The following is a 197,523-nucleotide window of genomic DNA, read 5'->3' on the forward strand; positions in this document are numbered from 1 at the left end:
AACGCGCTGTCACCCTTGGGCCACAGGCGGTCTTCGTCGGCAAAGCCCTTGGCTGCGAAATGGCCGTCCAGCGGCTGCCGGTCGGGGTGGTCCGGCCGGCGGACGTACAACGCGTGGGTGTTCAGGGTGAGTGCCTGGTGCAAGGTACTGGCCAGCGCCGCATCGGCGTTCAAGTACAGCGACAGCCGGCTCAGGTCGATCTGGCTCCAGTCGGTCAGCGCGCCGCAGGTGAACCGCAAGCGCAGCAGCGATCGCCCGTCGGCCTGCTGGCCGAGGCGCACCGACTGCAATGCCAGTGGCTGCACGGTCACGGCCTGGGTGGTCGAGTAGCGACAGCGGGTCTGCTGGGCACCGATGGGCCGCGACAGCACTTGAAAGCCCTCGGCGATCACCTCGTTGCCCTTCATCGCGTCGATGTCCGGCAGCAGTTCGATGATCGCCAGTGATGGAATGGTCCGCAGATAATGCGGCCACAGCAGGCTGACCAGTCCCTCGGTCAACTCGGGCAGGTCATCGTCGAGCTTCTCGCGAAGGCGCCCCATCAAAAAGGCAAAGCCTTCGAACAGCCGCTCCACGTAGGGGTCGGTCGCACCCGGTTTATCCAGGTTCAGCTGCGCCGCCCTGTCCGGAAAGGCCTCGGCAAACTCTTTGCCAGCCTCACGCAGGTAGCGCATCTCTGCCTCGAAGTAGCGAAGCGTGGGGTTGTCCGTAGTCAAAGATTCGGTCCTTATCGATTGGCTCACGCACACAGCACTGCGGCGCGCACCGGGTCCATTGCAACAAGCGCAGCCAGCTGCACTTCCATTTGCCGCGCCAGGGCAGGCCTGTCGGCATCGGTACGCTGGGCCTTCAGGCGCAACAGCTTGAGCAGGCGCGCCTTGACCTCGAAGTGCAGGTCGGGCTCCCAGTCGGCCAGCGCATGGCGCTGCGCACCGAGGTCCAGCTCGGCATACAGGTGCAGGGCCAGGTCGGCCTTGCCGTATTGCTCTGCCACCCGCGCCATCACCAGGCGCAACAGCCAGCGTTGCCGGCCGTTTGCCAGTTGCGGGCGCGACGCCAACCAGGCCAGGGCCTGCTCGACGCCGTCACTGTCAGCCTGGGCCAGCGCCTCGCTTTCCAGCGACAACACATCGGCGTGCGCCGGCGTGGTCGCCGACACGGCTACCGGCAGCGATTGCTGCGCACGGTTGCCACTGACCTGCTGGGTGATCCACTCGCGGGTGGTCTCGTCGGCGAAGGCACTGCCGTCGCTCCAGCGCAACGCTTCGAGCCCAGGCAGGCGCTCGAGGCACATGCCCAGGTCGCGTTTGACGATGTCTGCCCAGCCAGGGTGGGGTGCTGCTGATTTGCTCAGTGCCTGGTACAGGTACCACTGCAGGTCCAGCCAGAAATGGTTGACCCCTTCCGCGTACATCCGCTCGACCTGGTCGAGCAGCTCGCTCCAGCCCTGCTGCAAATACAACCGCTTGAGCTGGGCGCGGTACTCGCCACGCGGCGGCGCCAGGCGGGTGATGCCCTGGGCGTCTTGCGGCGGGACCTGATGCACCGTGTCCCAGCGCAGGCTCTTCATCAACCGATGGGCCGCCAGCCACCCCTCGGGCTGGTCGCGCAGGTAACTCGCCAGCCCTCGGCCGCTGTCGAGCAGGTCGCGGCCGGACTTGATCGGCGCAGCGCTCGGGCCAGGTGAAGGCTTGCTGGTCTGCGGGACGATCGCATCGACGCCACCGGCTTGCGTCAAGCGCGTGGCCAAGGCGCCATGCAAGCCTGCCAGGCACGGTCGCTGGTCGTCCGGCCAGGCGCTCAGGCTGTGGTCCAGCCAGGCCAGCGCGGCGGCAGTGCGTTCGGCTTCGGCCTTGACCACTTGTGGGTAGAGCGAGAGGCTGTCCAGCACTTTGCTGCTGGCCAGCCATTCCAGGGCCATCTTGCGGCTGTTGGCGCGCGCCGGCAGAACGTCATCGCCGTAGCGCGCTATCAGCGCCGCCAACAGTCCCAGTCCCTCGGCCAGGCCCGCCTCGCCCTCCTTGTGCAGGCGCGCCCACAGGTAATAGGTGGCGACGCGCAGGTCCTTGCAGCGCTGCTGGAGCAGCCTCTGTGCCAGCTCGATCACGTGGTCGAGGTCGGCACCGGAGAGCTTGTTGACCTCTTCGCGCATGCGCTGGAAATCGTCCTCGTAGCCTGGGTCTTCACCGACCGGCGCGTGCGCCTGGATCGGTTGCAGCCAGGGCTCCCAGCACTGCCCTTGCTGGCGCGCCAAGGCCAGGGCATCACGGCCAGGCAGGCAGCTTTCGAGCAGGCTGTGCAGGCTCATTTGACGCTCCCGATGTGCGCAAGGGCCGGCGTGTTGCCGCCCTCGACCATGAAGATCTGCAGCGGCAGGTTGAAGTCGCGCAGCGTTAGCAAGGCCAAGGGGCCCATGCCCAATTCGGTGCGCAGGTTCCAGGTCAGGCCGATGCCGTCCGGCGCCTTGATCACCAGGCGAAAGTGGCTGTCGCCGTCGTTCAGCGCGGTTACCTGGGCCTGTTCGAGCAAGCGGATCAGGCCCCAGGTCCCTTCGTAGTCGGCAAACAGCCGCTCACCGGCATCGACGCTGGTCCAGGTCAGACGGGTGCCGGGATATTCGCCGAGCCCGGGCCAGCGAAAACGCTGCCAGCGCTCGCGCTGGTTGAAGTAGTGATGGATTTCGCCGTTGAGCATGAAAGTCGTCTGCACCACGTCACGCACCGGCTTGCCCCGCAGTTCGAAACTCAGGCCCATGCCGCCGTCGGTGTAGAGCACATCGGCCAGGTGGCCGAGCTGGTTGATCGCCGCCAGGAACTCGGGGTTGAAACGCAAGCCTTGGCCATTGCGCGGGTCAGCGACCCAGCGACTGCCCTCCTTGCGCAACAGCCCTGAGAGTTGCTCGCGCAGGAACTGCTCGATGCGCCCGGAATCGGCGCGGATCATCTTCCCAAGCATCGGCAGCGAGGCATCGCTGCTGGTCGCGGCAAACGGGTAGCGGCCGGCGAATGCGCCCTGCCAGGGGTCGACGATTGCCCGTTGCCATTCGCGGTTGAGGCCTACGGCCGAGGGCTGCAGGACGCGCTGCCAGGCGTGTTCCAGCGGTTGCACGAACAAGGTCTGGGCCGCCCGCCCCCACTCCGCGCCCAGGCTGGCGGCGATCAAGCTGCCGTAGGCACGGGTGTCGGTGAGGTCGACCTGCTTGCCCTGGAACACCGTCTGGGCCAAGGCCTGGGTCATGGCTTGCGGGTCGGCGGCGCTGGTCACTTGCTGCAATTTCAGGCGCACGCTGGTGACTCGGATGAGGAAGGCTTGCAGGCTCAGGTCGTCGTTAGCGGACTGGGCATCAGGGTGTTTGCCGAGCAGGGCCAAGAGAGGGCCGAACGTGCTGTCCAGCGGACCGGCCTGGCTTTGTGGGCGTTGATCGATCAGGGCTGTCTTGTCCTGGCCCATGAGGTTTTGCGCGGACTTGATCAGCGAGTCGGCCAGGGCCTGGCCACGGATACCGGCTTGCCCTTGGTAGGCCAGGGTGTTCATCAGCGCGATCAACGGGGAATGGCGGGCATCGCTCATCAGGGTCAGCTGGGCGATCACCTCGTCCAGGCTCTTGCGCTGTTGCCAGCGCAGGCTGTTGAGGAAATCCAACCAGGCGCGGCTGTAGTCCTGGAAGTAGCGAGCGGTAAGTCGGGCTTCCAACTCAGCGGGGCTCAACTCGGCGGCGATGTCGGCCGGGCTGTCGCTGAGTACCCAGTCGATCTCCTCGCGACGCGCCTTGGCGGCTTCAGCGATGGCCGGGCGCACCTGGCCTTCCCAGGCTTGACGGGTGAATACGCCCGGTACGCTGGCGGTGGTGGCGAACAGGGTTTTTGCGTCGGTTTCACCGACCATGTGTTGCAGGTCTAAGGCCGGGTAGTGATTGGCGGCGGTGTCGAGGATCTGCTGGTAGAGGCTGGTTTCGGCGTTGCGCTGGCCGAGTTGGGCGAGCAGGACCTGGCGGACCTGGGCGATCAATTTTGGGTCCGCTTCGATGGCCCAGTCGGGGTTGGCAGGCAGCTGCTGGCTGTAGAACTTCCACAGCGCGGGTTCTTCAGCGCCCAAGGTCTGGACCAGGAACGCCGCGTCGGCTTTTTCTGGGCGGGCCAGCATCAGGTAGGCTTTCAGTTGTGCATAGGCCTCTTGCGCCCGCTTGGCGCGCTCGGGGCTGCCGGGCGGTAGCGTGACCAAGGCCCGGAGTTGTGCTTGCAGGCTTGCCGCAGCCGGGTCGCGCAGCAGTTGGTTGCCGGCTTGCACATAATGCGGCCACAGGACGTCGCGCAGGGCCTCGCTGCGGTCCAGGCCAAAGCGCTGGTACCAAGGGGCGCCATGTTCGGCGCGGTAATCCTGGCGCGACAGTTCACGGGCCAGCTCGCCCAATGCGCCCAGCGGGTCGGTGGCGAATGCAGGTTGCTGAAGCGCAGCGAGGGCCTGCTCTACCCGGCCGATTTCGGCACGGTTGCTGGCAAAGGAAATAAGCATCCCCGCTCCCCATACAGCGGCCAGGGTCAGTATCACCACGTAACCGATGCGCCTTGGCCCACATCCAACGCGCCGAGGAGGGATAGCCCTATCATTCAATACGCCGTCCCAGGCCGGGCCAAACCCGTGATGGTTGTCTGAGGCCTCCTTTACCCGCGGTTGCGCAAGGCTGAACCACACGCCTCGCAACAGGACGCCACCATCAGGTTTGTCCAACACACCATGAAGCGCACGACGCCAGTGCGCAGCGCCATCGACCTCGAGGTCACGTGCAAGGCGAAGCAAAAAATCATGGGCCTTTTCAGACTGCATCTGCGCGATGCCCAGTTGGCGCAACGGCTGCAGTAACGCGCTCAGCTGCGCTTCCAGATTTTCTGCTGTCGCCCGAGGGGGCAGCCTGCAGCCTACCGCTTGTTCGGGGCGTGATGGTTGAGGCCATCCACTGCTGCGCACCTGCCATAGATGGACCGGCAATCGCCACCCAAGGTATCTGGCAAGCACACGCAACCGCTGAGTGCTGGTGGCAAACACTGCGGCATCGCTAGACGGATCCTGGTCGAGTACCCAAAGGGCGCCATGCACACCTCTCGCACGGCTAAGCATGCGCCATTGTTTCATCAGCACCTGATCCAGTGGGTTTTGTAAGCTTCCACCCCATAGCAAGACGGTGTCATGCCCCACCAGCCATTGCTTTTCGACCAGATCAGGAAGAAGGCGCTCCACTTGATCCACTTCACCCAGTACCAGGTACAGGCGCACTTTGCGACGCCAGAAAGCACCAAACTGCCTGCGCAGGTAACGCCTCAGCTGCTGGGGTGGGCCTAACGCTTCAACCTTGCGATCGACCCTGGTGGGTTCCATGCCTGGATAGTGCATCAGTTCAAGAATGCCACGCTGGACGCCCAGCCATACCAGGATCGCCACGACGACGAGCAGCGCCCAACAGACCAACCCTTTGAGCACGATGTCCAGGACAACGTCTCGATCACTGGGTAGGCCTGTCCAAAACCACCAGGCGACTCCTGCAACGATGACAATCACAGCGATCAACGCTGCCATCAACAGCGTCGTGCGCCATGAAGACATCCTCTGCGAATCAGTTATTCCAGTCATTGGGCTTAACCACTCCAAGGATCAACGTGTAATGAGGGTCGGTCGCCAGCCACGCGCAGGGCTCGTCGAACTGTTCGGCATACCAAGCTGCCAAGGTCAGCACTACCATGGCTTCCAGCTGGGCCAATGCGCCAAAGTGCGGGTCCTGGGTATGCCCAAGCACACTCCAGCCGAGTGCAGACACCCCAGCCGCGGGAGGCTGAGCGAACGACATGCACACCTTTGCCGGTGCTTGCATTTCGCTCTGCTGGAGGGCCCTTTCGGCAATGCTTTCGAGCGGTTCTGTACCGGCCATGAACCATTCGCCGCGTGACACGCTGACGCCTCCGTCAGTACCCAACAGCCACAGCACCGCAGCTTCCCCGGCCGGGTGGGGGCTCTCAGCGTCTATTGGCGATGAATGACAACCTGCGCAAAGCACCCGAGCACCCGCGGGTGCCTGGTGCAACTGGTCAATGATGCGGTCCAGGCTCTGGATGCCCTGCCACGGCTCTGGGGACTCTGGCAGGCAGACCTCTGGGCAGGTCTGCGCCATCTGTTGTGCAAAGGCATGCCAGGCTGCTGACGAGCCCTGCCAATAACACACTAAGAACTCCAGCCCGTCTGGGCCGCTTCGCTGTGCCTGCCAATGCAGCGCCAGCAACACCGCCAAATTCCGCTCACGTTCGAGCACGTCGTGCCCGAACACTGCAGCTACCCGAATAGCGGCGCCCCCATCGGGCTCTTGCACAGGTGTGGGCTTTTCATCCAGCGTGAGTAACCTGCGTATTTGATCAGGCTTGCTGCAGGCAGCGCTGATCAGCACGGAATCAACCAGCGCGACGTTTCGTCGGTGGTGCCTCCACCAGGCCTGGCGTTGTTGATCAGCGCCTTGTGCATAGCGTTGCGCGTTGTGCCGATTGCAGCGGTAATACAGGACCCGCAGCAAGAGCGCCCCCAGCCAGGCCAGTAGCGCGCCGGCAAAGCCTGCGATGGCAAGGGGTGGCTCGAGGTACGAGCGCAATGCCACCCCGGCAAGCACCGACAGCGCCACCAGCGCTGCGCCGGTAGCCAACCAGCGCCGGTAGGCTGGTCTTGATGCTACGGGATAGGCTGCAAACTCCACTGTCCTTTTCATGACGCCGCCGAGGTGTCAGGCATGGAGCTGACCAAGGTGCAGCCGCACGCGCATCGATGACCGTCCAGGGCAGCTCGGCATCCGTCAAACTCGACCAGGTCGCTGCCCTCGGCTATTTCGGTCAGGCCATGCAGGTTGCAGCGAACCGGATCACCCACACAGGCGATCGGTTGATCACTGCACAGATAATGGCCTGCAAGCACTTCGCCGCCGGCCTCGCGCAGCATGTCACCCTTTCGAACGAAGGCTTTCATAGTGATACCTCGTGCTGTGGGGCGCGGTTTACCTGGGGCATGACTGAGGCTCCGGCAGCTGCAGCGGGGTCTTGATCGGGTATTCAGGGCTGCCGTAGGCGTAGCAGGAGGTGCTGACCTGGATGTCGTCGCAGGGCAGGAAGTGCACGGTGATGCCGCAGACCTTTTGGCCGGTGTAGTCGGGAACGGAAGCGACTTTTGTATGCTGGCGCGTTTGCGCATTTATGAGCCGTTCCCACGCCAGGTACTTTGGCCAGTCCGCAAAGCCTGGAAATCCATCCGGGTAGGCCGCACCGGTTTCCCAGTGAACTTGCACGGTCATACCAGGCTTCCAGCGTTTCGGAGCGATGTAGCAGCACCCGCCCCCGCCCCCTTGATACGGTCCAATAATGTCGATGCCAGACCGCCCATCGACACTGAACCGGTTGATCGCCCAGTGCGTATGATTGACGGCTTCGATGGTGCTTCCCTGCACCGCCGAACCTGGCCAGGCGACTGAGAGTAAACCGAGCGAAGCCGCCAATCGGCATGAGCGTATGAACCTGCGCTTGATCAACTGGCCTTGCGGGTGACGATCGTCAATTTCAGTGTTCAAGGCGTCCCTTATCGTGCGCATGACTGAGGCTCCGGCAGTTGCAGCGGGGTCTTGATCGGGTATTCGGGGCTGCCGTAGGCGTAGCAGGAGGTGGTTATCTGGATGTCGTCACATGGGAGGAAGTGCACAGTGATCCCGCAGACTTTTTGGCCTGTGTAGTCGGGCACAGGGAAGGTTCCGGTGTGCTTACGCTTCTTTGACTCCATCTTGCTGAGCCAGGCATAGTACTTAGTGCGATCTGCAAAACCGGGGAAACCTTTCGAGCCAGCAGTTCCCGTCTCCCAATCAACCTTTACTGTCATACCCGGCTGCCAGTGCTCCGGGGCGACGTAGCAACAACCGCCTCCTCCTCCTTGATATGGGCCGATAATGTCGATCCCGGAACGTCCGTCCACACTGAATCGGTTGATCGCCCAGTGGGTATGGTTGATGGCTTCGATGGTGCTTCCCTGCACTGCCGAACCAGGCCAGGCGACTGAGAGTAAACCGAGCGAAGCCGCCAACAGGCATGAGCGCATGAACCTGCGACTGATCAACTGGATTCTCGGGTGACGATGGTCAATTTGAGAGATCAAGGCGTCGCTTATCGTGCGCATGACTGAGGCTCCGGCAGTTGCAGCGGGATCTTGATCGGGTACTCGGGGCTGCCGTAGGCGTAGCAGGAAGTGGTTACCTGAATGTCGTCACAGGGCAGAAAGTGCACGGTGATGCCGCAGACCTTTTGGCCGGTGTAATCGGGAACTGAGACTTCTCGACTAAGCACCTTCGTCTGCGCATCGATATCATCAAGCCACGCGTGATACTTGCTTCTATCGTGGAAACCGGGAAACCCTCCAGAGTCGCCAGCCCCCCTTTCCCACTCCAATCGCACACTCATGCCAGGCATCCAACGCTGCGGAGCGATATAGCAACACCCTCCTCCGCCCCCTTGGTACGGGCCGATAATGTCGATGCCAGACCGCCCATCGACACTGAACCGGTTGATTGCCCAGTGGGTATGGTTAATGGCTTCGATGGTGCTTCCCTGCACTGCCGAACCAGGCCAGGCGACTGAGAGTAAACCGAGCGAAGCCGCCAATCGGCATGAGCGCATGAACCTGCGCCTGATCAACTGGCCTTGCGGGTGAAAATCGTCAATTTCAGAGTTCAAGGACTCCCTTATCGTGCGCATGACTGAGGCTCCGGCAGTTGCAGCGGTGTCTTGATCGGGTACTCGGGGCTGCCGTAGGCGTAGCAGGACGTGGTTACCTGAATGTCGTCGCAGGGCAGGAAGTGTACGGTGATGCCGCAGACTTTTTGGCCGGTGTAATCGGGAACAGTGACGACCTTGCTGTGCTGAAGCTTCTGACTATTAACCCTTCGCTTCCAATCCAGATATTTATCCCAATCCGCAAAACCAGGAAAGTCGTCGGAAAATGCGATACCGGTTTCCCAATCCACTCGAACGGTCATCCCGGGCAGCCAGCGCTGCGGAGCGATATAGCAACACCCCCCACCGCCCCCTTGGTACGGTCCGATGATGTCGACGCCCGAACGTCCATCGACACTGAATCGGTTGATCGCCCAGTGCGTATGGTTGATGGCTTCGATGGTGCTTGCCTGGACGACCGGCAATGACCCGAACGCCACGAGAAAGCCGAGCGCAGCCGCCAGGTGGCATGTGTGCACGGCCCTTAGTCTGACCAGCACATCTGGCGAGTGATGAGGGCTAGACAGATCAGCTCTTGGCATTTTTCACCTCGGTGCCCTGGATGTGCTCTGCGCCCCACAGTTCAGCGATGTCTTTCTGGATCTGCGCCCGACGTTCGGTATCCGTCAACGGCAGATCCGGGGCTTCGCCATACGCCAGGGCACTGAGAGCGTCCGTGTTTGTCAGGCCGTCGGGGTCAAGCAGCACCAGATCTCGTCTGTTAGCCTCGCCGAAGAAGACCATGCGCTCACTGAAATAGCTGCCCCAGGGTTCGCGCCCAGCGGCCAAGGTTTTATTGCTGTAGGTCGTGTTGAGGAAGGCATGCAGGAACCAGGCGCGAGAGTCGTGCACCTGATCGTCGAACAGTGCCCGCAGCAGACCCTCGGGCTGCTCGCGGTTGCGGCTCTCGTCCACCGGACCCCGCTGGGTTTCGCTGGAGTGGTTCCTGCGGCCGAGTGGTGGGGGGAACAACTGACTGACCTTGGCTTGCCCGCCTGCCTTCATGCGCTCGCGCTCGGCAATCGTCTCGGCGCTGTTCCAGAAGACAATCAATGCGAGCGTGTTTTTCAAGCTGTTACGACGGAAGAACGCCAGGTAAGGGTCGCTGTTGAGGTCGCGATAGATCCTGCCGAACTCTTCGGCGGCTTCGCGCAGCTGGGTTCTCGACTTGTCCGGATCGAAGTCCTTGATGCCAGGCTCCAGCGGCATTTTCGGAGCACCGCGGCGTTCGAGGTCGCGCTGGTAGTCACGGCGCTTCACCACGGCCGCCTGGTTTTTGTTTCGTTCGGCTTCGGCGCTAAAGCGGGCCTCGTCGGTTGCATGCTCGTCGGTGGCCAGGCGGTAGAACTCGGTATCTTTGAGGCTGCCGAATGCGTAGCGATCGATACGCCAGGCGGTCAGCCAATCCATCTGGGCACGCAGAGCATCTTCCAACGTGGAAGATGCGGACAGTGGTTGATAGTTTGCAACCTGCTCGGATGGCAGTGGTTGAGGGAGAGGCTTCAGTCCGAGGGTCACCTGACGCCAAGCATTGAAACGAATCACAAGCGCAGGGGAGGCTTCGAAAGCTTGAGACACTTCATCTTGCATCGCTCGCCAGAGTTCGTGATTCAGGCCGATCGGCAAGGCGTGCTTTGGAACCTTAAGTGGAGCGCCGTTAGCGAAAGCATCCGCGTATAAATCGTGCAAAGCGATCTGAGATAGCAGCAAACCATCCCCGTAGTCTTTCCCCTCGTTACAAGCCTTCCCTTGATCCCCCGGCGGATAGCCTCCCCCCTGATCGCTATGCACCCCCGGATAGATCACCTCCTCGCTATTGCGCGGATACGTACCATCCTCCCGCCTGATCGACTCTGCCGGAAAACTCAAACGCTGCTCATGACTGGCGACGATATGCAGGCAGCGCTTGAGCAGTGCGCCCTTGGGCAACGTCTGGCTGCCATCTCCCCAGCCCATGTGCCCATTCGCCCCAGGGGCAATGTCGGCAAGCCCCACCGAGACCACCGTGTCCAGCAGCCCCAAGTACTCCACACTGACCGGTAGCTTCAGGTCATTGATTTTGAGCGTCGGTGTCGGCTCGTTCGGCGACAACAACAGGTTCAACCAGCTGACAAAGGCCCGCGCCGCCGCCGCGCCTCGCGAGAACCCATACACATACAACTTCAGGCCCAGCAGCTTCGGCTGACCGGGCGATGGCGCATCCAGCGCAATCCGCAAGGGTCGTTCGAGCGCCTTGAGCTGCTTGCGGAACTCCCTGCTGCGGTTGGCCCGGCCCATGATCCATTCGGTGCCCCGCCAGGTGCCCATGGCCTCCACGGCAGCCTGCAGCGCCGCGTTGTCCAACCGCGGCGTGCCCAAGGCACGGCGCAGGGCGTCGATGATCATCAGCAGGGCCCAGTTGATCCGCTCTTCCCCGCGCCGAGCGAAGGCCAGGCCGTCGCCGCTGTAGTCGAGGTCGCCCACCTCCGGAAACGGTGTACCGACTCCCGGCATGTAGTACTTGAAGTACTGGCCGTTGCCGGTACCGGGCGCATCGGTCAAGCGCCGGGCCTTGCTGCCGCCATAGGCAGTACCGCCGGCATGGCCATCGCCGATGCTCGCGCGAAATAACCGGGCGATATTGGTCGGATGGGGCACGGCTGACGCGTACAGGTCATTGTTCAGGTTGTTGCCGGTGCCATCGAAAAACAGGCTGACATGCAAGGTCTTGCAGCACGGTGGCATGACCCGGAAACCGGCCGCCAGGCACAACGCGTCATGGTAGCCACGCTCCAGGTTGCACTGGCGCGCAAGGCTCTGATGAACCTGCTGTACGCGCTGGGGCAGGCGCCCCTGTATAGGAAACTGCGGTGGATAGCAGACCGAGGCCTTGCTTATTTTGGACATGACTGAGGCTCCGGCAAATGCAGAGGGGTTTTGATTGGGTACTCGGGGCTGCCATAGGCGTAGCAGGAGGTGGTGACCTGGATGTCGTCGCAGGGCAGGAAATGCACGGTAATCCCACAGACTTTTTGTCCGGAATACTCGGGAACGAGTACAACTTTGCTGTGCTGTTTTTTCTGGGCCTTGATCGCTTTTTCCCAAATCAAGAACTTGGGCCAATCTGCGAATCCAGGGAAGTCGTCAGAGCTTCCAATTCCGGTTTCCCAATCGACTATCACACGCATACCGGGTTGCCACTGCTCCGGGGCAATGTAGCAACACCCTCCCCCGCCCCCTTGATACGGGCCGATAATGTCGATTCCAGACCGTCCATCGACACTGAACCGGTTGATCGCCCAATGCGTATGATTCACACCTTCAATCGTGCTGGCCTGGGCAACCTGGCCGACCAATATCCCGACCAGGCTAGCCATCAAGGTCGCGACCCTCCCGTTTCTCAATGACATGTTCATTGAGTTGCCTCCCTGTACTTGCCGAGCAGACGAATTACGCATCGGGCAGTCGACTCTGGAGGTAGGCAGTGCGCTGGGCATCAAGAAACAACCCGGCCTTGCTAGCGTCGAGCATGGCGCTGTAGCACGCCTGAAATCGCCGTTCTGCACCCCAATCAGATGGGAACGCTTCTGCCAATTGCTCTATCGCCAAGGTGGCATCACTGGCACAGCACAGGGTGTCCAACTGATCGTCACTGAGTTCTACTGGGCAAAATGGCCCCAACTGACCAGGCAGTTCAGCCGTGCCTGCCAAATGCTGGGCGATGCCATCGCGATCAAGCCAGCTCCAGAACACCGTCGGACCCAGCCAGTTCTGCTGTTGCTCATGACTCAGCACATGACTGAACAACAGCGGGAACAGGCGCGGATCGTAGTAACGCAGCAACCCGAGACAGCCACCGTTGCCAGCCTCCACACAACCGCTCAAGTGCTCGGCCAACGACACCAGGCGCATCCCCTCCTGCCTCGCCAGCAACGAAATGCTTTGCTCGGCATTGGCTGACAGCCGCTGGCCAGCAGCCAGATTGATTTCTTCGCCACTCTGCAGGTAACAAGCGCTGCCACTTCGCAGCAGCAGGCTGGCGGATGTAACTGCGCCGATCCCTTGCGGCGCGTTCAGCAGCATCGCTGGGCCGTGCAGATCCTTGGCCGCGATGTGGTAACGCTGCAGGCCTTCGAGAGAAGGCTTGCGGCTGTTGTGTGCCAAGGCATACTGCTGCCAGTCCGCCATTTGTGCAGCCGCCGCCTGGAGTTGCGTGCAGGCCGGCTCCATGGCCAGCACGGCGCCTTGAGCCTTGGGCTGTTGATCGGCGCTGATCAAGATGCCCTTACCTGCCCGGACAACGCCCCAACCGTCCGTACGTAGCTCGACGCCTTCGCCCCGCTGCTTCCTCTCCTCATCGACCAAATGGCCAAGATTCAGCTGGCTCTTGCCCCCATGCTCGGTACTGAGCTTGATGTGCTCCTGCCCACGGGTATCGTCCATGCGCAGCTTGTTATTGGCCGGGGTACGCAAGACGTTGCGCTTGTAGTTGCGCAAGGTGACGTGATCGGGGTGCTGGCTGTCGTGCAAGGCGTGCGCGATGTACGGCCGATCCGGATCGCCATGCTCGAACGCCACCGCCACCTCGGTGCCGCAGATCAGCGGCAAATGCAGGCCGTGCGTGTCGCCGGCATACGGCCGGGCCAACCGCAGCCAGACACTCTCTTCACCGGCCTTCCAGGTATCGCGGTCGAACAGGAAGCTGACCCGGTAGCGGCCTTCCAGGTCGATGTGCCCGTATGGATCGTTCGCTCGGTTACTGGTCACCCGCGCCGGCACGGTGCCGGCCATTTGTGGCTTGGCCCCCAGCGGCGGACGAAAACACACCGTCTCCGAGTAGGGAATGGCCTCGAAGCGGGTCACAAGGCTGCGATCACGTGCCGCTTCAAGCGTCAGGACGGTGATTACCGCTCCAGGAGCGAAGGCCTGCGGCGGGCCATCGGAGATCTTCAGCACCTGGCCTGGCGATATGGCTGCGCTACTGCTGACCCCGCCGAGGCGAGTCTGGTCGTTGAGGAACCGTTCGTGGTGCAAGCGCGCATAGAAGTACCCACTCTCGCTGAGCAGGTCCTCGTCCTGGTCCAGGGCGTCCCCAAGCGCGGTGTAGGGCTCGGCGTAGTGATAGCCCTCGCCATAGGTGGTGGTCGCCCCCCTGCTCTGGTCGACTTCACCGTCCAGGTAGGCGCGGGCATCGCGGTGGTGATAGGCCCGCACATTGATGTGCTGGTCCACCACCTGGTGGCTGGTCTGCAGGTCCCAGACGGCATCCTGGCCACTGCTGCTCAGGCCCGATTGCTCGCGGTAGGCCAGGCGGACATTGAATTCGTAGTGGCGCTGGTCGTCGTGAAACTCGACCACGGCGATGTGCAAGCGCTCGTCCGTGGTGAAGCGGTACCAGATGCCAACTTCTGCCAGCAACCGGGTGATGAACGCCAGGTCACTCTCGCCGTACTGCATGACCTGCTCGCGCCGGGGGTATTCACGCACCAGCTGGAAGAGCAAGTGCTGCCCTTCGAACTGATGACGGCTGCGCAACACGCTCTCGACGATCTCCGGCACCGATTGGTGCTGGTAGATGCGGTACTGCCTGCCCCGGCCGAGCAAGGCCAGGTGCGCTTCGATGACAATCTCGTAGCGCGCTTCGTCGCGCGAGCCGGACAGGCGCTTCAAGCCGGTGATCACGCCGTGCAGTGCGCGCAGCGGCTTCACCGGCGGCAGGCTGAAGCCCAGCATGGGCAGCTTCTGCGGGGGCGCGTGGAGGGTGAAACTGGCGTCCCGGCCGAGCATCTGTTCGACCGCGATGTCTTGGGCGATGGAGGTGAACTCGACGGTGTACTTGAAGGGTTGGCTCAGCCCCTCCTGGCCATTGAAGGTCAACACATCGAGCGACGCAGCGAGACCGCGTACCTTGAGCTGGTGCTGGCTGTGATCAAAGAAACAACCGAGGCCTGTCGACATGATCAAGCCTCCCCCTGTAAAGCCTGCGAGGCGCCCTGTCGTTCGCTGAAGTCCAACGTGACGCCGTGTTCTTCGCTGTATCCAAGCGTCACGCACTGCGCCGGCTGCCCGCTGGCCTGGCGCTGCAGCAGTTGCTGGCTGAGCACGGGCAGGATCTGCTGATTGAGCAGGCTGTCGATGTTGCGTGCACCGCAGTCGGGGAGCAGGCAGGCAGCGGCGATGGCCTCCTGGAGGCCTTCAGCGATGTGGCACTCGAGGCTGTAATGGCGCTGCAGGCGGGTGACCACCTGGGCGAGCTTGATCGCGACGATGCGGCTCAAGGCTTCTGCGCCCAGGGGCCGATAGATCAGGGTCTGGAAGCGCGCCAGCAAGGCCGGCTGGAAGTGCTCGCGCAGCACGGGGCGCAGCAGCGCTTGCAACACGCTGTCCGGCTCCTGCGCCGGGCGGTCCTGCAGCAGCTCGCCACCGAGGTTGGAGGTCATCAGGATGACCGTGTTGCGAAAATCGATCTCGCGCCCTTCGCCATCGCGCATGAAGCCGCGGTCGAAGACCTGGTAGAACAGGTTGAGCACATCGCGGTGGGCTTTTTCTACCTCGTCCAGCAGCACCACGCTGTAGGGGCGCTGGCGGACGGCTTCGGTCAGCACGCCACCGCGACCATAGCCGACATAGCCCGGCGGCGAGCCTTTGAGCTGGCTGACGGTGTGCGCTTCCTGGTATTCGGAGAGGTTCAGGGTGATCAGTGATTTTTCGCCACCGAACAGGCTGTCGGCCAACGCCAGGGCCGTTTCGGTCTTGCCGACGCCACTGCTGCCTACCAGCAGAAACACCCCGAGCGGCGCCTTGTCGTCGGTCAAACCGACCCTGGCGGCCCGAAGGCGCTGGGCCAACGCTTCAAGCGCGGGCGCCTGGCCGATCACCCGTTGTGCCAATTGACGCTCGAGGTCGAGCAGGCACAGGTGTTCGTCCTTGAGCAGGCTGCCGAGCGGCACGCCAGTCCAGTCGGCAATCACTTCAGCGACGCTGCGCGCGGTCACGTCAAGTGAGAGCAGCGGCTGATCAGCCTGGACGCTGCGCAGTTGCGCCTGTAGCTGCATGCAGCGTGCTGCCTCGCTGGGCAGCGCCTGACGTGCATCGAGCAGTTGGCGGGTCAGTTGCAGCTCGTGCCGATAGTGCGCCTCGAGTACGCGCCTCTGGCTATCCAACGCCGTCAGCTGCGCAATGATCGCCGCCATGCGCGCGTCGCTGCTGACGCCCGCAAGGCGGGCATCGTCGAGCAAGGCCTGACGCTCGACCGCCAACGCGGCTTGCTGCGACTTGAGCAGGACCAGGGCCTGCGGCTCACAGTCCAGGCCCATGCGCACTCTGGCGCTTGCCGTGTCGAGCAGGTCGACGGCTTTGTCTGGCAGTTGTCGGCCCGTCAGGTAACGCCGAGACAGGCTGACCGCCGCCTGCACCGCGGCGTCTTCAATGTGCACACCATGATGACTGGCGTAGCGGCCCTTGAGCCCGCGCAGCATGACGCAGGCGTTGACATCGTCCGGCTCGTCGACCTTGACGATCTGGAAGCGCCGTTCCAAGGCGGCGTCACGCTCGAAATACTGTTTGTACTCGCTCCAGGTGGTGGCGGCGATGGTTCTCAGCTCACCACGGGCCAGCGCTGGCTTGAGCAGGTTGGCTGCATCGCCGCCGCCGGGATTGTTGCCAGCGCCGATCAGCGTATGCGCTTCATCGATGAACAGCAGCACCGGTGTTGCCGATTGCTGTACGGCATCGATGACGCTCTTGAGCCGTTGTTCGAATTCCCCTTTGACCCCGGCCCCGGCCTGCAACAGCCCAAGGTCGAGGGTACGTACCGTCACCGGCTTGAGGTTGTCCGGGACGGCGCCTTGGGCGATGCGCAGGGCCAGGCCTTCGACCAGGGCGGTCTTGCCGACCCCGGGATCGCCGACCAGAATCGGGTTGTTCTTGCGCCGTCGACCGAGAATGTCGATCACCTGGCGGATTTCGTCGTCACGGCCAAACACCGGGTCGATCTGCCCAGCCGCGGCTTTGCCGGTAATGTCCTGGGTAAACCGCTCCAGGCTTTCGTGTAAGCCATCGTCAGGAGCGCAGGCAGGCTCGCCATTGACGCTTTCAGCCTCTGCCGGCAAGCCCACGGCGAGGTGAGGCTGGACTGCCGCGCGTTCGTCCGAGCGCAGCTCAAGCAGCCCTTTGATCTGCTGCAGTTGGGTCGCGCTGACGCTCAACAATGGCCACGCCGCCGTGCAGGTGAGCAGGCTTGGGTTGTCCAGCAATGCACCCAGCAGGTCAAGGGAGCGCAGGTACTCGCTGTTGTCATCCAGTGACGCGTGCAGCCATGCCTCGGTGATCAGTTGCTGCAAGCCGCCGCTTAGCTGTGGCTTGCTCCTGACACTGCGCGGCAGGCTGTCGAGGTGCTCGAGCAGGCCTTGCCAGAGGGCCTCCATGTCCCACCCATGGCGCTCGCCGATAATGCTCAGGTCGCCCTGCCCCTGCTCGAGCAGTTTCAGCAGCCAGTGCTCGAGGGTGATCTGGGCATGGCCGCGGCGGTGGCACAATGACGCCGCCGCAGTCAGGGCCTGGGCGCAGTGCGGATTGAGGCGACGCAGCAAGCGGGTGGGATCGTGTGCCATGGAGGGCGTCCTTGTTGTCGATGGGGCAAGGTGTCGTCGAGATCGCGAGCGTTGCAGGCAAGCACCCCGGCAGACGGCAAGCCGACTGCCGGGCGCTGCATCAAGCGCTAGGGCGTTCGTTCCAGGCGTCGGAATGGATGATGTTGCCGTCCTTGAAGGTCCAGGTGATCTTCTCGTAGCGCAGCTCCACCTCCTCCAGGTGGTTGTGGCGTTCTTTGGACGGGTCTTTGATGTCGTGCATCTTCGGCGCGACTTTGACCACCTTGACGTTCTCCAGGGTGGTGTTGAAGTACTCGACTTCCTGGCCTGCATCATCGATGCGGTACCACTTGAACTCGGCGGTCTTGAGCGTCTGCCCGGTGGTCACCGCCTTGTACAGGTAGGGGCTGGAGGCATCGATTTCCTTGCTGAACAGGAACGGTGTGTGGATCCGCGTGCCGGTCAGCTTGCCGGTATTGTTGTCGGTGGGGATGTACAGGCTGTGATCCTGGGCTACCACCTCGATGGTGCCCTCACGGCCTAGCACGTCGACCGAACCCTTGAGCTCTGCGCCGCCGTCATCTTGTAGCCACAGGTAAACCGGAATAGCCATGTGAAGCTCCTTGTCAAAAGTTGAACGCCGCAAAATGCGACAGGGGTTGCGCGTCTGCTGCCGAGGTCGAGGACACACAGGCCCCCGGTTCCGGCACCAGACGAATCTCGACGCGACGATTGGCCGTGCGGCCGTGTTCGGTGTCATTGCTGGCAAGGGGTTGGTTGGCACCCAGCCCCTGCACCGCGAAGCAGCTGTCGGGGATATCACCCATGCGCCGCAGCCATTCATGCACCGCAGTCGCGCGCGCCTTGGACAGGCGCAGGTTGTGCTCGGCCGTGCCGGTCGCGTCGGTGTGGCCGGCAATGACGATCAGCCAGCCCGGCTGGGCCTTGATGCCGACCAGTGCCTCGATCAGCACCTTGGTCGCCTCGGGTTTGAGCTGGGCGCTGCCGCTGCTGAACAGCGACAGGCTGTCCAGCCGTACGGGCAGCGCAGCGCCGGGGGGCACGTGCGCCATGGCCGGCTGGCGATGTCCGGCGAGGGTCGCCAACACCGGTGCACGCAGCTTTTCGCCTTGATACAAGCCAAAGCCAAGCGACCAGGGTTCTCCTTGGCGGTAGTAGTGATCGAGCCGCGCGGCAGCTTCGCCAAGCACGGCCAGCGCCGCACTGCGCCGCGCACGATCGTCCTGATCCGTGCTCACCGGGATCGACCAATAGCGCCGCAGGTCATCGCTGACCTGACGGGCGAGCAAGGTGTTCTGCCAGGCGGAACTCAGCAGGGCCACCGTACCCGCGACTGCCAACAGCCACCCGCCAAGCACCTGGACCCGGTATTGCCGGGGGCGCGGCGAGCCTGCGTACAGCAGGTGCAACAGGGGATCAGGCAATGGCAATTGCTCAGTGCGCACCGTCGCCTTGGTCTCAGGTGTGATCAGTGCACAGCGTGAACGCAACCACCGCTGCCACAGGTTATTGGGCACCTGCTCCGCAACAGCGGATGTGAGTGCGACGGCAAAGGCCGTTGGCGGCCTGCCCGGCAAGTCGCGGTTCTGCGTGACCAGGTGGGGGATGACCGAGTCGGCGAACCACTGCGCAACGCCGTTCACCCGCACGCCTAGCTGTAGCCGGGCCGCCTGGATCTGGGTACTGGCGGCCTCCCGTTGCCAGGTGCCGAGGCTGGAGCACATGCCGGCCTCACGCACCAGCGCCCGCGCTTGCCCCGCCTCCCAGCTGAACCAGGTGCCTGCCTGTTGGCTGGCCTCCAGGTAGCTGACCAGCAGCAGCGGCAGGTCGACCCCACCGTTGCGCACACGTGCCAGCTGATCGCTGAGCCGGCCCAGCCGGTCTGCCAAGGCAGCCTCATCGGTATGCAGGCCCGGTGCTACGACGAACAGGATGCCAAGCTGCCCGTGCCATTGCGGCCTTAGCGCAAGGACGTCCGCGACCATTTCGCTCAGCGATTGGTCGGCGGGCACGCGTAAGTAGCACCCCTGCTCGCTCAACCGCAGCGCGGGCGATTCAGCGGCTGAGATCTCGAACAGGTCGTCCATGCCATCACCGCAGACCAGCAGCACAGGCTCGCGATAGCGCGCTGAGGGCAGCGAGCCCGCCTGCGCCAGGCGCGTTTGCGATGGGCTGATGGGGTGTCGCCTGGCCCGCCGCCAGTTCACTGCGACAGCTGCCAGCACCGTTGCAATAGCGATCGCCCGCCAGCCGGTGGCCAGCGGGAGGACCGACAGCAGCGCCACCGCAACCACACCGGCCCATAACCACAGGCCCTGAATCTGCGTGTGTGTCATAGCCCCCTCACCCTGGAGTGCCGACAAGCGTGGCGAGGGTCCGGCCGAGGCCCTCATCCAGCCCCCACCAGGTGCCGACAAGCAGCAGCGCCGCAGCTACCCCATGCAGCAACGGTCGCTGCAGGCGACTCAGCACGCGGTGACGCAGGCCAGTCACGGGTTGCGTGATCACCGACTGAGTGAGGTCAAGCGGGCCGACTTGTGCGGTCAGCGTGGCCAGCAACTGCTGCCGCTCAGGGTCATTGATGTCGCGATAGCGCCCCAGGAAGCCCATCATCAGCACGCGCTGAAACACGGTCAGCACCTGCGGATTCGCAGCGGGCTCGCGCAACAGAGTGCGCATGTCCTCGTAGAGGGATTCACCGGCCTGATGGTGATTGAAAAACCTGGCCTGCAAGGTCTGCTCCGTCCACTTGGTGTGAACCTCATCCTGAGCGCAACCGAGGATGGTTTCGTCGAGCAACGCGCATTGCGCCTGGCTGATGCCGTCAATGCTGCGTTGATCCATGCCCGCCGCGTCCAATGCCTCACGCACCTGCTGGATCTGCGCCGCGCACCGCTGCCACAGCTCCGGGCCGATCTGCACCGCTTCGCAGGCACGCAGCTCAACCACCAGGAGGTAGGTGTCCATGAGCAGTGCATCGATATCCACGCTGCTGGCGGGCGCTTTCTGTGCTGGACGGCTCATGCGCGCAGTACCGCAAACAGCTCGAGCTGGAGCTCTGGGAAGGTGCTGGGCACATAGAATGCGCAGACGCCTTCGGCCAGCATCTCCCGGGCTTTTTCATGGGTCAGGTCAAGGCTGAAGTACTGGTTTTCGAGCCGCAACGGAATCGCCGCGGGCACATGGCTGAGCGCCTTCAGCGGCACGCCGTCGAGTGCAGCGTTGACCAACTGATCGACCTCGTCCGGCGTACCCACCTTGCACAGATCGGGAAACTGGCGCTGCACCTGAACGGCCGGCAGCCGGCACCGCACGGACAGGTAGAAATCAGCACCGTCGGGCTCGCGCAAACGCGCATCGGCCAAGGTGACTTGCCAACGGTTGGCGCCGCGCTGCAACAATTTCAATGCGACGACCCGGGACGGCAGGCTCGCCTCCAGCAGGGTCGAAATGGTGCCCATCAGTGGCGCAAGCACTGCCTCCAGGTTGGCATGCTGATAAGCGGGGATGCCGACCACATCCTGCTCCAGCGAGAACGTCATCAGGCTGCCGGCCAGCTTGATCAAGGTCTGATACACCTGCTCGGGGTGTCGACCGGGATGCGCCTTGAGGTCTGCCAGCACCGGCTGGTAGGTGTTCAAGGCATTCAGCAGCCAGAACAGCGTGACGTCCGCCACGGCAAAGTCTGCCATACGCTGGTTGCTTTCACGGCGCATGCCCATCAACCGCTCGCGCTTGGCGGACAGTTGGGTGAACAGGTTGTCGAGCTGCCCCAGCAAACCCGCATGCGCATCGAACCGCAGCAGCGGCGGGACGTAGGCACCATCCAGGCACCAGTTGCCCCTGCCGTCACGCACCAGGCGTGTCACCGGGCAGGTCAGGTATTCAGCATTGTCGTCATCGGCCAGGCGCAGGCTCAACGCATGCTCGAGCACACTGATCGACTGCACTTCATCGGCGTAGACGTCCTGAACGTCGCGCCAAACCTGGCGGTAGCGCGTGGGCCGATCGGCCCGGCCGCCTTCGAACAGGCAGTTGTTGCCGTTGGCCTGCTGCAACGGCAACGCCAGCACCACCGTCGCGCTCTGGCGGTCCTCGGACAGCAGGCGCGACAACTCCAGCGCGGCGGGCAGCGGATCTATCCGGTCGCTGTCGATCAGCACGCCATCGGGCATGCACACGCGCAACCGAGTGGGCTTGAGCTTGCCCAGGGCCAAGGCATCCCGGTCGAATGCCAGCGCCTGTACGCCCCAGGGGTGCACCAGGGCCAGGCCTGCAACCGTGTGGTTGGCCCAGGACTCCAGGCACACTTGCTGCTGAAATTGCTGCGGGGACAGCAAAACCCCCGAAGCCCACAAGGGACGGTCAATGTTCACGGTAGTGGCTCCTGCTGACGCGATTAGGATTTCGCCTTGGGCATTTGCGACACCAACGACAAGTTGATGTCCATGCCCTCAACCTGGAAGTGCGGCACGGCAAACAGCTTCACGCGGAAGAACCCGGGGTTGTCGTCGATGTCCTCGACCAGCACTTTCGCTTCACGTAATGGATGCGAGGCCTGCAGGTCATCGCCCGGGTCGGTCATTTCAGTCACCAGGCCACCGACCCAGGTGTTCAGCTCCAACTCCAACAAGCGACGGTCCTTGGTCGTGCCGATGTTTTCCCGCTGGATCAACTTCAGGTAGTGGGCAATGCGCGACAGCAGGAAGACATACGGCAGCCGGGCGTTGATACGGCTGTTGGCGGTCGCATCGGCGGTGTCATAGATCGCCGGTTTGTGGACCGAGTTGGCCGAGAAGAAGCACGCGTAGTCACGGTTCTTGTAATAGGAAAGCGGCATGAACCCGAGGTTGGAAAACTCGAACTCGCGGGTCTCCGGAATCATCACTTCGGAAGGGATCTTCACCTGGCTGCCCGTGCCCAGGTCGTACAGGTGAATGGGCAGGTCGGTGACGGCACCGCCGGATTGCGGACCGCGAATCTGCACGCACCAGCCGTTGGCGATAAAGCTCTTGACCATATTGGCGGCGAAGGCAAAGGTCGCGCTGACCCACAGGTACTTGCTGTGATCGGGGCCTTTGACGCGTTCTTCGTAGTTGAAACTGCGCACGGGGTGCGTATCAGGCCCATACGGCAGCCTGCCCAGCGCCCGTGGCATGGCCAGCCCCACATAGCGCGCATCATCACTGGCCGCAAAACTGTGCCACTTGATGTATTCGGCGCGGTCGAGGTAATTGCCGATGTCCTTGATGGCCGCCACTTCCTCCATGCTGTCCTTGCCAAAGAAGGCCGGCCCTACCGCCCCCAGGAATGGCATATGCGCCGCCGCCGCCACCTTCGAGACGTTGCGCAGCAGGGCAATGTCTTGCGGGCTGCGGTTGAACTCGTAGTTGGACACGGCAGCGGCAATGGGCTCGCCCCCGGGGGTGTCGTATTCCTGGGTGTAAGTGTGCAGGTACAGGCCACTCTGGGCGATCTCTGGCGCATCCTCGAAGTCTTGCACCAGGTGTTCCTTGCTGATATCGAGCAGTTCGATGCGCACGTTCTGGCGAAAATCGGTCTGGTCGATGAGCGATTTCACACCCCGCCAGGTGGCTTCCACCCGCTGGAAATCACCGTGGTGCATCACCGCATCGAGCTGGCGGCTGATCTGCGCGTCGAGTGAGGCGATGTGCTCGTCGAGCAACGCCCTGTCGAGGCGCTCGATGGTCGGGGTCGCCCGTTTCAGCAGATTGAGGAAGACACTGACCGACGCGGTGACCCGCTCATCGGCCGTTGCCTCGGAGAGCATGTCGATACTCTGGAAGGCCTCGATATCCCCCATTGCATCCAGCGGTTTGAGATTGATCTTGTTGAACAGTGCGTGATAAACGCCCTGGCCATTTTCAGACAATACGGTAGCGTCGCGCGATTGCACGGGAGATTGCTCTTCGGACATGTTCGAAACTTCCTGTAAAGTGTGGCGACGGGGCTCTAGCGTTCGCCCTACGAAGTCAGCGCGGTCAATTCATCGCGCAGCGTGTCACTCAGTACCTGGTCTTTGAGGATGCGTTCGAGCTCTGCGCGGAATGTTGCGTTATCCAGCAGATTGGCCTTGAGTTCGCGCAGCAGGTTGCGCATGGCCAACAGCGCGCGTAATTGCGGCAACTGCCTGGCTACCTGTTCGGGCTCGAAATCTTTCATGCTCTTGAACTCGAGCGCGACGGCGGCTTCACTGCCGTCGTCGGCCAAGGTATTCTCTACGGCAAGCTTGAGCGCGGGAGCAAACTCCGCCAGCACGCTATCGAAGTTGTTCTTGTTGATATTGACTTTGTGCCTAGCGGACAGCGCGGCTTGTTCCCTGCCATTGCTGTAATCGCCCATCAACATCAGTTTGAGCGGCAGTTCGACCTTGCGCTGCGCGCCGCCGGTGTGCAAATCGAGTTTGATGTTGACCCGGGCTTTGGGGACTTCATTCTGGAAACTATTTGATGCCATGACGCTCTCCTGCATACAGTGCCGAGAAGTGATGTTTGATCGTCCGTAAAACGGGTTACCACGCCACCATGGCTGATGGCAGCGGGTTATACCACCCCCTAAAAACTATCAAGACGGGTCCTACAATTGCCGGTATTAATTCCTACAGGCAGCGTTTAGATCTGGCGCCGAAAGCTGAGTATTTGCGCAAACTTCGAGCATCGCGTGTTACAGCCCATGTAGGGAATTGAGCAGTTACACAGACGATCAAGGCAAAGGGCCATCAGTCATCTGCCTGTCATCTGACTGTCGTATTTTCCCAGCATTACCCAGGGTCGGGAAAAACCGCAGTGATCCGCCGAACGCCATCCTCCGCAGTCCTCCTGCCGCTTCTGATACTGATGCTCTGCGCTGTCACCCTGGCGTTCCTGTGGGGTTTGCACGCGACCCAGAAGAATGCCGCCCGCCAGGACGCGCTCTCGGCCAAAGGCGCCGAACACCTCAACCTGGCGAGTATCGTCGGCGAAAGCCTGCGCCAACTGGTCGACCGGGCGCAGGCCGTCGGCCGCGTCACCCAGGACGACATGAAAGCCCTGCGCAAAGACAATTTCAGCCTGGCGCGGATCCTCGCCGAGGACCCGGTGTTCAAGCGCATGAGCCTTTATGACCGGCATGGCCGGCTGGTTTCGGCCAGCCACGCCGACGAAGCCCAGCACCTGCCTGACGCCTGGCTGGAGCAACTCAAGGGGCATGTCTCGCGCTACGGTTTCAAGCCGTTTCTGCCGCGCCTGGAACCCAGCAGCAACCCCGCCGCCCTGCCCGACTGGCGCTTGCCGTTCCTGCTGCCGCTGACCGACCTGCCGGGGCGCGAGATCGACGGCATTCTCGTGGTGCAGCTGGATATCGGTTACCTGGCGGTGCTGTTCCAGCACATCGACCTGGGCCGCAGTGGGCTGATGCGCCTGCTCCAGGACGACGGCCAGGAGCGCTTGCGTATCGACAGCAGTGGCGTGGTGGTGGCCGGCGACACCTTGATCCCGACCCTGCCAGAGACCAAGGATGAGGCCGGCGTACTGACCCAATATGCCCTCGATGGGCCGTACCAGAGCCTCTATCGACGCGTTGCCGACCGTGGCTTCAGCATTGTCGTCAGCCAACGCCATGACGAAATCCTCGGCCCTTCGGCGCTGACCTATGCCCGGCAGTTCTGGCTGAACCTGTGCATGACCCTGATGATCCTCGCCAGCCTGGCCTGGAGCCTGCGCCTGCTGGGCAAGCGCCAGGAGGCCTTCAGCGCCCTGGAGCAGGCCCAGCAGGTCAACCAGGAGCTGATCGACCGCCTCGAGGACGCACACCGGCGCAGCAGCCATGCCGCGGCCACCGACCACCTGAGTGGCCTGCACAACCGTCGCCAGTTCGTCGAGGTGGCCAGCCACACGCTGACCAGGCAACGCGGCAAGCGTCGGTTGATGGCCATTCTGTTCATCGACATGGACCGCTTCAAGTCGATCAACGACTCGCTGGGCCACCGCATCGGCGACCTGCTCCTGCAGGCCGTGGCCGGGCGGATCCAGCGCCTGCTGGAGGACGGCGACGAAGCGTCGCGCTTTGGCGGTGACGAGTTTGTCGTGCTGCTGGCCGGCGAACGCAGCGAAGACCAGATCGACAGCTGGGTACGCACGCTGGTGGAAAGGCTCTCCGCCACCTACTCGCTCGACGGCCAGGAGGTCAACACCAGCCCCAGCGTGGGTGTCAGCATCTGCCCGCGTGACGGCCAGGAGATCGACGCGCTGATCCGTTGCGCGGACGCCGCGATGTATTCGGCGAAGCAGGCCGGGCGCGCCCAGTACCGCTTCTTCGACCCCTCGCTGAACCTCACGGACATCCAGTCGTTTACCCTCGAGCAAGCCTTCGGCAGTGCGCTGGCCGAGCGCCAGTTCGTGCTCCACTACCAACCGCAGATTCGCCTCGACACCCTCCAGGTGCAGGGCTACGAAGCCTTGGTGCGCTGGGACCATCCCGAGTTCGGCCTGCTCTACCCCGACCGTTTCATCGGCGTGGCCGAGCGCAGCGGGTTTATCGTCGAGCTGGGCTGGGAGGTACTGCGGCTGGCCTGCGAGGAGCTGGTCAGCTGGCGCATGCGCAACAGCCAGGCGCGCCTGGCGGTGAATGTCTCGGCCCTGCAGTTGCGCCAGGCGGATTTCAGCGAGCGGCTGCTGGCCGACCTGCGCCGCCACGGCATTGCCCCGCAACGGCTGGAACTGGAGATCACCGAAACCACCGTGCTCGACCCCGAGGGCACCGCGCTCGACCACTTGCAGCGGTTGCGCAGTGCGGGCATCGGCATCAGCCTGGATGACTTCGGCCGCGGCTATGCCGGCTTTGCCCATCTGCAAGCACTGCCGCTGAGCAAGCTGAAGATCGACCGTGCGCTGATCGCGCCGCTGTGCAACAGCTATGACGACAGCCCGATCGTGTCGTCGACCATCATCCTCGCCAAGCGCCTGGGCCTGGAGGTGGTCGCCGAGGGCGTCGAGACCCGCGAACAGGTGGTGTGCCTGAAACTGGCCGGCTGCGACATCGCCCAGGGCTACCACTTCAGCCGGCCGCTGTCGGTTGCCCAACTGCACGACTACCCGCCGTTCAAGAGCGCCGAGGAGCACCCATGCCTGTCGTGAAGACCCTGGCCGCGCTGGCCCTGGCCTTGAGCCTGGCCGGCAACAGCCTGGCCGACTGCACCCCGCGCGGCTTGCGCCTGGTGGTGATCCCGATCAAGAGCGTGGAGGACATGCAGCGCGATCACCAGCCGTTGCTCGCCCGCCTGCGCCAAGCCACCGGCGTGCCGGTGGAACTGGTGGTCGCCTCGTCCTATGAAAGCGTGGTCGACGCGATCGTCTCCGGCGGCGCCGACATCGCCCGGCTGGGGCCGGCGTCGTATGTCCTGGCGCACCGCCGTGAGCCGCGCCTCGAGGCGTTTGCCAGCCTGACCTTGAGTGCCGGCACCTACACCCCGGCAGGCAACCACTACCAGGCGCTGCTGTTGACGCGTGCCTCAGGTGTGACTGACATCGACGCCCTGCGCGGCAAGCGCGTAGCCCTGAGCGACCCGGCCAGCACCTCCGGCAGCCTGGTGCCAAGTGTCGAGTTTGCCGCGCGGGTCGCCGATCCGCTGCCGCGCTTCTTTGGCGCGCTGGTGTATGCCGGCACGCATGACAAAGCCCTGGACGCCCTGCTCGAAGGGCGCGTGGACGCCGCGTTCGTCGCCAGTGAGCGGGCCGATGCGTACTTGGCCAGCCATGCGATCGACCCGCAGCGGCTGCGCGTGCTGTGGCGATCGGCGCCGATCTACTACGACCCGTATGTGTTCAGTGGCAACCTGTGCCCGGCGCTGAAACGCAAGATCCGCCAGGCGATGCTGGAGCAGCCTGAGGCGCTGGCGGGTTTTTTCGCCTCGCAGGACGCCAGCGGGTTGGTGCCGGTGAGCCATGCGCAGTATGCGCCGCTGCAGCGGATGATGGACCCATAGCGCCCTCACCGCCCTCACTGCCGAGGCAGCCCTATCAGGCGCCTGAAAATCAATATTCCTCATAACGTTATGGCCGAATAATCCTTTAAACAAATAATTAGAATAGAACTAAATAGAATTTTACAGCTCGTTCTAATACGAATAGGTTCTTATCCCGAGGCTAGGCCATCGCGCCTGGCCGCCCGCCTACGTATTCCAGGGATGAGTGCCCAATGAGTCAGACCCTCGCTACTCCACGCCGCCGCTGGCGCGCCCCCGAGTCGTTACTCCGCCTGCTCAGCCCGCTCGCCCTGCTGCTGCTATGGGAAGTCGCCGCCCGCGCCGGGCTGATCCCGCCCCGTATCATCGCCGCGCCAAGTGCGATCGCAGGCACCCTCTGGGAGCTGCTGGCCAGCGGCGAGCTGGCGCGCCACCTGCTGGTGTCGTTGCAACGGGCCGTCACCGGCCTGGCCATTGGCGTCGCGATCGGCGTGGTCGCGGCGCTGATCAGCGGCCTGTCCAAGCGCGGCGAGGTGCTGCTGGATTCGCCCATGCAGATGCTGCGGACCATTCCGTCACTGGCGCTGGTGCCGCTGTTCATCCTCTGGTTCGGCATCGGCGAGTTCACCAAGATCGCCCTGATCGTCACCGGCACCACGTTCCCGGTGTACCTGAACCTGTATGCCGGGATTCGCAACATCGACCCGAAACTGGTCGAGGCCGGCAACTCGCTGGGGCTCAGCCGGGCCGAGCTGATCTGGCACGTGATCCTGCCGGGCGCCCTGCCGTCGTTTTTCGTCGGCCTGCGCTATTCGCTGGCGATCTCCTGGCTGGCCCTGGTGTTCGTCGAGCAGATCAACACCACCGCCGGCATCGGCTACCTGGCCAGTGACGCACGCGACTTCATGCGCACCGACGTGATCGTCATCTGCCTGCTGATCTACAGCGTCCTCGGCCTGCTGATCGACGGCCTGATCCGCACCCTGGAACGCCACGCGCTGGCCTGGCGCCCGTCTTTTGTAAGGAACTGACCGATGACTGCCTATACCCCGACTGATCTGCCCGCGGCGGTAAGCCTGCGCGGAGTTGTGCGCCAGTTCGGCGACAACCGGGTGATCGATGCACTCGACCTGGACATCGCCCCCGGCGAGTTCGTCGCCCTGCTCGGCGCCAGTGGTTCGGGCAAGACCACCCTGCTGCGCACCCTGGCCGGGCTCGACCCGGCCGACGCCGGAGAACTGCGCGTGCCCGAGGCCCGTTCGGCGGTGTTCCAGGAGCCCCGGCTGATGCCCTGGAAGCGCGCCTGGAAGAACGTCACCCTGGGCGTGCGCCTGGCCGATCCCAAGGCCCGTGCCCTGCAGGCCTTAACCGAGGTCGGCCTGGCGCATCGCCTGGAAGCCTACCCGGCGACCTTGTCCGGCGGCGAGTCGCAACGGGTGGCCTTGGCCCGCAGCCTGGTCCGCGAGCCGAAGTTGTTGTTGCTGGACGAACCGTTCGCCGCCCTCGACGCGCTGACCCGCATCCGCATGCACCGGCTGATCATCGAGCTGTGGCGCGCACACACCCCGGCCGTGCTGCTGGTGACCCACGACGTCGACGAGGCGGTGCTGCTGTCGGATCGCATCATCGTCCTGGAGGATGGGCGCATCGCCGAAGAGCTGCGGGTCGACCTGGCGCGCCCGCGGGAAAATGGCGACCTTGGCTTCACTGCCATTCGCAACCGCTTGCTGAGCCTGCTGGGGGTGGAAAAAGACGATCCGGCGAGCCTGGGCCGCGACCACAACCCGTTCATTGCCGCGGGCTATCCGCTGAGCGCCATCGCCATCTGAGCCCGCGGCCACAGCCCAGCCAAAATCCCCGACCGACCCCATGCCTGGCGGAGGCCGTTTTCAACGCCTCCCTCAGGAGCCTGTATGCACGCCACCGCTTCATTGAATCTGTCCGCCGACGTCCTGGTCATCGGCGGCGGCCTCGCCGGGACCTGGGCCGCCGTCGCCGCCGCGCGCCAAGGGGCCCGCGTGGTCCTCAGCGAAAAAGGCTACTGCGGCACCAGCGGCGTCACCGCCACGGCCGGCCCCGGCCATTGGTGGGTACCGCCCGAACAACGCCAGGCGGCCATCGACAAGCGCCTGGCCAGCGCCGCCGGGCTGGCCGACGGCCGCTGGATGGCGCGCACCCTCGACAGCACCTGGCACACCCTGCCCAGCCTCGACCGCTTGTACGGCTTCCCCGTGGATGACCATGGCATCAAGCAATACCGCGCCCTGCGCGGCCCCGAGTACATGCGCAGCATGCGCCGCCTGGCCAGCGAGCACGGCGTCACGCTGCTCGACCACAGCCCGGCGCTGGAGCTGCTGCGCGATGACGCGGGGGCGCTGGCCGGCGCGCGCGGCTTGCAACGCCAGGCCGGGCGCGGTTGGGAGGTGCGCGCACCGGCGGTGGTAATGGCCACCGGTGGCTGTGCCTTTCATTCGCTCCTCCTGGGCAGCCGCAACAACACCGGCGACGGCTACCTGATGGGCGTCGAAGCCGGCGCCGAGCTGTCCGGCATGGAGTTCTCCGCCTACTACTGCATTGCCCCGGCCGGCAGCACCATGACCCGTTCGATGGTTTACACCTTTGGCCGCTACTTCGACGCCAGCGGGCGCGAGCTGGATATCCCGCAAGGGCCGGCGTTCAACTACGCGCTGGCCCGCGCCCTGCTCGAAGGGCCGGTGAGCTGTCGCCTGGACCGCATCCCCGCAGCGATCCGCGAGCGCCTGCGCTACGTTCAGCCAAACCTGATGCTGCCTTTCGACCGGAGCGGTATCGACCCCTTCCGCGATACCTTCCCGGTCACCCTGCACGGCGAGGGCACAATCCGCGGGGTCGGCGGCCTGCGCCTGATCGACGATCACTGCCAGACACTGGTGCCCGGGTTGTTCGCGGCCGGGGACGCGGCCAGCCGTGAGTCGGTGACAGGGGCGATTTCCGGGGGCGGTGCGGTCAATTCGTCCTGGGCGCTGTCCAGCGGCCAATGGGCCGGGCAAGGTGCTGCGCTGCATGCCCGTCGCCAGCCGGCTGTTCGGCCTGGCCAACGCCTGCTTGGCAGCGCCACGGTGGGCCTGCTGCCGCTGGGTGACGAACGACATGCGAGCACAGCGTTGGTCGAGGCGATCCACAACGAAATGCACCCCTACGACAAGAACCTGGTGCGCAGCGGTGGGCAATTGCAGCGGTCGTTGGCGCAATTGGACAACACCTGGGATCGCCTGCAACAACAGACCCACGCTCGCGATCCTGCAGCCGTACTGCGATGGCGGGAGACGGCGGCGATGCTTGCGACCGCGCGCTGGTGCTACAGCAGTGCCGTGCAGCGCAATGAGAGCCGTGGCCTGCATCAGCGCAGTGACGCACCCGGGCAGTCGGCGGCGTTCGATGTGCACCTGCGCAGTGCCGGCATCGATACCCCGTGGGTGCGCCACGATGCCGTTAAAAGCAGCCGGGAGGTACCGGCATGATCGAGTTGATTTTCACTGACCGCTGCAGCGGTTGCGGTGAGTGCGTGGCCGCCTGCCCGAGCGATGTGCTTGCCTTGGGCAGCGAGGGGCATCCGGTGATCGCACGCCAGGCCGAGTGCCAGACGTGCTTCATGTGTGAGTTGTATTGCGCCAGTGATGCGCTGTATGTGCATCCCGACTGCGAAAAGCCGGTCAGCCTGGATCCGGACCAGGTGCTGGGTAGTGGTTTGCTTGGCCAATATCGGCGGGATTCGGGGTGGGATGAGTGGGCGGCAGATCCGCGTTACGACAATCAACATTGGCGAATGGAGGAGATTTTTGCCTTGGCGCGGGCTTCCAAAGGTTGAGGTGAGTCCAAGTGCATATCACAGGCTTCTCGGGCGCTCTCAAGATCGAGCGCCGCCCGCGCGGCGCATCGCGACACAAGGCCGCTCCCACATTTGTTGCAACGTACCATGGCCTGTCAGGCCGCGGTTGTCAGCCTTGGCGCAAGGCGTGGGGTTGCAGGGAGGCCTGCATGCTCGGCCCAGGATCTTCGTCGTACAAACAAGGCTAAGACTTCAGTCCACCAGGCCATGGCGCGTTGCAACAAATGTGGGAGCGGCCTTGTGTCGCGATGCGCCGCGCGGGCGGCGCTCGATCTCATGGGCGCCCGAGAAGCTTGTGACTAGCACCCGCGATGCGCCGCGCGGCAACACCCCACAAAATTACCATTTAGCATTTTGCACGACACATAAAATCACCAAATAAGATAATAACTTTAGATCGAAATAGTATTTATCACAAAGGTTTAATTCCAGTAGATTCTAACCATCCCGACCCCTCACATGGTGGAGGCCATAAGACGCAGACCGCGTCGGTGAGGAGTCGAAGCCTGCCTGGCACCCTTCTCACTGCGCGCGTCAGACCTGATCTGCAACCGAGCCTGAGAGACCCGACCATGCCAGCCAGCCCCGCTTCTTCGCGCCACAGCATCCGCGCCCTGCCCCACGCCAACAACCGCCTGCAGCTCAGCGAGCCGCCACGCCACGCCGACCCGCTGGCCGAGCGCCTGCACCGCAAACAGCGCCTGGCGGCCTCCTACCGGTTGTTCGCCGAGCTCGGCTTCGAGGTCGGCGTGGCCGGCCATTTCACCGCGCGCGACCCGATCGAGCCCGACCATTACTGGATCAACCCCCTGGGCGTGCCGTTCTCGCAGATCCGTGTATCCGACTTGCTGCGGGTCAACGGCGAAGGCCAGGTGGTCGAAGGCCAGGGCCTGCTCAACACCAGCGCCCTGGAGCTGCACTACGACTTGCAGAAGGCCCGCCCTGAAGTGGTCGGTATCGCACATCTGCACGGCTTCCACGGGCGGGTCTGGTCGGCCTTCGGTCGGCCGTTCGAACCGCTCACCGCCGAGGCCTCGGGCTTTCTCGATGACCAGGTGGTGTTCGACCGCCACGCCCTGCGCGATGCCAATGGCGCGCTGGAGCAGGACCGGGCGATCGCCTCGGCGGCCTTTGTCGAGCGCTTTGCCGCAAACAACCTGCTGATCTGGCAGAACCACGGCCTGTGGACCACCGGCGAGACCGTCGAAAGTGCCGCCTGGCGTTTCATCCAGGCCGACGACAGCGCCCGTGCGCACCTGCTTGCCTATGGCGCCGGGCAACCGTTGCTGCCACGCCTGGAAGAAGCCGACCGGGCACCCAAGGCGCGCCGCGAGTTCTTTGCCTGGCTGAACTTCCTGCCGTTGTGGGACCGCATCGTGCAACAGCAACCTGACCTGCTGGACTGAACCGGAGCCTGCCTCGATGACTGCATTCACCCGTCGCCACGTGCTGCGCGCCGGCAGCCTGCTCGGTGCCGGTGCCCTGCTGCCCAGCTGGGCCAGCGCGCAAGCCGCCGACCCACTGCGGGTCTGGCGCTACAAAGGCACCATCGCCTATTTCCTGGAACAGGCCGGGCTGGCCACGCCGCCGTATCCGCTGGAGTGGGTGGACATCGCCGGCGGCAACCTGGTCCTCGAGGCGCTGACCAGCAACAGCCTGGACTACGCCTTCATGAGCGAGATCCCGCCGATCTTCGCCAGTATCGCCAACGCACCGCTGGCCTTGATCGCCAGCTACAGCGGCGACAACAACAAGACCGGCATCGTGGTCAAACGCAACAGCGGCATCGCCCAGATCGGCGACCTGCGTGGCAAGCGCATCAGCTATGTGCGGGCCACCAACACCCATTACCTGCTGCTCAATATCCTGCGCCGCAACGGCATGACGCTGGCCGACGTGCAGGCCATCCCGCTGCCGGCCCAAGACGGCTTGACGGCGTTCCAGAACGGCCACATCGACGCCCTGGTCACCGGCGGCATCAGTGCCATCCATGCCGAAGCCAACCTCGATGGCGTGCTGATGCAGAGCGCCGAAGGCTACTACTCGGGCAACTACCTGATTGCCACCACCCATGCAGTGCTGGCCCAACCGGGCAAGCGCGCGGCGATCGCCGACTTCCTGCTGCGCGAGAAATCCGCCTGGGACTGGATCGAGCAGCACCCCGAGCAATGGGCGGCGCGCAGCGAGCAACTGACCAAGATCCCCAAGGCGCTGTACCTGCAGCAGTTCGAGCAGCGCAGCCAGCCGGCACGGCTCAAGGCGGTGGACGAAGCCGCCATCGTCGCCCAGCAGGAGGTCGCCGACGTGTTCCATGAAAGTGGCCTGATCCGCCGCAAGGTCGACGTCCGGCCCTTGTGGGACGCGCAGTTCACCGAGCTGCTCGGCGGCTAGCACCAGCCCCGAAGGCGGGGCGCTGCACCCAACACCCATACGCAACGGCGGAGCTTCAACTTCACCGCAATGATCGGCTATTGCCGAAAAACAGCGCTTCGCACGACACGCAGCGCACTTCAACAGCAGGCAAGACCCTCAGGCCAACCCGGGATTGTCTTCGTCAGGCACCGCACTCACTGCCGCGGGCCTGGCTCACTTGAGTGGACACGAGGGGAAGTATCTGATGACACGCCTATTCAACCCAGCCCGGCTCGCCCTGGCCCCAGCCCTGATCGCCGGCTACCTGATCACGCCACTGGCGGCCTTCGCCGCTGACGACCAGCTCGGCACGGTGATCGTCACCGGTTCGCGCGGCAGTGAAGCGCGCACGGTGACCAGCAGCCCGGCACCGATCGACGTGATCGACGGCACGCAGCTGGAGAAGACCGGCGCCAACGACCTGCGCACGGCCCTGCAGAAGACCCTGCCGTCGTTCTCCCAGCGCCCGTCCGGCTCGTCCAACGACAGCATCGCCCGCCCCTACAGCCTGCGTGGCCTGAACGGCTCGAACATCCTGGTGCTGGTCAATGGCAAGCGCCGCCACAACAGTGCGGTGATCAACCTCGATTCGACCTCGGCCTACGGCACCAACCCGGTCGACCTCGACATGCTGCCAATCAGCGCCATCGATCACATCGAGGTGCTGCGCGACGGCGCGTCGGCGCAGTACGGCTCGGATGCGATTGCCGGGGTGATCAACATCATCCTCAAGCAGCACGACAACGGCGGCTCGTTGAGCACCCAGTACGGCGAATACTACGAAGGCGACGGCGGCACCCTCCGCCAGACCCTCAATAAAGGCCTGCCGCTGGGCGCCGACGGCGGCTTCCTCAACCTGTCGCTGGACGCCCGCTCGCAGCAGACCGCGGTGCGCTCGCGCGAAGCCACGGGCAACCTGTACTTCCCGGGTGACCCGCGCAACGACAGCGCCGACCGCGAGGTGCAGAAAAACGGCCTGCCCAAGGTCAAGTCGTACAACGCCGCCTACAACGCCGAACTGCCGATCGGCGACGACCTGACCCTGTACTCGTTCTCGACCTTCAGCCAGCGCGACGCGCGCGGCGGGCAGAACTACCGCCGGCCCAACTCGACCAACATCATCCCCGAGATCTACCCGGACGGCACGGCGCCGTTCTACACCCTTGAAGAGACCGACTACCAGGCCGCCGCCGGTGCCAAGGGCAGCCTGGCCAGCTGGAACTGGGACCTCAGCTCGACCTTCGGCCGCGACAAGGCCCAGGCCGGTGCCGACGAGACCCTCAACGCCTCGCTCGGGCCGACCAGCCCGACCCGCTTCGACACCTACACCAACTACTTCGACCAGTGGACCAACAACCTCGACGTGACCCGCGCCTTCGAGGTCGGCCTGGCCAAGCCGCTGCAGGTCTCGTGGGGCGCCGAGCACCGCCACGAGCGCTACAAGACCGAGTCGGACGACCCGCTGTCGTACATCAACGGCGGCTATATCTACCCGAGCGGCCCGCTGGCTGGCCAACCCGCCGCGGTCGGCGCACAGGGCGCGATCACCCTGACCCCGGAAGACGCCGGCCAGGCCAGCCGCAACAGCTACGCCGGCTACGTCGACCTTGGCATCAACCCCACCGAGCAGTTGTTCATCGGCGTGGCCGGGCGCTTCGAAAAGTACGATGACAGTGCCGGCAACACCACCAGCGGCAAGCTCACCGCGCGCTACGACTTCACCCCGACCTTTGCCGTGCGCGGCACCCTGAGCAACGGCTTCCGCGCGCCGTCGCTGTCGCAGTCGGTGTACGCCCAGACCTCCAACCAGTACACCACGGTCAACGGCGTGGCGCAGTTCGTCGAAGCCAAGACCCTGCGCGTCGACTCGCCGCTGGCACAGGCGCTGGGCGCTGAAGACCTGCAACCGGAGAAGTCGCGCAACATCAGCCTGGGCCTGACCTGGCAGCCGCTGCCACAGATGAGCGTGACCCTCGACGCCTACCAGATCGAGATTCGCGACCGCATCGCCCTCACCGGCTTTCTCTCCGGCGCGGGGGTCAACGACGCCCTGATCGCCTACGGCTACAAACCTGGCTATCGCCTGAAGTACTTCACCAACGCCGCCGACACCACCACCCGCGGTGTCGACCTGGTGACCGACTACAAGGTCGACTACGGCCGCTTCGGCCGGGTCAAGTACGGCGTCGGCTTCAACTACAACAAGACCGTGATCGACGACATCAAGGGCACCCCGGCCGCCCTTACCGCCGCGGGTAACAACCTGCAGCTGTTCGACCGCGTCGCCCAGGGTTACCTGACCAACGCCAACCCCAAGACCAAGCTGATCCTCAGCGCCGACTGGCAGATCGAACGCTTCAGTATCAATGCCGCCGTCACCCGCTACGACAAGGTCGTGGCCAACGACGTCAACCCACAGTACGACGCGACCTACGGCGCCAAGTGGCTGACCGACGTCGAGGTCGGCTATGCCGTGACCGACAACCTCGACCTGGCCGTCGGCGCCAACAACCTGTTCAACGTCAAGGCCGACAACAGCGGTTACCCGGCCGGCGACATCAACGGCTTCCCGCTGTTCGGCAGCATCTCGCCCTTCAACCCCTACGGCGGCTTCTGGTACGCCCGGGTTGCCTACAACTTCTGACCTGGACGCCCCCGGCCCTGGATGGCCGGGGGGTTACTTGAGGAGCAAGACATGAGCACTTCCCCGCGCAAGATCATCCTCGGCGCCTTCGTGCCCGGCGTACTCACTGGCTCCGCCTGGCGCCTGCCAGAGGCGCCGGCCGACACCTTCCTGGACTTCGACCACTACCGCTACATCGCCGAGAAGCTCGAAGCCGGGCGTTTTCACGCGCTGTTCTTCAACGACAGCGTCAAGGTCGACCTCGACCCCGGCCTGGAAAAAGGCCCCAACGGCGTGCGCTGGGACCCCTTGGTGCTGGCCCCGGCGCTGGCCCTGGTGACTCGCCATATCGGCCTGATCGCCACCGGCAGCACCACCTACAACGAACCCTACAACCTGGCCCGCAAGTACGCCTCGCTGGACCATATCAGCAAGGGCCGCGCGGGCTGGAACCTGGTCACCTCACTCGGTGGCGGTGAAAACTTCAACCGCGCCGACCACACCGGCCACGACGACCGCCACGCACGCGCTGAAGAGTTCTACGACGTGGTCAGCGGCCTGTGGGACAGCTGGGGCGACGACGCCTTCGTCCAGGACAAGGCCTCCGGCACCTGGCTCGACCTGGACAAACTGCATGTGCTCGACCATCAGGGCAAGCACTTCCAGGTCAAGGGCCCGCTGAACGTCGCCCGGCCAATCCAGGGCCATCCGGTGATCGCCCAGGCGGGCGCCTCCGACGCCGGCATTCGTTTGGGTGCGCGGGTCGGCGAGCTGATCTTCACCGCCCAGCAGACGGTCGAGGAAAGCCTGGCGTTCTACGGCCAGATCAAGTCCGAGGCCGCCAGCTTTGGCCGCAGCGCAGATGAGCTGCTGGTATTGCCGGGGATCTCGCCGGTGGTCGGCAAGACCTTTGCCGAGGCGCAGGCCAAGTACGACCGGCTGCAGGAGCTGCTCGACCCGGTGTCGTTCCTCAGCCGCATCTCGCGGTTCGCCAGCCTGGCCTATGACCTGTCCGAGCTGCCGTTCGATGAAGTGGTGCCGTTGCCGCCGGAGCAGTTCAGCACCGACAGCCACCCGAGCCGACAAAAGCTGGTGTACGACTTGATCCGCCGTGAGCGGCCGACCGTGCGCCAGTTGTTCAACAAGCTCACCGCCGGCGGCCACCGGGTGTTGATCGGTACGCCCGAGAGCATCGCCGATGACCTCCAGCACTGGTTCGAAGCCGGCGCCGCCGACGGTTTCAACGTGATGTTCTCCGGCTTGCATTCGGGCATCGATGACTTCGTCGACGGCGTGGTGCCGGAGCTGCAACGCCGGGGGCTGTTCCAACAGGAGTACCCGGGTAGCACCCTGCGGGAAAACCTCGGCCTGCCGTACCGGCGCAACCGCCACGGCTGAATGCCTGGCCTGATCGCGCAACACCGCTGCCCTGTCATTCTGCCCGGAGACCTGCATGAAACGCCGCCCGATCACCTGGACCGCCCCGCTGGCACTGGCCTTGAGCCTGACCGGCTGCGGCGACCCCGCAACGCCTTCCGCCACCAGCACGGCCGCCGCGCGCAGCCCGGCGCACGGCGGCGTGCTGAAAGTCGCCCTGGACGGCGACCCGCTGTGCATCGACCCGCACCAGGCCGGCAACAACACCGCGCTCAACGTCGGCCGGCAGCTGACCGATTCGCTCACTGACCAGGACCCAGCGAGCGCCGAGATCGTGCCCTGGCTGGCCGAGCGCTGGGAGGTCAGCGCCGACTCGCGCAGCTTCACCTTCCACCTGCGCGACGGCGTGACCTTCAGTGATGGCAGCGCCCTCGACGCCGCGGCGGTAAAGGCCAACTTCGAGGCCATCGTCGCCCTTGGTGCCCGTGCCAGCCTGGCCGGCACCTACCTGTCAGGGCTGGAAGGGATCGAGGTGCAAGACCCACGCACCCTGACCCTCCGCTTCAAGCAGCCCAATGCGCAGTTCCTCCAGGCGACCTCGACCATGAGCCTGGGCTTTTTTGCCCAGAGCACTCTGCAACGCTCCAGCGAAGAACGCTGCCAAGGGGCGCTGGTCGGCTCCGGGCCGTTCGTGCTCGACAAGTTCACCCACAACCAGAGCGTGCGTTTGTCGCACCGCAAGGATTACGCCTGGCCCTCAAGCCTTGCGGAACACAGCGGGCGGGCCTGGCTCGACGGCATCGAGTTCTTGATCATCCCTGAGTCCGGCGTGCGCCTGGGCAGCCTGTTGTCACGCCAGATCGACGTCAACACCGGGGTTGCGGTGCAGGACGAGGCGATTCTCGAGGCCCAGCAGATCCCCTTCATTGCCCGTCCCAACCCGGGCATCGTGTTCAACCTGGCGCCCAATGAATCGCGGCCGCGGCTCAAGGAACTCGCCGTGCGCCAGGCGCTGAACAAGGCGATCAACCGCGACGAGCTGCAAGGGATCATCTCCCGTTACCAGAAGCCGGCCACCTCCGCCCTGGCCAGCAGCACACCGCTGTACCGCGACTTTTCCGCGCAGCTGCGCCACGACCCGGAGGGCGCCGCAGCCTTGCTCGACGGCGCCGGCTGGCAGCTTGGCGCCGATGGCATCCGTGCCCGCGCTGGCGAACGGCTGAGTTTTCGCGTCGACTACTGGCAGGCTTCGACACCCGTGCTGGAGCTGATCCAGCAACAGCTGCGCCAGGTGGGCATCGAGCTGCGCCTGAACAAGACCACCATCAGCCAGGTCAGCGCGCAGCAAACCGAAGGTGACTATGACCTGTGGTTCTTCAACCTGACCCGGGCCGACCCGGATGTGCTGCGCACGGTGTTCCTCAATTCAGGGCGCAACGTCAACCGCCGCGACGCCAGCGAAGTCGACCAGGCCCTGCAGGCCTCGTCGACGCTGCTCGACCCGTCCCAGCGACGCACCCTGGTCGAGCGCGCCAACCAGTTGCTGATCGAGCAAGGCCACCTGCTGCCGCTGTATGAGGCGGCGACCGTCACGGCCTTCGGCAAGCAGGTCAATGGCCTGCATTACGAGGCCTCGACCCGCCTGCAGTTCTTCGACACCTGGCTGGAGGCGCAATGAGTTCGACTGTCGATTACCCAAGACTGCGGCCGCTGCTGACCCGCCTGGGGCAGGCGCTGTTCGTGCTGTGGGCGGCGTTTACCCTGTCGTTCCTGATTCTCTATGCCCTGCCCAGCGACCCGGTGACCATCATGCTCAGCCAGAGCGGCGAGATCAGCGCCGCCGATCAGGCTCAGGTCGAGGCCTTGCGGGCGCGTTATCACCTCGACCAACCCCTGCCGGTGCAGTACGCCATTGCCTTGTGGCAGGCCGTGCAACTGGACCTGGGCCAGTCGATCCAGAGCGGCCAGGCGGTGACTCAATCGCTGCTGCAATCGTTGCCCGGCACCGCGGCGCTGGCGGGTGCGGCGCTGTTGCTGGCGATTCCCGTCGGCGTCGGTGTGGCGTTGCTGGCAAGCCTGGTGCGTAACCCGCGCGGGCAAGAGGCACTGCTCGCCTTGCCGTCACTGGCAGTATCCTTGCCGACTTTCTGGGTCGGCTTGCTGTTGCTGCAGGCGTTGTCGTTTCGCCTGCACGTGTTCCCTGCCATGGGCAATCAGGGCCTGGCATCGCTGGTGCTGCCGGCCTTGACCCTGGCCATCCCCACGGCGGCGGTGATTGCCCAGGTGCTCTCGCGGTCGATCGCCAACGTGCTGCGCCAACCCTTCGTCAGCGCCCTGCGCAGCAAGGGTGTCGGCCCTGTGCGTTTACTCTTCGGGCATGTCCTGCACAACGCGGCGATCCCCTTGCTGACCCTGGCCGGCGGCATCATCGGCAACCTGCTGGCCGGCGCGGTGGTCACTGAAACGGTGTTCTCCCGCGATGGCATCGGCCGGCTCGCCCAAGGCGCCGTGGCCAGCCAGGACATCCCTGTCGTGCAGGGCGTGGTGCTGCTGGCGGCGCTGATCTACATCCTGATCAACCTGCTGGTTGATCTGCTCTATCCCCTGCTGGACCCGCGCATCGACCTGAGGAAGACGCCATGAGCGAACTCACCCTGAGCGCACCTGCGCCCCTGCCCGTGCGCACCCGGCGGTGGCGCCCGGTGCTGTGGCTGAGCCTGCTGGTGCTGGCGACCGTGCTGGGCTGGGCACTGGCACCGGGGCTGTTCAGCAGCATCGACCCGCTGCACGCCATGCCCGCGCATGCCCTGCAACCGCCATCGGCCGCGCACTGGTTCGGCACCGACCACCTTGGCCGCGACCTCTACAGCCGCACGGTGCACGGCGCCAGCCTGTCGCTGCGGGCGACCACCCTCGCCGTGCTGATTGCGCTGCTGGTCGGCGGCGCGATCGGCCTGGTGTGCGGCTACTTCTCCGGCCGGGTCGACAGCCTGCTGATGCGCCTGGTCGAAGTGTTGATGGCAATCCCTTCGCTGCTGCTGGCGATGGCAGTGATCACCGTGCTCGGTTTTGGCACCCTCAACATCGCTTTGGCGGTCGGCCTGTCGTCGGTCGCGACCTTTATCCGCCTGACCCGTGGCGAAGTGCTGCGCTGGCGGGCCAGCACCTTTGTCGAAGCGGCATTGTCCTGTGGCGTCGGCCACTGGGCGATCATTGCCCGGCACATCCTGCCGCATGCTGCCGGCCCGGTGCTGGCTTTGGCGGCACTGGAATTCGGCGGTGCGGTGCTGGCCGTCTCGGCGCTGAGCTTCCTCGGCTTTGGCGCGCCGCCACCGCAACCGGAATGGGGCTTGCTGATCGCCGAAGGGCGCAACTTCATGGTGGCGGCCTGGTGGTACACGACCTTGCCGGGCCTGGTAGTCGCCGCCGTGGTGCTGGCGGCCAACCAGATCGCCCGCGCGTTGCAAAAGAGCTGGGGAGACAACCGATGAACGACGTCCTGCTGACCATCGACAAGCTGTCGATCGACTACCACGGCCCGCACGGCTCGCAGCCCGGCGTGCGCGACCTCGACCTGCAGGTGCGCCGTGGCGAGTTCGTCGCCATCGTTGGCGAGTCGGGTTCGGGCAAATCGACCACGGCGGCGGCGCTGATCGGCTTGCTGGCCGACAACGCCCGGATCAGCCAGGGCCAGATCGACTTTGCCGGGCACCCGCTGCATGCGCTGGACGAACGCACCTGGCGGCGCCTGCGCGGCACCCGCATCGGCTTCGTGCCACAAGACCCGGGGCTGTCGCTGGACCCGGTCAAGCGCATCGGCGCGCAGCTGCGCGAAGCGCTGACCGTGCACGGTGTGCCGCGCCGGGAGGCACAGGCGCGCAGCCTGGAGATGCTCGCCCAGGTCGGCCTGCGCGATGTCGAGCGGTTGGCCCGGCGCTATCCCCATGAGCTGTCGGGCGGCATGCGCCAGCGGGTGTTGATCGCCATCGCCATGGTCAATCGGCCTGAGCTGATCATTGCCGACGAGCCGACCAGCGCGCTCGACGTGTCGGTGCAGCGTCAGGTGCTCGATCACTTGCAGGCGCTGGCCGTGGAGCGGCAGATCGCGGTGTTGCTGATCACCCATGACCTGGGCGTGGCGATGGACCGCGCCGAGCGGGTGATCGTCATGCAGCACGGGCGGATCGTCGAGAGCGGTAACACCCGGCAGATCTTTCTCCAGCCACGGCACCCCTATACCCGCCAATTGCTCGATGCAGCGCCGAGCCTGGCGCAAGCGCCGCCCGGAGTGCGTCGTGATGCCCGCGAGGCCGCGCCGCTGCTGAGCGTCAAGGGCCTGGGCAAGCACTTCACGGGCAGCCCGGATACGCCAGCGGCGGTTGCCGAGGTCAGCTTCGACCTGGCACGCGGCACCACCGTGAGCCTGGTCGGCGAGTCCGGCTCGGGCAAGTCGACAACGGCGCGGATGATCCTGCGTTTGGAAACGCCCAGCGCGGGCACGGTGCTGTTTGCCGGCGACGACGTGCACCGCAAGGATGCGCTGGGCCTGCGTCAGTATCGGCGGCGGGTGCAGGTGGTCTACCAGAACCCTTATGCCTCGCTCGATCCGCGTTTTACCCTTGAACAGATCATCAGCGAGCCGCTGCGGGCGTTTGCCATTGGCGATCGGCAGAGCCAGCGGCGGCGTGCCAGTGACCTGCTGACGCGAGTAGGTTTGTCGGCCGGCTTGCTGGATAGCCGGCCTGAGCAGCTGTCCGGTGGCGAGCGGCAACGGGTGGCGATCGCTCGGGCATTGGCGGTGGAGCCGGAGTTGCTGGTGCTCGATGAACCGCTGTCGGCGCTGGATGCTTCGGTGCAGAAGCAGATTCTTGAACTGCTGGCTGAGTTGCAGCGTGAGTTGGGGTTGAGTTACCTGTTCATATCCCATGACTTGGCTGTGGTGCGGCAGATTTCTGATCAGGTGGTGGTGATGCAAGCTGGCCGGGTGGTGGAGCAAGGGCCTGGCGAGCAGGTGTTCGGCAATCCGGCGAGTGAGTACACGCGGCGGTTGCTGGAGGATGTGCCGGGGCGGCGGTATGTCGATAGTCTGGCGTTTTTGGTGGCTATCTAGGCGGTCGGGCTGTGCCGGCCGGGGTCTCTTCAGAACCGGCCATCGAGCAGATCCCAGCAAAAGCCTGTACAACTACAATTTCGAGTACAGCTTGTTTCCATCGCAGAGTCCCCGCCATGAACCCATTCAACCCGCGAAAACTCCACCTGTCGAAATGGACCGCAACCACCCCGGTCAACCGCGAAAAGCACTTCATCGTCACCAAACTCCTGTGCGACGAGCAAGGCACGCCATTACAAGTCGAGCTGCAAGCCGTGCACAGCGGCCGCAGCGAGCTGCTCGACTGGCAGGTGCTACGCGACTCAAGCCACTGGATCATGGGCTGGAAATAATCAGAAAACCGGGATCCAGCGCCAATAACTTGTACAAGGATAATTAGTTGTACAATTAAGCGCAGCGTAGTGGCTTAATGCACCCCAGCCACTGCCCCCGGAGCCCCTCGAATGTTCATGCGCGCCAGCACCCACCAAGCAGCCCTGCAAACGGCCGAGGCACGCCAGCGCGCGCTCGAAGCCGAAGTGGCGGCCTTGCGCGCGTCGAGCGCCCTGCTCCAGGCCGACCTCAACCAGCACCAGCACTGCGCCCAGCGTGAAGCCAGCTACCGCAATGCCATGGACCGCTCGATGGCCGTGATCGAATTCGGCCTCGACGGCAAGGTCATCGACGCCAACGGCAATTTCCTCAGTGTCATGGGCTATCGCCTGGAACAGGTACGCGGCCAGCACCACCGTCTGTTCTGCCAGGCGGCCGACGGCACCAGCCCCGCCTACCAGGCGTTCTGGTCGGCGCTCAACCGCGGGGAGTTCAAGGCCGGTCAGTTCCAGCGCGTCGACAGCCGCGGCGCCACGGTCTGGCTGCAAGCGAGCTACAACCCGCTGTACGACGCCCAAGGCAAGCTGTACGGCATCGTCAAGTTCGCCACCAACATCACCCGCGAAGTCGAACAGCGCGAAGCCGAATCACAGGCCGCACTGCTCGCCTTCGAGACCTCGCAGGAAACCGACGCCCACACCCAGCACGGCTCGGCGGTGGTCCAGCAGACCGTGACCGTGGTGCAGAGCATCGCCGACGAACTCGAGCAGATGGCCAAGGGCATTACCGCCCTCAGCGAGCAGTCCGCCCAGATCGGCACCATCGTCGATGCCATCCGGGGCATTGCCGAGCAGACCAACCTGCTGGCCCTCAATGCCGCCATCGAAGCCGCCCGCGCCGGCGAGCAGGGGCGCGGCTTCGCGGTGGTCGCCGACGAGGTGCGCAACCTCGCCCAACGCACCAGCCAGGCGACCCTGGCCATCGGCGAGGTGGTGGCGCGCAACCGCGAGCTGGCCCACCAGGCGGTGGCCAGCATGCAGACCAGTACCCTGAAGACCGAACAAGGGGTCGCGCTGGCCAACCAGGCCGGCGCGCTGATCGAGGATATCCACCAGGGCGCCCAGCGCGTGGTCGAGGTGATCGGCCAGTTCGCCCAGCGCCTGGAGCAGCGCAACAATACCTGAGGCAGCAAGGAGCAAGAGCACATTTGTACTCCTGTGCCGTTTCGGCCCCTAACACCAGGCCTTTCAAGGTGTTCGCTGGGGCCGCTGCGCAGCCCTTTCGCGACACAAGGCCGCTCCCACAGGATGCGGCGTTGCCCAATTTCTGTTCATTGCCCGGCGCCGCCCATTGTGGGAGCGGCCTTGTGTCGCGAAAGGGGCGCGCAGCGGCCCCAGCAAGTTCAAGCCAAGCGCAATTTCAAAACACCTTGATAGGCTTGGCCCTCAAGGCAGGCGTCAGGCCTTGGCGATCTCCGGCACCAGCATCCACTCGGCGCTGTCATTCCAGACGTCCATGCGCACGATCTTGCCGTCCTTGACCTCGAACCGGTCCAGGTAACGGTTGCCGGAAAAACTCCGCCCATCCGGCCACTGCCCATACAGCGTGCCGTTGGAATAGACCACGGTATGGTCTTCGCGCTCACACCAGTCGAACTGACCCAGGGCCTTTTTCACCCAGGTATAGCGCCCGCCATTGAACGCGGTGATGTCGGTAGGCGTCGGCATCGGCCGGCCGCCGGTAAAGGTGATGCGCACCTCATCGCTCATGAAGGTGGCCGCCCGCACGGGGTCGGGGGCCATGGAGGCGGCGAGGAAGTCACGGACGATCTGTACGGCGGCGTTATTGTCGGTCATAGCCATTCTCCAAAGTTGTCCAGAACGGGGCGTTTCCCCCGCCCCGTGCCTTGATCCAGTGCACGCGATGGCGCAGAGCCATCCGCTGAGGGCCCCTGATCACGGGGCCGTCCGGAGTATTTTCCAAATGGCACCTGTTTTGCTAGCACATTCTTACAAATTGCTAGCAATCAGGAGTTCGAAGCATGCTTACCCGTTCCCTGCTGCGCCGCTGGCTGCCTTGTGCAGCCTTGTCCCTCGCCTGCTGTGCAGGCATCGTCCAGGCCGCCGAGCCGATCAAGGTCGGCCTTGTAGCCGCGTTGTCCGGGCAGTCGGCCAAGTCTGGCGAAGCCCTCACCCGCGGCCTGACCCTGGCCATCGATGAAATCAACGCCAAGGGCGGGCTGCTGGGCCGGCCTGTCGAACTGGTACGCCGCGATGATGAGAGCAACCCGGCCAAAGGCATGCTGGCAGCGCGCGAGCTGATCCAGCGCGAGAAAGTCAGCGTGCTGTTCGGCGGCCTCGATACGCCGGTGTCGCTGGCCATCGTGCCGCTGGCCAACCAGCTGAAGACGCCCTTCATGGGCATCTGGGCGGCCGGCACCAAGATCACCGAAAACGGCGCCAAGGATAACTATGTGTTCCGCGTCTCGGCAGTCGACGAACAGGTCGACGAGGCGCTGGTCGCCTATGGCCTGCGCCAGGGCATGAAGCAACCGGGGCTGATCCTCGCCAACAATCCTTGGGGCGAGTCCAACCTGGCCGGGCTGCACGCCGCCCTCGCCCGCCGCGACATGGCTCAGGCACCGGCCGAGCGTTTCGAAGACAGTGACCTGGACATGGTCCCGCAGCTCACCCGGCTGAAAAACGCCGGGGTCGACACCCTGCTGCTGGTGGGCAACGTCGGCCCCTCGGCGCAGGTGGTCAAATCCCTCGACCAGATGGGCTGGAGCGTCCCCGTTGTGTCGCACTGGGGGCCGGCCGGCGGACGCTTCGGTGAACTCGCCGGGCCCAACGCCGGGCGCGTGCACTTCGTCCAGACGTTTGTCTTTGGCGCGCACAACAGTGCCCGCGGCGAGGCCTTGCTGACGGCCCTCAAGCAGCGCTTCCCGCAGGTCAAGAGCCTGGCCGACGTGACCCCGGCGGTGGGCATCGCCAACGCCTACGACGCCATGCACCTGGTCGGCCTGGCCATCGACAAGGCCCAGGGCACCGGCGGTGTGCAAGTGCGCGACGGCTTTTACGCGATCAGCGATTACGCCGGGCTGATCAAGCAGTACCACCAGCCTTTCGCCACCGACCGCCACGACGCCCTGGGCCCTGACGACTACGTCTTCAGCCGCTTCGACGGCGACACCATCGTGCCTGTGGCACCCTGAGCGGAGTACCTTCTGATGATCACCACCGCACTGGTCAGCGGCCTGGGCCTGGGCAGCATGTACGCGCTGCTGGCCCTGGGCTTTCACCTCACCTACGCCGTGTCGCGCACGGTCAACTTTGCCCAGGGCAGCGCGATGATGGTCGGCGCAGTGCTCGGCTACAGCCTGGCGGTGACCTGGGGCTGGCCACTGTGGCTGGCGCTGCCGACCACCCTGGCGCTGTGCGCGGTACTGGGGCTGGCCATCGAGCGCTTCCTGGTGCGGCCGTTTCACTCACGCGGTTCGGATGCCTGGCTGATGGCGACCGTCGCCGGCGGGCTGCTGCTGGACAACCTCGCCCTGTTCACCTTTGGCAAGGAGCCGCGGCAATTCGGCAGTGCCCTGGCGAGCGTGCGCCTGGAGCTGGGTGAAAGCAGCCTGAGCCTGGTGCAACTGCTGATCCCGCTGGCGGGCGCGGCAGTGGCGGCCACCCTCTACTGGGTGCGCCGACGCACCCGCCTGGGGTTGCGCCTGGAAGCCTGCGTGCAGAACCCACGGGCTGCCCGGCTGATGGGCATCGAGGTCAATCGCGTGGTGGCGGCGGCCTTTGCCCTGTCGACGGTGTTCGCCGCCCTCGCCGGCCTGTTGATCGCGCCGCTGTACAGCGTGCACGCCGACATGGGCACGCTGTTTGGCCTGAAAGCCTTCGCCGTGGCCATCCTCGGCGGCATCGCCAGCGCCAGCGGGGTATTCGCCGCCGGCTTGCTGTTCGGCCTGGTCGAAGCCCTGGTCACGCTGTACTTCGGCTCGGCGTTTACCCAGTTGCTGTGCTTCGCGATGGTGATCGTGGTGCTGGCGGTTCGTCCCGATGGCCTGTTCGGCCGCAAACTGTGGGTGAAAGTATGACCCTGCGCACGCTGCTCGCACCTTTTGGCCTGGCCCTGCTCGGCGTCGCCGGGGTTGGCCTGGCACTGGGCCTGGACAGCTACTGGCTGTTGATCCTGACCTTGTACGCCCTGGCGGTGACGGTCGGTGTCGGCCTGAATATCCTGATCGGCTTGTCTGGGCAGATGTCCTTCGGGCATATCGCCTTCTACGCCATTGGCGCCTACCTGTCAGCGCTGCTGACCCTGGGCGGCCTGCCGCTGGCGGCTGCCCTGCCGCTGGCCAGCCTGGGCTGCGCGCTGTGCGGCGGGCTGCTGGCGATCCCCGCGTTGCGGGTCAGCGGGCCGTACCTGGCGATGATCACCATTGCCTTTGCGCTGGTGGTGCACAACGGCTTGATCGAATGGCGCAGCGTGACCGGCGGCGCCAATGGCCTGATGGGCATCCCCTTGCCGGAGCTCGGCGCGGTCGACCCTGCGGTGTTGCTGGCACTGGCCGCCGTCGGGCTGATGCTGGCGGCGCTGGCCTTCTACGGGAGCCTGCAACGCAGCGGCTGGGGCCTGGCCATGCGGGCGGTAAAGGCGTCAGAGATCGCCGCCCGCTCGCTGGGGGTCAATCCGGTGCAGACGCGCACCCTGGCCTTTGCCTTGTCGGCCGGCCTGGCCGGCGCGGCGGGTGCGCTGGTGGCGCCGGTGCTGATGTTCATCAACCCGGCGGCGTTCCCGTTTTCGCAGTCGATCCTGTTCGTCCTGGCGGTGATCGTCGGCGGTGCCGGTACCCTGTTCGGGCCGGTGCTCGGCGCACTGGTGATCGTCTTGCTGCCGGAGCTGCTGGCGGACTTTGCCGAGTACCGCCTGCTGGCGTTCTCGGTGTTGCTGCTGGCGGTGCTGTGGGCGGCCCCGCGTGGGGTGCTCGGCAGCCTCGGCCGGCGCTTCTGGCGGCCGCGCCAGGAGCCGGTCACGGCCAGTGTCGACAGCGCCGTGCTGCGCGCGTTCTTCAGCGCGCGTGCACCGCGCGGCCTCAAGGTCGAGGGCATCGGCATCCGCTTTGGCGGCGTGCAGGCGGCGCAGGAGGTCAGCCTGGAGGCCCTGCCCGGCAGCATCACCAGCCTGATCGGCCCCAATGGTGCCGGTAAATCCACGGTATTGAACATGATCAGCGGGTTCTATACGCCCGACAGCGGCGCCATCACGCTGGGCGCCGAGCTGGCCGGCCAGCCCGCCTGGCGGATCGCCCGCGCCGGCATCGCCCGCACCTACCAGACCACCCAGCTGTTTGGCGAACTGAGCGTGCTGGAGAACCTGCTGGTGGCCTTCCAGGAGGGCGCCATCGAACGCCCGTGGCCGTGCCAGCAAGCGACGCGCAAGGCCATGGCCGTGCAGCTGTTGGCCCTGGTCGGCTATCGCGGCAACCTGCACGTGGCCGCCGACGACCTGCCGCATGTCGACCGGCGCCTGGTGGAAATCGCCCGGGCGCTGGCCACCCGGCCGCAGGTGCTGCTGCTCGACGAGCCGGCCGCCGGCCTGGGCCGCCAGGACACCGATCGCCTGGCCACGCTGCTGCAACGATTGGCCGGGTTCAACCTGGCGGTGATCCTGGTCGAACACGACATGCCGCTGGTGATGGCGGTGTCCGAGCGGCTGCTGGTGCTCGACGCCGGCAAACCGATCGCCTGGGGCACGCCGGAGCAGGTGCGCAGCGACCCGCGGGTCATCGCCGCCTACCTGGGCGGCACCCAGTACCAGGCGCGGCCGCGTGCGCAGGCCTGGGCCGGCTCGCGCGATGCGGTGCTGCACGTGCGCAACCTGGCCATCGACTACGGCGCCGCGCCGGTGGTCGAAGGCGTCGACCTGGTGGTCAACCCAGGCGAGCTGATCGCCATCCTCGGCGCCAACGGTGCGGGCAAGTCGAGCATCCTCCAGGCGCTCGCGGGGCTGCACCGCCCGCGCGACGGCAGCATCGTCCTGGACAACCGCAGCATCGACACGCTCGATGCCAGCCAGATCGCCCGCCTGGGGCTGGCCCTGGTGCCCGAAGGTCGGCAGTTGTTCGGCCAGCTCAGCGTGCGGGAAAACCTCCTGCTGGGGGCCAACGTACGCCAGGATGCCGTGGATGCCGAGGCCGAAATCGAGGCAATCCTGGCGCGCTTCCCGCGGTTGCGCGATCGCATCGACAGTGCGGCCGGGCTGCTCTCGGGCGGGGAACAGCAAATGGTCGCGATCGGCCGTGGGCTGATGGCCAAGCCGCGCATCCTGCTGCTCGACGAACCTTCGCTGGGCCTCTCGCCAGCGATGATCGGCGAGCTGTACGACGCACTCGCCGCGCTGCGCGATGAAGGCGTGACGCTGCTGTTGGTCGACCAGATGGCCAACCTGGCACTGCAGGTGGCCGACCGTGCCTATGTGCTGGAGACCGGCCGGATCGTCAAGCAAGGCAGTGCCGAGGCGCTGCGCGGTGACCCCCAACTGGAAGCGGCTTATCTCGGCGCAGGAGCGGCAGCATGAGTGCACTGGAACTGATCAACGTGCGCCTGGGTGAAGGCCCGGCGCTCACCCGTCTGCTGATCGAAGACGGCCACTTCGTCAGCCGTTTGCGTCAACCGGCCGAGGTCCTCGACCTCGATGGCCGCTTGGTCCTGCCTGGCCTGATCGAGACCCACCTGCACCTGGACAAGGCCTGCATCCTGTCGCGCTGCCAGTTGCGCGAGGGCACCCTGGCCGAAGCCATTGCCCAGACCCGGCTGGCCAAGGCCGAGTTCACCGAGGCCGATGTCTATGCCCGCGGCGCGGCCGTGCTCGAACAGGCCATCGTCCAGGGCACCACGCACATTCGCACCCATGTCGAGATCGACCCGGGCATCGGCCTCACCGGCCTGCGTGCGATCCGCCGGCTGCAAGCCGACTACGCCTGGGCGGTGACCCTGGAGATCTGCGTGTTCCCCCAGGAAGGCATGCTCGACAACCCCGGCACCGAGGCCCTGCTCTGCCAGGCGCTGGACGCAGGCGCCGAGGTGCTCGGCGGCTGCCCGTATACCGACGGCGATCCGCCCGCGCAGATTCGTCGGCTGTTCGAGCTGGCGGTGGCCTACGACCGTGATCTCGACCTGCACCTGGACTTCGACCTGGAAGTGGCCGGCATGACCCTGCCCGAAGTGATCCGCTGCACGCACCAGCACGGCTGGCAGGGCCGGGTCACGGTCGGCCATGCGACCAAGCTCTCGGCGTTGCCCCAGGCGCAGCTGCTGAGCATGGGCCGGGCGTTGGCCGAGGCTGGCGTGCAGGTGACCTGCCTGCCTTCTACCGACCTGTTCCTGACCGGGCGCGATCGCTTCGAAAACAAGCCGCGCGGCATTGCGCCGCTGGCCCAGTTGCACCAGTGCGGGGTGACCTGCTCGCTGTCGAGCAACAATATCGGCAACCCGTTCACGCCGTATGGCGACGCGTCGCTGGTGCGCCAGGCCAACCTGTTTGCCAACGTCGCCCAGCTCGGCACCCCGCAGGAACTGCTGCTGTGCCTGGGCTGGATCTCGCGCGAGTCGGCGCGGCTGCTACGCCTTGCCCACTATGGGCTGGAACCTGGCTGCCGGGCCGACTTCGTGGTGTTCGACGCGCCGTCGCCGGCTGAAGTGATCGGCCGCATCGCGCCGCCGCTGATGGGCTTCAAGCATGGCCGGCAGACCTTCAGCCGACCCGCGGCGGAGCTGGTCCGCCCGGCATTCAGAGCCCAGCCAGCGCCTGTTGCAGGTTGACCTCTGGTGCTGCGGACTCCTCGAGGGCCAACTGGCCCTCGAGTTCGTTCAGGTGCTCGATCATCTCGCCCACGGCACGCTCGGTATCGCCGAGGCGCAACGCCTCGATCACCGCCTGGTGCTCGTCGGAGGCACACGGCGGGCTGTCGCCGCGCTGGTAAAGGGCGACGATCAGCGAACTGCGCACCATCAGGTTGCCGAGGATATCGGCCAGCACCTGGTTGCCGCAGACCACCCCGAGCATCAGGTGAAACTCGCTCAGTTCGCGGACGATCGCCTGGCGGTCGGTGCTCGCCGTTGCCTCGCGCTCGTTGCGCATGTGCTGGTCGATACGCGCCTGGTGCTCACGGATATGCGCCGGGCTGATCGCCTCGACGATGGCCCGCTCGACCGCCCGCCTAGCAGCAAAGATCTCTCGTGCTTCACGGGCGCTCGGCTGGGCCACGGTGGCGCCGCGGTTGGGCTCGATGTCGACGATGCGTTGCATGGCCAGGCGTTGCAGGGCCGCCTGGACATGGTTGCGGTTGGCCTGCAGGGTCTCGACGATCTGCGCCTCGACCAGCCGCGCGCCGGGGCGCAACCGATGCTGGGCAATGGCTTTGGCGAGCATCTCGGCGATGCGCTGGACTTCCTGTTGCTTGCTGCTGACCGTCTTGCCGTTCATCGAAACCTCGAAACCCTCACAGGCGTTGGGCCGGCATTATCCGCCCGGCCCGCCGTGGCGGCAAATCCGCCGTTTCAATCGGCCTGGCCGAGGGCGCTGCCCTGGCTGCGTGGGTCGTAGGCGGCGCACTTGCCGCCGGTGGCGTCGATGGCAATGACCCCGGCCAGGCCCATCAGCGGGCTGAGCGGCGGCGTGGTCTGGGTCTCGTGGCCCATGGCAGCCAGGCCGTGCAGCACCGGCGCGCCGATATCGGCCTCGAGCTTGAGGTTGTCGGTGCTGTCGAAGAAGCTGCGGCCGAGCAGGAAGCGCGGTGCACGCAGTGCCGCGGGCGGGGTTTGCTGGAAGTCGATCAGTTGGGTCGCCAGGACCATCTGCGTCTGCGGCTGGCCATCTCCGCCCTGGGTGCCGAAGAACCAACGCCGGCCGTCATCGGCCAGGTACGCCGAAGGGTTGAGGGTGTGTGCGGGGCGCTTGCCAGGGGCCCAGGCGTTGGCATGCCCAGGGTCGGGGTTGAAGCCCGCCGCGCGGTTGTGCCAGAGGATGCCGGTATCGCCCAGCACACAGCCGGAGCCGAAGTCGTGGAACAGGCTCTGGATCAGGCAGGCGCTGCGCCCGGCGCTGTCAGTGGTGGCCATCCACACGGTGTCGGCGGGTTGACCCGTTTCGCCCCACGGGGCTGCGCGCTGTTCATCGAGCATCACCGGCGGCTGGGCGAGGCTGTGCAGGAAGTCCCAATCGCTGGAGCGCGGGTCGTGCAGTTGCTGGTTGCGCTGCAGCAGGCCGTGTTTGATCGCTTCGACCAGCAGGTGGTAGTACCGCGGGGTGCCGTTTTCACCCAGGTTGACGCCCTCCAGTGCCGCCATGGCGCGCAGCGTATACAGGCCCTGTGTCGGGGGCGCCACGTTGTACAGCCGACCCTGGCGGTAGCGGATCGAGATCGGCGCTTGCTGATAGGCGCGGGTGGCGGCGAGGTCATTGGCGGTCAGGCCGCAGCCCAAGTCATCGAAGGCTGCGTGGAAGGCCTGGGCCAGCTCACCGTGGTAGAAGTCTTCGGGCCCGCGGCGCGCCAGCTGTTCCAGGCTGTTGGCCAACTGTGGTTGGCGCAGCCGATCACTGGCCTGCAGCCATTGCCCTTGCGGTTTGCACAGCGCCTGCAGGCTGGGCAAGGTGTCGATCAGGCTGCTGCGTTGCGCCTGCCAGAACAGCTGCGAGGCCGAGACCTCGATGCCCTCGCGGGCCAGCCCGGCCGCACCGGTCAGCAGGTCGCCCCAGCCCATCCGCGAACCCCACTGTTCACTAAGGGCTTTCGCGTGGGCCCAACTGGCCAGGGCGCCGGCCGTGGTGGCCACTGACGCGGGGCCGCGCAGGCTGATCGCGCCCGCCTCCGGCAAGCGTGCGCCGGCCTGGCCGATCCCGATGATGGTGCGTACCTGGTCGTCGTGCACCAACCACAGTGCATCGCCGCCCAGGCCGGTCATGTGCGGGTAGACCGCCGCCAGCACCGCACTGGCGGCCAGCATGGCGTCGATGGCGGTGCCCCCGCCGTCAAGCACTTCAAGGCCTGCGGCGCTTGCCAGGGGATGGGGCGTACAGAGCACGCCGCCGCGAGAATGGGCGACCAGGGATGGATTCATTGCTAGCTCCTTTTTGGATATTGCTAGCAATCAGCAAGGATCGTTCCTGTTTTGCGCGTGCTGTCGCTATCGCGGGACAAGCCCGCTCCCACGTAGTCCGCGCCGAGCCCAAAACTCGGGCCTTGCAGGGACCTTGTGGGAGCGGGCTTGCCCCGCGAAAGCGTCAGTGCAGGCTGCACAATCCTTAACTGTCTGGCATTGGGACAAGCCCGCGATAGTTTCAGCACAGGCAGCCAGCGTTAACGCTAATGAATAAAAACGCTTAGCCCTGGATGTAGACCACCTGGGTACGGGTGAACTCATACAACCCATGCTTGCCATCCGCGCCGCCGACGCCTGACTTGCGCGCCCCCGCGTGGAAGCCCTGCATGGCCTCGAAGTTCTCCCGGTTGATGTAAGTCTCGCCGAAATCGATCTCGCGGCTGGCTTTGAGGGCGGCGTTGAGGTCGCGGGTATAGATCGACGAGGTCAGCCCGTACTCGCTGTCATTGGCCAGGGCGATCGCTTCGTCCAGGTCATCGATCACCTGGATCGGCAACACCGGGCCGAAAATCTCCTTGCGCATGATCTCCATGTCCGCCGAGCAGCCGGCGAGCACCGTCGGTTGGTAATGGAAACCGGCGCCCAGGTCGGCCACCTGCCCGCCCGTCACCAGCTGGGCGCCCTGCCCGACCGCCGTGCGGACCATCTGCGCCACCTTGTCGAGGCCGGCGCGGTTGATCAGCGGCCCCATGTCCAGGTCTGCCTGTTGCGAAGGGTCGCCATAGCGCGTGGCGGCCATGGCGTGGGCCACCTTGTCGATGAACGCGTCGGCCACCTTGCGCTCGACGTAGACCCGCTCGGCGCAGTTGCACACCTGGCCGGTGTTGATTACCCGCGAGGCGACAATGGCGCGCACGGCAAGGTCCAGATCGGCATCGGCGAGGACAATCGCCGGCGCCTTGCCGCCCAGTTCGAGGTTGAGCTTGGTGATGTTGGGCGCCGCCGCCGCCATGATCCGTGCCCCGGTGGCGACGCTGCCGGTAAAGCTGATCAGGTCAATGCCGGCGTGGCTGGACAAGCCATGGCCGACACTCGCACCGCTGCCGCCGACCACATTGAACACCCCGGCCGGCAGGTCGGTCTCGGCCACCAGCTTGGCGAACTCATAGCAGTTGATCGGCGTTTCTTCGCTGGGCTTGATGACGATGGTGTTGCCGGTCACCAGGGCCGGGGCCATCTTGCGGGCGATCAGGAAGAACGGGAAGTTCCACGGCAGGATCCCCGCCACCACCCCCAGCGGCTTGCGCAGCAGGAAGATGTGCTCGTTGGCGCGGTCGCTGGTCAGCACCTCGCCTTCAAGGCGCCGTGCCCACTCGGCCATGTAGTCCAGGTAATCCGCGGTGAAGTTGACTTCGACCAGCGCCAGGCCGGCGACCTTGCCCTGCTCCTGGGTGATGATCCGCGCCAGGCGCTCGGCATTCGCCCGTACCTTGGCGGCGATCTGCCGCAAGTAGCCGGCGCGCTCGATGGCCGGCGTCGCCGCCCAGCCCTTTTGTGCCTTGCGCGCGGCGCCAATCGCCTGTTCGACCTGCTCGGCGGGCGACTCGGGCACCCGCCCGAGCAGCGCGGCGTTGGCCGGATTGAACACCTCGATCAGCTGCTCGCTGGCGACAAAGCGGTTGTCGATGTAGTTCTGATAGATCGTGTCGGGCATGGTCATCTCACTCCTTGGAAGTGTTGTCGGCGAGCGGCGAAACGGCGGCCGGCTTGGCGCTGAAGCGCTGCCAGACACTGCCTTCGCTTTGCAGATCGTGGGCGCGCTTGATCAGGTACTGGTGCACCTGCTCGACCTGTTCGGGCTTCAGCGCATCGGCGAACGACGGCATGCCGTCTGGCACGCGGCCGCCATAGAGGATGCCGAGGAACATCTGGTGCTTGTCCGCGGTGAGCTTGCGCAGGTCGGGCAACACGCCGCCGCTGACCGCGTGAATGCCGTGGCATTGCGCGCAGTTGCCGTCATACAGCGCCGCGCCGGCCGCGACCGTCTGCGCATCGGCGGTCAGCGCCGGTGGTTTTGGTGCATCGGCCGGCGGTGGCGGCTCGCGCAGGGTGGCGTTGCCGCCGATCTTGTAGGTCAGCACCTGCGAGAACGGCTGCACCCCGGCGCGCAACGACAAGGCCCCGGCAAAGGTCGAGAACGCCCCGCCCCAGCCCGCCATGAACGTCACGTACTGCTCGCCATCGACCGAATAGGTGATGGGCGCGGCCATCACGCCGCTGGCGGCCGGCGACTCCCAGAGCTTCTTGCCGCTGTCGGCGGCATAGGCGATCACCCGGCCATCGGCGCTGCCCTCGAACACCAGGTTGCCCGCCGTGCTCAGGGTGCCGCCGTTGAAGATGGTGATGTACGGCACTTCCCAGGCGGGTGCCTGCTTGACCGGGTCCCAGGCGATCAGCTTGCCAGACCACGTCTTGGCCATGTTGAACAGGCCATCCGGGTCTTCCGGCATCATCCCGGTGCGCAGCCCCAGCTGGTACACGCTCTTGAACGGATTGCGCTTGGGCGCGTCGGGGATGTGCTCGTAATAGGCCGACATGATGTGCGCGGGGATATACACCAGGCCCGTGTTGGGGTTGTAGGACATCGGGTGCCAGTCATGCGCGCCCCAGAACGCCGGCGTCACCAGCTTGCGCTTGCCGTCCTTCCAATAGGCCGCCGCCTCGTCATCGAAGATTGGCCGACCGGTCTTCATGTCGATGCCCTTGGCCCAGTTCACCGGCACGATGTTCTTCGCCGACAGCAGCTCGCCGGTGGCCCGGTCGAGCACATAGAAGAAGCCGTTTTTCGGCGCCTGCATCAGCACCTTGCGTTGCTTGCCGTTGATCGGCAGCTCGGCGAGGATCATGTGCTGGGTGGCGGTGAAGTCCCAGGCGTCGCCTGGGGTGGTCTGGTAGTGCCAGGCGTATTCGCCGGTGTCGGCATTGATCGCGACGATGGACGACAGGAACAGGTTGTCGCCCTTGGCCTGGCTGCGCCATTTCGGGTCCCAGGTCGAGCCATTGCCGACGCCGATGTACAGCAGGTTGAGTTCAGGGTCGTAGGCGAACGAGTCCCACGCCGTGCCCCCGCCGCCCTGCTCGACGAAGGCATCGCCGTGCCAGGTCTTGCTGGCGATTTCCATGGCCTTGTCTTCCGGTGGCAACTTGGGGTCGCCGGGCACGGTGAAGAAGCGCCAGGCCTGCTTGCCGGTCTCGGCGTCATAGGCGGTGACATAACCGCGTACGCCAAACTCGGCGCCGCCGTTGCCGATCACCACCTTGCCGTTGACCACCCGCGGCGCGCCGGTGATGGTGTAGCTGCGCTTGTCGTCGCTGCGCGTGTCCACCGACCAGACGCGTTTGCCGGTCTTGGCATCGATGGCTTCCAGGCGCCCATCCAGCACCCCGACGTAGACCTTGCCCTGCCACACCGCCACACCACGGTTGACCGCATCGCAGCAGGCCTCGCCGGCGCGGTGGCGGTCCGATTGCGGGTCGTACTTCCACAGCAGTTTGCCGTTGCGCGCATCCAGCGCGTAGACCACCGAGAACGGCCCGGTGGTGTACATCACCCCGTCCACCACGATGGGCGTGGCCTCGACACCGCGGTCGAGGTCGAGCTTGTAGCTCCAGGCCAGGCCCAGTTGGTTGACGTTGCTGTCGGTGATGGTCTTCAGCGGGCTGTAGCGCTGCTCGTCGTAGGTTCGCCCGTGGCTCATCCAGTTGCCGGGTTCCTTGTCGGCTTCGATGATGCGCTTGCCGTCCACCTCGGCGGCGTGGCTCGGGCTCAGCCAGGCCAGCGCCAGAAAGGCGTAGCCGGCGGTTCTCATCAGGGCGGTTGGCAGGGGCCGGCGGTGCGGGCCTGAGTAGGTCATCGGCGGATCTCCGTTTCTTGTTATGGGTGTGTCGCTGATGAAGAGAGCAACGCCTGTGCCAGAGACGGCCCATGGGGCTGAAACGGCGTGCCAGACGGGGTTTGCGTGACGGCGGGACGCAGGGCGTGGGCGCTGCGGGTGATGCAGTCGCAGGACAGCTGGCGCAGAGATGACACAGGTGTGTCAGTAGCCTGACCTTTGCAATCGCCCGCCACCGGTGTAAAAAAGTCCACTCCCCATGGCACCAAAGGACCCTCAGCATGCTCTACCGCCCCCTCGGCCAAAGCGGCCTCCAGGTATCAGCCCTCACCCTCGGCAGCATGATGTTCGGCGAGCAGACCAGCACCGAGGATTCGCTGCGGATCATCGACAAGGCCTGGGACCAGGGGATCAACTTCGTTGATACCGCCGACGTCTACAACGGCGGGCGCTCGGAAGAGATCGTCGGCGAGGCGGTGGCGCGCCATCGGCAGGACTGGATCGTTGCCTCCAAAGGCGGCTTCGGCCCGGCGGACGGCCTGCCGAACCGTAGCGGGCTGTCGCGCAAGCACCTGTTCAACGCCCTCGAAGCGACGTTGACGCGGATGGGTACTGACTACCTGGACATCTATTACCTGCACCGCGAAGACCACAAGGTGCCGCTTGAGGAGACCGTGCGGGCGATCGGCGACCTGATACAGCAGGGCAAGATTCGCTACTGGGGGGTGTCCAACTTCCGCGGCTGGCGGATCGCTGAAATCTGCAACGTCGCCGAACGCCTGGGCGTGGCCAAGCCAGTGGTCAGCCAGCCGCTGTACAACATCGTCAACCGCCAGGCCGAGCCCGAGCAGCTCACCGCAGCGGCCTACCATGGCCTCGGCGTGGTGCCGTTCAGCCCGCTGGCCCGGGGCGTGCTCAGCGGCAAGTACGCGCCGGGGGCGGAGCCGGATGCCGGCAGCCGCGCCGGGCGTCAGGACAAGCGCATCATGGAAGTGGAATGGCGCCAGGAGTCGCTGAGCATTGCCCGCCAGATCCAGGCGTACACCGAGGCCAAGGGTGTGGGTATCGTCGAGTTCGCGATTGCCTGGGTACTCAACAACCAGCTGGTCAGCTCAGCGATTGTCGGGCCACGGACCGAGGCGCAGTGGGATACCTACGCGGGGGCGCTGGAGGTGAAGGTCAGCGCCGAGGACGAGGCGTTCATTGATTCGCTGGTGACGCCAGGGCATGCGTCGACACCGGGGTTCAATGACGTGGCGCACTTTGTCACGGGGCGGCTTGCGCGCTAGGCCACAGTGTTTGGGGAGTGCGGCGTGATCGTCGCCGACTTCCTCCACGCTGCCAGAACTGCTCTGATGGATGGCTTGGAGCGCCTTCGCACAGTATGCCTGACCGCTCCGACCCGGCGAACCTGCATCACCAGCTTCGGGCTTGGTGGAGCAAGGAGGCTCAAACAGCTACATCAGAAGCAAACCTGCTCGATAGCCTAATCTCTTCTCCGGGTTTCGCAACTGGTATTTTTGCCAGTTCCCACCTTCTACAATTGACCCGCACAATTCCGCACTCCCGTGCTGACAAGGTGCGCTGCAATGGCAACCGAATATTCACAGTTATATTTTTACCGAAATAATTTACTTTCCACCTCCCTTAACCCCACAGGCCACATATGCGTAGTGTCCGCTCACAATACCCCAGCGGCAGAGACTACTTTCAGTGGCACCTCCACGATGACGCGGTTGTACCATGTGGATGGATTACGTACCCTTCAAGGCGTCAACCGGACGACCCCGCTCAACTATACCGCTTTTGGGTTTTCACCAAGATCGGCCGTAGGGTGCCCATTGCTGGGCTTCACCGGACAACTCCATGACCGGGCCACCAACCTCTACATCCTGGGGAATGGCCGTCGTGCTTACAGTCCAATCCTAATGAGGTTCCACAGCCCAGATCGCCTTAGCCCTTTTGGTAAGGGCGGCATCAACACATACGCCTACTGCGGAGGCGACCCCATTAATTTCAGCGATCCATCAGGGCTATTCAGGAAGTGGTTCCGTAAACAGTTTCGACGCTTGACGGGTCAAACCAAAGCATTCAACAAAGGAGAAACAGCCGGTTTCAAGCGCGGAAAACCAGCTGGCGTTGCGGAGGGGCTAGAAGTTGGGCGCGCGGAAGGAGAGATCATTGGTTTAGAGAAAGGAGAGATCATTGGTTTTAAGAAAGGAGAGATCAGTGGTTTTAAGAAAGGAAAAGCCGCCGGCGTTGCCAAGGGATCCGCCTCCGCTCGCAAAGAAATGTCCTCAAAAACACTTACGCAATTACAGAAAGAAGTCCAGCTCCGTGAACGTACTGCCGACCAGACAGTCCAGCAAGCCTTTAACAATGCTGTAAATGGACAAGCACCGTTTCAATCACTCCGTGCCGATGACGGTACAAACCTACAGCTTAGACAAATCTATGGTATGAGTATGGTTGGCCAGGGCCATTCACATTATCGGGGGAACCGACCTAATGTGTTCTATTATATTGATGAAATCAACGGCGTACGAGGCAACGTAATCGAAACACCCGACTGGCTGTATCTGGACTAAGTTATGTGAGCCATCTACGCGCGCGATCATTCCAACGCCACCCGACGCCACAACCTCGCGTGCTGCGCACTGTGTGATCGTCGCTCGGGTCTATTCGTACAAAGGACAGGTACCCACGGCAGCAGCGTTAGCCGCTCTGTAGCCGTGGGCGGCTTGCCTGGAAAAGGTAACTTGGCACGAAGTGCGACGCGAACACGTACGGAAGGCCGAGCTTGGCCACTAGGTCGGCACCGAGCATGCTGGAACCGAGGATCCAGATCGCATGGCACGTTCGCCGCGGACCGAAAGGGGCGCCTGGGATTCACCCGCAGCCCCTGCAGGGGCACGCTGTCTAGACGGGTGCGAAACGACATAATGCAAGCGTCTAGCCCCCTCCTTGCAACCATTTGATCACCAGCAGGTGCAGTGGATAGAAGGCATACCCCCAGCGCCCGACCCACCCGACCCGCCAATGGTCCAGACGCGACAGCCACAGGCCCGCGCGGCAGTGCTCAGGATGATCAACGAGATCGGCTGCAAGGGGTGCTTGAACAACTGGCTGGTCAGCTCAGCGATTGTCGGACCACGGACCGAGGCGCAGTGGGATACCTACGCGGGTGCGCTGGAGGTGAAGGTCAGCGCCGAGGACGAGGCGTTCATTGATTCGCTGGTGACGCCAGGGCATGCGTCGACACCGGGGTTCAATTACGTGGCGCACTTTGTCAGTGGGCGGCGTGCGCGCTGAGGCTTGGGCAGAGGCTGAAGGTGGCTGCGGTTGTAGAGACGGTTTGCAGCAGAAAGGGCCATGGCGGCCCTTTCAGGGACTGGACACATGCGCATCTCGCTCAGTGCAGCGGCGGTTCGCCAACGATTTCGATATTGATGGCGTACAAGCGATTGTCTGAACGCCGTTCCACGTCATAGGTGACGACCTGCCCTTCGCGAATCACGGCACAACGGTCTTTGAACTCGGTGTGCAGAAAGATGACTTCCTCTTGCAATGAAGCGCCCGGTTCGTTGAGTTGCGCGATTCCAGGATTGGGGCTGTGTACATTTGCGGACATGATCAGCACCTCCGTACTTATAGGGCTGTCCCCCACGCACAGCGTGCGTGAGGGACAGGGCTAGCCGGGTGTTCCGTTGATCACTCAGGGCGGACCTGGGCGGCTTGCATGCCTTTCTGGCCCTTCTCTGCAACGTAGGACACCGGTTGTCCCTCCTTCAGGCTCTTGAACCCGTCGGACTCGATCGCCTTGAAGTGGACGAAGAGATCATCACCGCCGTTTTTCGGGGTAATGAACCCGAAGCCCTTTTCGTCATTGAACCACTTCACCGTACCCTGTTCTCTGTTCGACATTTTTTCGCCCTCGTTGGCTGCATGCGCCTGCTGCGGATAGTCATCACAGAAACCGGCCAGACGGCAGGCTCCTGTGGTTTGCATGTTGCGGGGAATGTCCAGCCAGGGAAACTAGCAATTTTACCAGGTCAGCCCTTGCAGGCCTTTGATCACCAGCAGGTGCAACGGATAGAACCCGTAGCCCCAGCGCCCCACGCGCGGCGCAGGCCAATGCGCCTGACGCACCAGCAAGACCCCCAGCGGCACCGCCAGGGCGGCGGTAGTGAGGACAAGCAACGCGAGAGGTTGCAGCGGGTGCTCGCGCAACCAGCTGTTGGTCAGGTTGCCCGCCATCGCCAGCAGGCTCGGCAGCAGCCAGGCGGCGCCGCCCTGGCGGTAAGCGATCAGCACCGCCGCTGGCAGCAGCACGCCCGGCAAGCCGTACATCAGCTGCTCACTGTAAAACGCCGCAAAGACTGCCGCGCCAATTGCCAGTACCCGCGCGCCAGCCTGCGCATGATGCACGCCCCAGGCGACCAGCAGGCCAAGGGCAAGCGTGGGGATCACGTTGAGCGTCTGCGAGCCCGTGTCGAGCCAGCGATAGGGCCCTTCGGAAAGTACCGCGAACGCCAGCAACCAGCCCAGGTAACGGCCACTGTTGGGAGCGGGCCAGACGCTCGCGGCACTGCGCTGCACATTCAGCGCCAAGGCCAAGCAGAACAGTGGGAACGCCAGGCGCCCGACGATGAACAAACCGTCGGCGCCCGGCCAGAGAAAGCGCAGGTGATCGGCGAGCATGCTCAGCATCGCCAACCACTTGACCAGGTCCAGCCCGGCCGAGCGCATGCTCAGTGCTGGGCCTGTGCCGGGGCAGTCACGCCCAGGTACTTGGCCGTCCACTCGGCCAGCGGCAGCGGTGGCTGCTGGTCGAAGATGCGCTGCCAGATCAAGCCCAGGTCGTGGCTGTTGAACATCGAGTTGGGCGCGGTGCCCGACCACGCTGTCGGGCTGCCGACGACCCACTGGCCGTGGCCATCGCGGGTCGCCATCTGGAAGCGGAAGGTGTAGTTGCCGGGGATGCCCATGCGCAGGTCGGTGACCACCAGCGCATCGCCGACCACGTCATAGCGCAACCAGTCGCCGGTAAACCAGCGCAGGCGTTCGTGCAGGGGCACCCCGGCAAGCGGTTTGGCGGCGTCCAGGTTGAGCGACTGGCGGAGCATCTCCGGGGGCTCGCGGTCGAACGCGCTGCTGACGCCTTCGTAGTAGTGGCCGTCTGGGGTCTTGGCCATCACTCGCCAGACCAGGCTGTTGAAGGCGATTGGCACGGCACGGACTTCACTGACGACAACGCCCTGCTGGTCCAGCGCGGCCTGGAAGCGCTCCTCTGCCGCCATTCGGCTGGCCAGGCCGAAGCCCAGGTAAGCGCTGCTGAAGATCAAGGCCCCGGCCATCAGCGGGATCGCCCGCCCCGCCATGCCTTTGACCAGCGCGAACAGCACCGTGACCAATAGCGGGACGGTGTAGATCGGGTCGATGATGAACACCGCCGCCCAGCTCTCGGGCGTCAGGTGCAACGGCCAGAACAGCTGAGTGCCGTACACCGTGAAGGCGTCGAGCACGGGATGGGTGATCAGCACCAGCCAGAACGCCAGGAACAGCCTGGGCCAGCGGTAGTTCTTTTCAGGCCAGCGCTTGTGCCCGAGCCAGGAGACCAGCCAGGCAAGCAGCAGCGCCAGGCCGGTGAGCACGAAGACGGAATGGGAGAAACCGCGGTGGTAGGTCATCTTCGACACCGGGTCGGCGTAGCGGATGATCACGTCGAGATCGGGCAAGGTGCCCAGGGCAGCGCCATAGAGCAGCGCGCGGCGGCCCTGGAGGCGGCCGAGCACAGTGCCCTGGAGGGCGGCGCCGAGGACGGCTTGGGTGAGTGAGTCCAAGGGGTGGATTCCAGAAAAGGTGTCTGGGCAACCTACCCTTATGTGCGGTGGCAGTGCAATTGCAGTTGAACCTGTAATGGCCTATTCGCGGGGCAAGTCGCATCGGCGCACCGCCGCTCCCACAGGATCTCCGCTGACCGAAAGAGCGGCGCAGAACCTGTGGGAGCGGGCTTGCCCCGCGAAGAGGCCACCAAAGTCAGAACAGCTGCCAGGTGTACACCAGAATCAGCCGATTCTCGTCGATATCGCTGCGATAGTTGGACCTTGCCATGGCATTCCTCACGCGAATCCCCAAGCCCTTGAACACCCCGCCTTGTACCGCATAACCAACGTCCAGGTCGCGCTCGCGGTCCTTGCCCTCATAGCCCAGCCCGGTATCGACATTGTTACCGGTGATGTAGCGCACGGTCGCGGTCAACCCTGGGATACCCATGGCCGCGAAGTTGTAGTCGTAACGCACCTGGTAGGAGCGCTCATCGGTGTAGGCAAACTCATAGGTCGGCACCTCGTTGCCCAACGGGGTGATATTGGCGAATACCCGCGGGAATGGGCTGTCGCCATAGATCCCTTGGTAACCTACATGGAAACTGTGCCCGCCCTGCCTGGCCGTGAGCAGCGAAAAGAACGCCTGGTTATCGATCCTGCCAAGCAACGCATCGCCCTGCTCGCGTGCCGTGAAATACCCCAGGTTGGCACTGAGCACCCAGTCGCCCACCGGCTTGCTGTGCTTGAAGCCCACAAAGCCTTGCTCATAGATATCCTCGAGCTGCCCGTACCACAGGCTGGCACTGCTCTGGTTGGCATTGAACGCATAGTCGCCGCCCACGTAGTTGAACGCATCGCTGGCGGCCTGGCGCATCGGCACATGGCCGAGCATGGCATTGAGCTTGTCGTCGCCGCCTTCATTGCGCAGGTGGGTCGAGGACAGGTGCCCGGCCTGCACCGTCAGGCCGTTGACCTCAGCCGAGCTGAGGCTGACGCCCTGGTAGGTCGGCGGCAGCAGGCGAATATCGCTGAAGGTCAGCACCGGCAAGTTCGGCTGCAATTCGCCAACGCGCAGCTCGGTCTTCGACACGCGCGCCTTGAAGGTCGGCGCCAGGCGGCTGTACTCACCGGCGGCACGGCCATCGCCGTGCACCGGCAAGAGCCCGCTGTTGACCCGGTCCGGACTGCTGTCGAGGCGGATGCCGAGCAGGCCCAGGGCATCGACGCCGAAGCCGACCGGACCTGGCGTGTAGCCCGATTTGAAGTCGAGGATGAAGCCCTGGGCCCACTCCTCGGCCTTGGATTGCTGATTGGCGCCGACGATGTCCGAGAAATCGCGGCTGAAGTAATAGTTGCGGGCGCTGAGGCTGGCCTTGGCATCCTCGAAAAATCCGCTTTCGGCGGCCAGCAGGGGTTGGCTGAGCAAACTGATGCCCAGTGCTACACAAGGGGTAGGTTTCATTGCGAAGCTCTCTTGATCTTGTTGTTATGGATAAAGCATTGGCAACATCAGGCGCGTGGCGAGTCGGCCTCCGTCACGGGTTGCGGCCGGCGTAGACGCAACAGCGCATGCGCGCCGAGGCCGAACAGCAAGCCCCAGAACGCGGCCGACAGCCCAAGAAAGGACACCCCCGAGGCTGTCACCAGAAAGGTGAACAGCCCGGCATCGCGCTCGTGCGGCTCGGCCAGGCTGCGCGCCAGTGCCTCGCTGATCGCGCCGTACAGCGCCAGGCCCGCCAGGGCGGCAATCAACGCGGCTGGAAACGCCGCGAACAGTGACATCAGGGTGGCCCCGGCGATGCCCAGCAGCAGGTACAGCACGCTGCCCGACAGCGCTGCGATATAACGTCGACGCGGGTCCTCATGGGCCTCACGGCCGGTGCACAGGCTGGCGGTGACCGCCGCCAGGTTCAGCCCGTGGCAACCGAACGGCGCCAGCAACGCCCCGCCCAGCGCACTGGCGCTGATCAACGGGCTGGCAGGCGTCGGGTAACCGGCGTTGCGCAGCACCGCCATACCGGGCATGAACTGCCCGGTCAGGGCCACCAGCACCAGCGGCAACGCCAGGCTGAATACGGCCGCGGGGCTGAACTGTGGCGTGATGAACTGCGGCGAAGCCAGTTCCAGCACCAGCGCTTCGCTGCGCAGCTGGCCGCTGAACAGGGTGATCGCGGCGCCGACGCAGAGCACCGCTGCCACGGCGTAGCGCGGTTGCAGCCGACGCATCAGGACATAGCTGGCGAACATCGCCACGACCAGCACCGGCTGCACCGGCAAGGCGCGGAACACCTCGATGCCGAAGCTGAACAGGATGCCGGCCTGCATGCCGGCGGCAATCGAGCCTGGCAAGCGGGCGATCAGTCGGTCGAAAGCGCCACTGATGCCGATCACCAGCAGCACCAGGTTGGCCACCAGGTAGGCGCCGACCGCCTGTTCCAGGCCGATGTGCGGCAGCGCCGTGACCAGTAACGCGGAGCCTGGGATCGACCAGGCGATCACTACCGGGACGCGATAGCGCAGGCTCAGGGCTGCGCCGAGCACGGCGCTGCCCATGGAAACGGCCCAGACCCAGGAGGACAACTGGCCGTGGGACAGGTGGGCGGCTTCGGCGGCGTGGAAGATGATCACCAGCGGGCCGGCGTAGGAAATCATCGTCGCCAGCAGGCCGGCGACGATGGCGGACAGGGAGCAATCCTTGAACAGGTCTTTCATGGGACCTCTCGCAAGACATCGGGCCGGGCTTGGGTGCCCGGCTCTTGTTTTTGTGGTGCCTGCTTCGCGGGTAAACCCGCTCCCACAGGTCGTGTAGGGAAGGGTTTGCCCGCGCAATTGGCAACGCGGGGGTCAGGCCTGCTGCAAGGCTCGCGGGCGTGCGCTGCGCTGCTCGGCGTCGGTGTCTGGCGCCTGCTGCAACTGGAAGTCGAACGTCAGCTCGGCATACCGCCCCGCCACACCGCGCGCACCGTCCTCGCGGAACACCACCTCACCCACCAGCCCATCCCGCGTGGCGTAGGCAAAGTCGTCCCACAGGTACTTGTCGCCCGACAGGTTGATCTGCGTGGTCAGGTGCCGATGCCCCGGCGCCGAGATGAAGAAGTGCACGTGGGCCGGACGCTGGCCATGCCGGCCGAGCAAGTCCAGGCACTCCTGGGTCGGGCCCTGCGGGTCACAGCCGTAGCCCGACGGCACGATGCTGCGCGCGCGGTAACGCCCTTCGGCATCGGTGATGATCCGCCGCCGCAGGTTGTACTCGGACTGGCTCTGGTCGAAGAACGAGTAGGTGCCGCGGGTATTCGCATGCCACAGGTCGACCGTGGCCCCGGCCAGCGGCTGGCCGTGCGGATCGAGCACCTGGCCTTCGAGGAACATCAGCGTGGCGACGCCCTCCTCGCTGCCGTCGTCCATCCGCACCTGGCCCTCGGCCAGCGGCGCCCCGGCCACGTACAGCGGCCCTTCGATGGTCCGTGGGGTGCCGCCGGTGAGGCCGACCTCGGCGTCCTTGGCGTCCTGCAACAGGTCGAGGAAGTGCTCGATGCCCAGCCCCGCGACCAGCAACCCGGCCTCACCGCGCCCACCCAGGCGGTTGAGGTAGTCGACGGCATGCCAGAACTCGTCCTCGCTGACCTCCAGGTCTTCGATCAGCCGGGCGGTGTCCTGCAGCACGCGCTGGACGATGCGCTTGAGGCGTGGGCTGCCCTCGTCGTTGCCGAACCCGGCAGCCTGTTCGAAGAATTTTTGTACGTCGGCAGTCTGGGAAATCTTCACGGTCATGATTGCGTACCTCTGTTGTTCTTGTGCGAGTCGTGGGGTATCAGCGGTCGTCGTCATGCACCGACGACGGATGGCGGCACAGGCCGGCCACTTCGATGTCCATGTAGGGGAACAGCGGCAGCTGCAGCAGGGTGTCGTGCAGGGCCTCGACGCTGGGCACGTCGAACACGCTGTAGTTGGCGTAGTGCCCGGCGATGCGCCACAGGTGGCGCCAGGTGCCGTCGCGCTGCAGGCGCTGGGCCAGTTGTTTTTCCTCAGCCTTGAGTTGCGCGGCCTTGGCCGGGTCCATGTCGACCGGCAGTTTCACGGTCATCTTCACGTGGAACAGCATGTTGTCTCTCCTTGTCTTGAGTCGGGTTCAGCGGCGGGCGAAGCGCGCCAGACGCGCTTCGTCGAGGGTCAGGCCGAGCCCCGGGGTGCGCGGCACGTGCAACTGGAAATCGCGGTACACGGGCGGCTCGTTGACGATCTCCTCGGTCAGCAGCAGCGGGCCGAACAGTTCGGTGCCCCAGGTCAGCTGGCGCAGGGTGAGAAAGGCATGGGCCGAGGCCAGGGTGCCGATCGCGCCTTCGAGCATGGTCCCGCCGTACAGGGCGATGCCCGCCGCTTCGGCGATCTGCGCCGTGCGCAACACCGCACGCGGGCCGCCGTTCTTGGCGATCTTCAGGGCAAAGATGCTCGCCGCACCGTCGGCGGCCAGGCTGAAGGCGTCCTCGACGCTCTCGATCGATTCGTCGGCCATGATCGGCGCCGGGCTGCGCTGGTTGAGGCGGACCTGCCCGGCGCGGTTGATCCGCGAAATCGGTTGTTCGATCAGGTCGATGCCGTTGTCGCCCAACACCTGGCAGGCGCGCAGGGCCTGTGATTCGTCCCAGTACTGGTTGACGTCGACGCGCACGCTGGCCCGCTCGCCCAGTTCACGCTTGATCGCCACCACGTGCTTGAGGTCGTGCTCGACGGGGTTGGCGCCGATCTTCAGCTTGAACAGGCGATGGCGGCGAATCTCCAGCATGTGCTCGGCTTCGGCGATGTCCCGCGCGGTGTCACCGCTGGCCAGGGTCCAGGCGACGTCGAGGCTGTCGCGCACCCGGCCACCGAGCAGCTCGCTGACCGGCAACCCGAGGCGTTTGCCCTGGGCGTCGAGCAGCGCGCTTTCGATGCCGGACTTGGCAAAGGTGTTGCCCTTGGCCAGTTTGTCCAGCAGGAGCATGGCAGCGTTGATGTTGTCCGCCGGCAGGCCGATCAGCGCCGGTGCCAGGTGCGCGTCGATGTTGGCCTTGATCCCTTCCGGGCTCTCGTAGCCGTAGGCCAGGCCGCCAATCGTGGTGGCTTCGCCGATGCCCTCGACGCCGTCGCTGCAGCGCAGGCGCAGGACCACCAGGGTCTGCTGTTGCATGGTGTGCATCGCCAGCTTGTGCGGGCGAATGGTCGGCAGGTCGACGATGATCGCCTCCAGCCGGTCGATAGTCGGGCTTGTCATGCAAGGCCTCCAGTTGCGTCAGTCAAAAGGGTCACGCCTGCGCCGCCGTGGCCAGGCCGTGGCGCCGGCTGCTCAGCAGGTGCACGGCCATGGCCAGCGCGGCGACCGCGCCGGGGATGGCAAAGGCGATGAAGTTCAGTTGCAGCGGCAGGTTGATGCCCATCAGCGCCCCGCCCAGCAGCGGGCCGACGATGGCGCCATTGCGGCCGATGCCCGAGGCCCAGCCAAGGCCGGTGGAGCGCACCGACAGGCCGTACAGCTGGGCGGCGCCGGCGTAGAGCAGGATCTGGGTGCCGATGGTGGTGGCGCCGGCAATGAAGATCAGCAGGTACAGCACCGGCATCGGGCTATTCACCCCAAGCAGGCTGATCGACACCGCGGCGCCGATGAAAAAGGCCACCTTGACCTTGACCAGGTTGTAGCGATCACCCAGCCAGCCGCCGAGAATCGCCCCGGCCATGCCGCCAAAATTCAGCGCGAGCAGGAACGACAGGCTCGAGCCGAGGCTGTAGCCGGCGTTGGCCATGAGTTTGGGCAGCCACGAGCTGAGCGCGTAGACCATCAGCAGGCAGCAGAAGAACGCCAGCCACAGTGCCAGGGTGCGCACCGCCAGGCCATCGCGGAACAGGGCCAGCACCGAGGCGCCCTTGCCCTTGTTATCGCTGGCCTGGAGCAGGTCGTCGTCGCGCACGTCGCAGTCAGGGTCGAGGCGTTTGAGCAGCGCGCGCGCCTCGTCGCTGCGGCCCTGGCGCACCAGAAAGCCGATCGACTCGGGCAGGTAATAGAGGATCACCGGCAACAGCAGCAGCGGCAGCGCGGCGGCGAAGAACATCGACTCCCAGCCGAACCGTGGCAGCAGGAAGATGCCGACACCGGCCGACAACATGCCACCCAGCGAATAGCCGCTGAACATGACCGCCACCAGGGTGCTGCGCAGGCGCTTGGGCGCGTACTCGTTCATCAGGGCCACGGCGTTGGGCATCAAGCCGCCGCAGCCGAGCCCGGCGATGAAGCGGTAGATGCCGAACTCGCTGGGCGAGCTGGCGAAACCATTGAGAATGGTCGCGCCGGAAAACAACGCGAAACAGATGGCGATGCCTTTCTTGCGCCCGATGCGGTCAGCCAGGCTGCCGAACAGCAGGGCGCCGAACATCATGCCGAACAGCGCATAGCTGCCCAGCGCACCGGCTTGCAGGGGCGTCAGCCCCCACTCTTTCATGATCACCGGCAGTACCACGCCGTAGATGAACAGGTCGTAGCCGTCGAAGACCAGCAGCAGGCCGCACCAGGCCATGACCATCCAGTGGAAGGGTGAAAAACGCGCGTTATCGATGATCGGGTGGACGTCGAGGGTTCGCATGGCATCTGTCTCTGTTGTTTTTGTTGTGTGAGGTCCTGCTTGCGGGGCGCTGCTCAGCCGAGGTCGCCGCCGCCGACCGGCAAGGTCACGCCGGTGATGTAGGAGGCCTCGTCGGAGGCCAGGAAGAGGATCGCGCCGACCTGTTCGTCGATGCTGCCGTAGCGTTTCATCAGGCTGCTGTCGAGGGTCTGGTCGACGATCTGCTGGTACCAGGCCTTGTCCAGCGCGCTCTGTTCACCGTCGTTGCGCGGGATGCGCCGCGGCGGGGCTTCGGTGCCACCGGGCGCGGTCGCGTTGACCCGGATACCGCGTTCAGCGGTCTCGAAGGCCAGGCACGCGGTCAGCGCGTTCACCCCGCCCTTGGCGGCACCGTAGGGCACGCGATTGACGCCACGGGTGGCGATCGAGGAAACGTTGACGATGGCCCCGGCACCCTGCTCGAGCATGTACGGCAGCGCCGCGTGGCAGCACCACAGGGTGGGGAACAGCGAGCGGCGCACCTCGGCCTCGATCTGCTCGGGCTGGTAGTGCTCGAAGGGCTTGGCCCAGATCGTGCCGCCGACGTTGTTGACGAGGATGTCGAGCCGGCCGAAGGTTTCCACGGCGCTGGCCATGACCCGGGTGCATTCGCTGTGTTGTTCGAGGTCGGCGATCAGCGTCAGCACGCCCTCCCCGGCCAGCTCGTGGACCAGCTCGGAGCGGTCTACCGCGACCACGCGCGCGCCTTCGGCCTTGAGCCGCCAGCACACCCCGCGGCCGATGCCTTGGGCGGCGCCGGTGACCAGGGCGACCTTGCCTTGGAATCGTGTATTCATCGTTGACGCCTTATGGGAGGTTGTCTTCACGAATAAAAAGGGGCCGCCCACACCCGCACGATGGGGGCAGCCCAAGAGAACACTCAGGCGGCCGCGGCGAACTTCTCGTAGTAGAAGTTGGCCGGGGTGATGCCTTGCTCGCGGATGTACTGGCTGACCGCCTCGACCATCGGCGGCGGCCCGCACAGGTACACGTCGACGTCACCGTCGTTGAGGTGGCGCGGTTCGATGTGCTGGGTCACGTAACCCTTGTGCGGGTACTCGCTGGCCGGGTTGGCCACACAGGCGCTGTAGGTGAAGTTGGGGATACGCGCGGCCAGCGCCTGCAGGCGGTCCAGCTCGACCAGGTCGAAGTCGTTGGTGACCCCGTAGATCAGGTGCAGGGGGTGTTCACTGCCGGCCTCGGCGATCTTCTCGAGCATCGCCGTGAACGGCGCCAGCCCGGTGCCGCCGGCCAGCAGCAACAACGGCCGCTGGATCGGGCGCAGGTAGAAACTGCCCAACGGCCCGGCCAGGCTCATGCTGTCGCCGGCCTTGGCCAGGCTGGTGAGAAAGCTGCTCATCAGCCCGCCAGGCACGTTGCGGATCAGGAAGCTGACTTCGCCATCCTTGGCCAGCGAGCTGAACGAATAGGCACGGCTCTGTTCGCTGCCGGGCACCTTGAGGTTGACGTACTGGCCGGGCAGAAACGCCAGGCTGCTCAGCGACTCGCCCTTGATCGACAGCGCAATGGTGCTTTCGGACAGTTGGCGGACGTCGCTGATGGCGGCCTCGAAGCTGGCCTGCTCGGTCTTGCACAGTTGCGACGAGGCCGGGATGCGCAGCACGCAGTCGGATTCGGCGCGCATCTGGCAGGTCAGCACATAGCCCTGGGCGAGTTCTTCCTCGCTGAGGGCGTCCTCGATGAAGTTGTCACCGAGTTCATAGCGACCGGCTTCGGCCTTGCATTTACAGGTGCCGCAGGCGCCATCGCGGCAGTCCAGCGGGATGTTGATGCCCTGCCGGTACGCTGCATCAGCGACCGTTTCGTGGCCATCAGCCTGAATGAAACGGGTGACCCCGTCTTCGAAATTGAGTGCGATCTGGAAGCTCATGTTGCACCTCGCGGGCGCGTCTGGCCGCGGCGCGCCTGAGGCACACCGAGCGGCTCACGCCTTGACCTGACGTCAGATGTGGTAGATGTCGATGACCTGGCGAACGTAGTCGTTCTTCAGCACCACCTTCTTGGCCAGGATCCGCGGCTGCTCGCCGCGTATATCCAGGGTGTAGAAGCTGCTGCCGAAATAACTGTCGGTGGTCTTGTAGCGAAAGCTCAGGGTGTGCCAGTTGAAGCGCACCTGGCACTGGCCAGCGCTGTGCTCGACGATCTCGATGTTGCTGAGGTTGTGCGAGGTGCGGGTGTCCGGCACGGTCGCGCTGGAGCGCTCGGTCTTGATCCGGAACACGCGGTCTTCGAGCCCCCCACGGTTGCCGTACCAGATCAGCGAGATCTCGCTTTGCGGGTCTTCGGTGAGCTGGTCGTTGTCATCCCACGACGGCATCCAGAAGGTCGCCTCGGCGGCGTACAGCTCCAGCCACTGATCCCACTCGGCATCGTCCAGGTAGCGCGCTTCGCGGTAGAGAAAGTCGCGCACCGTGCTGTAGAGATCGTTCATCGCACGGCCTCCACGGGGATCAACTGCGGCGCGTCGGCGAGCGCCTTGAGCATGGTCTCCTGCCAGTACTTGTGCTGCAGCACGAACAGCCCTTCGTCCTCGGTGCGCACGCCCGACAGCAGTGGCTCCAGCTCAATCTCCCTGGCCGCCTCATCAGCGCCCTCGACCCAGTGCTTGGCGCCGCGCGACATGTCGTTCCAGCCCGTGCCGGCGCCGTAGCCGGTCTGGCACGAGCGGAACTCCTCGAGGTCGTCCGGGGTGGCCATGCCGCTGACATTGAAGAAGTCTTCGTACTGGCGAATACGCTTGGCGCGGGCCTCGCTGCTCTCACCCTTGGGCGCGATGCAGTAGATGGTGATTTCGGTCTTGTTCACCGAAATCGGCCGGGCGACGCGGATCTGCGAGCTGAACTGGTCCATCAGGTAGACGTTGGGGTACAGGCACAGGTTGCGCGAGTTCTCGATCATCCAGTCGGCGCGGGCCTGGCCGAAGTCGGCGGCCAGTTGCTCGCGGCGCTCGTAGGCCGGGCGGTCTTCGGGGTTGGCCCAGCGGGTCCAGAGCAGCAGGTGGCCGTGGTCGAACGAGTAGAAACCGCCGCCCTGCTTGGCCCAGGAGCCGGCGCTCATGGTCTTGATCTCGTCGCCGCTTTCGCGTTGCTTGCGCTGGTTCTGGGTGGCGGCGTAGTTCCAGTGCACGGAGCTGACGTGGTAGCCGTCGGCGCCGTTTTCGGCGGTCAGCTTCCAGTTGCCTTCATAGATGTAGGAGCTTGAGCCGCGCAGCACTTCCAGGCCTTCGGGCGACTGGTCGACGATCATGTCGATGATCTTCGCCGACTCGCCGAGGTGTTCGACCAGGGGTTTGACGTCGGCATTGAGGCTGCCGAACAGGAAGCCGCGGTACGACTCGAAGCGGGCGACCTTGGTCAGGTCGTGCGAGCCGTCGCAATTGAAGCTGTCGGGGTAGCCGGCATTGCTCGGGTCTTTGACCTTGAGCAGCTTGCCGCTGTTGTTGAAGGTCCAGCCGTGGAACGGGCAGGTGTAGCTGGAGCGGTTGCCGCGTTTGTGCCGGCAGAGCATGGCGCCGCGGTGGCTGCAGGCGTTGAGGAACGCGTTGAGCTGGCCGTCTTTGTTGCGGGCGATGAAGACGGGCTGACGGCCCATGTTCAGGGACAGGAAATCGTTGATTTCGGGGATCTGGCTTTCGTGGGCCAGGTAGATCCAGTTGCCTTCGAAGATGTGTTGCATTTCGAGGTCGAACAGGCGCGGGTCGGTAAACATTTCCCGCTTGCAGCGGTAGACGCCGGACTCCCGGTCGTCCTCGAGCATGGCATTGAGGTAGTCGAATCCCAGGGACATGGCCAGGGTCTCCAATTGTTATTGTTCAGGCCAGGTCAGGGTATGTGGCGGGGGTATGACGGGATATCCGGATCGTGCAGAGTGCTATCCGTTTTGTGCAGGGCTTGGGCTTGGGCTTGGGCTTGGGCTTTTAGATTGCGGGCTTATCCATTGGGTGTGGCGGCCTTGCTGGCCCCTTCCGCCCTTACGGCGGGTCACTTTTTTTCTTGGAAAAAAGTAACCAAAAACCGCTGGCTCCCACATCCGGCCCTCCGCTGCGCTGCGGGTCCCCTCACTCCGGTCTTGCTCCCGCGTGGACCGGGCTGTACGGGCCTTCCTGGCCCCCAGCCCTTGCCGGCCTTCCTGGCCGTCACCCCGCTCCGCAAGACCTCCGCTCGGCCTCCTGAGGTCGCCAAGTTAGGGGTGGCGCCTGGGCTGGCGTTATCTTCGACAGTGGCAATGGTGGTGGATAGCTTGGCCTCTTCGCGGGTAAACCCGCTCCCACAGGGACCGCAGTGGCCTTACGGTCAGCAGAGAACCTGTGGGAGCGGGTTTACCCGCGAAGAGGCCGGAACTGCCAATGCACATTCTGGCGCTGACGCGCTGTACCGCCCTTATAAACCCGCGAGAGCGCAGCGATTCGCCAGCCGTTGCCCTGGCCCTTGATCTTGATCTGGCCCTTGATCTGGCGTGTGATCTTGATCTACTGCGACTTCAGGAGGCCGAACGGAGGTCTTGCGAAGCGAGGTGACGGCCATGGAAGGCCGGCAAGGGCTGCGGGCCAGGAAGGCCCGTACAGCCCGGTCCTCGCGGGAGCAAGGCCGGAGTGAGGGAACCCGTAGCGCAGCGAAGGGCCGGATGCAGGAGCAAGCGGTTTTTGGTTACTTTTTTCCAAGAAAAAAAGTGACCCGCCGTAAGGGCGGAAGGGGCCAGTTGCCGCACCACAGCGAACGGATAAGCTCGACAAACGAAACGCATCAGCACCAGCAGCTACCCCCAAAAATCCGTGAAGAACCTTTTTTTGTGCTTCATGGACTGTCGGGGGGGGGCACATCACGTAGCGCGACCCTCCGGCCATTCACCCTCGCCAAGCAATGCGGCAACGGTTCGCTCGCCCAGCCCAAGGCCGACGCTCATGCCCAGGCCAGTGTGCATCAGCACGGCGCTCACGCCCTCGGCCGCACGCACCACGCTGAAGGGGCCCGGGCCGCGTGTGCCGTAGACGCCCTGCCAACGCTCGAGCACCTGCAGGCGCCCGCCCAACGTGTGCTCGGCAAGCTCGATGAGCAGCTCATCCACACCCTCCTCGTTGAACGGTACGGCATCGCTGCCGTAGTCGTGAGAGTCACCGATGATCAGCTCACCGTAAGGCGTCGGGCTGATCAGCAGATGAATGCCACGCACTTCCAGCACCGGGTAATCGCGGCGTATCTCCGTGCGGATCGCTTCGGCCTCGGGCAGGTCGCTGAAGGCGCCGTAATGCACGCAGCTCAGCCCCGTGAGCAGCGCATGCTGCAGGTCCAGTGGCTGCGCCGGCCGGGCCCGCAGCATCTGCAGGCGACAGACCGACGGCTGCAATCGGGCCATGTGATCGGCCAGCAAGGTCTGATAGTCGTGACCGGAGCAGACGACGATGTGACGTGCCGAAAAGCGCCCTGCGGTGGTCAGCGCACTGCCTGGCTCGACGTCCCGTACCAGCGTCGAAAAGTGGAACTGGACACCCTCCCCGGCCAGGTAGTCGATGATCTGCGGCAGCGCTTCGCGGGAGAACAGTTGCCTGTCATCCAGGCCGTGCAAGGCTGCACGGTGATGGGCGAAGCGGCCGTCATAAAGACGGTCGAGGGCCGCCCCGCGCAGTAGCTCGGTGCGGTAGCCGAGCGCCTGGCCACGGCCGGCGCAGAATGCCTCCAGCATAGCCTCTTCGGCCGCGGTGCGGGCGAAAATCAGGGAGCCCTGCTGCTTCATCGCCAGCCCGGCGGCCGCGCCCAACTGGGCCCAAAGGCCGTGGGACTGGCGCGCCAGGTCGAGCATCGGGCCGGGGGCCTGACCGGTCACCAAGGCCTGACCGAAATTGCGAATGGATGCCCCCAGGGGTGTGCAGCTGCGTTCGAATACGCGAACCTTGAGGCCGCGACGAACACCCGCCCAGGCATGAGCAAGACCTAGTATGCCGGCACCTACGATCAGCAGGTCACAGTCGTGCTGACTCATGAAAACTCCTCGAGAGGGGTCAAGTGGCCGCCAGAGCGACCAACCGATTGAAATGGAAGACGTAAGGGTTACTGACTGACCGGCTCGGACTTGCCGTCATAGCGCTTACGCCATTCGGCGAGAATCCGCTCACGGTTCTCCGAGGCCCAGTCGAAGTCGTTGTTTATCAGGCGTTGTTCGTAGTCGGCCGGCAGCTCCTGAAAACGCTCGGCAATGCCCGGCTGAGCCAGCACCGCGAAGTTGGCCTTGTACAGCTCCATGGCCTCCCGGCTGGCCGCGAAGTCGGCAAGCTTCCTGGCCGCATCCAGGTGCTGAGTGCCCTTGATGATCGCGCTCGCCTCGACCTCCCAGCCCAGGCCCTCCTTGGGCAGCACGATGGCCAGCGGCGCGCCCTTGCGCTTGAGCTGAACGGCCGGGTACTCGAAGGAGATGCCGATCGGAAACTCGCCGGCAGCTGCCTGCTTGCAAGGCTTGGAGCCGGAATGGGTGTACTGACCGATGTTCTGGTGCAGCTTGTCCATGTAGGCCCAACCGCCGTCTTCACCGAAGATCTGCAGCCAGGCGCTGACGTCCAGGTATCCGGTACCGGAAGACGCCGGGTTGGGCATGACGATCTTGCCCTTGTAGACCGGGTCGGTCAGGTCTTCCCACTTGGTCGGCTTCGGCAACCCCTGTTTCTCTGCCTCGATGGTGTTGAAGCAGATGCTCGCGGCCCACACGTCCATGCCCACCCAGGCGGGTGGATTGTCGCTGTCACGGTAGTTCGCGCCGATCTTGTCGAGGCTGGCCGGCGCGTAGGCTTCGAGCATGCCCTGCTGTTTGAGGATGGCCAGGCTGGAACCGGCGAGGCCCCAGACGGCATCGGCCTGCGGCCGATCCTTCTCGGCCAGCAGCTTGGCGGTGACGATCCCGGTGGAGTCGCGTACCCATTTGATGCGGATGTCGGGGTGCTGCTTCTCGAAGGCCTGCTGGTAAGGCTTGAGCTGCTCGACTTCGAGAGCGCTGTAGACGGTCAGCTCGGTGGCGGCCTGGGCATGCAGGGTGCCGGCGGCGAGCAGGCCAGCGGCAAGGGCGATGCGCTTGAACATGGTGTGGTTCCACTGTGCGGGGATAGGCGTACGAATGGGCAAGGCTGACTCAGCAGCCTTGTGGGCTTTCGCCGCGCGCCAGACGCGCGTTGATGGCATCGATGACCGGCGGCAGATCGGCCAGGGTGTCGATCAGGTAATGCGGTTGGCTGCCGGCGAACAACCCATCGATGCGCTGACGCTCGGCCTCCAGGCGCTCACTGGGCAGCGCCTGGTACTGCGCCCAGGTAAGGCCCAGAAAGTTGCCGGAGAAGCGCAGCGCCACCGTCCACATCCCGGCAGCACGGCCCTCGAGAATTCCGGGCTCGGTGTCATCGACCTTGACGCAGGCGGCGACGTCGTCGAGCCCCAGCGCAATCACGTTGGCCAGCGCCTGGGCGGGGCTCGGGCGGCCCTTGGGCACCTCATCGGTGGCGACGACATGGTCCGCACGGTAACCCGCCTCAGCCGCCAGTTCGACCACCTGCTGCATGACGACCTTGGGGTAGCCTGAACAGCTGCCGATTTTCAGGCCTCGTTCACGCAGGCTCGCCACCGCCTCCAGGGCACCGGGAATGGGCGCGGAGTGCTCACCGACCTTGGCGATCTGCAGCGGCATGAAGCGCGCGTAGAGGGCCGTCACGTCGGCATCGCTCGGCAGGCGGCCGAAACGCTTGTGGAACCGCTCGGCGACCGCCGGCTGGTCGCACAGGGCACGGATGTGATCCCACTTGCCCATGCCCATGGGGCCGCGGGCCTCAGCGAGGCTGATCTGTACGTCGAACTCGGCGAACGCCTCGACGAAGATGCGGGTCGGGGCGAAGGAGCCGAAATCGACCACGGTGCCCGCCCAGTCGAGGATAACGGCCTGCAGATGATCGGGGTGCTGGTAGCGCATGTAGATGCTCCGGGAGGTCAAAGGCCAGGCGCCGCACGCCAGGCCTGGGAGCGTCGCAGCAAGCCGCGCGAAGCCCAGGCCAGCAGGAGCGATACGCTGGCGGAGGTGAGAAGAATCAAGGTGGACATGGCGGCAGCACCGCCGACGTTGCCGGCATCGTCCATGTTCAGCACGGCGACGGACGCCACCACGCTGTCCGGGCTGTAGAGGAAGATCACCGCCGAGACGGTGGTCATCGCCGAAACGAACAGATAGCGGACGATATCCAGCAGCGCCGGCAGGCAGATCGGCACCGTCACCCGCAGGAAGTGGCGCAGCAGCGGCACCTTCAACGACAGCGCCGCCGACTCGAACTCGCCGTCGAGCTGGCGCAGCGCGGCGGCTGCGGTCATCTGCGCGGTGGTCAGAAAATGCGCCACGGTGCACACCACCATCAGCCCCAGGCTGCCGTAGAGCCCATGCAGCGGATTGGCCGGCAGGTTGAAGAAGAAGACGTACCCCAGCCCGAGCACCAGGCCGGGCACGGCCATGGGGATGAAGCAGAGCAGGCGCAGCACCTGAGTCAGCGGATTTTGCCGGGTCTTTTCCAGCAGATAGCTGCCGGTGAAGATCAGTACGCTGCCGAACAGCGCCGTGGCAGTGGCCAGCAGTAAACTGTTGCGGTAGGCCAGCCAGCCACCCGGCAGGTCGGAAAAGGCGTAATTGTGCAGCGACAACGACAGGTCGTACGGCCAGAACTTGACCAGCGACGAGTACACCGCCATGCCGAACACGCCGAGCAGCACCGTACACACCAGCGCCACCAGCAGCACAAAGGCATTGTCGCGACGCGCGCGGGGCTGGGGGTGATAAACCTGGGCACGACCGCCCATGGCGTCGCGCTGACGGCGGCGCAACCAGAAGTCGACGCTGAAGCTGAACAGCGCCGGCAGCAGCAGGAACAGCCCGATCAGCGCGCCACGGCCAAACTGCTGCTGGCCAAGCACCGCCTTGTAGGCTTCCAGCGCCAGTACCTGATAGTCGCCGCCCACCACCACGGGCACACCGAAATCGGTGATGCACAGGGTGAACACCAGGCAGCCAGCGGCGAACACGCCCTGTCGGCTACCTGGCCAGGTGATGCTGCGAAAGGCACGCCAGGGCGAGGCGCCCAGGCTCGAAGCGGCGTCGAACAGGCGCGCGTCGGCCAGCGCCAGGGCGCTGAGCAAGACCATCAGGGCATGGGGAAAGGTGTAGATCGCCTGGCCCAGCACAATGCCCCAGAAACCGTAGATGCTGCCTGGCATCCAGTCGCGCAGCAGGCCTTGGTTGCCGAACAGGTAGATCAGCGCGATCCCCGGCAGCATCGACGGTGCCAGCAGCGGTAGCAGCGAGATGCCGCGCCATAGGCGCTTGCCCGGCAGGCAGGTACGCAGCAGGCCGTAAGCGAAGCCATAGGCCAGGGGCAACACGATCATCACCACGGCCAGCGCACTGGCCAGACTGTTGCCGAGCAGCCAGCGAAAATTGGCGCTGCCGAACAGTTCTGCGGCCGCAGCCAGGCCACCGCCCTGCGCCGGATCACCCGCCAGCCCGCGCCAGAGCATGGCCAGCAGGGGCAACAGCACGGCCAGCACCAGCAGCGCCAGCAACAGCCACTGCCCGCCCAGCACGAACAGCCGGTCCGCGGTATCCGTTGGGCGCTGCGAAGGTTTCGCTGCACGCCCCGCCGTCACGATCTGCTCCATCAGGCGAACACCTGCAGGCTGCGCGGCGGCAAGGCCACGCGAATCTGCTTGCCGCGCAGCTGCGGCAAGGCTTCAGGGGCCATCTCGGCCAACAGCGCGTGGCCCGGCAGATCGTCGAGCTCGAAACTCAGGCGGCAGCGATTGCCGAGGAAGGTGAGCTCGCGCATACGCGCCGGGAACAGGTTGTCCTGCTCCAGCGCGGGGTTGACCAGGATCGCTTCGGGACGGCAGAACAGGCGCCCGCCCGCACCTTGCGCGGCATCTGCCAGGCGCATGCTCAGGCGGCCGACACGGGCGTGGGCGCCCTCGCGTTCGAACGGCAACCAATTGCCCTGGCCGACGAACTCGGCAACAAACGGCGTCGCCGGTGCGTTGTAGAGGGTCTGCGGGGTGGCGTACTGCTCGATCCGCCCCTGATTCATCACCGCGATGCGGTCGGCCATCAACATGGCCTCTTCCTGATTGTGAGTGACCATCAGGGTGGTGATCCCAAGCTGACGCTGCAGGCTGCGCAGTTCGCCGCACAGGTGCTCGCGTACCTGGGCATCGAGGGCCGACATCGGCTCGTCGAGCAACAACAGCGATGGGCTCGGTGCCAAGGCGCGGGCCAGTGCCACACGCTGTTGCTGGCCGCCGGAGAGCTGTGCCGGGTACTTGTGCCCGCTGCCACCCAGGCTGACCAGTTCGAGCATCTCCTCGACGCGTCGACGCACTTCGTCTCGCCCACGGCCAGACAGGCCATAGGCGATGTTCTGGGAGACCGTCAGGTTGGGAAACAGCGCGTAGGACTGGAACAGGATGCCGTAGTCACGTGCCTGGGGCGGCAGCGCCGAAACGTCTCGCCCGGCGAAGTGCAGGCTGCCCTGCTCCTGACGCTCAAGGCCAGCGATACAGCGCAGCAGCGTGGTCTTGCCGCAGCCGGACGGCCCGAGCAGGCAGACCAGCTCGCCGGCGTTGACATCCAGCGATACGCCATCCAGCCCCTTGAAGGTGTCGAAGCTTTTGTGAATGTCGCGCAGTTGCAAGTCGACGGTAGCCATGCCAAGAACCTCGTTTGGAATCGAACGAGTGTCATGTTGGGGCCGGCTTGCGAAGGCTTTATGGCAGTTGGGCAAAAGCCGCCGATAGTGGTATCAGCGTTTTTGTGAAGACTCGGGCCTGATCAGGCCTCGGTGCATTCCCGCGCGATGGCCAGGAAGGCCGCCGGCAGACGCGCCTTGCGGCGCTCCCTCAGGCAGTAGAGGTACTCGGCAATCAGCGGTGCGCCGTCCAGGGCAATGACGCGCAGCTGCGGATTGTCCGGCACCTCGTGACGGGCAATCACGCTGATACCGATATTGCGCAGCACCGCCTCGCGGATCGACTCGCGGCTACCGATTTCCAGCAACGGCCCCACGGCGACACCGGCCTCACCCAGCATCTGCTCGGTGAGCTGGCGCGTGGTCGAGCCCACTTCGCGCATCAACAGACAGTGCCCGGCCAGCGCCGACGGCGGCAGACGCTTGTGATTGGCCAGCGGATGGCTGCGGTGTACGGCCAGCACCAAGGGATCCTCGCCGAGCAGAAGACGGGTGAAGCGCGAATCCTCTTCGAGTTGCGAGGAGGCGGCCAGATCCACTCGATACTCCTCCAGCGCCTCGATGACCTGCAGTGAATTGCCGATTTCCAAGGTGACCTGGACCTGCGGCTGGCGCTCGCGAAAGCGTCTGACCAGGTCGAGCACGTAATAGGGCGCGGTCGCGGCGATGCGCAGGCTGCCCTGCACCTGGCCGCAATTACGCAGGTGGAACTCGATATCGGCTTCTTGCTGCAGCAGTGCCTGCACCATCGGCAGCAGGCGCGCGCCCTCTTCGCTCAGGGTGAACCGCCGCCCGCCTCGGTAGAACAGCTCGACACCGTACTGCGCCTCCAGATTGCGAATCTGGGTGGTGACCGTGGGCTGGCTGAGGCCGAGTTTCTTCGCCGCATGGGTAATGCTGCCCAGGCGGGCGACCATGTGAAAGGACTTGAGCTCGGCAGAAAGCATGTGGCTTATCCCACCCGCGCAAGCGGGAACAACCGCTTGAAGTTCTCGGTAGTCTGCTCCGCCAACAGTTCATACCCCACCCCGCGTACCGACGCGACGTACTCCGCCACCTCACGCACGTACTGCGGCAGGTTGGGCTTGCCCCGGTACGGAATCGGCGCCAGGTACGGCGCGTCGGTCTCCACCAGCAAGCGATCAGCAGGCACCTGCCGCGCCACCTCACGCAGCGCATCGGCATTGCGGAACGTGACGATCCCGGACAGCGAGATGTAATAGCCCAGGTCCAACGCCGCCCTGGCCATCTCCCAGTCTTCGGTAAAGCAGTGCAGCACGCCCGCCTGCGCCAGGCTCGCTTCACGCAGCAGGGCCAGGGTATCGGCCCGCGCCGCCCGCGTATGCACGATCACCGGCTTGCCGGTCTGCCGCGAAGCCTCCAGGTGCAGCCGGAACGACGCCTGCTGCAACTCGGCCGCCTCCGGCTCGTAGTGATAGTCCAGCCCCGTCTCGCCAATCGCGACCACATGCGGGTGGTTCAGCTCCTGCAGCAGCCACTCCAGCGCGGGCGTCTCCCCCGGCGCCAGGTCGAGCGGGTGGATCCCCACCGAGCAATCCACGTCAACGTACTGCTCGCTCAGTGCCTTGACCGCGCCGGCGTTGTCGGCACTCACGCCAATGCACAGGAAATGCCCCACGCCACGCGCGCGCGCAGCCTGCAGGGCAGCATCGAGCGAGCCCCCGTGGGCGCTGAGGTCAAGACGGTCAAGGTGGCAATGGGAATCTACGAGCATGGGCGCACGACACACGAAAAAGAAACGAAAGAAAAATTACCGCGAGCCCGGCAGCTGTACCCAATGGGCCAGCAAGGCTTCCAGCAGCAACACACGGTTGAGGTTGGCCTTGCCCAGCACCTTCTGGCGCTGTTCGAGGATCCACCCCTGGACCTCCAGGACCTTGCCCTGGCGGCTCTTCTGCGCCAGGTACTGCACGACCTTGCGCATGTCCGTCAAGCCTAACCCGTCCTCGTCCTGGGTCAATTGATAACGCAGGATCAACTGCGACCAATCGAAAAACCAGTCGAACAGCAGCAGCAAGGGCACGCTGTTCCACGACTCGGCCAGCTGGGTGGGTGACTGCTGCTGCTTGAGCAGCTTCTTCACCCCTTCGCTGACCAGCGCACGCTGATCACGCACCCCTTGCGCCTGCAGGCTGAGCGCGCGCAATGGCGAGCCGGCGGCCAGGGTCAGCAGTTCATCGCGCTCGGCCGGGTCAGCCTCGGGCAAGGCGCTGGCCAGCCAGGCCTGGCTCTGGGCCAGGCTCGGCTGCGGGCAGGTGACCTGCTGGCAACGGCTCTTGATGGTCGGCAGCAAGCGGCTCGGCTGATGACTCACCAACAGCAATACGGTGTTGCCAGAAGGCTCTTCAAGGCTCTTGAGCAAGGCGTTCGAGGCATTGATGTTCATCGCCTCGACCGGCTCGATCAGGATCACCTTGCGCCCGCCCAACTGCGCCGTCTGCACAATGAACGAGACCAGGTCACGGACCTGGTCGATCTTGATCGGCTTATCGGCCTCTTCAGGCTCCAGCACGTAGTTGTCCGGGTGGCTGCCGGCCTTGAGCAGCAGGCACGACTTGCACTGCCCGCAGGCATCCAGGCCTTGCGGCTGCTGGCACAGCAAGCGCGCCATCAGGCGCTCGGCCATGGCCCGCTTGCCGATGCCCTGCGGGCCGTGCAGCAGGTAGGCGTGGGCATGCTGGGTGCGCCCGGCAAGCTGCTGCCAGAGCGCCTGCTGCCAGGGGTAGGCTTCAGCCACGGCAGCGGTCCAGGATACCCGGCAGCAGACCGTCGATGGCCCGCTGCACGGCGTCCAGACTTTGCCCGGCATCGACGATGCTGTAGCGCTGCGGCGCGCGCTGGGCGCGCTCGAGGTAGGCGTGGCGCACCGCTTCGAAGAAGGCCTTGCCCTCTTGCTCGAAGCGGTCCAGGCGACCGCGGGCCGCGGCGCGGGCCAGGCCCACTTCGATCGGCAGGTCGAAGACCAGCGTCAGGTCCGGGCGCAGGTCGCCCTGGACGAAGTCTTCAAGGATGGCGATACGCTCCACCGACAGGCCACGACCGCCGCCCTGGTAGGCGTAGGTGGCATCGGTGAAGCGGTCGCAGAGCACCACCGCACCCCGTGCCAGGGCCGGGCGAATGACCCCGGCCAGGTGCTGGGCGCGGGCGGCGAACATCAGCAGCAGCTCGGTGTCGGCCGCCATCTGCTCATCGCTCGGTGTCAGCAGCAGCTCGCGAATCTGCTCGGCCATCGGCGTGCCGCCGGGCTCGCGGGTCAGCACCACGTCCAGGCCGTGCTCGCGCAGGCGCTCGGCGAGGTATTCGCGGTTGGTGCTCTTGCCCGCGCCTTCGGGGCCTTCCAGGGTAATAAACAAGCCGCTCACGGGCAGTCCTTAATGGGGTTGATCAGGCGTCGGCGCAGTGGCCGGCGCGGACTCAGGGGCAGGCGCCTGGCTTTGCGGCGCGAGCTCTGGGCTCGCCGGGGCTTCGGGCTCGCCCGGTGCCTGGCTGCCCTCGGCCGGTGGCTCTTCAACCGCCGGCTGCTCGGCCGCACCCGGTTGCACCTGCGGTGCGGGGCTCGAGCGGTAGTCGGCACGGCGCTTGAGCTGGAACTCGCGCACCGCCGAGTTGTGATCGTCGAGGTCGTCGGAGAACACATGGCTGCCATCGCCGCGGGCGACGAAGTACAGGCTGGTGCCATTGGCGGGGTTCAGCGCGGCATGGATGGCCTCGCGCCCGACCATGGCGATCGGCGTCGGCGGCAGGCCGTTGATGGTGTAGGTGTTGTACGGCGTCGGCTCGCGCAGGTCGGCGCGGGTGATGCGGCCGTTGTAGCGCTCGCCCATGCCGTAGATCACGGTGGGGTCGGTCTGCAGCATCATGCCCAGGCGCAGGCGGCGCACGAAGACCCCGGCGATCTGCCCACGCTCCTGGGCGATACCGGTTTCCTTCTCGACCAGCGAGGCCATGATCAGCGCCTGGTACGGATCGCGGTAGGGCAAGTCGGTAACCCGCTCGGCCCACTCCTTGGCGAGCACCTCTTCAAGGCGCATGTAGGCCTGCTGGAGCAGCTCGACATCGCTCATGCCGCGCACGAAACGGTAGGTGTCCGGGAAGAAACGGCCCTCGGGGAACACCCCAGTGTGGCCGAGCTTGTCCATGACCTCGGTATCGGACAGGCCATCGAGGGTCTGCTTGATCTTTTCATGCTTGGCCACCGCCGCACGCAGCTGGCGGAACGTCCAGCCCTCGACCAGGGTGATGTTGTACTGCACGACATCGCCGCGCTGCCAGGCATCGAACAGCTGCTCCACGGTCATGCCCGGGGTCAGCCGGTACTCACCGGTGTGCAATGGCGTGCCGGCCATATTGAAGCGCCAGTAAAGGCGCAGCCAGAAGGCGTCATCGAGCAACCCCTCGTTCTCCATACGGTAGAACATGCGATTGGGGTTGGTGCCATTGGGCACATCGAGCATGCGCTCCTGTTCGACATGCAGCGGCTGCTCCAGGACCGAATGGACCTTCCAGGCGGACCAGCCCACTGCCAGACCGGCAAGGATCAGGGCCATTTCCAGCAGCAGCAGGAATTTGCGTCTCACGAATCAATTATCCAGTAACGTACGGGCAACGGCCTGCAGTTTACGGGTGAGCGGCCCCGGCGGCCAGTTCAGCGTGTGTGCAGGGCACGCGCGCACCGGCCAAATTCCATACACGCTGTTGCAGACAAAGACTTCGTCGGCCTGCTCCAGGTCTGTCAGGGCCAGGTCTCTGACCTGCACCGTGATCCCCAGCGCCGGCGCCTGCTCGAGCAAGGCGGCGCGCATGACCCCGGCCACACCACAGCGGCTGAGGTCAGCCGTCAGCAACACGCCTTCGCGCACCAGGAACAGGTTGCTGTAGACGCCCTCGATCAGGCGCCCCTGGGTATCGCGCACCAGCCCTTCGGCATGCTCGGCGTCCTGCCACTCGGCACGCGCCAACACTTGCTCGAGGCGGTTGAGGTGTTTGAGCCCGGCCAGCAGCGGTTGTTCCGCAAGACGGGTCTGACAGGCAAACAGGCTGATGCCGTTTTCGCCATTGGCGGCAGGGTAGGCAGGCAATGGGCTGCCTTGCAGGATACGCCGGGGCGCAGCGCCGGCGACCGGCGCGTAGCCGCGCTGACTGTCACCGCGGGTGACGATCAGCTTGGCCACGCCCTCCCCCAGCTGGCTGGCGAAGCGCAGCAGCTCGTCGCGGATCAGCGGCAGGTCGGCATCGATCGCCAGGCGTTGGCAGCCCGACGCCAGGCGCTGCAGATGATGCTCCAGCAGGCTCGGCCTGCCAGCGCGCACGGCGACGGTCTCGAACAGACCATCGCCGTAGGCCAACCCGCGGTTCTGCAGGTTGACTGCAGTCGCTGGCTGGCCATCGATCCAGCGGTGCATCAGTCGGCGAACCGGCGGAACACCAGGGAACCGTTGGTACCGCCAAAGCCGAACGAGTTGGACAACACCACGTCGATCGGCATGCTGCGCGCCTGGTGCGGCACGAAGTCGAGGTCGCAGCCTTCGTCGGGCTCGTCCAGGTTGATGGTCGGCGGCGCCATCTGGCTGTTGATGGCCAGGACGCTGAAGATCGCCTCCACCGCACCGGCCGCACCGAGCAGGTGACCGGTCATGGATTTGGTCGAGCTGACCGCCAGCTTGTAGGCATGCTCGCCGAACACGCGCTTGATCGCCGCCACTTCGGCAATGTCGCCCGCAGGGGTCGAGGTGCCGTGGGCATTGATGTAGCTGACCTGCTCGGGGGCGATGCCGGCATCACGCAGGGCATTGGCCATGCAGCGCGCCGCACCTTCACCGCTGTCCGGTGGCGAGGTCATGTGGTAGGCGTCGCCGCTCATGCCAAAGCCGACCAGCTCGGCATAGATGGTCGCGCCACGCGCCTTGGCGTGCTCGAGTTCTTCGAGCACCAGCGCACCGGCACCATCAGACAGCACGAAGCCGTCACGGCCTTTGTCCCACGGACGGCTGGCACGGGTCGGTTCGTCATTGCGGGTCGACAGCGCCCGCGAGGCACCGAAGCCGCCCATGCCCAGGCCACAGGCGGCCATTTCGGCGCCGCCGGCGATCATCACGTCGGCTTCGCCGTGGACGATGTTGCGCGCGGCCATGCCGATGCAGTGGGTGCCGGTGGTGCACGCCGTGGCGATGGCGTAGTTCGGCCCCTGCAGCCCCAAATGGATCGACAGGAAGCCGGAGATCATGTTGATGATCGAACCCGGCACGAAGAACGGCGAAATGCGCCGCGGGCCCTGCTCGTGCAAGGTCCGGCTGGTTTCTTCGATGTTGGTCAGACCGCCAATGCCCGAACCCATGGCCACGCCGACCCGCTCGCGGTTGGCGTCGGTGATTTCCAGCCCGGCATTGCGCACCGCCTGGAAACCGGCCGCCAGGCCGTACTGAATGAACAGATCAAGCTTGCGGGCTTCCTTGGCCGACAGGTACTGCTCGACCTCGAAGCCTTTCACCGAGCCGCCAAAACGGGTGGAGTAAGCGGTCAGGTCCGTGTGTTCGATCGGACCGATGCCACTGCGGCCAGCCAGAATGCCCTGCCAGGTGCTCGGTACATCGGTACCCAGTGGCGACAGCATACCCATACCGGTGACCACGACGCGTCTACGCGACACAGCACTCTCCTCATTTTCTAGTAACAGAGTCTCTTGCCATTGCGTTCTATTGGGAAAAGGCAATGGCAACAGGCTCATGGGTCTCGGTGGGCGCGCCTCGCAAAGAAAAAACCGCACGCCAGCAAAGGCAGTGCGGTTTTTCCCGACAAGAAGCGTCGACTACTGAGTCTTAAGCCTTGTGGCTGTTGACGTAGTCGATGGCCGCTTGAACGGTAGTGATCTTCTCGGCTTCTTCGTCAGGGATTTCGGTCTCGAATTCCTCTTCCAGAGCCATCACCAGCTCAACGGTGTCAAGCGAATCGGCACCCAGGTCATCGACGAAGGACTTCTCGTTGGTCACTTCCTCTTCCTTGACGCCCAGTTGCTCGGCGACGATTTTCTTGACGCGTTCTTCGATGGTGCTCATACCTAGTTTTCACTCCTAATGGACATATGTCAGGCAGCTGGCCGGTGACCAAGTTTATAGGAAGACGCCTGCTTTTCAAGCGTAATGCGCCCGCCGCTCAGTCACTCAACCCTCTGTCCGGAATCTGGTTGCAGCTTTATAACGGATTTTAAGCTCGGAGTATGACTCTTTTTTGAAGCAATCCGTCACATTGAGTTGCAGTGTTACATGTACATCCCGCCGTTCACCGGCACGGTAGCGCCAGTGACATAGGCAGCGCCGTCGGATGCCAGGAAGGCCACCACTTTGGCGATTTCATCGGCCTGGCCCAGGCGGCCCAGCGGAATCTGGGTTTGCAGCGCTTCACGCTGTGCTTCTGGCAGCTCGCGGGTCATATCGGTGTCGATAAAGCCCGGGGTTACCGAGTTGACGGTGATGTTGCGCGAACCCACTTCACGCGCCAGGGCGCGGCTGAAGCCTTCCAGGCCGGCCTTGGCGGCGGCGTAGTTTACCTGACCGACGTTGCCCATGGCACCTACAACCGAGCCGATGCTGATGATACGACCCCAACGTGCCTTGGTCATGCCGCGCAGCACGCCCTTGGACAGGCGGTACAGGCTGTTGAGGTTGGTGTCGACCACGTCGAACCACTCGTCGTCTTTCATCCGCAGCATCAGGTTGTCGCGGGTGATGCCGGCGTTGTTGACCAGAATGGCGGTCGCGCCGAACTGCTCCTGGATGGCAGCCAGCACCGAGGTGACCGACGCTTCGCTGGTCACGTTGAGCTCCATGCCGGTACCAGCGATGCCGTGCTCTTTCAGGGTGGCGGCGATGCGCTCTGCGCCCGAAGCCGAGGTGGCGGTACCGATCACGGTCGCGCCCTGGCGGCCCAGCTCGAGGGCGATGGCCTGGCCGATGCCACGGCTGGCGCCGGTGACCAGTGCAACTTTACCTTGCAGGCTCATGCAAGCTTCTCCAAATTCAGGCCAGCGCCGCACGGGTGGCGGCGACGGCGTCAGGGGTATTGAGGTTGTAGGTGGTCACGCCGTCGGCGCAACGCTTGTTCAGACCAGCCAGGACCTTGCCCGGGCCGCACTCGACCAGGTTGACCGCGCCATTGGCGGCCAGGGTCTGCACGCATTCTACCCAACGCACAGGCTTGTACAGCTGCTCGAGCAGGTCGCGCTTGAGCGCGTCGAGGTCGCCGGCGATGGCCGCGTTGACGTTCTGCACCACCGGGATCTGCGGCGCCTTCCAGTCGATGGCGTTGACCGCCTCGGCGAAACGCTCGGCAGCCGGCTTCATCAGCGCGCAGTGCGACGGCACGCTGACCGCCAACGGCAAGGCGCGCTTGGCGCCCTTGGCCTTGCACAGCTCGATGGCGCGGTCGACCGCCGCCTTGTTGCCGGCGATCACCACCTGGCCCGGGGAGTTGAAGTTGACCGCGCTGACCACTTGGTCCTCGGCCGCTTCGGCGCAGATCTCGACCACCACCGCGTCGTCCAGGCCGAGGATGGCCGCCATGCCGCCGTGACCGGCCGGTACGGCTTCCTGCATCAGCTGGCCGCGGCGCTCTACCAGACGCACAGCGTCTTTGAGGCTGAGGCTGCCGGCAGCGACCAGTGCGCTGTATTCGCCCAGGCTGTGACCGGCAACGAAGGCCGGCTGTGCGCCGCCCTGCGCCAGCCACAGGCGCCACAACGCGATGGACGCGGTGAGGATCGCCGGCTGGGTCTTGTCGGTTTGATTGAGTTGTTCTTCCGGACCTTGCTGAACCAGCGCCCACAGGTCATAGCCCAGAGCCTCGGAAGCTTCCTTGAAGGTCTCGATGACCACCGGCTCTGCAGCGCCGAGTTCGGCGAGCATGCCCAGCGACTGGGAACCTTGACCGGGAAAGACGAATGCGAGGGATGCAGACATAGAACAAGCCCTTATGATCTTGTCGTCGGAGAGGCGCGTCGAGCCATTGGCTGAACGCGAGAACTGAAGACTTGGATGAAAACGAAAACCAAGCGGTCACATTTAACCACTTCACGGCCATTATGCCTAAGGGAGCAGGTCTTCGAGGCGACCATGCAGGCGCTCCGGGAGGTTTTCCTGGATTTCGATCAGCGCGCGCTGGATGGCGCTCTGAAAGCCCTCGACCCCGGCCGCGCCATGGCTCTTGATGACGATACCCTGCAACCCGAGGAAGCTCGCGCCGTTGTGACGGGCAGGCGCCAGGTCGGCCTGCAGGCGCTTGAGCAGCGGCATCGCCATGGCGCCGACGGCACGCGACAGCAGGCCGCCCTTGAACAGCGCCTCGATGCGCGCACTGATCATGGTCGCCAGGCCTTCGCTGGACTTGAGCAGGATATTGCCGACAAAACCGTCGCACACCACCACGTCCGCCTCGCCCCGATACAGGCCGTCGCCTTCGACGAAGCCGATGTAGTTGAGGCCGCGGGCGTTCTGCAGCAGCGTGGCGGCCAGCTTGACCTGCTGATTGCCCTTGATGTCTTCGGTGCCGATATTGAGCAGCGCCACGCGCGGGCGATTGACGCCCAGCGCCTGCGCGGCGACCGAGCCCATCACGGCGAACTGGTAGAGGTTGTCGGCACTGCAATCGACATTGGCGCCCAGGTCGAGCAACTGACAGAACCCCGACTGGGTCGGAATCGCCGCCACCATCGCCGGCCGGTCGATACCCGGCAGGGTCTTCAGGACAAAGCGCGACAGGGCCATCAGGGCACCGGTGTTACCGGCACTCACGCAGGCCTGGGCCTTGCCATCACGGACCAGTTCGAGGGCGATGCGCATCGACGAGTCGGGCTTGCCGCGCAACGCCTGAGAGGGTCGCTCGTCCATGCCCACCACTTCACTGGCCGGCACAATCTGCAGGCGCGCGCGATCGGCGGCCGACAGGCCACTGACGAGATCTTCAAGAAGGGAGGGTTGACCGACGAGGGTCAGGTGCAGCGAGGGAGTAGCCGAGAGGCAAGCGATACTTGCCTGGACAATGCTGCGGGGACCGAAGTCCCCGCCCATTGCGTCGATCGCGATGATCTGAGCGGACAAGATTTACTCGTCAGCGCCCTTGTCGATCACTTTACGACCACGGTATACGCCTTCTGGCGAAACGTGGTGGCGCAGGTGAATTTCACCGGTGCTTTTTTCTACCGACAGCGCGTTTTCCGACAGAGCGTCGTGCGAACGGCGCATGTCACGGGCAGAGCGGGATTTTTTGTTCTGCTGAACAGCCATAATTGATTAACTCCTAAACGTTTGGGTCACGCTTTAACTGCGCCAAGACACTGAACGGGTTGGACCGCGTTACCTCGTCCTTGCTCGATTCGGGCTCATCGGCGCCCGCCGGCTGCTGGCATTCTTCCGGATGATGAGCAGGCACGATGGGCAAGGCGAGCAAAAGCTCCTCCTCGATCAGCGCCTGCAGATCCAAAGGATCTTCGCCCAGTTCCAGCACGTCATAGCCTTTCGGCAACGACTGGGTATTCGCACCCTCCTTCACCACAGCGTAGGAACACTCGCTATGGATCGGTAGGGTGACCAGCTCAAGACAACGCTGGCAAACCATTTTGACCTCGACGTCGAGTTCACTGTGGATAACCACAGCGTGCTGTTCGTCTCGTTCAAAATCGAACTTCGCCTGCACCGTACCGACATTGTCGGAAAGCGGGTCGCAGAGTCTTTCCAAATCAGCGAGTTGCAGCGAACCTTGAAGGGTTACGCCACGATCGGCTAATTTGCGCGGGTCAACGTGAGGTGGAATCGGGTCATTCAACATAGGGGCAGCATTCTAGGGATGCCCCCCATCCCTGTCAAAGGAAATTAGGCGGCATCTGACATGTTAGAATCGGATGATCTGCCCAGGAGTCTATCATGCTGCCCTTGTTACTGGCTTCCAGCTCTGCTTACCGGCGCCAACTGCTCGAGCGCCTGCGCCTGCCCTTCACCTCGGCAAGCCCCGATATAGACGAGCGGCGCCTCGATGACGAGCCTGCCGTGGAGCTGGTTCGGCGGCTTGCCCGGGAGAAAGCCGAGGCCCTCGCACCCAGCCACCCCGGTCATCTGATCATTGGCTCCGATCAGGTCGCGGTACTCGGCGAACAGATCCTCGGCAAGCCCCACACGTTCGAACGCGCCTGCGAGCAGTTGCTCGCCGCCAGCGGCCAGCACGTGACCTTCCTCACCGGCCTGGCACTGCTCAACAGCAGCACAGGGCACTGCCAGGTCGACTGCGTGCCGTTTACCGTCGCCATGCGCGAACTGGACCTGGCGCGCGTGGAGCGCTACCTGAGGGCGGAGCAGCCGTTCGACTGCGCTGGGAGCTTCAAGGCGGAGGGATTGGGGGTGAGCCTGTTCCAGAGCACGCATGGCTGCGATGCGACCAGCCTGGTGGGGCTGCCGTTGATTCGGCTGGTGGATATGCTGCTGAAGGAAGGGGTGCAGGTACCCTGAACGCCCAGGGACCGCATAGCGGCCCCTGGATCAATCTGACTTAGCGCAGGGTCGGCCCCTGGAAGCCCATCCACATGGCCAGGTGCTCAGCCACGCTGGCACCGATGCGCTTGGAGAAGCGATCGAACGGCGATTCCTGCACGGTGAAATCGACCAGGTCTTTCTCGCCAATCACCTCACGCGCCACATAGCTGGCACTGCCCAACCCATCGACCAGGCCCAGCGCCTTGGCCTGTTCGCCCGACCAGATCAAGCCACTAAACAGCTCGGGGTGCTCCTTGTCTTTCAAACGATCCCCGCGCCCCTGCTTGACCATCGCGATGAACTGCTGGTGCGTGGTATTCAGCACGCCCTGCCAGAACGCGGTCTCCTCCGGCTTTTGCGGCGAGAACGGATCGAGAAACGCCTTGTGCTCGCCCGCCGTGTAGGTGCGCCGCTCCACCCCGAGCTTGTCCATGGCACCGACGAAGCCATAACCGGCCGCAGTGACCCCAATAGAGCCCACCAGGCTGGCCTTGTCGGCATAGATCTCGTCCGCGGCACTGGCGATGTAGTAGGCACCGGACGCGCCCAGGTCAGTGATCACCGCATACAGCTTGATCTGCGGGTACTCGGCGCGCAGGCGGCGGATCTCGTCATACACATAGCCTGACTGCACCGGGCTGCCACCCGGGCTGTTGATGCGCATCACCACGGCCTTGGTCTTGGCGTCCTTGAAGGCGTCGCGCAGGCTCTTGACGATATTGTCGGCGCTGGCGGCCTCCTGATCGGCGATCACCCCACGCACCTCGACCAGCGCGGTGTGGCTGGCACTGCGCGAGGCCGCGTTGTCCATGCTCATCAGCGGCGAGAACAGGAACAGGATGCCGAACAGGTAGACGAACGTCAGCAGCTTGAAGAATATCCCCCAGCGCCGCGCGCGGCGCTGCTCCTGCACACCCGCCAGGAGGGTCTTTTCCAGCAGCTTCCAGCTCTTGCGCTCTTCGCCGTCGACCACTTCGGTCTCGGGTGCCTTCCACTCGTCAGCCATGCTTACCTACCTTGGAAATTGATTGTGCGCCGGACCCGACAGCCACTCGCGCAGCTGGGAAAAGTGATCGATACACACCTGCGGACCGAACTCGGCCAGCGCCTGCAGCGACATCGCACCATAGCCCACCGCCACCGAATGCATACCCGCATTGTTGGCCATCTGCAGGTCGAACGCAGAGTCTCCGACCATCAGCGCCTGGCCAGGTTCGACCTGGCAATGCGCGAGAATTTCTTCGAGCATCAGCGGATGCGGCTTGCCGCGGGTTTCATCGGCACCCCGGGTAATATCGAAGAAGTGCTCCCAGCCATTGGCCTTGAGCACGCGATCCAGCCCGCGACGGGCCTTGCCGGTCGCCACTGCCAGACGATAGCCCTCGGCACGGAAGGCCTCCAGCGACTCGACCACCCCTTCGAACAGCGGCGAAGGCTGCTCATCGAGCGCCATGTAGACATCCGCGTAGTGCTGGCGGAAGACCTCGAGGCGCGCCTGATCGAGGTGCGGGTAGAGGATCGAGATCGCTTCGATCAACGCCAGGCCAATAATGCCCTTGACCGCGCCCTCCTCGCTCGGCGCCTCACCGGCGCGCTCGGCGGCGAGGTTCATCGCCAGGACGATGCGCCCGATCGAGTCGGCCAGGGTGCCGTCCCAATCGAAAATCAGCAGTTGGTAGTTCTTTTTCATGAACGATCAGGTCGCACTCAAGCGCTCCACGGTCTTGGCCCACATCTCGTCGACCGGCGCCTCGATCTTCAGCTCGCCGCCATCCGGCAGCGGCACGGTCAGGGCGTAGGCATGCAGGAACAGCCGCTTGCCGCCCAGGTCGCGAATCTCGCGGGTGAAGTCTTCGTCGCCGTACTTGCTGTCGCCGGCGATCATGTGCCCGGCATGCAGGGTGTGCACACGGATCTGGTGAGTACGGCCGGTGATCGGGCGCGCCTCGACCATGGTCGCGAACTCGCCGAAGCGGCGCAGCACGCGGAACATCGTCAGCGCTTCCTTGCCCTCGTCGTTGACTTCGACCATGCGCTCGCCCGAGCGCAGGTTGCTCTTCTGCAGCGGCGCGTTGACCTGCTTCTTGGCGGTCGGCCAGTGGCCGCGCACCAGCGCCATGTAGCGCTTGTCGACACCATCGCCGCGCAGCGCGGCATGCAGGTGACGCAGCATGCTGCGCTTCTTGGCGATCATCAGCAGGCCCGAGGTGTCGCGGTCCAGGCGGTGCACCAGCTCCAGCTCCTTGGCGTCCGGGCGCAACTGGCGCAGGGCCTCGATCACGCCGAAGCTCAGGCCACTGCCGCCGTGCACGGCAATGCCGGCCGGCTTGTTGAGCACGATCAGCGCCTTGTCTTCATAGACAATCGCCGCCTCGAGGCGCTGCAGCAGCGCCTGGGCCACCGGCACCGGCTCGTCGCGCTCGGGCAGCCGCACGGGCGGCACCCGGACGATGTCGCCGGCCTGGATCTTGTACTCGGGCTTGACCCGCCCTTTGTTGACCCGCACCTCACCCTTGCGCAGGATGCGGTAGACCAAGGTCTTGGGCACGCCCTTGAGGGCCGTGATCAGGAAATTGTCGATGCGTTGGCCGGCAAGCTCCGGCGCGACTTCGATCAGCTTTACGCCGGAAGTCGGAGGGGTATTGGTCGTCATGGCGGAATCATAACAATTTTTTATGGAATTGAAGCACTTAATCATTGCTGCTATAGTCGCGAACGCCGCCAAAAGCGGCAGGCCAGCGGCACAAGGCTCTTTGGCCGCCCCTGACCAACGCAATTCTCGAGGACGCGAGGCCGTCCTACGGGGCTTTCGCCAGTTTACCGAAATACCTGGAATCGCCACCAGCGCCGTGTAGAGAAGCCCGAAAAAAAACGATAAGTGCGGTAGTTCACCTCCTTCCTGTTCTTTTTCGCCGTGCCTCTGCCCCGCCGCCGTCGCTTCCTCCCAGCACCCGGCGATCGCTTCGGAAATACCTGCCTTGGACATGAATGGCGCCAGCTTCCGAATCGAAGCTGGCGAAAAATGCAACCCGTTGCGGATTCAGCGCGCGGCAGCACCCGAATTATCAGGGATACGTGCAGGGTGGAGATGCACAGCCCCTCGGACCGTGTAGCACCGCGTCCGGCCACCGCCCCATGTACTGGGCGGCGAGCGGATAAGGTCCTGTACAGATGCCTCACTGGCGTCCACGGCTGACGGTTGATTCCTCCTCCTGAACGGAGTGCACAAGATCTGCCAGGTTGATTCGGATGATTCGGATACCCCAGGTGTTTGTGCACCGCAAAACAGGACGCGTCGTCGCGATCACGGCAGGCTGGGCAACCGGCTGGTGCCGAACGTCGTCGACACGGGGGTGGTTCGCCACCCTTTGCGCACCTAGGCACCGACCTTGAGACGTCGTGTGTGCCGAACGCCGTTTCCGGCAGCCCGGAAACCGACGGTACAACATGAAAAGAATGCTGATTAACGCAACTCAACCCGAAGAGTTGCGTGTAGCCCTGGTGGATGGCCAACGCCTCTACGACCTGGATATCGAATCCGGCGCCCGCGAGCAGAAAAAGGCCAACATCTACAAAGGCAAGATCACCCGGATCGAGCCCAGCCTCGAAGCCGCCTTCGTCGACTTCGGCTCCGACCGTCACGGCTTCCTGCCGCTGAAGGAAATCTCCCGCGAGTACTTCAAGAAGGCCCCAGAAGGCCGCGTCAACATCAAGGAAGTGCTCAGCGAAGGCCAGGAAGTCATCGTCCAGGTCGAGAAGGAAGAGCGCGGCAACAAAGGCGCCGCCCTCACCACCTTCATCAGCCTGGCCGGCCGTTACCTGGTCCTGATGCCGAACAACCCGCGTGCCGGTGGCATCTCCCGTCGCATCGAAGGCGAAGAGCGCAACGAGCTGCGCGAAGCCCTCAATGGCCTCACCGTCCCCGGTGACATGGGCCTGATCGTTCGCACCGCAGGCCTGGGCCGCAGCAGCGAAGAGATGCAGTGGGACCTCGACTACCTGCTGCAGCTGTGGACCGCCATCAAGGAAGCCTCGCTGGACCGCGTTGCGCCGTTCCTGATCTACCAGGAAAGCAACGTCATCATCCGCGCCATCCGCGACTACCTGCGCCAGGACATCGGCGAAGTGCTGATCGACAGCATCGATGCCCAGGAAGAAGCCCTGACCTTCATCCGCCAGGTGATGCCGCAGTACGCCAGCAAGGTCAAGCTGTACGAAGACAGCGTGCCGCTGTTCAACCGCTTCCAGATCGAAAGCCAGATCGAGACCGCCTTCCAGCGCGTGGTCGAGCTGCCGTCCGGCGGTTCGATCGTGATCGACCCGACCGAAGCCCTGGTGTCGATCGACATCAACTCGGCGCGTGCCACCAAAGGCAGCGACATCGAAGAAACCGCCCTGCAGACCAACCTGGAAGCGGCCGAAGAAATCGCCCGCCAGCTCCGTCTGCGTGACATCGGCGGCCTGATCGTCATCGACTTCATCGACATGACCCCGGCGAAAAACCAGCGCGCCGTCGAAGAGCGTGTGCGCGAGTGCCTCGAAGCCGACCGCGCCCGCGTGCAAGTGGGCCGCATCTCGCGCTTCGGCCTGCTGGAAATGTCCCGTCAGCGCCTGCGTCCGTCGCTCGGCGAGAGCAGCGGCATCGTCTGCCCACGTTGCTCGGGCACCGGCATCATCCGTGACGTCGAGTCGCTGTCGCTGGCGATCCTGCGCCTGATCGAAGAAGAAGCCCTGAAGGACCGTACCGCCGAGGTGCGTGCCCAGGTGCCGATCCCGGTCGCCGCGTTCCTGCTCAACGAGAAGCGCAACTCGATCACCAAGATCGAAATGCGCACCCGTGCACGGATCATCATCCTGCCGAACGATCACCTGGAAACCCCGCACTTCGAAGTCCAGCGCCTGCGCGACGACAACCCGGACGTGCTGACCAACCAGTCCAGCTACGAGATCGCCACCACCGAAACCGAGGAAGCGCCGCAACAGGCCGCGACCCGCACCCTGGTCCGCCAGGAAGCGGCCGTCAAGACCGCCCCGCCGCGCACCAACGCACCGGTGCCGACCGCTGTCGAAGAAGTCGCCGCTGCCGCCCCGGTCGCGCCGACCCCAGCGCCAAGCGTGCCTGAGCCAAGCCTGTTCAAGGGCCTGGTGAAGTCGCTGGTCAGCCTGTTCGCCGGCAAGGACGAGCCTGTCGCCGCCCCGGCCGCCGCCGCCGAGAAGCCTGCCACCGAGCGCACCCAGCGCAACGAGGAGCGCCGCAACGGTCGTCAGCAGAGCCGCAACCGCAATGGCCGTCGTGACGAAGAACGCAAGCCACGCGAAGACCGTGCCCCACGTGAGGAGCGCGCACCGCGTGAGCCACGTGAGGAACGTGCCCCGCGTGAAGAGCGTGCTCCGCGTGAAGAACGCGCACCGCGCGAAGAGCGTCAGCCTCGCCAGGACCGTCGTGGCAACCGTGAAGAGCGCCCGGTGCGCGAACTGCGTGAGCCCCTGGACGCCACCCCGGTAGAGCGCGAAGAACGTGCACCGCGTGAAGAACGTGCTCCACGCGAAGAACGCGCACCGCGTGAAGAACGTGCACCGCGTGAAGAGCGCGCCCCTCGCGAAGAACGTGCTCCACGTGAAGAACGCGCCCCTCGTGAAGAGCGCGCTCCACGTGAAGAACGCGCCCCTCGCGAAGAGCGTGCGCCACGTGAAGAACGCGCCCCTCGTGAAGAACGTGCTCCACGTGAAGAACGCGCCCCTCGCGAAGAACGTGCTCCACGTGAAGAACGTGCACCGCGTGAAGAACGTGCACCGCGTGAAGAGCGTCAGCTGCGCCCTGCTGAAGAAGCAGCCGAGCAGGCCGCAGAGATCGCCGACGAGCAACTGCCGAACGACGAGCAGCTGCAGGACGAGCAACTGGAAGGCGCCGATGGCGAACGTCCACGTCGTCGCTCCCGTGGCCAGCGTCGCCGCAGCAACCGTCGCGAGCGTCAGCGCAATGCCAATGGCGAGCTGATCGACGGTGATGACGAAGGCACTGAAGGCAGCGAAGAGCAGCAACCACAACAGCACCAAGCCACCGAGCTGGGCGCTGAACTGGCTGCCGGCCTGGCCGTGACCGCCGCTGTCGCCACCAGCAACATCAGCGCCGAAGCGGAAGCCCAGGCCAACCAGCAGGCTGAAGTCGCCTCTGCCGAAGCGCCTGAAGCCACTGAAGCACCTGAAGCTGCAACGGGCGAAGTGATTGCCCTGCCCGCCGAAGCACCGGTTGTACAGGCTGAAGAAGTTGCCATCGCCCCTGTGGTCGAGCAGCCGATCAGCGAGCCGGTAGCCGTGGTTGAGCCGAGCGCCGAGCCGGTTGTCGAAGTGGCCCCAGCGCCTGTGGTTGAAGCGCCTGTCGCTGAAGCCCCGGTCGAGGCGCCAGCCGTTGAAGCCCCTGCTGCCGAAGCCGTAGTGGTCGAAGCCGCAGTGGTCGAATCGGGCGAAGCCGAGAAGTCTGCAGAAGTGGTCGAAGCCGCCCCGGTCGAGGCGCCCGTCGCCGAAGCCGCGGTGATCGAGCAGCCTGCTCCGGTGGTCGAAGCCCAGCCTGAGGTGGTCGAGGCCGCGCCGGTCGCTGCCGAGCCAGCCCCTGTGGTCCTGGCCAACGGCCGCGCCCCGAACGACCCGCGTGAAGTGCGTCGTCGCAAGCGTGAAGCCGAGGCTGCTGCTGCTGCGGCTGCACAGGCTGCTGCCAGCGAAGCGGCTGCACCTGAAGCCCTGGAAACGACCGAAGAGCACAAGCCTCATCACGGTTGATTGCAACGGCTGAATGAAAAAGCCCCGCCAGTGTGAACTGGCGGGGCTTTTTTTTGGTTCTTGGGCTTGGGCTTGTAGATTGTGGGCTTATCCATTCCATGGGGTGGCGCTGATGGCCCCTTCCGCCCTTACGGCGGGTCACTTTTTTTCTTGGAAAAAGTAACCAAAAACCGCCGGTTCCCACATACGGCCCTCCGCTGCGCTGCGGGTTCCCTCACTCCGGTCTTGCTCCCGCGTGGACCGGGCTGCAGGGGCCTTCCTGGCCCCCAGCCCTTGCCGGCCTTCCTGGCCGTCACCCCGCTCCGCAAGACCTCCGTTCGGCCTCCTGAGGTCGCCAAGTTACGGGTGGTGCCTGGGCTGGCGTTATCTTCGACAGTGGCAATGGTGGTGGATAGCTTGACCTCTTCGCGGGTAAACCCGCTCCCACAGGGACCGCAGTGGCCTTACAGTCAGCAGATAACCTGTGGGAGCGGGTTTACCCGCGAAGAGGCCGGGACTGCCACTGCAAATTCTGGCGCTGACGCGCTGTACCGCCCTTATAAACAAGCGAGAGCGCAGCGATTCGCCAGCCGTTGCCCTGGCCCTTGATCTTGATCTGGCTCGTGATCTTGATCTACTGCGACTTCAGGAGGCCGAACGGAGGTCTTGCGGAGTGAGGTGACGGCCATGGATGGCCGGCAAGCGCCGCGGGCCAGGAAGGCCCGTCCGGCGCGGTCCTCACGGGAGCAAGGCCGGAGTGAGGGAACCCGCAGCGCAGCGGAGGGCCGGATGCAGGAGCAAGCGGTTTTTGGTTACTTTTTTCCAAGAAAAAAAGTGACCCGCCGTAAGGGCGGAAGGGGCCAGTGGCCGCACCACATCAACCGGATAAGCTCGACCATCGCAACGCCCCAGCCCCGACTCAGCCCAATCAGTACAGATTCGGCTCCATCTCCAACTCAACCCCAAACCGCTCAAGAATATCCGCCTGGATCTTACACGCCAGCGCATGCAACTGCGCCCCCGTGGCCTGCCCATAATTGACCAGCACCAGCGACTGCAACCGATGCACGCCAGCATCGCCATCCCGATACCCCTTCCACCCCGCCTGCTCGATCAACCACCCCGCCGCCAGCTTCATCTGCTCGCCACCCTGGGGATACGCCACCACCCCCGGATACCGCGCACGAATCTGCTCGGCCAAGGCCACGCTCACCAGCGGGTTCTTGAAGAAGCTCCCCGCATTACCCAAGTCCAGCGGATCCGGCAGTTTCTCCCGGCGAATGCTGCAGATGGCATCACTGATCGCCTGCGCAGTCGGCTGCTCGACACCCTGCTCATGCAGGCGCTGACGCACCGGCCCGTAGTCCAGGTGTGCTTGCAGCGCACGCGCCAAGGCAAACCGCACGCGCAGGATCACCCAGCGCCCCGGGTTACGCTTGAACACGCTGTCGCGGTAACCGAATGCACATTCATCGAGGGTGAAATCACGCAGCTCGCCGGTCTCCCGGTCGAGCGCGGTCAACCCCGCGAACACGTCCTTGATTTCCACGCCATAAGCGCCGACGTTCTGCATCGGCGCCGCGCCAACCGTGCCGGGGATCAGGCTGAGGTTCTCCAGGCCACTGAAGCCCTGCGCCAGGCTCCACTGCACGAACGGGTGCCACGGCTCACCGGCCTCGGCCTCGATCACCACGCGGTCGCCCTGCTCGCCCAGCACACGACGCCCGCGGCTGGCCATGTGCAGCACCAGCGCGTCAATGTCCTGGGTCAGCAGCAGGTTGCTGCCACCGCCGATCACCAGCACCGCAAGCTCGCGCTGCGCAGCACTGGCCAGCGCCGCGCGCACCTCGTCGTCCGTGTGCGCCTGGGTGAAAAAGCGTGCGCTGACGTCGATGCCAAAGGTGTTGAACGGCTTGAGCGAGACCCGCTCCTGCCACTGCGCCGTCATAACCGCCCCTTGATTTCCACGACCAGCTGCTGGCAGGCCGCCTCGATCAGGTCAAGGACCTGCTCGAAGCCATCGGCGCCGCCGTAATAAGGGTCTGGCACTTCGTCCAGGGCCGCGCCGTAGCGCCGCAGGAACAGGTCGAGCTCGCCGCCCGCCGCGTGCGGGCGCAAGACCTGCAGGTTGGCCAGGTTGCTCTTGTCCATCGCCAGGACCAGGTCGTACTCAGCGAAGTGCGCGGCCTTGACCTGCTGCGCACGTTGCGCCGAGAGGTCGTAGCCACGGCTCAGCGCCGCACGGCAAGTGCGCGCATCCGGCGCCTTGCCGACGTGCCAGTCACCGGTACCCGCCGAGGCCACCTGGACCTGATCGGCAAGCCCGGCGGCCTGCAATTGATGACGCAGGACGCCTTCGGCGGTCGGCGACCGGCAGATATTGCCCAGGCAGACGAACAGGACGCGCATCAAGCCTCCAGCAAGCGCCGTACGCGCTCCAGGTCTTCAGGGGTATCGACACCCACCGCGGGTGCCTCGATGGCGTCTTCGACGTGAATGCGTACGCCATGCCACAGCGCGCGCAGCTGCTCCAGCGCCTCGGTCTGCTCGAGCCAGCACGGGCCCCAGCTGACGAAGTCCTGGAGAAAGCCGACGCGGTAGGCGTACATGCCGATGTGGCGGCGGTACGGCACGCCGGGCGGCAATTGCTCGCGGTCCTTGGCAAACGCGTCACGCGCCCACGGCAGCGGCGCCCGGCTGAAGCTCAGGGCCAGGCCATGCTTGTCGCTGACGACCTTGACCGCATTGGGGTTGAACACCGCCTGGGTGTCGTGGATCGGCTCGGCCAGGGTGGCGATGCCCGCCTCAGGGTGCGCCGCCAGGTTGGCCGCCACCTGATCGATGATCACCGGCGGGATCAACGGCTCGTCGCCCTGCACGTTGACCACGATGGCGTCGTTGGCCAGGCCCAGTTGCTCGGCCACTTCGGCCAGGCGGTCGGTGCCGGACTCATGGTCGGCGCGGGTCAGCAGCACCTCGGCGCCAAACGCCTGGCAGGCCTCGACGATGCTGGCATCGTCGGTGGCGATCACCACCCGGCTGGCCGCGCTCTTGCGCGCCTGTTCCCACACGTGCTGGACCATCGGCTTGCCGGCGATCAGCAACAGCGGCTTGCCCGGCAGGCGCGTGGAGCGCAGCCGGGCGGGAATCACCACGGTGAAATCCAGGCTCATTTGTCCAGACGCTCGTCATCGGTCAGGGTGCGCGCTTCGCTTTCCAGCATCACCGGGATGCCATCGCGCACCGGGTAGGCCAGGCCCGCGCCCTTGCTGATCAGCTCGGTCTTGTCGGCGCTGAGCTTGAGCGGGCCCTTGGTGATCGGGCAGGCGAGGATATCGAGCAGTTTGGTGTCCATGGATGCGTCCTTGAGGCCTAGGGCCGGAAAGTTGAATTCGGTTCAGGGCTGCTGGCGGGCCGGCAGCAAGCGCACCAGCTGGCGGTCGAACCAGCTGACGAAGGCCGCTGACGGCACCGCCTCGACGGCCAGGTACCACCAGTCGGCGGCGGCGAAGGCACGGCACTTCACCGCGTCCTTCTCGGTCATCACCAGCGGCAGTGCCGGGCTGAAGCTCAGCGCCTCGGCGCTGAACTGCGCGTGATCGGCGAACGGGTGCGGCACCGGCTGCCAGTTTAGCCCCAGCAGGGTATTGAAGAAACGTTGCGGGTTGCCGATCCCGGCCACGGCGTGCAGGGCCTGGCCGGCGGCAAAATAGTCGAGCGGCTGGCGTTCGCCGCTGCGCAGGTTGACCAGCGCAGACGGCTGCAACTGGAAGGCGAAGCCACCGTCGCGGTCCTCGCGGGCGCCGTTGTACAGCACCGCGTCGGCATCCTGCAGGCGCTCTACCGGTTCACGCAGCGGGCCGGCAGGCAGGCAGCGGCGGTTGCCCAGGCCACGGGCAGCGTCGATCAGCACCAGCTCCAGGTCGCGGGCGAGCCGGTAGTGCTGCATGCCATCGTCGCAGAGGATCAGGTCCAGCGGCTCACTGGCCAGCAGCGCCTGCACCGCACGCGAGCGGTCGGGGTCGATCATCAGCGGCACGCCGGTGCGCTGGACGATCAGCAGCGGCTCGTCGCCAGCCTGCTCGGCGCTGTGGCCGGCCTCGACCCGCCAGGGCAAGTGGGCCGGCTTGGCGCCGTAACCGCGGCTGACCACGCCCACCCGCAGCCCCTGGCGACGGCAATGATCGATCAGCCAGAGAATCATCGGCGTCTTGCCGGTGCCGCCCACGGTGATATTGCCGACCACGATGACCGGCACCGGCGCGCGGTAGCTGGCACTTTCACCGCTGAGAAAACGCGCGCGCTTGCGCGACACCACGCGCCGGTACAACAGCTCCAGCGGACGCAGCAGCGCCAGCGCCGGGTGCCCGTCGTACCACGCCGCGAGCAGGCGGTCGGCCAAGGCCATCAGGGTGCCTCCGCTGCCGCCTCGACGGTGGTCATGCGCAACTGGCTGAAACCGAGCTTGCCGGCTGCATCCATTGCCGTGATCACCGCCTGGTGCGGGGTCTTGCCGTCGGCGCTGATCGACAGCGGCAGCTTGGTATCGCCACCCGACTCCTGTTGCAGCGCCTCGGTGAGGGTGGCCAGGTCGCTTTTCGGCAGCAGGTGGTTGTTGACCGAGTAGACGCCGTCGGCACTGATGGTGATGTCCACCTGCTTGCCTTCGTCAGCCGCCGGCGGTGCGGCGGTGGTCGCCTCAGGCAGCTCGACGCGGAGCTGGTTTTCACGGGTGAAGGTGGTGGTGACGACGAAGAACAGCAGCAACACGAACACCACGTCGATCAACGACGCCAGGTTGATGTCGATGTTCTCGCGCTGGCGGTTGCGGCGAAACTTCACGCCTTGTCTCCCGCCACTTCCACTTCGCGGTCACCCTGCACGACCTCGACCAGCTTGATCGCCTCCTGCTCCATGCCCACCACCAGTTCGTCGATGCGGCGCAGCAGGAAACGGTGGAAGAACACCGCCGGGATACCGACCATCAGGCCAGCGGCGGTGGTCACCAGGGCCTTGGAGATACCGCCGGCGAGCACCGAGGCGTTGGCGGTCATCTGCGAGCCCATGAACGCGCTGAAGATGTCGATCATGCCCAGCACGGTGCCGAGCAGGCCAAGCAGCGGCGCCATGGCAGCGATGGTGCCGAGGGTACTGATGTAGCGCTCCATCTCGTGGATGACCCGCGACGCGGCTTCCTCGATGCACTCTTTCATGATCTCGCGACCGTGCCGCGAGTTGGCCAGGCCGGCGGCGAGGATCTCGCCCAGCGGCGAATCGGCGCGCAGGCTCTTGAGCTTGTCACTGGTGAGTTGCTTGTCCTTGATCCACATCCACACCTGGCCGAGCAGGTGCGGCGGGGTGACACGGCTGGCGCGCAGGGTCCACAGGCGCTCGGCGACGATAGCCATGGCGGCGATGGAGCTCAGTATGATCGGCAGCATCATCCAACCACCGGACTTGACCAATTCCCACACAGTAATCATCCCCTCGAAAAAGGCCGCCACTCTACCATAGGATCGTCAGCCGCTCAGCAGCCGGAGGTCGCAACACTCCATCGCCAGCCAAGCCCTTTCAAGGTCTTCGCATTTTCCCTGAATTTATCCTTGCCTTGAGCTCGCTGGGGCCGCTGCGCGCCCCTTTCGCGACGCAAGGCCGCTCCCACAGGGTTCTCGCGGTCCATGTGGGAGCGGCCTTGCCGGGGCGCCGGACCGGTCGGAAAGGGCTGCGCAGCAGCCCCGGCGAGCTTGGACATCCACTCAATTCGGGTCACGCCAGAACTTTCGCTGCCCACGCTGCCCCTCCACCTCCCCATGACTACCCAAGCGCAACCTCAGCGCGCCCTCGACGGCCGTATCGTGAATCGCCAGCCCACGGCGCTGGTAACGCTCGATCACCTGCGCATGCGGGTGCCCAAAGCCATTGTGTTGCCCACGCGAGATCAACACCCCACGCGGCGCCAGCGCCCGGATGAACGGCTCGGTGGACGAACTGCGGCTGCCATGGTGCGGCGCCTGCAACCAGTCGATCGGCGTCGCCCCGTGCGCCTTGAGCCAGGCCCGCTCGGCGGCACTCTCCATATCGCCAGCCAACAGCAAGCGCTCGCCCCCCGCCTCGACCAACAACACGCACGAACGGTCATTGCTAGAAGCCGCTCCCGCCCATTGCCACAGCGAAAACCGCACCCCATCCCATTGCCAGCCCTCCCCCACCCCACACGGCTGTGCCTGCAACGCACCAGGCAGCTCAGCCGGCTCCCCCGCCAGCACTCGCTCGATCGGCAAGCCACGATGAACGGCCGCCGCGCCACCGGCATGGTCGGCATGCGCATGGCTGATCAGCATCACCTGCAACCGATCAACGCCCAACTTGCGCAGGGTCGGCAGCACCACGCTCTCGCCCAGGTCGCTGTCGCCACGGGCCGGGCCGGCATCGTAGAGCAGGCTGTGGTTGCGCGTGCGCAGCAGCACCGCCAGGCCCTGCCCGACATCCAGCTGGAGCACCTCGACCTGGCCTTGCGGCAGCACCTCCCGGGGCGACCACAGCGCCACCAGCATCAACGCCCCCAGCCCGCGCAACGGCACCCCACGCGGCAGCAACAGCAACAAGGCGCCGCAGCCGACCAGCAACCAGGCCAGCAGCGGCAATGGCTGGGCAACCCAGGCCGGCTGCAACTGCGCCAGCCAAGCCAACAGCCGAAACAGCAGATCCAGCGCCCCGCCCGCCAGCCACAGCAACGCCTCACCGACGCCCGCGACTGGCAACAGCAGCGTGCCGAGCAATGCCAACGGCAACACCACAACGCTGATCCAGGGCACCGCGACCAGGTTGGCCAGCGGCGCACTCAGGCTGATCGGCAGGCCCAAAGCCAACATGGCCGGCATCAGCCCGATGGCGATCACCCATTGCGCGCGGGTCCAGGCCTGCCAGGGCCGCCAGCCCCCAAGTCGGTGGGCGAAACAATAGATAAGCACCGCGACCGCCGCGAACGACAGCCAGAAGCCCGGCAGCAGGCTGGCCAACGGCTCGACCAGTAACACCGCACACAGCGCCAGCAGCAACGGCACCGCGCTGCCCAGATGACGAAAGCGCAAGCGCCAGAGCAACACCACCGCCAGCATCAGGCAGGCGCGCTGCACCGGCACGCCGAAGCCGGCCAGCCAGCCGTAGCCCAGCGCCGCGGCCATCGCCGAGCCGCACGCCCAGGGCAGCCACGGCCAACGGCGGGGCCAGGCGCCCCAGCGCGCCAGGCCTGCCACCAGACCGTAGAGCAGCCCCGCCGCGAGGCCGATGTGCTGCCCGGAGATAACCAGCAGGTGCACCGTGCCGGTGGCCTGCAAGGCTTGCCAGTCCGCCCGCGGCAACCCCGACCCATCGCCCAGCACCAGGGCGGCCAGGGCCGCTTCGCGACCTTGCGCATCGACGGCCAGCAGCCGCTGGCGCAAGCGCTCACGCCAGCCGCCGGAGACTGGCTGGAGCAATTCACCCGCCTTGACCGAGCCGGTGGCGCCGATCCGCCGCGCCAGCAGGCTCGCCTCGCGGTCCGGCCCATGCGGGTTGAGCAGGCCGCGCGGGCGTTTGAGGGTAACCGCCAGGCGCCAACGTTCGCCCGCCACCACCGGCGGCCCGTCGAACCAGCTCAGTTGCAGGCGAGCAGGCAGCGCGGCGCGCCGTGACACGGCTTGTTCCAGCTCGAAGCGCACGCCCCGCACGGACTGCGTTGGCAAGCCTACTACACGCCCTTCAAGCCACAGCGTGCGGCCATCCAGCTCGCGGGCCAGGCGATCGTTCAGGGCCAACTGCGCCGAACCGCAGGCCCAGCAAAACCCCAGCAGGCAAACGCCCAGTGGCCAGGCACGGCTGCACAGCGTGCCGAGCCCGACGACGAGCAGCACCAGCAGCCATCCGACCGATGGCAGAGCGGGGAGAAAGCCCAGGCACAACAGCCCGAGCGCGAGCGCCAACATCCCTGTGCGCATGAGGTAGAGCTCCGCAAGCAAGACAACCTGCAGAGGAATAGCCCAATCAGGGCCAGGTTCTGTTCAACAATTGTCACAAAGTCTGAACAAGCCGGTCAGGCAATCCGGGCATACTGACCCCCTTCAAACCCGGGGAGCCTACATGCCGCGCCGCCTCTTCAAACGGTACATGCCGGATCCGACCAGCATTCGGGAACACAAATCCTTACGCTTCTTCGGCAAGCTGCTGCACGACCCGAACCTCTGGCACCTCAACCGCCATTCGGTGGCGCGGGCCATGGGCGTAGGCCTGTTCGCGGCATTGATCCCGGTCCCGCTGCAGATGCTCCTGGCCGCCAGCCTGGCGATCCCCCTGCGCGGCAACCTGCCGATCGCGGTCAGCCTGGTCTGGCTGACCAACCCGCTGACCATGCCGCCGGTGTTCCTGGTCACCTACATGACCGGCGCCTGGCTGCTGCAGACGCCGCCACGGAGCCTGCCCGACGACCTCACCTTCGAGTGGATCACCGACCAGCTGGCGACCGTCTGGCAGCCGTTCTTGCTCGGTTCGGTGGTGTGCGGCGTGGTGCTGGGCATCCTCGCCTACTTCACCACCATGCTCTACTGGCGCTGGTGGGTCGGCCGGCAGTGGCGCCGGCGCAAGCACAAGGCCTCAGGCGCGCATGCCGCGGCCGCTGACCAGCAGGCGGATGCACAGGATGTACAGCACTGCGGTGGCCACCAGCATAAAGGTGATCGCCGTACCAATACTGATATCCGACACCCCTAGGATGCCGTAGCGGAACGAGTTGACCATGTGCAGCACCGGGTTGGCCATCGACACGGTCTGCCAGAACGGCGGCAACAGGGTGATCGAATAGAACACCCCACCGAGGTAGGTCAGCGGCGTCAGCACAAAGGTCGGGATGATCGAGATATCGTCGAAGTTGCGCGCGAACACCGCGTTGACGAAGCCCAGCAGCGAGAAGATCGTTGCCGTCAGCAACACCACCACCACGGTCACGCCCAGGTGATGCACCTGCAGATGGGTGAAGAACATCGACAGGATGGTCACGATCACGCCCACCGCCAGGCCACGCAGTACGCCGCCGGCGACGTAGCCGACGAGAATCGTGTGCGGTGACACCGGCGACACCATCAGCTCCTCGATCGAGCGCTGGAACTTGCTGCCGAAGAAGCTCGACACCACGTTGCCGTACGAGTTGGTGATCACCGACATCATGATCAGCCCCGGCACGATGTACTGCATGTAGGTGAAGCCACCCATGTCGCCGATCTGCCGGCCGATCAGGTTACCGAAGATGACGAAGTACAGGACCATGGTGATCGCCGGCGGCAGCAGGGTCTGCGGCCAGATGCGCAGGAAGCGCCGCACTTCGCGGTAGACGATGGTATTGAGGGCGACCCAGTTGGTGCGCAGTTCCACACTCATACGGCCACCTTCGACAGGTTTTTCTCAACCAGGGACACGAACAGCTCCTCGAGACGATTGGTCTTGTTGCGCAGGCTCTGCACCTCGATGTTCTGCAGGGCCAACTGGCCGAACAGCGCGGTGATGCCGATGTCCTTCTCCACCTGCACTTCCAGGGTGTGCGGGGTGAGCAGGCGGCACGGGTAGCCGTGCAGGGTCGGCGCGCTGGCCAGGTCCTGCTTCAGGTCGAGGACAAAGGTCTCGACGTGGAGCTTGCCGAGCAGCGTGCGCATGCTGGTGTTCTCGACGATGGTGCCGTGGTCGATGATGCCGATGTTGCGGCACAGCTGTTCGGCTTCCTCGAGGTAGTGGGTGGTGAGGATGATGGTGATGCCTTTCTGGTTCAGCTCGGTGAGAAAACTCCACATCGAGCGGCGCAGTTCGATATCCACACCCGCGGTCGGCTCGTCGAGAATCAACAGCCGCGGCTCGTGGATCAGCGCCCGGGCGATCATCAGCCGGCGCTTCATGCCGCCCGACAGCGAGCGGGACGGCACGTCGCGCTTGTCCCACAGGCCGAGCTGGGTCAGGTACTGCTCGGCGCGCTGCTTGGCCAGTTTCGGCGGGATGCCGTAATAGCCGGCCTGGGTCACGACGATGTCGAAGACCTTCTCGAACTGGTTGAAGTTGAATTCCTGCGGGACCACGCCCAGGCAGCGCTTGAGCGCCGCCGGCTCGCGGTCCAGGTCATGGCCGAAGACATTGACCGTGCCGCTGGTCTTGTTGACCAGGGTCGAGAGGATGCCGATGGTGGTGGATTTGCCGGCGCCGTTAGGGCCGAGCAAGGCGAAGAAGTCACCTTCGGCGACGTCCAGGTCGATGCCCTTGAGGGCCTGGAAGCCGTTGCCGTAGGTCTTGGTCAGCTGTCGGATGGACAGGGCAGAACTCATAGCGGGTCACGTACCATGCGAAGGGGTTCAGGACACGCCAGCCGAGGTCACTGGCGCAATGCGTGCGGCCATGGTGCAAGGCCAGGCCGCTTAAGTACAGTCATGCTTATTGATAGTGACTATCGAACGCACGTTCGTGTTCGATCAGGTCAGGGCGGTCATCACCGCCGCCTGGTAGGCCGGGCGCGCTTGCAGACGCGCGTACCAGGCCTCGAGGTGGCGCATCTGCGGACGCTCGATGGGCATCTCGAACCAGGCATAGGCAAAGCAACCGAGGGGGATGTCGCCCATGCCGATCTGCTCGCCGGAGAGGTACGGCTGGTGTGCCAGGGTCTCGTCGGCGATCGCCAGCAGCGCGGCGCAGGCCTTTTGCGCGGCGTTGATCGCCACCCAGTCGCGCTGGTCTTCAGGGGTGCGCAGCAGGCCCCAGAACAGCGGGCGGAACGGCGTAGCCAGGGACGAGGTGGTCCAGTCCATCCATTTGTCGGCCAGGGCGCGCTGGCGCGGGTCGTCGAGGTACCAGCCCTGCTCTGCACCGTACTCGGCACACAGGTAGCGGACGATGGTATTGGACTCCCACAGCACCAGGTCGTCGTCTTCGAGCATCGGCACCAGGCCGTTGGGGTTGCGCGAGCGGTAGTGCGGCTCGTTGACCACGCCAAAGGCGCCGCCGGCGTCGATAGACTCGAAGTCCAGGCCCAGTTCGTGGGCGATCCACAGTGCCTTGCGCACGTTGCTCGAATTCTTGCGGCCCCAGATCTTCAGCATGACGACGTCCTTATGAATGCGGAGGTTGGCAGTCTACTCCACCGCTGCGCTGCCTGTACCGACGACCCGGAAACATGCCCTGACAAGCGCCCGCCGAACTCCTGGCGCCGCACCCTGTCACTGAACAGACAAGGCCGTTCGGTGGATGCCGTCTAAGCTATCCGGGGTCGGCCCAAGCCCAAGGTTTCAAGGAGGAAGGACTATGTTGCTGTTGTGGTTGCTGGTGCTGGTCATCGGCGCGGCCTATCTCACCCACCGGCGCCTGCCGCCCTTGCAGATACTCGGCATCGTGGCCGCCTATACCCTGCTGATGGGGATCTTCAGCCACGCCCCCGGCTGGCTGCTGACGCTGATCTGGCTGGTGCTGGCGGCCAAGACCGCCCTGCTGGTACTGCCCGAATGGCGCCGCAAGGTCTTCACCGGCCCGGTGTTCAAGTGGTTCCAGCGCACCCTGCCGCCGATGTCGCAGACCGAGCGTGAGGCGATCGACGCCGGCACCGTCTGGTGGGACGGCGAGCTGTTCAGCGGCCGCCCGGCTTGGAACACCCTGCTCGACTACCCCGCGCCCAAGCTCAGCGAAGAAGAACAGGCGTTTATCGATGGCCCCACCGAAGACCTCTGCGCCATGGTCAGCGACTGGCAGATCGGCCAGGACATGGACCTGCCCCCCGAGGCCTGGGCGCACATCAAGGCGCAGGGCTTTTTCGCCCTGATCATCCCCAAGGAGTACGGCGGCAAGGGCTTCTCGGCCTACGCCCACTCGCAGGTGGCGATGAAGCTGGCGACCCGCAGCGGCGACCTGGCCTCGACGGTGATGGTGCCCAACTCGCTCGGCCCGGCCGAACTGCTGCTGCACTACGGCACCGATGAGCAACGCAACCACTACCTGCCGCGCCTGGCGCGCGGCGACGAGATCCCCTGCTTCGCCCTGACCGGCCCCTTGGCGGGCTCGGATGCCGGCGCCATGCCGGACACCGGGATCATCTGCAAAGGCCAGTGGCAAGGCGAAGAGGTCATTGGCTTGCGCCTGAACTGGGAAAAACGCTACATCACCCTCGGCCCGGTCGCGACCCTGCTCGGCCTGGCGTTCAAGGCCTACGACCCGGAGCACTTGCTGGGTGACGAAGAAGACCTGGGCATCAGCCTGGCGCTGATCCCCACCGACACCCCGGGCGTGGAGATCGGCAAGCGCCACCTGCCGCTCGGTGCCGCCTTCATGAACGGCCCCAACAGTGGCAAGGACGTGTTCGTCCCGCTGGAGTTCCTCATCGGCGGCCAGGCCATGCTCGGCAAGGGCTGGATGATGCTGATGAACTGCCTGTCGGTCGGCCGCTCGATCTCCCTGCCGGCGGTCGGCACCGGCGCGGCCAAGTACACCAGCCTGGTCACCGGCCAGTACGCCAACATTCGTGAGCAGTTCAACGTACCGCTGGCCGCCTTCGAGGGCATTCAGGAGTCGCTGGCACGGATCGGCGGTAACGCCTGGCTGATGGACAGCGCCCGGCTGCTCACCGCCAAGGCCGTGGACCTCGGCGAAAAACCGTCGGTACTGTCGGCGATTCTCAAGTACCACCTGACCGAGCGCGGCCGCGAATGCATCCAGCACGCCATGGACGTGCACGGCGGCAAGGGCATCATCATGGGCCCGAACAACTACCTGGGGCGCAACTGGCAGGGGGCGCCGATCTTCATCACCGTCGAAGGCGCCAATATCCTTTCGCGCAACCTGATGATCTTTGGCCAGGGCGCGATCCGCTGCCACCCGTTCGTGCTCAAGGAAATGGCCCTGGCCGGTCGTGAAGACCGCGAGCAGGCGCTCAAGGAGTTCGACGAACTGCTGCTCAAGCACATCATGTTCGCCGCCGGCAACGCCGCCAGCACCTTCGTCCTCGGCCTGGGCCTCGGGCATTTCGAGCGCGTACCGGGTGACGCCCTGAGCCAGGGCTATTTCCACTCGCTGAACCGCCAGGCCGCGGCCTTCGCCCTGCTCGCCGACCTGTCGATGATGCTGCTCGGTGGCGCGCTCAAGCGCCGTGAGCGGCTGAGCGCAAGGCTCGGCGACGTGCTGAGCTACCTGTACCTGTCGTCCGCCGCGCTCAAGCGCTACCACGACCTCGGCTCGCCGGAGTACCTGCAACCGCTGCTGCGCTGGTCCATGGAAGAGTCTCTGGGCCAGGCGGAAAACGCCCTCGACCGGCTGCTCGACAACTTCCCCAACCGCTTCGTCGGCTGCGCCCTGCGTGTGCTGGTGTTCCCCTTCGGCCGTCGACATACCGGGCCCAGTGACGAACTCGACGCCGAAATTGCAGAGCTGATCGGCCGGCGCAAGGGGGATCCGGCGCTTGAAGCATTGCTGGCCGGGTGTTACCGGCCGCAGTCGGCGGACGACCCGGTCGCCGCGCTGCAGCAGGCGAGTGACCTGCTCGATGACACCGCGCCGCTCAGCAAGACCGTGCACCAGGCGCTCAAGGCCGGCACGTTTGCCCCCGCGCCGGGCGAGTCGGTGATCGATGCCGCGGTGCGCGCCGGGGTGCTGCAGCCTGAGGAGGCCCTGCGCCTGCAGGCGGCCGAAGCCGCGCGACGCAAGGTGATCGATGTGGATGCCTTCAGCAAGGAGCAGTTGTTGGCGACCCACGGCAAGGTGCGCTGAACAGAAAAGGGGGTGCGCGCATCGCGTCGTCAGTTTTTGGGCTGCCTTGCAGCCCTTCGCGGGTATACTCCGCCCCCCGTTTTTTGCTCATCGAGGAGCCTTGCCATGGCCAACCTACACCTGGAGTACCACCTCCAACTGCTCCAGCACCTGCGCACCATCCTGGTGGCCCTGGGCGAAGCCGAGCAAGTGCCTGAAGAAAGCCACGCGCTGTTTCTGGAGCGTTTCGACGAACTGTTGACCCTGCTCCCGCAAGACCCGCTCGAAAGCCAGTACCTGGGCCAGGACCTGCTCTGCCAGGTGATCCAGCGCTACCCGCAAATCGCTCACCTGGTGCCGCGTGACCTGCTGTGGTTCTTCGCCGGTGACTGCCTGCACTTCATGCCCGACGATGAACTGGACCTGTACCAGGCCCTCGAAGAACGCCGTCATGAAGCCGAGCAGAACGACGAACCGTTCGACTGGCACCAGGAAAAGCAACTGCTGAGCCTGCGTGACCCAAGCGGCGAGCATTGATCGTCCGCCGCGCCTGAAGCGAGAGCCTCAGGCGCGGTCTCGCATACCTGCAGCTGGCTCCAATGCCGCTTACTTGGACAGTAGACAACAGTCATTATTCTTACAGACAAACAGTAAAACTATTATCCCTCACGCCCACGCTTATTAAACAGGTAATAAATATTATCCTCGCACCACACACTACCCACACGATAAAAAGAAAAATCTGACAGCTTAAAAAAAATATAAAGTCATCCCCCGCCTCCCGCAACACTTCCAGTTGCACCCCAAAACAATCCTTATCTAGAATCGCCGCCTTGACCGCATTAACTACCGTACCCGGGGTTAATTCTTGCAGCGGCTGCGGTCTTGTTATTCCAAGCCGCCTGCTATTCCCAATAAGGGCAAACACTTGAAAAAGTCTTTTCTTGCACTTTCGCTCGGCCTGATTTCGGCCATCGGCGCATCGTCTGTTTATGCCACTACCGGCACCATCAACTTTGAAGGGCGTATTACCGCCAATACCTGCCCGATCGAAGTGATCAATCCGGGCGACGGCAGCGTGGGCAACCTGGTCAAGATGGGCACGCTGGCGGCCAGCCAGTTCACCGCGGTGGGCCAGGAATACAGCGGTAAGCGCTTTGGCCTGCGCGTAGCCGATGGCGCAGCCTGCAGCCTGGCGAGCAACACGGCCACCGTCACCTTCAATGGTACCGCTGACACCAGTGGCGACTACTTTGCAGTGACCCCTACCAACGATGGCGCAAAAGGCATCGCCATCGTCGTGCGTGACAACACTGGGGCCATCGTCAAGCCAGGCGCTGCCTCGGCCGCCTACCCGCTGAACGACACCGGCGTGACCGACATGATCTTCAACGCCTACTACCGCTCGACTGCCGCGGCTGTGACCGCCGGTGCTGCGTCGGCCGACGTGCAGTTCACCGTAGACATCATCTGACCCACCGTTCAGGCGCGCAGCACAAGGCTGCTGTGCGCCCGAACGCACTCAGCACCCAGGCGCCTATCAGGCACCAGGGTCGAAGGTATCAAACCATGTTACGACAGACTCAACTGTCACCCCGCACGTGCGCCGTGTTCGCCGCCTGCCTAGGCCTGTGCACCCTGGCGCTGCCCTCCTCCGGCAGCGCCGCGTTGTCACTCAATAATACCCGCGTGATCTTCGACAGCGACAAGCGCAGCACCTCGGTCGTCATCAACAACCCCAGCGTCAGGCCCTACGCGGTCCAGGCCTGGGTCAACACCCTGGCCGACGATACCTCCAGCGCCGTGCCCTTCATCCCCTCACCGCCGTTGTTCCGCCTGGAACCCGGCAAAGAGCAGATGGTGCAGATCAACGGCCTGCCGACTGACCTGCCCGAAGACCGCGAGTCGCTGTTTTTTTTCAACGTGCAGGAGATCCCACAGACGCACGAGGCGTCGGGCAATGTCCTGAACATTGCCATGCGCACGCGGATCAAGCTGTTCTACCGCCCCGCCCAGTTGCAGGGCAATCCGCTCGCCAGCCTCAAGGACCTGAAGTTCAGCCTGGAGTCCGGCAAGGGCCAGGCACAACTGCGTGTGCATAACCCAACGCCCTATCACATGACGTTCATCCGCCTGGAGATCAAAGGCGGCGGCCAGCATCACTCGCTCAAAGAGGCCGAGATGATCTCGCCGTTCGGCCAGCGCGCCTACCCGATCAGCGGCGTACAGCCCAAGGCCGGGCTGCAGGCGGAGTTCTCGGTCATCAACGACTACGGCGGCTACAGCGCACCGACGACGCTACCGATCACCCTCGCGCCGTGATGGCCGGCATCGGTCCATCGCAAGGACTCACCACCATGATCTTATCCCTGCAGCGCAGGCGTGCGCGCTGCTGCCTGCCTCTGCTACCCCTGAGCCTGATCGTCGCCAGCCCCCTGATACCCACACCAGCGCTGGCAGCCGCGCAGTTCCAGGCTGGCTTCCTGCGCCAGGACAGCAGCCAGCCGGCGAGCGCCGGAGCCCTGGCATTGAGCGCTCTGGCCAGCTCGCTTGAACTGCCTCCTGGCCGTTACCGGGTCGAGCTCCAGGTCAACCTCGACGCCGTTGGCCCTCGCGAAGTCGAGTTCACCCGTGACCCAGGCACAGGGCAACTGCGCCCCTGCCTGTCGGCGGCCATGCTCGAAGGGTTCGGGCTCAGAGCCGAAGCGCTGGCCGACCCCACCGAGCTGAACACGGCGTGTGTCGACCTGGTACGGGCACTGCCCGGCAGCCTCGTAGACTTCGACAGCGCCACACTGCTGCTGACGATTTCCATTCCCCAGGTCGCCATGCGCCGCGATGTCGCCGGCTATGTCGACCCTCAGCGCTGGGACAGCGGCATCAATGCGGCCTTCGTCAACTACCAGGCGTCGTCGGTGCAAGGCAACAGCCGCTATCGCGGCCACTACGCCAGCCAGGACCTGTTTCTCAACAGTGGCCTGAACATCGGTCAGTGGCGCCTGCGCAGCAACCAGTCGTGGCGCCAGGACAGCGAGGGCGAGCGCACCTGGACACGCGCCTACAGCTATGCCCAGCGCGACCTGCCCGGGACCCGGGCCAACCTCACGCTGGGCGAGACCTTCACCGACAGCGACGTGTTTCGCAGCGTGCCGATCCGGGGCCTGCGCGTGGCCTCCGACCTGGGCATGCTGCCCGACTCGCAACAAGGCTACGCGCCAGTCATCCGCGGCGTGGCACAGAGCCGGGCCAAGCTCGAGATCTGGCAGAACGGCTACCCGATCTACTCCACCTATGTCAGCGCCGGCCCCTACGCCATCGACGACCTGAGCACCGCGGGCAGTGGTGAACTGGAGGTGGTATTGACCGAAGCGGACGGCCAGGTCAGGCGGTTCATCCAGCCCTATGCCACGCTGGGTAACCTGCTACGGGCCGGGGTGTGGCGCTACAGCGTCACAGCAGGGCGCTACAACCCGGTTGGCGACCTGCCCGCCGAGAGACTCTGGCAGGCCACCGTCGCGCTCGGGACTGGCTGGAACACCACGCTTTACGGTGGCTTGATGGCAGGCGCGTACTACCGGGCCGCCAACCTCGGCCTGGCGCGTGACCTGGGCACCCTTGGTGCCCTGGCCGTGGACGTGACGCAGGCCACCAGCGAGCTCGGCCTCGCCGACCTGGCCAGCGTCCAGGGGCTGAGTTATGCGCTCAAGTACGGCAAGGCGTTTTCGACCGATACCACCCTGCGCTTCGCCGGCTACCGCTACTCGACCGAGGGCTACCGCGACTTCGACGAGGCGGTGCGCCAGCGCAGCCATGCCGCGACGTTCAGCGGCAGCCGTCGCAGCCGACTGGAGGCCTCGATCCACCAGAACCTCGGGCAACGCAGCTCGCTGAGCCTGACGCTGTCGCAACAGGACTACTGGCAACGCAGCGATGTCCAGCGCCAGTTCCAGTTGAGCCTGAGTACCCACCAGCACGGTATCACCTACAACCTGTTCGCCTCGCAGTCGTTGACCGACACGCCCGGCAGTGACCGTTTGATCGGCCTGAGCCTGTCGATGCCGCTGACCTTTGGCCGCTCGGCCAACCTCAGCTACGACCTGCAACACAACCGTGACGGCCCAAGCCACCGCGCCTCCTTGAACGGTACCACCGGCGAGCAGGGCCTGAGCTACAGCGCCAGCGTGGCGCAAGATCAATCGCGCCGCCAATCAGTGGCGCTGTCGACCGGCTACCAAGGCCCCCATGCCAATCTGGCGATCGGCCTGAGCGGCGCCAGCGACTACCGCAGCCTGTCACTCAACGCCAGCGGCGCCGTGCTGCTGCACGCCGATGGGCTCGAGTTCGGCCCCTACCTGGGCGATACCGCGGCGCTGATCGAGGTGCCCGGCATCGCCGGGGTCGGCGTGCAGAACAGCGCGGGAGTGCAGACCAATGCGCAGGGCTTCGCCATGGTCCCGTACCTGCGGCCTTACCGGGTCAACCAGGTGGTGCTGCAGACCGACCGGCTGGGGCCCGAGGTCGACATCGACAATGGCACGGCGCAGGTCGTGCCGCGTCGCGGCGCGATCGTCAAGACCCGCTTCAGCGCCCGCCAGGTCACACGCCTGGTGCTGACCCTGCACACGGCCCAGGGCAAGCCGTTGCCGTTCGGCGCCCAGGTCAGCGGCGCAGACGCCGCTCCACTCGGCGTGGTCGGCCAGGGTGGCCAGGTGCTGCTGGCCACCGGGCAGCAGCCGCAACTGCTGGACATCAGCTGGGGCGAGGCGGCCGATACGCGTTGCCAGGTGGCCATCGACCCGCAACACATGGCCCAGGCCAAGGGCTACCGGCTGCAGTCACTGACCTGCAGTTGAACGCCGCTTCCCTTGAAACACGCTGCGCGGGGCTCCCGCGCAGCACCCTTGAGCAGGTACTTCATGAAACGCCTCCTACCGACGCTGCTGTTTACCCTCGCAGCCAGCCAAGCCCATGCCATTTCACATTGCGTGTGGAACCCGAACTTCCCCGCGGGGCCTTTCAACCTGACCCGCGTGATGCCCACGGCGTACGTGCCCGCCGATGCCGCCGTGGGCACGGTCATCGGCCAGGGCGACCTCCGGGAGTTCTCCGCCCCACCAGGCCGTGAACAGGTGAACTGCCGTAACGAGGGCGACGTGATGATGAACGTCGACCTGGCCAATCTGGCGCCGATCGATCCCGCCACGCTGCGGCCGATCGGCCCGGACGATCCCAACGGCCATGTACTGCAGACCAACATCCGAGGGATTGGCGCCATGGTCCGCATCGCCTCCCCGTTCAGCAGCAATGGCGTGCCCAGAAACGAGTTCAAGCCGGTGGATGGCTCGCCCAGGCCGCTGATACCGTTCAAGGCCTTCAAGGACGATGACACTGAGCTGGGCATCGTCGTGTCCGGGGTGCACAACTATGTCACCCTGATCAAGACCGGCGACATCGCGCCGGGCGTGCATCAGATCAACGTGCCGCTGTTCCAGGCCACCCTGGACTTCGACAATATCGGGCTGATGTTCCGGTATGCCCTGCAGGGCACCGTCATCCAGGCGCAGTGCAGCATCATTGGCGATCCAGTCAGTGCCAACCCGGTAAAGCTCGGCGAGTGGGGGTCGGCGGACTTCACCGGCGAGGGTTTCACTACCCCGCCAGTGCCGTTCCACATCACCCTGAGTACTTGCCAGGCCGACCCGGGCGGCATGACCCGCGCGAGCATCGAACTGCACGGCGTCAACGGCTCGCAACCGATCGGCCCGACCACCTCGGGCATCTTCGGCCTGACCACTGACTCGACCGCCAAAGGCGTGGGGATCCAGGTGCTGCAGGACGACGGCTCGCCGCTGGCGCTGGAAACGGAAGTGCCGCTGGTCCCATTGACCAACGGCACGATGCTGTTGAATTTCGCTGCCCGGCTGTACCAGACGGGCCCCAGCGCCGATGTACAGGCGGGCGTGGCCAAGGGTGCGCTGAGCTTTACCATCCGTTATCGATGATCGCGGCGTGACCCGAGCCCGCCCGCACTCACCGCGCGAACAGGCTCGGGCAGTGCGCCTCAGCTCAGCTGTGCCTGCGCACGCGTGGTGCCGCTGCTCTGGCCGGTAAGGGTATCTTTCGGGTCGTAGGCATAGTGACTGAAACCACCCTCCAGGTCCTCTACGTCGAGCAACCGGTTCAAGGCGTCGTACCGGAGCGTGCGGCCCGCCTCGTCACGGGTCAGGTTGCCGTTGGTGTCATACGTCAGCTCGATCAGCGCGGGGTAGTCGGCATGGTTGTTGGTGATACTGGTCAACTGCGCCGGGTCGGCAGCATTCTCGAACTTGTAGGTGGCGTTGTTTCTACCCGTGCCAAAGTTCGTGACCACCAAGGTGATGTTGTCCAGCTCGTCCATACGAAACACCTGGTCGACGATCGTCTTGCCATACGGATCGACCGGGCATTGCTCGCCCGTGCAGGCATAGCGGACCAGGCGGTCGCCCGTATCGTAGAAGTACGCTTCCTCGCGCAGCAGCTTGGTGCCTTCTCGCAGGGTCTTGAGCGTCAGCCCGTCGACGTCGTTATAGACTTGCGCCAACGTCTGCTGGGTGCCCCCTAGGTCGAAGGTACGCAGGATTTCACGTTCGAACTCATCGTACTCGAGGCTGGTCTTGAGCGACTGATCGCCGTCGCGGGTGGTGTAGCTGGCGGTGCGTCCGAATCCGTCGTAGGTGAAGTCCGACGACAGACTGCCCAGCGTAGTGCGTTTCAGCCGACCACATTCATCGTATTCGTTCACCTGGTCCTGGCCGAGCACATCGGTGTACGACAGCAACCGGCCCGTGCGGCTGTAAGCGTAGGCCATGTGGTAGTCGACGCCGTCCTGGGTACGGGTCTCGGTCTTGACCTGGCCGGTGCTGAAGTAAGTCCTGGCCAGCGCCTGGTCATCCACGCTGCAATTCAGCAGGTTGGCGTTCTTGGCATCGTAGTTGTAGGTCGCTGGGCTGTTGCCCAGCACACGTTTCAGCGGCTCTTCGCCCAGCGTGGCCTGGTACTCGTAGGTGATGACCTCGCCATTGGGCGCGGTGACGCTGCGGGGTTGGCGCATCCCCGGCGCATAGCTGTAACGCTGCAGACGCCCGCCGGTGGTGGCGGTCGCCAGGCGGTCCAGGCCATCGAAGCTCTGCTCGCCCAACAACTTGGTGCCCACCTTGATGCTGATCGGCAGGTCCTCGCTGCTGTGGGGCGCGAAGCTGCGGTAGACGATGTGATTGGGATTGGACGGCAGGGTGTGCGCCAGCAGGCGGTCGAAGGCATCGTAGACGTAGCTGTTGACCCGGTTGAGCGTACCGAAGCTCACCGTTTCCTTGCTGGTGCGGCCCAGCCCGTCATACTCGTTGACCTGCAGGCTGATCGCCTTGCCGTCGAGGTCGAAGCGCTCGACGCGCACCGGCTTGCCGAACAGGTCGATCCAGGTTTCCGTGACCCCGGTCGTCGATTGCGCCTGCGGGCTGCCGTCCTTGGCCGCGGGCGCCTCGCGCCAGCTGCGCTGCACCGGGCCTCGGTGGGTGGGGGTACCCAGCGGGTTGACCCGCGCGTAGGTGCTTACGCCATCAGGCGTAATGGTGCAGTCGAGTTGCCCCCAGTCGTCCTGCTCGAAGGCCGTGGTCAGGACAAGGTCTACAGCCCCCAGCCAGTCGATTTCGGTTTCCTCGACCAGGTTGCCCAGGGCATCGTAGCGGGCCTTGTAGATCGGCCGAGGCGTACCGGCCAGCACCTGGTCATCGCTATCGACGTCGTCGCGCTCTTCATGAATGACGCGGTTGAGGCCATCGAAGCGGCTGCAGGTCATGACATCCTTGACATCGAAACGGCGCTGCTCGGCCTGATCGCCATCGGCGCTGCACAGCGCGTACTCGTAGCGGCGCGATGCCTCGAACTCGGTCCCCGGCGCCACGGTCTCGCGGATCACACGGCGCAACACGTCGTACACGTAGGCGATTTCGACGTCGTTGTCATCGCGGTTGAGCAGCGGCTCGCCGGTCAACAGCGAGTGCTCCAGGGTGATGGTCTTGGCTTCACCATCAAAACCGGTGAGCACTTGCGTGGTCGTCAGAACGTGCTCGCCCGCGCGGCGGGAGGGGCCCTTGCGGTAGGTGAAGGCGGTCTGGGTGAGCAGACCGTTCAGGGTCACGCGGGTGGTGACCACGCGCCCGTGAGCGAAGGCATCGCCAGGGGCGTTGGTGTAGTCATGGCTGGTGCGTTGCAGTTCGTCCTCCGCGTCGATACGCAGCGCCTGGCCCAGGCTGTCGACAAAAGGCGCCAGCAAACCGGCCAGACGCTCGCCGACCATGGCCATCAGGCCCGCCAGGCGCACCTGAGCCGCGCTGCTGACCTCCAGCAAGGTCTCGGATTCGACCACATGCGCGGCCTCGAGGCCACTGCCGCTGAGGGCTGGCAGGGTGATGTAGCGGTAGCGCTGGCGCAGCGTGGGTGCCGCGCCCTTGCCGGTAGGCGCTGGTGTAGTGGTGGTGTCCTTGAGGTGGCGCACGAACCCTTCTGGGTCCTTGGGGCAACCCTCGCCACCGGCAGCCGGGTACCAGGTGCTGGTCTCTTCCACGCCGGTGGGGTGGGTGCGGGTCAGCAGATTGCCCTGGGTGTCATAGGTGTTGCTGGTGGTTTCCACGCGGGTCTGGCTGGCATCGTCGAGCAACGACCAGCGGGTGTCGGTCTTCTTTGGCAACTGGCAGTAACTGACCTGCTGCTCGAACGCCGCGCCGCTGGTCAGGTAGTACTCGGTGGCCTGGGTCTGCACGCAGTTGCCCTGGGTGGTCTTTTCCTCGACCAGCAGGTGGAACTGGTTGAAGCTTCGCGCGATGCTGCGCACTTCGCGCAGCGTTTCCGCGCCTTGCACATTTTCAGTGACCCACAGGCTCTCCACCGAGCCATAGCGGTATTCGCCAACATACTTGTAGAGGTTGTCCAGGCCGTCGTCCGCCCACTGGATCGCCAGTGTATGGCCGAGGAAGTTTTTCGCGTCGGGGTACGTATAGCGCACATCGACCACCGGCTGATCGAAGTTCGGCCGGGTCAGGTGCTGGGTCACGCGTGGCAGCGCGGTACGCCCGCTGCCGACCGGGAAGGCGTGGCCGTCGTCAGTGTAATACAGGTTTTCGCTGGCGCCAGTGGGGGTCTGGACTTCAACCAGGCAGAAATGGTCGCGGACCTTTTCGTACTTGAAGCGCCAACTGGCCTTGTCGTGGGTCGGCAGGTCGATGCGGGCGACGCGGCGCTCGCTGCCTTCCAGAAGCATGTCGAAGCGTGCCAGCGCCTCACCGCCCTCGCCTTGGCCGGGGTTGAAGTGAACCTTGACCATGATGTTGTCACGCTCGATCGACAACAGCTCGCCGCTGTCGTCGCTGATCGAGGCCAGCCGGTTGAAGCGGTTGTCGAACGGCTGGTAGCTCAGGCTCAGCGAATGCCCGGTGGCGCCGAACACCTGGACCGGCAAGGCCACGCGGTTATCGGCGGCGCCCATGACCTCGAGGACTTCCACCTGGCCACTGCGGTGCACCACGCGAAAACGGCTGCCAGGGCCTTCGTTGTCATCGAGGCGGTAGACGTGAAAGCTGTCGAGCTTCTTTTCTTTCATCAACAGCTCGGTACCGCGCTCGGTAACGCGGCTGCCGGTGACCTTGAAGCTCTCGCCGGTGCTCAGCGAGAGCACTTGGTTGTGTGGGGTGTACTGCGACAGTTGCAGGTTCCAGCCCAAGCCAAAACCCGAGTCCTGGGTGTTGAGCGGGTTGTAGGTCAAGGCCAGTTTGAATGCCGGGCCTTGCAGGTCGTTGGCCTTGAGCTCGGGCAAGTTGATGGCGACGGTGTATTGGCCCGTACGCGGGTCAACACCGTTCTGCAGAAAACTCATGAAGTTGAAGGCATTGGAATGCACAGACGTCGATGCGGACATATTAAAAACCTCACGTAATCAAGCAACACAGGTGTGCAAGACGCCCACGTCGGTCAGGGCCGTGGGCGAATAACTCACTGACTGACTTTAAAGATCAATGTAGATACCCGACAACTTACCTTCGATATTGCCGTGGTCGTAATTAACCACTTCCATGCGCAGCCCAGCCCGAACAATATCCCCCACCGGCCTGCCCTTGAGTGACTTGATCTCGATCCAGCCGGTGCTGGTCCGGTAGTTGGTGGTACGCATTGCGAAATACCAATCACCGTCGTGGTCTCCCGCACGCTCCGAGGTCAATCCGATCTGCACGGCGGACGGCACGTTGTCCATTTTTATATAACTGATCACGTCGTTCTTCGGATTATCATCCGAACCAAACTTGACGTAGCCGTTCTTGATTTCCACCGAGGTGGTGTAGCCGTCCGGCGCGCCGTTCTGGTCGAGTTTCTGGGCAAGTTCAATCCGGCCGTTCGATTCGGTGTCTGGGACCCCCACCGCATGTTCAAGCTCAGCGGCTGGCGGCAAGATTTCAGGGGGTGGGGTGAACAGGGTGTGGGACAACTTGTCACGGTGCCTGTTGGCAGAGGCCGGCGCAAAGGAAATCCGCCGGCTATGGGCATTGCCCTGCCTATCGCGCATCAATACAGCCAGCGAGCGGAGCACCTTTTTACGTTTGTCGCTAACGAACTTGAAGTCAATATCATCATAACGGTGATTGCTGATAACCAGCGACCCCACCTCGAAGAAGTTCTCGTCAATCGCCACGTCTTTCATATAGCTGCTGTTCACAAGGCCGGCCAGTGACTCATCGAACAACACCTTGGTCTGTACACCTGGTTTTTTCGAATCCCGGAAAATGTAACCGGTAAAACTGGTCATTATTTCTTTTTTGCTCTCTATCTCCCAACGCAACATCGAGGTGTTGGTAATTCTAATTTTCTGAGGCACTGGCGCTTCCACTGGGAGGAACTCACACGTCTCGAACCCACCGCCTGTGTATTTGAGTTTCCAGTAGTCGACCGTCCGTGGGTGGAAATCGAAATCGTCATTTGGCGGGTCGCCCTCATTGCCTACGCCGCCATCGACGCGCACCCGTTCGAACGTATAATCCGCAGCGGTGAACTCGGGCAGCGTCCTGGCCGTGACCTGCACCACGCCACCTGCGGTCGCCCCCTGATCGGTGGACGAATGCCATGCACCACTATCCGCCTGGAACCTGGCATAAAAGGGCGTGATCGTGCCCACCGCTGCACGGCTGTGTAGCCACAATTCTGTTCGGTATGTGCCCTCGTCGTCCTGCGCAGGCGCAGGCGCCGCCCCGCCATTGATCGCTGCCTGGAAGCGGTTAGCCAGCAGGTTGGTACGCCACAGCTGCGGGTCATCTGGAGAAATGCCTTCGTGGATGGTTTTCCCCGGCAACGTACCGACCGCTGCATTCGATGCGCGGTGGTACAAGCCCAGTGTGCCCCTCTCCTCTTCGCTCAAAGCGATTGGCTTGCCGCCCTTATGAGTCTCAACGACCATCTCGAGCTTCATCGGCTGGTAACCGTTGGGCAGCAGCCCGCCCACCGAGCCATCCTGCGGGCCACCCGGCACCAGCAGCTTGAAGGACTGCACCGTGTCCCAGGTTTCTTCTTCCGTGAGCTGTGAGTACTGCAACAGGCTGTAACCGCTGCCCAGCACCACGCCGTTGCGCACCACCTCGCAGACCACCACGCTACTGCCGGTACGTGCATTGGCCGGCGCAGTGAAGCGCCCCTCGGCATCGACCGTGCCTTCGCCCTCCACTCGCCAACGGCGTGCGACGCCCGGCAGCAAGCCGCTGTTGTCTTGCACCTGGACGGTTGCGCCCGCCTTTACCCGTGGCACATAGCCTGGCGTGACCGCCAAGGCTTGCTGGCCATTGAGCAACAGCACTGCGGCGTTGCTGGCCTCGCTAGCACGGGCTTGGATATGCTGAACATTGAGACTGCGCCTGCGCGAAGCAGCAGAGGCGCGAAACGCCACCTGATTGTCGCCTGCCTCGAGCAGCTCGCCATGCCGCGTGCCATGCAACGTCCAGTCGATGGGCTTGGCCGCCGGATCGGCGGCCGTCAAGCGGATCGCCGATTGCCGGCTGGGGAGGCAGGTGGCGATCCGCGGGGCGATCTCCAGGCCTTCGAAAAACACCTGAAGCCGGGCGCTTGCACTGTACTTCACGCCAGCCTCTTCATAGTCGGCGGTCACCAGCACCGTGAGGCTGTCGTGCCCGACCTGCGCTTCGCTGGCGGCCTTGTACAGACCCGCTGCGTCGATGCTGCCTTGGCTCGCGGCGGTGTGGCTGCGCAAGCCCACTGCACGCCAAGCCTTGGCCTCGAGCGCCTTGCCCGTACCATCGCGCAGGACAAATTTCTGGCTCTGTCCGGCCCGCAGGGTGCCGATGGCAGGCTCGAGGGTGAAGGTGGTGCGCAGCGGATCGATGCTGCCGAACACCGCCAGGTCATGGGGGGTATGCCGTGCAAGCTCTTTGAAGGCGTGCGAGCCAGGGAACAGCACGCTGGCCAGTACGTCGAGACGCTCGTCGCTGACGTGTTCGAGCAACGCCTGGTCGAGTACCAGCACGGCCGAGTAGCGATCACGGCCATCGGCCTCGGTGTCGCTGGGGATCAGGAACGGGAAGCGGTCATCCGGCGCGTCCCCCAGGTCATCGTTGGCCACCAGTTGAATGAAGGTCAGCACCGCGCCATCACCGTAGTTGGCCGCACTTGCCAGCTTGGCACCAGGGGCTGCCTGGGTGCGGATGATGAAACGGACGGGTGTCAGTGCGCTGTAACCGTCGAAATCGATCATGCCGAGCTCGAACACGCTGCAATGCTTGGGCAGTGCCTTGAACCATTGCTCGAGGGCCTGGGACAGGTCCTTGCTGACCTGCTCCTCATCCCCCCCCAGGTTGCAGCGCAGGCTGGCGCCCTCGGCGAGGTCGAGAACGACCCGGCCGCGGCGGTCGACTTCGCCGGTCACCAGGGCCAGATCGATGTCCATCTCCAGGGTGAAGCCCATGGCTTCGGTGATCAGGTGCGAACTGACCGGGCTTTGGCTGATCGAGGAGGCATGGGTACAGCGCCCGCCAATGATGTTCATCGTCAGCCTGGCCCGCGAGTTGTCCATCGAAGCGGTGCTGAACGACAGCCTCGGTGCGCCGAACTCGACGGCCGTCAGCCGGCTGTGGGTGACCGTCAAGCCCTGATGGGTGACGGTACCGCTGAACGATGGGATAAAGCGCAGCTCGTCCAGGCGCTCGATGTACTGTTGTTCGAGCAGACGGTTCAAACGCAGGCGGCTGAACGCGCAGACCGCCCCCCAGCCCTGGGTCACGTTGCCTGCGCGCAGGCGTTGCAGCACCTCTTCAAGCGAGTTGGCAGTCATGTGCTGGCCCTCTTTGGAAATGGATGGAATCGATGTGCGGCTCATGCGCGGACCTCCCCTGTCGAGGCACTCGGTGTGCCGGGTGCAGCTGATGCTGGTAGCAACGGCAGTGGCAGAATGTGATGGCCTTCAAAGACGCCATACTTGCCACCATCGACCAGCCCCGTGATCAGCGCGAAATGCTCCGGTGCCAACAGGTCTGGCGTATACACGCCGCTGGCATCGATAGCTCCGGCGCCGAGCCGCACCTGCCACTCGGCTTCGGTGATTTCACCGTTGAGCGAGGCGATGAACTGCAACTGGCCACCGGGCAGGGGCTGCGCGGCCATCGACACGCGCAGCGCCGGTTCATGTTGTTGCACCAGCACATGCACGCTGCGGCTGCCGCCAGACTGCGCGTCCTGAACCTTGATCTCCTCGAGCACGTAGGTCTGTTTGGGCACGTTCGGCCCCGCGCGGAAGGTGCAGCTACGGCCTTGGTCGCCGGGCTGCAACATACCGCCACCCGCCTCTTGCGCCTCGAGCGTCCAGGTCAGCGGACCTTTGCCGATGACCCCAGCGCTGAAGGCCAGCTCATCGCCGTTGGCACAGACGCTGATCAACGGGTTGACGCTGACGGAGTGCTTCAGCGCGATGACCAGCGCGACGGCCCTTTGCCCGGTGCCCGGATCGGTAGCCATCACCAGCAGCCGGGTCGGGCCAGTGCCCATGGCATGGCCCGGCGGTGCGCGGTACAGACCCTCGGCATCGATGCGGCCGATATCGCCGGCGACTTCATCCAGACTCTGCAAGCTCCACTGCACACCTTCGCGCGGTGGCTGGACGCTGAACTGCTGGCGTTGGGCGGCAGCCAGGCGAACCCCTTGCTCGACGATGGCGAACCCGGCGTCGCCCTGGCCAATCGGGCCGAACACCGCCAAGTCGTGGGGCTTTTCGATACGCGCTGGCTGCAGGCGGCTGGCGTCGGCCAGTTGCAAGCCCTCCAGCAGTTGCTCGGGCACCTCCGCCGTCAGGTTGAGGGCTGTCACAAACGCAGCGTGCAAGACCTCGGCGACGAACAGCTGGATGTGCTCGCGCAGCACCGGATCGATGTCGGGCGGCAGGCCTTGGACCGCCTTGGCAAACCTTGCGCTTTCCACTGGCGAAAACAGCTCGCCGCGCAGGATGTGTTCCCTGCGCTCATCGGCGTCGAGGTAGAACAGGTAGTTCAGGCTCACATCGAAGGTCGCCGTGCGCTCCTGCCAGGTACCACCCGCCACCGGCTGGTGGCGGAATTTCACGCTGCAGCTCGACTGCCACTGCTGAGCGATCTCGTCTTCTGAGAACTCGGCAGACAAGGCGTTCTCCCCATCCACCGCAGGCAGCTCGAACGCATCTGACTTGAACGCATACAGCGATGAATTCCACTCGCTCGCTGGCACCTCCAGCCCGCCTTTTTTAGCGACCATGCTGCTCAGGTCTTTGGAGACGTCGTAGCGATACTCGAACTCACCCCCCTTCAACACACCCAGCAAGGCACTGCCATAGGCCGCCCGGTGCACCAGCCGAAGCGAGATCAAGGCGGTACTGGCATCACTGGCGGCCAGCTCATCGGGCAGCAGGAACGGGAAATCCGAACCCTGAACAGGGAAGCTGCCCGCTGGCCCGTGGATCATCGAGATGAACAGCACCAGCGCCAGGCGTTGGCCGGTTTTGCTGACATGCATGCGGCTGCCGAGATGCCCAATGGCCAGAAACGGGTTCACTTCATCTGCCAGGAACCGCGCCAGCGCATGCACCCTCTGGCCCTCGTCCAAACCGTCCAGCACCGCTTTGATGAAAGCGCCACCCGCGTCTTTCTCGCTCTGGGTGCGACCGATGTCGAACGCGAGCTCCTCGCCCTTGCCCAGGTCCATCACTACACCCCGCGGATCAGGCTGCAGATACAGGTCCAGCTGCACTGCCAGCGGGTCAAGCGGGTCGTGGGCCGACAAGGCCAGAAGCTTGCCAGGGGCCTCCACCACGCGCTGGGTACCGCCCTCGACGGTCATCGCCAGGTGGATGCGCGGCTGCTCATATTCCCCTTCGGTGAACGTCAGCGAGGGCGGACCGAACCGGTAATCCGCGAGGACATGGCTGACACGCGAGTTGGGGATTGCAACGGTGCCGCCAATACCCTGGATATCCGTACCCAGCGACAGGCGCAGTATGTGGGCATGACGGAGCAGGTTATTGATACTGTCCACCGGAAAAGCGGCAATCAGGTCCCAGCGTAACAAGGCGGGGTTATGGCGCATCCAGGTCAATAGTGATTCTAACGAATTGTCCGACATAATCGTTCTCCTTGATGAGCACGCGCGAATGACAGGCACGCCTGTACACCGGCACGTTCTAGTTATTTAAATGCAGTGTGTTGGCCGCGACCTGCACGGTGCGCGACGCAATACGGTTCAGGCACCGAGGGTCAGCCGGGTCGTCGGAAAGTCCTTCCAGGTGACCCCATCATCGAAACTTACAGCGACCCTGACATCGAACACGGTGTTCAACTTCAACGCTTGCAAGTAACTCTTTGGAAGTTCTGCCGCCAGGTATTCCCCGTAGTATTCGTCTTCCGTGACGGGGAGATCCTTGCGCAAGTCCCATTGCACTGCTTTCTCAGTACCGCTGGCCTGTATGCGCACACGCTGGCCTTCAGCGAAGAATGGCCAAGTGGCCAACTTGAAGTTCGCCGCAGCGCCCGTCACGGCCGCCAATGACAAGTGCCCCGCCACGGCCTCCTCACACTGGATGGAAGGGAATGGGTTGTTCGGATAATCGGCGATACGCAGCACGTAGACGGTGGAGGGCGAAGCCTTTTCACCGGCTAGCGTGACGGTGTAGTAGACATCGAAACTTTTGCCGAGGTTGGCCGGTATCGCTGTGCGGGGGATTTTGTAGCGTTTTTCATAGCCGTGAACTGGCGTGGTCGTGGAGTAGTAGCCGGTACTGCCATAACCGGCCCAATGCACTTCAACCACGCCGCCGCTGGTTTCAGCCCCTTCAGGCACATCCACCACAGCGCCGCTCTCCAATAGATTGCGAAGCAGGAAGCCTTGATTGTCACCCTCGCCCTCGGGCGTCGCATGAGACACGATCAGCGCCGGCAACGACAACGGTTTACGCAGGGTGAGCGCCAAGGGCAAGGAGCGGCTCGCCTCTCCCAGCCGGGCCCAGTGGTATTCGATCGACACCGGTTGGCCGACATTAGCGAGCAACCAGTCCTGCCCCAGACGCAGCTCCAGGCGTTGGCTGTGCAGGGTCGTGAGGTCGACACGCAAGCTGACCTGTGCAGTGGTCGTTCCCTGTGCCTGCAGGAGGAATATGTCACCCTGCTGCAGGCCGAGCGGCGGCGCGATGACAAACACCACGCCATCGGGATACGCCCCAGGATCGAGTTTGTCACCCGCCAGCCCCTTGACCGTGGGCGCTGCCAGCAAGGGGTCCGGGGGGAGCTGATCACGCAGCAATTGCAGACGTTGCACAGGGGATTGCGTGCTGCCAGCGCCATCTGCATAGGCGATGCTGTAGTGGATGTCGGCGAAGCCGACCAGAGCCATGTTGTTGTACGGCACTCTCCAGGTCAACGGCTGGCCAAGGTCTTCCTCGGTCAAGGTCTTGCTGTATCCATCGGTTAGATCAGGCACGCCCTCGAAATAGGACTGCCAGGTAAACGTCACAACATCGCCGATGGCCATCGCCTGGTAAGGCGCAGCCACCATGGTGCCGTCCGATGCGGTGGCGTCCATGACGTCAAGGTCGACCACCAACTGGTAGCTTTCGAGGAACTGCGCGGGCGGTAAACCTAGCGAGGGATCGAGCGCCTTGTTGACGAACATGAACAGGCGATCGGATTCCTCACCGGGCGCGCCGTTGTTATCCATGGCGTAGGAATAGAACACGTAGCCAAGATTCAATGTGTGCAACAGTGCGTTGTCGATGAGCACTTCCATGCCATCGGCGGGAGGATCCAGGACCGTCTGCTTTGACTCGAGCGCGTCCTGTTTAGCGCCATCGGGTCCCACCCCTTTGAACAGCACCCAGAATTGGTCACCGTTTTTGATACCGGGGTAGTTGACCCGCGTATTCAAGGGCGAGGTTTTTAGTACTTCCAGGTCAATAGAGCCATCGACAAACGCAGGGTGAGTCACTGCGGGAGCGGGTAAGCTGGATTTCATATTTATCTACTCGTCGGGTCATCCATGCCGGTAGGCGCCAGTAGCGTTCTTTGCAGTTACTTTTTCACCGACACCCCGCCGCGGCCACACGGCCAGGCACCGGAGAAAAGTGACTGAACTTCAAACGCGCTCGTGGTGTTTCAGTACTGACTGTTCGAGGGTGCCAAGTACTCGGGTTTCAGACACGGTGGCGCATCGCGTCATAGGTCGGGGCGTAATCGGCAAGCGGCAACGGCAGCAGGATAAGACCGGTCCAGAGGCCATATTTTCCGCCATCTTCCTTCGACTCGATCAGCACGAAACGCTCCTCGCGGGCAGGGTCGGCCACGTACACCCCGTCTGCACTGATACTCCCTGGTCCGTCGAGCAGGACGGTCCACTCCGAGTCGTGGGTAATCTCCCCGTTGATCAAGGCCTGGAGCTCGACCCGACCTTGTTGCAGGTTCAGGTCAATGATGTTGATGCTGATCGACAAGTTGTTTTCCGTCACGATCGCCGCCGTTCTGACTGCACCGCTCTGCGTATTGCGCACCTCGACCACGTCGACCACATAAGCCGGTGGTTTTGGCTGGCCCTGAACAGGGTCCGGGAACGTAGGTGCGGTGTAGGTACTGCCCACCAGGCTGCCGTGCTTGGGCTCGTTGACGATGCTCCACTCCAGGCTGTCGCTGGCGTTGAGCGTGCCCCCTGTCAGTTGCAGCACCTCGCCGGACGTGAGGATCTCGACCAGCGGCCTGATGCTCAGGGTGTCGCTCAGCACCGTGACCAGCGCCGAGCTCGAGTATTTGCTGACGCTGTTGGTGGCGGTGACCCGCACCCTCGTCATGCCGTTCTCGACATCGGAAGCGGCGGGTGCGGTGTACTTTCCCTTCTGGTCGATGACACCAGGTTTGCTCGAGGTGCGCACCCCGGCTTGCACTGCCTCGACGGTCCATTCCAGGTTCGCTACAGCGGTCACAGCCGAGAACTGCTGCGTACCTCCTGCGGCCATTCTCGGCTCCAGCGGATCGAGGACGAAATGGGTAAGCGCGGGGTTTACCTGGCCGAAGAAGCCCACGTCGTGCTTGATGTGTACCTCGTCGCCCTGGATCGCTTGGCCGAAGTTGAGCTTGATGCTCTGATCGACAAACGTATTGATCGAGCCGTTGAACACGAAGGTTTTTTTCAGGTGTGCTTCGATGGCCGGTTTGACCTCAGGCGATCGGGCAACTGCACGTACAACTGCTAACAGCATAATACGCGGGAATACCATGAACTGGAGCCTCAACCGCTGCCAGGGTTCCAACTCCTCCCATGGCAGGTTCCACCAATCTTCGGAAGTTTCCGGATGTGCTCCGCCCGTCGAGGGTCCGCCATCCGTATAGGTCATCTCAGGATCCGAGTAGGTCAATGTTTCGAACTTGACCTCGCCCCGAGCGCGATCGACTCGGTACTTCGCAACGACGTCGAGCGAAAAATCGGCGTCCAGGGGATTTGGGATAACGGCACTGTGATCGTCACCTACAGGCTTACCGTCTTCGTTGAGTAGTGCCAAAGCCAAACATGTGCATTTTGCAGAACCCCGGATGTCCCAGGTAACGGTCAGCTCATCGCCCTCAATCTGCACCCTCAGTTTGTCCTTGGCATCCAAGTAAAAGTCGTGGCAACGGTAGACGCCGTTGGCGGTGTACGTCGGCGCGTTAAGGTTGGAAATTTTGACCGGCACACTGTACGCCTCGTCAAACGTTGGCACCTTGATTGCGCCGGCCTGGGCAATAGCGCGGGTAAAAGGGTCTTCTTTCACGGATGTGACCCTGAAGCTCCCGCCACCTACCATTTCACTGATCGACTGGCATACTTGACTGAGCACCACCCGTGGCAGGTCCGTCAATACCGTGGCTGAATAGTCCTTGCCCGCATCGTTAGGCAGCAGGTACCTGAAGTCGGAACCTGTCTCGGGCAATGACCCATCAAAGGCGTCCTCGAGGCAAATGAACCCCAGCACGGCCCCATCGCCGTAGTCGGCCGAATGTGGATTTCGCGCTTCGGCGTTCTTGGCCTGGGTACGCAGCTTGAAACTCTTGGCCTTCAGGATCGGATCTGCACCGGCACGGATGTTGCCCAATGGCCACTTTCGCTCCGCGTCGGGCAAGCGTTTGAACATTTCACCGAAGTAACTCCCCGCGAGCCGCCGCACATTTTCGATGGGCGAAATATCCAGGGTGAAGTTGTCGCTGTTGCGCAAGTCCAGATAAACCTCGCCGCCACCGCTGACAGTCCCCGGGACTTCCGCCAACGACAGGTCAAGCAACAAGCGCGGGTTGTTCAGCGGGCTGACCCAGTCAAGTTTTCTCGGCATCCAGGTGCTGCCACTTTTTCGCATGATCAGATGGCCGCCAGCGATAACGTCCATGCTCAAGCGCGCCTTCGAGCGATTGATATCGGAATTCTCAAACGACACCCGCGGAAAATCCAGTACATAGTCTACGAAGCGAAGTGACTCTGCGGAGGAGAGGTCGACAGTTTGATTGATAGGCTTGAAGTAGGACTCCGTATTGAAACGCCTGATATATTCTTGAATCAGCAGACGGTTGATACGCGCCCGGTCCACTACAAAAATCGCGCCCCAGTTTAACAACCGGCTTTTTTCATCCATCCAGACAAGCAGGTCTTTCAGCGAATAGGACATTGCTGTTTCCTTATCAAAAACCGTGGGGGTATATGAACACTTGTTTGATATGATCAGCGCAGACGGTGAAGGCCATGCGTCAATCAGATCCTGGTTATGTTTTACGCCACTGGGCCACTTCCTGATACTGGCAATATTACTAGGTTCGGTTCGATCGCCAGGTGGGTGGGCTTTAGGCTGGAGGGTGTCAAGCATCAAACCCTGTTACGGGGTGCAGTACGTCATACGTCTGGGTGTAATCGAGAAGCGGCAATGGCAGCAGGATAAGACCGGTCCAGAGGCCATATTTTCCACCATCTTCCTTCGACTCGATCAGCACGAAACGCTCCTCGCGGGCAGGGTCGGCCACGTACACCCCGTCTGCACTGATACTCCCTGGTCCGTCGAGCAGGACGGTCCACTCCGCGTCGTGGGTAATCTCCCCGTTGATCGAGGCCTGGAGCTCGACCCGACCTTGTTGCAGGTTCAGGTCACTGATGTTGATGCTGATCGACACGTTGTTGTCCGTCACGATCGCCGCCGTTCTGACTGCACCGCTCTGCGTATTGCGCACCTCGACCACGTCGACCACATAAGCCGGTGGTTTTGGCTGGCCCTGAACAGGCTCCGGGAACGTAGGTGCAGTGTAGGTACTGCCCACCAGGCTGCCGTGCTTGGGAGCGTTGACGATGCGCCACGTCAGGCTGTCGCTGGCGTTCAGCGTGCCCGCAGTCAGTTGCAACGCCTCGCCGGGCGTGAGGATCTCGACCAGCGGCCTGATGCTCAGCGTGTCGCTCAGCACCGTGACCAGCGCCGAGCTCGAGACATTGCTGACGGTGCTGGTGGCCGTGACCCGCACCCGCGTCATGCCATTCTCGACCTCAGAAGCGGCGGGGGCGGTGTACTTACCCTTCTGGTCGATGACACCGGGGTTGCTGGCGGTACGTACGCCGGTTTGCAGGGCCTCGACGGTCCACCGCAGGTTCGCTGCTGCGGGCACAGCCGAGAACTGCTGCGTACCGCCTGCGGCCATTCTCGGTTCCAGCGGATCGAGGACGAAATGGGTGAGCGCGGGGTTGACCTGACCGAAGAAGCCGACATCGTGCTTGATGTGGACCTCGTCCCCTTGAATCGCTTGGCCAAAGTTCAGCTTGATGCTTTCATCGACAAACGTATTGATCGAGCCGCTGAAAACGAAGTTCTTTTTCAGCTGCGCCTCGATAAGCGGTCTCATGTCCGGTCCCTTGCCAACCGCAACCATCAAGGCGCCCACCACGTAGGTCGGGACTATGAAGAGCATCATCTGAAGCCATAGACCGGGCGATTTGATCAGATCATCCCAAGGTACTTGCCACCAGTTGGCGGTGGTCTCAGGATCAGGTCGGGCTGTCCAGGGCGCAACATCCGTAGCGGCGCTCCGAGTGTCCTCGAATGTCATCGACACGAACTCGAACACATTCTGAGCGCGATTGATCCGATAGCGGCTAACGGCCTTGAGCCTGATATCGAGATTTAGCGGGTTGGCAACAATCCCACTTTGGTTACCGCCAACGTACTCACCGTCCATGCTGACCCACAGGGATTCACACGTGACATTGGCTGAAGTGCGGATATCCCACGTCACCGTCAACTCATTATCGTGGACCTGCACCTTGAGTTGATCCTTGGCCTGCAGGTCGAAGGCCCGGCACGTATAGTAACCAGCCGCAGTAATCACAGGCGCTCCAGGATTGGGCAGCGTGATCGGCACACTGAAATTACTGGAACTACTGCCAGGCACCCTGAGCGAGCCGCCATTGGCTACCGCGCTGACGACGCTATCGGTGGCCACCGATGTGAGACGGAAGCCTGCGTTGCCGATCACTTTATTGACCGCCTGGCACGCGTAGCTGAGGTCAACCCGCGGCCGGTCGGTCAATACCGTGGCCGAATAGTCCTTGCCTGCATCATTGGGCAGCAAGTACCTGAAGTCAGAGTCCGCCCCCGGCAAAGTCCCCAGGGAGGCCCCTTGCAGACAAATGAACGCCAGCACGGCACCCTCGCCGTAGTCGGCCGAACGGGCATCGCGCGCTGCGGCACTTTTGGCCTGGGTACGTATCTTGAAACTCTTGGCCTGCAGGAGCGGATCGACGCCCGCACGGATATTGCCCAAGGGGTACGTGCGCTGGTGATTGGGCAAGCGCTTGAACAGTTGACTGAAGTAGCTCCCCGCACGCTGCTGCTCTTCTTCAATGGGCGAAATATCCAGCGTGAAGTTGCTGCTGTTTCGCAAATCCAGGTAGATCAAACCGCCAGCGCCGACCAGGCCCGGGACATTCGGCAGCGACAAGTCAAGCCTCAAGCGCGGCCCGCCCAGCGGGGTGACCCGGTCAATCATCTTGACGGTCCAGTGGGCGCCTTTTTTGAGCAACCGCACATGCCCACCTGCGATAACGTCCATACTCAACCGCGCCTTCGCGTCATTGAGCTCGGCGTTTTCAAATGACAACCGCGGTGCATCCAACAAAAAGTGCTCAAAGAGCAGTTGCGACGCCGAATCAAGCGGTACCGATTGGTTAATGGGCGGTAAATAGGATGCGGTAGTGAAGCGCTTTATAAAGTCCTGTGCCAACAGGCGATTGATACGCTGCCGGTCCAGCGCAACGACAGCGCCCCAACCGAACAAGCGGCTTTTGCCATTCATCCATTCGAGCAATTGTTGCAGCGAATAAGACATGTGTCTGCTCCGTATGAAAGTAGCGGAGCAGGTAAATAAACACGTGAGCGCATTAGGCCCAACGCGAACCCTCACATCCCTGCCCCTCAGGTTCTGGTGATGTTTTACGCCCCTGCCACGCGCCTTGATACTGGCAAAACTACTAGGTTCGCCTCGCCAACAAGGCTGCTATGTTGGCGCTAGATCAAACGTCCCCACACGCATTAGTAGAGACCCCCGCCGCCGCACTAACGCGGCGCGCTCTTTCATGGCTCACTTTTGAGGTTTAAAGAATGACCGCAACCTCTTCGATACACTCCAACGCACTGAGCTTCATGAGTTACCTGCAGAACGGTGTCGATCCGCGTACAGGCCAATACACCGTTTCCATCAACTTGCCCGAGCTCAAGGCCAATGACCTGCAAGGCCCGGCGCTGAAACTTGCGCTGGCCTACAGCCCGCTCAACACCCAGGACTCGGGTTTTGGCCTGGGCTGGAACCTGCAACTGTCGCAGTACACCCCGCACAATCAGGTGCTCTCGCTGAGCACCGGCGAGAGCTTCAAGGTCACCGGCAGCCGCGTTACCGAGCGCGGTACCGAGCTGTTGATGAAAGAGAAGAAGCTCGACAGCTTCCACTTCTACCGCCTCGATGACAACGAAGGCCCTGGCAGCCGGTTTCGCGTGGTGCACCGCACTGGCCAGGTGGAAATCCTCCAGGTCATGGGCGCCTCCGATAACCGCGTGGCCTTGCCGGTCCAGGTGTTCGGCGCCACCGGGCATTCGCTGAGCCTGAGCTATCTGCCGTTCGACAACCGCTTCAATCGGCTCGCCTCGATCAGCGACGACAGCGGCGAGCTGCTGTCGATCGAGCGTGACGACAGCATGGTCAAGATCCACTGCAACCCCGGCCAAGCCGAGGACGGTGGCGCGCTGGCGCGCTTCGACATGCTCCTGGAAGGCACCGAGCGCCGCGTCGCGCGCATCAACCTGCCTACCCTCGACGAGGCCAGCTGGCGCTTCATGTACCGCAGGGTGCTCGACCACGACTGCCTGGAACAAGTGCAGACGCCCACCGGCGCCAGAGAACACCTGTACTACAACGACGACGGCCATGCCTTGCCGGGTGTCCGTGATCGCAAGCTGCCGCGGGTAACCCAACACGTCACCTACCCCGGCCACGGCCAGCCGTCGATCGATGTCCGCTACAGCTACGACGCGAACAACTTTTTGGGCAACAACCTGGACATCCCCTGGGACGACGATGGCCTGGACAACCTCTACAAATACCTGGGCGAGTACCGTTACGGCTCGGTGGAAAGCCTCTGGGTAAGCGACGCCGCAGACGGTGGCAGCGCCACTGCGAAAATAGTGCGCAGCACCGAGCGCACCTTCAATCAGTTCCACCTGCTCACCGAAGAAAAGGTCACCCAGGGCAACAGTGTCCAGACCGTTACCAACGAGTACAACCTGACCCCCTACCTGGCATTCGAGCAGCAGGTCAACTACTGCCAGTTGCCCGCCAAGGTCATCACCCGCTGGTCGTTGCTCGACGACGCCTCGCAGACGCGGGTGGAAACCACCAGCAGCAGCTACGACACTCACGGCAACCTGTTGACCCACACGTTGGCCAACGGTGTGCTCGAAACCAGCACCTGGTACCCGGCCGGCGGTGCTGATGGCTGCCCGGCGAACCCTGAAGGGTTTGTCTGCCACCTCAAGGACAAGACCACCACCCCGGCCGCCTCGCAGGCGGGACCCGCCCCCGTGCAGCGCCAACGCTACCGATACGTCGGCCTGCCCGCGCTGACACAGAGTGGCCTGGCGGCCTGGCATGCCATGGAGAGCGAGACCTACCTCGAGGTGCTCAGCGCCCGCCAGGCAGTGCAGGCCCAACTGACACCCCTCCTCGGCCCACACCTGGCAGGGCTGTTGATGCCCTTCGTACCCCCGTTCGCCAACGGCACGGTGGCCACCACCGAGCAAGAACTGCAACGCACCACCTTCGACTACACCAATGCCCCCGGTGACGCCTTCGCCCATGGCCGCTTGAGCCAGAGCTGCATCACCCTCAATGGCCAGAAGACGACCACCGACTTCACCTATGCCCACCAGGCACAAGGCACCCACGCACAACAGCCGGTGCTGTGGACCGAAGAGTATGTGACCGGCCACACCGGAACGTTCAAGACATTCTCGCAGGAGCAATCGTTGCTGACTGGCCTACGCCTCTGGGACCGTGACGAGAATGGCGTCGAAACCACCTCCGTACATGATGCGCTGCGCCGGGTGGTCCGCGAGACCGTTGCCCCGGGCACCGAGCACGAGGCCAGCCGCCAGTATGCGTACACGCCGACCAGGCCAGCCAGACCGTCATAAGTGCCCGAGAGGTCACCACACAGACCCTGCTCGACGGCCTCGGCCGGACGATCCTGGAGCAGCGCGACCATGTGCTGGAGGCGTCGGCGCAGCGGTTCTGCACGACCCTGGAGCAGGCCTACAACGCGCTCGGGCAAAAGGTCACGGAAACCCACCTTGACTGGCTGCAAACCGAAGAGCCCATGCCCCTGAAAAGCACCTTCATGTTCGACGACTGGGGCCTGCCGTACAGCACCCTCGGCCCAGACGGGGTCACCCAGTACCAGGTGCTCAACCCCCTCGGCACGCCCGAGCATCGCGGGCCGATCCTGCGCAGCTGGCGGCAGAGCGCCGGCACTGCGCCGCAGATCAGCGGCATGACCGAAACCTGGCTGAACCTGTTCGAGAAGCCTGAGCAGGTTCGCCGCCTGGGTGCCGACCAGTCCCTCTCGGCCAGCCGCAGCTTCACCTACGACGGGCTGGGGCGTTGCCTGAGCCAGACCGATGAGCGCGGCAACAGCACCGCTTTCAGCTACGACGCCTGGGGCAGGATGCTCACCAGCACACTGCCCGATAACACCCTGCTGGAACGCGCCTACGCCGCCCACAGCAGCGCCGACCTGCCGATCAGCCTGAGCGTTACGCCGGCTAACACCGCACTGCCCAGGCAGGTGGTCGGCACCCAGGCGTTCGATGGCTTGGACCAACTGACCGAGGTGTGCACGGGCGGTCGCTGCGAAACCTATGTCTATAGCCCGGGCCAGAGCCGTGCGGCGCAGAAGATCACGGCAGCAGGCGAGGTGATCGACTACACCTACCAGTTGAGCCTCACCGATGAGCCTACCTCCAGCCGTGTACACGACGACAACGCGACGTTCGACTACGACCCGCAGAGCGCCAACCTCACCTACGCCAGCAATGAAAAGGGCAGCCGCCAGTACGACTACAACCAGGCCAACCAACTGACTGCCGAGCACTGGACCGACCCCAGTGGCACCTGCCGCAGCACCCTGCACGCCAGCTCACTGCAAGACCGGCTGATCAGCCGTACCGACGACCTGGGCAAGGTTACCGCCCATGCATACGATGCGCAGGGGCGCTTGAGCATCACCACCCAAGGGCAACTGAAGGTCACCCAGACGTACGACCTGCTGAGCCGCACACGGCAAACCACGACGCAGGATCTGAGCAACAAAAGCACGCTGGTGACGACCGTGGACTATGACGACCACGACCAGGAAATCAAACGCACGCTGCAACTGGACAACACGCCCGAGCGTGTCGTGGTTCAGTCATGGCTGAAGGACGGCTTGCTGGAGCGCCGCACGCTCAGTGAAGCCGGCACCACCCTGCTCGATGAGACGTTTTTCTACGACACGCGCGGGCGGCTGTCACGTCATGCGTGCACCGGGACGGAACTGCCCAAGGATGCCCTGGGACGCGAAATCGCCAGCCAGGTCTTCAGACTGGACGCCTATGACAACATGACCCTCACCGTCACCACGTTCGCCGACAGGACGACCGAGCAGACGCGGTTCACCTATACCAATGCCGAGGATCCCTGCCAGCTCACGGGCATCACCTACACCCCGAAACGGGCCACACCCGACCCGACGTTCGACTATGACGCCAATGGCAACCTGCTGACCGACCCGCAGGGCCGCAGCCTCAGCTACGACAGCCAGGGCAGGCTGCTGGCGGTGCACGACAGCAGCGGACAAGCACTCGGCCAGTACCAGTACGACAGCCACGGCGAGCTGTTTGGCGCTCGCCTGGGGGCTGAAGACGAGCGTCTGCTGATGTATGAAGGGGACCGCCTGAGCCTGGCCATACGCGGCGCCTTGCGCACCGAATACCTGTACCAGGGCAGTGAGCCAGTCGCCGAGCAGCACTCGGATGCGCAGAGCAACACCCTGCTGCTGCAGGCCAATGCCAGTGGCAGCGTAATCGCCGAGAGCCAGCAAGGCGCGCTGCGCAGCGCCCGCTTCAGCGCCTATGGCGAGCGCACGGCCGACCCTGCGATGCGCGGGGGGTTGGGTTTCAATGGCGAGATGCTCGACCCGGCCAGCGGCTGCTACCTGCTCGGGCGCGGCTACCGCGCCTACAACCCTGAAATCAAGCGCTTCCACAGCCCCGACTCGTTCAGCCCCTTCGGCAGCGGCGGGCTCAACAGCTACGGCTATTGCCTGGGCAACCCGATTACCTTCCGCGACCCGACCGGCCACAGCGCCATCGGCTGGAGCGGGCGGCTGCGCGCCCCGGACGAGGATGTCATAGCCGGGCTTGGCAAGGGCGGTGGCTCGGGTGCGATGCCGTGGGTCTACCTGGGGGTCGCGGTGATCTTCACGATCATATCGATCGGCACCGCCGCCGGGGCGATTTACACGCTGAGTGCGGAAATGGCGGCGGCTTCCGCAGTTGAGGCTGCGGTTGTGGGGACTGCAATTGCCGGGGCGGTCAGCGCAGCTGCGGTCAAGGCTGCTGTCGCAACCACCGTTGCCACGCTTTCGCTCGCCGCCACAATCTCGCAGGGCATCGCCGTCGGGGGCTCGAATGAGACCGCCGGCAAAGTCGCGGAGTACCTGGGGTACGCCACCGCCGCAGTGACCATTGGCGCGATGGCACGCTCGGTTGGCAGGGGGGTGATGTCGCTGGTGAAACGGCTGGCGGGAAGAGGACCGAAGGTAACGCCAACTAACCTGGCACCTACAGCGGGGGGGGGAGCAGGATTTAGGAACCCGCTTGCAAACCCGACCGGTTCTACAGCGGCACCGAAGTCCGCCAGCCTGCCTGTAAGACCCTCGAAACCATTGATATCTAAAGCGACACCCATCGTCAGAAAGGCGGCGAGCGCAACTGCAGGGATTCAATCCCCCTTCCGGGCTTTTCTCGATCAGACCCAAATGTCACGTCAGCAAAGCGATATCCAACAGGACCATCTGCGATTCAGAGCTCGCGGATGACCTCATCAGCGCTTGAGTGTACGGGTTTAGTTGCGCCTGCATAAACCCACGCATCAATGCTAGTTAGGCACCTGCTACAGCGCCTACCTAGCATTTTTACCAGTATCCGACTTTCCCTCTCCCTGTTTAACCTGACCCGCGTTCCCCGTACACCGGCAACCGCCTCGCCAGGTTCGCCTGCGGTGTCTCAGGTCAGTTGCGCTTTGTGAAGTTACAGCCATCCCGCCTGTGCGGCCTGTTCCCAGTAACAACGGAGTTATACCCATGACAAGCGCGGTCCCGCCCTCCACTCGTAAAGCGCGTGCCGAAGAGGCTCGCAAGCACTATCAGCACCTGCGCGTGCAACGTCTGTCCGCGCAACAGGACGACTTGGCCGACCCGCTAGTCGCCGCCATCATCGACCCCACCGATGGCACACTGGACAAGGAGGCCCTGAAAGCCGACTTGCCGGTGCAGGTGGCGCTCTGGGATGTGCCGCTATTCGACGGCGACACCGACACCGTGCAGTTGCAGATGTCCATGGGCGATGACACCTTCGTGGCGGTCGGCGCTGCCCTCGCCATCACCGCGCCGGTGGATCCCGCCACCTTTCCCCGCACGCTCGCACTGCCCAAGTCGGAGCTGGCCGCGGATGGCCCGAGAAAACTCCGCTACCACATCAAACGCTACAACTTCCTCGACAACTACTCGCCGGCCATTGACCTGATCGTCGACGGCACCCCGCCCTGGGAAGATGCAACCCCTGCGCAGATCGCCCTGCCCAGCGAAGCCATCACCGACGCCTACCTCGCCGCCAACCCCGCTGGCGTGGTCGGTACCCTGCCGGCCTACGACAACCAGCAGCCGACCGACAAGGTCGCCTTCTACTACCTCAAGGCACCGCTGCCCAGCGACCCGGCCGACCTGCCCGCGCCCGTCGGCTTCATCGCCGTGCCGGATAACCGCGAGGTGGTGTTCCCGGTGGCGAACATCCAGCAGCTCGGTGACGGCGGCTGTCACGCCTGCTACGTGGTGATCGACAAAGCCCACAACGAAAGCCGGCTGTCGTTGTACGCCACCCTGAATGTCGCCCTCGGTGCACTGCCTACCGGCTTGGGTGCCCCGGTGGTGCCGCTTGCGGCCGATGGCCTGGTCGACCTGGCCGATGCGCGTACCGGCGTAGTCGTACACATCCCAACCTTCTCGAACTGGAAGAATACCGACCAGATCGAAGTCAAATGGGGCAGCCATACCTTGGCGGCGGAACAGATTGGGTCAAGCCCGATCTTTCCCTTCCCGGTCCGCATCCCCAACGAGGTGCTCAAGGCGGAGTACGGCGCTGCCACCGGTGAGGTCGAGATCGAGGTCAGCTACTCGGTACTGCGCGGCACGGTGCCGTTCGGTCCCGAGAAGGCCACGGTAAAAGTCGATTTTTCGGTGATCGGGCCCGTGCGGCCGGTACCCGACCCAGACTGGCCCGACCCGATCAACACCGACCTGCTCGCGCCCGAAGTGCGCGGCAAGACGTCCGACACTGCGAACACGCTCGAGCGCACCGATGCTGGCCAGGATGCCGAGCTGACCTTCGACCTTTACACCAACGCCATCGACGGCGAGCTGGTGGACTTCTACTGGGGCGACACCCTGGTCAAGGAGGCGAGCCATACGGTGGACACTGGGGCAGGCCCGAAAATCAAGGTGGAGATCCTCTGGAAGTACATTCTGGACGCCGGCAACAACCCGGCGCTGCCGGTGCACTACCGGATTCGCGCTGCCGACTCCACCAACGAGCAGTACTCGGTCGCGGCGCGGGTTGCAGTCGATGCCATCACCCTCACCCCGGACGCGCCAACCTTCCAGGGTGAAGCCCCCAACGGCTGGCTCAACTGTGACTCGTTGTGGGAGGACCCGACCAACCCGAGCGGCGCGCCGGCGATCCGGGTCGACATCCCCGACCTGTCCCAGTACCTCAAGGCCGGCGATGTGCTGACCGTGACCTGGACGCCGTTGTCCGGCCGCGTGGGCGAGGATGTCATTGCGACTGCGATCAAGACCGAAGACATCACCCTCGACGCCAGCCACCCGGCCAGCGGTTTCACATGGCTGGTGGAGCCTTACGCCACTCACATCCTGCCGCTGCATGACCTGGCCAACGGCAAGCCGGATGGCCGCGCGCGGGTGGAATACGCCTTCGACTACAAGGGCGAAAAAATCACCTCCGCGCAATTGGAGACCGTAGTGAGCCTGGGCACCGGGGCAGGCACCTGCGTGATCCCGTAAGGCGATGAACGCCGCGCTGGAGGCCTGTGCACAGTGGCGAGGCCTTCAGCGCGAACGCCTGACGATTTCTTTCCTTGATTCGTAGGGCAATTCCTACAGACCGCTAGGTTTAGCGGCTTTACCCTCGCTGCCCTGCGGATTCGCCCGCGAAACCGTAGCCAATTTCCTATCGCCATCGTCTCGCCAGGGTTGCTCACATGACCGTCATTTCACTCAAGTCCAGACCGTTGACACAGCTACTGGGCGTGACCTCGCTCGCGTCCCTGATGCTCCTTGCGCCAGGCGCGCACGCGCGGCCGATCGACAGCGACACGGTCATCGACAGCAGCGCCCCGCTGGACAGCTACCAAGTGAGCGGCTCGGCGACCCTGACCGCGAACGGCGCCGCCACCCGCGAAATCAGCGCCGCCAGCGGCACCACCGTGAACCTCGATGGCTCGACCGTCGACACCGACAACAGCGCTGCGGCCCTCTCGCTCGACGGCGCCAAGGCCACTATCACTGGCAGCACGTTGACCAGTACCGGCTCACGAGGCCTCGGCCTGGGCCCGGGCTCCGAGGTGCTGGCCAGCGACAGCAGCATCACCGGCGCCACGCGCGGCGCAACCGTCAACAACAGCGTACTGAACCTGGTGCGCAGCGAAGTACGCGGCACCGGAGCCACCAGCCTGGGCCTGGAGCTGTTCGACGGCACCGTCAATGCGAGCGCCAGCCACATCGTCGGCGGCCAGCACGGCGTGCTGATCCGCGGCGACTCCGGCCAGCCCGCCGGCCAAGGCAAACTGGTGCTGGACGCCAGCCACGTCGAGGGCCAGAACGGCGCGGCGATCGTGGTCGGCATCGGCGCTGGGCGCCCGGTCACGGCAGACATCGAAGTGCGCAACGGCTCGCGGCTCACCGCCAGCAACGGCGTACTCTTGCAAGTCGCCGACGACGCCTCTGCCACGCTGCGGGTCAACAACAGCCAGCTGATCGGCGACATCATCGTGGCCAGCTCAGGCAACGCCGACATCACCTTCGAAAATGCCGCCTCGTTCACCGGGCGCCTGGAGAACGTTGCCAAGCTGCAGCTCGACAGCGCCGCGAGCTGGACCCTGGTCGCCGACAGCCAGGTAGGTGACCTGGCCATGGGCGCAGGGAGCGTGCGCTTCGGCAACCCGGGTGATTTTTTCACCCTCACCGTGGCCAACCTGCAAGGCGCGGGTACCTTCGAGATGAAGGGCGACTTCGCCACTGGCCAGGCCGATTTCCTGGAGGTCACGGGTGTGGCCAGCGGCGCCCACCAGATCGCGGTCAGCAGCAGCGGCAGCGATCCACTGGCCGAGGCCAGCTTGCACCTGGTGCGTATTGGCGCGGGTGATGCCTCGTTCGACCTGCTCGGCGGGCCGGTCGACCTCGGTGCGTATTCCTACGACCTGGTGCGCAACGGCAACGACTGGTTCCTCGACGCCTCGCGCAAGACCATCAGCCCCGGGACACGCTCGGTGATGGCCTTGAACAACGCCATACCGACGGTGTTCTACGGCGAGCTGAGCACCTTGCGCAGCCGCATGGGCGAAGTGCGCCGCGAGCCCGGCAAGGCCGGTGGCTGGATGCGTACCTACGGCAACAAGTTCAATGTCGCGGCCAGTGCGGGCACGGCCTACCAGCAGACCCAGCAAGGCCTGTCGCTGGGTGTCGACATGCCAGTGGCCGCAGGCGACGGCAACTGGCTGGTCGGCGTCAGCGCCGGCTACAGCAAATCCGACCTGGACCTTGGCGGCGGCACCTCCGGCAAGGTCGACAGCTTCCATGCGGGTGTCTACAGCACCTGGCTGGACCCTCTGAACGGCTACTACTTCGACGCCGTGGGCAAACTCAACCGCTTCCAGAACCAGGCCGATGTGCGCCTCAGCGACGGCCAGGAGAGCAAGGGCGACTACGCCAACCATGGCCTTGGCCTGTCGCTGGAGTTCGGCCGCCACCTGCGCCTGGGCGATGGCTACTTCGTCGAGCCCTATGCGCAGTTGGCGGGCATGCTCGTCCAGGGCAATCACTACGCCCTGGACAACGGCATGCGCGCCGAAGGCGAACGCGCCCGCTCACTGCTGGGCAAGCTGGGCGCCACCGCTGGGCGCACGTTCGACCTGGGCGATGGGCGGATGATCCAGCCGTACCTGCGCCTGGCCGCCGCGCATGAGTTCGCCCGTAACAACGAGGTCCGGGTCAACGACAACCGCTTCGCCAACGACCTCTCGGGCACCCGCGGGGAACTGGGTGCGGGCGTGTCGCTGGCGTGGTCGGACAAATGGCAAGTGCACGCCGACTTCGACTACAGCAACGGGGACAAGATCGAACAGCCCTGGGGCGCCGACGTCGGGGTTCGCTACAGCTGGTAGGACATGTAACGGGAGGCCTTGATGGCCTCCTTTTTTTGGTCTGGAACTGGGGGTTTTCATGTCAGTATTTCATGCATTCAAACGCTGGATCATGCGCTGGTTTTCCGCCAGCGCTGCGCCCAACCGGCCAACGGGCGAACCCGCTGCCTATCTGCTGCCCGCGCCCACGGCCCCCGACGCGCTGGCCGATATCGCGGGTGGCGAGCCGAACCTGATCCCTTTCAAGTCGACCCTCGCGCCCCTGCGCATCGACTTCGCGATGTGGCTCAACTCCGCCCCGACAACCGACACCCCGGAGCAGCTGGTGCTGTATTGGGACGACAAGGAGGTCGCGAGCAAGACCTGGACCGCCCCGGTAGCGGCCACCGACCTGTTCATCATGGCCCCGCTAGACGCTCTGAAAGAAGGCTTGCACACGCTGCACTACAGGGTCACCACCTACAACGGCAACCAGGCAGGCTCACAGCCCCTGGCACTGACAATCGACACCACCCCGCCGGCGCTGGTGGATGAGGGCCCGCTACAGTTCCCGGCCGAGGTGATCACAGGCGGCGTCACCGACAGATACCTGAAGGCGAATGGAGATCGCTTGCTGGCGCAGGTGCCGGCTTATGGGGGCATGCGCCTGGGCGATACGCTGACCTGGTACTGGAGCCGTACCTCGGTCGGTATCGAGAAGGTCGGCAGCATGACCCTCGCCGCCAGCGATATCGGCAAGCCCGTGGAGCTGGCGATTCCTGGCACGTTCATCCGCACCAGCAGAGACGGCATCCGCTATGCCTATTACACGGTCCAGGACCGCGCGCAGACCCCCGTTCAACGCGCACTGGCGGTGGCGCTGGACGTAGCCGCAACGCCGATCCCGCGCAACCTGCCGCCACCGACCATCAAGGAGGCCAGCGGCAGCACCCTGCTGCCTGGCAATGCGCTCAACGGCGTAACGCTGGTGGTTCCTGCGCAAGCCACAGTGGAGCCCGACGAAACGATCGAAGTATTCTGGGGTGAGCCCGGCACGCCTGGCGCCTACACGACGTCGACGCCGGTTGCCGCCGGCTCGCGGGAATACCCTGTCCCCCGCGACAACATCCCGCCCCAACTGGGCAAACGCATGCCGGTCACCTACACGGTCACCACCTGGGAGAGCGAGGCCTTGCCCTCGAGGGTGCTTCAGTTGCAGGTACAGCTGCCCGCAGGGCTGCCCATTGTGCAATGCGACAAGGTCGCTGGTGGCCGCCTGAGCCTCGCCGCACTGCAAGGCGCCGATGCTAAGTTCACGCTCCCCAGCTGGCAGTTCATGGCGACGTCGCAATTTGTCACGCTGGTCATCGCGGGCCTCGACACCGGCGGCAACAAAAAAACGATTGCCGTGGTCACCGAGATGCCGGTGCCCAGTGCGGGTCAACCGATCGCCGTGGGCTCGGTTTCGAGGACCGCGCTGTCGGCGCTGCGGCTCAACCAGCAGATCGACGTCAAAGTGCAGGTAAGCTTCGACAACAAGCTGACCTGGGTGAGCTTTCCCCTGCTCAAGCCAACGCTGGTGGCGTAACAGGCAAAAAAAAACGCCACTCGAAAGAGTGGCGTTTTTAGATATGGAGCGGGAAACGAGACTCGAACTCGCGACCCCGACCTTGGCAAGGTCGTGCTCTACCAACTGAGCTATTCCCGCTTTGTGAAGCTTTACCGCAATCGGCGTGAAGCGCCTTGACGACCTTCACCACCACTGTACCGCATAGACGCCACAGTATTTGAACTGGAGCGGGAAACGAGACTCGAACTCGCGACCCCGACCTTGGCAAGGTCGTGCTCTACCAACTGAGCTATTCCCGCAAATGGCGTCCCCTAGGGGACTCGAACCCCTGTTACCGCCGTGAAAGGGCGGTGTCCTAGGCCACTAGACGAAGGGGACACACAACACTTTTCAGTGCGCCAGATACTGAACCTCACGATTCAACCTGGACTTTCTTTTCCTGCCCCGCCGTTAAGCAGTGCCGGAGAAACTGGAGCGGGAAACGAGACTCGAACTCGCGACCCCGACCTTGGCAAGGTCGTGCTCTACCAACTGAGCTATTCCCGCAATATGGCGTCCCCTAGGGGACTCGAACCCCTGTTACCGCCGTGAAAGGGCGGTGTCCTAGGCCACTAGACGAAGGGGACACGCTGCAAGCATTTTCATGCTGCTTCACTCCCTGCCGCGTATCGCTGTGTGCTTTACGCTGCAAGTGGCGCGCATTCTAGGGATGCCACGGAAAGCCGTCAACCCCTTTGTATAAATTTATTTAAATCAATGACTTCGGCCAGCGCTGCGGGGTGCGGTGGCGGGCGTCCGGGCATTGACGTTGATTTTCTGACGGCAGGCCGGCAAGCTCGCAGGCAAAGTGCCATCCACTTGAGAAATCAACGCTGTGGCCGACACACTGAGCGTGGTGAATACACTGTTCGCGCCTTGGCGAACTCACTACACTCAATAGTGCAAAACTTCTTCATGAGGCGTTAACGGTGACACCACTTCTGATCACCCTGCTCATCGTGGCCGGTATCGCGTTGCTGATCGTGATCGGCTACCTCAATAACGTGGTCGAGAGCAGCAAGCTCGAACGGGCCCGGCTGAAGATCGAGCTGGCCGAGCGCGCGCGCCGTTGCGGCGAGCTCAACGAAACCTTCCCCGGCCAGTTGATGAGCCCTGCCCTCAAGCTGCTGATGACCCGCCTGGAGCTGAACGTGGCCCAGCGCCAGTTGGCGGTCGACAAGCACAGCGCCGAGCTCAAGGCGCGCCTGGCCGAGCTCGAAGGCCTGGTCGCACTGGGCGACAAGTTGCCGGTAAACAACCCGCCGAGCCCGATCCAGACCGAGGTCAAGGCCAAGGACGTGCGCTTCATGCTCGAGGCGTTGCACAACCAGATCGTGCGCGCCACCCAGGAAGGCTTCCTGGCGAACAACGAAGGCAAGTACTGGGTCAAGGAGATCCGCCATATCCTCGTGCTGCTGCATATCGAGTTCTTCAACAACCTTGGCCAGCAGGCCCTGCAGCAGAACCAGCCGGGGCATGCGCGGCTGGCCTTCGAGCGCGGCGTGCAGTATTTGCGCAAGCAGCCGGAGCCCAAGCAGTATGAAGAGCAGCTGACCTACCTGGAGAAATTGCTGGCGCGGGCCGATGCCATGGTCCTGGACCAGCAGGCGCCGGCCGAGACCGACCAGAACGAGTTGACCGAAGGGCTCAAGACCGACGAGGACGAGACCTGGAAGAAGAAGGTCATCTACGATTGATCGGGTGGTCTGGGGCCGCTGTGCGGCCCATCGCGGGCAAGCCCGCTCCTACAAGGGTCCACCGCGGCTCTGTAGGAGCGGGCTTGCCCGCGATGAGGCCAAAGTGAACAAAGGGGCCATTGATTGGCCCCTTTGTCATTTCAGCAATCAGTCAGCTCGAGAAAGATCTCCGCCAACCGCTCCAACCCCACCTGATCCGCCTCACTGAAGCGCCCCAGCTTCGGGCTGTCCAGATCCAGCACCCCGACCAACCGCCCCGCCTTCACCAGCGGGATCACCAACTCGCTGTTCGACGCACTGTCACAGGCAATATGCCCGGGGAAGGCATGCACATCCTCCACCCGCTGGGTCTGCCGGGTGGCCGCCGCCGCGCCGCACACGCCCTTGCCGAACGGAATGCGCACGCACGCCACCTGCCCCTGGAACGGCCCCAGCACCAGCTGCTCGTCACGGTTGATGTAAAAGCCGGCCCAGTTCAGGTCATCCAGCTGGCTATAAAGGAAGGCCGAGAACTGCGCGGCATTAGCGATGAAGTCACGCTCGTCGGCAAACAGCGCCTGCACTTGCGCGGCCAGCAGGGCGTAGCCGTCGAGGCCAGTGCCACTGGCATTGAGGTCGATCATTTATTTCTGCTCCAGCAATTGCAGCCCGACCCAGTAGCGGGCGAACTGATAGGCACAACGGCCATTACGGTTTCCGCGGCCGGTGGCCCAGCGCACGGCAAGAATTTCTAGTGCTTCGTCACGCTGCCAGCTCAGCCCGGCAGTACTGGCCAGCTGACCGATCCAGTGTTCGACCACATCGAGGAAGTGCTCCTGGCTGAACGGGTAGAACGACAGCCACAGGCCGAAGCGGTCGGACAAGGCGATCTTGTCTTCCACCGCCTCGTTGGGGTGCAGCTCACCGTCGACCCTCTTCCAGTTTTCGTTGTCGCTCTGCTTCTCCGGCACCAGGTGGCGGCGGTTGGAGGTGGCGTACAGCAGGACGTTGTCCGGGGCCTGCTCGAGCGAGCCGTCGAGCACGCTCTTGAGCACCCGGTAGTCGCCCTCCCCGGCTTCGAACGAGAGGTCGTCACAGAACAGGATAAAGCGCTGTTTCAGGCCTTGCAGCTGTTCGACGACCCGCGGCAGGTCGGCCAGGTGGTCGCGCTCGATCTCGATCAGGCGCAGGCCGGCGTCGGCGTGCTCGGCCAGCAGGGCGCGCACCAGCGATGATTTACCGGTGCCGCGCGAGCCCCACAGCAGGGCGTGGTTGGCCGGCAGGCCGTTGATGAACTGGTGGGTGTTGCGGCCCAGTTGGTCTCGCTGCTTGTCGACGCCGATCAGGTCGGACAGGCGCATGTCCAGGCTGACCTGCAGTGGCAGCAGGTAGCCGCTGCGGCCATCGCGCTGCCAGCGGGCGGCCAGGGTGGTGCTCCAGTCGAAGTCCGGGCGCACGGCCGGCAACAAGGGTTCGAGGCGCGCCAGGACAGATTCGGCGCGTTCGAGGAAGGCGTTCAAGCGGGGGTCCATGAAGGGCTCCTGGCAAGGCTAGGCGTTGAGTGTTGGGCTGTCAGTGCGGGCCTCTTCGCGGGGCAAGCCCGCTCCCACAGGTACAGCGCCGCTTCCGAAATATGCGGGGATCCTGTGGGAGCGGCGGTGCGCCGATGCGACTTGCCCCGCGAAGAGGCCGGCACTGCAAACGAAATCTTCCAGCTGAATAGATGACAGACCCGCCAGCAGCCGGGGTACATCGGCTATGCTTGCGCTGCGCGGGGGCGCGGAACCGGCTCGGGACACATGGATATCAAGTTCACCAATCGCCTGTCATACAAGCAAGCCCGGTTGACGGTCCTGGTCGGCTTCATCCTGGGTACATTGCTCAGTCTCATCCAGATCGGCATCGATTATGCCAGCGAAGACGCGTCCATCAACCGCGAAGTGCAGGCATTGCTGCAAATCAGCCACAACCCGGCCTCGCGCATCGCCTACAACATCGACGCCGAGCTGGCCCAGGAGCTGACCGGCGGCCTGCTGCAATCGCCGGCGATCATCCGCGCGCGGCTGATCGACAACAACGATACGGTGCTCGCCGACGTCCAGCGGCCGCGCCTGGAAGACCGCTATCGGCCGCTGAGCGACTTTCTGTTCGGCGAGCAGCGCCAGTTCCAGGAGCGCCTGTACCTGGCGCACATGCCCCGCGAATACCTCGGCACGCTGTACCTGGACGTCGACACCTACACCTTTGGCAGCCGTTTTCTCGACCGCAGCGGGGTCACCCTGCTCAACGGCTTCGCGCGCAGCCTGGTGCTCACCGGCATTCTCCTCGCGCTGTTCTACATGATGCTCACCAAGCCCCTGGTAACGGTGATCGCCGCGCTCAGCAACAGCGACCCGCGCAAGCCCCAGCAGACCCGCCTGGACTGCCCGCACGGGCATGAGCTCGACGAGATCGGCGTGCTGGTCAAGGTCGCCAACCAGCAGTTCGTCAGCATGGCCACCGAGATCCAGCAGCGGCGCGCCGCGGAAAACCGCCTGACCCAGTACCTCAACGAGCTCGAAGACATCGTCTCGGCCCGCACCGACGAGCTCAAGGCCAGCAACAGCCGCCTCAGCCAGACCAACCAGGACCTCGAAGAAGCGCGCCGCCGTGCCCTGGAAATGGCCCAGGCGCGCGCGGCCTTCCTGGCCAACATGAGCCACGAGATCCGCACGCCACTCAACGGCATGCTCGGCATGATCGCCCTGACCCTCGACAGCAGCCTGGCCGCCGAGCAACGCCAGCAGCTGTCGATCGCCCACGACTCGGGCAAGGTGCTGGTCGAGCTGCTCAACGATATCCTCGACCTGTCCAAGTTCGACGCCGGCCAGCTGGAGCTGGAGCGCATCGCCTTCGACCTCGGGGCGATGGTCGAAGACACCGCCAACCTGCTCTCGCAGAACGCCGCCAGCAGCGTCGAGCTGACCTGCCTGATCGCCGGCCACTTCCCCAGCACCGTGCTTGGCGACCCGACCCGGGTGCGCCAGATCGTCAGCAACCTGGTGTCCAACGCGCTGAAGTTCACCCGCTTCGGCCGCGTCGACGTGCGCCTGACCCCGATCGTCGGCGGCGTGCGCCTGGAAGTCAGCGATACCGGCATCGGTATCCCGGAAGAAGCCCAGGTGCGGATCTTCCAGCCGTTTACCCAGGCCGGCGCCGGCATCACCCGCCAATACGGCGGCACCGGCCTGGGCCTGGCGCTGACGCGCAACCTGTGCAAAGCCATGCAGGGCCACCTGCATATCCAGTCAGAGGCCGGTTTTGGCAGCCGCTTCAGCGCCGAGCTGCCACTGCTCACCCACACCGAAGCCATCCCGCCGGCGCCGCTGCGTGGCCGGGTGGTAGCCCTGAGCAAGGCCGGCAGCGGCCTGGCCGAGCTGCTGGCGGTGCTGCTGCCCAGCTGGGGCCTGGACTACCAGCAGCTGGACAGCCCTGCCGACCTGCAGCAGACGCCGCTCGACCTGCTGATCACCGATGACCTGGAGCACCTGCTCGACCTGCGCCCCGGGCTGACCGCGCCGATCCTGCTGGTGACCGCCTATGGCAACTTCCTCCCTGGCGAACAGGCCACTGCCCTCGCCCCACTGGTGCAACTGGCCAGGCCGCTGGCGCGCAACGCGCTGTACCAGACGCTACGGCGGATGCTCCAGGGCGGCGCGCCGGACGCCCCGCTGCTGCACGAATTCCCCCGCTTGCAGCAGCGCCGGGCGCGGATCCTGCTGGTCGAGGACAACCCGGTCAATCAGTTGGTGGCCAAGGGCATGCTCGGCAAGCTCGGCTGCGAAGTGGTGCTCGCCACACAGGGCGCCGAGGCCCTGGAGCAGCTGGAACAGGCCGCGGTCGACCTGGTATTGATGGACTGCAACATGCCGGTCATGGACGGCTACGAGGCCAGCCGGCGCATTCGCCAGAGCGGGCGCTGGCCGCAGTTGCCGATCGTCGCCCTGACCGCCAACGCCATGCCCGAAGAACGCGAACGCTGCCGCGCGGCGGGCATGGACGACTACCTGGCCAAGCCGTTTCGCCGCGAAGAGCTGCTGGCGCTGATCGAACACTGGGTGCCGGTCAACGACTGAGCAGGCGCTCGATCTTGCCCTGCAGGGCCTCTGGCTTGGTGGTCGGGGCAAAACGGTCGACCTCGCCGCTGAGCGGATCGATAAGGAACTTGGTGAAGTTCCACTTGATCTTCTGCGTGCCCAACAGCCCTGGGGCGCGCTTTTTCAGCTCGACGAACAGCGGGTGCGCGCCGCTGCCATTGACCTCGACCTTGCGCATCAAGGGGAAACTCACGCCAAAGCGCGTTTCACAGAACTTGGCGATTTCGCGGGCATCGCCGGGCTCCTGCTTGCCGAACTGGTTGCAGGGGAAGCCCACCACCACCAGGCCCTGCTCGCGGTAGGCCTGCCACAACTGCTCCAGGCCCTGGTACTGCGGGGTGAAGCCGCACTGGCTGGCGGTATTCACCACCAGCAGCGCCTTGCCGGCGAAATCACCGAGGTGCTTGTGCTCGCCGGTCAGGGTGACGCAGGGGATATCCAGCAACGAATCAGCCATGGCGGCTCTCCGGTCAGTCACGCGGCTTGAAGTCCAGGCACACCGAGTTGATACAGTAGCGCAGCCCGGTCGGCGGTGGGCCATCGGGGAACACATGGCCCAGGTGCGCATCGCACTGGGCGCAGGTGACCTCGGTACGGATCATGCCGTGGGTAGTGTCGCGGATCTCGATCATCGCGCTCTGCGCCAAGGGCTCGTAGAAGCTCGGCCAGCCGCAGCCGGAGTCGAACTTGGCACGCGAGTCGAACAACGGCGCCGTGCAGCAGATGCAGGTGTAGACGCCGTCGGCCTTGTGGCTGTTGTACTTGCCGGTGAACGGCCGCTCGGTGCCCTTCAGGCGGCACACCTGGTACTGCTCGGGGTCGAGCATGGCACGCCATTCTTCCAGGGTTTTGTCGATCTTTTGCATGTAGGGACCTCGGCAGGCTGAAATTCACCTCGCGGCGGCTTTTCGGCGGCGCGGGTGGCACGTATATTAGTTGGCTTCGTGTGCAAGGCTCCAAGTCTGGCACCCGCGCCCCGCCCTTTCAAACCTTTCGACGGCGCAGCGCCCGCGACTTCTCAATCGGGATCACATCATGCAGTTCAGCAAATCGAACAAGCTCGCCAATGTCTGCTACGACATTCGCGGCCCAGTGCTCAAGCACGCCAAGCGCCTGGAAGAGGAAGGCCACCGCATCCTCAAGCTGAACATCGGCAACCCGGCACCGTTTGGCTTCGAGGCGCCGGACGAAATCCTCCAGGACGTGATCCGCAACCTGCCCACCGCGCAGGGCTACAGCGACTCCAAAGGCCTGTTCAGCGCACGCAAGGCAGTGATGCAATACTGCCAGCAGAAGCAGATCGAGGGCGTCACCATCGAGGACATCTACCTCGGCAACGGCGTTTCCGAGCTGATCGTGATGTCGATGCAGGCACTGCTCAACAACGGCGACGAGGTGCTCATCCCGGCGCCCGACTACCCGCTGTGGACCGCCGCAGTGAGCCTGGCCGGCGGCAAGCCGGTGCACTACCTGTGCGACGAGCAGGCTGACTGGTTCCCGGACCTGGAAGACATCAAGGCCAAGATCACCCCCAACACCAAGGCCCTGGTGATCATCAACCCGAACAACCCGACGGGTGCTGTGTATTCCAAGGAGCTGCTGCTGGGCATGCTCGAGCTGGCCCGCCAGCACAACCTGGTGGTGTTCTCCGACGAGATCTACGACAAGATCCTCTACGACGAAGCCGTGCACATCAGCACCGCCGCACTGGCCCCGGACCTGCTCTGCCTGACCTTCAACGGCCTGTCCAAGTCGTACCGGGTGGCGGGCTTCCGCTCGGGCTGGCTGATCATCTCCGGGCCCAAGCACCATGCCCTGAGCTACATCGAAGGCATCGACATGCTGGCCAACATGCGCCTGTGCGCCAACGTGCCGGCCCAGCACGCGATCCAGACCGCACTGGGTGGCTACCAGAGCATCAACGACCTGGTGCTGCCACCCGGCCGCCTGCTCGAGCAGCGTAACCGCACCTACGAGCTGCTCAATGAGATCCCAGGGGTCAGCTGCGTCAAGCCGATGGGCGCGTTGTATGCCTTCCCGCGGATCGACCCGAAAGTCTGCCCGATCCTCAACGACGAGAAGTTCGCGCTGGACCTGCTGCTCTCCGAGAAGCTGCTGATCGTCCAGGGCACCGCGTTCAACTGGCCGTGGCCGGACCACTTCCGCGTGGTGACCTTGCCGCGGGTGGATGACCTGGAGCAGGCGATTGGCCGGATTGGTAATTTCCTGCGGACGTACCAGCAGTGACATTGCCGGGGGCTGCTGTGCAGCCCCTTTTCCACCCTGGATGTTCTCTTACATCCTGCAACGCTCTATCCCACAGCCCCGCGAAAATCCTCTGCCATACTCCCCGCTACACAGCTTGAAACAGTCAGCCAGTTGAATCCCCGCGACTGCCCCCTTATATACCCCGCAGTAAGCGACATTTTCATCCGTCAGGAGAACGTAACAACCATGATGCGCATCTTGTTGTTTGTAGCCACCAACCTTGCGGTGGTGCTGGTTGCAAGCATTACCCTGAGCCTGTTCGGCTTCAATGGGTTCATGGCCGCCAACGGGGTTGACCTCGACCTCGGCCAGTTGCTGGTCTTCTGCGCCGTGTTCGGCTTTGCCGGCTCGCTGATCTCGCTGTTCATCTCCAAGTGGATGGCGAAGATGAGCACCGGCACCCAGATCATCAGCCAGCCGCGCACCCGCCATGAGCAATGGCTGCTGCAGACGGTCGAAGAGCTGTCTCGCGAGGCCGGTATCAAGATGCCCGAGGTGGGTATCTTCCCGGCCTACGAGGCCAACGCCTTCGCCACCGGCTGGAACCGCAACGACGCCCTGGTGGCGGTCTCGCAGGGCCTGCTCGAGCGCTTCTCGCCCGATGAAGTGCGCGCGGTACTGGCCCACGAGATCGGCCACGTGGCCAACGGCGACATGGTCACCCTGGCGCTGGTGCAAGGCGTGGTGAACACCTTCGTGATGTTCTTCGCGCGGATCATCGGCAACTTCGTCGACAAGGTGATCTTCAAGAACGAAGAAGGCCGCGGCATTGCCTACTACGTGGCGACCATCGTCGCCGAGCTGATCCTGGGCATCCTGGCCAGCATGATCGTCATGTGGTTCTCGCGCCGCCGCGAGTACCGTGCCGACGAAGCCGGTGCACGCCTGGCCGGCACCTCGGCGATGATCGGCGCCCTGCAGCGGCTGCGCGTCGAGCAAGGCATGCCGGTGCACATGCCCGACACGCTGAAGGCGTTCGGCATCAATGGCGGCCTCAAGCAGGGCCTGGCAGGCCTGCTGATGAGCCACCCGCCACTGGAAGACCGCATCGAGGCGCTGCGCCGCCGCGGTTGATCGAGCTAGTGATACAAAAAGGGCGACTTCGGTCGCCCTTTTTGCGTCTCAGCGTTGTACGCGGTACACCCGCTCCAGCAGGCTGGTTGCCCCAGCCTGGGAGAACTTGGGGCTCTGATCGATGATCTCCGGCGCCTCGAGCTGCTCCACCTGCCAGCCCGCGAAACCGGCTCGCACCTCATCATCGGGCACCGAAAACGGTGGGCCGTCGACCCACGCCTGATCGTAGTCCAGGGTCACCAGCAAGCCTTGGCAGTGGGCCGGCAAGCCTTCGCTCAACAGCGCCCGGTACCCTTCGCGCATTGCCAGCGGTAATGCAATCAACGCCGCGCGGTCATAAAACCCCGCACAGTCGGCGATATCGCCCGCCTGCAAGGCAAAGATATCCCCGCACCACAGCTCCACTTCAGCGCTGCGCCACACCTCGAACGCACCGCGCCGAGAGACTTCTGCCTGCAACCCATGCTCGGCAAAAAAGTCCTCCACGGCCCGTCGCGACAGCTCTATCCCCAGCACTCGATACCCCTGCGCCGCGAGCCAGAGCACATCCAGGCTCTTGCCGCAGAGCGGTACCAGCACCCTGCTCCCCGGCGCCAGCCCGAGCGCTGGCCAGTGGGCCTGCAGGTAGGGATTGACCTCGGCCTGGTGGAACCCGATCTGGTTCGCCGCCCACTTGTTGTGCCAGAACGCCGCCTGCATGTTTAACTCCCAATTTTTCGATGGTTCAGGGTGAAAACTTAGTCTGGATGTCGATCTTTATCTGATCGAAGATAAACCCATCTTAACTGCCAGGACCCCCGCCATGCTGCCCAGCCTGTTCATTTCCCACGGCTCACCCATGCTCGCCCTGCAACCCGGCGCCAGCGGGCCGGCGCTGGCCGCACTGGCCAACGCGCTGCCGCGCCCCGAGGCGATCGTGGTGGTGTCGGCGCACTGGGAGAGCCGTGAGCTGCGGGTGATGAGCAATCCGCAGCCGCAGACCTGGCATGACTTCCATGGTTTTCCGCCGGCGCTGTATGCCGTCGATTACCCCGCCAAGGGTGCGCCCGAGCTGGCCCGCCGGGTCAGTGAGCAACTGGTTGCCGCGGGCCTGCCGGCGCAGCTCGACCCGCAGCGGCCGTTCGACCATGGCGCCTGGGTGCCGCTGTCACTGATGTACCGCGACGCCAGCATCCCGGTGATCCAGGTGTCGCTGCCCAGCCAGGCCGGGCCAGCGTTGCAGCTGCAGGTCGGCCAGGCGCTGGCCTCACTGCGCGCGCAAGGCGTGCTGCTGATCGGTTCGGGGAGCATTACCCATAACCTTGGCGAGCTGGACTGGCATGCCGGGCCGGACACGATCGAGCCGTGGGCCCTGGCGTTTCGCGACTGGGTGGTGGAGAAGCTCAAGGCCGATGACCGCCCTGCCCTGCTCGACTATCGGCGCCAGGCGCCGCAGGCGGTGCGCAACCATCCGAGTGACGAGCACCTGTTGCCGCTGTTCTTTGCGCTGGGGGCTGGGGACAGGCTGGGGATCGTGCACCAGGGGTTTACCCTGGGGGCGTTGGGGATGGATATCTATCGATTTGACTAAGGCTGTTCAGAGATACCGCTGGCCTCTTCGCGGGTAAACCCGCTCCCACAGGGACCGCAGTGGCCTTACGGTCAGCAGAGAACCTGTGGGAGCGGGTTTACCCGCGAAGAGGCCGGAACTGCCTATGCAAATTCTGGCGCTGACGCGCTGCACCGCCCTTATAAACCCGCGAGAGCGCAGCGATTCGCCAGCCGTTGCCCTGGCCCTTGATCTTGATCTGGCTCGTGATCTTGATCTACTGCGACTTCAGGAGGCCGAACGGAGGTCTTGCGAAGCGAGGTGACGGCCAGGAAGGCCGGCAAGGGCTGCGGGCCAGGAAGGCCCGTACAGCCCGGTCCTCGCGGGAGCAAGACCGGAGTGAGGGAACCCGTAGCGCAGCGAAGGGCCGTATGTAGGAGCAAGCGGTTTTTGGTTACTTTTTTCCAAGAAAAAAAGTGACCCGCCGTAAGGGCGGAAGGGGCCATAAGCGCCACCCCAGCAAACGGATAAGCCCCCAAACCCAGCGTAAAAAAGCCCGTGACCAGCACGGGCAAAAGCACTACCACCGCAGAATCTAGTGATCCATTTCATCCTTGATAATCTGCCCACTGTGCGGATCGACATGGAACTCGTACTTCATGCCATCCGCCTTCATGCCCTCGCCTTCCCAATGCCCGTCGTCGGCTTCGATCTTGGTGATCTGGGTGTAACCGGCAGCTTTCAGGCTGGCCTCGGCCTGGTCCTTGCTGACCTTCCAGTCGGCCCCTGGCTGGTCGGCCCAGGCCGCACTCGCGCCCAGTGCGCCAACCATCGCCAAGCCGGTAAACAGTCGAGTCAATGCTTTCATCGTGAACGTCCTTTTTGCGTGAAGGTACCCATTCCGACCGAGCCGGCGCCGCGTTCGTTCAGTTGCGTTCGCGCACTCATCCGATTGTTCCAGGGCTACCCGCGCCGCCACTTACGATGGTCACATTGGGCTGTTCAAATACCCCTGCTGGCGATCCAGTAGCAAAGACACAAAGAACTCGGACGAAATGCGTCTGCAACCCTTTCGATATGCGGCGAGTGAAGGCACAATGCGTGTCCTTTTTTTGGCCGGCCTGGCCGGGGGCCTTAAATGATCAAGACGCCGTATTACCTCATCGACAAACAGAAGCTGCTGGGCAACCTCGAGAAGATCGCCTACGTGCGCGAAAACTCCGGGGCCAAGGCCCTGCTGGCACTCAAGTGCTTCGCCACCTGGTCGGTCTTCGACCTGATGCAGCAGTACATGGACGGCACCACGTCCTCCTCGCTGTACGAGCTCAAGCTCGGCCGGCAGAAGTTCGAAGGCGAAACCCACGCCTACAGCGTGGCCTGGGCCGACGACGAAATCGCAGAGATGCTGGACAACTGCGACAAGATCATCTTCAACTCGATCGGCCAGCTGCAGCGCTTTGCCGAACAGTCCGAAGGCAAGGTCCGTGGCCTGCGCGTCAACCCGCAGGTGAGCAGCTCCGACTACCTGCTGGCCGACCCGGCTCGCCCGTTCAGCCGCCTCGGCGAGTGGGACCCGGAGAAGATCGAAAAGGTCATTGGCCAGATCTCCGGCTTCATGTTCCACAACAACTGCGAGAACGGCGACTTCAGCCTGTTCGACCAGATGCTCGCGCACATCGAAGAGCGCTTCGGCCACCTGCTGCACAAGGTCGAGTGGGTCAGCCTCGGTGGCGGCATCCATTTCACCGGCGAAGGCTATGCGCTGGACGCGTTCTGCGCGCGCCTGAAGGGCTTCTCCGAGAAGTACGGCGTGCAGGTCTACCTGGAGCCGGGCGAAGCGGCGATCACCCAGAGCGCCTCGCTCGAAGTGACCGTGCTCGACACCCTGTTCAACGGCAAGAACCTCGCCGTGGTCGACAGCTCGATCGAAGCGCACATGCTCGACCTGCTGATCTACCGCCTCGACGCCAAGATGGCGCCCAACGACGGCGAGCACACCTACATGGTCTGCGGCAAGTCGTGCCTGGCCGGTGACATCTTCGGCGAGTATCAATTCGAGCGTCCGCTGGCCATCGGCGATCGCCTGTCGTTCGTCGACGCGGCGGGTTACACCATGGTCAAGAAAAACTGGTTCAACGGTCTGAAAATGCCGTCCATCGCGGTCAAGCAACTCGACGGCAGCGTCGAAGTGGTGCGCGAGTTCGGTTTCGAAGACTACGTTTCCAGCCTGTCGTAAAACAGGCCTTTAGTAAGGAGCAAGGGATAAATTGAAGAAGAACGTTCTTATCATTGGTGCAGGAGGTGTCGCCAAGGTGGTGGCCCACAAGTGCGCGCAGCATAACGACGAACTCGGTCGTATTGCCATTGCGTCGCGGAACATCTCCAAATGCCAGGCCATCATCGACAGCGTCAAGGCCAAGGGTAGCCTCAAGGTACCCGCCGACATCCAGGCCTTCTCGCTCAACGCCCTCGATGTCGAAGCGACCAAGGCACTGATCCGCGAGACCGAATCGCAGATCGTGATCAACGTCGGCTCCGCCTTCCTCAACATGTCGGTGCTGCGCGCCTGCATCGATACCGGTGTCGCCTACCTGGACACCGCAATCCACGAAGAACCGGGCAAGATCTGCGAGACCCCGCCGTGGTATGGCAACTACGAGTGGAAACACCTCGACGAGTGCCAGGAAAAGAACATTACAGCCATTCTCGGCGTCGGTTTCGACCCGGGTGTGGTCAACAGCTATGCCGCACTGGCACAGCAGCAGTATTTCGACCAGATTGACTCGATCGACATCCTCGACGTCAACGCTGGCTCGCACGGCAAGTACTTCGCCACCAACTTCGACCCGGAAATCAACTTCCGCGAGTTTACCGGTCAAGTCTGGAGCTGGCAGAACAGCCAGTGGACCAGCAACACCATGTTCGAGGTCAAGCGCACCGACGACTTGCCGGTCGTGGGTTCGCAGAACCTGTACCTGACCGGTCACGACGAAGTGCACTCGCTGTCGAAGAACCTCGGCGTGCCGAACGTGCGCTTCTGGATGAGCTTCGGCGAGCACTACATCAATGTGTTCACCGTGCTGAAAAACCTCGGCCTGCTCTCCGAGCAACCGGTGAAGACCGCCGAAGGGCTGGAAGTGGTGCCGTTGAAAGTGGTCAAGGCCGTGCTGCCTGACCCGTCCTCGCTGGCACCGGGCTACACCGGCAAGACCTGCATCGGTGACCTGGTCAAGGGCACCAAGAATGGCCAGCCGCGCGAAGTGTTCATCTACAACGTAGCTGACCACGAAGAGGCCTACGCCGAGACCGACAGCCAGGGCATCTCCTACACCGCGGGCGTACCGCCAGTGGCTGCCGCCCTGCTGGTCGCACGCGGTCAGTGGGACGTGCAGCGCATGGCCAACGTCGAGGAGCTGCCGGCTGAGCCGTTCCTCAAGGCGCTGGACGTGATGGGCCTGCCGACCCGCATCAAGGATGAAAAAGGCGATCGTCCGTGGGACGCTGAAGCCTAAGCAACACCCAGAAGGGGCGCCATCATGGCGCCCCTTCTGCATTGTGTGGGGGTTGCCGGCTACTTGCGCGCCTCCAAAATCAGATTGAACGGCGTCTGCGTCGCCCGCCGAAACCGCGTGAACCCTGCCTCTTCGAACACCGCCCTGAGCCTGGCTTCCCCCGCCTGCGCGCCCAACCCCACTTCCTGAGACAACGAATTCGGCGTGCAGATAAACGTCGAAGCGGCGTAGAACAAGCGCCCGACCAGGTTGATATTGGCGTCCAGCGAGTCTTCGGCATAAGGCTCGACCAGCATCACCGTGCCGTCGTCCTTCAGCGCATGATAGGCGTGCCGCGCCGCACCCACCGGGTCGCCCATGTCATGCAGGCAGTCAAAGAAGCACACCAGGTCATGGTCATGGCCGGGGTAGTTCTTCGCGGTCCCCTGCTCGAAGGCCACCTGCCCTTCTGCACCAGCCTCGCTGGCACGTTGCCGGGCGGTGCTGATCGAGGGCGCGTGGTAGTCGTAGCCGGTGAACCGCGAAGCCGGAAACGCCTGGGCCATGACCAGGGTCGAGGCGCCATGGCCACAACCGACATCGGCCACCTTGGCGCCCGTCTGCAGCTTGTCGACCACGCCGTCCAACGCCGGTAGCCACTCGGCCACCAGAAACGTTCGATAGCCCGGCCGGAAGAACCGCTCGGTGCCGCTGAACATGCACGGATGGTGATCGCCCCAGGCCAGCCCACCGTCCCCGCGCATGGCCGCCAGCAGCTTGTCCTTGTCGTGGAACAGCGCCGCCACCACCGACGCCCCGCCGGGCATGTAAACGGGTGACGCCTCGATGGCCAGGGCCATGGCCTGCTCCTCGGGCAGTACGAAGCGGCCATCCAGGTGCTGCATGTAGCCCGATGCCGCCTGGCCGTTGAGCCATTCGCGTACCAGCCGTGGATGACAGCCGGTCTTCTCGGCCAGCGCCTCCGGGGTGGTCGGCTGGCTGTCGGCCATGGCCCGGTACAGCCCCAGCTCATCGCCGAGAATGACGTTGGCCAGGGTCGCCGCAGCGCCCATGTCGCCCACCAGCTTGCCCATGAAATCTTGCAGCTTTGCCTCGTCCATGACCTGACCTCCTCTGCGCGAAGGCCACCGTCGGCGGGGAAGCCTCCACTGCGAACGGCTGCAGGCGGTGGTCGGATGGATGATTGAAGCGCCCTGCTGCCGCTTGAGAGGCACCAGGCCGGGTATACAAGTCTAGCCTCCGGGTGGCAGCGGCGCGCCGCTGTCGGATAGACGCACCGCCCTGCCTGCGCTATCTTGCCGGCGCTCGCACCCGACCGACCATCTCACCCCCCAGGTGCAACAAAGGACTGCCTCAATGCCTCAGGTTCTGCAAAGCCGCTACGTCGCCGTGCTCATCGGTTTCGCCTTCGTCTTCCTCGACCAGTGGGTCAAGCTGCTCGCCCTCGCGGGCTTGCAGGCGCAGAGCTTCACCTTCGGCAACAGCCTCGCCTGGCTGGACGTCGCCCTCAGCCTCAACCCCGGTGCCTTCCTCAGCCTGGGTGCCAACCTGGCCCCCGGCCTCAAGCAACTGATCTTCGTCGTGGCGGTGGGCGTGGCCTGCTGCTGGGCGATCGGCTGGGCCCTGTCGCGTTGGACGCAGACCCCGGCCAAGGCGGCTGCGGCGTACTTCATCGCACTGGGTGGCGTGTCCAACCTGATTGATCGGGTGTTTCGTGAAGGGCACGTGGTGGATTACCTGGTGCTCAACCTCGGCCAACTGCACACCGGCGTGTTCAACATCGCCGACATCGCCATCATGGCGGGCGCCGCTGTGCTGGCACTGGACGGCCTGAAGCGCCCAGTCAAGGCCTGAGAATCGGCCCTCTCCACCCTGGGAGGAAAAGGACTACGCGGTGAAGCGAAAACGCTCGCATTGGCTCGGCCCATTCCGAAGAACCCAACCGTTAGCATAGGCAACTCGATAACGTGCCCCTATGTGATGACCCATGGACGGACAGCAACTCGCCGAGCTGATCGGCCTCAAGCACGCAGCACGTGATCAAGTCGCAGTGGAGTTGGGCCACACCAACAACGCCCTTTGCCAGCGCTTACGCATCGGCGAAATCGACGAAGGCGCAATCACTGCCCACGAATCCTGGCACCCGGCCCCCCATGATTTCGGTTGGGGCCGCGTATTGAAGTGGAAGGGAAGATTGGCACATGCGAGTGCCCTCGACATCGCAGTTTGGCACGACAACCAACTGGCGGGTATGTGTTGGGCTTCCCCACAAGGGAGCAAGCAAAAGATCATGGTGCTCTACCTGCAGCGCAACCCTGACGCCAGTCTGGCAACCCGAGGCTACATTGCCCCGCTGTGCCTCAGCGCCGTGCGCTACTACGCCTGGATGCTCGGTTTGAGATGGGTCGTGGTGAGGGATCCACTGCCCGAGGCCAGGCAAGCCTATCAACTTGACGGTTTCACCCAGGTGAAAGGCATCGGCCTTGCCTACGACTTGTCCCGTGACTATGCTGGACCCGACCACAAGGACTACTGACATGGCCTATCCATCCTGCGATTTGAGCGCTGAAGTCGCCAAATTCAAGGCAATTGCCGCACAAAAAATGGCGCGAATGCGCCATTCCGCTCAGTACCACAGCTTCCTCAACGACGCCGCCATCGGCGCGTTCAGCAAGGTCGATGGCTGCGATTACGCGGGCCACACTTCGCGTGCCGACAAATCCACTTCTGCCTGATCCACCAAGCGCGGCAGATGAGGCGACATCCTCGGCTCCAGCGCGGCTGACCGAGCCAGCCGCGCTGGAGCCGCGATCATTCAGGGGGTGGTTGCCGGCACCGCCGCGCTGACCGGTGCCGGTACGGCCAACTGCAGCACCTCATTGGTATACGCCCACTCCTTCTCGACCTGATCCGGATGATCGTTCAGGCGCATCCCGTACGACGGAATGATCTCGCGCAGTTTCGCCTGCCACGGCGCCGAGGCCATCTTGTCCTTGAACACCTTCTGCATCAGATCAAGCATGATCGGCGGCGCCGTCGAAGCGCCCGGCGAGGCGCCGAGCAAACCGGCGATGCTGCCGTCCTTGGCCGCCACCACCTCGGTGCCGAGCTTGAGCACGCCGCCCTGGTCGTTGTCCTTCTTGATGATCTGCACCCGCTGCCCCGCCTGCCACAGGCGCCAGTCTTCCTGCTTGGCATTGGGGAAGTAGGTCTTCAGCGCGTCGAAGCGATCAGCGTCGGACTGCAGCACCTGGCCGACCAGGTACTGCACCAGGTCGAACTCGCGCACGCCGACCCGCACCATCGGCCAGACGTTGTGGGTCGACATGCTGCCGAACAGGTCCAGCAGCGAGCCTTCCTTGAGGAACTTGGTGGAGAACGTGGCAAACGGGCCAAACAGGATCACCTGCTTGCCATCGAGCACCCGCGTATCCAGGTGCGGCACCGACATCGGCGGCGCGCCGGTCGAGGCGATACCGTAGGCCTTGGCCATGTGCCGCTTGGCGATGGCCGGGTTGTCGGTGACCAGGAACGAGCCGCCGACCGGGAAGCCGGCATAGTCCTTGGCCTCGTCGATACCGGCCTTCTGCAGCAGCGGCAACGCCGCGCCACCGGCGCCGATGAACAGAAACTTGGTGTCGGTGGCGGCCTTGCTGCCATCCTTGAGGTGCTTGTACTCGACGTGCCACGAGCCATCGTCGTTACGGCTGATGTCCTCGACTTCGGACGACAGCTGCAGGTCGAAATTCGGCCGGCTTTTCAGGTAGCCCACATACTGCCGGGTGATCTCGCCAAAGTTGACGTCGGTGCCGATCGGCGTCCAGGTCGCCGCGAGCTTCTGGTTGGGGTCGCGCCCTTCCATCATCAGCGGCACCCATTGCTTGATCTGAGCCGGGTCCTCGGAATACTGCATGGGGCGGAACAACGGGCTGGCCTGCAGCGCGTCGTAGCGTTTCTTGAGGAAGCGAATGTTGTCGTCGCCCCAGACGAAGCTCATGTGCGGGGTGGCGTTGATGAACGAACGCGGGTTCTTCAGCACCCCGCTCTTGACCTGCCAGGCCAGGAACTGGCGGGTGATCTGGAACGACTCGTTGATCTCCACCGCCTTGCTGATGTCGATCTTGCCGTCTTTTTCTGGGGTGTAGTTCAGCTCGGCCAGGGCCGAGTGGCCGGTGCCGGCGTTGTTCCAGCCGTTGGAGCTTTCCTCGGCGACCTTGTCCAGCCGCTCGACCATCTGCATGGACCAGCCAGGCTCGAGCTCATTGAGCCAGATGGCCAAGGTCGAACTCATGATGCCGCCACCCACCAGCAGTACATCGACCCGCTTGGTCTCCGCGGCCTGGGCACTGAGCAGGCCCCAGGTCATCGCCAGCCCCGCCAGCGCCAGTTTCGACTTGATCGTGATGTTCATGTGTTCTCCCACGAGGCGCTGCCGGCCTCGATCTGCTGTGCGTGGTTCGCCATGCCCTGCTCCGTCGTATTCAACCTGGGATCAAGCTTAGCTGAGCAATTCACTCGGGCATCGGCAGGCGGGCGCTCGCGCGCAATCCGCGCCTCTCGACAATAGGCACTTGCAACAGGCGCGATCTCGAAATACTGTATGAATATTCAGTATTTTGAGTAATCCTCATGCAGCTCATCGCCAAACTCGGCATCCTTGCCGACGCCGCCAAGTACGACGCCTCGTGCGCCAGCAGCGGCGCCCCCAAGCGCAGCTCGCGTGGCCGTGACGGGCTTGGCGCCACCGATGGCATGGGCATCTGCCACAGCTATACGCCTGATGGCCGCTGCGTTTCGCTGCTCAAGGTGCTGCTCACCAACTTCTGCCTGTACGACTGCCAATACTGCGTCAACCGCCGTTCGAGCAATGTGCCGCGCGCGCGCTTCAGCCCCGAAGAGGTGGTGCGCCTGACCCTGGACTTCTACCGGCGCAACTGCATCAGTGGCCTGTTTCTCAGCTCGGGCATCATCCGCTCGGCCGACTACACCATGGAGCAACTGATCGAGGTGGCGCGGCTGCTGCGCGACGAGCACGAATTCCGCGGTTACATCCACCTGAAGACGATTCCCGACGCCGACCCGCTGCTGATCGAACAGGCCGGGCGCCTGGCCGACCGGCTCAGCGTCAACGTCGAACTGCCGACCGACGCCAGCCTCAAGCGCCTGGCCCCGGAAAAACACGCGCACACCATCCGCCAGGCGATGGGCACCATCCACCAGGGCCAGCTGGCGGTCGCCGGCGAGCCGCGCGCGCCGCGCTTCACCCCGGCCGGGCAAAGCACCCAGGTGATCGTCGGCGCCGACGACACCGATGACCGCACCCTGCTCGGCAACGCCGAATCGCTGTACCAGGGCTACGGCCTCAAGCGCGTCTATTACTCGGCGTTCAGCCCGATCCCCGACAGCCCCGACAGTGTGCCGCTGGCGGCGCCGCCGTTGCTGCGCGAACACCGCCTGTACCAGGCCGACTTCCTCATGCGCGGCTACGGCTACAAGGCCGGCGAGCTGTTGAGCCAGGCCGGCAACCTGGCCTTGGACATCGACCCCAAGCTGGCCTGGGCACTGGCCAATCGCGAGGTCTTCCCGCTGGACCTGAACCGCGCCGAGCCGGCCCTGCTGGCGCGGATCCCCGGCATCGGCCTGCGCAGCGTCGAGCGGCTGGTCACCCTGCGCCGCGAACGCCGTATCCGCTACGACGACCTGATCCAGCTGCGCTGCGTGCTGGACAAGGCGCGGCCCTTCATCGTCACCAGCGACTACCGCCCGGCCCAGGGCGAATTGCGCAGCGGCCTGTTGCGCGCCCGCTTGCGCGAACCTCAGGCACCGGTGCAGATGGGGTTGTGGGGATGATCGCGCTCGACTGCGACGGCTACTTCGCCACCTGGCGCGAGCAGGCCCGTACGCTGCTCGGGCACGGCATCGACCCGGCGCAGGTGAGCTGGACGCAAGGGCCTATGGACGATCTGCTGGCGCTGCCCGTGCCGTTGCCGGAGGGCCCCGGGCCGTTCCGCGCAAAGGTGCCCGCGGCCCTGCTGTCGTTACTCGAACAAGCCGCGCGCTATCACGGCGAACAGCGCTGGAACCTGCTCTATGAAGTGCTCTGGCGCGTCGCCCATGGTGATCGCACCGCCATGCTGGCGGGCGACCGCCTGGGCAGCGAACTGCACCGGCGGATCAAGCAGGTCAGCCGCGAGGCGCATCACCTGCATGCCTTCGTGCGCTTCGTGCCACTGCCCGAGCCGTTGGCGGCGCAGCTGCAACTGGACCTGGTGGCCTACCACGAACCGGCCCACGACATACTCGAAAGCGCCAGCGGCCACTTCGCCGATCGCCTGGGGCGCCAGCGTTGGCTGATCGCGACCGACCGCGACGGTATTCGCTTCGATGGCCAGCAGCTGGATTACCGTCGCCAGTGCCCTGAAGCATGGCGTCAGTGGGCGCGGCATGCCGACGACCCCGGCGCGGACCTCTGGCGCACCTATTATCGGCATACGTTCAACCCGGCGCGGCTCAACCCCGACGCCTTGCGCCTGCACATGCCCGGGCGCTTCTGGCGGCACCTGCCTGAGGGGATGCTAATTCCGCAATTAGTGGGGTTGGCACGGCACGGCAAGCAGCGCGATGGGCAAGCGGTTGAGGTGGCGCAGCAGACCGGCAAGCGTATCGGTGAGCCCGGCAAAACCAAGAACTGAATCGTTTCCTGTCGGCTTTTTAGCACCCATTCGGCCCACATTCTCGTGCCAGCAGCGTGCTCGCGAACGCTGCGCACGCGCCACAAATGTGAAAAATTCATAAAAATTCTTAAGCGCCCGGCTTCTTAACCGCGACAAATCCTGACACACTGATTGCTAATCGTTCTCATACGCAGAATTATTTGCCTCTACACCGTCAGGAACCGCTGCTCATGTCGCGCCCTTCTTCGCAACGCCGCTTCAGCCCCTCACGCACTCTACTGGCAGCCGCCATTTGCATGGCCACGATGGCCCCCGCACTGGCTGACCAGACCGACAAGCCCAAGGAAGCGGCGCAAAAGAACCCGGCGGTCATGGAACTCGGTGCCACCGAGGTCAGCTCGCAGGCACTGGGCAGCACCACCGAGGGCACCACGTCGTACACCACGGGGAGCATGTCGACCGCGACCAAGCTGCCGATGAGCATGCGCGAAACGCCGCAGGCAGTGACCGTGATCACCCGCCAGCGCATGGACGACCAGGCCATGACCAGCGTCAACGACATGGTCCAGGCCACCCCAGGGCTGTTTCTCGATTACTCCAACGGTCCGGGCCGGCAGAGCTATTCAGCGCGCGGCTTCGATATCGACAGCTTGATGTACGACGGCATCCCCACCGGCTACACCGGCTGGGTGGTGGGGGCTCAGCCCAACCTGGCGATGTTCGATCGGGTTGAAGTGGTGCGCGGCGCCACCGGCCTGGTCACCGGCGCCGGCAACCCGTCTGCGGCGATCAACTTCGTGCGCAAGCGTCCGCTGGCCGAGCAGAAAGTCACCCTCACCGGTGCCGCCGGCAGCTGGGACAACTACCGTGGCGAGATCGACGCCTCCAGCCCGCTCAACGACAGCGGCACGCTGCGCGGTCGCGTGGTCGCCTCCTATGGTGACGCCAACAGCTTCATCGATGGCGCCGAAGAAGACCATGGCCTGTTCTACGCCGTCACCGAGGCCGACCTGAGCGAAGACACCACCCTGACCGTTGGCTTCTCCCACCAAAAGGACAAGACCAACTATTTCTGGGGTGCCTCGATGGTCGGCCTCGACGGCCATCATCTGGATTTGCCGCGGTCGTATAACCCAGGCACCGACTGGGAAAACAAGGACCAGGAAAACAACACCGTCTTCGCCGAAATCCGCCAGCGCCTGGCCAACGACTGGAAACTGCAGGTCAACGCCAACTACACCGAGCAGAATGCGCTGTTCTCCGGTTCCTATCAGTCGCGCTGGGGCGCCGACCAGGCGCTGTCGCGCACGGTCTACCAGGCCTCTTACGACCTCGACCAGGCAGGCCTGGACGCTTTTGTCAGCGGCCCGTTCGAAGCGTTCGGCCGCAGCCACGAACTGGTGGTCGGTGCCAGCCGGCGCATCGTCGATACCACCGAGCATGACTACTCCCCCTACGCACTCACCTGGCCGCTCACTGCGGGCAAGCCGAACTTCGTGCACACGGGCGATATCCGTGACGTCGTCACTCAGGACAGCACCTACCTGACCACCCGCCTGAGCCTGGCCGACCCGCTGAAGCTGATCCTGGGCGGGCGTGTGGACTGGTACGATTACGACCTGCATGGCGACGACGGCACCTCGGATTACAAGGTGACGCGCAACCTGACCAAGTACGCCGGCCTGATCTACGACCTGGACGAGCATCACTCGGTCTACGTGAGCTACAGCGACATCTTCACCCCGCAGACGTCGAAAGACACCTCCGGTACGCCGGTCAAGCCGATCGTGGGCAAGAACTACGAAATCGGGATCAAAGGCGAATACTTCGACGGTGCGCTGAACGCCAGCCTGGCGGTCTTCCGCGTCGACCAGGAAAACCGCGCGACCAAGATCACCGTGCCCAACTGCCCGCAGGACACCTGCTATGAAGCGTCCGGCGAAATCCGCAGCCAGGGCATCGACCTCGAACTGCAAGGCGCGCTCACCGACAACTGGCAGATCGGCGCCGGCTACACCTACACCCGCCTGCACACCATCAAGGATGACGCCAGCCCGGAGAAGGTCAACCAGCGCTACGACACCGATACCCCGGAGCACATGTTCAAGCTCTCCACCGTCTACCACTTCCAAGGCCCGCTGGAAAAACTCCGGGTCGGTGGCAACGTGTACTGGCAGAGCCGCATGTACAACGACTTCAGCGTGGCCGATGGCAGCAACTACCGGCTCGAACAGGGCGCCTATGCCGTCACCGACCTGATGGCCGGCTACCGGGTCAACCAGCACCTGGACCTGCAGCTCAACGCCAACAACATCTTCGACCGCACGTACTACTCGTCGATCTCCTCGTCGTGGCAATACGGCGGCGACACCTACGGCACCCCGCGCAACATGATGGTGACCGCCAAGTACAGCTTCTGAGTCACCCCACGGACGACCTCCGCGCAAGGACGCGCGCCCTCCCCCCGCTCTGCTCGCTACACCTGCTTCACTCCCGCTCCGGCAACCCGACATGCTCTGAAGTCGCTTTTTTCAGCGGGATCCACACCTCGACAAACCCGCTACCGCGGCCTGGGTCGAAGTCGGCGCTGTAGGCTTCGAATTCTGGTGCATCGGCCAGGCTGTAGGCCGACGCCGGGAGCCATTGATTGAACACCGTGAACAGCGTCTGATGGAGCGTCGAGATATGCCCCTGGTGACGGAACACGGCATAGTCCTGGGCGTCCAGCTTGAACGTGCGAAACCCTGCCGGCAGCCCCTCGCCGCGGGCCACCTCAACGCCAGCGATGTATTCGAAGCTGCCGTCTTCGCCAGGGTTGCAGCACAGGCCGTAGGCACCGCCGCCGACCTGCCCGGGGACTTGGCCCATGTAGGGATCGAGCGCCTGCCACAAGCCGACGATGCCCTCGTTCTTTTCAAAGGTGAAACGCCCGCCCATACCGGCGATGAGAAACCCGTCGCGGCGCTCGAAGCGGGGTTCGGCCAGGGTGATGAAGTGCAGGTTTTTCATGCTCAGTGGCTCTATCAGGACAAGGTCGGCATGCGGCTGGTCGCGAACCTGGCGGGGCGAAACCCCGAACTGCTCGCCAAACGCGCGGGTAAAGGCTTCGTGGGAGCCATAGCCGGCCGCCAGTGCCACCTGCAGAATCTCCGCCTGGCCGCCACGCAGTTCCAGGGCCGCCTGGCTCAGGCGCCGGGCACGGATGTAGCGCATCAGCGGCCACCCGGTGGTCAGTGAGAAAAACCGCGACAGGGCGAATGGCGACAGGTCGAAACGCTGGGCGATGTAGCCCAGGTCGAGGTCGCTGGCCAACTGCGACTCGATGAACCACAGGATCTTTTCAATACTGCGCATGACAGTGCTCCTCCAAAGCAGCGTCGACAGTAGCAAATGTGCGCGGGAGGCATTTGATCGTTCTTGCGCGGAGTACAGCCGTTGCCGAGTGAAGCGCAACTGCTGGGCGAGCAACTGTTGCTGCGCCAACAGCACGCCAACAGCCAACTGTCCAAGCCCGCACACTGCAACGGATAAGAATATGTAGATATCTGATTCATAAGGGTTTTAAGGCATGGCACAAAACATGCAAAAGCTTCAGCCATACCCGCTTGAAGCCAGAGGAAGTCATGCCTGCACCTGCCCAGCCCGCCCATTACGACCTGCGCCAACCGGATGCCCATGTCATCCACGACGACGCCGAAGCCTTGCGCATCGCCCACCAGGTCGCGGCCTTGCTGCGCACGGGCGCAGCGGAACGCGACCGCCGCCGCGAAGTCCCTGCCGACGTGGTCGATGCCTTCTCCAACAGTGGCTTGTGGGGCATCACCGTGCCGCGCGAATACGGCGGCGCCGAAGTGTCCTTCGCCACCCTGGCGCAGGTGATCGCGATCGTCTCGGCCGCCGACCCGTCACTCGGCCAGATCCCGCAGAACCACTACTGCCTGCTCGAAGACCTGCGCCTGCAAGGCAGCCCTGAACAGCAGCGCTTCTTCTTCGACCTGGTGTTGCGCGGCCACCGCTTCGCCAATGCCCTGTCAGAAACCGGCGGCAAGACCGTGCAGGACATCCGCACGCGGCTGGTCGCCGAGGCGGACGGCTACCGCATCGACGGCCGCAAGGGCTACTGCACCGGCTCGTTGTATGCGCACTGGATCGGCGTACTGGCGCTGGACGCGCAGGACCGTGCCCAGCTCGCCTTCGTCCCGCGTAACACGCCTGGCCTGGTCGTGGTCGATGACTGGAGCAGCATGGGCCAGCGCACCACCTCCAGCGGTACCGTTCTGCTCGATGGCCTGCGGGTGCCCGCGTTCAACCTGTTGCCCACCTATCGCTCCTATGAGAGCCCGACCCTGGCAGGGCCGTTCGCCCAGTTGACCACGGCTGCGATCGACGCCGGTATAGGCCGCGCCGCGCTGGACGACACCATTGCGTTTGTGCGCCAGCATGCCCGCCCGTGGATCGACGCCAAGGTCGACCATGCCAGCGAAGACCCGCTGACGATCATCCAGATCGGCTCGCTGGAGATTCATCAGGAGGCCGCCGAAGCGTTGCTCGAACGCGCCGGCTGGGCGCTCGACGCGGCCAAGCCGGCGCCGGACGAAGACAACGTCGCCGCCGCCTCGGTGGCTGTAGCCAAGGCCAAGGTGCTGACCACTGAGGTCGCCATCGAGGCCAGCAACCGCCTGTTCGAACTCGGCGGCACGCGCTCGTCGCTGCTCCAGCACAACTTCGACCGCCACTGGCGCAACGCCCGCGTGCACACCCTTCACGACCCGGTGCGCTGGAAGTACCACCTGGTCGGCAATTGGGCCTTGAACGCCGTCAAGCCGCCCCGTCACGACTGGAACTGAGGCCGCCCCCATGAGCAAGCAGATCCGCCTCAATGCCTTCGCCATGAACAGCGTCGGCCACCTCGCACCTGGCCTGTGGCGCCACCCGCGCGACCAGTCCACCCGCTACACCGACATCCATTACTGGATCGAGCTGGCCAAGACCCTCGAACGCGGCTGCATTGACGGCCTGTTCATTGCCGACGTGCTCGGCGTCTACGACGTGTATGGCGCCAGCGCCGACGCAGCCTTGAGCAACGCCGTGCAGGTGCCGGTGAACGACCCGTTGCAACTGGTGCCGGCGATGGCCGCCGCGACCCGCCACCTGGGCTTCGGCGTCACCGCCTCGGTTTCGTTCGAGCATCCATTCCCGTTCGCGCGGCGCATGAGTACCCTCGATCACCTGACCCAGGGCCGCGCCGGCTGGAACATCGTCACCTCATACCTGTCCAGCGGGGCGCGCAATCTTGGCCACCACGATCAGCTGAGCCACGACCAGCGCTACGCCATGGCCGAGGAATACCTGCAGGTCTGCTACAAGCTGTGGGAGACCAGTTGGGAGGCAGATGCGCTGCGCGTCGATCGCGACAGCGGCGTCTATGCCGACCCGCAGAAGGTGCATGGCATCGACCATGAAGGCACGTACTTCAAGGTGCCAGGCTTGCACCTCAGCGAACCCTCGCCGCAGCGCACGCCGGTGATCTACCAGGCCGGAGCTTCAACCCGTGGCCGCGCCTTCGCGGCCGCCAATGCCGAATGCGTATTCGTTGCCGCACCGAGCAAGCCGGTGCTGAAAAAACAGGTGGCCGAACTGCGCGCCGCCGCCGTGGCAGCTGGCCGTGGCGCCAACGACATCCTGGTCCTGGAACAACTCACGGTGATTGTCGCCCCCACCGACGAGGCCGCACTGGGCCTGCTGCGCGAGTATCGCGAGTACGCCAGCCCCCGTGGTGCGTTGACGCTGATGTCGGGCTGGACAGGCATCGATTTTGCCCAGTACAGCGCCGACCAGGTGCTTCGCGAAGTGCCCAGCGAAGCGATCCAGTCCGTGGTCGAAGCGTTCACCCGCGCCGACCCGACGCGCACCTGGAGCACCGCCGAGATCGCCGACTACTGCGCCATCGGCGGTGACGGCCCGGTGCTGGTCGGCTCGGCACAGACCGTGGCCGATCAGTTGCAGGAATGGGTCGAAGACACCGATGTCGACGGCTTCAACCTGGCCAGCGTGGTTGCCCCGGAAACCTTCGCCGCCGTGGTCGACCTGCTAGTCCCGGAGCTGCAGCGACGCGGATTGTTCAAGCGTGAATACGCCGAGGGCAGCCTGCGCAACAAGCTGTTCGGCCATGGCGACCAGCTGCGCGCGCCGCACCCGGTGGCACGCCTGCGCGCAGAGGCCGGCCGATGAACGAACTGCTCGCCAACCTCGACTGGGTGGAGATCGCCCAGGCCTGCCTGGACACCCTGAGCATGCTCGGCGCCGCGCTCGGCTTCACTGTGCTGTTCGGCTTGCCCCTGGGCGTGCTCCTGTACCTCACCGGGCAGCGCCAACTGCTGGCCAATGGGCCGCTTTATCGCGGCTTGTCGGTGGCGGTCAACGTGCTCCGTTCGCTGCCGTTCATCATTCTGCTGATCGTGCTGATCCCGCTGACCACGGTGATCACCGGTACCTCGCTGGGGGTGCGCGGCACCATCCCACCGCTGGTGGTCGGCTGCACGCCGTTCTTCGCCCGCCTGGTGGAAACCGCCCTGCGCGAAGTCGACCGCGGCCTGGTCGAAGCCAGCCAGGCCATGGGCGGCAGCATTCGCCAGATCATCTGGTACACCCTGCTGCCCGAAGCTCGCACCGGGTTGATCGCCGCCGTCACCGTGACCGCCATCGTGCTGGTCGACTACACCGCCATGGCAGGGGTGATCGGCGGCGGTGGCCTCGGCGACCTGGCCATCCGCTTCGGCTACCAACGCTTCCAGACCGACGTGATGGTCGTCACCGTGCTGCTGCTGATCCTGCTGGTGCAGGCCCTGCAAATGAGCGGTGACCGCCTGGTACGCCATTTCAACCGACGCTGAACCTGATTCCATTATCACCTTCACCGGAGCCACCGCATGAAAAAAATACTCAGCGCCCTCGCCGCCGTCATCGCCCTCAACAGCCTCGGCGCGCACGCAGCAGAACGCCTGGTGGTCGGCGCCACCCCGGTGCCGCACGCGGAGATCCTCGAGTTCGTCAAACCCGAGCTGGCCAAACAGGGCGTCGACCTCGACATCAAGGTGTTCAACGACTTCATCCAGCCCAACCTGCAACTGGCGCAGAAGCACCTGGATGCCAACTACTACCAGTACCGACCGTTCCTCGAGGACTTCAACAAGACCCGCCACACCGACCTGGTGCCGGTGGTCGGCGTGCACATCGAGCCGTTCGGCGCCTACTCGGCCAAGTACAAGACCCTCGCAGAGCTGCCTGATGGCGCCAGCGTGGCCATCCCCAACGACCCGGTGAACACGGGCCGGGCACTGGTCCTGCTGGCCGAAGCTGGGCTGATCACACTCAAGGACCCGAACAACCCGCAATCGACCCAACGCGACATCACCGGCAACCCGCACCTGCTGAAGATCCGCGAGCTCGAAGGCGCCATGCTGGCCCGTTCGGTCAAGCAGGTCGACCTGGCGTTCGTGTTCGCCAACTACGCCCTGGAAGCAGGCATCGACACCAACAGCGCGCTGATCGTGGAAAAGGGCAAGGACCTGTACGTCGAATTCCTCGTGGCACGCCCCGACAACCTGCAAGACCCCGGCATCCAGAAGCTGGCCAAGGCGCTCAATTCGCCCGCAGTCCGCCAGTTCATCCTGACCCGTTACAAGGGTCAGATCGCACCGGGTTTCTGAGGGCTTGCGCATGACCCGTTTCAGCCAGGAACTGCTCGCCGACACGGCGCAACTCACGTTGCGCGGCGTCGGCAAACGCTACGGCGCGCTGACCGCGCTGCACGGCATCGATCTCCAGGTCCGGCGTGGCGAGGTGTTCGGCATCATTGGCCGCAGCGGCGCCGGCAAGTCGTCGCTGCTGCGCCTGCTCAACCGCCTGGAGCCCCCCAGCGACGGCCAGGTGCTGATCGACGGCCAGGACATCGCCCGCCTGAACCAGGCTGAGCTGCGCGGGCTGCGGCGCAAGGTGGCGATGATCTTCCAGCACTTCAACCTGATGGCCACGCGCACGGTCGCCGAAAACATCGAGCTACCGCTGCGTATGGCCGGCCTGCCAACGCCGGAGCGCGCCCGGCGGGTCGATGAGTTGCTGCAACTGGTGGGTCTGCACGAACGGCGCAATGCCTACCCCGCGCAGCTGTCCGGCGGGCAGAAGCAACGGGTGGGTATCGCCCGCGCCCTGGTGCTGCAACCCGCCATTTTGCTGTGTGACGAAGCCACCTCGGCCCTCGACCCCGAGAGTACCCAATCGATTCTCGGCCTGCTGCGGGACATCAATCGGCGATTGGGACTGACCATCGTGCTGATCACCCATGAAATGGAGGTGATCCGTGACCTGTGCCACCGCGTGGCGGTGCTGGAAGCCGGCCAGGTGGTTGAACACGGCGAGGTGTGGCAGGTGTTCGGGGCACCGCAGCATGCCGTCAGCCAGTTGCTGCTGGGCGGCCCGACGCGGGCCGAGTACCCTGCCGAACTCGCCCCGGGCACCCTCTGCCTGGACCTGCACTACAGCGGCGCACATGGCCTGGAGCCGGACGTGCAGGCGCTGTCGACGGCATTCGGCTCGCAAGTGCGCCTGCTGCATGCCGGCATCGAACGCATCCAGGGCCGCTCGCTTGGCCGGTTGCGGGTTGCGGTGACCAGTGCGCAGCCCGCTGAACGGGTGCTCGAGCGGGCGCTGACAGTCGCCGATCGGGTCGAGCGGGTCAACCCGCGCAGCGCCAGCAGTTAGCCGTTGAGGCCACTGGCAGCGCAGCGTGCAGCCTCGACCAGCCACTGCTCGAAGCGCTGTGCGGCCTCGCTCAATGCGATGTCCCGGGCCTGCACCAGGTAATAGCCCTTGCCCGTTGCCAGCACCGCGTCGAACACCTGCACCAGGCGCCCCTGCTCGACGTCGTCCTCGACCAGCCAGGGGCTGGTCAGCACCAGGCCCTGGCTGCGCCGCGCAGCGTCGATGGCCATTTCCGACTGATCGAACTGCAAGCCCCTGGCCAGCCCGTCGAACGACAGCCCGACCGACGCCAGCCACTGCGACCAGTGCGCATGGCTGGTGGTGTAGAGCACGGTCGCGCCGGGCAAGTCGGCCAGCGTGCGCAGCTGCTGGCGCTCGCGGTACTCCGCGCTGCAGTACACGCGCATTTCGTCCGCCAGCAGCAACCGCGCCTGCACGTCCTTGGCCTGGCCATCGAAATGACGCACCGCCAGGTCGACCGTGCCCTGGCTGAAATCGACCCGGTCGGTGCTGGCACTCAGGTGCAACTGCAGCTGCGGATAACGGCGGGTGAGCTGCGGCATGCGCCGGGCGAACCAGCTGCTGGCGAACGCCGGCGGCAGGCTCAGGCGCACCTGCAGGTCACCCTTGCCCTGCACCGCGAGGCTGGCGCTGTCCAGCTGCTGCAGGGCCGGTCGCACCTGCTGCCAATAGCTCAAGGCTTGCGCGGTAGGCTGCAGCTTGCGCACCGTGCGCACGAACAACGGCGTGCCCAGCCAGGCCTCCAGCTTGCGGATCTGCTGGCCCACCGCACCCGGTGTGACGAACAGTTGCTGGGCCGCCACGGTGACACTGCCCGTGCGCATCACCGCATCGAAACAGGCGATGGCCTTGAGCGGGGTGTCGGCTCTCATAACGTAGTTTTTCTCTTTTGTACGACCACAACAGATGATTTGTAGCGGTTTGCGCGGGCCGTGACAATCGCACCCTGATGTTCCCAATACAAGGTGATGCGCGTGAGAAAGTCGGTGGATGGCCTGGCGACGGCAGTGATGGTGCTGCTGTGCCTGATCTGGGGTGGTCAACAGGTGGCGATGAAAGCCGTCGCTGGCGAGATCGCGCCGATCATGCAAGTGGCCCTGCGCTCAGGGATTGCCGCTGCGCTGGTGTGGATGGTCGGCCGCTGGGTGCTGCGCGAGGCCTGGCTGCCGCGGGTCTGGTGCCGCTCGGGGCTGCTGGTGGCGCTGCTGTTTGCCGCGGAGTTCCTGTTTATCGCCGAAGGCCTGCGCTGGACCAGCGCCTCGCACATGGCGGTGTTCCTCTACACCGCGCCGCTGTTCGCCGCAATCGGCCTGCACCTGCGCCTGCCGGAAGAGCGCCTGAGCAGCGTGCAGTGGCTGGGCATGGGCCTGGCCTTTGCAGGCATCGCCGTGACCTTTCTCGCCCCGCGCCCTGGCGCCGAGGCTGACCCGGCGCTGGCCAGCAGCTTGCTCGGCGATTTTCTCGGCCTGTGCGCCGGTGCCGCCTGGGGCTTCACCACGGTGGCCGTGCGCGCCAGCCGGTTGAGCGAGGCGCCGCCGACCCAGACCCTGTATTACCAGCTTGCCGGTGCATTCCTGATCCTGATGCCGCTGGCATTGCTCAGCGGCCAGAGCGCCCTCAGCTTAACCCCACTGGCGCTGGCCAGCCTGGCGTTCCAGACCTTGGCGGTGTCGTTCGCCAGCTACCTGATCTGGTTCTGGATGCTGCGCCGTTACCTGGCCGCGCGGCTCGGGGTGATGGCCTTCATGACGCCGCTGTTCGGTGTGGTGATGGGCTATCTGTGGCTTGACGAGCGCACCAGCCTGGGGTTCCTGCTGGGTGCCGCGCTGACCGTGGTGGGCCTGGTCATCGTCAACCTGAGCAAGGGCACGGCAGCCGCTCGCGGGCAGCCCAGCGCTGCGCTGACAGCCGCCAAGCGCCATGGCTGAATGCGCACGCGCTGATGCTAGGGGGCGATCCAGTGGGCTTGCCAATCATCCGCCTGGCGGACGAAGCGGGCTCGCTGGTGGACAGGCCGGGTAAGGTCGAGCCACTCCAGGCGATTGACCCGTACGCTGATGACGGCGAAGTGTTGCAGGCCGTCCTCCGGCTGTCGATAGGCGGCGGCCGGGCTGTCGATGACGGCACCGGGCACGCCGCCATGGCGAAACAGTGCCTGGGTTGTGGCCCGTGCCTGCTGCCAATACCGGGGGGTATCTGGCCGTTCGCTGGCCTGCCCCTGGAGGCGAAGTTGCTGGGTGGCGCCAGGGGCCAGCGCGACCAGCGCAACGCGCGGATTGCCGCGCAACTGGGTGTATTTGGCCGAGCGTTTGTCGACGAAGAACAGGACCGTGCCAGTGAGGGTGTCGGCGTCGCGCAGGACGACGGTGCTGGTGTCCGGCTGCCCGTGGGCGTCGACGGTCGCCAGTTGCATGAGGCGGTACGGGTTGCTGCCTTGGCCGATGGCGGTGGTCAGGTCCGACCAGATGCGGGCCAGGATTTCATCGAGCATTTGGCGATCTCACCTCGGGATTTAAGGTTGCTCAGGTGGTTTTTACATTGCGCAAGGCGTGAGCTCGCCGGGGCCGCTGCGCAGCCCTTTCGCGACACAAGGCCGCTCCCACAGGACCAGTTCCGGTCACTACGCACGCTGACTGCAAGGCGCCGTCCATGTGGGAGCGGCCTTGTGTCGCGAATGGGGCGCGCAGCGGCCCCAGCGAGCTGACGCCTTGCGCAATTTCAGAACACCTTGAAAGGGCTGCCCCTAACAGCGGCCTCCTGCACCACACCCGGCACCCCCAACCCACATTCAGACGCTGCGCGTCACCCCACCATCGACACGAATGTTCTGCCCGGTGATATACGCCGCCCCGTCACTGGCCAGGAAGGCCACAGTCGCGGCGATCTCTTCACTGGTGCCATAGCGCTTGAGCGGCACGCTGTCACGACGCTGCTCAGTGCCCGGCAAGCTGTCGATCCACCCTGGCAGAACGTTGTTGATCCGCACATTGTCCCCTGCAAAATTGTCGGCGAAGATCTTGGTAAACGCCGCCAGCCCGGAACGGAACACCGCCGACGTCGGGAACAGCTCACTCGGCTCGAACGCCCACGCCGTCGAGATGTTGATGATCACCCCGCCCTTCTGCCGCTGCATGATCGGCGTCACCAGCCGGCTCGGGCGAATCACGTTCAACAGGTAGGTTTCCATCCCCTGGTGCCAGTCTTCGTCGCTGATTTCCAGGATCGGCGCACGCGGCCCGTGTCCTGCGCTGTTCACCAGCACATCGATACGCCCCCATTTTTCCATCACCGCATCGACCAGCCGTTGCAGGTCCGCGGTGGACTGGTTGCTGCCGGTCACACCGATCCCACCGAGCGCCTGGGCCAGGGCTTCGCCCTTGCCGGACGACGACAGGATGGCGACCTTGAAGCCGTCGGCGGCCAGGCGTCTGGCGGCGGCGGCGCCCATGCCGCTGCCGCCGGCGATCACGAGTGCTACTTTTTCTGCTGACATAAGGGCTCCTGAAGATGCCTGTGGACTGCGTAAGTGAGGGGTTCAGACTACACCTCAGTGTGGCCGGGCAACGAGCCACGAATAATGCGCTCAGCCTGTAGAAAAACTACTGCCTTACAGGCGGCTCTGCTCACCCTTGCACCCGCAAACCACGCCCATCCGCACAGCAAACGCGCTAAGGTAGAGCCTTTCACCCTCAAGGACCGGACCATGCCGCCACGCGCCAAACCCTCCCCCAGCCAGCCGCAACACACCGGCTTCGTCAGGGTGCGTGGCGCCCGTGAGCACAACCTGCAGAACGTCGATGTCGACATCCCGCGCGATGCGCTGGTGGTGTTCACCGGCGTCTCGGGCTCGGGCAAATCCTCGCTGGCCTTCTCGACGATCTACGCCGAAGCCCAGCGTCGCTACTTCGAGTCCGTGGCGCCGTACGCCAGGCGCCTGATCGACCAGGTCGGCGTGCCCGACGTCGACGCCATCGACGGCCTGCCGCCAGCGGTGGCCCTGCAGCAGCAACGCGGCACCCCCAGCGCACGCTCTTCGGTGGGCAGCGTCACTACCCTGTCGAGCTCGATCCGCATGCTCTACTCGCGCGCCGGCAGCTACCCGCCGGGGCAACCGATGCTGTATGCCGAAGACTTCTCGAGCAACACGCCCCAAGGCGCCTGCCCGGAGTGCCATGGCCTGGGCCGGGTGTACGAGGTGACCGAGGCCACCATGGTCCCCGACCCCTCGCTGACCATTCGCGAGCGCGCGGTGGCGGCCTGGCCGATGGCCTGGCAGGGGCAGAACCTGCGCGACATCCTCGTGACCCTTGGCTATGACGTCGACCTCCCCTGGCGCGACCTGCCGCAAGCGCAGCGCGACTGGATCCTCTACACCGAAGAAACGCCCACCGCCCCGGTGTATGCCGGCCTCACCCCGGCGCAGACCCGCGCCGCCCTCAAGCGCAAGCTCGAGCCCAGCTACCAGGGCACGTTCAGCGGCGCCCGGCGCTACGTGCTGCACACTTTCATGCACTCGCAGAGCGCGCAGATGCGCAAGCGCGTCGCCCAGTACATGCGCCCCAGCCCCTGCCCGCTGTGCGCCGGCAAGCGGCTCAAGGGTGAAGCGCTGAGCGTGACCTTTGCCCACCTGGACATCGCCGAACTGTCGCAACTGCCGCTGCAGGACCTCGCCGAGGTCCTGCGTGCCGTCGCCGCGCCAGGGTATCTGCAGCAGCCCGATGGCCACGGCGCGACGCTTACCCACCAGCAAACCCGCGCCGCGCGCGAGCAACGCGCGGCCAAGGGCGAACCGGCCCACAGTGGCGGCCCGGATGTACGCCATACGCCCAACCTGTCGCTGGAAAAACGCCTGGCCGCCCAGCGTATCGCCGCCGAACTGCTGGAGCGCATCGACACCCTGATCGACCTCGGCCTCGGCTACCTGGCCCTGGACCGCAGCACGCCGACGCTGTCCTCGGGCGAGCTGCAACGCCTGCGCCTGGCCACCCAGCTCAATTCGCAGCTGTTCGGGGTGATCTACGTCCTCGACGAGCCCTCCGCCGGCCTCCACCCCGCCGACAGCGAGGCGCTGTACGCCGCCTTGCAGCGCCTCAAACACAGCGGCAACTCGGTGTTCGTCGTCGAGCATGACCTGGACACCATGCGCCGCGCCGACTGGCTGGTCGATGTCGGCCCCGCGGCCGGCGAGCACGGCGGGCAGATCCTCTACAGCGGCCCGCCGGAGGGCCTCGCGCAGGTCGAGCGCTCGTGCACCCGCGCCTACCTGTTCGCTGACCAGGCCACGGCGCCGCGACAGCCGCGCCCGGCGCAGGACTGGCTGCGACTCGAAGGGGTAACCCGCAACAACCTGGACAACCTCAGCGCGCAGTTTCCGCTGGGCTGTTTTACCGCCGTGACCGGCATTTCCGGTTCCGGCAAGTCGAGCCTGGTCAGCCAGGCCCTGCTGGACCTGGTCGGCGCCCACCTCGGCCAGCCCGAGCAGCGCGCAGAGCCCGAAGAACAGACCCTCGAGGACGAGCCGCAGCACACCAGCAGCGGTCAGATCGTCGCCGGGCTGGCCGCGGTGCAGCGCCTGGTCAAGGTCGACCAGAAGCCGATCGGCCGCACCCCGCGCTCCAACCTCGCCACCTACACCGGCCTGTTCGACCACGTGCGCAAGCTCTTTGCCGCCACCGAACAGGCCAAGGCACAAGGCTTCGACGCCGGGCGCTTCTCGTTCAACGTCGCCAAGGGCCGCTGCGAAACCTGCGAAGGCGAAGGCTTCGTCAGCGTCGAGCTGCTGTTCATGCCCAGCGTCTATGCGCCCTGCCCCACCTGCCACGGCGCCCGCTACAACCCCGAGACCCTGGCGATCACCTGGCAGGGCCTGAGCATCGCCGACGTGCTACGCATGACCGTCGACCAGGCCCTGCAAGTGTTTGCCGAACAGCCGGCGACCCGCCGCAGCCTGCAGGTGCTGCAGGACATCGGCCTGGGCTACCTGCGCCTCGGCCAGCCGGCCACTGAACTGTCTGGCGGTGAAGCGCAACGGATCAAGCTGGCGACCGAACTGCAGCGCAGCGCCAGGGGCGCGACCCTGTACGTGCTCGACGAGCCCACCAACGGGCTGCACCCGCAGGATGTCGACCGGCTGCTGGTGCAGCTCAACCGCCTCGTCGATGGCGGGCACAGCGTGCTGGTGGTCGAGCACGACATGCGGGTGGTGGCGCAGAGTGACTGGGTGATCGATATCGGCCCGGGCGCGGGCGCTGCGGGGGGCCAGGTGGTGGCCAGCGGGGTGCCTGCCGAGGTGGCCCAGTGTCAGCTGAGCCGCACGGCGCCGTTCCTGCAGGGCGCCCTGCGCTGATGCTGTGCCCGACCTGCGCAGCGCAGCGTCGGGCGCACCCGCGATGAACGGAAACTGAAAAAGTTGCCGATTGACCCACCACTTCTATATTCACTGAACCCAGCCCGAACCTGCGTCCGTCGAGCGCACCCATGGCCAACACCGCCCAACTGATCATCTGCGAGCACTGCGACTGTGTGTACCAGAAAGCCCCGCTCGCCAAGCACCAGAAAGCCCTGTGCCTGCGCTGCGCCGGGGTGCTCCAGCGCTACAACGGCCTGGCCGTGGATCAACGCCTGGCGCTGACGGTCACGGCGGCCGTGCTGTGGCTGTTCGCCAACTTCTATCCGATCATGAGCATCAGCCTGCAAGGGCTGAAAAACAGCGCAACGCTGTGGGACTCGGTGCTGGCCCTGAGCCAAGGCCCGATCACCTTCATTGCCATGGTGGCGGCGATCTCGATCATCATCGCCCCGGCCTTCCAGTTACTCCTGCTGATGTGGGTGCTTGGCTTTGCCTTGGCCGACCGCCGCGCCCCAGGCTTCAAACTGTGCATGCGCTGGCTGGAAACCCTGCGGCCGTGGAGCATGCTCGAAGTGTGCCTGCTCGGGGCGATGGTCGCGGTGTTCAAGCTGGCCGGCATGCTCGACGTGCTGCCGGGCCTTGGCCTGTTTGCCCTCGCCGCCCTGAGCCTGTTGCTGATCCGCATTGCCGGCCGCGATGTCCGCGACCTGTGGGACCTGCTGTGAGCCGCCCGCCCACCGCCGCCGAGCTCGACCTTTGCCTGTGCCACAGCTGCGGCCTGGCCTGCGACCTGCGCCAGCAAGCCGATCATTGCCCACGCTGTGACGCCCCGTTGCACCGGCGCAAGGTCAACTCACTGGCCCGCACCTGGGCCTACATGCTGGCCGCCCTGGCCTTCTACGTACCGGCTAACCTGCTGCCGGTGATGAACACCACGATGCTGGGCGACGGTGCCGACAGCACCATCATGAGCGGGGTACTGGAGTTCTGGGAGCACGGCGCGTGGGACATCGCCCTGATCATCTTCATCGCCAGCATCGCGGTACCCGGGGTCAAGTTCGTCGCCCTGTCGCTGTTGCTGGTCACCGTCCAGCGCGGCAGCGGCTGGGCCTGCAAAGAGCGCGCGAAACTGTACCGCTTCGTCGAGCTGATCGGTTACTGGTCAATGCTCGACGTGCTGGTGGTGGCCTTGGTCGCCGCGCTGGTGAAGTTCCAGGCGCTGGGCGACATCGAGCCGCGCCCGGGCATTCTGTTTTTTGGCCTGGTGGTGGTGTTCACCATGCTCGCGGCCATGAGCTTCGACCCCCGGCTGATCTGGCCTACGTCACCCAGCAAGGAGGCTTCGGACGATGTCAGCCACCCCTGAAACAGGCCCAGAGCCGGAACTTCCGGTTATCAAGACGCGGCGTTTCAGCGTCTCGCTGGTGTGGATCGTGCCGATTGTGGCGGTGTTGGTGGGGCTCTCGCTGGTGATCCATAGCAAGCTCCAGGAAGGCCCGACCATCACCCTCAACTTCAAGACTGGCGCGGGCCTCACCGCCAACAAGACCGAAGTCAAATACCGCAGCGTGGTCATCGGCCACGTGTCGAGTGTCGAGCTGAGCGACGACCAGAGCAGCGTCAACGCCACGGTCAAGCTGGACAAGCAGGCCGAGGGCTTCACCCGCGAAGACTCGCTGTTCTGGGTGGTGCGCCCGCGCATCGGCGCGGGCGGCGTGTCGGGCATCGACACACTGCTGTCGGGTGACTACATCGGCGCCGACATCGGCCAGTCGAACAGTCGCGCCAAGCGCTTCAAGGGCCTGGAAAACCCGCCCCCGATCACCTACGGCGAACCCGGCAAGCGCTTCACCCTGCACACCCAGGACCTCGGCTCGCTGGACATTGGCTCGCCGGTCTACTACCGCAAGATCCCGGTCGGCCAGGTCGTTGCCTATGCGCTGGACGCCGACGGCAAAGGGGTGAATATCGAAGTATTCATCCATGCGCCGAACGATGCCTACGTCACCGAAAACACCCGGTTCTGGAACGCCAGCGGCATCGACGTCAACGTCGGCGCCAACGGCATTGCGGTGAAGACCGAGTCGCTGACCACGCTGCTGGTCGGCGGCATCGCCTTCCGCGCGCCGGACTACAGCCCCAACGACACCACGGCCGCAGAAGACAAAACCTACGAACTGTTCGCCGACCAACCCAGCGCGCTCGCCCCGCCGAATGGCCGGGCGCAATACCTGAGCCTGCGCTTCGACCAGGCGATGCGTGGCTTGCGGGTCGATGCCCCGGTCGAGTTCCTCGGCATCGAGATCGGCAAGGTGGTGTCGGTGAATCTGGATTTCGACGAGGCCAAGCGCAGCTTCCCGATCAACGTCGGCATCGTCGTCTACCCCCAGCGCATGGGCCAGGCGCACAAGAAGCTGCTGAAAGCACTCAACCACAACCCTGACGACATCGCCGCCACCGCGCAGATCTTCAGCACCTTCGTCGACAATGGCCTGCGCGCCCAGGCACGCAACGGCAACCTGCTCACCGGCCAGCTGTATATCGCCCTGGACTTCTTCCCGAAGGCGCCGAAAGTAGCCTTCGACTTGAGCGCCAGGCCTATCGCCATACCGACCTTGCCGGGCAGCCTGGAGATGCTCCAGGAACAGCTGCAGGCGATGCTCGAGAAGATCAACAAGCTGCCCGTGGAGCGCATTGCCAGCAACCTCGACGACAACCTGCTGGTGCTGCGCAAAGGCCTGGCGCAGTTCAACAGCAAAACCTTGCCGGGGGTGCAAACGACCTTGGCAGACGTCAGCAAGACCCTGCAATCGGCCAGTTCCACCCTCGCCGAAGACTCGCCGCAGCGGGAGAAACTCAACGAGACCCTCGACGAACTTGGGCGCATGTCGCGCTCCTTGCGCGACCTCTCGGATTACCTGGGCCGCAACCCTGAGTCGCTGATCCGCGGCCGGCCCAATAACGCCGCGCCGATCGACCTGCAAGGCCCACCCCGTAACTGACCGCAGGAGCGAGATCGATGAGCAGCCGCTTGAACCTCATGTTGCTGATGACCTTGTCGCTGCTTGGCGCGTGCCGCAGCGACCCGATCGAGTTTCACACGCTGACCCCGACCGCCGTTACGCGGCAGGCTGCGGGCAGCGAGATCGCCATCGAGAGCGTCAGCGTACCGCCGCAGGTGGACCGGGCACAGATCGTCGTTCGTCAGGGCGCCAGCGGCCTGGCGATCCTCGAGACCCAGTGGTGGGGCGCAAGCCTGGCGGATGAGCTGCGCAGTGCGCTGGCCGAGCAATTGAACAGTGCCGACTCTGAGCGAAGGCTGTCGGTGCGTATCGTGGTCCAGCGGTTCGACTCGGTGCCTGGCCAGTACGCGCTGATCGATGCCAAATGGCGCCTGCGTGGCGTCGGCGGCAGCGCTACGTTGAGCTGCAGGAGTGTGTTGCAGACCCGCGCCGGGACGGGCATCGATGAGGTGGTCAGTGCGCATCAAGTGAACATCCAAGCGCTGGCCATGCAGATCAACCAGGCTGCGCGGGACACCCGAGGTGGTTGCCCTGCGATCGGAGCGAATGCGGAGGGTTAGCCGTAAAAGACCTGACATACAGGGTGTTTTCAGACCGCGGCGTGGCGACCAAGTGCATGCCTTGATGGCTCTGGCGCCATTGAGATCGAGCGCCGCCCGCGCGGCGCATCGCGGGCGGCGCTCGATCTCAAGAGCGCGAAAAACGCCTGTGACATGCACCTGCCAGCCCGCATGCCATCTAAAAAGAACCGAAACCAAGCAACACAACTGCCACCAGCATCCACAACCGCCAATCAAAGGCTGCTCAGCAACTCACGCAAGTACGTTTCAAAACCACCAGCCACCTCATGTGCCTGTCCGTTCAACGGATCGACTTCCACCACTGCCCAGCCTTTACCGCTATCGAATCCCACGCAATACCCCTGCATGTCATCACCGAACAAAAGGACGCCCGCCAAGCCCGCTGCTGTCTGCTTGTCATAGATCTGCTCAGCGGTGAGCAACCCGTCGTACAGCATGAACGCCGCCTGGCCGATTTCGCCGGAGCCGACCGTCTCCAGGAACACGCTGTAGTCAGAGGGCAAAGCTGGATAACTACTGGCCAGTTGAGCAAGCGCGGCGGGCGCGACAACTTCGAGTTTGCGCAGCGGCCGATGATCACCGCTGCCATCTTTGAGGGCTTTGTAGAGGTTCATTGAGAGCTCCTTCTCGTGCGATCCAAGTATCGACAATGTAATGGATAATACTGCAACCCACGCGCTTGCAAAACTTCTCAGCACCTGGCCAACCGTTTTAGAATTAGCGGTTTTGCAGCAAGGACGTGCTCATGCAACGCATCGTGATCCTCGGTAACGCCGGCAGTGGCAAGTCGACCCTTGCACGCGCCATCGGCAAACGCCTCGCGTTACCGGTAATCCACCTCGACAGGCTGTTCTGGGAACCCGGATGGGTAGAACCCGATGCCGAGGCCTTCCGCAGCCGAGTGCGCCACGCAGTTGCCCCCGACGCCTGGGTCTGCGAGGGCAACTATGCCCGAAGGACCTTCGACTTGAGACTGCCAGGGGCAGACCTTGTGATCTGGCTCGACACCCCCCGTGCAACGTGCTTGCGACGCGTAGTCCTGCGCAGTGTGCTGAACAAACCACGGCCGGACCTCGCCGACGGTTGCAGAGAAAAGCTGGATCGGGCGTTCCTCACCTTCCTCAAGTTTGTCTGGAGCTTTGACCGCGAATACCGTCCTGGCATCGAAGCAAAGCGTTTGGCAACCGCCCCTGAGGTTCCGGTCATCCACCTGAACGGTGTGCCGGAGGTTGCGCAGTTTGTACAGGGACTGCACGCCGACGATCGCGAAATGTTTAGTTCACATCGCTAACAGTGCGCAGCGGACCAGCACTCCCACAGTGAGCCTGTTTTAATACCCCCTGCCGTGGCGATTTTTAAACAAACGTTCTACCCAAAAAAATAGTGCCGGAAATCAAATGAAATCATTTAAATAACAATTGCACTGTGGTTAAGTACGCGCACCCGTGATGGCTGTATGCCTGCACCTGGTCATTATCCCTCTCTTCCCCTTTGCGCAGCCAGGTACACGCTCCGTGCTTAAATCAAGCAAGTTATTGATACTCATCGCTTTTTCATATGTTGGCGAAGCGATTTGTGCGGATGCCTATGTACGGGTGCGCTGTTCTGGAGAAAGCGAAGGCGCCACGTTGTTCATCAACAACGATGCCAAAGGTGAATGCCCGCTGACCCTGCCTGTGCCCGAAGGTGTCGTTCACCTGCGCGCCGCCAAGGAAATTGGCGAAGGCCAGTATCGGCAGTTCGAACAGACCTTCACCCTCAGCGCCGGCGCCCTGAAACCGGTGACCGTGGTGCTCGATGAAACCGTCCTGTTGACCCCAGCGGGCCGCCGACGCGAAGAAGCGCGCCTGGCCGAACAGCAACGCGTGGAGCAACAGCAGCGCGAAGCACAGGCGCAGGCCGAGGCGCAACAACAGGCTGCGCAACAGGCCGCCCAAGCGGCAGCGGCCCAGGAACAGGCGCGACTTGCCGCCGAGCGCGCAGCCAACAAGACCGCCGTGTCGGATTTCTTCGACCAGGTTAACCAGGCGCCTGCGCCAACCTCGACCACGCTGCTGCTCTATTCGCCGGTGCTGTTGCCGATGTCGACCACCAGTGACGTGGTCAGCGGCAAGGCCTTTGCCCTCAACGACCCGGCGGCGTTCGCCAACCCGGACTCGCTGATGGCCCGGGTCAGCCGCAACCTCGAACACCCTCCTCTGGCCAGCGAAGCGCAGCGCCTGGCCGCACGGTAACTGCCGTGCGCCACCTACTTGCCGCAGGGCTGCTGGCTGGGCTCGCGGCCCTGCTGCTGGGCTGCACCGGCCACATACCGCCCGCGCAGGACAGTCACAGCGCCTGCCAGCGGACTGCGCAGTGCGACGACTGGCAGCGCTATGAACCGGCCTTGCAGGCGTTCTTGCGCGGCAGCATGGCCAATGCCGGCTCTGCGCAGCATCCACAGGCAGATCCCCATCAGGCCTATCTCAAGCTCAAGGCGCGGTACCTGACGGACCCACAGTTCGCCTGTCGGCAACCGCTCAGCCATCGCTACCTGCAGTCGCTGTGGCAGTTGCCGCCCAGCGCCGATCCTTGCCTGGGGCCCGTGCCGTTCAGGGTAAAGGGCCTCACCTCGATGGAAAATGTGCGCTGGGTCGACCCGCAACGGGTGCAAGCGGTGCAGCTGTTGTTCATGGGCGAGTCGCAGCAACCTTTCAGCCGCTTTGGTCACGTGGCGCTGCGCCTGGTGGTGTGTGCGCCCGAGCGCGTACGCGTGGGGCCCGAGTGCGCAGAGGACGTCTTCGACCACATTGTATTGAGCTTCGCGGCGGGCATCGCCGACCCAACCCTGTCGCTATGGAAAGGGCTGACGGGCGGCTATGCCATCGGCCTGTTCGCCACCGACTTCCATGACGTCTACCAGCAATACACCATTGATGAGTTCCGCTCCCTGAGCGCGTTGCCGATCGTCCTCGACGACCGGCAAAAAGACTTCCTGGTGCGCGCCCTGAGCGAAGTCCACTGGCACTACAGCAACGATTACCGGTTCTTCTCGCACAACTGCGCGTCGGAACTGCAGTGGGCGCTCAACAGCAGTACGCAGGCCTTCGCCGTCGATGCCCAGCCCTTGCTGCCCACCCCTCGCGTACGACCTGACAGGTTGTTTGCCGATGCCCAACGGCAACCGCGTTTTCAGGCAGCAGTGCTCGACAACCTGAAAACCGCCGAGGCCGGCGGCTATTACTTCCCCAGTGCCGAACCTTATTACCAACACGCCTACACACTGCTTGCCGAGCGCCTGGCTGGGCCCGAGATGCGTGCGATCGACGGACCAGAAGGCTGGTTGGCCGCAGGCTCAGCGTTTCGCGCGGAGCAACTGCAACTATTGACCCAGCCGTCCATGGGCAGCCCCCGCTCCGCGCTGGATGCCTACCTGGTGCTGGAAACCTGGGCCGTGCGCAAGATGCAGAGAGCCCTGGTCAATGCCCTACTTGTCGAGCACGGCGAGGCACTGCTAAAGCGCATGCAACAGCATGGAGAGACGCACAGCGCCCCTGCCTTGAGCTGCATGCAGGCGCTGCTCATGCCGGCAAGCCAGCAAACCTCGGAGACAGGCATTCCCGAAGCGACTTCGGCCCTGCTCGCGCCGCGTTGCGCCGCCAGCCAGCAAGACCTGGCCCCCGGGTGGACCACGCTGATCGCCCCGCTACTGCGCGACGACCCCTCGTTTGCCCGCTACCAGCAAGGGCTGGCCGAGATCCAGGCGGCCCTGCGCAACATCGAAATCGCCCAACACACCCGCAACGCTCGGCCCAAGGAATAAGCCATGAGACTCGTCCCTATCACCCTCGTGGCCCTCTTGAGCAGCGTTGCTCTGAGCACCATGGCAGCGCCCACGTCGATCACCGAGGCCAATCGCCTGTTCGACCAGATGGACCGCGAAGAAATGCTCGCCGACCTGGAAAGCGCCAGTCACTGTGTCGGTCAACGCAACTTCAGTTGCGCCGAAGCACACCTCAAGGCCGCCCGCGAGCTGATCAACACCGACGCCGACCAGACCGTCTGGAACCGCGTGGTGGCCGACTACAACAGCGAGCGCCAGTTTGTCGAAGACGAAGCCCAGGCCGAGCGTGAACAGGCCAGGCTGGAGCGCCAGCAGGAACGTGACGAAGAAGAGGCTGCCGCACGCCGCGAAGAGCGTCTGGAGGCCAAGCGCAATGAAGCCTACGCCTTCGGCAGCGCGTTCATCGGCCTGCAGACGCACCTCTCCGCCGAGCAGCGCGCGCAGATGATCGAAGCCTATGTGGCCGACACCATGGCCGGGCAAGGCGCGAACAACGTGCGTAGAGTGGGTAACCAGATGCAAAGCGACATGCAGGCGCAACTGGAAGACAAACGCCAGCGCCACGAGGCGCACGCAGAGCGCCAGCGCGAACGGGCCGAGCAGACCCGCCAGGCGATTGAACAGCAGCGTGCGGCACGCACCGAGGCCGCACACAGCCGTACCCAGACGGCGCTGGCCGCAGCGCAGTCGCAACAGGGCGCCGGGGCTGAGCCGAGCACTGCCAAGCAGGCCGCTGCGCTTGAGCAAAGCAAGGCCAGGCAGAAACAGCTGGAGGAGGCGCAGGCGCAAAAGCTGGCCAGACAACAGGCCGCGGATGACGCTGCCGAGCAGGCCCGCGAGCAAGCCGCAGCGGTGGCCAAGGCCAAGGCTGCCGAAGCACGTGCCGCGCAGAAACTGGCCAAGCAGCAGGAAGAAGACCGGGCCAAGCAGGACTACCTTCGCCAAACCACCAAACAGACCAAGCTGGCGGCGATCACCTGCTTTGGCCCGCACTATTACGTGGTCGGCATCCGTCCGCGCATCAAGCCCGAGCTGCACAGCTGCGTGGACGTCAGTTTCCGCGCCAGTTGCCCGGGGGGCGGCACCTCGGCGCAGGGCGTGATCAGCAACTTCCTCGGCGCCAGCACCGATTGCTTCATGGGCGATACGGTGGAGATGGAAAAACTCGACTGCCCGGCCAAGGAGGTTCAGGTCCAGGCGCTGGAAACCCGGCCTTGTGGCGGTTTCAAGTAGCGGTTACTGGGGGGCGGGCTTTATCCCTAGCCCCGCCCCGGCGCCGGCATCACCTGCACATGCCCATGTTCCACCCCACGCTCGCTCATCAACTGGCGCGACAGCTCGACCACCTCGCCACTCGCCCCCTGCAACACCGAGACCTCAAGGCAATGCCCGGCGTCCAGGTGCACATGCAGGGTCGAGCGTGTCAGGTCATGGTGGGCATGCAAGGTCTGGTTGAGGCGCTTGGGCAACTCGCGCGTGTCGTGATCGTACAAATAGCTGACCACCGCCACGCACGGCGCCGTCTCGGCCAAAGGCTGGGAGGCCAGCAGGCCATTGCGCAGCAGGTCGCGGATCGCCTCCGAACGCCCCTGGTATCCATGCTCTGCCACCCGCTGGTCGATGACCTCGAGCAACTCCTCGTCCAGCGTGACGGTAATCCGTTGCATTTTGTTACTTCCAGTAAGAAGATTTAACCTAGACATCATACCCGCCACCTCTCTAGGCTAGCGCCTCCGTTGAAGTGGGGGACCCAGTGTGAAGCAGCAGCCAGGCAAACGAAAGCCCGCCCTCTGGGGCCTATTCCTGCTGGTCGCCAGCCTCTGCACGCACGCCGCCAGCGCGGTCGAACAGGGCCCGACCCTGGTCTATTCGTGGCCGGTCAACGCCGGCCCGCTCGACCCGCGCGGCTATTCGCCGAACCAGATGTACGCCCAGGCCATGGTCTATGAACCGCTGGTGCGCTACACCGCGTCCGGCGCGCTGCAGCCGTGGCTGGCCAGCGCCTGGCAGGTCTCCGAGGATGGCAAGACCTACACCTTCACCCTGCGCGATGGCGTGCGCTTCAGCGACGGCACGCCGTTCGACGCGGCGGCGGCCAAGGCCAACCTGGACGCCGTCCTGGCCAACAGCCAGCGCCACCGCTGGATGGAGCTGGTGACCACCCTCGATCACGTCGAAGCGCCGGATCGCCTGACCTTGCGGCTGGTGCTCAAACACCCGTACTACCCGACCCTGATGGAGCTGGCGCAGGTCCGCCCGTTGCGCTTTGCATCGCCCCAGGCAAAACCTGGCCACGCCGTGGGTACCGGGCCCTGGATGCGTGTGGAAAGCCGGCTTGGCGAATTCGATCGGTTCGCCCGCAACCCTGACTATTGGGGACCGCGCCCGGCCTATGGCGAAGTCCTGGTCAAGGTCATCCCCGACCCCAACAGCCGCGCCCTGGCCTTGCAGGCCGGCGAACTGGAGCTGATCCAGGGCGCCGCGGGCGAGATCACCGCCGGTACCTTCGTCCGGCTGCGTGACCAGGGGTTCGCCACCGCGCTGTCGGCGCCACTGGCCACCCGCACCCTGGCGATGAACACCGGCCGTGGCCCGACCCGCGACCTGGCGGTGCGCCAGGCGATCAACCACGCGCTGGACAAGCAGGCGATCATCGACAAGATCCTCTACGGCCTGGAGCCACGCGCCGACACCCTGTTCGCGCCCAACATGCCCTACGCCGACCTCGGCCTCAAACCGTATGCGTATGACCCTGCCCTTGCCGCCCGCCAGCTGGATGAGGCCGGCTGGACCCTGGCCCCCGGCGCGACGGTGCGCAGCAAAGGCGACCAGCCGCTGTCGATCGAACTGGTGTTCCTCGGCACCAGCGCCCTGCAGAAAAGCCTGGCTGAAGTGTTCCAGGGCGAGCTGGCCAAGCTCGGCATCCACATCGACTTGCGCGCGGTCGAGGACGGCGCGCTGGTGCGGCGCCAGCGCGACGGTGACTTCGGGATGATTTTCGCCGACACCTGGGGCGCGCCTTACGACCCGCATTCGTTCGTCAGCTCCATGCGCTACGCCGGCCACGCCGACTACATGGCCCAGCGCGGCCTGGCGATCAAGGACGAGCTGGACCAGCGCATCGGCCAGGTGCTGGCCAGCACCGATGAGCAACAGCGCGCCGCACAGTACCGCTTCATCCTCAGCACCTTGCACGAGCAGGCGGTGTACCTGCCGATCTCCTACCTCACCGCGATCAGCGTGCGCCGCGACTCGGTGAACAACGTGCAGTTCGGCAGCACCCTGTTCGACGTGCCGTTCGAAGTGATGACCCCGGCCGAGGAGCACTGACCGATGTTGCGCTATATCTGCCTGCGCCTGCTGTTGCTGGTGCCCGTGATGCTGGCGGTGTCGCTGCTGGTGTTCTTCCTGCTGCACCTGGGCAGCACCGACCCGGCGCTGGACTACCTGCGCCTGTCGCATATCCCGCCGACCGACGCGGCGATCGCCGAAGTCCGCCAGACCCTGGGCCTCGACCGACCGTTGTACGCGCAGTACTGGACCTGGCTGTGCAACGCCGTGCAGCTGGATTTCGGCATCTCCTACCTGACCGGTCGGCCGGTGCTCGACGACCTCCTGTACTACCTCCCGGCGACCCTGCAACTGGGCGGTCTGGCCCTGGCTTGCACCCTGCTGCTGTCGATCCCGCTGGGGCTGATGGCCGCCCGCTGGCAGGGCCGCTGGCCGGATCACGCGGTGCGCGCGGTAACCTTTCTCGGCGTGTCGATGCCCAACTTCTGGCTGGCATTTCTGCTGATCGCGCTGTTTTCGCTGTGGCTCGGCTGGCTGCCACCGCTCGGCCGTGGCGGCGCCGGGCACCTGGTGATGCCGGTGCTGGCGATCGCCCTGATGTCGATGTCGATCAACGCCCGGCTGCTGCGGGCCAGCCTGCTCGAGGCCAGCGGCCAGCGCCATGTGACCTATGCCCGGGCGCGCGGCCTGCCCGAGCGGCGGGTGTGGCGCGACCATGTGCTGCGCAATGCCTGGCTGCCACTGGTGACGGCCACCGGCATGCACATCGGCGAGCTGATCGGCGGCGCGCTGGTGATCGAGACCATCTTCGCCTGGCCCGGGGTCGGCCGTTTCGCGGTCTCGGCGGTGCTCAACCGCGACTTCCCGGTGATGCAGTGCTTCACCTTGCTGCTGACCGGCCTGCTGATGGTCTGCAACCTGGTGGTGGACGTCTGCTATGCCTGGCTCGACCCGCGCAGCCGCCTGCAGGGGGTGAGCGCATGAGCGCCATGAGCCTCGTTCGGCGCGCCGCGCGGCGCGGCAATCGCAGCCTGCTACTGGGCGGCGTGCTGGTCGGCCTGCTGGCCGTGCTGGCGCTGTTCGGCCAGTGGCTGGCGCCGCACGATCCCGACCTGGTCGACCTCGGCCAGCGCCTGCTGCCGCCCGATGCCAGCCACTGGCTGGGCACCGATCACCTCGGCCGCGACCTGCTCTCGCGGCTGATCGTCGGCACCCGGTTGTCGCTGGGCAGCGTGATGCTGACCCTGGCCCTGGTGCTCGCCCTGGGCCTGGTGGTCGGCGGCGTGGCGGGCTTCGTCGGCGGCAAGCTGGACCTGCTGCTGATGCGCCTGTGCGACATGTTCATGACCTTTCCGACGCTGGTCCTGGCGTTCTTCTTCGTCACCCTGCTGGGCACCGGCCTGAGCAACGTGATCCTGGCCATCGCCCTCTCCCACTGGGCCTGGTACGCACGCATGGTGCGCGGCCTGGTGATCGCCCAGCGCGGCCGCGAGTACCTGCTGGCCTCGCGGCTGGCCGGTGCCTCGCGCTGGGCCCGCCTGCGCCAGCACGTGCTGCCGAACATCGCCGGGCCGTTGCTGGTGCTGGCGACCATGGACATCGGCCACATGATGCTGCACGTCTCGGGCCTGTCGTTCCTTGGCCTGGGGGTCACGCCGCCGACGGCCGAATGGGGGGTGATGATCAACGATGCCAAGGAATTCATCTGGACCCACCCGCAACTGCTGCTGTTGCCGGGGTTGATGATCTTCTTCTCGGTGATGGCCTTCAACCTGCTCGGCGACGCCCTGCGCGACCGCCTCGACCCGACCCTGGAGGCGCGCTGAATGACGGCTTCATCCCTGGAAATACACGGCCTGCAGATCGAGGGTCGGGCCGGCGTGCTGGTGCACGGGGTAGACCTGCAACTGCGCCGTGGCGAAGTCTGCGCGCTGGTCGGCAGCAGCGGTTCGGGCAAGTCGCTCAGTTGCCTGGGGATGCTCGACCTGCTGCCCCAGGGCCTGCTGCGCACAGGCGGTGAGTTGACCGCCGACGGCCAACCGATCGCCGCCGCACAGGTGCGTGGGCGCCTGGCCAGCCTGGTCCTGCAGAACCCGCGCAGCGCCTTCAACCCGGTGCGCAACATGGCCAGCCATGGCCTGGAGACCCTCAAGCTGCGCGGCATCCGCGGTGCCGCGGCGCGCGAGCGGATGGACCACTGCCTGGCCGCCGTCGGCCTCGACGAGCGCCAGCGGGTGCTCGAGTCGTTTGCCTTTGAGCTCAGCGGCGGCATGCTCCAGCGCATGATGATCGCCCTGGCGCTGATGGCCGAAACGCCCTTTCTGCTCGCCGATGAACCGACCAGCGACCTCGACGCCCTGAGCCAGGCGCGCTTTCTCGACCTGCTGATGGCGTTGGTCGACGCGCACGGTCTGGGGGTGCTGCTGGTCACCCACGACATGGGCGTGGTCGCCCGCTGTGCCGAGCAGGTGGTGGTGATGGAGGCTGGGCGGGTCGTCGAGCGCCAGAGCGCCCGCGGCCTGTTCGACCAGCCCGCCAGCGCCAGCGCGCGGACCTTGCTCGAAGCCCACCAGATATTGACCGGGAGCTACCCATGAGCCTGCTGCAGGTGCACCAACTCGACCATGGTTATGGCACGGGCGGGCTGCTGCGCAGGCGCGCGTGGCTGCCGGTGCTGGAGGGCATCGACCTGGCATTGGCGGCAGGCGAGTCGACTGGCCTGCTGGGCAGCAGCGGCAGCGGCAAGAGCACCCTCGCGCGCCTGCTGCTCGGGCTGGAGCGCCCGACCCGCGGCCAGGTGCGGTTTGCCGGTGAGGACGTCAGCCAGTTGCGTGGCGAGGCCGCGCGGAATTTTCAGCGTGCTGTGCAGTTGGTGTTCCAGGATGCGCCGAGCGCCTTCAATCCGCAGCGCACGGTTGGCTGGAGCATTGCAGAGCCGTTGCGCCACTTGAGCGACATGAGCCAGGCGCAGCAGCGCGAACGGGTGCTGCACCTGCTCGAGCAGATGGGCTTACGTGCCGAGCACGCCGAGCGCTTGCCGCAGCAACTGAGCGGTGGGCAGTTGCAGCGGGCGAACATTGCCCGGGCGTTGGCGATTTCGCCGAAGCTGGTAGTGCTTGATGAGGCGTTGTCCAACCTCGACCGGGTGCTGCAATTGCAGTTGCTGCAGCGGCTGGATGCGTTGCGGCGGGAGAGCGGCACGGCGTTTGTGCTGATCAGCCATGACCTGAGCCTGGTGCGGTATTTCTGTCAGCGGGTGGTGCTGTTGGCCGAGGGCCGGATCGTCGAGGATCGGCCGGTGGAGCGGGCGATGGCGTTCGAGCATCCGCTGGGTAGGCAGTTGCAAGAGGCGGTGTTGCCTGGGGCGCCTTCCAGAGCTGCGCTGTGCGAGGGTTGAGGGTGGGTTTGGGCGTGTAGATTGTGGGCTTATCCATTCGATGTGGTGGCGCTGATGGCCCCTTCCGCCCTTACGGCGGGTCACTTAATGAGATGGTCACCCCGGCACTCTGCGCAGGCTAGGCTTGCGCAGGGTGTTTTTATCTCCGGAGATCATCACCATGAGCGAAGTGGCATTAGTCGGCATCGACATCGGCAAGCACACCTTCCACCTGCATGCTCAGGATAGGTCCGGCCGGGAAGTGCTACGCAAGAAGTGCTCACGACAGCAATTAATGCGCTTTTTCTCCAACCATCCGGTATGCACCGTGGTGATGGAAGCCTGCGCTGGAGCGCATTACCTGGCGCGTGAACTGAAAGCTGCGGGGCACGATGCCAAGCTGATTTCCCCTCAGTTCGTGCGACCTTTCGTCAAAAGTAACAAGAACGATTTTGTCGACGCTCAAGCGATCTGCGAAGCCGCTTCTCGGCCAACGATGCGTTTCGTCGCGGCCAAGACTGTGGAGCAGCAGACGCTTTCAGTCTCACACCGGATTCGTGAATCGCTGATCCGCGACCGCACCAAGACGGTGAACCAGATGCATGGATTCTTGCTCGAGTTCGGCATCAGCCTGCCGACCGGGCTGGCAGTCGTCAAACGGCTAGCCTCGATCCTTGAGGAACACGACCTGCCTGTGCGCCTCATCGCTTTGCTGCAGCGCCAGCACGACCAT

159 protein-coding genes, 5 tRNA genes and 5 pseudogenes (1 of these 169 only partly in view) are annotated in these 197,523 nt (G+C 64.5%); 73 read left to right on the plus strand and 96 right to left on the minus strand.

Going from position 1 to position 197,523, the window contains the following annotated elements:
• The 3 genes in view from tssF to CCOS865_RS21410 are tightly spaced (at most 23 nt apart) and all read right to left on the minus strand, a layout consistent with a single transcriptional unit that may run on beyond the window.
• Positions 1 to 716, minus strand: the 5' end (the start) of a protein-coding gene (gene tssF, locus CCOS865_RS21400) for a type VI secretion system baseplate subunit TssF (protein WP_119144553.1). It extends 1,054 nt beyond the left edge of the window; 716 of the gene's 1,770 nt are visible here — the first part of the coding sequence; its start codon is at positions 714 to 716; the stop codon falls past the left edge of the window.
• A 23-nt stretch (positions 717 to 739) separates the two neighbouring features.
• Complete coding sequence (gene tssA, locus CCOS865_RS21405) at positions 740 to 2,308, minus strand: type VI secretion system protein TssA (RefSeq protein WP_119144555.1); 1,569 nt, start codon at positions 2,306 to 2,308, stop codon at positions 740 to 742.
• Entirely contained in the window at positions 2,305 to 4,512 is a 2,208-nt protein-coding gene (locus CCOS865_RS21410; RefSeq protein WP_415842651.1) for an ImcF-related family protein, read from the minus strand. Before CCOS865_RS21410 ends, tssA begins: the two co-directional genes overlap by 4 nt.
• Positions 4,513 to 4,734: 222 nt before the next feature.
• On the opposite strand from CCOS865_RS21410, the gene CCOS865_RS28805 reads away from it, so the two are divergent.
• The gene (locus tag CCOS865_RS28805) at positions 4,735 to 4,860 is read left to right on the plus strand and encodes a hypothetical protein (RefSeq protein ID WP_415842650.1); all 126 of its coding nucleotides are present in this window, start codon (positions 4,735 to 4,737) and stop codon (positions 4,858 to 4,860) included.
• A gap of 748 nt (positions 4,861 to 5,608) precedes the next feature.
• Here the strand turns inward: CCOS865_RS28805 and CCOS865_RS21415 are convergent.
• The 16 genes from CCOS865_RS21415 to tssB all read right to left on the minus strand — a co-directional run bounded on the left by CCOS865_RS21415 (position 5,609) and on the right by tssB (position 23,848).
• On the minus strand, positions 5,609 to 6,730 hold the full coding sequence (locus CCOS865_RS21415) for a hypothetical protein (protein ID WP_244216157.1): 1,122 nt from the start codon (positions 6,728 to 6,730) through the stop codon (positions 5,609 to 5,611).
• Positions 6,731 to 6,738: 8 nt separating this feature from the next.
• A complete protein-coding gene (locus CCOS865_RS21420; protein WP_119144561.1) occupies positions 6,739 to 6,996 on the minus strand; it encodes a PAAR domain-containing protein in 258 nt (85 codons plus the stop codon).
• Positions 6,997 to 7,024: 28 nt separating this feature from the next.
• On the minus strand, positions 7,025 to 7,519 hold the full coding sequence (tli1a, locus tag CCOS865_RS21425) for a Tli1a family immunity protein (RefSeq protein WP_279630142.1): 495 nt from the start codon (positions 7,517 to 7,519) through the stop codon (positions 7,025 to 7,027).
• An 80-nt stretch (positions 7,520 to 7,599) separates the two neighbouring features.
• Positions 7,600 to 8,109, minus strand: coding sequence for a Tli1a family immunity protein (gene tli1a, locus CCOS865_RS21430; RefSeq protein WP_119144860.1), 510 nt, complete (start codon positions 8,107 to 8,109; stop codon positions 7,600 to 7,602).
• Between the two features lie 65 nt (positions 8,110 to 8,174).
• On the minus strand, positions 8,175 to 8,684 hold the full coding sequence (tli1a, locus tag CCOS865_RS21435; RefSeq protein ID WP_119144862.1) for a Tli1a family immunity protein: 510 nt from the start codon (positions 8,682 to 8,684) through the stop codon (positions 8,175 to 8,177).
• A gap of 65 nt (positions 8,685 to 8,749) precedes the next feature.
• On the minus strand, positions 8,750 to 9,244 hold the full coding sequence (gene tli1a, locus CCOS865_RS21440) for a Tli1a family immunity protein (protein ID WP_244216167.1): 495 nt from the start codon (positions 9,242 to 9,244) through the stop codon (positions 8,750 to 8,752).
• Positions 9,245 to 9,308: 64 nt separating this feature from the next.
• The gene (locus CCOS865_RS21445) at positions 9,309 to 11,666 is read right to left on the minus strand and encodes a T6SS phospholipase effector Tle1-like catalytic domain-containing protein (RefSeq protein ID WP_119144567.1); all 2,358 of its coding nucleotides are present in this window, start codon (positions 11,664 to 11,666) and stop codon (positions 9,309 to 9,311) included.
• Positions 11,654 to 12,175: a Tli1a family immunity protein gene (tli1a, locus tag CCOS865_RS21450; protein WP_167469091.1), complete on the minus strand. Its 522-nt coding sequence runs from the start codon at positions 12,173 to 12,175 to the stop codon at positions 11,654 to 11,656. The genes CCOS865_RS21445 and tli1a (CCOS865_RS21450) overlap by 13 nt, the downstream gene beginning before the upstream one ends.
• Positions 12,176 to 12,209: 34 nt before the next feature.
• Positions 12,210 to 14,717, minus strand: coding sequence for a type VI secretion system tip protein VgrG (gene vgrG / locus CCOS865_RS21455; RefSeq protein ID WP_119144569.1), 2,508 nt, complete (start codon positions 14,715 to 14,717; stop codon positions 12,210 to 12,212).
• A gap of 2 nt (positions 14,718 to 14,719) precedes the next feature.
• Complete coding sequence (gene tssH / locus CCOS865_RS21460) at positions 14,720 to 17,371, minus strand: type VI secretion system ATPase TssH (protein WP_119144571.1); 2,652 nt, start codon at positions 17,369 to 17,371, stop codon at positions 14,720 to 14,722.
• A 100-nt stretch (positions 17,372 to 17,471) separates the two neighbouring features.
• Positions 17,472 to 17,963 carry an Hcp family type VI secretion system effector gene (locus CCOS865_RS21465; protein ID WP_119144573.1) on the minus strand — a complete coding sequence of 164 codons (492 nt, stop codon included), beginning with the start codon at positions 17,961 to 17,963 and terminating at the stop codon, positions 17,472 to 17,474.
• A 13-nt stretch (positions 17,964 to 17,976) separates the two neighbouring features.
• Positions 17,977 to 19,707 carry an OmpA family protein gene (locus tag CCOS865_RS21470; protein ID WP_119144575.1) on the minus strand — a complete coding sequence of 577 codons (1,731 nt, stop codon included), beginning with the start codon at positions 19,705 to 19,707 and terminating at the stop codon, positions 17,977 to 17,979.
• Positions 19,708 to 19,714: 7 nt separating this feature from the next.
• On the minus strand, positions 19,715 to 20,395 hold the full coding sequence (gene tssL, locus CCOS865_RS21475; RefSeq protein ID WP_119144577.1) for a type VI secretion system protein TssL, short form: 681 nt from the start codon (positions 20,393 to 20,395) through the stop codon (positions 19,715 to 19,717).
• Positions 20,392 to 21,747: a type VI secretion system baseplate subunit TssK gene (tssK, locus tag CCOS865_RS21480; RefSeq protein WP_119144579.1), complete on the minus strand. Its 1,356-nt coding sequence runs from the start codon at positions 21,745 to 21,747 to the stop codon at positions 20,392 to 20,394. Before tssK ends, tssL begins: the two co-directional genes overlap by 4 nt.
• A 23-nt stretch (positions 21,748 to 21,770) precedes the next feature.
• On the minus strand, positions 21,771 to 23,309 hold the full coding sequence (tssC, locus tag CCOS865_RS21485; RefSeq protein WP_119144581.1) for a type VI secretion system contractile sheath large subunit: 1,539 nt from the start codon (positions 23,307 to 23,309) through the stop codon (positions 21,771 to 21,773).
• Between the two features lie 47 nt (positions 23,310 to 23,356).
• A complete protein-coding gene (gene tssB / locus CCOS865_RS21490; RefSeq protein ID WP_119144583.1) occupies positions 23,357 to 23,848 on the minus strand; it encodes a type VI secretion system contractile sheath small subunit in 492 nt (163 codons plus the stop codon).
• A gap of 329 nt (positions 23,849 to 24,177) precedes the next feature.
• Here tssB and CCOS865_RS21495 point away from each other — a divergent pair, with 329 nt between their 5' ends.
• The 17 genes and pseudogenes from CCOS865_RS21495 to CCOS865_RS28815 form a co-directional block, all read left to right on the plus strand.
• Entirely contained in the window at positions 24,178 to 26,505 is a 2,328-nt protein-coding gene (locus CCOS865_RS21495; RefSeq protein WP_119144585.1) for a putative bifunctional diguanylate cyclase/phosphodiesterase, read from the plus strand.
• Complete coding sequence (locus tag CCOS865_RS21500) at positions 26,493 to 27,353, plus strand: phosphate/phosphite/phosphonate ABC transporter substrate-binding protein (RefSeq protein ID WP_119144587.1); 861 nt, start codon at positions 26,493 to 26,495, stop codon at positions 27,351 to 27,353. Before CCOS865_RS21495 ends, CCOS865_RS21500 begins: the two co-directional genes overlap by 13 nt.
• A gap of 236 nt (positions 27,354 to 27,589) precedes the next feature.
• Positions 27,590 to 28,363: pseudogene (locus CCOS865_RS21505) on the plus strand (ABC transporter permease); the annotation flags it as partial.
• 3 nt (positions 28,364 to 28,366) lie between these two features.
• A complete protein-coding gene (locus CCOS865_RS21510) occupies positions 28,367 to 29,161 on the plus strand; it encodes an ABC transporter ATP-binding protein (protein WP_119144591.1) in 795 nt (264 codons plus the stop codon).
• Between the two features lie 84 nt (positions 29,162 to 29,245).
• The gene (locus CCOS865_RS21515) at positions 29,246 to 30,832 is read left to right on the plus strand and encodes an FAD-dependent oxidoreductase (RefSeq protein WP_119144593.1); all 1,587 of its coding nucleotides are present in this window, start codon (positions 29,246 to 29,248) and stop codon (positions 30,830 to 30,832) included.
• Positions 30,829 to 31,179, plus strand: a complete 351-nt coding sequence (locus CCOS865_RS21520) for a 4Fe-4S dicluster domain-containing protein (protein WP_119144595.1) — start codon at positions 30,829 to 30,831, stop codon at positions 31,177 to 31,179. Before CCOS865_RS21515 ends, CCOS865_RS21520 begins: the two co-directional genes overlap by 4 nt.
• A gap of 593 nt (positions 31,180 to 31,772) precedes the next feature.
• Positions 31,773 to 32,606, plus strand: a complete 834-nt coding sequence (locus tag CCOS865_RS21525) for a class II aldolase/adducin family protein (RefSeq protein ID WP_119144597.1) — start codon at positions 31,773 to 31,775, stop codon at positions 32,604 to 32,606.
• A gap of 16 nt (positions 32,607 to 32,622) precedes the next feature.
• A complete protein-coding gene (locus tag CCOS865_RS21530; protein ID WP_119144599.1) occupies positions 32,623 to 33,591 on the plus strand; it encodes an ABC transporter substrate-binding protein in 969 nt (322 codons plus the stop codon).
• 226 nt (positions 33,592 to 33,817) lie between these two features.
• Positions 33,818 to 36,256, plus strand: coding sequence for a TonB-dependent receptor plug domain-containing protein (locus CCOS865_RS21535; RefSeq protein WP_119144601.1), 2,439 nt, complete (start codon positions 33,818 to 33,820; stop codon positions 36,254 to 36,256).
• A 51-nt stretch (positions 36,257 to 36,307) separates the two neighbouring features.
• Entirely contained in the window at positions 36,308 to 37,633 is a 1,326-nt protein-coding gene (locus CCOS865_RS21540) for an LLM class flavin-dependent oxidoreductase (RefSeq protein WP_119144603.1), read from the plus strand.
• Positions 37,634 to 37,688: 55 nt separating this feature from the next.
• Positions 37,689 to 39,290, plus strand: a complete 1,602-nt coding sequence (locus tag CCOS865_RS21545) for an ABC transporter substrate-binding protein (RefSeq protein WP_119144605.1) — start codon at positions 37,689 to 37,691, stop codon at positions 39,288 to 39,290.
• Entirely contained in the window at positions 39,287 to 40,255 is a 969-nt protein-coding gene (locus CCOS865_RS21550) for an ABC transporter permease (protein ID WP_119144607.1), read from the plus strand. Before CCOS865_RS21545 ends, CCOS865_RS21550 begins: the two co-directional genes overlap by 4 nt.
• Entirely contained in the window at positions 40,252 to 41,103 is an 852-nt protein-coding gene (locus CCOS865_RS21555) for an ABC transporter permease (protein ID WP_119144609.1), read from the plus strand. Before CCOS865_RS21550 ends, CCOS865_RS21555 begins: the two co-directional genes overlap by 4 nt.
• Positions 41,100 to 42,722: a dipeptide ABC transporter ATP-binding protein gene (locus tag CCOS865_RS21560; protein WP_119144611.1), complete on the plus strand. Its 1,623-nt coding sequence runs from the start codon at positions 41,100 to 41,102 to the stop codon at positions 42,720 to 42,722. The genes CCOS865_RS21555 and CCOS865_RS21560 overlap by 4 nt, the downstream gene beginning before the upstream one ends.
• A 116-nt stretch (positions 42,723 to 42,838) precedes the next feature.
• Positions 42,839 to 43,054 carry a TIGR02450 family Trp-rich protein gene (locus CCOS865_RS21565; protein WP_119144613.1) on the plus strand — a complete coding sequence of 72 codons (216 nt, stop codon included), beginning with the start codon at positions 42,839 to 42,841 and terminating at the stop codon, positions 43,052 to 43,054.
• A 117-nt stretch (positions 43,055 to 43,171) separates the two neighbouring features.
• A pseudogene (locus CCOS865_RS28810) lies at positions 43,172 to 43,666 on the plus strand (PAS domain S-box protein); the annotation flags it as partial.
• A 105-nt stretch (positions 43,667 to 43,771) separates the two neighbouring features.
• A pseudogene (locus CCOS865_RS28815) lies at positions 43,772 to 44,218 on the plus strand (methyl-accepting chemotaxis protein); the annotation flags it as partial.
• Between the two features lie 273 nt (positions 44,219 to 44,491).
• Here the strand turns inward: CCOS865_RS28815 and CCOS865_RS21575 are convergent.
• Positions 44,492 to 44,890, minus strand: a complete 399-nt coding sequence (locus tag CCOS865_RS21575; RefSeq protein ID WP_119144617.1) for a nuclear transport factor 2 family protein — start codon at positions 44,888 to 44,890, stop codon at positions 44,492 to 44,494.
• Between the two features lie 185 nt (positions 44,891 to 45,075).
• On the opposite strand from CCOS865_RS21575, the gene CCOS865_RS21580 reads away from it, so the two are divergent.
• Genes CCOS865_RS21580 through CCOS865_RS21595 form a run of 4 tightly spaced genes read left to right on the plus strand, consistent with a single transcriptional unit; the run spans position 45,076 to position 50,860 of the window.
• Positions 45,076 to 46,248: an ABC transporter substrate-binding protein gene (locus CCOS865_RS21580; RefSeq protein ID WP_119144619.1), complete on the plus strand. Its 1,173-nt coding sequence runs from the start codon at positions 45,076 to 45,078 to the stop codon at positions 46,246 to 46,248.
• Between the two features lie 15 nt (positions 46,249 to 46,263).
• Positions 46,264 to 47,133 carry a branched-chain amino acid ABC transporter permease gene (locus tag CCOS865_RS21585; RefSeq protein ID WP_119144620.1) on the plus strand — a complete coding sequence of 290 codons (870 nt, stop codon included), beginning with the start codon at positions 46,264 to 46,266 and terminating at the stop codon, positions 47,131 to 47,133.
• Positions 47,130 to 49,616, plus strand: coding sequence for a branched-chain amino acid ABC transporter ATP-binding protein/permease (locus tag CCOS865_RS21590; protein WP_119144622.1), 2,487 nt, complete (start codon positions 47,130 to 47,132; stop codon positions 49,614 to 49,616). Before CCOS865_RS21585 ends, CCOS865_RS21590 begins: the two co-directional genes overlap by 4 nt.
• Positions 49,613 to 50,860 carry an amidohydrolase family protein gene (locus CCOS865_RS21595; protein ID WP_119144624.1) on the plus strand — a complete coding sequence of 416 codons (1,248 nt, stop codon included), beginning with the start codon at positions 49,613 to 49,615 and terminating at the stop codon, positions 50,858 to 50,860. Before CCOS865_RS21590 ends, CCOS865_RS21595 begins: the two co-directional genes overlap by 4 nt.
• Here CCOS865_RS21595 and CCOS865_RS21600 read toward each other — a convergent pair.
• The 4 genes from CCOS865_RS21600 to CCOS865_RS21615 form a co-directional block, all read right to left on the minus strand.
• Positions 50,829 to 51,524 (minus strand): GntR family transcriptional regulator, encoded by a 696-nt coding sequence (locus tag CCOS865_RS21600; protein WP_119144626.1) that lies wholly within the window; start codon positions 51,522 to 51,524, stop codon positions 50,829 to 50,831. The genes CCOS865_RS21595 and CCOS865_RS21600 overlap by 32 nt on opposite strands.
• A gap of 74 nt (positions 51,525 to 51,598) precedes the next feature.
• Positions 51,599 to 53,158 carry a gamma-glutamyltransferase family protein gene (locus CCOS865_RS21605; RefSeq protein WP_244216159.1) on the minus strand — a complete coding sequence of 520 codons (1,560 nt, stop codon included), beginning with the start codon at positions 53,156 to 53,158 and terminating at the stop codon, positions 51,599 to 51,601.
• 262 nt (positions 53,159 to 53,420) lie between these two features.
• On the minus strand, positions 53,421 to 54,854 hold the full coding sequence (aldA, locus tag CCOS865_RS21610) for an aldehyde dehydrogenase (RefSeq protein ID WP_119144868.1): 1,434 nt from the start codon (positions 54,852 to 54,854) through the stop codon (positions 53,421 to 53,423).
• 7 nt (positions 54,855 to 54,861) lie between these two features.
• On the minus strand, positions 54,862 to 57,009 hold the full coding sequence (locus CCOS865_RS21615) for a PQQ-dependent dehydrogenase, methanol/ethanol family (RefSeq protein ID WP_244216169.1): 2,148 nt from the start codon (positions 57,007 to 57,009) through the stop codon (positions 54,862 to 54,864).
• A gap of 305 nt (positions 57,010 to 57,314) precedes the next feature.
• Here CCOS865_RS21615 and CCOS865_RS21620 point away from each other — a divergent pair, with 305 nt between their 5' ends.
• Together CCOS865_RS21620 and CCOS865_RS21625 are read left to right on the plus strand one after the other, a co-directional pair.
• Positions 57,315 to 58,322 carry an aldo/keto reductase gene (locus CCOS865_RS21620; protein ID WP_119144630.1) on the plus strand — a complete coding sequence of 336 codons (1,008 nt, stop codon included), beginning with the start codon at positions 57,315 to 57,317 and terminating at the stop codon, positions 58,320 to 58,322.
• A gap of 300 nt (positions 58,323 to 58,622) precedes the next feature.
• Complete coding sequence (locus CCOS865_RS21625) at positions 58,623 to 59,621, plus strand: RHS repeat-associated core domain-containing protein (protein WP_119144632.1); 999 nt, start codon at positions 58,623 to 58,625, stop codon at positions 59,619 to 59,621.
• 154 nt (positions 59,622 to 59,775) lie between these two features.
• On the opposite strand, the pseudogene CCOS865_RS28500 reads toward CCOS865_RS21625, so the two are convergent.
• Positions 59,776 to 59,880 (minus strand): annotated as a pseudogene (locus CCOS865_RS28500) (alkane 1-monooxygenase); the annotation flags it as partial.
• Positions 59,881 to 60,144: 264 nt separating this feature from the next.
• On the opposite strand from CCOS865_RS28500, the pseudogene CCOS865_RS21635 reads away from it, so the two are divergent.
• Positions 60,145 to 60,345: pseudogene (locus tag CCOS865_RS21635) on the plus strand (aldo/keto reductase); the annotation flags it as partial.
• Positions 60,346 to 60,445: 100 nt separating this feature from the next.
• On the opposite strand, the gene CCOS865_RS28090 reads toward CCOS865_RS21635, so the two are convergent.
• From CCOS865_RS28090 to CCOS865_RS21795, 32 genes are all read right to left on the minus strand, one after another.
• Positions 60,446 to 60,664, minus strand: a complete 219-nt coding sequence (locus CCOS865_RS28090) for a hypothetical protein (protein WP_147406531.1) — start codon at positions 60,662 to 60,664, stop codon at positions 60,446 to 60,448.
• Positions 60,665 to 60,744: 80 nt separating this feature from the next.
• A complete protein-coding gene (locus tag CCOS865_RS21640) occupies positions 60,745 to 60,957 on the minus strand; it encodes a cold-shock protein (protein ID WP_119144634.1) in 213 nt (70 codons plus the stop codon).
• 120 nt (positions 60,958 to 61,077) lie between these two features.
• On the minus strand, positions 61,078 to 61,782 hold the full coding sequence (locus CCOS865_RS21645) for a TraX family protein (protein WP_119144636.1): 705 nt from the start codon (positions 61,780 to 61,782) through the stop codon (positions 61,078 to 61,080).
• Positions 61,783 to 61,784: 2 nt separating this feature from the next.
• Positions 61,785 to 62,876, minus strand: coding sequence for a metal-dependent hydrolase (locus tag CCOS865_RS21650; RefSeq protein WP_119144638.1), 1,092 nt, complete (start codon positions 62,874 to 62,876; stop codon positions 61,785 to 61,787).
• Positions 62,877 to 63,072: 196 nt separating this feature from the next.
• A complete protein-coding gene (locus tag CCOS865_RS21655; RefSeq protein ID WP_119144640.1) occupies positions 63,073 to 64,323 on the minus strand; it encodes an OprD family porin in 1,251 nt (416 codons plus the stop codon).
• A gap of 47 nt (positions 64,324 to 64,370) precedes the next feature.
• On the minus strand, positions 64,371 to 65,573 hold the full coding sequence (locus CCOS865_RS21660; RefSeq protein WP_119144642.1) for a benzoate/H(+) symporter BenE family transporter: 1,203 nt from the start codon (positions 65,571 to 65,573) through the stop codon (positions 64,371 to 64,373).
• Between the two features lie 132 nt (positions 65,574 to 65,705).
• Positions 65,706 to 66,632: a catechol 1,2-dioxygenase gene (gene catA, locus CCOS865_RS21665; RefSeq protein WP_119144644.1), complete on the minus strand. Its 927-nt coding sequence runs from the start codon at positions 66,630 to 66,632 to the stop codon at positions 65,706 to 65,708.
• 40 nt (positions 66,633 to 66,672) lie between these two features.
• Positions 66,673 to 66,963 carry a muconolactone Delta-isomerase gene (gene catC, locus CCOS865_RS21670; RefSeq protein ID WP_119144646.1) on the minus strand — a complete coding sequence of 97 codons (291 nt, stop codon included), beginning with the start codon at positions 66,961 to 66,963 and terminating at the stop codon, positions 66,673 to 66,675.
• 27 nt (positions 66,964 to 66,990) lie between these two features.
• On the minus strand, positions 66,991 to 68,112 hold the full coding sequence (locus CCOS865_RS21675; protein ID WP_119144648.1) for a muconate cycloisomerase family protein: 1,122 nt from the start codon (positions 68,110 to 68,112) through the stop codon (positions 66,991 to 66,993).
• Between the two features lie 31 nt (positions 68,113 to 68,143).
• Positions 68,144 to 69,472: an MFS transporter gene (locus tag CCOS865_RS21680; RefSeq protein WP_119144650.1), complete on the minus strand. Its 1,329-nt coding sequence runs from the start codon at positions 69,470 to 69,472 to the stop codon at positions 68,144 to 68,146.
• Between the two features lie 53 nt (positions 69,473 to 69,525).
• The gene (locus CCOS865_RS21685) at positions 69,526 to 70,287 is read right to left on the minus strand and encodes a 1,6-dihydroxycyclohexa-2,4-diene-1-carboxylate dehydrogenase (protein ID WP_119144652.1); all 762 of its coding nucleotides are present in this window, start codon (positions 70,285 to 70,287) and stop codon (positions 69,526 to 69,528) included.
• An 83-nt stretch (positions 70,288 to 70,370) separates the two neighbouring features.
• Positions 70,371 to 71,381 (minus strand): benzoate 1,2-dioxygenase electron transfer component BenC, encoded by a 1,011-nt coding sequence (gene benC, locus CCOS865_RS21690; protein WP_119144654.1) that lies wholly within the window; start codon positions 71,379 to 71,381, stop codon positions 70,371 to 70,373.
• Between the two features lie 72 nt (positions 71,382 to 71,453).
• On the minus strand, positions 71,454 to 71,942 hold the full coding sequence (gene benB / locus CCOS865_RS21695) for a benzoate 1,2-dioxygenase small subunit (protein ID WP_119144656.1): 489 nt from the start codon (positions 71,940 to 71,942) through the stop codon (positions 71,454 to 71,456).
• Positions 71,939 to 73,297, minus strand: coding sequence for a benzoate 1,2-dioxygenase large subunit (gene benA / locus CCOS865_RS21700; RefSeq protein WP_119144658.1), 1,359 nt, complete (start codon positions 73,295 to 73,297; stop codon positions 71,939 to 71,941). Before benA ends, benB begins: the two co-directional genes overlap by 4 nt.
• Positions 73,298 to 74,329: 1,032 nt before the next feature.
• Entirely contained in the window at positions 74,330 to 75,487 is a 1,158-nt protein-coding gene (locus tag CCOS865_RS21710) for a TIGR03364 family FAD-dependent oxidoreductase (protein ID WP_119144662.1), read from the minus strand.
• A gap of 68 nt (positions 75,488 to 75,555) precedes the next feature.
• Positions 75,556 to 76,575 carry a putative 2-aminoethylphosphonate ABC transporter substrate-binding protein gene (locus tag CCOS865_RS21715; RefSeq protein ID WP_119144663.1) on the minus strand — a complete coding sequence of 340 codons (1,020 nt, stop codon included), beginning with the start codon at positions 76,573 to 76,575 and terminating at the stop codon, positions 75,556 to 75,558.
• A 49-nt stretch (positions 76,576 to 76,624) separates the two neighbouring features.
• Positions 76,625 to 77,452 (minus strand): phosphonoacetaldehyde hydrolase, encoded by an 828-nt coding sequence (gene phnX / locus CCOS865_RS21720; protein WP_119144665.1) that lies wholly within the window; start codon positions 77,450 to 77,452, stop codon positions 76,625 to 76,627.
• A 17-nt stretch (positions 77,453 to 77,469) separates the two neighbouring features.
• The gene (locus CCOS865_RS21725) at positions 77,470 to 79,179 is read right to left on the minus strand and encodes a putative 2-aminoethylphosphonate ABC transporter permease subunit (RefSeq protein ID WP_119144667.1); all 1,710 of its coding nucleotides are present in this window, start codon (positions 79,177 to 79,179) and stop codon (positions 77,470 to 77,472) included.
• A complete protein-coding gene (locus CCOS865_RS21730; protein ID WP_119144669.1) occupies positions 79,179 to 80,219 on the minus strand; it encodes a putative 2-aminoethylphosphonate ABC transporter ATP-binding protein in 1,041 nt (346 codons plus the stop codon). Before CCOS865_RS21730 ends, CCOS865_RS21725 begins: the two co-directional genes overlap by 1 nt.
• Positions 80,220 to 80,341: 122 nt before the next feature.
• On the minus strand, positions 80,342 to 81,205 hold the full coding sequence (locus CCOS865_RS21735; protein ID WP_119144671.1) for a LysR family transcriptional regulator: 864 nt from the start codon (positions 81,203 to 81,205) through the stop codon (positions 80,342 to 80,344).
• A 5-nt stretch (positions 81,206 to 81,210) separates the two neighbouring features.
• Complete coding sequence (locus CCOS865_RS21740) at positions 81,211 to 81,993, minus strand: TatD family hydrolase (protein ID WP_119144673.1); 783 nt, start codon at positions 81,991 to 81,993, stop codon at positions 81,211 to 81,213.
• Between the two features lie 36 nt (positions 81,994 to 82,029).
• Positions 82,030 to 83,016, minus strand: a complete 987-nt coding sequence (locus tag CCOS865_RS21745; protein WP_119144675.1) for a DNA polymerase III subunit delta' — start codon at positions 83,014 to 83,016, stop codon at positions 82,030 to 82,032.
• Positions 83,009 to 83,641: a dTMP kinase gene (gene tmk / locus CCOS865_RS21750; RefSeq protein WP_119144677.1), complete on the minus strand. Its 633-nt coding sequence runs from the start codon at positions 83,639 to 83,641 to the stop codon at positions 83,009 to 83,011. The genes CCOS865_RS21745 and tmk overlap by 8 nt, the downstream gene beginning before the upstream one ends.
• Before the next feature lie 9 nt (positions 83,642 to 83,650).
• On the minus strand, positions 83,651 to 84,856 hold the full coding sequence (gene mltG, locus CCOS865_RS21755) for an endolytic transglycosylase MltG (protein WP_119144679.1): 1,206 nt from the start codon (positions 84,854 to 84,856) through the stop codon (positions 83,651 to 83,653).
• A gap of 3 nt (positions 84,857 to 84,859) precedes the next feature.
• Positions 84,860 to 85,681 (minus strand): aminodeoxychorismate lyase, encoded by an 822-nt coding sequence (gene pabC, locus CCOS865_RS21760; protein ID WP_119144681.1) that lies wholly within the window; start codon positions 85,679 to 85,681, stop codon positions 84,860 to 84,862.
• On the minus strand, positions 85,681 to 86,925 hold the full coding sequence (gene fabF / locus CCOS865_RS21765) for a beta-ketoacyl-ACP synthase II (RefSeq protein ID WP_119144683.1): 1,245 nt from the start codon (positions 86,923 to 86,925) through the stop codon (positions 85,681 to 85,683). The genes pabC and fabF overlap by 1 nt, the downstream gene beginning before the upstream one ends.
• A 169-nt stretch (positions 86,926 to 87,094) precedes the next feature.
• Positions 87,095 to 87,331: an acyl carrier protein gene (acpP, locus tag CCOS865_RS21770; RefSeq protein ID WP_008096410.1), complete on the minus strand. Its 237-nt coding sequence runs from the start codon at positions 87,329 to 87,331 to the stop codon at positions 87,095 to 87,097.
• A 203-nt stretch (positions 87,332 to 87,534) separates the two neighbouring features.
• Entirely contained in the window at positions 87,535 to 88,275 is a 741-nt protein-coding gene (gene fabG / locus CCOS865_RS21775) for a 3-oxoacyl-ACP reductase FabG (RefSeq protein WP_119144685.1), read from the minus strand.
• Between the two features lie 16 nt (positions 88,276 to 88,291).
• Positions 88,292 to 89,230, minus strand: coding sequence for an ACP S-malonyltransferase (fabD, locus tag CCOS865_RS21780; protein WP_119144687.1), 939 nt, complete (start codon positions 89,228 to 89,230; stop codon positions 88,292 to 88,294).
• A 126-nt stretch (positions 89,231 to 89,356) separates the two neighbouring features.
• Positions 89,357 to 90,367 carry a phosphate acyltransferase PlsX gene (gene plsX / locus CCOS865_RS21785; RefSeq protein WP_119144689.1) on the minus strand — a complete coding sequence of 337 codons (1,011 nt, stop codon included), beginning with the start codon at positions 90,365 to 90,367 and terminating at the stop codon, positions 89,357 to 89,359.
• Positions 90,368 to 90,370: 3 nt separating this feature from the next.
• Entirely contained in the window at positions 90,371 to 90,553 is a 183-nt protein-coding gene (rpmF, locus tag CCOS865_RS21790; RefSeq protein WP_119144691.1) for a 50S ribosomal protein L32, read from the minus strand.
• 13 nt (positions 90,554 to 90,566) lie between these two features.
• On the minus strand, positions 90,567 to 91,094 hold the full coding sequence (locus tag CCOS865_RS21795) for a YceD family protein (protein WP_119144693.1): 528 nt from the start codon (positions 91,092 to 91,094) through the stop codon (positions 90,567 to 90,569).
• Between the two features lie 95 nt (positions 91,095 to 91,189).
• Here CCOS865_RS21795 and CCOS865_RS21800 point away from each other — a divergent pair, with 95 nt between their 5' ends.
• Entirely contained in the window at positions 91,190 to 91,768 is a 579-nt protein-coding gene (locus CCOS865_RS21800) for a Maf family protein (RefSeq protein WP_119144695.1), read from the plus strand.
• A 40-nt stretch (positions 91,769 to 91,808) separates the two neighbouring features.
• Here CCOS865_RS21800 and CCOS865_RS21805 read toward each other — a convergent pair whose 3' ends face one another.
• Genes CCOS865_RS21805 through rluC form a run of 3 tightly spaced genes read right to left on the minus strand, consistent with a single transcriptional unit; the run spans position 91,809 to position 94,445 of the window.
• Positions 91,809 to 92,798, minus strand: coding sequence for a S49 family peptidase (locus CCOS865_RS21805; protein ID WP_119144697.1), 990 nt, complete (start codon positions 92,796 to 92,798; stop codon positions 91,809 to 91,811).
• A 6-nt stretch (positions 92,799 to 92,804) separates the two neighbouring features.
• Positions 92,805 to 93,482: an HAD family hydrolase gene (locus tag CCOS865_RS21810; protein WP_119144699.1), complete on the minus strand. Its 678-nt coding sequence runs from the start codon at positions 93,480 to 93,482 to the stop codon at positions 92,805 to 92,807.
• Positions 93,483 to 93,488: 6 nt separating this feature from the next.
• Positions 93,489 to 94,445, minus strand: coding sequence for a 23S rRNA pseudouridine(955/2504/2580) synthase RluC (gene rluC, locus CCOS865_RS21815; protein ID WP_119144701.1), 957 nt, complete (start codon positions 94,443 to 94,445; stop codon positions 93,489 to 93,491).
• 794 nt (positions 94,446 to 95,239) lie between these two features.
• On the opposite strand from rluC, the gene rne reads away from it, so the two are divergent.
• Positions 95,240 to 98,569, plus strand: a complete 3,330-nt coding sequence (gene rne / locus CCOS865_RS21825; RefSeq protein WP_119144702.1) for a ribonuclease E — start codon at positions 95,240 to 95,242, stop codon at positions 98,567 to 98,569.
• Between the two features lie 907 nt (positions 98,570 to 99,476).
• Here the strand turns inward: rne and murB are convergent.
• From murB to CCOS865_RS21865, 8 genes are all read right to left on the minus strand, one after another.
• Positions 99,477 to 100,496 carry a UDP-N-acetylmuramate dehydrogenase gene (gene murB / locus CCOS865_RS21830; protein ID WP_119144704.1) on the minus strand — a complete coding sequence of 340 codons (1,020 nt, stop codon included), beginning with the start codon at positions 100,494 to 100,496 and terminating at the stop codon, positions 99,477 to 99,479.
• The gene (locus CCOS865_RS21835) at positions 100,493 to 100,957 is read right to left on the minus strand and encodes a low molecular weight protein-tyrosine-phosphatase (RefSeq protein ID WP_119144706.1); all 465 of its coding nucleotides are present in this window, start codon (positions 100,955 to 100,957) and stop codon (positions 100,493 to 100,495) included. Before CCOS865_RS21835 ends, murB begins: the two co-directional genes overlap by 4 nt.
• Positions 100,957 to 101,721 carry a 3-deoxy-manno-octulosonate cytidylyltransferase gene (gene kdsB / locus CCOS865_RS21840; RefSeq protein WP_119144708.1) on the minus strand — a complete coding sequence of 255 codons (765 nt, stop codon included), beginning with the start codon at positions 101,719 to 101,721 and terminating at the stop codon, positions 100,957 to 100,959. The genes CCOS865_RS21835 and kdsB overlap by 1 nt, the downstream gene beginning before the upstream one ends.
• Complete coding sequence (locus tag CCOS865_RS21845) at positions 101,718 to 101,903, minus strand: Trm112 family protein (RefSeq protein ID WP_028633616.1); 186 nt, start codon at positions 101,901 to 101,903, stop codon at positions 101,718 to 101,720. The genes kdsB and CCOS865_RS21845 overlap by 4 nt, the downstream gene beginning before the upstream one ends.
• Before the next feature lie 42 nt (positions 101,904 to 101,945).
• Complete coding sequence (lpxK, locus tag CCOS865_RS21850; protein ID WP_119144709.1) at positions 101,946 to 102,956, minus strand: tetraacyldisaccharide 4'-kinase; 1,011 nt, start codon at positions 102,954 to 102,956, stop codon at positions 101,946 to 101,948.
• Positions 102,956 to 103,390: an ExbD/TolR family protein gene (locus CCOS865_RS21855; RefSeq protein ID WP_119144711.1), complete on the minus strand. Its 435-nt coding sequence runs from the start codon at positions 103,388 to 103,390 to the stop codon at positions 102,956 to 102,958. The genes lpxK and CCOS865_RS21855 overlap by 1 nt, the downstream gene beginning before the upstream one ends.
• Entirely contained in the window at positions 103,387 to 104,022 is a 636-nt protein-coding gene (locus tag CCOS865_RS21860; RefSeq protein ID WP_119144870.1) for a MotA/TolQ/ExbB proton channel family protein, read from the minus strand. The genes CCOS865_RS21855 and CCOS865_RS21860 overlap by 4 nt, the downstream gene beginning before the upstream one ends.
• Before the next feature lie 282 nt (positions 104,023 to 104,304).
• Positions 104,305 to 106,524 carry a DNA internalization-related competence protein ComEC/Rec2 gene (locus tag CCOS865_RS21865; RefSeq protein WP_119144712.1) on the minus strand — a complete coding sequence of 740 codons (2,220 nt, stop codon included), beginning with the start codon at positions 106,522 to 106,524 and terminating at the stop codon, positions 104,305 to 104,307.
• Between the two features lie 142 nt (positions 106,525 to 106,666).
• On the opposite strand from CCOS865_RS21865, the gene CCOS865_RS21870 reads away from it, so the two are divergent.
• On the plus strand, positions 106,667 to 107,293 hold the full coding sequence (locus CCOS865_RS21870) for a DUF2062 domain-containing protein (RefSeq protein WP_119144713.1): 627 nt from the start codon (positions 106,667 to 106,669) through the stop codon (positions 107,291 to 107,293).
• On the opposite strand, the gene CCOS865_RS21875 is transcribed toward CCOS865_RS21870, so the two are convergent.
• The 3 genes from CCOS865_RS21875 to CCOS865_RS21885 form a co-directional block, all read right to left on the minus strand.
• Complete coding sequence (locus CCOS865_RS21875) at positions 107,177 to 107,956, minus strand: ABC transporter permease (protein ID WP_119144714.1); 780 nt, start codon at positions 107,954 to 107,956, stop codon at positions 107,177 to 107,179. The genes CCOS865_RS21870 and CCOS865_RS21875 overlap by 117 nt on opposite strands.
• The gene (locus CCOS865_RS21880) at positions 107,953 to 108,885 is read right to left on the minus strand and encodes an ABC transporter ATP-binding protein (RefSeq protein ID WP_119144715.1); all 933 of its coding nucleotides are present in this window, start codon (positions 108,883 to 108,885) and stop codon (positions 107,953 to 107,955) included. Before CCOS865_RS21880 ends, CCOS865_RS21875 begins: the two co-directional genes overlap by 4 nt.
• A 144-nt stretch (positions 108,886 to 109,029) precedes the next feature.
• Positions 109,030 to 109,653, minus strand: a complete 624-nt coding sequence (locus CCOS865_RS21885; RefSeq protein ID WP_119144716.1) for a glutathione S-transferase — start codon at positions 109,651 to 109,653, stop codon at positions 109,030 to 109,032.
• Positions 109,654 to 109,855: 202 nt separating this feature from the next.
• Between CCOS865_RS21885 and CCOS865_RS21890 the strand changes: the two genes are divergently transcribed.
• From CCOS865_RS21890 to CCOS865_RS21915, 6 genes are all read left to right on the plus strand, one after another.
• Positions 109,856 to 112,303: an acyl-CoA dehydrogenase gene (locus CCOS865_RS21890; RefSeq protein ID WP_119144717.1), complete on the plus strand. Its 2,448-nt coding sequence runs from the start codon at positions 109,856 to 109,858 to the stop codon at positions 112,301 to 112,303.
• Positions 112,304 to 112,408: 105 nt separating this feature from the next.
• Positions 112,409 to 112,819: a PA2817 family protein gene (locus tag CCOS865_RS21895; RefSeq protein ID WP_119144718.1), complete on the plus strand. Its 411-nt coding sequence runs from the start codon at positions 112,409 to 112,411 to the stop codon at positions 112,817 to 112,819.
• A gap of 391 nt (positions 112,820 to 113,210) precedes the next feature.
• Complete coding sequence (locus CCOS865_RS21900) at positions 113,211 to 113,756, plus strand: fimbrial protein (RefSeq protein ID WP_119144719.1); 546 nt, start codon at positions 113,211 to 113,213, stop codon at positions 113,754 to 113,756.
• Positions 113,757 to 113,851: 95 nt separating this feature from the next.
• Positions 113,852 to 114,604, plus strand: a complete 753-nt coding sequence (locus CCOS865_RS21905) for a fimbrial biogenesis chaperone (RefSeq protein ID WP_119144721.1) — start codon at positions 113,852 to 113,854, stop codon at positions 114,602 to 114,604.
• 35 nt (positions 114,605 to 114,639) lie between these two features.
• Positions 114,640 to 117,135: a fimbria/pilus outer membrane usher protein gene (locus tag CCOS865_RS21910; protein ID WP_119144723.1), complete on the plus strand. Its 2,496-nt coding sequence runs from the start codon at positions 114,640 to 114,642 to the stop codon at positions 117,133 to 117,135.
• A 63-nt stretch (positions 117,136 to 117,198) separates the two neighbouring features.
• On the plus strand, positions 117,199 to 118,284 hold the full coding sequence (locus tag CCOS865_RS21915; RefSeq protein ID WP_119144725.1) for a fimbrial protein: 1,086 nt from the start codon (positions 117,199 to 117,201) through the stop codon (positions 118,282 to 118,284).
• Positions 118,285 to 118,343: 59 nt separating this feature from the next.
• On the opposite strand, the gene CCOS865_RS21920 is transcribed toward CCOS865_RS21915, so the two are convergent.
• The 6 genes from CCOS865_RS21920 to CCOS865_RS21945 all read right to left on the minus strand — a co-directional run bounded on the left by CCOS865_RS21920 (position 118,344) and on the right by CCOS865_RS21945 (position 135,195).
• The gene (locus CCOS865_RS21920; protein ID WP_119144727.1) at positions 118,344 to 122,231 is read right to left on the minus strand and encodes an RHS repeat domain-containing protein; all 3,888 of its coding nucleotides are present in this window, start codon (positions 122,229 to 122,231) and stop codon (positions 118,344 to 118,346) included.
• Positions 122,232 to 122,318: 87 nt separating this feature from the next.
• Positions 122,319 to 125,684: a hypothetical protein gene (locus tag CCOS865_RS21925; RefSeq protein WP_147406532.1), complete on the minus strand. Its 3,366-nt coding sequence runs from the start codon at positions 125,682 to 125,684 to the stop codon at positions 122,319 to 122,321.
• Positions 125,681 to 127,915: a hypothetical protein gene (locus CCOS865_RS21930; protein WP_147406533.1), complete on the minus strand. Its 2,235-nt coding sequence runs from the start codon at positions 127,913 to 127,915 to the stop codon at positions 125,681 to 125,683. The genes CCOS865_RS21925 and CCOS865_RS21930 overlap by 4 nt, the downstream gene beginning before the upstream one ends.
• A 153-nt stretch (positions 127,916 to 128,068) precedes the next feature.
• Positions 128,069 to 129,832, minus strand: a complete 1,764-nt coding sequence (locus tag CCOS865_RS21935) for a hypothetical protein (protein WP_119144732.1) — start codon at positions 129,830 to 129,832, stop codon at positions 128,069 to 128,071.
• A gap of 178 nt (positions 129,833 to 130,010) precedes the next feature.
• Positions 130,011 to 132,500, minus strand: coding sequence for a hypothetical protein (locus CCOS865_RS21940; protein ID WP_119144734.1), 2,490 nt, complete (start codon positions 132,498 to 132,500; stop codon positions 130,011 to 130,013).
• 187 nt (positions 132,501 to 132,687) lie between these two features.
• On the minus strand, positions 132,688 to 135,195 hold the full coding sequence (locus CCOS865_RS21945) for a hypothetical protein (RefSeq protein WP_119144736.1): 2,508 nt from the start codon (positions 135,193 to 135,195) through the stop codon (positions 132,688 to 132,690).
• Between the two features lie 272 nt (positions 135,196 to 135,467).
• Between CCOS865_RS21945 and CCOS865_RS21950 the strand changes: the two genes are divergently transcribed.
• From CCOS865_RS21950 to CCOS865_RS21970, 5 genes are all read left to right on the plus strand, one after another.
• The gene (locus tag CCOS865_RS21950; protein ID WP_147406534.1) at positions 135,468 to 137,552 is read left to right on the plus strand and encodes a hypothetical protein; all 2,085 of its coding nucleotides are present in this window, start codon (positions 135,468 to 135,470) and stop codon (positions 137,550 to 137,552) included.
• Positions 137,553 to 137,623: 71 nt separating this feature from the next.
• Positions 137,624 to 140,494, plus strand: a complete 2,871-nt coding sequence (locus tag CCOS865_RS21955; protein ID WP_119144740.1) for an RHS repeat-associated core domain-containing protein — start codon at positions 137,624 to 137,626, stop codon at positions 140,492 to 140,494.
• Positions 140,495 to 140,758: 264 nt separating this feature from the next.
• Positions 140,759 to 142,753 (plus strand): hypothetical protein, encoded by a 1,995-nt coding sequence (locus CCOS865_RS21960; RefSeq protein ID WP_119144742.1) that lies wholly within the window; start codon positions 140,759 to 140,761, stop codon positions 142,751 to 142,753.
• A 197-nt stretch (positions 142,754 to 142,950) separates the two neighbouring features.
• Positions 142,951 to 145,131 (plus strand): autotransporter outer membrane beta-barrel domain-containing protein, encoded by a 2,181-nt coding sequence (locus CCOS865_RS21965; RefSeq protein WP_119144744.1) that lies wholly within the window; start codon positions 142,951 to 142,953, stop codon positions 145,129 to 145,131.
• A gap of 91 nt (positions 145,132 to 145,222) precedes the next feature.
• Positions 145,223 to 146,677: an Ig-like domain-containing protein gene (locus CCOS865_RS21970; RefSeq protein WP_147406535.1), complete on the plus strand. Its 1,455-nt coding sequence runs from the start codon at positions 145,223 to 145,225 to the stop codon at positions 146,675 to 146,677.
• Between the two features lie 44 nt (positions 146,678 to 146,721).
• Here the strand turns inward: CCOS865_RS21970 and CCOS865_RS21975 are convergent.
• The 5 genes from CCOS865_RS21975 to CCOS865_RS21995 form a co-directional block, all read right to left on the minus strand.
• Positions 146,722 to 146,797, minus strand: a tRNA-Gly gene (locus CCOS865_RS21975).
• 85 nt (positions 146,798 to 146,882) lie between these two features.
• Positions 146,883 to 146,958, minus strand: a tRNA-Gly gene (locus CCOS865_RS21980).
• A gap of 3 nt (positions 146,959 to 146,961) precedes the next feature.
• Positions 146,962 to 147,037, minus strand: a tRNA-Glu gene (locus CCOS865_RS21985).
• A gap of 92 nt (positions 147,038 to 147,129) precedes the next feature.
• Positions 147,130 to 147,205: transfer RNA gene (locus tag CCOS865_RS21990), tRNA-Gly, on the minus strand.
• A 4-nt stretch (positions 147,206 to 147,209) separates the two neighbouring features.
• Positions 147,210 to 147,285: transfer RNA gene (locus tag CCOS865_RS21995), tRNA-Glu, on the minus strand.
• Between the two features lie 342 nt (positions 147,286 to 147,627).
• Here CCOS865_RS21995 and CCOS865_RS22000 point away from each other — a divergent pair.
• Positions 147,628 to 148,395 (plus strand): hypothetical protein, encoded by a 768-nt coding sequence (locus CCOS865_RS22000; RefSeq protein ID WP_119144748.1) that lies wholly within the window; start codon positions 147,628 to 147,630, stop codon positions 148,393 to 148,395.
• A gap of 140 nt (positions 148,396 to 148,535) precedes the next feature.
• Here CCOS865_RS22000 and CCOS865_RS22005 read toward each other — a convergent pair whose 3' ends face one another.
• Together CCOS865_RS22005 and CCOS865_RS22010 are read right to left on the minus strand one after the other, a co-directional pair.
• A complete protein-coding gene (locus CCOS865_RS22005) occupies positions 148,536 to 149,018 on the minus strand; it encodes a GAF domain-containing protein (protein WP_119144750.1) in 483 nt (160 codons plus the stop codon).
• Positions 149,019 to 149,906, minus strand: coding sequence for an ATP-binding protein (locus CCOS865_RS22010; RefSeq protein WP_119144752.1), 888 nt, complete (start codon positions 149,904 to 149,906; stop codon positions 149,019 to 149,021). It abuts the gene before it with no gap.
• A 267-nt stretch (positions 149,907 to 150,173) separates the two neighbouring features.
• Between CCOS865_RS22010 and CCOS865_RS22015 the strand changes: the two genes are divergently transcribed.
• Complete coding sequence (locus CCOS865_RS22015; RefSeq protein ID WP_119144754.1) at positions 150,174 to 152,489, plus strand: hybrid sensor histidine kinase/response regulator; 2,316 nt, start codon at positions 150,174 to 150,176, stop codon at positions 152,487 to 152,489.
• Here CCOS865_RS22015 and CCOS865_RS22020 read toward each other — a convergent pair.
• Together CCOS865_RS22020 and msrB are read right to left on the minus strand one after the other, a co-directional pair.
• Entirely contained in the window at positions 152,479 to 152,967 is a 489-nt protein-coding gene (locus CCOS865_RS22020) for a glutathione peroxidase (RefSeq protein WP_119144756.1), read from the minus strand. The genes CCOS865_RS22015 and CCOS865_RS22020 overlap by 11 nt on opposite strands.
• Positions 152,968 to 152,980: 13 nt before the next feature.
• Positions 152,981 to 153,376 carry a peptide-methionine (R)-S-oxide reductase MsrB gene (gene msrB / locus CCOS865_RS22025; protein ID WP_119144758.1) on the minus strand — a complete coding sequence of 132 codons (396 nt, stop codon included), beginning with the start codon at positions 153,374 to 153,376 and terminating at the stop codon, positions 152,981 to 152,983.
• 169 nt (positions 153,377 to 153,545) lie between these two features.
• On the opposite strand from msrB, the gene CCOS865_RS22030 reads away from it, so the two are divergent.
• Together CCOS865_RS22030 and htpX are read left to right on the plus strand one after the other, a co-directional pair.
• On the plus strand, positions 153,546 to 154,757 hold the full coding sequence (locus CCOS865_RS22030) for a pyridoxal phosphate-dependent aminotransferase (protein WP_119144760.1): 1,212 nt from the start codon (positions 153,546 to 153,548) through the stop codon (positions 154,755 to 154,757).
• A 207-nt stretch (positions 154,758 to 154,964) separates the two neighbouring features.
• A complete protein-coding gene (gene htpX / locus CCOS865_RS22035; RefSeq protein WP_119144762.1) occupies positions 154,965 to 155,852 on the plus strand; it encodes a protease HtpX in 888 nt (295 codons plus the stop codon).
• A 48-nt stretch (positions 155,853 to 155,900) separates the two neighbouring features.
• On the opposite strand, the gene CCOS865_RS22040 is transcribed toward htpX, so the two are convergent.
• Entirely contained in the window at positions 155,901 to 156,551 is a 651-nt protein-coding gene (locus tag CCOS865_RS22040) for a thiopurine S-methyltransferase (RefSeq protein WP_119144764.1), read from the minus strand.
• Between the two features lie 103 nt (positions 156,552 to 156,654).
• Here CCOS865_RS22040 and CCOS865_RS22045 point away from each other — a divergent pair, with 103 nt between their 5' ends.
• Positions 156,655 to 157,422 (plus strand): DODA-type extradiol aromatic ring-opening family dioxygenase, encoded by a 768-nt coding sequence (locus tag CCOS865_RS22045; RefSeq protein ID WP_119144766.1) that lies wholly within the window; start codon positions 156,655 to 156,657, stop codon positions 157,420 to 157,422.
• 553 nt (positions 157,423 to 157,975) lie between these two features.
• On the opposite strand, the gene CCOS865_RS22050 is transcribed toward CCOS865_RS22045, so the two are convergent.
• Entirely contained in the window at positions 157,976 to 158,248 is a 273-nt protein-coding gene (locus tag CCOS865_RS22050) for a PepSY domain-containing protein (RefSeq protein ID WP_119144768.1), read from the minus strand.
• A gap of 270 nt (positions 158,249 to 158,518) precedes the next feature.
• Between CCOS865_RS22050 and nspC the strand changes: the two genes are divergently transcribed.
• Together nspC and CCOS865_RS22060 are read left to right on the plus strand one after the other, a co-directional pair.
• The gene (gene nspC, locus CCOS865_RS22055; protein WP_119144769.1) at positions 158,519 to 159,616 is read left to right on the plus strand and encodes a carboxynorspermidine decarboxylase; all 1,098 of its coding nucleotides are present in this window, start codon (positions 158,519 to 158,521) and stop codon (positions 159,614 to 159,616) included.
• Between the two features lie 31 nt (positions 159,617 to 159,647).
• Entirely contained in the window at positions 159,648 to 160,892 is a 1,245-nt protein-coding gene (locus CCOS865_RS22060) for a saccharopine dehydrogenase family protein (protein WP_119144771.1), read from the plus strand.
• Between the two features lie 59 nt (positions 160,893 to 160,951).
• Here CCOS865_RS22060 and CCOS865_RS22065 read toward each other — a convergent pair whose 3' ends face one another.
• A complete protein-coding gene (locus CCOS865_RS22065; protein WP_119144773.1) occupies positions 160,952 to 161,992 on the minus strand; it encodes a class I SAM-dependent methyltransferase in 1,041 nt (346 codons plus the stop codon).
• 256 nt (positions 161,993 to 162,248) lie between these two features.
• On the opposite strand from CCOS865_RS22065, the gene CCOS865_RS22070 reads away from it, so the two are divergent.
• The 3 genes from CCOS865_RS22070 (at position 162,249) to CCOS865_RS22080 (ending at position 163,627) form a co-directional block, all read left to right on the plus strand.
• A complete protein-coding gene (locus CCOS865_RS22070) occupies positions 162,249 to 162,746 on the plus strand; it encodes a signal peptidase II (protein WP_119144775.1) in 498 nt (165 codons plus the stop codon).
• A 133-nt stretch (positions 162,747 to 162,879) separates the two neighbouring features.
• A complete protein-coding gene (locus tag CCOS865_RS22075) occupies positions 162,880 to 163,428 on the plus strand; it encodes a hypothetical protein (protein ID WP_119144777.1) in 549 nt (182 codons plus the stop codon).
• Position 163,429: 1 nt separating this feature from the next.
• Positions 163,430 to 163,627: a hypothetical protein gene (locus tag CCOS865_RS22080; protein WP_119144779.1), complete on the plus strand. Its 198-nt coding sequence runs from the start codon at positions 163,430 to 163,432 to the stop codon at positions 163,625 to 163,627.
• An 80-nt stretch (positions 163,628 to 163,707) separates the two neighbouring features.
• Here CCOS865_RS22080 and mqo read toward each other — a convergent pair whose 3' ends face one another.
• Positions 163,708 to 165,303 (minus strand): malate dehydrogenase (quinone), encoded by a 1,596-nt coding sequence (gene mqo, locus CCOS865_RS22085; RefSeq protein WP_119144781.1) that lies wholly within the window; start codon positions 165,301 to 165,303, stop codon positions 163,708 to 163,710.
• A 218-nt stretch (positions 165,304 to 165,521) separates the two neighbouring features.
• Between mqo and CCOS865_RS22090 the strand changes: the two genes are divergently transcribed.
• The 3 genes from CCOS865_RS22090 (at position 165,522) to CCOS865_RS22100 (ending at position 169,986) form a co-directional block, all read left to right on the plus strand.
• A complete protein-coding gene (locus CCOS865_RS22090; protein WP_119144783.1) occupies positions 165,522 to 166,742 on the plus strand; it encodes a putative DNA modification/repair radical SAM protein in 1,221 nt (406 codons plus the stop codon).
• Entirely contained in the window at positions 166,733 to 167,584 is an 852-nt protein-coding gene (locus CCOS865_RS22095; RefSeq protein WP_119144785.1) for a TIGR03915 family putative DNA repair protein, read from the plus strand. Before CCOS865_RS22090 ends, CCOS865_RS22095 begins: the two co-directional genes overlap by 10 nt.
• 212 nt (positions 167,585 to 167,796) lie before the next feature.
• Complete coding sequence (locus CCOS865_RS22100; protein ID WP_119144787.1) at positions 167,797 to 169,986, plus strand: TonB-dependent siderophore receptor; 2,190 nt, start codon at positions 167,797 to 167,799, stop codon at positions 169,984 to 169,986.
• A 67-nt stretch (positions 169,987 to 170,053) separates the two neighbouring features.
• Here the strand turns inward: CCOS865_RS22100 and CCOS865_RS22105 are convergent, their stop codons facing one another.
• Positions 170,054 to 170,920 (minus strand): AraC family transcriptional regulator, encoded by an 867-nt coding sequence (locus CCOS865_RS22105; protein ID WP_119144789.1) that lies wholly within the window; start codon positions 170,918 to 170,920, stop codon positions 170,054 to 170,056.
• 269 nt (positions 170,921 to 171,189) lie between these two features.
• On the opposite strand from CCOS865_RS22105, the gene CCOS865_RS22110 reads away from it, so the two are divergent.
• Genes CCOS865_RS22110 through CCOS865_RS22130 form a run of 5 tightly spaced genes read left to right on the plus strand, consistent with a single transcriptional unit; the run spans position 171,190 to position 176,326 of the window.
• A complete protein-coding gene (locus CCOS865_RS22110; protein ID WP_119144791.1) occupies positions 171,190 to 172,413 on the plus strand; it encodes an SfnB family sulfur acquisition oxidoreductase in 1,224 nt (407 codons plus the stop codon).
• Between the two features lie 10 nt (positions 172,414 to 172,423).
• A complete protein-coding gene (locus CCOS865_RS22115) occupies positions 172,424 to 173,797 on the plus strand; it encodes an LLM class flavin-dependent oxidoreductase (protein WP_119144793.1) in 1,374 nt (457 codons plus the stop codon).
• Entirely contained in the window at positions 173,794 to 174,459 is a 666-nt protein-coding gene (locus tag CCOS865_RS22120; protein ID WP_119144795.1) for a methionine ABC transporter permease, read from the plus strand. Before CCOS865_RS22115 ends, CCOS865_RS22120 begins: the two co-directional genes overlap by 4 nt.
• A 36-nt stretch (positions 174,460 to 174,495) precedes the next feature.
• Positions 174,496 to 175,275: a MetQ/NlpA family ABC transporter substrate-binding protein gene (locus tag CCOS865_RS22125; RefSeq protein ID WP_119144797.1), complete on the plus strand. Its 780-nt coding sequence runs from the start codon at positions 174,496 to 174,498 to the stop codon at positions 175,273 to 175,275.
• Positions 175,276 to 175,285: 10 nt separating this feature from the next.
• Positions 175,286 to 176,326, plus strand: coding sequence for a methionine ABC transporter ATP-binding protein (locus CCOS865_RS22130; RefSeq protein ID WP_119144799.1), 1,041 nt, complete (start codon positions 175,286 to 175,288; stop codon positions 176,324 to 176,326).
• Here CCOS865_RS22130 and CCOS865_RS22135 read toward each other — a convergent pair.
• Positions 176,323 to 177,219: a LysR substrate-binding domain-containing protein gene (locus CCOS865_RS22135; protein WP_119144801.1), complete on the minus strand. Its 897-nt coding sequence runs from the start codon at positions 177,217 to 177,219 to the stop codon at positions 176,323 to 176,325. The two genes, CCOS865_RS22130 and CCOS865_RS22135, sit on opposite strands and share 4 nt — an antisense overlap.
• Before the next feature lie 96 nt (positions 177,220 to 177,315).
• Between CCOS865_RS22135 and CCOS865_RS22140 the strand changes: the two genes are divergently transcribed.
• On the plus strand, positions 177,316 to 178,275 hold the full coding sequence (locus tag CCOS865_RS22140) for a DMT family transporter (RefSeq protein ID WP_208644558.1): 960 nt from the start codon (positions 177,316 to 177,318) through the stop codon (positions 178,273 to 178,275).
• A 17-nt stretch (positions 178,276 to 178,292) separates the two neighbouring features.
• Here CCOS865_RS22140 and CCOS865_RS22145 read toward each other — a convergent pair whose 3' ends face one another.
• The gene (locus CCOS865_RS22145) at positions 178,293 to 178,838 is read right to left on the minus strand and encodes a pyridoxamine 5'-phosphate oxidase family protein (protein ID WP_119144803.1); all 546 of its coding nucleotides are present in this window, start codon (positions 178,836 to 178,838) and stop codon (positions 178,293 to 178,295) included.
• Positions 178,839 to 179,135: 297 nt separating this feature from the next.
• Positions 179,136 to 179,840: an SDR family oxidoreductase gene (locus tag CCOS865_RS22155; RefSeq protein ID WP_119144805.1), complete on the minus strand. Its 705-nt coding sequence runs from the start codon at positions 179,838 to 179,840 to the stop codon at positions 179,136 to 179,138.
• A 210-nt stretch (positions 179,841 to 180,050) separates the two neighbouring features.
• On the opposite strand from CCOS865_RS22155, the gene CCOS865_RS22160 reads away from it, so the two are divergent.
• From CCOS865_RS22160 to CCOS865_RS22180, 5 genes are all read left to right on the plus strand, one after another.
• Positions 180,051 to 182,693, plus strand: coding sequence for an excinuclease ABC subunit UvrA (locus CCOS865_RS22160; protein ID WP_119144807.1), 2,643 nt, complete (start codon positions 180,051 to 180,053; stop codon positions 182,691 to 182,693).
• 131 nt (positions 182,694 to 182,824) lie between these two features.
• Positions 182,825 to 183,421 (plus strand): paraquat-inducible protein A, encoded by a 597-nt coding sequence (locus tag CCOS865_RS22165; RefSeq protein WP_119144809.1) that lies wholly within the window; start codon positions 182,825 to 182,827, stop codon positions 183,419 to 183,421.
• Positions 183,418 to 184,062 (plus strand): paraquat-inducible protein A, encoded by a 645-nt coding sequence (locus CCOS865_RS22170; RefSeq protein ID WP_119144811.1) that lies wholly within the window; start codon positions 183,418 to 183,420, stop codon positions 184,060 to 184,062. Before CCOS865_RS22165 ends, CCOS865_RS22170 begins: the two co-directional genes overlap by 4 nt.
• Positions 184,046 to 185,698, plus strand: coding sequence for a PqiB family protein (locus tag CCOS865_RS22175; protein ID WP_119144813.1), 1,653 nt, complete (start codon positions 184,046 to 184,048; stop codon positions 185,696 to 185,698). The genes CCOS865_RS22170 and CCOS865_RS22175 overlap by 17 nt, the downstream gene beginning before the upstream one ends.
• A 17-nt stretch (positions 185,699 to 185,715) precedes the next feature.
• Positions 185,716 to 186,279 (plus strand): PqiC family protein, encoded by a 564-nt coding sequence (locus CCOS865_RS22180; protein ID WP_119144815.1) that lies wholly within the window; start codon positions 185,716 to 185,718, stop codon positions 186,277 to 186,279.
• A 233-nt stretch (positions 186,280 to 186,512) separates the two neighbouring features.
• Here CCOS865_RS22180 and CCOS865_RS22185 read toward each other — a convergent pair whose 3' ends face one another.
• Positions 186,513 to 186,914, minus strand: coding sequence for an SMI1/KNR4 family protein (locus CCOS865_RS22185; protein ID WP_119144817.1), 402 nt, complete (start codon positions 186,912 to 186,914; stop codon positions 186,513 to 186,515).
• Between the two features lie 131 nt (positions 186,915 to 187,045).
• On the opposite strand from CCOS865_RS22185, the gene CCOS865_RS22190 reads away from it, so the two are divergent.
• From CCOS865_RS22190 to CCOS865_RS22205, 4 genes are all read left to right on the plus strand, one after another.
• Positions 187,046 to 187,591, plus strand: coding sequence for a P-loop NTPase family protein (locus CCOS865_RS22190; RefSeq protein WP_119144819.1), 546 nt, complete (start codon positions 187,046 to 187,048; stop codon positions 187,589 to 187,591).
• Positions 187,592 to 187,928: 337 nt separating this feature from the next.
• Positions 187,929 to 188,534, plus strand: coding sequence for a hypothetical protein (locus tag CCOS865_RS22195; RefSeq protein WP_119144821.1), 606 nt, complete (start codon positions 187,929 to 187,931; stop codon positions 188,532 to 188,534).
• 5 nt (positions 188,535 to 188,539) lie between these two features.
• Entirely contained in the window at positions 188,540 to 190,102 is a 1,563-nt protein-coding gene (locus CCOS865_RS22200; RefSeq protein WP_119144823.1) for a lipoprotein N-acyltransferase Lnb domain-containing protein, read from the plus strand.
• Between the two features lie 3 nt (positions 190,103 to 190,105).
• The gene (locus CCOS865_RS22205; protein WP_119144825.1) at positions 190,106 to 191,356 is read left to right on the plus strand and encodes a hypothetical protein; all 1,251 of its coding nucleotides are present in this window, start codon (positions 190,106 to 190,108) and stop codon (positions 191,354 to 191,356) included.
• 26 nt (positions 191,357 to 191,382) lie between these two features.
• Here CCOS865_RS22205 and nikR read toward each other — a convergent pair whose 3' ends face one another.
• Positions 191,383 to 191,790, minus strand: coding sequence for a nickel-responsive transcriptional regulator NikR (gene nikR / locus CCOS865_RS22210; RefSeq protein WP_119144828.1), 408 nt, complete (start codon positions 191,788 to 191,790; stop codon positions 191,383 to 191,385).
• 88 nt (positions 191,791 to 191,878) lie between these two features.
• Here nikR and nikA point away from each other — a divergent pair, with 88 nt between their 5' ends.
• The 6 genes from nikA to CCOS865_RS22240 all read left to right on the plus strand — a co-directional run.
• Positions 191,879 to 193,453, plus strand: a complete 1,575-nt coding sequence (gene nikA, locus CCOS865_RS22215; protein WP_119144830.1) for a nickel ABC transporter substrate-binding protein — start codon at positions 191,879 to 191,881, stop codon at positions 193,451 to 193,453.
• Between the two features lie 3 nt (positions 193,454 to 193,456).
• Positions 193,457 to 194,398 (plus strand): nickel ABC transporter permease subunit NikB, encoded by a 942-nt coding sequence (gene nikB, locus CCOS865_RS22220; RefSeq protein WP_119144832.1) that lies wholly within the window; start codon positions 193,457 to 193,459, stop codon positions 194,396 to 194,398.
• A 5-nt stretch (positions 194,399 to 194,403) separates the two neighbouring features.
• On the plus strand, positions 194,404 to 195,240 hold the full coding sequence (nikC, locus tag CCOS865_RS22225; protein WP_119144834.1) for a nickel ABC transporter permease subunit NikC: 837 nt from the start codon (positions 194,404 to 194,406) through the stop codon (positions 195,238 to 195,240).
• Entirely contained in the window at positions 195,241 to 196,011 is a 771-nt protein-coding gene (locus CCOS865_RS22230; protein WP_119144836.1) for an ATP-binding cassette domain-containing protein, read from the plus strand.
• Positions 196,008 to 196,811, plus strand: a complete 804-nt coding sequence (gene nikE, locus CCOS865_RS22235; RefSeq protein WP_119144838.1) for a nickel import ATP-binding protein NikE — start codon at positions 196,008 to 196,010, stop codon at positions 196,809 to 196,811. Before CCOS865_RS22230 ends, nikE begins: the two co-directional genes overlap by 4 nt.
• 160 nt (positions 196,812 to 196,971) lie before the next feature.
• The coding region (locus CCOS865_RS22240) for an IS110 family RNA-guided transposase (RefSeq protein ID WP_119144876.1) at positions 196,972 to 197,523 on the plus strand (552 nt) is incomplete at its 3' end.

Source organism: Pseudomonas reidholzensis (assembly GCF_900536025.1).
GTDB lineage: Bacteria > Pseudomonadota > Gammaproteobacteria > Pseudomonadales > Pseudomonadaceae > Aquipseudomonas > Aquipseudomonas reidholzensis.

Excerpts from the sequence above, each read along its gene's own strand:
- tssA (WP_119144555.1), bottom strand. The coding sequence starts at position 2,308 with ATGAGCCTGCACAGCCTGCTCGAAAGCTGCCTGCCTGGCCGTGATGCC.
- CCOS865_RS21410 (WP_415842651.1), bottom strand. The coding sequence starts at position 4,512 with ATGCTTATTTCCTTTGCCAGCAACCGTGCCGAAATCGGCCGGGTAGAG.
- CCOS865_RS28805 (WP_415842650.1), top strand. The coding sequence starts at position 4,735 with ATGAAGCGCACGACGCCAGTGCGCAGCGCCATCGACCTCGAGGTCACG.
- CCOS865_RS21420 (WP_119144561.1), bottom strand. The coding sequence starts at position 6,996 with ATGAAAGCCTTCGTTCGAAAGGGTGACATGCTGCGCGAGGCCGGCGGC.
- tli1a (WP_119144860.1), bottom strand. The coding sequence starts at position 8,109 with ATGCGCTCATGCCTGTTGGCGGCTTCGCTCGGTTTACTCTCAGTCGCC.
- tli1a (WP_119144862.1), bottom strand. The coding sequence starts at position 8,684 with ATGCGCTCATGCCGATTGGCGGCTTCGCTCGGTTTACTCTCAGTCGCC.
- CCOS865_RS21445 (WP_119144567.1), bottom strand. The coding sequence starts at position 11,666 with ATGTCCAAAATAAGCAAGGCCTCGGTCTGCTATCCACCGCAGTTTCCT.
- tli1a (WP_167469091.1), bottom strand. The coding sequence starts at position 12,175 with ATGAACATGTCATTGAGAAACGGGAGGGTCGCGACCTTGATGGCTAGC.
- vgrG (WP_119144569.1), bottom strand. The coding sequence starts at position 14,717 with ATGTCGACAGGCCTCGGTTGTTTCTTTGATCACAGCCAGCACCAGCTC.
- tssH (WP_119144571.1), bottom strand. The coding sequence starts at position 17,371 with ATGGCACACGATCCCACCCGCTTGCTGCGTCGCCTCAATCCGCACTGC.
- CCOS865_RS21465 (WP_119144573.1), bottom strand. The coding sequence starts at position 17,963 with ATGGCTATTCCGGTTTACCTGTGGCTACAAGATGACGGCGGCGCAGAG.
- CCOS865_RS21470 (WP_119144575.1), bottom strand. The coding sequence starts at position 19,707 with ATGACACACACGCAGATTCAGGGCCTGTGGTTATGGGCCGGTGTGGTT.
- tssL (WP_119144577.1), bottom strand. The coding sequence starts at position 20,395 with ATGAGCCGTCCAGCACAGAAAGCGCCCGCCAGCAGCGTGGATATCGAT.
- tssC (WP_119144581.1), bottom strand. The coding sequence starts at position 23,309 with ATGTCCGAAGAGCAATCTCCCGTGCAATCGCGCGACGCTACCGTATTG.
- tssB (WP_119144583.1), bottom strand. The coding sequence starts at position 23,848 with ATGGCATCAAATAGTTTCCAGAATGAAGTCCCCAAAGCCCGGGTCAAC.
- CCOS865_RS21500 (WP_119144587.1), top strand. The coding sequence starts at position 26,493 with ATGCCTGTCGTGAAGACCCTGGCCGCGCTGGCCCTGGCCTTGAGCCTG.
- CCOS865_RS21510 (WP_119144591.1), top strand. The coding sequence starts at position 28,367 with ATGACTGCCTATACCCCGACTGATCTGCCCGCGGCGGTAAGCCTGCGC.
- CCOS865_RS21515 (WP_119144593.1), top strand. The coding sequence starts at position 29,246 with ATGCACGCCACCGCTTCATTGAATCTGTCCGCCGACGTCCTGGTCATC.
- CCOS865_RS21520 (WP_119144595.1), top strand. The coding sequence starts at position 30,829 with ATGATCGAGTTGATTTTCACTGACCGCTGCAGCGGTTGCGGTGAGTGC.
- CCOS865_RS21525 (WP_119144597.1), top strand. The coding sequence starts at position 31,773 with ATGCCAGCCAGCCCCGCTTCTTCGCGCCACAGCATCCGCGCCCTGCCC.
- CCOS865_RS21530 (WP_119144599.1), top strand. The coding sequence starts at position 32,623 with ATGACTGCATTCACCCGTCGCCACGTGCTGCGCGCCGGCAGCCTGCTC.
- CCOS865_RS21535 (WP_119144601.1), top strand. The coding sequence starts at position 33,818 with ATGACACGCCTATTCAACCCAGCCCGGCTCGCCCTGGCCCCAGCCCTG.
- CCOS865_RS21540 (WP_119144603.1), top strand. The coding sequence starts at position 36,308 with ATGAGCACTTCCCCGCGCAAGATCATCCTCGGCGCCTTCGTGCCCGGC.
- CCOS865_RS21545 (WP_119144605.1), top strand. The coding sequence starts at position 37,689 with ATGAAACGCCGCCCGATCACCTGGACCGCCCCGCTGGCACTGGCCTTG.
- CCOS865_RS21550 (WP_119144607.1), top strand. The coding sequence starts at position 39,287 with ATGAGTTCGACTGTCGATTACCCAAGACTGCGGCCGCTGCTGACCCGC.
- CCOS865_RS21555 (WP_119144609.1), top strand. The coding sequence starts at position 40,252 with ATGAGCGAACTCACCCTGAGCGCACCTGCGCCCCTGCCCGTGCGCACC.
- CCOS865_RS21560 (WP_119144611.1), top strand. The coding sequence starts at position 41,100 with ATGAACGACGTCCTGCTGACCATCGACAAGCTGTCGATCGACTACCAC.
- CCOS865_RS21565 (WP_119144613.1), top strand. The coding sequence starts at position 42,839 with ATGAACCCATTCAACCCGCGAAAACTCCACCTGTCGAAATGGACCGCA.
- CCOS865_RS21575 (WP_119144617.1), bottom strand. The coding sequence starts at position 44,890 with ATGACCGACAATAACGCCGCCGTACAGATCGTCCGTGACTTCCTCGCC.
- CCOS865_RS21580 (WP_119144619.1), top strand. The coding sequence starts at position 45,076 with ATGCTTACCCGTTCCCTGCTGCGCCGCTGGCTGCCTTGTGCAGCCTTG.
- CCOS865_RS21585 (WP_119144620.1), top strand. The coding sequence starts at position 46,264 with ATGATCACCACCGCACTGGTCAGCGGCCTGGGCCTGGGCAGCATGTAC.
- CCOS865_RS21590 (WP_119144622.1), top strand. The coding sequence starts at position 47,130 with ATGACCCTGCGCACGCTGCTCGCACCTTTTGGCCTGGCCCTGCTCGGC.
- CCOS865_RS21595 (WP_119144624.1), top strand. The coding sequence starts at position 49,613 with ATGAGTGCACTGGAACTGATCAACGTGCGCCTGGGTGAAGGCCCGGCG.
- CCOS865_RS21600 (WP_119144626.1), bottom strand. The coding sequence starts at position 51,524 with ATGAACGGCAAGACGGTCAGCAGCAAGCAACAGGAAGTCCAGCGCATC.
- CCOS865_RS21605 (WP_244216159.1), bottom strand. The coding sequence starts at position 53,158 with ATGAATCCATCCCTGGTCGCCCATTCTCGCGGCGGCGTGCTCTGTACG.
- aldA (WP_119144868.1), bottom strand. The coding sequence starts at position 54,854 with ATGCCCGACACGATCTATCAGAACTACATCGACAACCGCTTTGTCGCC.
- CCOS865_RS21615 (WP_244216169.1), bottom strand. The coding sequence starts at position 57,009 with ATGAGAACCGCCGGCTACGCCTTTCTGGCGCTGGCCTGGCTGAGCCCG.
- CCOS865_RS21620 (WP_119144630.1), top strand. The coding sequence starts at position 57,315 with ATGCTCTACCGCCCCCTCGGCCAAAGCGGCCTCCAGGTATCAGCCCTC.
- CCOS865_RS21625 (WP_119144632.1), top strand. The coding sequence starts at position 58,623 with ATGGCAACCGAATATTCACAGTTATATTTTTACCGAAATAATTTACTT.
- CCOS865_RS28090 (WP_147406531.1), bottom strand. The coding sequence starts at position 60,664 with ATGTCCGCAAATGTACACAGCCCCAATCCTGGAATCGCGCAACTCAAC.
- CCOS865_RS21640 (WP_119144634.1), bottom strand. The coding sequence starts at position 60,957 with ATGTCGAACAGAGAACAGGGTACGGTGAAGTGGTTCAATGACGAAAAG.
- CCOS865_RS21645 (WP_119144636.1), bottom strand. The coding sequence starts at position 61,782 with ATGCGCTCGGCCGGGCTGGACCTGGTCAAGTGGTTGGCGATGCTGAGC.
- CCOS865_RS21655 (WP_119144640.1), bottom strand. The coding sequence starts at position 64,323 with ATGAAACCTACCCCTTGTGTAGCACTGGGCATCAGTTTGCTCAGCCAA.
- CCOS865_RS21660 (WP_119144642.1), bottom strand. The coding sequence starts at position 65,573 with ATGAAAGACCTGTTCAAGGATTGCTCCCTGTCCGCCATCGTCGCCGGC.
- catA (WP_119144644.1), bottom strand. The coding sequence starts at position 66,632 with ATGACCGTGAAGATTTCCCAGACTGCCGACGTACAAAAATTCTTCGAA.
- catC (WP_119144646.1), bottom strand. The coding sequence starts at position 66,963 with ATGCTGTTCCACGTGAAGATGACCGTGAAACTGCCGGTCGACATGGAC.
- CCOS865_RS21675 (WP_119144648.1), bottom strand. The coding sequence starts at position 68,112 with ATGACAAGCCCGACTATCGACCGGCTGGAGGCGATCATCGTCGACCTG.
- CCOS865_RS21680 (WP_119144650.1), bottom strand. The coding sequence starts at position 69,472 with ATGCGAACCCTCGACGTCCACCCGATCATCGATAACGCGCGTTTTTCA.
- CCOS865_RS21685 (WP_119144652.1), bottom strand. The coding sequence starts at position 70,287 with ATGAATACACGATTCCAAGGCAAGGTCGCCCTGGTCACCGGCGCCGCC.
- benC (WP_119144654.1), bottom strand. The coding sequence starts at position 71,381 with ATGAGCTTCCAGATCGCACTCAATTTCGAAGACGGGGTCACCCGTTTC.
- benB (WP_119144656.1), bottom strand. The coding sequence starts at position 71,942 with ATGAACGATCTCTACAGCACGGTGCGCGACTTTCTCTACCGCGAAGCG.
- benA (WP_119144658.1), bottom strand. The coding sequence starts at position 73,297 with ATGTCCCTGGGATTCGACTACCTCAATGCCATGCTCGAGGACGACCGG.
- CCOS865_RS21710 (WP_119144662.1), bottom strand. The coding sequence starts at position 75,487 with ATGAGTCAGCACGACTGTGACCTGCTGATCGTAGGTGCCGGCATACTA.
- CCOS865_RS21715 (WP_119144663.1), bottom strand. The coding sequence starts at position 76,575 with ATGTTCAAGCGCATCGCCCTTGCCGCTGGCCTGCTCGCCGCCGGCACC.
- phnX (WP_119144665.1), bottom strand. The coding sequence starts at position 77,452 with ATGCGCTACCAGCACCCCGATCATCTGCAGGCCGTTATCCTCGACTGG.
- CCOS865_RS21725 (WP_119144667.1), bottom strand. The coding sequence starts at position 79,179 with ATGGAGCAGATCGTGACGGCGGGGCGTGCAGCGAAACCTTCGCAGCGC.
- CCOS865_RS21730 (WP_119144669.1), bottom strand. The coding sequence starts at position 80,219 with ATGGCTACCGTCGACTTGCAACTGCGCGACATTCACAAAAGCTTCGAC.
- CCOS865_RS21735 (WP_119144671.1), bottom strand. The coding sequence starts at position 81,205 with ATGCTTTCTGCCGAGCTCAAGTCCTTTCACATGGTCGCCCGCCTGGGC.
- CCOS865_RS21740 (WP_119144673.1), bottom strand. The coding sequence starts at position 81,993 with ATGCTCGTAGATTCCCATTGCCACCTTGACCGTCTTGACCTCAGCGCC.
- pabC (WP_119144681.1), bottom strand. The coding sequence starts at position 85,681 with ATGCACCGCTGGATCGATGGCCAGCCAGCGACTGCAGTCAACCTGCAG.
- acpP (WP_008096410.1), bottom strand. The coding sequence starts at position 87,331 with ATGAGCACCATCGAAGAACGCGTCAAGAAAATCGTCGCCGAGCAACTG.
- fabG (WP_119144685.1), bottom strand. The coding sequence starts at position 88,275 with ATGAGCCTGCAAGGTAAAGTTGCACTGGTCACCGGCGCCAGCCGTGGC.
- fabD (WP_119144687.1), bottom strand. The coding sequence starts at position 89,230 with ATGTCTGCATCCCTCGCATTCGTCTTTCCCGGTCAAGGTTCCCAGTCG.
- rpmF (WP_119144691.1), bottom strand. The coding sequence starts at position 90,553 with ATGGCTGTTCAGCAGAACAAAAAATCCCGCTCTGCCCGTGACATGCGC.
- CCOS865_RS21795 (WP_119144693.1), bottom strand. The coding sequence starts at position 91,094 with ATGTTGAATGACCCGATTCCACCTCACGTTGACCCGCGCAAATTAGCC.
- CCOS865_RS21800 (WP_119144695.1), top strand. The coding sequence starts at position 91,190 with ATGCTGCCCTTGTTACTGGCTTCCAGCTCTGCTTACCGGCGCCAACTG.
- CCOS865_RS21805 (WP_119144697.1), bottom strand. The coding sequence starts at position 92,798 with ATGGCTGACGAGTGGAAGGCACCCGAGACCGAAGTGGTCGACGGCGAA.
- CCOS865_RS21810 (WP_119144699.1), bottom strand. The coding sequence starts at position 93,482 with ATGAAAAAGAACTACCAACTGCTGATTTTCGATTGGGACGGCACCCTG.
- rluC (WP_119144701.1), bottom strand. The coding sequence starts at position 94,445 with ATGACGACCAATACCCCTCCGACTTCCGGCGTAAAGCTGATCGAAGTC.
- rne (WP_119144702.1), top strand. The coding sequence starts at position 95,240 with ATGAAAAGAATGCTGATTAACGCAACTCAACCCGAAGAGTTGCGTGTA.
- murB (WP_119144704.1), bottom strand. The coding sequence starts at position 100,496 with ATGACGGCGCAGTGGCAGGAGCGGGTCTCGCTCAAGCCGTTCAACACC.
- CCOS865_RS21835 (WP_119144706.1), bottom strand. The coding sequence starts at position 100,957 with ATGCGCGTCCTGTTCGTCTGCCTGGGCAATATCTGCCGGTCGCCGACC.
- kdsB (WP_119144708.1), bottom strand. The coding sequence starts at position 101,721 with ATGAGCCTGGATTTCACCGTGGTGATTCCCGCCCGGCTGCGCTCCACG.
- CCOS865_RS21845 (WP_028633616.1), bottom strand. The coding sequence starts at position 101,903 with ATGGACACCAAACTGCTCGATATCCTCGCCTGCCCGATCACCAAGGGC.
- lpxK (WP_119144709.1), bottom strand. The coding sequence starts at position 102,956 with ATGGCCTTGGCCGACCGCCTGCTCGCGGCGTGGTACGACGGGCACCCG.
- CCOS865_RS21865 (WP_119144712.1), bottom strand. The coding sequence starts at position 106,524 with ATGCGCACAGGGATGTTGGCGCTCGCGCTCGGGCTGTTGTGCCTGGGC.
- CCOS865_RS21870 (WP_119144713.1), top strand. The coding sequence starts at position 106,667 with ATGCCGCGCCGCCTCTTCAAACGGTACATGCCGGATCCGACCAGCATT.
- CCOS865_RS21875 (WP_119144714.1), bottom strand. The coding sequence starts at position 107,956 with ATGAGTGTGGAACTGCGCACCAACTGGGTCGCCCTCAATACCATCGTC.
- CCOS865_RS21880 (WP_119144715.1), bottom strand. The coding sequence starts at position 108,885 with ATGAGTTCTGCCCTGTCCATCCGACAGCTGACCAAGACCTACGGCAAC.
- CCOS865_RS21885 (WP_119144716.1), bottom strand. The coding sequence starts at position 109,653 with ATGCTGAAGATCTGGGGCCGCAAGAATTCGAGCAACGTGCGCAAGGCA.
- CCOS865_RS21890 (WP_119144717.1), top strand. The coding sequence starts at position 109,856 with ATGTTGCTGTTGTGGTTGCTGGTGCTGGTCATCGGCGCGGCCTATCTC.
- CCOS865_RS21895 (WP_119144718.1), top strand. The coding sequence starts at position 112,409 with ATGGCCAACCTACACCTGGAGTACCACCTCCAACTGCTCCAGCACCTG.
- CCOS865_RS21905 (WP_119144721.1), top strand. The coding sequence starts at position 113,852 with ATGTTACGACAGACTCAACTGTCACCCCGCACGTGCGCCGTGTTCGCC.
- CCOS865_RS21910 (WP_119144723.1), top strand. The coding sequence starts at position 114,640 with ATGATCTTATCCCTGCAGCGCAGGCGTGCGCGCTGCTGCCTGCCTCTG.
- CCOS865_RS21915 (WP_119144725.1), top strand. The coding sequence starts at position 117,199 with ATGAAACGCCTCCTACCGACGCTGCTGTTTACCCTCGCAGCCAGCCAA.
- CCOS865_RS21920 (WP_119144727.1), bottom strand. The coding sequence starts at position 122,231 with ATGTCCGCATCGACGTCTGTGCATTCCAATGCCTTCAACTTCATGAGT.
- CCOS865_RS21925 (WP_147406532.1), bottom strand. The coding sequence starts at position 125,684 with ATGAGCCGCACATCGATTCCATCCATTTCCAAAGAGGGCCAGCACATG.
- CCOS865_RS21930 (WP_147406533.1), bottom strand. The coding sequence starts at position 127,915 with ATGCGCCATAACCCCGCCTTGTTACGCTGGGACCTGATTGCCGCTTTT.
- CCOS865_RS21935 (WP_119144732.1), bottom strand. The coding sequence starts at position 129,832 with ATGAAATCCAGCTTACCCGCTCCCGCAGTGACTCACCCTGCGTTTGTC.
- CCOS865_RS21940 (WP_119144734.1), bottom strand. The coding sequence starts at position 132,500 with ATGTCCTATTCGCTGAAAGACCTGCTTGTCTGGATGGATGAAAAAAGC.
- CCOS865_RS21945 (WP_119144736.1), bottom strand. The coding sequence starts at position 135,195 with ATGTCTTATTCGCTGCAACAATTGCTCGAATGGATGAATGGCAAAAGC.
- CCOS865_RS21950 (WP_147406534.1), top strand. The coding sequence starts at position 135,468 with ATGACCGCAACCTCTTCGATACACTCCAACGCACTGAGCTTCATGAGT.
- CCOS865_RS21960 (WP_119144742.1), top strand. The coding sequence starts at position 140,759 with ATGACAAGCGCGGTCCCGCCCTCCACTCGTAAAGCGCGTGCCGAAGAG.
- CCOS865_RS21965 (WP_119144744.1), top strand. The coding sequence starts at position 142,951 with ATGACCGTCATTTCACTCAAGTCCAGACCGTTGACACAGCTACTGGGC.
- CCOS865_RS21970 (WP_147406535.1), top strand. The coding sequence starts at position 145,223 with ATGCGCTGGTTTTCCGCCAGCGCTGCGCCCAACCGGCCAACGGGCGAA.
- CCOS865_RS22005 (WP_119144750.1), bottom strand. The coding sequence starts at position 149,018 with ATGATCGACCTCAATGCCAGTGGCACTGGCCTCGACGGCTACGCCCTG.
- CCOS865_RS22010 (WP_119144752.1), bottom strand. The coding sequence starts at position 149,906 with ATGGACCCCCGCTTGAACGCCTTCCTCGAACGCGCCGAATCTGTCCTG.
- CCOS865_RS22015 (WP_119144754.1), top strand. The coding sequence starts at position 150,174 with ATGGATATCAAGTTCACCAATCGCCTGTCATACAAGCAAGCCCGGTTG.
- CCOS865_RS22020 (WP_119144756.1), bottom strand. The coding sequence starts at position 152,967 with ATGGCTGATTCGTTGCTGGATATCCCCTGCGTCACCCTGACCGGCGAG.
- msrB (WP_119144758.1), bottom strand. The coding sequence starts at position 153,376 with ATGCAAAAGATCGACAAAACCCTGGAAGAATGGCGTGCCATGCTCGAC.
- CCOS865_RS22030 (WP_119144760.1), top strand. The coding sequence starts at position 153,546 with ATGCAGTTCAGCAAATCGAACAAGCTCGCCAATGTCTGCTACGACATT.
- htpX (WP_119144762.1), top strand. The coding sequence starts at position 154,965 with ATGATGCGCATCTTGTTGTTTGTAGCCACCAACCTTGCGGTGGTGCTG.
- CCOS865_RS22040 (WP_119144764.1), bottom strand. The coding sequence starts at position 156,551 with ATGCAGGCGGCGTTCTGGCACAACAAGTGGGCGGCGAACCAGATCGGG.
- CCOS865_RS22045 (WP_119144766.1), top strand. The coding sequence starts at position 156,655 with ATGCTGCCCAGCCTGTTCATTTCCCACGGCTCACCCATGCTCGCCCTG.
- CCOS865_RS22050 (WP_119144768.1), bottom strand. The coding sequence starts at position 158,248 with ATGAAAGCATTGACTCGACTGTTTACCGGCTTGGCGATGGTTGGCGCA.
- nspC (WP_119144769.1), top strand. The coding sequence starts at position 158,519 with ATGATCAAGACGCCGTATTACCTCATCGACAAACAGAAGCTGCTGGGC.
- CCOS865_RS22065 (WP_119144773.1), bottom strand. The coding sequence starts at position 161,992 with ATGGACGAGGCAAAGCTGCAAGATTTCATGGGCAAGCTGGTGGGCGAC.
- CCOS865_RS22070 (WP_119144775.1), top strand. The coding sequence starts at position 162,249 with ATGCCTCAGGTTCTGCAAAGCCGCTACGTCGCCGTGCTCATCGGTTTC.
- CCOS865_RS22075 (WP_119144777.1), top strand. The coding sequence starts at position 162,880 with ATGGACGGACAGCAACTCGCCGAGCTGATCGGCCTCAAGCACGCAGCA.
- CCOS865_RS22080 (WP_119144779.1), top strand. The coding sequence starts at position 163,430 with ATGGCCTATCCATCCTGCGATTTGAGCGCTGAAGTCGCCAAATTCAAG.
- mqo (WP_119144781.1), bottom strand. The coding sequence starts at position 165,303 with ATGAACATCACGATCAAGTCGAAACTGGCGCTGGCGGGGCTGGCGATG.
- CCOS865_RS22090 (WP_119144783.1), top strand. The coding sequence starts at position 165,522 with ATGCAGCTCATCGCCAAACTCGGCATCCTTGCCGACGCCGCCAAGTAC.
- CCOS865_RS22100 (WP_119144787.1), top strand. The coding sequence starts at position 167,797 with ATGTCGCGCCCTTCTTCGCAACGCCGCTTCAGCCCCTCACGCACTCTA.
- CCOS865_RS22105 (WP_119144789.1), bottom strand. The coding sequence starts at position 170,920 with ATGCGCAGTATTGAAAAGATCCTGTGGTTCATCGAGTCGCAGTTGGCC.
- CCOS865_RS22110 (WP_119144791.1), top strand. The coding sequence starts at position 171,190 with ATGCCTGCACCTGCCCAGCCCGCCCATTACGACCTGCGCCAACCGGAT.
- CCOS865_RS22115 (WP_119144793.1), top strand. The coding sequence starts at position 172,424 with ATGAGCAAGCAGATCCGCCTCAATGCCTTCGCCATGAACAGCGTCGGC.
- CCOS865_RS22120 (WP_119144795.1), top strand. The coding sequence starts at position 173,794 with ATGAACGAACTGCTCGCCAACCTCGACTGGGTGGAGATCGCCCAGGCC.
- CCOS865_RS22125 (WP_119144797.1), top strand. The coding sequence starts at position 174,496 with ATGAAAAAAATACTCAGCGCCCTCGCCGCCGTCATCGCCCTCAACAGC.
- CCOS865_RS22130 (WP_119144799.1), top strand. The coding sequence starts at position 175,286 with ATGACCCGTTTCAGCCAGGAACTGCTCGCCGACACGGCGCAACTCACG.
- CCOS865_RS22135 (WP_119144801.1), bottom strand. The coding sequence starts at position 177,219 with ATGAGAGCCGACACCCCGCTCAAGGCCATCGCCTGTTTCGATGCGGTG.
- CCOS865_RS22140 (WP_208644558.1), top strand. The coding sequence starts at position 177,316 with ATGCGCGTGAGAAAGTCGGTGGATGGCCTGGCGACGGCAGTGATGGTG.
- CCOS865_RS22145 (WP_119144803.1), bottom strand. The coding sequence starts at position 178,838 with ATGCTCGATGAAATCCTGGCCCGCATCTGGTCGGACCTGACCACCGCC.
- CCOS865_RS22155 (WP_119144805.1), bottom strand. The coding sequence starts at position 179,840 with ATGTCAGCAGAAAAAGTAGCACTCGTGATCGCCGGCGGCAGCGGCATG.
- CCOS865_RS22160 (WP_119144807.1), top strand. The coding sequence starts at position 180,051 with ATGCCGCCACGCGCCAAACCCTCCCCCAGCCAGCCGCAACACACCGGC.
- CCOS865_RS22165 (WP_119144809.1), top strand. The coding sequence starts at position 182,825 with ATGGCCAACACCGCCCAACTGATCATCTGCGAGCACTGCGACTGTGTG.
- CCOS865_RS22175 (WP_119144813.1), top strand. The coding sequence starts at position 184,046 with ATGTCAGCCACCCCTGAAACAGGCCCAGAGCCGGAACTTCCGGTTATC.
- CCOS865_RS22180 (WP_119144815.1), top strand. The coding sequence starts at position 185,716 with ATGAGCAGCCGCTTGAACCTCATGTTGCTGATGACCTTGTCGCTGCTT.
- CCOS865_RS22185 (WP_119144817.1), bottom strand. The coding sequence starts at position 186,914 with ATGAACCTCTACAAAGCCCTCAAAGATGGCAGCGGTGATCATCGGCCG.
- CCOS865_RS22190 (WP_119144819.1), top strand. The coding sequence starts at position 187,046 with ATGCAACGCATCGTGATCCTCGGTAACGCCGGCAGTGGCAAGTCGACC.
- CCOS865_RS22205 (WP_119144825.1), top strand. The coding sequence starts at position 190,106 with ATGAGACTCGTCCCTATCACCCTCGTGGCCCTCTTGAGCAGCGTTGCT.
- nikR (WP_119144828.1), bottom strand. The coding sequence starts at position 191,790 with ATGCAACGGATTACCGTCACGCTGGACGAGGAGTTGCTCGAGGTCATC.
- nikB (WP_119144832.1), top strand. The coding sequence starts at position 193,457 with ATGTTGCGCTATATCTGCCTGCGCCTGCTGTTGCTGGTGCCCGTGATG.
- nikC (WP_119144834.1), top strand. The coding sequence starts at position 194,404 with ATGAGCCTCGTTCGGCGCGCCGCGCGGCGCGGCAATCGCAGCCTGCTA.
- CCOS865_RS22230 (WP_119144836.1), top strand. The coding sequence starts at position 195,241 with ATGACGGCTTCATCCCTGGAAATACACGGCCTGCAGATCGAGGGTCGG.
- nikE (WP_119144838.1), top strand. The coding sequence starts at position 196,008 with ATGAGCCTGCTGCAGGTGCACCAACTCGACCATGGTTATGGCACGGGC.